Here is a 230,686-nt window from a genome sequence, read left to right on the forward strand (position 1 = left end):
ATCATCAACCTCGCCCAGGGCGGGTTCGTGGTGCTCGCGGCGCTGCTGGCCGTGTCCATCCAGCAGTGGCTGGGTGTGCCGCCGCTGGTCACCGTGGTGATCGTGGTGCCGCTCTTCGCGTTGCTCATGGCCGTGGTGGAACGGCTGGTGATGGCGCCGGCCGCGGCCCGCGCGACGCCGGACCGGATGCTGCTGGTCACCGTCGGCCTGTTGCAGGCCATCGGCGGGCTGCTGCTGCTCGTGTGGGGCAACCTGCCGTACACGATGCAGCCCTTCAGCGGCGACACGGCGATCACGATCGGCGGGGTGCGCATCGTGTCGCAGTACCTGTGGATCATCGGCGCGCTCGTGGTGACGGTGGCGGCGCTGTGGTTCCTGGTGCAGCGCACGAGCCTCGGGCTGACGATGCGCGCGACGGCGAGCAACCCGGAAGCCGCCGCGCTGCAAGGGATCAACGTCGGGCGCATCCGGCTGATCGCGTTCAGCCTCGCCGGCGCGATGGCGGCGCTGGCCGGCACGACGGTCATCCCGGCGACGTTCCTCCAGTTCTCCACGGTGACGCCGTACGCGGTCGCCGGGTTCATCGCGGCGGTCGCGGGTGGCCTCGGCAGCACGGCCGGCGCGGTCGTCGGAGGGCTGGTTCTCGGTCTGCTGCAAGGACTTTTCAGCCGCTACACCAGCGGCGACCTCGCGCAGGTGATCGCGATGGCCGTGCTCATCGTGCTCCTGCTCGTGCGACCGACCGGGCTGCTGGGCAAGACGAGCGAGGTGCGCCGATGACGACGCAGGAAAAGACCACCCCCACGACCGCGGCCCGCCCGCAGGTCCGCCGTGGCCGGTCGCCGCAGCGGCTGGTCCTCGCGGCCGTCGCCGTGGTGGTCGCCCTCGTGCTGCCGCTGCTGGTCCCGGGCTGGCTGGGCCTGCTCGTGATCGCCGGGATCTTCTTCCTGATCGTGCTCGGGCTCAACCTGCTCATGGGGTACGCGGGCCAGGTCTCGCTGGGACAGACGCTGTTCATGGCGATCGGCGGCTACGGCGCGGGGCTGCTCACGCTGCGCTGGCACTGGCCGACGCTGGTGGCGATGATCGTGATGGCCGTGGTCTCGGCGGCGGTCGCGGCCGGGCTCGGCACGGTGTTCCTGCGGCTGCGGGGCTACTACCTCGCACTGGCGACGCTGGGGCTGGCCGTGATCACCGAGTCGCTCGCGTCGGGGCTCACCGGGTTCACCGGCGGGCCCTCGGGTCTGGTCGGCGTGCCGAGCCTGCGCCTGGGCACGTTCGACGTGTTCAGCGACCAGGCCAACTACTACCTGCTGCTCGTGGTGTGCGGGCTCGGCGCGTGGTTCGTCGGCAACCTGCAGCGCTCCCAGACCGGGCGCGCGCTGTCAGCCATCGCCGCCGACCCCGCGGCCGCGACGATGCTCGGCATCAACGCGGCGCGCTACAAGACCAGCGCGTTCGTGGTCTCCGCCGTCTACGCCTCGCTCGGTGGCAGCCTCTACGCGTTCTACCTGCGGTTCATCTCGCCCGAGGTGGTCGGGGTGACGGTGGCGCTGAGCATCGTGATCATGCTCGCGCTGGGCGGCGCGCGCACGATCGTCGGGCCGCTGCTGGGCGCGCTCGTGATCCAGGGGCTGCCGGAGGTGGGGCAGAGCTTCGCGTCCTGGTCGCCGTTCGTGGCCGGGGTCGTGCTCATCCTCGTGATCACCTACCTGCCGCGCGGGATCTGGGGCGCGGTCAAGAAAGCGGTGCAGCGATGACCACCGAGACCCCGCTGCTGGCCGTGCACGGCCTGACCCGCCGCTTCGGCGGCGTGACCGCGGTCGACGACGTGAGCTTCACCGTCGCCCCCGGCACCGTGCGCGCGATCATCGGCCCCAACGGCGCCGGCAAGACCACGCTGCTCGACCTCATGACCGGGTTCACCGCGCCCGACGCCGGCCGCGTCGAGTTCGCCGGCCGCGACATCACCGGCATCCGCCCGCACCGGCTGCCCGGGCTCGGCCTCGCGCGCACCTTCCAGTCCGCGCGGCTGGTGGGCACGCTGACCGTACGCGAGAACGTGATGCTCGGCGGCTACCGCTTCACCCGCGCGCGGTTCCTCTCCGACGGCCTGCGCCTGCCGCGCACCCGCCGCGAGGAACGCGCGCTCGGCCGCCGCGCCGACGAGCTGCTGGAGTTCCTGGAGCTCGGCGCGTTCGCCGACAGCCTCGCGGGTGAGCTGCCCGCCGGGGCCCAGCGGCTGGTCGAGGTCGCACGGGGTCTCGCGGGCGGGCCGACGTTGCTGCTGCTGGACGAACCGGCGGCGGGGCTCGACGACACGGAGACCGGTGAGCTCGCGGCCGCGCTGCGGGCCGTGTGCGCGGGCGGCATCTCGCTGGTGGTGATCGAGCACAACATCGAGCTGGTCATGACCGTGAGCGACCACGTCACCGTCCTCGACGCCGGCCGCGTGATCGCCGACGACGTGCCGCAGCGCGTGCAGGCCGACCCGGCCGTGATCGAGGCCTATCTGGGAGTGAAGCCATGAACCTCACCGTGCGCGGCCTCGACGCCCGCTACGGCTCCACCCGCGTGCTGCACGACGTGTCCTGCGAGGTCCCCGACGGCAAGATGGTCGCGATGATCGGCGCCAACGGCGCGGGCAAGACCACGCTGCTCAAGTGCCTCGCCGGCCTGCACCGGCCGGCCGCCGGGGAGGTGACGCTGGGCGGCGAACCGGTCGCCGGGCTCGCCGCGCACGAGGTGGCGCGCCGCGGCGTGTGCCTGGTCCCGGCCGGGCGGCAGCTGTTCGGCGACCTCACCGTGGCGGAGAACCTGCAGGTCGGGCTGCACGGCACCGGGGTGCGCGGCACGGCGGTGACCGAGCGGCTGGAGCGCGTCTACGGCCTGTTCCCGATCCTGCGTGAGTTCGCCACCCGCCAGTCCGGGCTGCTGTCCGGCGGCCAGCAGCAGATGCTGGCCATCGCGCGGGCGCTCGTGCGGGAACCGAAGGTGCTGCTGCTCGACGAACCGTCGCTCGGCATCGCGCCCTTGCTGGTCACCGAGATCCTCGGCGTGCTGCAGCAGCTCGCGCGCGACGGCGTGACGATCCTGCTCGCCGAGCAGAACGCCGCCGCCGCGCTCGGCATCGCCGACCACGGCGTGGTGATGGAGAACGGCTCCATCACCCGCACCGACACCGCGGCGGCCCTGCTCGCCGACGACGACGTGAGCCGCCACTACCTCGGCACCGCCCGCGACGCCGTCGAGGTGGGGCACGCCCGCGCGTTGCCCGCCGGGTTGCGGGAACCGCTGCAGGCGTAAGACTGTCCACAGTAGATACTCAACGAGGAGCTCCCATGAAGATCGTGCTCGTCCACGGCGGGTGGCAGGGCGGCTGGGCGTGGGACGGCGTGGCCGAGCAGCTGCGCGCCGCCGGTCACGACGTGTTCGCGCCGACCCTGCGCGGGCAGGAGGACGGCGACGTCGACCGCTCCGGCATCACGCTCACCACCATGGTCGACGACCTGATCGGCCGGATCGAGAGCCACGGTTTCGACCGGTTCGTCCTCGTCGGCCACAGCGGCGGCGGACCGGTGATCCAGCTCGTCGCGGAACGGCAGCCCGAACGCGTGGAGCGCACCGTGTTCGTCGACGCGTGGGTGCTGGCCGACGGCGAGTGCATCAACGACCTCCTGCCGGACGAGCTCGTCGGCGCGGTCACCGCGCTGGCCGGGCAGAGCAGCGACAACTCCGTGACGCTGCCGCCCGAGATGTTCCTGGGCGCGTTCCTGCAGGACGCCGACGAGGCGCTCGCCGCGAGCGTGGCCGCGCGGATCGTGCCGAGCCCGCTGGGCTGGCTCACCGAGCCCGTCCGGCTTTCGCGGTTCTTCACCTCGGGCGTGCCCAGCAGCTACGTTTTCCTGCAGCAGGACCAGGCCGTGCCGAAGACGGCCTACGAGCGGTCGGCGAACCGCCTGGCCGACCCGCGGATCGTCGAGTGCCCCGGCAGCCACGAGGCCATGCTCACGCACCCGGCGGAGCTCGCGAAGGCGCTGCTGCAGGCCACGGCGTGAGGCACCGCACCGGTTTCCTGGCACCGCTGTACTACGACGAGCTGCGGCCGGACCACGCGCCGGCGCGCAGTGTCGTCCTCGTGCACGGCGGCAGCGTGACCGGTGCGTGTTATCTGTCCACTCCGGACGGCCGCCCGGGCTGGGCCCACACGTTCGCCGGGCACGGCCACCGGGTGCTCGTGCCGGACTGGCCCGGCACCGGGCGCAGCACGTCGCTGCCGCCGGACGAGGTCACGGGCGAGGTCGTCTGTGCCGCGCTCGGGGCGCTGCTCGAAGCGCAGGACGAGCCGGTGGTGCTCGTCGTGCACTCGATGTCCGGGCCGTTCGGGTTCCGCCTGCTGGCCACGCACGGGGACCGGATCGCCGCGCTGGTCGCGCTCGCGCCCGGCCCGCCCGGTGACATCCAGCCGGAGCCGGCCGTGCTGGAGGAGACCGCGGACGACGTCGAGATCCAGGGCCTGGCCCTGCGCTGGCGGCTCCCGAAGCGCGGCCTGTGGTGGCCGAGCGACGCGTTCGCCCGGGCGAAGATGATCGGCGCCAGCACGCGGTTTCCGGCCGACGCGGTGGCGACCTACAGCCGGCAGCTCGGCCCCATCCCCGCCGGGCTCCTTGCGCAGCGCCAGAATCTGCGCGGCAGCCAGCTGCGCGGGGCCGGCCGCTTCGACGGCAAGCCCGTGCTGGTGCTCACCGGCGACCGCGACACGGACCACCCGCGTGCGGCCGACGCCGCCACCGCCGAGTGGCTGTCCGCGCACGGCGCCGACGTCACCTACCGCTTCCTCGACGATCCGGAGCACACGGGCAACGGGCACATGCTGATGAGCGAGGACAACAGCGAGGCGCTGGCGGAGCTCGTCATCGGGTGGCTGGCCGGGGTTTCCTGAGCCCGCCCGGTCTCAGGCGAAGCGCTGCGCGTCGGCTCCCGCGTACTGGGCCATGCGCGCGTCGAGCCTGGCGTGGTGCTCGATCCGGTCGATCAGCTCGGGCAGCAGGGAGCCGGGGAACACGCACGTGGCCTCGTCGGCCCGGATTCCGGTGCGGGCCCGGCTGAGCGCGCACCCGACGCTGGCGGCGACCCGGCCCTGCTGGGCCATCGCGACGATGTGGCACTGCGGTTTGCCCTCGACCGGCAGGTCCGGCACGGCGTCCTTGACCGTCATGAGGCCGCGGGCGTTGGTGCGGATCAGCACGACGTCGGGGGTTTCGGTGACCGAGCCGAGCGGGGCGTAGTGCACCGACTCCGTGCGTTCGGCGACCACGGGCAGCGTCACCACGTCGTCGTGACCGACCCAGCCGGCTTCGAGCAGCGCTTGCACGTCGTCGTTGGCCGCGACCTCGTCCAGCGTGCGGAAGCCGTGGGTGAGGCTGCCGACGCTGCAGTTGGCGTGGTCGGCCGCGTAGGTCGTGACCGGCGCCTGTGCGCCCTGGATCCAGAACACGCAGCCGGCGGGGACGGCGCCGGTGCGGCCGTGTTCGTTGGCCGGTGCCGGCGGGAGGCCGGACTCAGCAGCAGGCGCAGGGTGGCCGGGGGATCGATCCGCCACCGAACGGAAGGTCAAGGCGACCGGCGGCGCCGCCAGGTGCAGCACCTTGGTCAGCCGGGCGGCGAGTGCCGGCCAGTCCGGAGTGGACACCGGGGTCGACGAGCTGGAGCCGGGGGTGGACATCGTGGCCTCGTTCCGTGCCGATGGGGATGGTGGTGGCAGTCGGTGGAGCTGGGAAGACCTGGAGCTCGTGGTCGCCGATGACGAGGTCGACCTCGATGGTGTGGCGGTCGAGCGCGCGCCAGCGTTCGTAAGGCGCGCCGTCGCAGCGCAGTACGCAGGTGGCCGTGTCGGCGAGCTGCGAGACGCGGAACGTGGTCGCGCGGCCCCGGTGTGACGACGTGGCCGCGTACGTGCCGATGTGCAGGATGCCGGTTTCGCCCTCGTTGTACGCCATGTCGATGCCGAGGTACGGGAAGTCCACTTCGGACACTGTGGGCTGGTCGAACTTCGCCAGGTTCGGCTCGGTGAACACGCGCGACCACGCCCCGGGCCCGCCGATCTCGGCCATCATCAGCAGCCCGTTGAGCTGGCCGCGGGGGAACGGCTCGTCGAGCCCGAAGCCCCAGCCGAAGTCGTCGGCCGCGGAGCCGAAGAAGCCGGGCCGGAAGTGCTCTTCCGCGTAGGCGTCGAGGTTCGCGAACGTGACGTAGTCGCCGAACTCGCGCGCCAGCACGATGCCCAGCAGCAGGAACCGCGGGTCCGGCAGGGAACGCACCGGGCGCGTCGGGTCGCTCCAGCCGATCTTGTCCACGGCGGTGCGGTACAGCGCTTCGGCCAGCACGGGGTTCTGCGGCAGCATGTACACCGCGATCGAGAGCCCCGACGTCGGGCCGGCGCGGTGGACGTAGTCGGCGAGCGGGTCGTAGTAGAGCGCGGTCCACTCGACGGTGCCGCCCGCGGTCATGCCGAGGTACCGCTGCCGCAGGATCTCGACCCAGTTGTCGTAGACCCAATGGTCGCCGCCGCCGGTGAGGATGTCGTGCATCCGCAGGCCCAGGCCGGCAGCGCTGAGGCAGTACGGCCAGATCTTGGTGTTCTCGCAGTGCGGGCCCTCGGGGCGTTCGGTCCACTGGCGGGTGAGCAGGGCGTTGATGCCGTCGTGGGTCCAGGAGTACGTGGTGTCGTCGAGGCCGGCGACGCTGAACGGCTCGTTCCACTTCCGGTCGCGCGAGACGTAGCCGTGGAAGCCGAGCAGCAGGTTGAGCCAGCCCTTGAAAAACAGGTTCCCCTCGGCACCGACGGGATCGGGGGCGAGGCCCCACGGTTCGACACCGTTGGCCGTCCAGCCGGGCATGTCGTACTCGCCGGCCAGGTGGCGGGGGAGCCAGAGCTTGATGAACTCCTCCGGGTAGCGCGCCCGGTCGGGGTCGTGCCCGATCTGGGTGAGCCAGTCGATGGCCGCCCAGTGCGTGGTGTGGCGGCTGAGCAAGCCGTCCATGATGTCGACGTACACCTCGCGCCAGGCGGGTGTCACGTCGGCCATCATCGGTACGGCGTAACTGGACTCGGAGAGGTCGAAGCGGGCGAAGTTCAGCACGGGCGGAGTGCTCTTGTCGTCCCACCACGGCGCGGGCCGGCCGCTCGAGGACCAGTCGTCCGGGGTCGTGGCCTTGCGGTGCAGGAACCGGAGCCAGCCGCGGGCGCGCCGGCCGAGCCGGTGATCGTCACCCATGGTCCGCTCCCTTCACCACTCGCGTTTGTACCACGGTTTTTCCGGCTTCTCCGTGGCCTTCTTCCCGGCGCGCCACCGCGGTCAACCGCCCGCGTAACCTGGGTTACTCGTGCCTTTGCCCGCCGGTGGCCGGCGTGTTTCTCTTCATGGCGACGTGCTGCTCTTGTCGGCGTTCAAGGAGGAACGAGATGAGTGTGTACATGCTGGCCGGGACCAACGTCCACGACCCCGAGGGCCACCAGGCCTACATCCGGGCCGCCACCGACAGCCTCGCCGGGTTCGACGCTTCGATCAAGGCTCTCTGCGACGACAACAAGACCGTCGAGGGCCGGGAGTCGCCGGGCCGGCTGATCCTCATCGAGTTCTCGAGCCGGGCCGAGTTCGACCGCTGGTACGAGTCGGAGACCTACACCGGGGTGCGGCCGTTGCGCCACGCCACGGCGGAAACCGACCACCTGTGGGTCACCGCGGACGCGTGAGGACCACGGCTCGCGAACGGGGAGCACCGGTGAAGGCTTCACAACGAGAACGCAGCGCGCGCGCCTGGCAGGCGAGCCCGCTCGCCGAGCTGCCGGGCGAGGTCCGCGACGCCCTGCTGGCCTCGTCGGTGGTGGTCGGGGTGCCGGCCGGACAGAGCATCGGCGAAGCCTACGCCGGGCCGACGTTCGCTCTCGTCCACAGTGGACATGTGCGCGTGCAGCTGGTGACGGCGGACGGGCGCACGGCCACCATCCGCTACGCCGGCGAAGGCCAGATCCTCGGCCTGCCCTCGGCCATCGCCGGCACCACCCCGTGGACCGCCTACGCCGTGACCGACTGCGACCTCACGATGATGAGCGGCGCGCTGCTGCGCGAGCTCGCCTCCGCGGACGCGGCCATCGCGTGGCACCTGGCCGGGCAGCTGGCGCAGATCTCGTTCGAGGTCATCGACGTGCTGGGCGGCAACATCTTCGAGCCCGTGCTGCAGCGCGTGTGCCGGCACCTGCTCGAGCTCGCCGAGCGCACCGACGAGGGGCTCGTGGTGGCGACCGACCAGCACGAGCTGGCGCAGTCGATCGGCTCGGTGCGGGAGGTCATCGCGCGGGCGCTGCGGACGTTGCGTGAGCAGGGCCTGATCGAGCGGACGCCCGCCGGGCTGCGGCTCGTCGATCCCGCCCGGCTGCACGAGATGGCCGCGGGCCACGGAGAACCGACCAAAGGCTGACGGGCCTTTCGGTGTAGTGGAAAGGAAATCTTCATGACCGATGCGACGATGTCCCTCGGGGACGTCACCCTCGACCGGGTCGACGAGTGGACCGGCAAGCTGTTCACGCGGCCCGACCTGCTGCCCGACTCGGACCGGCAGGCGTGGGAGGCGGAGCGGCGCTGGCTCGAACCGGACTTCTGGTCGCCGGACTCGGAGGACGCGTGGTTGTGCGCGCAGAGCTTCCTCGTCCGCAGCGGCGGCCGGACGATCCTGGTCGACACCGGGATCGGCAACGCGAAACCGCGTCCGGGCGTGCCGCCGTTCGACCACCTCGACACCGGCTACCTCGACAATCTCGCCGCGCTGGGCACCCGGCCCGAGGACATCGACCTGGTCGTGTGCACGCACCTGCACCCCGACCACGTCGGCTGGAACACCACGCTGGAGGACGGCGAGTGGCGCCCGACGTTCCCGAACGCCACGTACCTGCTGCCCAAGGTCGACTTCGACTACCTGGCCGAGATGGCGAAGTCCGCCGACGCACCGGACCCGTTCGGCTACGTGACCACGTTCCACGACAGCGTGCTGCCGGTCGTGCAGAACGCGAAGTCCCAGCTGTGGGACGGCGAAGAGCACGTGATCGACGACGCGCTGCGGCTCGTGGCGTCTCCGGGGCATTCGCCCGGGGCGTGCGTGGTCACCATCTCGTCGGGCGGCGAGCACGCGCTGCTCGCCGGTGACCTCGTGCACCACCCGATGCAGATCCTGGACCCGGGGCAGCGCAACGCACTCGACGCCGACGGCGAAACGGCGGCGCGGTCGCGCACCCGGCTGCTCGGGTGGGCGGTGGAGAACTCCGCGCCGGTGTACGGCGGGCACTTCCCGGGCGGGCGGGGTGCGCGGATCAGCAACGCCGGCGGTGCGTTCCGCATCGATTCCTGGACGTCGCTCTGAGACTTGCCGCTTCGGTGGCAGGAATGTTTTTCGATTACTAATCCGGCCAAAAGTAGGCCGACCCCTACGCGGCACGTAACTGTTGCCACGAAGCCATTCGGCCGTGACTGTGGTCGGATTAGTATCAATCGAAACAGTGCCAGGGTGGTCGCAGCTGGATCGTTTTTCCCGAATCCCTGAGGGAGTATCGCTGTGCCTGGATCGACGAAGCTCCACGGTTGGCATCTGATCACGACTGTCGCCGCCTTGACCATTTTCGCCGAGGGGTACGACATCGTCGTCTTCGGCGTCGTTCTGCCCGGGCTCCTGGTGGAGCCCGGGTGGAACCTCTCCAAATCGGCCGCCGGGCTGATCGGGAGCGCCACCTACCTCGGCATGCTCATCGGCTCTGTCGCGAGTGGACGGTTCGTCGACCGCTTCGGCGCCCGGCGAATCCTCCTGACGATGACGGTGTTCCTCGCTCTGGCGGTGGCGGCCTGTGCGGTCGCGCGGTCGCCGATCGAGCTCGGCGTGTTCCGGTTCGTGCTGGGCCTGGCCGTGGGCGGCAACATCCCGGCCGCGATCATGGCGGCCCGCGTCTCCGCTCCGTCCGCGAGGATGAACCTGGCGCTGACGTGGATCAGCTCCGGCATCCTCATCGGCGGCGCCGGCGCGTCGCTGATCGCCATCCCCGTGCTGCCGACCCTCGGCTGGCGGGCCCTGTTCTGGATCGGGGCGGGGATTTCCCTGGTGGCCTTGGCCGCCACCGCGCTGGTCATCCCGAAACACCCGGCCGCGGGCGGCGTCCGACCCGCGAAGGTCCGGTTCGCCCAGGTCATGACGGCCCGGCACCGGCGCCTGCTGATCGCCTGCATCCTCGCGACGACCGCGAACATGCTGGTGTGGAACGGGATGTCGACCTGGCTCACGACGTCCATGAAGGAACTCGGCTACACCTTGACGTCGTCGCTGCAGTTCAGTCTCGTGCTGACGGTCTCGGCGCTGATCGGTTCGCTGGCGTTCGGGCTCTTCGCCGACCGGGCCGGTGCCCGGACCGCCGGGCTGCTGTCGACGGGGCTGGGGCTGATCGGGCTGCTGGGCTGCGTCGTCGGCGCGAGCACGCCGGGGATCGCGTGGATCGCGGTGGCCCTGCTGGGCGCCGGCGCGGGCTCGACCACGACGATGATCGGCAACGTGGTGGCCATCGGCGTGCCCGCTCCCGTGCGGGGCACCGCTTTCGGCCTCAACAACGGCCTCGGCCGCGTCGGGGCGATCTTCGGGCCGCTGACGGGCGGCTGGATCATCGGCGCGACGGTGGGCCCGGCGTGGTTCTTCGCCTTCTGCGCGCTGGTGCTGGTGTTGTGCGCGGCGGCCCTGGCGCTGGTTCCCCGGCCTGGTGCGCCCGCTGACGGTGCTTCCGTGACACCGCACGGAGACGCGGACCGGCAGGACATTCCCGCGGCGCAGTAGGAAAACGGGTGAGGGGCGGTGCCGGGTCCGGCACCGCCCCTCACGTGTCCGCACAGCTGCGCACCCGCCGAGCTTCCGGTCACCGCGCAGGTGAACGCAAGTCACAGACGAACCCCCGTTCGCGGAGCACCATCGCCTGGACGACGACGTTTGGAGGCGGTGATGACCGGACCACGAGTGGACGCGGCGCTCGCCGCGCTCCGGGCCGGCGCGCTCGTGCTGCTGGTGGACGACGACGATCGCGAGGCCGAAGGCGATCTCGTCGTGGCCGCCGAGCACGCGGACCCGGCCGTGGTGAACACGATGATCACCCACGGGCGCGGCCTGCTGTGTGTGGCCGTCGACGGAGCCACCACGGATCGGCTGCGGCTGCGGCCCATGGTGAGCCGCAATGACGCCCCGCACCACACCGCGTTCACGGTCTCGGTCGACATCGCCAACGGCGGCACCGGGATCTCCGTGAAGGACCGCAGCGCCACGCTCAAGGCCATCGCCGATCCCGGCAGCCGGCCCGAGGACTTCGTGCGGCCCGGCCACATCTTCCCGCTGCGCGCCGACCCCGGCGGCTCGTTCGCCCGGCGCGGCCACACCGAAGCGTCGCTCGACTTGGTCACGCTGGCCGGGCTGCGGCCCGCCGCGGCGATCTGCGAGGTCCTCGACGAGGCCGGCGAGCCCGCGCGCCGGCCGTACCTGACCGCGCTGGCGCAACGTCTCGGGATCCCGATCCTCGACGTCGCCGACGTGATCGCCCACCGCGCCCACCAAGGCGTGACGCGGGTGGTCGAGACCGTGCTGCCCTTGCCGGAAGGGCGGTTCCGCACCCTCGGCTACCGCGACGTGCTCGGCGGCGAACACCTGGCCCTCGTCCTCGGCGAGCCCGCCGGGCACGACGACGCACCGGTCGCCGTGCACGTCGAGTGCGTGCTCGGCGAAGCCCTCGGCTCCCGGCTCTGCGGGTGCGAGGACCAGCTCCACACGGCGCTGCGCCGGGTCGCCGACGCCGGCCGCGGCACCGTGCTCTACCTGCGCCCCGGCGCCGCCGTCGGCCCGGCCCGCCGGCTGCGCGGCCCCCTGGCCACCCACCAGGCCCTCGACCCCCACGACGAGTGGCTCAGCGCCGGGATCGCGCGCGATCTCGGCCTGCGCCTCCCCGTTCCCTCCGAAGCTGCGAAAGGACCGCACGCATGCTGACCCTCACCGACGAGACCACCGGGACCACCGTGTCCGACGGGGTGGTTCTCGACGTCACCACCACCGGCTCGGGCCCCACGGCGTTGCTGCTGCACGGCGTCGAAGGCGTGCGCGACGACCGGGGCTTCGCCGAGCACCTCGGCGCGACCAACACGGTGCTCGCCCCCAGCCACCCCGGCTTCGACCTCTCGCCCCGGCCCGAGTGGCTCGACAGCGTCGAAGACCTCGCCTACGTCTACCTCGACTGGCTGGACCGGATCGGCGCGCACGACGTGACGCTGGTCGGCTGCCAGTTCGGTGGCTGGCTCGCCGCGGAGATCGCCATCCGCTCCACCGCCCGGCTTTCGCGCGTGGTGCTGGTCGACCCCGTGGGCATCAAGACCGGCGGCCCGACCGACCGGGAGATCGCCGACGTCTTCCACCTCACGCGCGAAGAGCTCGACGCGCGCACCTTCCACGACCCGGCCGCCGGCCCGGGCGACCTCACCGCGGCCGAGCGCGACACCGTGCTGCGCATCGCCCGCAACGAGGAAGCCCTGGCCTGCTACGGCTGGGAGCCCTACCTGCACAACCCGCGCCTGCGCCGGTGGCTGCACCGCATCGACGTGCCCACCCTGGTGGTGTGGGGCGGTTCGGACCGCATCGTGACCCCGGACTACGGCCGCGCGTTCGCCGAGGCCATCCCCGGCGCGCGGTTCGAGGTGCTCCCGGGCGCGGGGCACCGGCCCCAGGTCGAACGCCCCGCCGAACTGGCCGAACTCATCCGCGACTTCTCGCGCTGACCCGATTTCGGAGACGATCCCATGGAATTCTGGCACTTCAGCGAAACCGCCTACCCGTACCTGCCCCCGGAGGACACCTACGAGTCCGTCCGCGTCCAGCTGCCCAACGGCGTGATCGACCCGGAGCGTGCGGCGCAGCTCTGGGACCGTTACCTCGCCGAGTGGCAGGTGGCGGACCAGGCCGGCCTGAACGTGATGATCAACGAGCACCACCAGACGGCGACCTGCCTCGACCCGGCCGCCCCGGTCATCGCCGGCGTGCTGGCGCGCACCACCGAGCACGCCCGCATCCTGATCCTGGGCAACCCCATCGCCAACCGCAAGGACCCCGTCCGCGTGGCCGAGGAGATGGCGCTGGTCGACGTGCTCAGCCGCGGCCGGCTGGAAGTCGGCTTCGTGCGCGGGGTGCCGTACGAGGTTTCGGCGGTGAACAGCAAGCCGGTGATGATGAGCGAGCGGATGTGGGAGGCGCACGACCTCATCCTCAAGGCGTGGACGACGCACGACGGCCCGTTCAACTGGGAGGGCCGGTTCTTCCAGCAGCGCCACGTGAACATCTGGCCGCGCGCCTACCAGCAGCCGCACCCGCCCGTGTGGGTCACGGCGATGACCGCGCCCAGTGCCGCCCGGATCGCGGAGAACGGCCACGTGATCGCGTCGTTCCTCACCGGCTTCGACGGCACCCGGAAGGTCTTCGACGCCTACCGCGCCAAGTGCGCGCAGCTGGGCCGGCCAGTCCCCGGTGACGACCGCTTCGCCTACGCCGCCCTGGTCTACACGGGACAGACGGACGAGGAAGGCCTGGCCGGGGCGGAAAAGCTGATGTGGTACGTCAAGGCCAACAAGGTGCCGTTCCACCACGTGCAGCCGCCGGGGTACACGCCGTACTTCGTGCGCGCGGCGGGGCTGGCCGGGGAACGCTCGGCCTACGACTTCAACACCATGACGCTGCAGGACATGATCGACGGCGGGATCGTGTTCGCCGGCAGCGCCGACACGGTGCGCGGGCAGATCGAGCGGTTCTACGAGCGCGTCGGCGGCTTCGGGCACCTGCTGCTCATGGGCCAGGCCGGGTTCCTGGAGCACGAGGAGACGGTGCGCGGCATCGAGACGTTCGCCAGTGACGTCAAGCCGAAGCTCGCCGGGCTGTCGACGGCGGCCGCGGGGGCGGGCCGTGGCTAGCGGCGGCGTCGGCGCGGACGAGCTGCGCCGGACCTGCGGGGCGTGGCCGACCGGCGTCGCCGTGGTGACGAGCGCCGGGCCGGACGGCGCGCCCGTCGGCCTCGCGGTGAACTCGTTCACCTCGTTGTCGCTCGACCCGCCGCTGGTGCTGTTCTGCGCCGCGCTGTCGTCCACGACGTGGCCGCACATCCGGTCCGCCGGCCGGTTCCTGGTGCAGATGCTGGCCGCCGACCAGCACGACGTCGCCCGCGTGTTCGCACGCTCCGGCGGCGACAAGTTCGGGGGCCTGGCCTGGCACCGGCGCGACGGGCTGCCCGAGCTCGACGGGATCGCGGCGGTGCTGAGCTGCTCGATGGACGGCGTGTACGCCGGCGGCGACCACGAGATCGCCGTCGGCCGCGTCGAAGCCGTCGAGACGTTCGGCCGCCGGCCGCTGGTGTTCCACGACGGCGACATGCACGCCCTGCCGCTCGCCCGGGCGAGCTGAGCCGAGGAGACGGTGTGAACTCGATCAGGTTCTGCGTCTTGCCAGTGTCCGATGTGGCCACTTCGCGGGCCTTCTACGCCGCGCTCGGCTGCGTCGAGCGCGGGGTCGACGGCGATCGGTGGGCCGGGGTGTCCTCCGACCACGTGGCGCTTTCCCTGTGTGGCCCGGCCGATCCGAAACGTCCGGCCCAGCCCGCGTTCGCCGTGCTGGTCGACGATCTGCCGGCCGCGCTGGCCCAGGCGCTCGCGGCCGGTGGGCGGACGTTGCCGGGCGACGACGGGCACGTCCGGCTGACCGATCCGGACGGCAACCACGTGATGCTGATCGAACGGGGAACGCCTCCGGGCTGACGCGGTTGCGCCGAAGCTCCTGCCCGGCCGATGTCCACTGTGGCCCGACCAAGCCCGAACCTTTTTATCCGACAAGGAGAACCACCATGTCGTCCGTCCTCATCACCGGCGCGTCCAAGGGCATCGGCCGCGCCATCGCGATCGAGCTGGCCGGGCGCGGGCACCGCGTGATCGCCACCGCCCGCCGTCCGGAGGCGCTCGCCGACCTGCCCGTCGACCAGCGCCTGCGCCTCGACGTGACCGACCAGGAAAGCGTCGACGCGGCCATCCGCGAAGCCGGCGAGATCGACGTCGTGGTCAGCAACGCCGGGGAAAGTGTCCGCGCGCCACTGGAAAGCGTGCCGCTCGACGAGGTCGCGCGGCTGTTCGAGCTCAACACGCTGGGCGCGCTCCGGGTGGTGCAGGGCGTGCTGCCGGCCATGCGCGAGCGGGGTTCGGGCCGGCTGGTGTTCGTCTCCAGCATCCAGGGCCGGATGGTGCTGCCGATGATCGGCCCGTACGGCGCGACCAAGTGGGCGCTGGAGGCGCTCGCCGAGACGCTCGCCATCGAGACCGGCCACTTCGGCATCCGGGTGAGCCTCGTCCAGCCGGGCGCGGTCTCCTCCGGCGGCGGCGAACGCGCCAAGGTGCACGTGAAGGACGACGACCCCTATTCGGGGCTGTACCGGCAACTCCCCGTGCTGCGCGGTGAGGTCGTGACGCCGGAGTCGGTGGCCGCGACGGTCGCCGACACCATCGAGCAGCCCGAGCCGCCGCTGCGCGTCCCCGCCGGTGCGCACGCGAAGCAGGTGCTGGAGGCGCGGAAGGTGGCGCCGGAGGACAAGCCGTTCGTGGCCGTGCCCCTCGACTGGTAACCGCCCGTCGGCGGGTGGTCAGCCGCGCGACGCCGGGATCGGCTCGAGGAGCCGCCGCGGGACGTTGAGCGCGGCGGACACCGGGTCGAGCTCGGCGCCGGTCGGCGTGAAGCCGGGGCCGGGTTCGATGCGGGTGTCGGCGGGCGCGACGAGCTCGCCGCACTTCTCGCACCGGCCCTCGTGGTCGAGCAGCGCGCCGTCCGCGTCGTGGCGCAGCGCGCGCTTCACCCCGGCCGGCGAGTAGAAGTCGTCACCCCAGTTGATGAGCGAGCGGACGATCGGCCACAGGGCGACGCCTTTGTCGGTGAGCACGTACTCGACGGTGCCCGCGCTCTCGCCGCGGGTGAGCACGCCTTCGCGGACGAGGAGCTTCAGCCGGGCAGTCAGCACGGCGCGGGGGATGCCGAGCTGGGTCGCGAAGTCCCCGAAGCGGCGGACGCCGTAGAACGCGTCGCGCACGATGAGCAGGGTCCACCGCTCACCGACGATCTCCAGGGCTCGCGCCAGGGAGCAGTTGCGGTCCGCGTAGGTACTGGGAAGGGACATACGGGCAGTCTACTCCGCCAGTTCGCTCACTGAACTGGAGTTGTGCTACAGTCGGCCGCAGTTCATTGACTGAACTGCGTTTGCCTCTGTTGCTCACCCTCTGTCTGATCCCAGGAGAACCGGCGATGTACCAGTTCCTCGTTTCCTTCACCGTCCAGCCCGGCCACCGCGACGACTTCGTGCGCGTGGCCCGCAAGACCGGCGTCGACTCCCTGGCCAACGAGCCCGGCTCGATCCGCTTCGAGGTCATCGCGGACGAGGAGAACCCGGACGTCTTCTACCTCAACGAGGTCTACGCCGACGTCGAGGCGTTCAACACCCACGCCCAGGGCCCGTACTTCGGCGCGTTCTTCGCCGAGGCGAGCACCTACGCCGAGGGTCCCGTGTGGCTCATGAAGGGCAACCTGGTCGACGACAAGGCCGCCGTCTGAGTCTGCGCGCAGGACCGGCGGAAGGGCGGGATCGGTGAACGACGGTCAGCGCACCGGGTTGCTGGACCTGGTGCTGGAAACGCACGGCGGCCGCGAGCAGTGGAGCAGAGCGCGGACGATCCGGGCGCACCTGCACATGGTCGGTCCCACGTGGACGGGCCTCGGCCAGGAGAAGACGTTCGCCGGTGTCGACCTGGCCGTCGACGTGCACCGGCAGCGCACGGTGTTCGCCGACTTCACCGGCCGCGGGCTGCGCGGGGTGTACACGCCGAAGCGCGTCACGATCGAAGACGCCGACGGTGCCGTGCTCCAGGAACGCCGCACGCCGCGCGAGTCCTTCCCGCCGCGCGCCCGCGGGATGAAGTGGGACGCATTGCACGCCCTGTACTTCGCGGGGTACGGCATGTGGAACTACCTCACCAACCCGCACCTGCTGACGCTGCCCGGCGTGCGGACCGAGGAGCTCGAGCCGTGGCAGGGCGGCGGCCACCACTGGCGGCGGCTGCACGTCACGTTCCCCTCGCACCTGGCCACGCACAGCACGCAGCAGACGTTCTACTACGACGAACGCGGCCTGCAGCGCCGCGTCGACTACGCGCCCTACGTGCTCGGCAACCTGCCCGCGACGCACCACACGGAGGCGCACCGACGGGTTTCCGGCCTGGTGTTCCCGACACACCGCTACGTGCTCCCCATCGTGGACGGAAAGCCCGCGTCCCGGCCGACCATCATCGTCGACTTCAGCGACCTCGCCGTCGAGTTCTCCGGCGAAGCACTGTCCTTCGAGGGAGGGCGAGAGTGAACACCAAACCGTACGCGGAGAAGAAGTTCGCCGAGATCGACGGGGTGCGCATGGCGTACCTCGACGAGGGCGAGGGCCCGGCCATCGTGTTCCAGCACGGCAACCCGACCTCGTCCTACCTGTGGCGCAACGTGATGCCGCACCTGGCGGGCCAGGGCCGGCTGATCGCGTGCGACCTCGTCGGCATGGGTGACTCCGGCCGGCTGGAACCGTCGGGCCCCGACCGCTACTCCTACTTCGAGCAGCGGGAGTACCTGTTCGCGCTGTGGGAGCACCTCGACCTCGGCGACGACGTCGTGTTCGTGGTGCACGACTGGGGTTCGGCGCTCGGCTTCGACTGGGCGTACCAGCACCAGGACCGGGTCGCCGGGATCGCGTACATGGAGTCGATCGTGGCCCCGATGACGTGGGCCGACCGGCGGGAGTCCTTCCGCGGCACGTTCCAGGGTTTCCGCTCTCCGCGAGGGGAAGCGATGATCCTCGACGGCAACGCGTTCGTCGAGCAGGTGCTGCCGGGCGCGGTCCTGCGCGAGCTGAGCGACGAGGAGATGGCGGTCTACCGTGCGCCGTACCGCACGCCGGGGGAGAGTCGCCGGCCCACGTTGAGCTGGCCGCGCCAGCTGCCCATCGAGGGTGAGCCGGCCGACGTGGTGGCGGTGGTCGAGCGGTACGGCCGGTGGCTGGCGACCTCGGCCGTGCCCAAGCTGTTCGTCAACGCCGAACCCGGTGCCATCCTCGGCTCCCGCCAGCGGGAGTTCTGCCGGGCCTGGCCCAACCAGACGGAAATCACGGTGCCCGGCATCCACTTCGTGCAGGAGGACAGCCCGGACCTGATCGGCTCCGCGGTCTCGGAGTTCGTCCGCGACCTGTCCCGATGACTTCCCGTAGTGCGAAAGGTGTTGCAGTGTCCCACGACGACAGGTTGTTCCTGATCACCGGCGCGACCGGCAAGACCGGGGGCGGCGCGCTCAAGCTGCTGCTCGAAGGCGGCCACCGCGTCCGGGCGATGGTGCATCGCGACGACGACCGCTCCCGCGCGCTGGCCGAGGCCGGTGCCGAGGTGGTCGTGGCCGACCTGCACGACCTCGACGGCATGACCACCGCGCTGCGGGGCGTCACCGGCGCGTACTTCTGCCACCCGATCCTGCCGGGCCTGGTGGAGTCGACCGTGATCTTCGCGCAGGCCGCGACCGAGGCCGGGGTGCGCTCGGTGGTGAACATGTCCCAGATCTCGGCCCGCCGGGAGGCCGGCAGCAACGCCGCGCGCCAGCACTGGCTGTGCGAACGGCTGCTGGACCGGACCGACCTGCTCACCACGCACATCCGCCCGACGTTCTTCGCCGAGTGGCTGAAGCTGTGGTGGGAGAAGCGCGACGGCGAGGGCTACTTGCGCCTGCCGTTCGGCGAGGGCCGCCACGCGCCGATCGCGTCGGCCGACCAGTCGCGCGTGATCGCCGCGCTGCTCCTGCAGCCCGAACCGCACAACCGCGCGGCGTACTCGTTGCACGGCCCGGTCGAGATGAACCACCACGACATCGCCAAGGCCATGGCGGCCGAGCTGGGCCACCCGGTGCACTACGAGCCGATCAGCGTCGAGGAGTTCGCCGCTTCGGGGCTGCAGCGGGGCACCGACGCGCACCTCGTGCAGCATCTGTCGAACGTCGCGATCGACTACCGCAACGGCGTGTTCTCCGGCACGAACGACGTCGTCGAGAGGGTCGGCGGACGGCCGCCGCTCTCGGTCGAGGAGTTCGTCCGGGCGAACCGCGCCGACTTCGTGACCAGCGGGCCGCGTTTCGTTCCCGCTCCGTGACGGGGGCGATCTCGTCCGAGCTGCCTGGCTTCTCCCTGGCTTGGCCGGCCGGTGAGCGGTTCGGCATCGCGGCCGCGCCGGGTGGCCTGGCGCTCGTGCAGGACCTGCTGAACACGCGGCCGAGCCCGGCGAAAGGGTTCGTCGATCTGCTGTCCACAGTGGCCTCGGCGCAGCGCTGGGCGGCCGCGGCGATGGCGGAGTGGGCGGAAGCCGGAGGCCATCGCCGGCGTCGGGTGCGGCTGCGGACCGCGGATGTCGGCGAACTCCGTCAGTTGCGCGAACAGCTCGCGGCCGTCGTGCGGACCGACGGCGAGCCGGTGCTGCCCGCGTTGTCCGGGCTGACGGTCGCCGCGGGCACCGCCCCCGACGGCCGGCTGGACCTCGAACCGGCCGGGAGCGGCTGGCAGCTCGTCGGCGGTGCGGTGCTGCTCGAGATCCACCGCGCCGACGGGCTGGACGACTGGCGGCGCCTGAAGACCTGCCGCAGCTCGGCGTGCCCGATCGCGTTCTACGACCGGTCCCGCAACAACAGCCGCGTCTGGCACGACGTCAAAGTCTGCGGCAACATCGCCAACCTGCGGGCTTCCCGCGCCCGGCGCCGGCGGTTTGCGCCGTGAGCCGGTCCATTCGCGACAGCCGGGGGAGGCTACGCCCGCCGCGTCCGCTTGGCCTCGCGGGAGATCCGCGCCTCGGTGTCCGCCATGGTCACGTCGTGGCCCGCCGCGCAGCGCACGGCGGCGAGGAGCGGTTCCCCGCAGCCGGCGTGCACCAGCTCGACACCGCCGGCCGGGCCCGCCAACGTGGCGCCCCAGCTCATCATCGCGACCACCACGGGGAACAGCGAGCGGCCCCGCTCGGTCAGCACGTACTCGTGGCGGGTGCGCGACCCGGGCTCGCGGTAGGGCTGCTGGCGCAGCAGGCCGTCGTCCACGAGCTGCTTGAGCCGCTTCGCCGCGACGGCGTCGCTCAGCCCGGTGCGCCGGGTGAGCTCGTCGAAGCGCCGGCCGCCGTAGAACGCCTCGCGCAGCAGGATCATCGCCGACCGCGTGCCGACGAGCTCCAGCGCGCGCTCGATCTTGCACCAGCCCTCGGCCGTCCACGCGTCGCGGTCGACGAACCCGCCGACCCGCGTCACGACGGGAAGGTCCGCCTCGGGCTCCTGTGTGTGTGCCATGACCGACACTGTACCTGTCTAGCGTTCACCATAGTCAGGCTGCTAGCGTGCTGGCTATGTCTTTGGAAAGTCAGCAGGTGGCCATGACCAGGTCAGGGGCCGCGAGACCCGGAACCGAAGCTCCCTCGCGCGGCCGGTGGTGGGCCCTGGCGGTGGTCTGTCTCGGCGTGATGATGGCGTTCGTCAACGTCTCGTCGATGATCTCCGCACTGCCGGCCATCCAGTCCGATCTGCACACGTCGTCGGCTCAGCTGGTGTGGGTCAGCAGTGCGTACACGCTCGTCGTGGTGAGCCTGGTGCTCACGGCGGGCACGCTGGGCGACCTGATCGGCCGCCGCGCCGTGTTCCTCGCCGGGGTGGTGGTGTTCGCCGCGAGCAGCGCCCTGGCGTTCTTCTCCGACAGCGCGGGCCTGCTGATCGCGGCCCAGGCGCTCATGGGCGTCGGCGGCGCCGCGATCCTGCCCGCCAGCCTGTCGATCGTCAGCCATTCCTTCACCGATCCGCGCGAACGCACGAGCGCGATCAGCGTGTGGGCGAGCTGTTCGGGGCTGGGCCTGGCGATCGGGCCGCCGGTGGCGGGGATCCTGCTCGACCACTCCAGCTGGCACGCGGTGTTCCTGACCAACGTCGTGCTCGGCGTCGTCGCGATCGCGCTGACGCCGGTGCTGGTGCCGGAGAGCAAGCACCCGACCCGGCGGCTCGACCCGGCCGGCGTGGTGCTGGGCACGATCGTCGTCGCGTCGGCGACCTACGCGATCATCGAAGGCGGGTCCGTCGGCTACGCGGCCGCACAGATCATCGCCGTAAATGTGGTTTTCGCGGTGTCGCTCGCGGTGTTCGTCCGCGTCGAGCTGCGGCACCACGACCCGATGCTGGACCTGCGGCTGTTCAAGAGTTCCTCGTTTGCGGCGGTCATGGGGGTCGCGACCGCCACGATGTTCGGCTTCGTCGGGATCTCGCTGGTGAGCGTGCTCTATCTGGAACGCGTGCAGCACCTCGGCGCGCTGGCCACCGGCGTGCGGATGCTGGTCATGTTCGGCACCTACATCGTGGTCAGCGCTGTGGCCGCCCGGCTCGTGCGGCGCATCGGCTTCGTCGCCATGCTCACCGGCGGGCTGGTGATCATGGGGGCCGGCGCGCTGCTGCTTCTGGTCACGGGGCCGACGCAGGGGTTTGGGCAGGTGTGGCCCGGCCTGCTGATCGTCGGGTTCGGTTCCGGGCTGCTCGTGGCGCCCTCGACCGCGGCCGCGGTGAACAGTGTCCCCACGCAGCAGGCGGGTATGGCCAGCGCCGCGGTGAACATGTTCCGGCAGCTGGGCAGTGTCCTCGGCCCGAGTGTGCTGGGCACGATCGTCACGACGAAGTTCCCGAAGAACCTGTCCGACCGGCTCCTCGGCGCCCGGGTGCCCGCCGGGGTGACGCGCCAGATCGTGGACGGCGCGAGCCACGGCGGCAGCACCGCCGGAATCCCGGCTTCCTTGAAGACCACGGTCACGAGTTCCGTGGCCTCCGCGTTCACCGACGCTGTCCACGTGGGACTTCTCGTGGGCGGCGTCGTCCTCGTGGTCATGGCGGTTCCGACCGTGGCCTTCGTGCGGCACACGGCCGCCCGCCGTCGCTCGGAAAGAGCGTCGGCCTGACCGGTTCGTTCGCCGCGCCGATCTTCTGCTGACGGTGGTCCGTTCACCGGATTTGCCGAAAACGCCCATCGAAAAGCGCGATTCATTCACGAAAACCGTCCTGGCAGAGTGGCCAGGACGGCCTTTGTGCTGCCCGTTTCCGGGAATTTCGCCGGCCGGAAAAAATACTTGATCTTTTTTCCCGACCAATAGGACACGGCGCCCTCAAGATCACATTGGGGGATGGCAAAAACTTTCCACCCCGTAGTAGGTTTTGTTTATCAACCCACTTCGCGGCCGGAATCCCGGCCGGCCACACGCTTTCGGGGAGGAAAGTCATGACCACCATTCATCCACAAGACGCGCGGGGGCAGTACGAGCGGCGGACGGCGCAGCTGTGCGAAAACGATTCACAGGTTCGCGACGCGATTCCCCGGGCCGACGTCCGCGAGGCGGCGTTCCGGCCGGGCCTGTCGCTGGCGGAGAGCGTGGCCGCAGTCATGGCGGGCTACGCCGATCGGCCCGCGCTGGGCGAGCGCGCGCGGGAGACCTTCACCGACCCGGCCACCGGCCGGACCGAGGTCCGGTTGCTGCCGCGCTTCGAGACGATCAGCTACGGCGACCTCTGGGCCCGCGCGACCGCCGTCGCGAGCGAATGGCACCACGACCCGCACGCGCCGCTCCGCCGGGGCGATTTCGTGGCCACGCTGGGTTTCGTCAGCTCCGACTACGTCGCGGTCGAGCTCGCCTGCGTCCGGCTGGGCGCGGTTTCCGTGCCCCTGCAGGCCGGAGCCGCCGCCGGCACGCTCAAGCCCATCCTCGAGGAGACCGGCGCCAAGGTGCTCGTGGCGAGCCCGGATTACCTCGGCCCGGCGGTCGACCTCGTCCTCGCGAGCCCGTCGGTGCTGCGGCTCGTGGTCTTCGACTACACCGCCGAGGTCGACGCACACCGCGACAGCGTCGACGCGGCGCGCGCCCGGCTTTCCGAGGCCGGCAGTGACGTCGTGCTCGACGTCCTGCCCGCCGTCGTCGAACGCGGCTGCGCGCTGCCGGCCGCGCCGCTCGCCACCGCCGACCTCGCCGACCCCGATCCGCTCGCGATGCTCATCTACACCTCGGGCAGCACGGGCACACCCAAGGGCGCCATGTACACCGAGCGCGTCTCCCGCGAGCTGTGGCGCGATTTCATGCCCGGCCGCGACAACCCCGCGATCGTGCTCGACTTCCTGCCGATGAGCCACGTCGTCGGCCAGAACGTGATGGCCAGCACGCTGGGGTGCGGCGGCACCGTCTACCTGGTGGGCAAGAGCGACCTTTCCACCATGCTGGAGGACTACTCGCTGGTGCGCCCGACCGAGCTGCTGGTCGTGCCGCGGATCTGCGAAATGCTGTTCCAGCACTACCGCAGCGAGCTCGACGGCCGCATCGCCGCCGGTGGGTTCCGCGAAGGCCTCGACGAAGAGGTGAAGACCGAGCTGCGCGAGAAGACGCTCGGCGGCCGGATCCTGTGGGCCGGCTTCGGGTCCGCGCCGCTTTCGGCGGAGCAGACCACGTTCATGGAGTCCCTGCTGCACGTCCCGATGCACGACGGCTACGGTGCCACCGAAACCGGCGGTGTGGTCATGCTCGACGGGAAGATGTGGCCGCACCGGGTGTCCGGCTACCGGCTGCTCGACGTGCCGGAGCTCGGCTACTTCTCCACCGACCTGCCGCACCCGCGAGGCGAGCTGGTGGTCCAGGGCGGCACGCTCGTCACCGGGTACTACCGCCGGCCGGACACCACGGCCGAGGTGTTCGACGCCGAGGGCTACTACCACACCGGCGACATCATGGCGGAGCACAGCTCGGGCGAGCTCGTGTACGTCGACCGGCGCAAGAACGTGCTGAAGCTGTCGCAGGGCGAGTTCGTCGCGGTGTCCAAACTGGAGGCCGTGTTCGCGGCGGCCCCGCTGGTCGAGCAGATCTACGTCTACGGCAGCAGCGAGCATTCCCACCTGCTCGCGGTGATCGTGCCGACGCGGGCCGCGCTCGCCGAGGGCGACCCCGCCGCGCTGAAGCGCCGGCTGAGCGATTCCCTGCAGCAGGCGGCCAAGGAGGCCGAGCTCAACTCGTACGAGATCCCGCGTGACTTCCTGGTCGAGACCGAGCCGTTCAGCACCGTCAACGGACTGCTCACCGGGATCAAGAAGCTGCAGCGCCCGGCGTTGAAGAAGCACTACGGAGAGCGCCTGGAAGCGCTGTACGCCGAGATCGCCGACCGCGAAGGCAGTGAGCTGCGGGAGCTGCGGCAGCTCGGACTTGACCGGCCGGTGGTGGAGACCGTGGCGCGCGCGGCGGAGGCGCTGCTCGGCGCGTCGGCGGCGGAACTGGGTCCGGACGCGCGCTTCAGCGACCTCGGCGGCGACTCGCTGTCGGCGCTGTCGTTCTCGAACCTGCTGCGCGACATCTTCGGCGTCGACGTTCCGGTCGACGTGGTGATCAGCCCGGCCAACGACCTGCGCGCGATCGCCCGGCACATCGAGGACGCGCGCAAGCCGGGTGTGAAGCGGCCGACGTTCGCCACCGTGCACGGCGCCGGGAGCACCGTCGTCCACGCCGCCGACCTCACACTCGGCAAGTTCGTCGACGCCGAGACCCTGGCGTTGGCGAAGAACCTGCCGCGTGCCACCGGAACCGTGCGCACGGTCCTGCTGACCGGAGCCAACGGGTACCTCGGCCGCTTCCTCTGCCTGGAATGGCTGGAACGCCTTGCCGAAACCGGCGGCAAACTCGTCTGCCTCGTGCGCGGGCGCACCGCGGAAGCGGCGTACGCGCGGCTCGAGGAGGCGTTCGACACGGGCGACATCGCGCTGCTGCAGCACTTCCGTGAGCTGGCCGCCGGCCACCTGGAGGTGCTGGCGGGCGACATCGGCTCGGCCGACCTGGGCCTGGAGGAGCCGGTGTGGCAGCTGCTGGCCGACACCGTCGACCTCATCGTGCACCCGGCCGCGCTGGTCAACCACGTGCTGCCCTACGACCAGCTCTTCGGCCCCAACGTCGTGGGCACCGCGGAGCTGATCCGGCTCGCGATCACCGCGCGGCTCAAGCCGATCACCTACCTGTCGACGTTCGCCGTGGCCGCGCAGGCCGCGTCGGGCGACGAGGTGTCGGACATCCGCGAGACGAGTCCTTCGAGGACACTCGACGACAGCTACGCCAACGGTTACGGCACCAGCAAGTGGGCGGGGGAGGTGCTGCTGCGCGAGGCCAACGATGCGGTGAACCTGCCGGTGACCACGTTCCGCTCGGACCTGATCCTGGCGCACAGCCGTTACACCGGGCAGCTGAACGTGCCCGACATGTTCACGCGCCTGGTGCTGAGCCTGATCGTCACGGGCATCGCGCCGCGCTCGTTCTACAGTGGACCGGGGCCGGCGCACTTCGACGGGCTGCCGGTGGACTTCACCGCCGAGGCGATCACGGCGCTCGGCCTGGAGACCGAAGGCTACCGGACCTACAACGTGCTGAACTCGCACGAGGACGGCGTCTCGCTCGACACCTATGTGGACTGGCTGGTCGCCGCCGGCCACCGGATCAGCCGCGTCGAGGACTACCACACGTGGTTCCGGCGGTTCGAGACGGCGATCCGCGCGTTGCCGGAGAAGCAGAAGCAGTACTCGCTCCTGCCGCTGCTGCACGCCTACGCCGAGCCGGAGGAACCCGTTGCGGGGGCGCTGATTCCGGCGGATCGCTTCCGCGCGGCCGTCCAGCGGGCCCGCGTGGGCACGGACGCGGACATTCCGCACGTGACGGCCGAGCTGATCGAGAAGTACGCCTCGGATCTCGCGAACCTCGGTCTGATCTGACCTTCCGGTGGTCAGATAACTTTGCTTTGGATTAGCCAGACTCTGATGGGAGAAATCCGTGAAAACCAAGTACACGGTGGAAAACTACGAGTACATCAGCGACCGGACCTACGAGGAAGTGGTGGCCGATCTCGACGCCGTCCTCGGTGACGTGGAGCGGGGCAAGTTCAACGACATCCTCGCCGCGTCGGAGACCGTCGAGGAGTGGCAGGCGGAAATCACCAAGCAGCTCGGGTCGAGCGGGATGCTGCGCTTCTTCGAGGTCGACCACGGCCGGTGGATGGGCTTCTACGGGCACCAGGTGAAGGCCAAGAAGTACGTCTACGGCAATCCGCTCATCGCCGAAACCATGATGCGCCACGACACGCGCTTCGGCCTGGAGGCCCCGAACCAGATCATGGTCTACGAAGACGCCGACGGCCGCGCCCGCGTGACCTACGACCTGCCGTCGTCGATCTTCAACTTCATCGGCAACGAGGAACTGACCCGCACGGCCTACGGCCTGGACGCCAAAGTGGCCGAATTCGTCGAGAAGCTCACCGGCACCACGGCCTGAAGCGGCGACACAGGATGCCGGCACGCACGACCGCGCGCCGGCATCCTGTGTCCGGGCCGGTGCTGGGGGTGTCACTCGTGCGGGTCCCAGCCGACGAGCAGGTCGAACTGAAGTCAGTCGCCTTCGAGGTTCAGCCGGCTGAAAGCGCGAGGCGCCAGGAACGCCGCTCGGTGGCGTGGAAATCGATGACGGCAGGGCTCGTGGGGCCAGGCGCTCGTCGACGTGCAGCAGGTGGACAGAAACTCGTCCGCACGGCCGAGCGCTACGTCGTCCGGCAGCGGCTGAGGAGCGCCCACGGTGAGCTGAGCGTCCTAGGTGCGCACCGAGATCTCGTGGAGCTGGTGGCGGGCGACCGCATCGCAGGTCCGCGGCGACTACGAAGTGCCCCACCACCTCCAGTACGCGTGATCCGGGCCGGCGTCGCGCAGCGCGGCCAGCCAGGCCACCAGGGCCGCCCGTTCGCGAGACTCGGCCCGGCGGCGACCACCGCGCGGAACGCCGCCGAGCGTTCGTCGATCGGCCGCAGCAGGTCGGGCAAACCCCAGGGTGTTGTGCCCGCGGGCGGTCTACCACCACGCCGTGGTGGCGGCACGGCGGTTCCGCGGGTCAGCGGTAGCTGTCGTAGTCCGGCTGACCGGCCCAGAAGTAGTCGGGGCCGAGCTCCTCGCCGAGGCGGGCCTTGATGCGCGAGTAGATCGCCACCGCCGAGGACCAGGGGCGGGAGCAGGCGAGGACGTCGACCAGCCCGTCGTCGTCGAAGCGCATCACGGACGCGATCGAGACGGGCTTGCCCTGGATGTCGCCGGTGAAGTAGCCGATGCGGCGGTCGCCGCGGTCCAGGCTGAGCTCGCTCCAGTCCCGGGCGCCGTAGACCGACGTCGTGTGGCCGAGGACGCGGCTCGCCAGCGGTTCGGGGGAGACGCTCTTGCGCAGGATCGGGCTGTGGAAGCTGAGTGCCGGGCTGTACTGGTGGTTGGGCTTGGCCGAGTACTCGCCGGTGTCCGGCGGGAGCCACGGCACCGCCCAGGCCTCGGGCGGCACGTCGTCGAACGCGGCCTTCGCGCGGTTTCGCAACGTGGTGAACGGCTGCGTGGCGTTGAGGAAGCTCTTGACTGCGGTCAAGCGCCCGGATTCGTCGGTGGTGGCCAGGAGGATCTGCCGGATGGGCTCGCCCTCGACCTCGCCGGTGAGCATCAGGCCCTCGGCGCGTCCGCCGGTGAACCGTTCGGTGATCGCGGAGTGCTCGACCCCGGTCGTTTCCGCGGCGAGCAGGGTCGCGGCCTGCTCGCGGGACAGGTCCGGCCAGTCGGTGACCGCGCTGTCGAACACCGCGCCGGGCGCCGCGGCCGCCAGCAGATCCGCCGCGGTGAGGCCCGATTCGACCAGGCTCGTGAATGACGGTGGCATCGTCAGCTCTCGTCCACCAGTGCGCGGAACTGCTCGACGACGCCGGCCCGCTCGTCGCGCGTCGCACCGGCCGGGGTGATGGTGAGCGTGGTGACGCCGGCTTCCCGGTACGCGGCGATGCGCTCGCGGACGTGGCTTTCGGGGCCGATCAACGAGATCGAGCGGAGCAGCTCTTCCGGGACCGCCGCTTCCGCTTCCTGCTTCTTGCCCGCGAGGTAGAGGTCCTGGATCTTCTCCGCCTCGGCCTCGAAGCCGTAGCGGCGGACGAGGTCGTTGTAGAAGTTGCGGCCCTTCGCGCCCATGCCGCCGATGTACAGCGCGAGCGTCGGGCGCATCGCGTCCAGCATCGGCTGCGGATCGTCGGTGACGCGGAAGACCGCCTGGGCCTCGATCTGCAGTGGAGGCAGGTCGTCGGCGCGCTTCGCGGCGCCGTCGGCCAGTGACTGGCCCCAGACGTCCTTCGCCTTCTCCGGCAGGAAGAAGAACGGCTGCCAGATGTTCGCGAGCTCCGCGGTCATGGCGACGTTCCGGGGCCCGATCGACGCGATCAGGATCGGGATCCGGCTGCGCACCGGCGTGTTGATCAGCTTGAGCGGCTTGCCCAGGCCGGTGCCCTCGTTCTCGGGCAGCGGGATGCGGTAGTGCTTGCCCTGGTGCACGACGCGTTCGCGCCGCCAGACCTGGCGGCAGATCTCGACGACCTCGCGCGTGCGCCCGAGCGGCGCGGTGTAGGGGACGCCGTGGAACCCTTCGATCACCTGCGGGCCCGACGCGCCGAGGCCGAGGATGAACCGGCCGTCGCTCACGTGGTCCAGGCCCGCGGCGGTCATCGCGATCAGCGACGGCGTGCGCGTGTAGATCGGCAGGATCGCCGAGCCGATGCGGATGGTGCTCGTGAGCGCCGCGAGCGCGCCGAGCTGGCTCACCGCGTCGAACGTGTACACCTCGGCGACGTAGGCGATGTCCGCGCCGGCGCGTTCGTAGGCGACGACGTCGTCGGCCAGGTCGCGGAAGCTGCCTTTCGCGCTGTACTCGTTGTAGATGCCGACAAGCACGACCCCGCCTGCTTTCCTTCTCCGGTGAAGTTGCTGCGTGCCCTCAGGGTTGCGCAATGCAACTCACTCGTCAACCGCCGGTGTGACCTGAGTTCGGTCGGTGCGGCTCCGGCGCCGTCGTCCCGTAGACTACACCTGACTGTGCAAAAGCCTAGCCAGAGCTCGGGCCTGTTTTCGAAGGAGCACGTGCATGAAGCCAGCCCTCAACCGGCGCGTCGCGGTGACCGGGATCGGTGTCGTGTCGCCGGCCGGCATCGGCGTGAAGGAGTTCTGGGACGGGCTGTCGCGTCCGGCCGCCGCGGCGAACGTGCGGCGGCTCAGCGGCTTCGACCCGCGGCGCTGGATGTCGCACAAGGCGGCGCGCACGGCGGACCTCGCGACGCAGATGGCGGTCGCGGCCGCCGACGAGGCGCTGGCGGACGCGGGGCTGCTGACCGGCGAGATCGAGCCGACGGTGGCGGTGCGCGATGCCGAACGCGCCGCCGTCTCGCTCGGCACGGGCATCGGCGGTGTGTCCACACTGGAGTCGCAGGCCGGGGTCCTGGCCGCGCACGGGGAGCGCAAGGTCTCCCCGCACACGGTGCCCATGACGATGCCGAACGCCGGCGCCGCCGCGCTCAGCATCCGCTACGGCTTCCAGGGCAGTGCGTCGGTGATCACGACGGCCTGCGCGGCCGGCACCGACGCGATCGCCGCGGGTGCCAAGCTCATCGCCTCGGGCGGCGCCGACCTCGTGCTCGCGGGTGGCAGCGACTCCAGCCTCACGCCCGTGTGCGTGGCCGGGTTCACCAACATGCGCGCGCTGAGCCGCAGCGGGATCTCGCGTCCGTTCGATGTGGACAGAGACGGCCTCGCCGCGTCGGAGGCGGCCGGCATCCTCGTGCTCGAACCGCTGGAGCTCGCCTTGGAGCGCGGCGCGAGCATCTACCTGACCATCGACGGCACCGCCTCGACCGCCGATGCCTACCACGTCACCGCGCCCGCCCCCGACGGTGCGGGCGCCGAGCGCTGCATGCGCATGGCGATCGAGGACGCCGGCTACACCCCGCAGGACATCACGCACATCAACGCCCACGGCACGTCGACCGCCCTCAACGACGCGGCCGAAGCGCGCGCCATCCGCCGCGTGTTCGGTGCCTCCCGGCCGCTGGTGACCAGCATCAAGGGCGCCACCGGACACTCGTTCGGCTCGGCCGGCGCGGTGGAGGCCGTCGCCGTGGCACTGACGATGGCGCACGAGCTGATCCCGCCGACGCTCGGACTGTCCACACAGGACCCCGCGCTGGACGTCGACGTGGCCCGGTCGCTGACCCCGTGGACGCCGGGCCCGGTGCTGTCCAACAGCTTCGGCTTCGGCGGGCACAACGGCAGCCTGGTGTTCTCGCCGCTCGCCTAACGCCCGGGCCGCCGGAAGGCCAGGACGCGCGCGGACGTGCTCTGCCGGACGTCGCCGTCCTGGTTCTCCGTCTTGTACGACATCAGCACGGTGGCGCGCGAGGGCCGCGACCGCGAGAAGGTGAGCTTGTCGATCTGCCCCTCGACGTGCAGCAGGTCGCCCGCGCGCGCCGCCGACGGCCAGGCCAGGTCGATGGCCGCCCCGACGATCCCCGTGGCGAGCGGCAGCGCGGAGGTGACCAGCAGGCGCATGGTGATCGCCGCCGTGTGCCAGCCGCTCGCGACGAGCCCGTCGAAGAACGTGCCGCGCGCGCCTTCGGCGTCGAGGTGGTAGAGCTGCGGGTCGAACGCCGTCGCGAAGGCGACGACCTGCTCTTCGGTCACGGCGTGGGTCGCGGACCGGAACGGCATCCCTTCGTGCAGGTCGTCGGCCCACAGCCCGCCGTCGTTCACGGGCTTCGGAATGAGGTCGCTGTCCATCGTGGCGGTGTCCCTTCGCGTGCTGCGGCCGACGTTAGGCCGCGCCTGCCGGCCCGCGTATGACGGCGGTCGTGCGAGCGCCGAACGAAAGTCACACCCACTCGGGAGGACCACTGTGGCCAGTGAATACCCGACGCGGCCAACCGCACCTCGGGCTGACCGCGACGTGCGTGGCGGGTCAGCGGAAGACGGCCGCGTGTTCGGTGAGGTAGTCGTGCAGGGTGGTCGGGGTGCGGCCGGTGATGCGCCGGAACGCGTCGGTGTCGGTGTACTTCGTGTTGCCGCGCTCCAGGCCCTCGGCGACGGCGTAGCCGCACGCGGTGATGTGGCGCGACATGTCGGCCTTGAGCAGGCCCGCCTGCGGGGAGGCGGCCAGGTCGAGCAGTTCCTTCTCCCAGGCTTCGCGGCTGACCGGTTCGAAGTGGACCGGCCGGCCGAGCACGTCGCTGAACACCTCGGCGACCTGGTGGAAGTCGAAGAACTCCGGGCCGGGCAGGTAGTGCACCGGCGCGCCGGCGAACAGCTCCGGGTGCAGCAGCGCCGCGACGCAGAACTCGGCGGCGTCGAGCGCGTTCAGCCAGCTCACCGGCTTTTCCGCGAAGCAGTTGCGGATCACGCTCTCGTGGCGCACCGACTGCGTCGAGAACAACGGCAGGTCCTCGTGGAACACCGCGGCCATGCGCAGGATCGTCACGTCCAGCCCGGCCCACTGCAGCACTTCCTCCGACAGCCACTGGCCCCGGCCGAGGTGGCTCGGATGCGTACGCGTCGACGGGCCCATCGACATCACGACGGTGCGCGGGTTTCCGCCCGTTTCGCGCATCGCCTCCGCGTAGTTCGCCGCCGCCTGGACGATCCCCGCGTCGACCGGGTAGGTGAGGTACGCCTGCGCCACGCCGTCCAGCGCCGGCACCAGCGTCCGGTAGTCGTTCAGATCGCCGACCACGACCTCGGCCCCGAGCGCGGCCACCCGCTCGGACCGCTCGTCGTGCCCGCGGACCAAGGCCCGCACCGGAATCCCGCTCTCCAGCAACCGCCGCACCACGTGCGCGCCGGTGCCCCCGTGCCGACCGGTCGCTCCGGTGACCAAGACCGTGTCCGAACTCATCCCTGTTCTCCGTTCCCGTCTCCCTTGCTTTGGGGGACTTTCACCACCGTCCCAGAGTGAGTTGGAAAAGACAACTCATTGTGGTGTCGGGGATATCGCGCCGTTGCGGAAAGGTCTGAGGTTGCCTTATCTCGCCGGCGACGGCGTGATCACGGTGTCCGGCACCGGATCCGCGTAGAGCTGAGAAACCAGCGCAGCTCGCGCCGCGAGCACCCGTCGCTGGTTCACGTAGCCCTTGTCCGTGATCTCGCCTGAGTCCAGGTCCGCCGGGCGGGCCAGCACCAGCAGCCGCCGGACGCGGGAGGCCGAGCCGGCGGCGCGGTTGAGCTGTGCCAAGGCCGGGCCCAGGTGGTCGGCCAGCGCGGGGGAGTGCACGATCTCGCCGGCCGGGGACGGGACGGCGCCGAGCACCCGGGCGGTCTCGGCCGCGTTGAGCCACGCCAGGGCGCACACCTCGTCGCGGTCCTCGCCGGTGATCACGGCGTCCGCGAGGATCGGCGTAGCCGAGAGGAGCGCGGTGCGCACGGCCTCCACCCGGACGAACGTGCCGGTGGAGAGCTTGAAGTCCTCCGCCAGCCGGCCGCGGTACACCAGGCCGGGGTCGGTCCCGCCGGCGAACGCGACGGCGTCGCCGGGGCAGTAGAACCCTTCGGCGTCGAACGCGGTCTCGCTGAGGTCCGGACGGTCCAGGTAACCCGGGGTCACGTGCGGGCCGCGGACGCGGATCTCGAAGGTGCCCGGGTCCGTCGGCACGAGCTTCACCGCCACCCCCGGCAGCGGAACGCCGATGCACCGCGGATCGGTGAACGGGTAGTGCGCGCTGGTGGAAGCGGGGGACGTTTCGGTGGTGCCCCACGAGCCGGTCACGGGCACGTCCCGGCCGGTGACCGCGCGGCCGAGGGCCTCCAGCCGGGTACGCAGAGCGGGCGGCAGGGCCGCGGCGGCGTTGAACACGAGCCGCAGCCGTGCGAAGAACCGTTCTGCGAGCCGGCGGTCGGTTTCCAGGGCCGGCACCAGTTGCGCGTAGCCGGCGGGGACGTTGAACGCGATGGTCGGGGAGACGTCGCGCAGGTTGGCCAGGGTGCGGCCGAACAGGTCGGGCGCGGGACGGCCGTCGTCGAGGAACAGGGTGCCGCCGTTGGCCAGCACCAGGTTCACGTTGTGGTTGCCGCCGAACGTGTGGCTCCACGGCAGCCAGTCGAGCAGCACCGGCCGCTCCTCGGCGAGGAACGGCCACACCTGGCGCATCATCTGCTGATTGGCGCACAGCATGCCGTGTGTGGTCACGACTCCCTTCGGCGCGCCGGTCGAGCCCGAGGTGAACAGGATCTTCGCGACCGTCGAGCCGGTGACCGCCGCGTACGCCGCCTCCACCGCGGCCGACGGAACGGTGCCGCGCAATGACGTGAGCGAGTGCTCGGCCGGACCACCGCGAACGGAAATGACCACCGGGGCACCCAGCGCGGCAAGGGCGGGGCCGAACCGCTGAGCGTCCTCGGCGTAGACGGCACCGGGCCGCACCAGTTCGGAGATCGCCCGGATCCGCGCGTGATCCTTGCTCAGCAACGAATACGCCACGCTGACCGGCGCCACGGGGATGCCTGCGCCGAGCGCCCCGAGGGTCATCAGCAGGTGCCCGGTGGAGTTGCCCGAAAGGATCAGCAGCGGCCGCCGCGCCGACAGGCCGCGATCGAGCAGAGCCTGCCCGATCGCGGCCGTCGCCACGGCGGCCTCGCCGTAGGTGCACTGCGCCCACTCGCCGTCCGGTCCTCGTTCGGCCACGAGCGTTCGTGCGGGGTCGACCGCGGCCCAGTGGCGCAGGTGGCCGGCCACGGACGCGGGGTACGCCTCCAGCTGCCGGGCCGACTCGAGCAGCACGGTGCCGTCCGGCCGGTCGCGCCGCACGATGCGGGCGGGCGCGAACAGCGCGGCGGGGTTCGGCATGACGGCTCCTCCCGGCCCGTCAGACGTGGTGGTGGACGGCGCGCCGGAGCTCGCCGCTGCGCACGAGCGCGGCGACGGCTTCGATCTCGGTGTCGAGTGGCCGGTCGGCGGCCAGGAAATCGGAGTGCCCGCGCACGTACGTGTGCGCCGCGCGCGTCGCCCCGCCGAGCTGATCGACGCCGCTCAGGTCCGCCGCCTGGCACAGCGCGAGCAGGTGGATGGCGGTGACCTGGCTCGTCAGGTGCACGACGGTGTGCGCGTGGCGGGCGGCGATCGTGCCCATGCTGACCTTGTCCTGATTGTGCGCCTCGGTCGAGCGGGAGAACGAGCTCATCGGCGTCGTCAGGTGCAGGGCCTCGGCCGTGAGCGCGGACGCGGCGATCTGCGCGCCCTTGAACCCGTGGTGCAGGCCCGCCTCCGGGTCGTCCGGCGCGGTCGGCACGACCAGGTTCGGGGTCAGCCGGTAGCTGAACTTCTCGTCGACGAGGATGGCCAGCTGCCGGTCGAGCAGGTCGGCGATGCCGGCCGCCGCGGTGGACACCGCCTGGGTCGCCTGGGCGACGTGGCCGCCGTAGAAGTTGCCGCTGTAGTGCACGGTGTCGGTGTCCGCGTCGAAGAGCGGATTGTCGTTGGACGAGTTGATCTCGGTGGTCAGCCAGTCCTCGGCCCAGGTGAGGGTGTCGCGCAGCACGCCGATCACGTGCGGGGCGCAGCGGATCGAGTACGGGTCCTGGATGCGGCGTTCGAGCTCGAGGTACCGGCGTTCGTCGCTGGAGCCCGGACCGACGAGGTCGACGTCGCTGACCACGGCGGGCGAGCCGGCCAGCATCCGGTACACGCTCGCGGCGCTCTCCAGCTGGCCCGGGTGCGGTTTGTGCTCGTGCGGGAACGCGGTGAACTGGTCCCGGCTGCCGCGGCGGACCTCTGTGGACAGTGCGGTGCACAGCTCCGCGGCCCACGCCAGCTCAGCCGCCTCGGCGATCGCCAGCGCGGCGTAGCCCGCCATGAACGAGGTTCCGTTCACGAGGGCGAGCCCTTCCTTGGCCCGCAAGGAAACGGAGGCGAGCCCGGCGGCCCGGAGGGCGTCCGCCGCGTCGAGCGCCCGGCCCTGGCGGCACAGCGTGCCCTCGCCGGTCAGCGCGGCCGCGAGGTAGCTCAGCGGCGCGAGGTCACCACTGGCGCCGACGGACCCGCGTTCGGGGATCACCGGCAGCAGATCGTGCTGCAGCAGGGAAAGGATCAGCTCCACCGGCTCCAGCCGGATGCCCGAGGTCCCGCGGGCGGCGCTGTTCGCGCGGATCAGCATGGTGGCGCGCACGACCTCGTCGGGCGCGGCGGCGCCGGTGCCGACGCGCAGGAACCGCAGCAGGTTCTCCTGCAGCGCCGCGGCTTTGTCCGCGCTGACCTGCCGGCCGCTGCTGTCGCCGAAGCCGGTCGTGACGCCGTAGATCGGGATGCCGGAGGCGACGATGCGGTCCTTCGACTCCTGCGACGCGGTCATCCGCTCGGCCGCCGCGGCCGACAGGGTGACCCGCTGCCGGCCGGGCCGGGTCGCGACGCGCCGCACGGCGGCCAGCGACAGGTTGCGCCCGTCGAGCTCGATCGTCGGGTCGGCGGCGGGCCGCGCCACGCCGGTCGCCCGCTCGTCGGTGGTCGTCATCCGGGGGTACCTCCGATTCCCCACTGGTCGCGAGGGACCCCGGTGAGGGTCACCCACGTCACGTCGCGTTTTTCGGGGCCGAACGCCCGGACCACGGCCTCGGTGAGCTCTTCGATCAAGGCCTTGCGGGTGTCGGCGGTGAGCTGGTCCTCGTAGAGGCTGACCTGGATCAGGGGCACGACGGTTCCTTCTCTCGATGGGCGGTGAAGTCCTGTCCGCTCAGCGCGGCGCCCAGGTTCGCGCAGACCAGTTCGACCTGCGCGTCGGTCAGTGCGGGGTGGCAGGGGAGGTTGAGGTGCTCGCCGAACCACAGCCGTTCCGCGACGGGGCACTCGCCTTCGCGGTGGCCGCGCAGCCGCCACTCGGGCAGCAGGTGCACCGGGTGGTACCGCAGCTGCGCGGGGGTGCCGGTGCGGTCCAGGGCGTCGAGCACCCGGTCGCGCCGGCCCTCGCCCGGGACGAGCGCGGTGTAGAGGTGGTACGGGTGCACCGACCCGGCCGCGGCGGTCAGCGGCACCGCGCCGAAGCGGCGGCAGACGTCGTCGAGCTCCGCCGCGATGGCGCGCCGGCGGGCGACGAACTCGGGCAAGCGGCCGAGCTGCACCAGCCCGACCGCGCAGGCGACCTCGGACAGCGCGGCGTTCGTTCCGCTGCCGCGCAGCGCCGTGCAGTCCTCCTCGTACGCGTAGTCGGAGTACGCCATCCACGGCAGCGCCGCCGGTGCCTCGCGCAGCACGGCCGGGGTGAAGGACCCGTCGACCGCGTTGGAACGGATGCGGTCGATCCGCCGCGCCAGCTCGGCCGACGGCGTGCACACCATGCCGCCTTCGCCGAGGGTGGTGATGTTCTTGGACGCCTGGAAGCTGAAGCACGACAGGTCGGCGAGCGAGCCGGGACGGCGGCCGCGGTACTCGGCGCCGAGCGCGTGCGCGCAGTCCTCCACCACGAGGGCGCCGTGCGCCGCCGCGATCGCGGCGATCCGGTCCATGTCGGCGGGGTTGCCGCCGTAGTGGACGAGGATCACGGCCTTGGTGCGCTCGTTCACCAGCGTTTCCAGCACGTCCGGGTCCATGTTGAGGCTGTCCGGTGCCACGTCGCAGAACCGCACCGTCGCGCCCGTGGCGAGCAGCGGCTGCGCGGTGGCGTGGTAGGTCTGCGGCGTCACCACGACCTCGTCGCCCGCCCGCAGGTCCAGCAGGCGGATCGCGAACTCCAGCGCCACGGTCCCGCTGGTCACCGTCAGGGCGTGCGCGGCGCCGACGTGCCGCGCGAAGGCGAGTTCGAACTCTTCGCGCACCGGCCCCATCGACAGCGGTGCGTCGGAGCGGAGCACTTCGATGACGGCGGCGGCTTCCTCCTCGCCGAGCAGGCTGCCCCGGCTCGGGTGGACGTTCAGCACGCGGTCGGCCGCTGTCTGGCTCACGACCGGGCGGCGTCCCGGGCACCGGCCAGTTCGGGTTCGGGCCCGGCGCCGTCCGGGGCGGGCGGGGCGTCGAGGCCGAGCTGCTTCACGAGCACCTTCTTGTCCACCTTGCCCAGCCCGCTCTTCGGGAACGCCTCGACGGTCACGACCCGGTCCGGGAACTTGTACGACGCCAGCCCGCGGTCGCGCAGGTAGCGCCGCAGCTCGCCGAGCGTGGGCGGGGTGCCGTCCGGGATGAGCACCGCGCAGGTGCGCTCGCCCAGGACCTCGTCGGCCATCGGCACCACGGCGGCCTGCTCGATCCGGTCGTGGCTGGTCAGGTGCCCTTCGAGCTCGGCGGCGGAGACCTTGTCGCCGCCGCGGACGATGACGTCCTTAGCGCGGCCCGCGACCACGACGTGGCCGGATTCGGTGACCCGCACGAGATCGCCGGTCCGGTAGAAGCCGTCCTCGGTGAACGCGTCCGCGTTGTGCTGCTCGGCGCGGTAGTAGCCGCGCAGCGTGTACGGACCGCGGGTGAGCAGTTCGCCCGCCTCGCCGGAGGGGACCTCGTTGCCTTCGAGGTCGACCACGCGCAGCTCGTCGTGCTTCGAGATCGGCAGTCCCTGCGTGGAGAGCACGGTTTCCGGCGAGTCCGTGCGGCGCGTGAGGCACAGCAGGCCCTCGGACATGCCGAACACCTGCTGCAGGCGCGCGGTGAGGACCGGTTCGATCTCCTCGGCGAGCGTGCGGTGCAGCACCGCGCTGCCGACCTGCACCAGCTCCAGCGACGCGAGACTGTCACGGTGCTCCGGCGCGGCGCCGACCCAGGAGTGCGCGATGGTCGGCACGATCGACGTCGTGGTGACGCCGTGGCGGGCGATCAGCGGGAAGCACACCTGCGGGTCGGGCACGGTGCTCAGCACGATCGCCGCGCCGTTCGCGAGCGCGCCCACGACGCCGGGGCAGCCCCAGGTGAAGTTGAAGGCGATCGGCAGCGTGGCGAGGTAGCGGGTTTCCGCGGTGTACTCGCAGATCTCCGCGGCCGTGCGCGCTTGGTAGACGTAGTCGTCGTGAGTGCGCGGGATCAGCTTCGGCAGCGCCGTGGTCCCGCCGGAAAGCAGGAAGAAGGCGACGTCCGAGGCGTCCGGCCCCGGCGTGTCCGGAGCCGAGGGTGCTTCGGGCAGCGGAGAGAAATCGCCCGGGTCGCCGACCACGAACACGTGCCGCAGCGATTCGTGCTTGGCCTGCAAGGCTTTCGCGAGACCGCGGTGGTCGTACCCGAGGAACCGCTCGATCGTGACGTAGGCGGCCGCGCCGGTGAGGCCGCAGATGTGGTCCAGCTCGGCCATGCGGTGGTTGGGCAGCGTGAAGACCGGGAGCACGCCGAGGCGGAAGAACGCGAACGAGACCGCCACGTGCTCGGCGATGTTGGGCAGCTGGAGCACGACGCGGTCGCCCGCGCTGAGGCCGGCGGCGGAGAAGCCGCCGGCGAGGCGGTCGACCCAGCCGTCGAGCTCGGCGTAGGTGAAAGACCGGTCGCCGTCGAGCAGGGCGACGTTGTCCGGGCTCCGCGCGGCTTCGGCGCGGAGCAGGGCGCCCAGCGTCTCACCGGCCCAGATCCCGTCGGAGTGGTAGCGCTCGGCGGTGTCGGGGGGCCAGGGGACGAATCCGTCGATCATGGCTGTAGGTCACCTTCGTCCTGAGTCGGCTGACGTGGAATCTGGTCTACCAACCGGGTTTTGGCACATTCCCTAGATCTGCGTGGTTAGCGTCGCCTTGCGGCACGGGGAAAGCCCGGGCGGAGAGGAGCATCTGCCATGACCGTCGACGAGGCCTCGGCGCGCGAGCTGCCGGTCTTCGAGATCTTCGACCAGGACTTCAAGACCGATCCGTTCCCCTGGTACCGCACGCTGCGCGAGGCGGCGCCGGCGCATCGCGTGCGGATGACGCTGGGTGCGGATGTGTGGCTCGTCACAGGGTACGAGCTGGCGAAGGCGGTGCTCGCCGACGAGCGGTTCTCCAAGGAGACCGTGCACGCCGAGGACCCGTGGCGGGAGCTGGCGCTGGTGCCGGAGGATCCGGACGCGCTGGTGAACCGGATGCTGCTGATGACCGACCCGCCCGACCACGAACGCCTGCGCCGCCTGGTTTCCCGCGCGTTCACCCCACGGTCGATGGTGGAGATGCGCCCGCGCATCGTGGAGGTCGCCGACGAGCTGGTCGCGAACTTCGCCGGCCGCGGCAGCGCCGACCTCATCCGCGAGTTCGCCTTCCCGTTGCCCGCGCGGATCATCTGCGACCTGCTCGGCGTGCCCGACGACCACCGCGCCCGCTTCGAGGAGTACCTGCGGCTGCTGTGCCTGGCCGAGCCCGAGGACATGGAACGGATGCCCGCGGTGTTCGCGGACCTCACGGCCGAGCTGGCCGAACTCGTCGAGCGCAAGCGCGCCGAGCCCGACGGGCACCTGTTGTCCGCGCTCGTCGGGATCCGCGACGGCAGCGATCGCCTCTCCGACCGCGAACTGGTCTCCATGGCCTTCCAGCTCATGTACGGCGCGCAGGACACCACGGTCAACCTGATCGGCAACGGGTTGCTGGCCCTGCTGGAACATCCCGCCGCGATGGCGCAGCTGCGGGCGGACCCGGAGCTGGTTCCCCAGGCGGTGGAGGAGATCCTGCGTTTCGATCCGCCGGTGGAGACCGCCACTCCGCGTTACGCGCTGGAACCGATGGAGATCGGCGGGATGCGCGTGCGCAAGGGCGAGGTCGTGCTCGTGTCGCTCGCGAGCGCGCTGCGTGACCCCGCGCAGTTCGAGAACCCCGAAGTGTTCGACGTCCACCGCGAGGTGCGGGGTCAGCTGGCCTTCGGCCACGGCATCCACTACTGCCTGGGCGCCGTGATGGCCCGCGTGAAGGGCGAGGTCGCGCTGCGGGCCCTGCTGGGTGGTGTCGACGATCTGCGGCTCGACGAGGAGACCCCGCTGGTCCGCAACTTCGGCTTCATCATGCGGGGCCTGCGTTCGCTGCCGGTGCGCTTCACGCCGCGCCAGGGTTGAGCCGACGGTGGCCCGGCCCGTGGAGTTCCGCAGGTCGGGCCACCGTCCTCAAAGGATGGTCACAGACCGAGGCTCACCCCGCCGGACGCTTCGAAGCGTTGCCCGGTGACCCAGCGGCCACCCGGGCTCGCCAGGTACGAGATCACGTCCGCCACCTCACCCGGCGTGCCGACGCGCTTGAGCGCGCTGGACGCGGCCATCGCCTTGCGGCCGGCCGGGTCCTTCATGGCGGGGTTGATGTCGGTGTCGGTGAAGCCCGGGGCGACCGAGTTGACGGTTATGCCACGCGGGCCCAGCTCGACGGCGAGGTCGACGGTGAACGTCTCCAGCGCCGCCTTCGTCATGGTGTACGCGGAGATCATCGGCATGGCCACCCGGGTCGCCGCGGTGGTGACGTTGACGATCCGGCCGCCGTCGCGCAGGCGGGACAGTCCACTTTGGACAATGAAGAACGGCGCCTTCGCGTTGACGGCGAACAGCCGGTCCCAGTCGGCCTCCGTGAGCTCCCGCACGCCGTGGGGCACGGTGATGCCGGCGTTGTTGACCAGGATGTCCACCGGTGCCGGCCCCGCAGTGCCGAGCAGCGCCGCGACAGCCTCGTCGTAGCCGCGCCACAGCTCGTCGAGCGCGCTCAGCCGGCCGAACTCGGCCCGCAGCGGAAAGGCGCGGCCACCGGCGTCCTGGATCTGTTTCACGGTCAGCCGGGCGGCCTCGTCGTCCTGTCCGTAGTGGACAGCGACGACGACGCCGTCCGCGGCGAGCCGCGCGGCGACGGCGCGGCCGATGCCACGGCCGGCTCCGGTGACGAGGGCGAGGCGATCGGTCGGGTCTGGCACGGGAGTCCTCCGGGTTGTCGGTCAGGCGGGCTGGGTGGCGCGGGCTCCGGCGGCGACGACCTGCTCCAGCGCCGCCAGCGTCCGCGCCCGTACGCGCTCCATCTGGGCGGGCGCGAAGCACACGGGGGTGTAGGGCAGGTCGATGGCGAAGACGCCGTCGATCGCGGTGACGCACGCGAACAGCGGACCCATGCCGAACTGGGGGAAGTAGTCCTCGCGCCCGGGGATGATCATGGCGTCGTGCAGGCGCAGCCCCGGCGGGGACGGGGGACCGTCGATGCGGCCCATGTTCGACACGAACAGCGTGGTGTCCATCAGCTCCGGGTGCTCGCCGAGGTGGCCCAGCAACGCGGTCTCGACGGCCCAGCCGCCGTCGGCCGTCGCGTCGCGCAGGTGGCCGATCACCTGCCGGGCCAGGCGGCTGATGCCGGCCAGGTCGAGGTCCCCGGCCACGTCGAGCACGTCGGGGAAGGGTGAGACGTAGGACAGCATCACGTCGGCCGGCACCGGGGGTTCGACGCGCGAGCGCAGGTCGACCGAAGACAGGCACCCGAGCGCGCGGGTTTCGCCGCCGCCGAGCGCGTCGTGCGTGGCGAGCAGCAGGGCCGCGGCCACGACACCGTGCACGGTCGTGTCCAGTGAGCGCGCGCCGGCTGCGAGGTCGGCGGTCTGCTCGGGCGACAGCGTCACGCGGGTGTTGTGCACGGGCTGCTGTCCCGGCGGGGGCGCGTCGGCGCCGGCCGCGTGGTAGGGCACCAGCGGGACCGGCCGGGTCCGCGCGCGCTCCAGGCGCTGTGTCAGCAACGCCTGCACGGTCTCCTCGGGGACTTCCGGCAGCTGTGACGAAACTGTGGCGGGCCACTCCTTCGCCGCGGGCGGCGCGGGCTCTCCGGCGAGGACGGCGGCGTAGTGCTGCCACAGGGTGGTGAACAGGCTCAGCGCGCTCTTGGCGTCGGTTGCCACGTGGTCGACGCTCAGGCCGACGGTCGCGGCCGCACCGTCCACCGACGCGAACAGCCGGGCGACCGGGGCGCCGACGGGCAGCGGCCACGAGGCCACGGTCGTGAGCACGTCGTCGTCGGATTGCAGCTCGACGACGACGGGCCGTTCGGCCAGGGATTCGAGCGCGTAGCCGTCGCCGTGCGGCACGATCCGGCTGGCCACCGTGGGGTGCTGGTCGAGGATCCGGGACCAGGCCGAATTCAGGACGGCCAGGTCGAGCACACCCTCGACGCCGACGGTGAGGACCGCGCGGCTGCGTTCCTCGACGTGCATCACCTCGAGCGGGCAGAGCGGGCGGACGGAGTCGAGCATCGGGGCTCCTCGGGTTCGGAGTGGACGGTCGGATTACCGGCCCGTGCGCCGGAGATGCGCTTCCAGCGCTTCAGCGATCCGGGCGATCGGCCCGGAGTCGGTCAACGCGTAGTGCGAGCAGGCCAGCGGCACCTCTTCGAAGACGCCGCCCGCGAACGGGCGCCAGGCCGCGGCCCGGTCGGCGGGACCGCCCGCGACCTCGGGCTCGTCGGCGCCGACCTCGGTGGCGCTGACGAACAGCACGTCGCCACGCAGCCGGTCCGGCACGAGCTCGGGGGCGATCCGCAGGTTGTTGCGCACGACCTTCGCCACGGCGATGGCCTCGTCCCGGGTGAGCGTGCCGGGCACCGCGTCGGGGTCCCGGTGCGACGAGTCGAGCAGGGCCAGCGACTCGTCGACTGTGGCCGGCGCAGGCACGTCGAGGCCGGCCAGGCGCAGCACGAGCGCGGCGGCCTGCGCTTCGACCGCTTGACCGTCCAGCGCGCCAACGTCGGGTTGCGGCGTGTCGAGCATGGCCAGCAGTGCGACCTCCTCGCCGGCGTCTTCCAGCGCCGTGGCCAGGCGGTGGGCGACCGCGCCGCCGAACGACCAGCCGAGCAGGTGGTAGGGCCCGTGCGGCTGCAGCTCGCGGATCCGCTCCAGCGCGTCGCGCAGTACCTCGCCGGCGTCCGCCGCGGCGGCCCGGGTGCCGTCGAGGCCGAGGGCCTGCAGCCCGTAGACGGGCCGGCGCGGGTCGAGGTTCGGCAGCAGCCCCGCGTAGCGCCAGGCGACGCCGCTCACGGGGTGCACGCAGAACAGCGGCGGCAGGTCTCCGCCTTCGCGCATCGGCAGAACGGGCGCGAAGGCCTCCTGTCCGACGGCGCCGCCGCGCCCGGTCCGGTCGAGCAGCCCGGCGATCGTGGGCGTCGCGAGCAGGGCGGCGGCCGGCACGTCGAGGACACCGGCGTTGCGCATCCGGCCGCCGAGCAGCACCGCCCGCATCGAGTCGCCGCCGAGGTCGAAGAAGTTGTCGTCGAGCCCGATCCCGTCGACGCCGAGCACGGCCTCCCACTCGGCCGTCACCGCTCGTTCCAGGTCGGTGCCGGGCGGCACGTGGGGCACGGGCAGCGCCGGCCGTGGGGTGCGCCGCGACGCGGTGTCGCGGACGTTTTCGCGCGGTTCCGGGTTTGTGGTGCCGAGCGCGCGGACGGCGGGTGAGTCGATCCAGTGCCGGTCCCGGGCGAAGGCGTAGCCGGGGAGGTCGGGCAGCGCGGCGCGCGACACGGGTTCGTCCGGCACGGCACCGATGTCGACCGCGGCACCGGCGGACCACAGGCGGGCCAGGGCTTCCGTCCGCACGCGCGCGTCGGGTCCGGTGGCTCGCGCGTGACGCATGGTCGGCACGGTGGCGCGAGCCGGGCGGCCGTCGCCGACGGCCGCGGCCAGCCGGGAGAGGACGTCACCCGGGCCGATCTCCACCAGCACCGGGTCGGTGCCGGCGCGCAGGGTCTCCACGCCGTCGGCGAAGCGGACTGTGCGGCGGGTGTGCGCGACCCAGTGCTCGACCGAGGTGGCTTGCTCGGCGGTGACCCAGGTGCCGGTTACGTTGGTGACGTAGGGAATCCGGGGCGGCCGCAGCGCGACGCCGCGGAAGGCCGCAGCCAGGTCGTCCAGCACCGGGTCCAGCACGGCGGAGTGCGCGGCGGCGGGCAGGCGCATGCGGCGGTGGGTGACGCCGTCGGCGACGAGCCGTTCGACGAGCGCGTCCACGGCGTCGGCGGGCCCGGCCACCGTGCACGAAGCCGGCGAGTTCACGGCGGTCAAGGAAAGCCGCTCGTCCAGCAGCGGTGCGGTGTCCTGTTCGGACAGTGCCACGCTTACCGTCGCCCCGCCCGCCGAGATCATCAGGCGGACGCGCGTGGCCAGCAGCGGCAGCATCTCTTCGAGGGTCATCACGCCGGACAGGCACGCGGCGACGTACTCGCCGAGGGAGTGCCCCAGCAGCGCACTCGGCCGGACCCCGCTCGCCATCAGGGAGGCCGCGAGGGCGTATTCGACGACGGCGAGCGCGAGGAACGACTCCACGCTGAACGGGTCGGCCTCGTCGTGCAGGGTCGTGCGGATGTCGTGGCCCAGCACCGGCTGCAGGATCGCGGCGCACCGGTCGACGGCTTCGCGGTACGCGCGATCCTCGCGGTACAGCTCGGCGCCCATGCCGACGTACTGCGTGCCGCCGCCGGGCAGCAGGAAGGCGACCTCCGGCGGTTCCTCGCCGACCGGCCGGGCGGTTTCCGGGACCACCGCGGCGGTGAGGGCCGTGGCGGCGTCCGCTGCGGTCCTCGCGGCGACAGCCCAGCGGTGGGCGCCCGAACGACGCGCACGCAGGGCGCGGGCCACCTCGGCCACGGACAGCTCGGGGTGCGTCTCGAAGTGCCGGCCGAGCCGCCGGAGCTGGCCTTCGAGCCCGTCACGGGTGCGCCCCGACACCGGCAGCACCGTCCACTCGTCCGACGGCGGCGCCGGGCGTTCCGCGCGTGGCGGCGCCTCCTCGAGAATGACGTGGGCGTTGGTCCCGCCGACGCCGAACGCGCTCACCGCGGCGCGCCGGGGGCCGTCGCTCTTCCACGGCTCCGGCTCGGTCGGGACGCGGAACGGTGTGCTCGCGAAGTCGATGAGCGGGTTGGGCGCGGCGTGGTGCAGCGTCGGCGGGATGGTCTCGTTTTCCAGCGCCAGCACGGTTTTCACGAGCCCGCCGATCCCGGCCGCGGCCCCGAGGTGGCCGATGTTGCTCTTCACCGAGCCGAGCGCGCAGTACTGGCTGCGGTCGGTGGTCTCGCGGAAGGCTTCGGTGAGGGCCGCGACCTCGATCGGGTCGCCGAGGCGCGTCGCGGTGCCGTGGGCCTCGACGTAGGTGACGGTGTCGGCTTCGATACCCGCCGCGACCTGCGCGGCCACGATGACCTCGGACTGCCCGGCCGGGCTCGGGGCGGAAAACCCGACCTTGCGGCGGCCGTCGTTGTTGATCGCCGAGCCGCGGAGGACGGCGCGGATCCGGTCGCCGTCGGCCAGCGCGTCGGCCAGCCGCCGCAGGACGAGCACGCCGGCGCCGTCGCCCGCTGCGGTCCCGGCCGCGTCCGCGGAGAACGGGCGGCAGAACCCGTCGGGGGAGTACGGGCCGTCGGGCACGTGGCGGTATCCGCGCAGCGCCTGCGGGTCGATCGAGACGGCGCCGACCACGGCGATGTCGCACGCGTAGGCGGCCAGGGCCTCGCCGGCGGTGTGCACCGCGACGAGTGCGGTCGAGCACGCGGTGTTCAGCGAGACGCTCGGGCCGGTCAGCGCCAGGTCGTAGGACAGGCGCGTGGCGAGCGTGCCGAGGGAGTTCGCCGTGGCCGTGTGCGCGAGGCCCACCGAGTTCGGCTCGCCGGCGAAGCGCGGGTGGACGTTGTCGGCGTAGTAGCGGCTGTCGCCGGCTCCCGCGTAGACGCCGACGACGTGGTCGCCGTGGCCGTCGGCGTACCCCGCGTCCTCCAGCGCGTGGTAGGCGGTCTCCAGCAGGACCCGTTGCTGGGGGTCGATCAGCTCGGCCTCGGCCGGGCCGTAGCCGAAGAACGCGGCGTCGAAACGGTCGTGATCGGGAAGGATCGCGGCCTTGCGCACGAGTTCCGGGTCGGCGAGATCGGCCGGGTCGCCGCCCGCGTCGAGGAACTCCTGTTCGCTGATGTCGCGGACGCCGTGGCGGCCCTCGCTCAGCAGCGCCCAGAACTCCTCCAGCGTGTCCGCGCCCGGGAAGCGCGCCGCCATCCCGATCACGGCCACCAGCTCGGCCGTCTCGTCCTCATTCGGCATGCGACGTCTTCCCCTTCCGGTTGCGATGGGAGCGCGCTTCGCGGCGGCGCAGGGCCTGTTCGCGGGCGCGGCCGAGCGGGCCGCCGGGCTTCGCGGTGCCGCGATCGCTGTCGGGCGCTGCGAAGTCGGAGCGGGTCACCAGGTGCGCGGCGAGGGCGCGGGCGCTGGGATGGGCGAACAGGTCGACCACCGTGAGCGCGCTGCCCAGCGCCTCGTTCAGCTCGGCCTGGGCCCGCACCAGCATCAGCGAGTGGCCGCCGAGGTCGAAGAAGTTGTCCGCGGCGCCGGCTTTGTCGCGGCCCAGCACCTTCCGCCAGACCGTGAGCACGGCTTCTTCCAACGCGTTTACGCGATCCCCGGTGTCAGCGTCCGAAGTGGACTCGCTGGTCGAGGTGCCCGCGGCCCGCAGGACCGCACCGTGCTCGGCGATGCCGCCGGATGCGTGGGTCGCCGCCGCGACGGCGGTCTCGTGCAGCACACCGAGGTCGGCACCGTCGTCCAGCTCGACGCGCGCGGCGAGCCGGTACCGCGCCCGGGCGGGACCGTCGACGAGGCGGCGGATCCCGTCGGCCCGGCGGTCGGCGCCGATGAGCACCGCCGGCTCGGCGAGGCCGCGGGCGAGGTCGAACGAGCGCAGTGCGGTCTCGACGTCCAGCGCCCGGTAGCCGCGCGTCTCGCCGAGGGCGGCCAGCTCGTCGCCCTCGCTCATGCCGGTGTCGCGCCAGGTGCTCCACGCGAGCGACTGGGCATCGAGGCCGCGGGCGCGCTGCTCGACGGCCAGTGCGTCGAGGAAGGCGCACGCCGCTGCGTAGGGCGCGCTGAACGCGGCGCCGAAGGTGCCGTTGACCGACGAGAACGACACGAACGACCGCACCGGGTGCCGCCGGGTGAGTCCGTCGAGGACGGTCGCGCCGTCGACCTTGGCCGCGATCGCCGCCCGCCAGGTCACGGGGTCGAGGTCGGTCGCGGGCCGCCGGTCGATCGTCCCGGCGAGGTGGAGGATGCCGGTGAGCGAAGCCGACCACGCTTCCGACGCGGCTTCCACCGCGCTTTCCACTGCCGTCGGATCAGTGACATCTGCAGCGGCGTAACGGACTTCGCCGAGCTTGCGCAGGGTCTCGATATCGGCGTCTGCCGTCCGCCCGATGAGGAGCAATCGGACGCCGGGTTCAGCCGTGAGCAGGTGTTCCGCCACGCGGGCACCGACTCCGCCGAGCCCACCGGTGACGAGGACGAAACCGTCCCGATAGGACGGAGCGGTCACCGACGAAGGCACCGGCACCGGGACCAACCGGCGGACCAGGCGTTCGCCGCCCTGCCGGCGGACCTCCGCGTCGGCCGGGGCGACGGCGAGCTCCTCGGCGATCAACTCAGCCGCGTCCACTCCGCCCGGGACGGCGATCGTGCCCGCGGTGAGACCGGGCCGCTCGTCGCGCAACGAGGGCAGGAGCCCGGTCAACAACGCATGTTCCGGGGAGCCGTCGGTCACCACCCGCAGGTCGACCTCGTAGTCCGACCGCGCCAGCACCCTGAACAGCGCCAGCACCGACGCCTCACCGCAGGCGTCCCACGGACCGAGGTGCACGATGCGCTCGGGACCGCGCCCGTCGGCGGCGAGCCGGTCGACCAGCGCCCCGAGGTCGCCGGAGTCCGCGACGCGAGCCGTGTACCGCGCGGCATCCGTGCGCGAGTAGGCCGGGCCGGCGGAAACCGTCGTGGCGAGGCCGCCGTCAGCGCGTACGCGGGCGGAGATCAGCTCGGCGAGCCTCGTACCTCGAGCACCCGCGGTGACGATCAGCACCGACGCGCCGACGGACGTGCGTGGGCGGCGCACCGGTGTCCACTGAGGACGGAGGAACCAGTGCGGCACGGTCGCCGCCGTGCCGGCCAGCACCTCGGCGTCACGCACCGCCTGCGCGAACTCGCCGGCCTCGAACCGCTTGCGCAGCTGGGTCCGCTGGATCTTGCCGATCTCGGTCTTCGGGATCGCCGCCGCCTCGACGGGCAGCACGAACGCGGGTGCCACCCCGGCCTCTCGCGCCACCTTGCCGCGGATCGCCCGCAGCGCGGCCGCCGCGGCCTCACCCGTGTCGTGGCCGGGGGCGAGGTGCACGAACAGGGCGAGCTGGTCGGTGCCCGCCGCGGCGTCGGCGCGCACGGCGACCGCGGCGGTGAAGGAGCGCACCACCACGGGCAGCTCTTCCACACACGCCTCGATCTCGTGGCTGAAGTGGTTGACGCCGTTGACGATGATGACGTCCTTGACCCGACCGGTGATGTACAGCTCGCCCTCGCGCAGGAACGCGAGGTCCCCGGTGTCGAACCAGCCGTCGGCAGTGAACGAGTCGGCGTTGGCGCCCGGGTTGTCGTGGTAGCCCGAGGTCACCGACGTGCCGCGGACCTGCAGCCGCCCGACCTCGCCTTCGGGCCGCAGCCGCAGCTCGTCGTCGACCACGCGCATCGCGAAACCCGGGTACGGCCGCCCGCAGCTGACGAACGTCTCGTCACCGCCAGGCGGTGCTTCGGCGGCGAGGACGGTGTCGGTGACCACCGAGCACGTCTCCGACATGCCCCAGCCCGGGTGCAGCACGTCGGGCCGGAGCCCGAACGGCGCCAGCGCCCGCAGGAAGCGGCGGTTCGTCGCGCCGACCACGACCTCGCCGGCGTTCATGATCAGGTGCACGGGGGACAGGTCCCAGCCGCGCCCGGCCAGCCGGTCCGCCTGCTCCACGACGAGGCCGAACGCGAAGTTCGGCGCCCAGGTGACGCTCGCGCGCCAGCGGTCCGCCAGCTCCCACCAGCGCAGCGGGTCTTCGAGGATCCAGCCGGTGGGCGCGTGCACCTGGCGGGCGCCGAGGTAGACGTCGCGCAGGTGGAACATCACCACGCCGGTGACGTGGTCGAGCGGGATCCAGTTCAGCGAGACGTCGTGCTCGGTCAGGGAGTTGGTGACGGTCGCGGCGACGGCCCGGCTCAGCACGTTGCCGTGCGTCAGCCGCACGGCCTTGGGCAGCCCCGTGCTGCCGGAGGTGAGCAGCATGAGCAGCAGCTCGTCCGGGTCCGCGCGGTGCCAGTCCTCGGCGGGGTCGCCCGTGCGCAGGTCGTCGACGGTCGCGATGCGGGGATCCGGCCAGTCGCGCCGTTCGCCGAACGCGCGCAGCCCCTCGGCTTTCGCCGCCGACGTGACGATGATCGGCCGGCCCAGCATGCGCCAGATGCCGTCGAGCTTGTTCGACGCCGCGGAGTCGGTGGCGTAGGTGCCGGGCACGGTGAGCGGCACGACCGTGACGCCGGCGGCGATCGCGCCCCACAGCGCGGCCACGAAGTCCTCGGTGTCCTCGCACTGCAGCACGATCTTGTCGCCCGGGCGCAGGCCGAGCGCCCGCAGGCCGCCGAGGACGTGGTTGGCCTCTTCGATCACCGACGCGTAGGTGCGGCGGGTCTCCGAGCCGTCGGCACGCACGTGCACGATCTCGGCGTGCTCGCCGCGGGTGGCCGCCCGGCGCAGCGCGTCGCCCCAGCCGTCGACCTCCGCGGCGGGCAGCTCCGGGCCTTCCGACAGCGACAGCTTGTCGCTGGTGACGCTCGGCGCGGCGGGCGATTCCTCCACTGCGGCGCGGACCCGGGTCGCCAAGGGGAGAGCTTCGAGGTCTTCGGGAATCTCGTCGCGGGTGACGGTGGCGGCACGCACGCCGGGCACCGCCGCGAGGGCGGTGCGCCAGGCGTCGGCGGCGACCTCGTCGACGATCGGCAACCGGTTCAGGGCGGCGACGTCCAGGTGCCCGTCCTCCGTGCGCGGCAACGCGGTCACGGCCGTCACCCTCGTTTGGTCGCCGAGCAGCCGGCGTACGTCGTCGTCCGCGCCGGGGCGGGCGGGGACGACCCAGACGCCGACGTCGGTCACGGCCACGTCCGCGACGGCGGACAACGCGCGCAAGCGGGCTTCGAGATCCGTGTCGGGCGCTTCGGGCTCCGGCGTCCGGGCTGCGAGCAGGCCTTCCGGCACGAGACTGTCGATGCCGGCGCCCGGCTCGGCGGCGGCCCGCGCCAGGACGGTGACCAGCCCTTCGGCCAGCAGCCGCGCCGTGCCGGGGTCGAAGAGGTCGCGGGCGAACTCGACGTGACAGGTCAGGCCGGCGGGTTCGTCGGCCTCGTCGGTGTGCTCGGTGACGTCGAAGAACAGGTCGAACTTCGCGGTGCCGGTCGCGCTGGGGCGCAGTGGCACCGGCGGCCCGCCGAGCGACACGGTGGCCGCCGCGTTGTTCTGCAGCGCGAGCATCACCGTGAACAGCGGGTGGCGGCCCGGCACGCGCGGCGGGTTGAGCAGCTCCACCACCTGTTCGAACGGCAGATCCTCGTGCGCCCACGCCGCCCGGTCACCCGCCTGGAGGCGGGCCAGCAACTCGGCGACGGCCGGGCACCCCGAGGTGTCGGTGCGCAGGACGACGGTGTTGGTCACCAGGCCCACCACCTCGTCGAGAGCCCGGTCGTGCCGCCCGGCGACCGGGGTGCCGATCGCGAGGTCCTCGCCGGCGCCGAGGCCGGTGAGCAACGCGGCGAGCCCCGCGTGCAGCACCGTGAACAGGCTGACGTCGTGGGCCCGCGCCAGCTGCCGCAACGCTTCGTGCGCCGCCGCGTCCACGGTGAGGTCCACGGCGCCGCCGCGGCCGGTCGGGCGAACCGGGCGGGGCCGGTCGACGGGCAGCGCGGGTTCGTCGGGCAGCCCGGCCAGCGTGGCGCGCCAGAACTCCTCGTCGCGCGCCGCCGCGCCGCCGCCCGCCGGGTCGAGGCGATCTTGCTGCCACAGCACGAAATCGGCGTACTGGACCGGCAACGGGGGCAGCTCCGGTGCGCGGCCCGCGGCGCGTGCGGCGTAGGCCGTGGTGAGGTCCTGCGCCAGCGGCCGCAGCGACCAGCCGTCGGCGACGAGGTGGTGCAGCAGCAGGACCAGGGTGCGCGCCCCGCCGGCCGGTCCGTACAGGCCGGCGCGGAACCCCGGCTCCCGCGTGAGGTCGAGGTGCTGGCGTGAGGCCGCGGCGACGTGCGCGCTGATCTCTTCGGCGGGGCAGTCGACGACAGGTAACGCGACGGGCCCGGGCTCGCGGATCTCCTGGTAGGGCACGCCGGAATCGGCCGGGAACACCGTGCGCAGGCTCTCGTGGCGGGCGGCGACGTCGCCGAGCGCGGCTCGGAGCGCGTCCACGTCCACCTGCTTCGTGAGCGGCAGGACGAGCGGGATGTGGTAGGTCGCGCCACCGTCGAGCTGGTTCAGGAACCACAGGCCGCGCTGGGCCGGCGACAGCGGCGGCCGCGCCGGGCGGGCGACCGGGCGCAGCGGCGCGCGCGTGGGCGGGGCGGTGTCCAGGCGGGTGGCGAGACCGGCGGCGGTCCGGGTGTCGAACACGTCCGCGACGCCGATCTCCACGCCGAACTGCGCACGGATCTCGGTTGCGGCGCGGGCGGCGGTGAGCGAGTGGCCGCCGGCGGCGAAGAAGTCGTCGTCCGGCCCGAGCCGTTCGGCCCCGAGCACCTTGGCGAGGATCTCGGTGAGCGCGCGTTCCCGTGGGTTCCCGGGTTCGCGTACAGCGGCCGCGGACGTCCGGCGGGCCGCCTCGGCCCGCAGCGCGGCCAGGTCGACCTTTCCGTTGACCGTCAACGGAATCTGCGGCACGACGTGGAACAGCGAGGGCACCAGGTACGCCGGGAGTTTCGCGGCGAGCAGCGCGCGCAGCTCGTCGGCGGACACCTGCTGCCGGCTCTGCACCACCGCGACGAGCTGCTGGTCCTCGGCGAACACCACCGACTCCGCGACGGCCGGGTGCTCGGCCAGGCACGCCTGCACCTCACCGGGCTCGACGCGGTAGCCGCGCAGCTGGATCTGGGCGTCGGCGCGGCCGAGGTAGCGCAGCGAGCCGTCCTCGGTGTACGCGGCGAGGTCGCCGCTGCGGAACAGCGTCCCGTCGCCGAACGGCGAGGGCACGAACCGCTCGGCCGTCAGCTCCGGGCGGCCCAGGTAACCGCCGGCCACGCCCGCGCCGCCGACGTGGATCTCGCCGACCGCGCCCACCGGCAGCAGCCGGCGGCCGGTGTGGCGGTCGAGCAGGAACAGTTTCGTCGTCGGGATCGGGCCACCGATCACGCTCGCGCCGGACGAGAGATCCTCGGCGGTGACCGGGTGGATGCTGGCGTGCACGGTGGTTTCGGTGATGCCGTACATGTTCACCAGCCGCACGCGCGGGTGCGCTTCGGCGAACCCGGCCAGCAGCCGCGGCTGCAGCGCTTCGCCGCCGAAGATCACATAGCGCAGGTCCGGCAGCTCGGCACCGATCCGCACGAGGCGCGTGAAGGCGCTCGGCGTCTGGTTCAGCACGGTCACCCGCTCGCGGCGCAGCAGGTCGAGGAACAGCTGGGGGTCGCGGGTCTGCTCGGGCGACACCATCACCACGCGGCCGCCGTGCACCAGGCCGCAGAACAGCTCCCACACCGAGAAGTCGAACGCGTAGGAGTGGAACATCGTCCACACGTCCGCGGGCCCGAAGTCGAACGGGAACGCGTCGTTGTCCACGAGCCGCGCCAGGTTGCGGTGGGTGAGGACGACGCCCTTGGGCGTGCCGGTGGTGCCGGAGGTGTAGATGCAGTACGCGGGGGAGTCGAGCGGAACCTCGGGCAGCACCACGTCGGTGGTCGGCTGCGCCAGGAGGTCACGCAGGGCGAGCAGCTGCCCGTCGAAACGCTCGGCGCCGTCGGACACCGCGATCCGCACCTGCGAGTCGGCGAGGATGAATTCCTTGCGCGCCACCGGGATCGCCGGGTCGATCGGCAGGTACGCGGCGCCGGCCAGCAGGGTGCCGAGCATCGCGCGGACCTGGTCGGCGCCCCGGTCGACGAGCAGCGCGACGAGCTCACCGCGCCGCACGCCGTGGGCGAGCAGGCCGCGTGCGATGGTCTCGGCGTCGGCCAGCAGCTCGGCGTAGGTGAGGGCGGTCTCGCCGTCGGTGACGGCGATGGCGTCCGGTCGCGCGCGGCGGATCAGTTCGTGGACCGGGGTTTCCGCATAGGAGGCGTCGCCGGGGTTCCAGGTGACGAGCTGCGTGTGCCGCTCGGCCTCGGTCAGCGGGTCGGGGGCGCTGACGGGCTGCTCGGGCCGCTCGGCGAGCTGGGTGAGGATCGTTTCGAAGTGCGTGGCCATGGTGGCCATGCGCTCTTCGGTGAAGCGCAGTCCGTTGTAGACCAGCCGATCCTGCTCCAGGCGCAGGTCCCGCTCGAACAACGCGGTGTCCTCGCCGACGCGCCGGGCCAGCTCGTCGAGCGGAGCACGGCTGTGCTCGCGGGCGTGGGCGGTGTCGGCCGCCGTCGCCGCGACGAGGTCCGTGAAGCTCAGCCGCGCCTCGGGTCGAAGCCGGATGGGCAGAATCTTGCCGTCCACAGAGGACACACCGAGCGTCAGGTCCTCCTGGCCGGTGTACCACAGCAGCAGCGCGGCGAACGCGGCCAGTGCCACGTCGTCGCGCTCGGCGCCCAGCCGTTCGGCCGCCTGGTCCAGTGCTGCGGGGAACCGCACCGGAACAGACTGCTCCTGGTACTCGTCGGTGGTGTTTCCGCCCAGCCGCAACGGTTCGGCCGGCGGCCGGAGCACCGCCGCCCGGGCGGCGAGGTCGCGTTCGCGGAGCCCGGTGGCGAGGTCGTCGTAGACCGGCCCGACGGGATCCAGCTCGCCGACCGTCGTGGTGGGTTCGGCCGACGCGAGCGTGGCCAGCAGGCGGGCGAAGCCGCGCCCGTGGGCCCGGGCCGTCGGCTCGTCGTAGCGCAGGGCGTTGGCCTCGACCTCCAGCCCGGTGAGCGCCCCGTCCTCGGCCAGACCGGCGACGAACGCGATGTCGTCGACGGGGCCCGGCGAGAGGTCCACGACCGGACTGGTCCCGCCGGGCAGCCGGAGCACGGTGCGGTAGCTCTTGATGTTGACCTGCGTGGTCGTGAGCTCCGACTCCGCGGTCACGAGCCCGAGGTCGCGGCGGATGTCCTCGATGCGGTAGCGGCCGTGCCGGCGCAGGTCCCGCATCGCCTCGCGCAACCGGGCCACGAGCTCGCCGACGGAGTCGCCGGCTGCCACCCGGAGCCGCAACGGCAGCACGTTGACGGTGGTCGAGGGCAGCCGTGCGGCCGTGCCGGTCCGCAGGGCCAGCGGGAGTGCGAGGACCACGTCGGTGACCCCGGTCAGCCGGTGCTGGTACGCCGCCGCGCCCGCGATCACGAGGTCCGCGGTCGTGGCCTGCAGTTGTTCGGCGAGCGAGGTGAGCGACGGCAGCTCGTCGACCGTCGCTTTGAGCGGCGCACCGCGCGCGGGCTCGGGCCGCGTGCCGGACAGGCTTACCGGCGCCGGGATCCCGGCCAGGGCTTCGAGCCAGTAGGCGCGGTCGGCCGCGGGCCGCTCGGAGTCGAGGTAGCGGTCCTGTTCGTCGAGGTACGCGCCCAGCTCGCCGAACCTGTGCTCGCCGGGTGTGGTGTCCGTGCGCAGGGCCTCGTAGATCTCCTCGATCCGGCGCAGTACCAAGGAAAACCCGTAGCCGTCGAGCAGCACGTGGTGGCAGCGGTGGAACCACACGGCACCGCCCGGCCAGGTGAACAGCACCTCCCGCACCAGCTCAGCGTTCGTGGGCCGGGCGAGATCGGCGCGCATCCGGTTCAACGCAACCGTTTCCGGATCCGGCTGCGTGGCGAGGTCGACGACCTCCACCCGCGGCGCCACCCCGGTCCGGCGCTGGACGGGGACCTCACCCTCGGCGGTCACGGTGACCGCGAGCCCCCACACCTCGCCCAGGGCCTGCTCGACCGCGCGGGCGAACCGCTCCGGCGCGGTGCCCGCGGGCAGCCGCACGTACTGCCCGGTGGTGAAGACGGGGTTGGTGGTGTCGCGCTGCTGCGCGAACCAGATCCCGGCTTGCGGTGCGGTGAGCGGACACGACTCGGCAGCACGGTCGGGCATGGGCTTACCTTCCACGTTTCGTCGGGATGCGGGGACCCAGCGGGTGGCGGCCGTGCGTCAGCTCGCGGTCGTGACCCCGGACTCCCGCACGATCTCCCACCACTGCTCGGGGGTGGGCCGTTCCAGGAAGTCGACCAGCGAGGCGCGGACGCCCGCGGCGCGCCACGACCCGACGAGCCGGTTGAGCGTCACGGAGTCGAGGCCGAGCTCGAAGAGGTTGTCGTCGGGGAGGAGTTCCTCGTCCTCCAGGCCGGCCGCCCAGGTGAGGGCGGCCAGGAGTTCGTCGAACGTCTCGGGGACGCGAGCGGGATCGGGACTCATGGCTCCACGCTAGTTTCGAAGACCTTGGGGATTTCCTCAGAATTGCGCGGCCGTTGCTTCGGCTGCGACGAGGCGACCGGGCGCGGCGAACGGCAGTGGCGTGCGATCGGCGGCGCCGAGCACGACGTCCGCCAGCAGGTCGCCGATTCCGGCCGCGTGCTTGAACCCGTAGCCGTTGCAGCCGCCCGCGAGCACGATCCGCGGGTCCTCCGGCGCGGCGCCGAGCACGAACTGGCCGTCGGCGGTCGTCGTGATCCCGCAGTTGAGGACCTTCGACGGGAAGCGCTCCACACCGGGGACGGCGGTCGGCAGCACCTCGCCGAGCCGGTCCCACACCGCGCTCGTGAGGGCGAGGTCGCCGTTCACCGGGTCGTACGGCGCCGGCTCGGGCCCCGGTTCGAGGCCCAGTTTGACGTGGCGGGGATCGCCGTCACCCTGGCCCCACAGCACGGTGTCCGCGTCGATCTCGCGCATGAACACGGGGAAGCGCTCGCGGCTGAACAGCGCCGGGTCGCCGCGCGGCGCGAACCACGTCATCGGCAGGTGGACCGAGCGCAACCCCAGGCCCGGCGCGAACCCGGGCAGCCAGCACCCGGGCGTGAGCACGACCTGGTCGGCCACGAGATCACGCAACGCGGTGCGCACCCGCACGCCGCCCGGTTCGGGTTCGACGCCGAGCACCCGCGTTCCGCTCACCACCGTCGCGCCGTGGTGCTCCGCTTGCGCGATCGCGGCCCGCACGGACTCCTCGGCCCGCAGCACTCCCGCAGACGGCTCCCACACGCCCACGTGCCCGTCGGGAATCCCGGCGTGGCCTGGAAAACGGCGCATGAGCTCGCCGGGCACGAGCACCTCGACCTCGACGCCGTGGGCCTGCGCCGACGCGAGGGTCGCCCCCGCCTGGCGTCCGTCGCGCGGGCCGATCAGCAGCCCGCCGGTGTCCTCGACCAGCCGGGTGCCCGTCGCGCGTTCGAGCTCCCGCCACAGCTCGAGCGAGCGGCGGGCCGTCGGCACCAGCGCCTCGTTCTCCAGGCAGGTCTCGCGGAACATCCGCGTCCCGCCGTGGGACGAGCCGCGCGCGTGGGCGATGTCGAACTGCTCGACCCCCACAGCCCGCACGCCGCGGGCGGCGAGCCGCCACAGCGTCATGGCGCCCCAGATCCCGAGGCCGACCACCACCACCTCGGGGCGGCCGAGGTCGGGCGAGCGATTGTCGGGCATGTCCGGTACCTCCTGCTCGGGGAAGCGCGGGTCAGGCGGACGGGGCGAGCTCGCCGGCGAACTGCGGCGCGATCTTCCCGGCGAACTCGGCGACGGCCCACCGGGCCTGCGCGAGCGGCGTGACTCCGGTGTTGAGGTGCAAGCTCACGGTCACGTCGTCACCGATCAGGGCACGCACGCGTTCGAGCTGCTCGGTGACCTCGCCGGCGGTGCCGATCAGGACCTTGTCCTGCTCCCACGACTTGCGCAGGTCGGCGGAGGCGACCTTGTCGACGAGCTTCTCGTAACCGGGGTACTGCGCGGTCGCGGCGCCGCGCCAGCTTTCGACGGCCCCGCTCATCTTGGCCAGGTAGTTCGCTTCGCCCTCTTCGGCCGCTTCCCACGCGCGGGCGCGATCTTCGTCGAGGTAGCACGTGTACTTGACCTGGATCCGCGGCGTGCGGTCCGGGTGGTTCGCGGCGAACGCCTCCCGGTACGCGGCGAGCATGTCGGCGAACTGCGCGCCGCTGGTGATCGTCGGCACGACCTGCAGGTTGTGGCCTTCGCGGCCGGCGGCGGCGCACGAGTCGGCGCTGGACGCCGAGGCCACGAACAGCGGTGGGTGCGGCCGCTGGAGCGGACGCGGGGTGAGCGTCACCGGCCCGAAGCGGTGGAACTCGCCGTCGAAGACCACGTCGGTCTCGGTCCAGAGCGCCACGAACGCGCGCAGCGCCTCGCTGAAGCGGGCGCGGCTCTCTTCGATCGACACCCCGAACGCCGAGAACTCGTGCGGCAGGAACGCCCGCCCCGCCCCGACGTCGAGCCGGCCGCCGGTCAGCTGGTCCAGCATGGCGAGCCGGCCGGCCAGCTTGATCGGGTGGTCGAACGCCGGGATGACCGCGCCGGTGGTGATGCGCAGCCGTTCGGTGCGCGCGGCGATGGCCGAGAGCAGGACCACGGGGTCGGGGCTGAATCCGCCGTAGGGGCCGAGGTGGTGTTCCACGACCTGGACGTGCTCGTAGCCCAGGCGGTCGGCGTCGGCGGCCAGTGTCAGGCAGTCTTCGTAGTAGGCGCGTGGTGCCTTGTCCTGCTCGTCGAGGACGGGGAAGAAGGTCAGGCCGAAATCCATGGGCTCCCCAAAGGATCGAAGGTGCGAACGGTGTCGTCGGTCGGCGCGGCCAGCGTAGGCGCGCGAGGACTGGGGAGTTCCCTAGAGAACCGCTGGTAGACAGGAGTCGCCGGCCGAGACCCCGGTTCTCGTTTTCCTTCCACAGCTTCGAAAGGACGCCAGCGTGTCGAATCGGATGAGCACCGAAGTGCCCGAGATCTGGGTCAGCGACGAGCGCGTCAACAGCACGCTCACCACGATCAACGCCCGCGCCGCAGAACACGACCGGGCCCTGTTCGACCAGGTGCGCGACTCGCTGGCGGTCGCGGTTCCTCCCGAGGCGGGCACGCTGATGTACCAGCTCGTGCGCGCGACCGGTGCCACCAACGTGGTCGAGCTGGGGATGTCGCTCGGTCTGTCCACTGTGTACCTCGCCGCCGCGGTGCGCGACAACGGCGACGGCGGCCGCGTCTACACGACCGAGATCGACGAGGAGAAGATCAAGCAGGGCCGGGCTTCGCTGGAGCAGGCCGGCGTCGCCGAGCACGTCGAGGTGCTGGAGGGCGACGCGCTGAAGACGCTGGAATCGGTGCCCGACGGCATCCAGTTCGTGCTGCTCGACGGGTGGAACGAGAGCTACCTGCAGGTGCTGAACATCCTGCAGCCCAAGCTCGCGCCGAGCTCCCTCGTACTCGCCGACGACGTCAACCTCTTCGGCGAGGGGTGCCAGGACTACCTGGAGCACGTGCGCAACCCCGCCAACGGCTACCTCTCGGTCAACTTCCCGATGGGCGAGGGGCTCGAGCTGAGCATGCGCCTGGGCTGAGTCCTCGTTCCCGGCCACCGGCAGGAGTCCCCGGCCGCCCGGTTTCCGCGTGGCCGGGGACTTTCCCGCCGCGGGCGATCCCCCGAAAGGAACCAAGACGATGACGGACCTGCGTGCCGCCGTGCTGAGTGGTGCGTCCCCCGAAGACCTGCTGAGCGCGCCGCTCCCGGCGACCTACCGCGCCGCGCACCTGCGCGCCGAGGACGTCGACATGTTCTCCGGCGCCGAAGACCGCGACGTGCGCAAGTCGGTGGCCGTGGGCCCGGTGCCGCTGCCCGAGATCGCGCCGGACGAGGTCCTGATCGCGGTGATGGCCGCCGCGGTCAACTACAACTCCGTGTGGTCGGCCACCTTCCTGCCGATGCCGACCTTCCGTTTCCTGGAGAAGTACGCTCGCCAGGGCGGCTGGGCCACCCGGCACGACCAGCCCTTCCACGTGATCGGCTCCGACTGCTCGGGTGTCATCGTGCGCGTCGGCTCGGGCGTGCGCCGGTGGCAGGTCGGCGACCACGTCGTGATCCACCCGGTGCACGTCGACGACCAGGGCGCCGCCGCCCACGACGACGCGATGATGGACGACCAGCAGCGCGCGTGGGGCTACGAAACGAACTTCGGCGCCTTCGGCGAGTACGCCGTGGCGCGCGCCAGCATGCTGGTACCCAAGCCCACCCACCTCACGTGGGAGGAGTCCGCGGCGAACACCTTGTGCGCCACCACTTCCTACCGCATGCTCGTCGGCTCGCACGGCGCCCGCATGAAGCAGGGTGACGTCGTGCTCGTGTGGGGCGCGGCCGGTGGCCTCGGAACCTACGCCGTGCAGCTGGTGAAAAACGGCGGCGGCATCCCGGTCGCCGTCGTCAGCTCAGCCGCGAAGGCCGAAGCGGTCCGCAGACTGGGCTGCGACCACGTCATCGACCGCACCGAACTGGGCCTCACCGGCGATCCGTCGGGCGACCCCGACGCCGTCCGCGCCATCGGCAAACGCCTCGGGGCCCGCATCCGCGAGCTCGCCGGCCGCGATCCCGACATCGTCTTCGAGCACACCGGCCGCGCCACCTTCGCGCTGTCCGTCTTCGTCGTCCGCCGCGGCGGCGTCGTCGTCACCTGTGGCTCCAGCTCGGGCTACGAGCACCTCTACGACAACCGCTACCTGTGGATGAAGCTGAACCGCGTCATCGGCAGCCACGGCGGCAACCTGCAGGAAGCCACCGAAACCACCCGCCTGATCTCCTCCGGCGCGATCGTCCCGGCCATGTCGGCGGTCTACCCGTTCGACGAGGTGGCCGAGGCCATGCGCCTGGTGCAGTTGAACGAACACGTCGGCAAGGTCGTCGTCCTGTGCCAAGCCCCCTCGCGCGGCCTCGGCATCACCGACCCCGCCCTGCGCGCGCGGCTCGGCGAGGACCGGATGGCGCCGCTGGCCTGACCGCGCCGGCCTCGAACGGGACGCGATCCGGCCACGCCCCGGCCATCGGTGACAGGATGGCCCGATGGACGTGCGCAGCAGGAACAACGTGACCGTGACCGGCCGGGAGGACCGGCCCACGGTGCTGCTCGCGCACGGGTTCGGGTGCGACCAGAACCTGTGGCGGCTCGTCGTGCCGGCGCTGGCCGAGCGGTTTCGCGTGGTGCTGTTCGACTATGTCGGCTCGGGCAAGTCGGATCTGGCGGCGTGGTCGGAGCCGCGGTATTCGCGGCTGGAGGGGTACGCGCAGGACGTGCTCGACATCTGCACGGAGCTCGAGCTGCGCGACGTCGTGCTGGTCGGGCACTCGGTGAGCGCGATGGTCGCGGTGCTGGCCGCCAACCGCGAGCCGGAGCGGTTCGCGAAGCTGGTGCTGCTGACGCCGTCTCCGCGGTACCTCGACGACGGGGACTACCGCGGCGGGTTCAGCCGCGCCGACATCGACGAGCTGCTCGACTCGCTCGACGCGAACTACCTCGGCTGGTCGGGCGCGATGGCGCCGGTGATCATGGGCAACCCGGAGCGGCCCGAGCTCGGTGAGGAGCTCAGGGACAGCTTCTGCCGCACCGACCCGGCGATCGCGCGGGTCTTCGCGAAGGCGACGTTCCTGTCCGACAACCGCGTCGACCTGCCGAAGGTCACCGTGCCGACCGCGGTGCTGCAGTGCGCCCAGGACGCCATCGCGCCACCCGAGGTCGGGCGCTACGTCCACGACCGGATCGACGGCAGCGTGCTGGTGACGCTCGACGCGACCGGCCACTGCCCGCAGCTGAGCGCGCCGGAGGCGACCGCGGCCGCGATCACGGCGTTCGCGGCCGGCTGATGATGGGCGAGACCGGCGGCGGGTCGGCCGGTGAACACCCCGAGGCGCTGGCCGCGTCCTTCTCCGCGCTGCTGGAGGACAGTGTCGAGGACCTCTACGAGCACGCGCCGTGCGGCTACCTGTCCACGTTGATGGACGGCACGATCGCCAAGATCAACACCACGCTGCTCGGCTGGCTCGCCTACCGGCGCGAGGAGCTCGTCGGGCGGCGCCGGTTCGCCGACCTGCTCACCGTGGGTGGCCGGCTGTACCACGAAACGCACTTCGCGCCGTCGCTGCGCATGCACGGCGAGCTCGGCGGGATCGCCCTGGAGCTCAAGGGCGCCGACGGGTCGCGGCTGCCGGTGCTGGTCACGTCCACCGTGAAGACCGGGCTGGGCGGCGAGGGCCAGCTGATCCGCACCACCGTCTTCGACGCGCGCGACCGCCGTGCCTACGAGCAGGAGCTGCTGCGGGCCCGCCAGGAGGCCGAGCACGAGCGCGACCGCGTGCAACGCCTGGCCACCACGCTGCAACGCACCCTGCTGCCCCCGGCCCTGCCGGCCGTGCCCGGAATGGACGTCGCCGCGTACTACCACCCCGCCTCGCCCGACGAGGTCGGCGGCGACTTCTACGACCTGTTCCCGCTGACGGGCGACACGTGGGCGTTTTTCCTCGGCGACGTGTCGGGCAAAGGCGCCGAGGCCGCCGCGGTCACCTCGCTGGCCCGCTACACCCTGCGCGCGGCCGCGGTCTACGAGCCGGATCCGGTCATGGTGCTCGGCAACCTCAACACGGTGCTCAACCACGAGTACCACGGCACCGACCCGCGGTACTGCACCGTCGTCCACGGGCTGCTCGTGCCCGACACCGCCGGCGCCACCGTCACCCTGGCCGGGGGCGGGCACCCGCCCGCGCTGCTGATCCGCCGCGACGGCGCGGCCGAGCTGGTCGACACGCCCGGTGGGCAGCTGGTCGGCGCGCTGCCCGACGCGCGGTTCGTCTCCGTCGAGCGCCACCTCGGACCCGGGGACACCCTGGTGCTCTACTCCGACGGCCTGACCGAGGCCCGCACCCAGGGCCGCGTCCGCTACAGCGAGGAGCAGCTGCGCGACTTCGCCTCGACCCTCGCGCCGGCCACCGCGACGACGGTGGTGGCCGCGATCTCCGGCCTGCTCGCCGGGTTCGCCGCCGGCGTCGACGACGACGCCGCGCTGCTCGCCCTGAGCATTCCGCACCCGGGAGACGAGGAGCCGTGACCATCGAGTTCGCCGCCACCACCCACGACACCGCCTCGGGCCCCTTGCTCGAGCTCAGCGGAGAGCTCGACGCCGCCACCGCGCCCGACGCCCTCGAAGCGATCCGGCTCCTGGCCCCGGCCGCCGGCCAGCAGCTGCTCGTCGACCTGAGCGGCCTGGTGTTCTGCGATTCCAGCGGCGTCTCGGCCCTGATCGCGGCCCGCAACGTCGCCCTCGCGGCCGGCGCGGCGATCGCGCTGGCCGCGGTGCCCGGCCACCTGGCCCGCACGCTCGGCCTCATCGGGCTGGCCGAGCTTTTCAAGACCTACCCCACCACCGAGGACGCCCGGAACGCTTGGGCGGCAAGCGCTTCCGACCAGTGACCGGGCGGCACGCCGCCCCGGCGCCCTCGGCCGCCTCGCCCGTGGCTGTGCGGCCCGGCGGCGGGCGGACGAGTATCGGGGAATGCCGGCATCAGATCCGAACCCAGGACAAGACCCCCGCTCGTTCGCGGGGGAGACGACCATCAGCCTGCGCCGCGCCGGTTCCGCCGTGGTGCTGACCGCACAGGGCGAGTTCGACGCGGTGACGACCCCGCGGCTGCGGACCTCGATCCGCGAAGCGGTCGAAGCCGGCCCCGAGGTGCTGGTCATCGACCTCACCGCCGTGGAGTTCTTCGGCTCGGGTGCGATCGCGGCCCTGGTCGACGCGCACCTGAAGGCCGCGGAGCAGACCAGCCTGCGCCTGGCGGTCGAGCACTACCTCGGCCGCACTCTGAAGCTGGTGGGCCTCGACCAGCAGCTCGCGACGTACGCCTCGGTGGAGGAGGCTCTGGCGGCCGGGTGAGCATCCGGTGCTTGGGAGTGCCGCGGGCGGGTACCCCGAGCCCATGACGTCCAGGCCAACCCGATCAGGAAAGCGCGAGGTGGCGCACATGGCTCCGGCCGGCGATCTCGGCGCGACCGTCACTCCCGAGCTGCGGGTGACGTCACCGGCACGGACCGGCGACGTGACCAAGGTGCGCCACAAGCTCACCCGCTGGATCGCGGCGCAGGAGCCGCCGGTCGACCTCGTGGGCGACATCGCGCTGGCCGCCTACGAGGCCCTGATCAACACCGCCGAGCACGCCTACCCGGCCGGCGCCGCCGGCGACGTCGAGCTGTGCGCCCAGCACCAGCCCGGCCTGATCCGCGTCACCGTCACCGATTTCGGCCGCTGGGAACGTCCGCCGGCCGCCCCCGACCCGACGCGCGGCCGCGGGCTGGCCCTCATCCGGATCCTGTCCGACGACGCCACGATCGTCCGCACCGGCGCCGGCACCACCGTGACCATGACCTGGCGCCTGCACCCCGACGGGGCCTAGCCCGCCGCGGCACTCACGGCCGGGTTTCGCCGCACCGGCGACAGGAAACCCCGCCCCCGAGACGATGGTGAGAGGCAGGCCGGTGGAGCCCGAGTATCGAGATGTTGCGGCACTACGTGAACGCCGTGGCCGAGCAGGTCGGCGTCGAGGCCGGCGCGGCGTTGTGCGAGAGCGGGCCCCGGCCCAGCGCGTACATCGCGCTCGCCGACTCCAGCGCGGCCTGGCCCGAGCGGTTGCTGATGCTGCTGTGGAACGGTGAAGAAGGCTGGCGGCTCGCACTGGAGCCCGAGGGTGGTGAGGAGCCGGTGGTCGTCGCCGCGTGGCCGCACCCGGTGCGCCCGGCACCCGCGCGGGTGGCTCGCCGGCTGCGCGACGCGCTGCGGAACTCGGCGGAGGTCGTGGATTCGCTGTAGCTGCTGCCCTCCGGACTGCAACGAGCCCGGCGTGGCCTCTGGGGCAAGCACGCCGGGCTTGTTGGTCCGCGTCGGGGGTCAGTTCTTGTTGGTGCCCGGGGTGAGGACCTTGTCGATGACGAAGACGGTCGCGTTCTTCGTCGGGATGTTGCCGCAGAGGATCTTGGCGCCGTTGACGGTCATGGTGTCGCCAGTGCCTTCGATCTTGAGCGGGCCGCCCGCGGTGTTGAGCGAGGTGACGGTGCCGGCAGCGGCGAGGCCCTTGGCGTCGTAGCGCTTGCCGACGACGTGGTACTGCAGGATCGGGGCGAGCTGGTCGGGGTTCTGGGCCAGCTCGTTGAACTTCGCGTCGCCGAGGGCGTTGAACGCCGGGTCGGCGGGGGCGAAGACGGTGATGGCCTGCTGGCTGTTGAGCGTGTCGACCAGGTTGGTGGCCTTGACCGCGGCGACCAGCTTGGTCAGCAGCGGGTTCGTCGACGCGGCGCTGGCCACGGGCTGCGGGCCCATGGAGTCGAGCGAGCCGGGGGAGTTGCCCTGCGGCAGCTGCGAACAGGCCGGGCCGAAGACGTCGGCGTTGGTCGTCATGCCGTTCGAGACACCGGAGTCGGCGCTGGACATCGGGGCCGACGAGGCCGGGGCCGGGGCGCTGCTGCTCGACGAGCCGCTGTCGGTGCCGCAGGCGGCGAGTGCGAAGGCGGCGACAGCGGTGACGCCGATTCCGGCGATACGAAGGGATTTCACGGTAAAGCTCCATTCACAGTGGACAGATGAACCAGGACCGGCCCAGTGGTTCGCCGGGGTGTTTCTCGTGAGGGATTCGACGCCGGTCCAGAAAAGGATTGGTGGTGCGGGAAACTCTTTCGAGTGAGCCGCTCACGTCGCGATGAACGTGGTGGAGTGCCAGCCGGTGGCGCCGTCGGGCACGGTGCCGGCGCGCGCGTCGGTCTGGGTGTAACCGGTCTTGTCGGTCGCGCGGACGAACACCTGGTGCGTCCCCGGTTTCACGGCGATCTGGGTCCACCACATGCGCCAGGTGTTCACGTTGACCTCGGCCGAGAGCGTGGTCCGCTGCCACGGGCCGGTGTCCACTTTGATCTCGACGTCGGCGATGCCGTTGTGCTGCGACCACGCGATGCCGGCCAGCCGCACCGCACCCGCCGGCACGGTGTCGAAGCCCTTCGGGGTGTCGATGCGTGACTCGGTCTTGATCGGTGCCTGCTCGCCCCAGCCGCGTTTGAGCCAGTACGCCTGCCGGGCCCGCCAGGTGGTCACCTCGATGTCCACGACCCACTTGGTCGCCGACACGTAGCCGTAGAGCCCCGGTGTGACCAGCCGGGCGGGGAACCCGTGTTCCAGCGGAAGAGGTTCCCGGTTCATCCCGATCGCCAGCATCGCGCCGCGGCCGCGATCCAGCGCCGCCGCCACGGGCGTGCCGGAGGTCCAGCCGTCGACACTCGTGCAGAACAGCTGCTCCGCTCCCGGCCGCACGCCGGCCTCGGCCAGCAGATCGGCCAGGTCGACGCCGATGAATTCGGACGTCGACACGTAGTCGCCACCGACCTCATTGGACACACAGGTCATGGTGATCGTGCGTTCGACCAGCGGGCGGTTGCGGATGTCGGCGTAGCGGTAGCGCATTTCCCGCTCGACCATCCCGTGGATCCGCAGGCTCCAGTCCTCCGCGCGCAGCTGCGGCACCGACAACGCCGTGTCCACTCGGTAGAACTTGGGGTTGGGCGTCAGGAACGTCGGTGTTCCCAGCTTGGCGAAGTCGGCGTCGGCCGGGATCGCGGGCGCGGATTTCGCGGGCACGAGGGCACCGATCGCCGCCCGGGACGCCGTCGCGTCCCGGGTGCCGCTGACCAGCCGGCCGGCCCCGCCGAGTACCCCGGCCCCGACGAGAGCACCCGCCCCGCCGAGGAGAAACGACCGCCGCGACGCACCCCCGGGCCGCTCGGCCCGCGGGTTCTTGCGGGGAGCGATCCGGTGCAGCAGCAGGAAAACGGCCACGCCCACCACCAGGCTCGCCGCCGGCGCCAGCAGCGCCACGGCGGTCAGGTCTGGGCGCTGGTACACCGCGAACCCGCCGAGCAGCCCGAACAGGGCGACGATGACCACTCCCGGCCGGGGCGAGCGCAGCGACAGCACCCCGGCGACCGCGGCCGCGGCGACCATCACCGCGGCCATGCCGCCGAGCAGCACGACCTTGTCGTAGGTGCCGAACGTCCGCACCGCGAAGTCCTTCAGCCCGATCGGCGTCAGGTCGATCGCGCCGTTGCCGACGGCGAGGTAGGGCGAGGCGTTGATGCTGATGAACCCGGCCACGAGGTGCCCGGCCCCCAGCGCGGCGAGCAGTGCCAGCACCCCGCAGAGCGCCGCGGACGGGATGCGCAGCCGGGCCGGCGCGGTGCTCGGCGCGGCAGGGGCTTCGGTAGTGGCCATACCGGTCATTCGGCCCCGCCCGGCGTCCGGATGGGCACCTGCTCGGGTGAGTTTCCGATCGGCACCAATACGGCACGGAACCGGTGGCGAATGCCTGGTGACCTGCCGGCTGAGTGCCGGTGGCGGACTCGGCGGTTCGGCCGGGAGGGACTTCACATGGCCGGTCACGCCGGAGTTTTGCGGATGGCGCCGCCGCAACTGTCTACAGTGGACGTCCAGGCGACACCCGAGGAGCTGCTCGCCCGGGCAGCGCTCGGGGACGAGGTGGCCTTCGCCGCGCTGTACGACGAGCTCGCCGGCCCCGTGCTGGGCATGGTCGTCCGGGTGCTGCGCGACCGCGCCCAGTCGGAGGAGGTCGCGCAGGAGACGATGCTCGAGATCTGGCGCAAGGCCGCGACGTTCAGCCCGGATCGCGGGAACGTGCGGTCGTGGGCGCTGACGATCGCGCACCGGCGGGCGATCGACCGCGTGCGGTCCGAGCAGTCCGGCTCCGACCGGGAGGCCCGCGCCGGCCGCCTGGACCCGCACCGGGACTTCGACGAGGTCGCCGAGCAGACGATGCTGCGCCTGGAACGCGAGGACGTGCGCGCGGCGCTCGCCTCGCTCACCGACCTGCAGCGCCGCTCGATCGAGCTCGCGTACTACGACGGATACACCTACCGCGAGGTCGGCGCCCTCCTCGACATTCCCGTGAGCACCGTCAAGTCGCGCATGCGGGACGGCCTCATCCGCCTGCGCCACGTCCTGGGAGCACGAGCATGACCACGGCCGACACCCATGCCCTCACCGGCGCCTACGTGCTCGACGCCATCGGCGATTTCGAGCGGGCACAGTTCGAACGGCACCTGCGCGACTGCGAAGTGTGCGCCCACGAGGTGCGCGAGCTGCGCGCTGTGGCCGCGCTGCTCGGCGTCGCCGCGGCCGCCGACCCGCCGGCTTGGCTGCGCTCGTCCGTGCTCGCCCGGATCACGACGACGCGCCAGGCCCCGCCGATCGTCCGCGAACCGCACCCCGCGGCCGGCGTCCCTCGCCGGTGGCGCACCCGGGCGGCGATCGCGGTGGCCGCCGTCGCAGCCGTGGCCGCCGGCGTCGTCGGGGGCATCACGCTGGGCGGCGACCCCCACGGCTCGACGTTCGCCACCGCGGACGGCCAGATCCTCGCCGCGCCCGACGCGGTCACCGTCACCGCCCGCGCGGCCACCGGCGGCACCGGTACCGCCGAGGCCTCCCGCAGCGCCGCCCGCGTCGCGGTCTCGCTCGCCGGCGTCGCGCCGCTCGATCCCGCCCACGCGTACCAGGCCTGGCTGATCGGCCCCCGTGGCCCTCAGTCGGCCGGACTGCTCCGCCCCGACGCCGGCCCGCTGGTCACCGCCCTGCCCGCCGACGTCGACCACATCGCCGTCACCACCGAACCCGCGACGGGATCACCCCGGCCCACGACTCCGGGCGTGCTCCGGCTCGACCTCGGGTGAGCCACTGTCCACTTCGGATGCTGAATTCCCGTGGGGAGGAGAGCACGTGACCGCGCACGAGCCGGTCCACCACGTCGCCGGCGGCGACGAACTGGCTCGCGCGCTGGACTCCTACCTCGCCGAGGGCTACGACATCGAGCGCGCGGCCGACGGATGGCTGGTACTGCGCCGCGGGTCCGTGCGGATCACGGTCGTCGTCGCACTCCCCGGCTGACCGAACGTGACGAAGGGGAGTGGCGGGCCACGCGGCCCGCCACCCCCCTTCGTTTCCGTGTGTGCCGGGTCAGCCGGCGGCGCTGGTGGTGACGTCGCCGTTGACGCCCTGGGGGAAGAACCCGCCGGAGGTCGCGGCCTTGTCGGTCAGGTACACGATGTTGAGGACCTGGCCGGGACTGCGGCTGTAGGCGATCCCGTTGGCGTCGGTGGGCACGATGTTGGCGTTGCCGTGGCTGTCGATCACGCCCTGGTCGTCGTCGGCGGGGCCGTCGAGGCTGTCGCGGGCGGCGGACAGTTTGACCGACGCCGTTTTCAGGTCCGTGCTGAACAGGCCGGTGCCGAGCAGGCCACCGCCGCGCTGGTAGAGCGCGCTGCGGATCGTGCCGGCGTGGTAGGCCTCGACCGCGAGGATGCCCGCGGCCGCTTCGAGGTAGGTCTTGTTGCCGATCAGCGGGGCCGCGCCTTTGTAGGCGGTGACGCCGACATCTTCGAACAGGTACGCGGCGAGCAGGAAGTTCTCCTCGCACGCGAACGCGTCGAACGTGTGCCCGGGCTTCACGATCCCGGCCGCCTGCGCGGCGGCGGTGAAGCTGGACTGCAGGTCGATCGCGGGCCGGCTCACCGCCGCGGCACCGAGCGCGGAGCGCAGGAACGCGACGTGGGCCTTCTCGTCACCCGCGATCTCCTGCGCGTACTGCTTGGTGGCTTTCGTCTCGAATCGCACCGCGCGGCCGCCGCTGACCCCGCCGCGGGTGCCCGTGCCGGTGGTCATCGAGTCGGCCAGGCCTTTGCCGGTCACGGCGTGCAGGTAGAACTCGGCCTCGAGGTATTCGAGGTTCAGCGCGAAGTTGAGCACCGCGCCGTCACTCACCTCGGCGCCGGCCTCGGCCACCGGCGCGGACCGCCGCGTCGCCGCTGCCGCCGGCCCGGCGAGCCCGATTCCGCCGAGCGCGCCGACGCCGACGACGCCGAGCCCAGTCATGCCCGCGGCCTGGAGGAACTTCCGCCGATCCTGGGGATTCTCCGCGCTCCGGCTGATCATGGAGGCGGCATAACGCTTGCCGAACACAGGCGATCTCCTTCCGACCCGGCACCGCGATCGGTCGTGCCGGGCGAACCCGCGCCGGACCTTCGCGCGGGCAACGGATCTTGCGTGGACCACCGGAGTTCGGCGCCGCTCGGGACGCGGATTGGTCCGGACCCCGGATCGGGTGGTGGCGGCGCCGAATCTTTTCGGCGGAACGGAAAAAGATCGTCCCCGTACCGCTCCGCTCGGGTGGTCCACCGTCTCCGGCACCCGGGCGGCTCCGGCGGCACCGGTTCCAGCGGCGTGACCGACAACGCCGGCGCCACCACGGGTGACACCTCCGGCCCGGTTCGAGGAACCGGAAATGTCCAGGCACCCCAACCCCGGAATCCACTGTGGACCACCGGCGGAACCGGTCCGGCCGTGACGCACGTGTGACCCACCCGACGGTTTTGCCTCACCCCACGCGGGATATCCCGGTGCTAATCGCCCCAGAACTCGGCGACCACCGTCCGTCTCCGAGAAAGAGCGATCGCATGACACAAACCCTCACGCGCCCTGGTAGCGGTGCGCGAAAACCCGCGCAGCCGATGCTGTCGGGTGAAAAGACCCGAACCGAGAACTCCTTGGTCAAACTGTTCGCCGTGGTGCCGCTGCTGGCGCTGGTGGCGGCGGTGCCGTTCGCCTGGGGCTGGGGTCTCGGCTGGGTCGACCTCGCGCTGGCCGCCGGGTTCTACGTCCTGACCTGCCTCGGCGTGACGATCGGGTTCCACCGGCACTTCACGCACGGTGCGTTCAAGGCCCACCGCGGGCTGCGGATCGCGCTGGCCGTGGCCGGGAGCATGGCCATGCAGGGCCCGGTGATCACCTGGGTCGCCGACCACCGCCGCCACCACGCCTTCGCCGACCGTGACGGCGATCCGCATTCCCCGTGGCGCTACGGCACCTCGCCCGCCGCGCTCGCCAAGGGGTTCTGGTTCGCCCACATGGGGTGGCTGTTCGACCGCCAGAAGACCAACGCCCAGCGGTTCGCCCCCGATCTGCTCGCCGACCGCGACATCGCGCGCATCGACCGCTGGTTCCCCGCGCTGACCGCCGTCACGCTCCTCGCGCCCGCTCTCATCGGCGGCCTCGCCACGATGTCCTGGTGGGGCGCGGTGACCGCGTTCTTCTGGGCGAGCCTCGTGCGCGTCGCGGTGCTGCACCACGTGACCTGGTCGGTGAACTCGCTCTGCCACATGATCGGCGACCGGCCCTACGCCGCGCGCGACAAGTCGGCGAACTTCTGGCCGCTGGCGATCGCGTCCATGGGCGAGTCGTGGCACAACTCCCACCACGCCGACCCGACCGGCGCCCGCCACGGCGTCCGCCGCGGCCAGATCGACATCTCGGCCCGGATCATCTGGCTGTTCGAGAAGGCCGGCTGGGCCACCGACGTCCGCTGGCCGAAGCCCGACCGCCTGGCCCGCAAGCTCAACCCGGGCTACACACCGGGCCTTGAACGCGGAGTGCTCGATCCCCGGTGACACTGCGCCCGGGGCCACGGCCTGGTTCGATCAACGCGGGTTGAACCCACAGCCTCCACGATCCGAACACCCGCACCTCCGGAGGCCCAGCCGTGCCCGAATCGCAGGAACCCGAGCAGGGTTCGTTCGCCGCCGCCGAAGCCGCCGCGGCCGAGCTCAGCACGGCCGCACAGCCGTTGGGCGCCAAGGGAAAACCGCTCAACCGGCGGTCGCCCTTCCTGCTCGGTCTGGCGGGCGCGGCCGGCGTGGCGGTGGTCTACGGGCTGGTGCTGATCGTCGTCGGGCTCCAGGACATCCTGGTGCTGATCGGGCTCGCGCTGTTCCTCGCCATCGGCCTCGAACCCGCGGTCTCGTGGCTGACGCGGCGCCGGTTCCCGCGCTGGCTCGCGGTGACGACCGTGTTCGTCGTCGGGCTGCTGGCCCTCGGCGGCTTCCTCACCGCGGCGATCCCGGTGGTCGTCGAGCAGGGCACGCAGCTCGTCGCCAAGGCGCCCGGCTGGTTGCACGACGCCCAGAACCACAACACCGTCCTCGGGCAGCTCAACGACCGCTTCCACCTGCAGTCGCAGCTCGAAGGCCTGCTCAGCGGGCCCGGCCTCGGCACCGGTCTGCTCGGCGCCGGCCAGGCCGTGTTCAGCGCGTTGACCAACGTGCTGATCCTGATCGTGCTCACGGTGTACTTCCTCGCCGACCTGCCCCGCATCCGCGCGGGCGGCTACCGGCTCGTCCCGCACTCGCGCCGGCCCCGCGCCATCCTCCTCGGCGACGAGATCTCCACCAAGGTCGGCGGTTACGTGCTGGGCAACCTGGCCATCTCCGTCATCGCCGGCTTGCTGACCTTGGCGTGGCTGCTGATCTTCGGCGTCCCCTACGCGGCGCTGCTCGCGATCACCGTCGCCATCCTCGACCTGATCCCGGTGGTCGGCTCGGTCGTCGGCGGCGTGCTCGTGAGCCTCGTCGCCCTGACGGTGTCCCTGCCGGTCTGCCTCGCCACGATCGGGTTCTTCGTCGGCTACCGCCTCGTCGAGGACTACCTCCTGGTGCCCCGCATCATCGGCGGCGCGGTGAAGGTGCCCGCCCTCGTCACCGTCGTCGCCGTCATCGTCGGCGGCGCGCTCCTGGGCATCGTCGGCGCGCTCGTCGCCATCCCCATCGCCGCCGCGGCCCTGCTCATCGTCCGCGAAGTCCTGTACCCGCGCCTCGACCGGGCCTGATGAATTCACGGCCGGCGCGCCGGGTGTGTTAGGACTGGGTCCTAGCAAAGGGGCTCCAGGTGCACCAGCTCAGTCTCGGCGTCATCGCTCTTTCCCGGAAAGAGAACGAACGCCGGTTGCCGATCCACCCGCACCACCTCGACCGGATCGACGCCGATCTCCGGAAGACCATCTACCTCGAACACGGCTACGGCGAGTCCTTCGGCGTGTCCGACGAGCAGCTGGCAGGCCTCGTCGCCGGGTTGCGCTCGCGTGAGCAGCTCATCGCCGAGTGCGACGTCGTCCTGCTGGCCAAGCCGCTGGCCGGCGACGTCGCCGAGCTGCGCGACGGCCAGGTCCTGTGGGGCTGGCCCCACTGCGTGCAGGACGCCGAGCTGACCCAGCTGGCCATCGACCGGCGGCTCACGGTGATCGCTTTCGAGGCGATGAACCACTGGCGTCGCGACGGCTCGTTCGGCCTGCACGTGTTCCACAAGAACAACGAGCTGGCCGGGTACTGCTCGGTGGTGCACGGCCTGCAGCTCATCGGGTCGACCGGCGACTTCGGCCGGCGGCTGCGGGCCGTGGTGATCGGCTTCGGCGCGACGGCCCGCGGCTCGGTGACGGCGCTCAACGCCCACGGGATCCACGACGTCGACGTCCTCACCGCTCGCGGCCTCAGCGCGGTCGGCTCGCCGATCCACTCCGCGACGATGGTGCACATCGACCACGACGTGACCAACCCGGGCGATCTCCGCCGCAGCCACGCGCTCACCCCGACCGGCCGGGTCCCGCTGGCCGGGTTCCTCGCCGAGCACGACATCGTCGTCAACTGCGTGCTGCAGGACACCGCCGCGCCGCTGACCTTCCTCATCGACGACGACCTGGCCGCGTTCACCGCGGGCAGCCTCATCGTCGACGTCTCGTGCGACGAAGGCATGGGGTTCAGCTGGGCCCGGCCCACGACGTTCGCCGCGCCGACCTTCCCGGTCGGGGACGGCATCACCTATTACGCCGTCGACCACAGCCCGTCCTACCTGTGGAACTCCGCGACCTGGGAGATCAGCGAAGCCCTGCTGCCGCACCTGCGGTCGGTCCTCGCGGGCTCCGCCGGCTGGGACGAGCACCCGACCGTCCGCCGTGCCATCGAGATCCGCGACGGCACGGTCGAGAACCCCGCGATCCTGTCCTTCCAGCACCGCTCGCCGGAGTACCCGCACGACAAGCTCTGAGCCCCGGCGAAGCTCGGCCGCGTTTGCCCACCGCGCACGAGGTGGAAAGATCGTTCCGACGACGGACCGGCCGAGGGAGGGTGACGCAGCGGTGCGTGACGGGTTCGCGATTTCCCCGGACGGAACGAAGGTTCATTTCTCCACGGAGGGCCGGGGGCGGCCGCTGGTGATCGTGCCGGGGGTGCTCGCGCCGCTGGAGCTGTACCGGCCGCTGGCGCGGGTGCTGGCGGACCGGTACGCGGTCGTGCTCGTCGAGCGCCGGGGTTACGGGCGGACGTCGCCGGGGCCGGCTCCGGCGACGTTCGCCCGGCAGGCGGAGGATCTCGTTGCCGTGCTGGGGGAAGTCGCAGAGCCGGCGATGGTGTTCGGACATTCCTTCGGTGGCCTGGTGAGCTTGGCGGCCACGCGCGCCGCCGAGGAGCGCGTCGCGGGGATGGTGCTGTACGAGCCGCCGGTGGCTCTGCTCGGCGGCCCGCTCGAACCGATGCTCAAGGGCTGTCGTGAAGCCGTCGAGGGAGGTGATCCGCAAGACGCGGTGCGCCTCGCTCTCACGTTGAGCGGGTCACCCGCCCCGCGCGACGAGGGCGCCGCCGACGGGACGGTCGCCAAGCTGGCGCGGCTCGTCCCCGGCCTCATCGCCGACCTCGAGTCCGCGACCGGGCTGAAAGTGCCGGCCGAGTACTGGGCCGGCGTGACGGCACCGGTGACCTTCGTCGAGGGCGGTAGTACGACGCCGGAATACGCGCGCAGTGTGGCGATTTTGCGCGCCGTTTATCCGCGTTCGCGGCACGAAGTGCTCCCCGGCGAGGTTCACATCCCCAGGGCCATGGACCGCATCGCACGATTTTTCGCGTGAGATCTTCCATGTCCACATCGGACTGGAATTTCAGTACTGATGCTCTGCCTTACGCGGGAACGCCTTCGCCCGCAAGGATTTCCGTCGTAGTGGTCGCAGACCCCTCGCCAGCGGCCGACCGCAGCGCGGTGTCGGCCGCTTCCCGCGAAGTTTCCGGGGGTACGACCAGCAGGATCAGCTGACGTGAATTCGACCCGATCGCCGTGATCGTGTGCGGGTCCGTGAACCGGAAGCCCTCGAGCGGCACGATCCGGTCGCCGAGGTACACCTTCCGGGTCGCCGGGTCCCAGGTGTCCAGGTGGTAGGACACCCGCGTGACCGGTCCCACCGACTGCTCGAGCGCGGCCGCCAGCGAGGGCAGCTCCGCTTCCAGATCCGTGGAACGCGGCCACCAACCGCCGTCGACAGAGCCGCGTTCGGTGCCGGAGTTTTTCAGCCGCAGGCGGGGCTCGTGGATTTGGTCGGTTTCCGGCTGAATCGCGGTCGCCATTCCGGCGCTCCCACCTCCGGCCCTCGACGGGGCCGGGGATTGTTCGTGCGCCAGCGGTGGCACCGGCGAGCAGCCGGACACTCTTCCCCTGGTACCACCACGCTACCCCGAATGCGGGCGAAATCGGCGTACGCTGAGGTTATTGGCCCAGGAAATCACGGAATTCGACTCTGCCGGCCGAGGACGGCGCACCTCGGGGAAATCGCGGGAGCGCTCGTCGCACGAGGCAAGCCGGACAGGAGCGCGACCATGGAGTTCGGAACGGACCGCGGTGCCGCGGGAACGGTGATCGGCTCGCTCGCGACCGGAAAACGGCTGCGGCTGAAGGAACCGGGAGCGACAAAAGGCTGTTTCGACGGCGCCTGGTGGCCGCGTTCCCGTGATCCGGTCGCGGAGTTCAGCGCCCTCGTCTCGTCGATCGCCGCCGGGCTCGGCCGGGTGGAACGCATCGGCTTCAACCCGGCCGCGTGGGACCTCGCGCCGGCCCGGCTCGCCCACGGTCCCGATCTGGTCCGGCTGGCGGGATTTTTCGGCCTGCAGCAGCACACCGTCGTGGTGATCGGGCCGCGCATCCACCACCTGACCCTGCTGGTGATCCCGCCGGAAGCCGACCCGGCCGCCGCGGAACGCGCCCTGGCCGCCACGTCCGCCCAGGACAGCACCGACTCCGCCCAGCTCATCCTGAGCGACAGCGGGGTCACCGGCCCGGCCTGACCGGGATCGGAATTCTCATGGACGTCCCGCTCGGCGGCTCCAGGGTGCGGCTCAAGCCGCAGCCTTCCGTCACCGGCTTCGTCGACGGCGCCTGGTGGCCGCGTTCGACGGAGCTGACCGCCGAGGTGCCGGAACTCGCGGCCGCCCTCGCCGAACGGATCGGACCGGTGTGGCGCGTGGCGTACCCGTCGCCGGCGTGGACGGTGCCCGGAACCCGAATGGTGAACCGCGGCATGGTCATCCGGCTGGAGGGGTTCCCCGCCCAGGACCCGCACATCGTGCACGTGACCGGCAGCCTGATGCGCCGCCTCACCCTGCTCGTCGTCCCCGCGGAAACCACACCGGTCATCGTCGAGCGCGCGATGTCGGCCGCCTCGGACCAGAACGACGCGACCCGCCCGGCGGCGCTCCTCAACGGCGCGGGCCTGGCCCGCCAACCGTCCGAAAACGACGTCTGCCGCTGGGAATCCGAAGGCGGCTCAACGGAAATCCGCCGTCCCGGTCAGATGGTGCCGTGATGCTGGAGATAACGGAACGTCGCGATTCCCGGTAGGACCGGCAGCCAGTACGTCAGCAGCCGCGAAGTGAGCACCGCTGCCACCGACGTCGCCGGCGGCACGCCCACCGCGGTCAGCCCCGCGACCATCAAGCCCTCCACCGCCCCCAGGCCGCCGGGAATCGGCGCGAGGTGCCCGAGGGACTGGGCGACCACGAACACCACGAGCACCGCGGCCACGGGGACTGCGACGCCGAACGCGGCCAGGCTGGTGGCGAGCCCGAGGCCGGAGAACAGCAGATAGGCGCCCGCGCCGCCGAACAGTTCGAGCGCGCGGATCGGGTCGCGCAGCACCGGCAGCAGGTCGCGGGCCATCGCCACCGTGGGCCGGACCAGGCGCCGGCGCACCAGCGGGGAGCCGATCACGATGCCCGCGATGACCAGCGCGCCGCCCGCCCCCGCCAGGACGGGCCACCCGTGCGGGACGGACACCCCGTGAACCACTCCCGAACCACCGAGCGCGAACACGCCGATCACGCACCAGAGCGCCGAGACGGCGCCCGTGGCGGCGAGGTTCAGCAGGGTGACGCCCACGGCGTGGGCGCGGCGGATGCCCAGGCGTTCCATGAACGCGATGTTGATGCCGAAGAACCCGACCCCGCCGGGCGTGGTGCGCCCGGTGAACGCCGCCGCCAGCTGCACCGCGGTGGTGCGCCAGAAGGGCAGCGGCGTCACGCTGGAACCGAGGAACGACACGGACGACATCACGATCGCGAGCAGACCGGTGACCACGGACGCGAGCAGCCAGCCCCAGTGGGCGTCCCGCAGCGAGCCGACCACCTCGTCGATTCCCGACAGCTGCGGCAGCAGCACATACACGGCCGCGCCGAACAGCAGCAGCCCGACGATCGTCCTCGGGCGAACCGGGGAACGGAACGTGGGGATGGGCCGGTCGATGGTTTCGGCGAGCGTCTCACGGAGATCGGTCAGCACGTAGCGGCCGTCGATCTGGCTCCGGATCCTCCGCGGCAACGCGAGGGGCTGGAGGTAGGGCAGGGCCGTCTCGAGCCGGTCGGGCGACAGCGTCCTGCGCGCGCTGCGGACGGTCCGTTCGACACCGACCAGCGCCGTCAGGGACACCAGCGCCTCGGCGAGGTCCTGCGCGCAGCGGGCCGGGGCCGCGCTCACCCGGCCGAAGGTGAAGTCGAGCAGCCACACGTCGCCGGCGGTGTCGACGAGGAAGTTCTCGGGCCGCAGGTCGTGGTGGGCGATCCGGGCCTCGGACAGGATCGCGACCTGCCGCCAGATGCCGTCCAGCACCGGTTCGCCGATCTCGGCGGAACCCAACCGGCGTCCCTCGACTTCCCGGCGCACGAGCAGCGGCGAGCCGTGTTCGGTCTCGCAGACCGACACGACCGGCGGCGTCCGCACCCCGGCGCGATCGGCGAACAGCGTGACGAACGCTTCGTGCTCGGCCTCGTGGTAGGTGGTCGAGAGCGGCGGATCGTCTTCGGCGTCGAGGGAGGCCAGCAGTCGCCTGAGCCGGTACCACGCGCCGGCGCGGCGATGCAGCCGGCGCACGATCTCCACCCGCAGCCGGTCACCCGTCGAGGTGTCCACCGTGAACTGCAGCGGTCCCCGCGTGCCCTGCTCGACCGGGAGCACGCGGACCGGGTTCAACCCGGCCACGTCCAGCGCGTGGTGCACCGCTTCCGCCGACGTCCGGCGCCCGGGCGCGCCCAGCACCAGGTGGATGATCGTCCCGGCGCCCCAGCCGAGGAACACCCCGGCGAAGGCCCCCAGCGGGAGGTGCCCGCCGAGGTACACATCGGCCGCGGCGGCCAGGACCGCCACCGCCCAGGCCAGGTTGCGGACCTTGACGGTGAGGTAGGGGGCGGCGACCGTGGCCATCGCCGCCGCGATCGCCGCGGGCACCGACGGGAAGTCGAATCCCGCGGCGCCGGGAAGGCGGATCGCAGGATCCGACAGCAGTTCGGCGGGAACGGGCCGGAATCCGGTGAACCAGTGCAGGATCCGCGCCGACCCCCAGGCCAGGGTGCCGGCCGCCGCGAGAGACACCCCGAGCCGGATCCGCTTGAAGTACAACGCCAGCGCGGAAGCGGCGGCGATGCCGATCCAGCTCCCGACCCCCGCCAGCACCCGCCACACCCAGACGGACTCGGCCGGGATCTTCCCGAGCTGCTGGTAAATCGCCACCTCGACCGGGTTGATGGCGGGGTTTCTCGCCACGAGTGAGCACAACGTGACCACGGCCGCCGCGATCGCCAGCGAGATCAGGTCACCGGGTCTGCGCCCGATCGACAGCGAAATCCGGCGCCGGCCGCTCGCGGCGGCCGAAATCTCGTTGTTGCCCTTCACTGCTGCCTCGGACTCATCGCGGGTCGCACGGTCGACCACCCCAGCGTCCGCCCAACCCGCGACCAGGACAACCGGGAGGACGACGTCGGCGAGTTTGCGTTCACGCGGCCGGGGTACCCGAACGGCTCGCCCCCGGACTTCGGGCTCCGCTCAACCCGCGCCGTGCGAGTCATCGACGCGCCCTGCGTTGTGAGTGTCTACAGCGGACGCGCCGCCCTGGTGAAGAATTCGCCGATGTTCGCGCGGTCTCCTGGACCGGCGCGCGCACGCCTGCCGCGACCAGGGCCTAGGCTCAATCGGTCGGCGGGAATGCCGAGACGGGAGTGGCCGTGATGGACGATCGGCGGCAGCAGCTGTACCGGCTGCTCGCCGAGGACGGCCGGGAGCAGTTCGGCCCGCGCATCGAGCGGGTCTGCGCCGTGTGCGTGGGAACGCTCGAAGTGTCCGGTGCCGGTGCCACGGTGCTCGGCAACGGCAACGGCAATGGAGCCGGTGTCGGGCGCCACCGTGGCCTGGTGCACGCCAGCAACCCCGTGAGCGCCGGGCTCGACGACCTGCAGTTCACCGTCGGCGAGGGCCCGTGCCTGGACGCCTACGCTTCCGGCGGTCCGATCCTGGTGCCCGACCTGCTCGCCGAGAGCGCGCGGTGGCCCGCGTTCGGCCCGGCCGCGGCCCGGCTCGGTGTCGCGGCGGTGTTCTCGTTCCCGCTGCAGGTGGGGGTGGTGCGGCTCGGTTCGCTCGACCTCTACCGCGACCAGGCGGGTCCGCTGTCGCGCAGCCAGCTGTCCGACGCCCTGCTGCTGGCCGACGTGGCCACCCAGGTGGTGATCGGCCACCTCGACGGGCACGCCGTCAGCGACCTGTCCTGGCTGGCCGACTCCCACATCGAGATCCACCAGGCGGTGGGAATGGTGAAGGTTCAGCTCGGGGTCACCGCCGACGCGGCCCTGCTGCGGTTGCGCGGGCACGCGTTCGCCGAAGGGGCGACGCTGAGCCACGTCGCCCGGCAGGTCGTGGCCCGCACGCTGCGGTTCACCGACGAAGAGAAGCCCGCATGATGACCAGCGAAGAAAGGCGTGTTGCATGAGCGCGACCCCAGACCAGCGGCTGGCCCGCACCTTCGTTGCCCTGGCCGACACCCTTGTCGTCGGCTTCGACGTGCTCGATTTCCTGTCCGCGCTGACCGAGCGCAGTGTCGAGCTGCTGGAGGTCGACGCGGCGGGCGTGATCCTGTCCGATCAACGCGGTGGCTGGCGGCCCGCCGCCGGTTCGTCCGAGCGGGCGGACCTGGTCGAGCTGTTCGCCGTCCAGGCGCGGCAAGGACCGTGCTTCGACTGCGTCGCCGAGGGGCGGCCGGTCCGCAGCGGCGACCTCGCCACCGAGGCCGCGCTGCGGCGCTGGCCGCAGTTCGCCCCGGCCGCTCTCGACGCCGGCTTCCGCGCGGCTTCCGCCGTGCCGATGCGGCTGCGGGAGCAGACCGTCGGCGCGTTGACGCTGCTGAAACAGGCACCGGTCGACCCCGACGACAACACGATCGCCATCGGCCAGGCGCTGGCCGACGTGGCCACGATCGGGATCCTGCACAACCGGGCCGCCTCGCGCGCGGAACTGCTGGCCGAGGAGCTCGAAGCCACGCTGCGGCGGCGCGCCGTGATCGAGCAGGCCAAAGGTGTGCTCGCCGAGCACGGCGGCATCGACATGCACGAGGCCTTCACGGCGTTGCGCCGCTACGCCCACGCCCAGGAACGCGGGCTGTCCGAAGTCGCGCGCGACCTCGCCGACGGCACCGTCAGCCCGGCCGACATCTTCGCCCGCGGGTGACCGAGACCGTCAGGCCGGGTGCTGGCGCAGGATGACGTCGAGGTCGACGCCGCCGCCGACGACCTCGGCCGCGAGCTCGGTGAGCCGGCGGTGATGGGCCCGCGCGTAGCCGCGCAGGTGGCCGAACGCCTCGTCCATCGACATCCCGCCGTGCTCGGCCAGCACGCCCTTGGCCTGCTCGATCAGCACCCGGCTGTTCAACGCGGTCTGCAGCTGGGCCGACAGCTGGTCACCGTGTTCGATGGTGCGCTGCTGAAGGATCCCGATCGTCGCCACATCGGCCAGGGCCTGCGCCAGGGCGAGGTCATCGGCCCCCACGCCACGCGGCTCGGTGCCCAGCAGCGTCAGGCCCCCGAGGACGTCGTCCCGCAGCCGCATCGGCAGCGCGTGGGCGGACCGGAACCCGCATTCGCGCGCCGCGGCGGCGAACCGCGGCCAGCGGAGGGCCGAGGCCTGCAGGTCGGGACTCGAAACCGGCTCGCCCGTCCGGACGCAGTCCACGCACGGCCCGTCGTCGGTCTGCACCGCGAACAGCTCCAGCAGCTCCGCCCGGTGCGACGACGTCGCCGCCACCTGCAGCCGATCTTGGCCACCGCGGAGGATCACCCCCGCCGCCGCGACGTCGACCAGGTCGACGACCTGCCCGGTCAGCATCCCGAGGAAGTCGACGACATCGAAATCGGCGACCAGCGTGTCGGCGAGGGCGACGAACGCGCGGGCCAGCTGCCGCTCCCGCCCGGCCAAGCTTCCAGTTGCCGTGGTGGAGTGCTCATCCATGGGTCTGCTCCGTCTCCGGCGAAGGTCCAGGAACAGGGGAGTCCTCCAGGATACGCGGGGGACAGCCGAGCGCTCGGCGAAACGATCCCACGCCGAAACCGGCGCGGGTGCCGACAGACTCAGCTCAACCTGTGCTCGTCCTCCATTCGGTGGCGAGGAGTTCGTAGGAGCGCAGGCGGTCGGCGGGGTCGTGGGTGATCGTGGTGACGGCCAGTTCGTCCGCGCCGATCGCCTGCTGGAGGCGGCGCAGCTGCGCGACGACCGTGGCGGGTGAGCCGACGATCTGGGTGTCGACCCGGTCGGCGACGAGCGCCCGGTCCTCGGCGGTCCACGTGTGCGCGGCGGCCTGTTCGGGGGTGGGGAAGGGGATGGCGCCTTCGCCGCGGCGGATGCCGAGGACCCAGAGGCCGTAGCCGGCTGCGAGGTGGCGGGCGTGGTCGTCGGTGTCGGCCACGACGACGTCGGCCGAGACGGCGACGTAGGGCCGCGAAAGGTGCGCCGACGGGCGGAAGGCCGCGCGGTAGCCCTCGACCGCGTCGAGCACCGTCGCGGGGCTCACGTGGTAGTTGGCCGCGAAGCGCAGCCCGCGGCTGCCGGCCACCCGGGCGCTCTGCCCGCCGCTGCTGCCCAGGACCCAGACTTCGACGTCGGCGCCTTCGCCGGGAACCGCGTGCGCCGCCACTCCCTCGGCCGAGCGATAAGTCCCGTCCAGCAGTGCGAGCAGGTCGTCGACCTGGTCGCCGTAGTCCGGGGCTTCGGCGCCCGGCTGCTGGAGCAGGGCGAACGTCACGGCGAGCCGGGCCGAGCGCCGGAGGTTGCCGAGATCCGGGGGCCGGGGGATGAGCACGCCGCCGTTGTGGTGCGCGGCGGGCCGGTGCTCGGGCGCGGAGGCGCGCTCACGGATCAGCTGCTTGCCGCTGCGCCCGAGCCCGAGGTCGAGGCGGCCGGGGTGCAGGGCGTCGACGAGGCCGAACTCCTCCACGGCCGACAGCGGCGTCCGGTGGCCGAGCTGCACTCCGGCCGATCCGACGCGGATGCGTTCTGTAGCGGACGCGAGCAGCGCGGCCAGGACCGGCGGCGACGATCCCGCGACGCCTTCGTTGAGGTGGTGCTCGGCGAGCCAGTACCGGCGGTAGCCGAGCCGTTCGGCGTGGCGGGCGAGGTCGATCGCGTTGCGCACGGCCTGCGTCGCGGTCGAGCCCTCGCTCACGGGAACGAGGTCCAGGACCGACAGCGGGAGGTCGGGCGCCCCGGTTCGGGCGGCGTCAGGCGACATGCCCGACGACCGTGAGGGTGTGCTTGACCGGAAGGTTTCGAGACACCCGGCCACGCTAGGCCGAAACTCCGCGGACGGAGCCGATTCCCGGATCCTGGACCCTTCCCGGTCTTTGTGCCGCCCTTCACTTTGTCCGGCAAGGGTTTCGCTCCGTGGACCGGCTGGCCTCGCCTGCACGCCGGTGCCGACAATCGTGGTGCGAAGGGGGTGGCAGCAGGGACCTGCCGGTTCATCCGGCCGACCTCACCGGGACTGTCCACAGGGGAGCCGATTCCGCGTGGCTGCTACGCCTCGCCCGCCTCGTCGGGTGCGGTTTCGCGGGCCGACCGAATGCGTCGGACGGGATCGGCAGTTTGTTCGCCAGGCCCGTCCTACCCCGTGAAACCCGGAATACCCCGAGCGCCGCAGCGGCTGCAGACGCCGTCCGGCAGATGGTGCGCGCGGCGCACGTGACAGAGGAGACGGGCCATGACATCCCTCGCGGTGGCACTGGAGATCGACGGCGCGGGAGCGCATCCCGCGGCGTGGCGCAGAGCGGCGCATCCACCGTCCGGGCACTTCGATCCCGGGCGGCTGCGCGCACTCGGCGAGACCGTCGAGCGCTCCGGCTTCACCGCGGTGACGCTGGAGGACGACCTGCTGCCGGGACCCGCGCCGGAGCCCGCGGGCCGCATCGGGTCGCTGGAGCGCGCCGCGTTCCTCGCCGAGGTGACGAGTGTGCTGGGGCTCGTGCCGGTCGTGTCGACGACCTACCCGGAACCGTTCCACGTCTCGTCCGCCCTCGCGGCGTTGGACCACCTCGGCCACGGCCGGGCGGGCTGGGTCGTGGGCAGCACCGAGAACCCGGCGGCCGCGCTCGCCTGGGACCGTCCCGCCGTGACGGGGGAGGCCGCGCTGCGGCGCGAGGCCGCCGACGCCCTGCGCGTGGTGCGCGCGCTGTGGGACTCGTGGGAGGACGACGCGGTGGTCCGCGACGTGACCACGAGCCGTTACCTGGACCGCGATCGCGTGCACTACATCGACTTCGTGGGTGAGACGTACTCGGTCAAGGGACCGGCGATCGTGCCGCGACCGCCGCAGGGCAACCCGGTCGTGTTCGCCGCGCCGGAGCTGGTCGATCCGGCGGACGCCGACGTCGCCCTGATCTCCGGCCGGGACCTCACCGCGGTGGCCGCGGCGTCGAGCCTGGCCAGTGCCGCACCGCTCCGGTTCGCCGAGGTCGAGGTCGCTCTGGACACCGAGGCGCACAGCGGGGCCGAGCGGGTCGCGGACCTGGCGCGGCACGCCCCCTGGGCCGATCGCGGGCGCCTGCGTTTCGTCGGCGACGCACCGGGGTTCGTGCGGCTGCTGGCCGACCTGGCCCGCACTGTCGACGGCGTGCGCCTGCACCCGCTTGTCCTCGACGAGGACCTGCCCACGCTGGCGAGGTCGGTCCTGCCGCGGCTGCGCGCCGAACGTCTCGCCGCGGCACCCGTTCCCGGACAGTGGCTGCGGTCGACGCTCGGCCTCGCCGCGGCCACCAACCCGTTCGCCACCACCGGAGGTTGAGCCGATGACCCGCACCGATCCGCACGACGTTCCCCGCCCGCACGCGAAGCTGCACTTCGGGGTGTTCTTCCAGGGCGTCAACCACTGGACGATCTGGACCGACCCGCGCAGCGGCTCGCAGATCGCGCCCGAGTCCTACCGCCAGGTCGCGCTGACCGCCGAGCGCGGCCTGTTCGACGCCTTCTTCCTCGGCGAAGGACTGCGTCTGCGCGAAATCAACGGCCTGGTGCACGACCTCGACGTGGCCGGCCGGCCCGAGGCCATCACCCAGCTGTCCGCGCTGGCCGCGGCCACCCGGCACATCGGTTTGGTCTCGACGTCGAACGTCACCTACAACGACCCGGCCGACCTGGCCCGCCGCTTCGCCGGGCTCGACCTGCTCTCGGGCGGGCGCGCCGGCTGGAACGTCGTCACGACCGACAACGCGTGGACGGGCGAGAACTTCCGCCGCGGCGGCTACCTCGACCACGCCGACCGGTACCGGCGTGCCGAAGAAGTGCTCGGCGCCGCACGGGCGCTCTGGGACGCCTGGGCCGACGACGCCCTTGCCACCTCGACCGGCGCCGAGTCGTGGGCGCGGGACGGCTCGATCGCGCCCGTCGTCCGCCACGGCGACCTCGTCGACGTCGAGCTCACCGGCGGCTTGCCGCGCAGCAGCCAGGGCCACCCGGTGATCTTCCAGGCCGGCGACTCGTCGGAGGGGCGCGACTTCGCCGCCCGCAACGCCGATGTGATCTTCTCCGCCCACGGCTACGATTTCGACGACGCGCTCGCGTTCGCCGGCGACATCCGCCGCCGCCTCACCGCCGCCGGCCGGACTCCCGAGGACCTGCGCATCCTGCCCGGCGCGTCCATCATCCTCGGCGACACCGAGGCGGAAGCCGAGGAGAAGGCGCGCTGGGTGCGGCAGCAGCAGATCACGCCCGGTACCGCACTGGCGCAGGCGACGTTGCTGTGGAACGTCGACCTGTCGGCCTACGACCCCGACGGGCCGTTGCCCGACCTCGAACCCCGCGAGCAGGACAGCAGCGGCGCCTTCGGTGCCGCCCGCGTGGCCGACTCGCGCGCGACCGTCGCGCGGTGGCGCGAGGAGGCCGCCGCCCACGGCTGGTCGTTGCGGCAGACCGTCATCGAGCTCGGGCAGCGCGCTCGCAGCCACGTCGGCACTCCGGCCGGGCTGGCGGAGAAGTTCGCCCGCTTCGTCCGGGAGGGTGCGCTGGACGGCTTCAACGTCTCGCCCTACCTGGTGCCCGACGGCCTCGACGACATCGTCGGCTCCCTCATCCCCGCGCTGCAGGAACGCGGTCTGTACCGCACCGAGTACACCGGCACGACGCTGCGTGAGCACCTGGACCTGCCTCCGGCCCGGCGAGGGGAAGGAGCTCTGCCGGTCGCGGAGGCCAGCTGACCGCGCCGGCAAGATCTACTGTGGACAGTGCGCTCCGCCCTCTGCCCGGTTGCCTGCCGGGCAGAGGGCGGTGTTCGGCATGACCATCCGGCCCCGCCCGGTCTCGGCAAGTGTCCACTCGGGACATTTGCACCGAAACCTTTGTCACGGGCCAAGTTCATCATGTGAGAGTGTCGAGCCGGTGCTCGACAGGGGTGCGGCGACCGGGTCAGAGTGATCGGCGGCAGCACGCTTTCCCCTTCCCCTCTGGAGTCACTCGTGAGCTCTCCTCCGGTCACTCGCCTCGAAACCTCGTCATCCGGACCACCGGTCGACGAAGCCCGCCTTCGTGAGTTCGCCGCGCGGCGCGTGCTGCCGTTGCGCAGGCCGGGCCGCTGGATCGCCGCCGCGGTGGTGCTGGTGTTGCTGGCGCAGCTCGTCCACGCGCTGGTGACGAACCCGGTGTTCCAGTGGAACGTGTTCGGCTACTGGTTCTTCCGGCCGGTGATCCTCGACGGGCTGGTGCTCACGCTGGAGCTGACCGGGCTGGCCGCGGTGTTCGGCCTGGTGGGCGGCATCATGCTGGCGTTGATGCGGCTGTCGCGAAACCCGTTGCTGCAGGCCGTTTCCTGGGCCTACGTCTGGATCTTCCGGTCGATCCCGCTGATCGTGCTGCTGCTGTTCCTGGCCAACGTCACGGCGCTCTACAGCACCCTGAGCCTCGGCATCCCGTTCGGACCGTCGTTCCTGCAGTTCAGCGCGACGGACCTGTTGAGCTTCTTCGTCGTGGCCGTGCTCGGGCTGAGCCTCAACGAAGCCGCGTACGCCGCGGAGATCGTTCGCTCCGGCGTGCTGTCGGTGGACCAGGGGCAGCTGGAGGCGGCTGCCGCGCTGGGCTTGCCGCGGTGGCGCCAGTACCGGCGGATCATCCTGCCGCAGGCCACGCGCGCCATCGTGCCCGCGTACGCGAACCAGCTGATCGGCCTGCTGAAAGGCACGTCGGTCGTGTACATCACGTCGTTGCTGGAGCTGTTCGGCGTGGTCGAGACGCAGGCGAGCACCAACAGCGGCCAGATCATCCCGCTGCTGCTGGTCGGCACGGTCTGGTACGTGATCCTCACGAGCGTGCTGTCGGTGGTGCAGTACTACGTCGAGCGCTACTTCTCCCGCGGCGCGCTGCGGACGGTGCCGCCGACGCCGGTGCAGCGGTTCCGGCGCCGGCTCCGCTCGCTGGGGGTGGCCCGGTGAGCGAAGTGCGCGTGCGCAACGCGGTGAAGTCCTACGACGGCATCCGGGTCCTCGACGACGTCGACCTCACCGCGCCCGCGGGCGAGGTGACGGTGCTGCTCGGTCCGTCCGGGTCCGGGAAATCGACGCTGTTGCGGGCGATCAACCACCTGGAGCGCCTCGACAGCGGCTACGTGAGCATCGGCGGCGAGCTGGTCGGTGTGCGGGTGCACGGCGACCGGTTCAAGGAGCTGAGCGAACGCGCGATCCTGCGCCGGCGTTCGCGGATCGGGTTCGTGTTCCAGCACTTCAACCTGTTCCCGCACCTGACGATTCTCGACAACGTCATCGAAGCCCCGGTCGTCACCCAGCGCGTCGCGCGGGCGACGGCGCAGGCCCGGGCGCGCGAGCTGCTGGCCCGCGTCGGCTTGGCGGACAAGGAAACCGCCTACCCGCGTCAGCTTTCCGGCGGGCAGCAGCAGCGGGTCGCGATCGCCCGCGCGCTCGCGCTGGAGCCGAAGCTGATCCTGCTCGACGAGCCCACCTCGGCGCTCGATCCCGAACTCGTCGGCGAGGTGCTCTCGGTGATCCGGGACCTCGCCCGCTCCGGGACGACGTTGATCGTCGTCACCCACGAGATCCGCTTCGCCCGCGAAATCGCCGGCCACGTCGTGTTCCTCGACGCCGGCCGCGTCGTCGAAGAGGGCCCGCCCGAGCAGGTCCTCGACCGTCCCCGTCACGACCGCACCCGGGAGTTCCTCGGGAGGGTCACCCGCACCGAAAGCGCAGGAATCCCATGAGACGCCGCTCTTTGCTGCCCCTCGCCGCCGTCACCGTCGTCGCCCTGTTCGCCGGCGCGTGCGGCGGCAGCACCCAGGCCGCGACGAACCCGGACGGCACGCACACCGTGAACGTCGCCGCCAACACCAGCGACGAGCACCCGGTGACGCTGACCGTGCCGACCGTCGCCGAGATCCGCGCGAAGGTGCCGAAAGCGATCCTCGACCGCGGCAAGCTCGTGATCGGCGTCGGCGCGCTGCCCTCGGGTTTCCCGCCGCTGGCCTACGTCGGCACCGACCAGCGGACCCTCACCGGCGCCGAGCCCGACCTCGGCCGCCTGGTGGCCGGCGTGCTGGGGCTCGAGCCCGACGTGCAGAACGCGTCTTGGCAGAACCTGTTCGTACGCCTGCAAAGCGGCCAGTTCGACGCGGGGTTCTCCAACGTCACCGTGACCGAGCAGCGCAAGCAGCAGGGCTTCGACTTCGCCGCCTACCGCGAGGACAACCTGGGCTTCGAGGTCAAGCGCACCAGCACGTGGAACTTCGACGGCACCTACGAGAGCCTCGCCGGCAAGACCGTCGCCGTCGACTCCGGCACCAACCAGGAGAAGATCCTGCTGGAGTGGAAGAACCGGCTACAGGCCGAGGGCAGGAAGCTGGACGTGCGGAACTTCGCCGACAAGAACAGCACCTACCTCGCGCTGGACTCCGGCCGCATCGACGCCTACTTCGCCCCCAACCCCGGCATCGCCTACCACGCCGCGCAAACCGCGAGCACGCCCAACCCCACGCGCAGCGCAGGCAAGTACTCCGGGGCCGGCGCGACGCTGCAGGGCCTGATCGCGGCCACCACCAAGAAGGGCAACGGGCTCGTCGAGGCGTTGTCGGAGGCCATCGACTACCTCATCCAGCACGGCCAGTACAAGCAGTGGCTCGCCGCGTACGGGCTCGAGAACGAAGCCGTCGAAAAGGCCGCGGTCAACCCGCCCGGACTCCCGCTGGACAACTCGTGACCGAAACGAGCACCACCGAACCCACTGCTGTTCTGGACGACCCCGCGTGGGCCTCGCTCACCGGCCCGCACGCGCACTTCGCCGAACGCCGCGGCCGCCTCGTGCGCTATCCGGTCGACGTGGCCCCGTTCCTCGCCGTCGATCCCGCGGCGCGCGGCCCGGTGTGGGACGACCTCGCCGCGCTCGCCGGCCCCGGCGCGGTGGTGCCGCTGCTCGCGCGGGCCGGCACGCCGCCACCCGGCTGGGAGGTCCTGCGCGAGGCCGCGGGCGTGCAGCTCGTGGACCACGGCGTGGCGGCCGCGCCGGATCCCGAGGCCGTGCGGCTGACGGAAGCCGACGTGCCGGAAATGCTCGACCTGGTCGCCCGCACCCGGCCGGGCCCGTTCCTGCCCCGCACCGTCCTGCTCGGTACCTATCTCGGCCTGCGCCACCGCGGCGCTCTCATCGCGATGGCCGGGGAACGCCTGCACCCGCCCGGCTGGACCGAGATCAGCGCCGTCTGCACCGACCCCGACCACCGGGGTCGTGGCCTGGCCACCCGCCTCGTCCTGGCCGTCGCCGCCGGCATCCGCGACCGCGGCGAAACCCCCTTCCTGCACGCGGCGGCCCACAACCACAACGCGATCCGGCTGTACGAGTCCCTCGGCTTCCGCCTACGCCACCGCACGGTCTTCGGCCAGGTCCGGGTACCGGAGGTGGTCGAGGAGCGCTGACGTGCGGATGGTCTCGGTTTCCGGTCCGGTGTTTGGCGGGTGGTTCCGCGGGGGTACTTGGGCGGTCACCGAGAGGACGGGGGTGTCGGCCGATGACGGACGGACGCGGGAGCGACGCCAGTGGCGTCACCGATCCTCGGTTCACCCTGGGCGCCCAGGTGCTGCCGTGGGAGGTGCCCGAGGATCCGCCGCACTCGATCGCCGGACGCTACGACGTGGAGCGGCTGATCGGCAGCGGAGGCACGGCGCGCGTCTACCGGGCGGTGGACCGCAGGCTCGGCCGCGAGGTCGCGGTCAAGGTGTACGACCGGCAATCGGTCGCGGTGGAGCAGGTGCGCCGCGTGCGGGAGCGGACGATCCAGGCCGGCATCGACCACCCGCGGGTGGTGGCCGTGCTCGACAGCGGGACGGACGGTGGCCGCCCGTTTCTCGTGATGCAGCTCGTGGACGGCGAAAACCTGGCGGAGCGCCTGTTTTCCGGGCCCCTGCCGGCCGATCAGGTGACCGATCTGGCGGTGCGGCTCGTCGAGACGGTCGCGCACATCCACGCCCGGCGCGTCGTGCATCGGGACCTCAAGCCCGCCAACATCCTGCTCGGCCCGGACGGCCCGTTGATCAGCGATTTCGGCATCGCGCACGAGCTCGGCTCGACCAGCATCACCGGCACGGGGTTCGTCACGGGCACGGCCGCGTACCTCGCGCCCGAGCAGGTCGTCGGCGAGCCGGCCGGACCCGCCGCCGATGTCTACGCGCTGGGTCTCATCCTGCTGGAATGCCTTACGGGACAACGCGAATACCCTGGCACGATGGCCGAATCGGCGATGGCGCGGCTGCACCGGCCGCCGCGCATTCCCGCCGGGTTGCCCGCACCGTTGGCGCACGCGCTCGAGCGGATGACGGCCCGGGAGCCCGCGCACCGCCCCACGGCGGTTGAGGCCCTGCAGCTGCTTCGTCAGCCCGTTACCGCGGTTGCGCCGGTTCGGCCACCGGCCGTGGCCCGCAGGCTTCGCCCGAGGCTGCTGGCCGCGTTCGGAGGCATCGCGGCCGTCACGACGGCAGCCGTCCTCGCTGTGGCGCTCACGGGACCGGACGCGCCCGGCCCCGCACCTGCCGCCCAACTTCCCGCTGCGCCGGCGCCGTCAACCGCCGCCTCCGCGAAGCCACCTACCTCCGCCGTCCCGGCGGCGGTACCGCACAACCCCGCCCCGTCGCGGCCGATCCCCGTCGCTGCGCGAGGCCCGGGCGCTCTTCCCAAGACGCCAGCCGCGGGCGGCAAAGCCAGAGGCAAACCCGAAGAGAAGGCCAAGGGCAAAGGCAAGGGCCCCGGCGGCCCGTAGCGCCTCCGCTCGCAGACACCCCACTCGCCGCAATCCCGACCGGCTCACGCTGTACGCCGGGGCCACCGCAAATCGCCGGCGGAGGCCATCTCACGTTTTACCCTCGGCCGCCGTCTACCAGGTAGAGGAGTGTCCGGCATTCGTGAACCTGGAGATTGCATGAACGCTGCACGGCAAGCGACCGTGGATCGCTGGCGCGACCGCGTCGAGTCGGGGGACTGGCCGGCGATCACCGCCGAGGTCGACGAGTACGGCGGGGCCCTGCTGCCCCGGCTGCTGGCCCCGGAGGAGACCGAGGAGATCAGGGGGCTGTACGCGCGGGACGACCTGTTCCGCAGCACCGTCGACATGGGCCGGCACCGCTTCGGCCGGGGCGAGTACCGGTACTTCCACGCGCCGTACCCGGAGCCGATCGAGCGGCTCAAGCAGGCGTTGTACCCGCGCCTGCTGCCGATCGCCCGCGACTGGTGGACCAAGCTCGGCCGGCCCGCGCCCTGGCCGGACACCCTCGACGAGTGGCTCCGGATGTGCCACGACGCCGGCCAGGCGAAGTCCACCGCGATCCTGCTCCGCTACGCCGAGAAGGACTGGAACGCCCTCCACCGCGACCTGTACGGCGACCTCGTGTTCCCGTTGCAGGTCGTGATCAACCTCAACGAGCCGGGCGTGGACCACACCGGCGGGGAGTTCCTGCTGCTGGAACAGCGCCCGCGCGCCCAGTCCCGGGGCACGGCCACCCTGCTGCCGCACGGTCACGGCTACCTGTTCACCACCCGCGACCGGCCGGTCGAATCCGCCCGCGGCTGGTCGGCGGCGCCGGTCCGCCACGGCGTGTCCGCCATCAGGTCGGGCGAACGGCACACCCTCGCCCTCGTCTTCCACGACGCGGCATGAGCGGCGAAAGCCCTTTGCTGACGAAGCCCGCCACCTACGACGCGGACCTGACGGCCACCGACGCCGAGGTCGACGCTCTCGTCCGGCTCGCCCTTGCCCGCGGCGCCCGCGACATCACGATCGGCTCCGGCCGCACCGCCCGCGCCCTCGCGACCGCCCGCGCGGTCGAATCCGCCTGGGCCCACGCCGGCGGCCGGACGCTCGGCACCGTCACCTGGCCCGAAACCGCAGCGTCCTGGCTGCGCCCGGCCTCCCGATTCGCCGCGGCCGACCCCGACCTGTGGCTCATGACCGGACCGGCCACCGGCTGGGCCCAGATGACCCGGCGCCTCTTGTGGTCGACCCCCTGGACCCCGGCCCGCACACTGGCGACCGCCGGAATCGGCGATCCGCGCACCCTCGCGCTCGTCGGCCTCGCCCACCTGCACGGCCTCACCGGCGCCACCGCGGACGGCGCCTCCTGGCACGTGGCCGGGAACGCATGACGCCGGACACATCGCACTGCGCGAGGAACGGGCCTCGCAGACCCGGCTTGGTCGTACGAACCGGACCTCACGTTCCCGCGCAGCAGTTCGTCTACCCGGCATGGACAAGAAATCGCAGCCTCGATCCGGGAAGCACCTCCCGATGACCGACCCCGACGGCGACCAACACGAGCGCACAGCGATCGAACTCGTGTCCTGCCCCGAGTGCGGGAACGTCGCCACGATCGAATGGGCGTCCCGGCTCTCCGGCGTTCCGCACGTGAAAGTCCGGTGCCTCGAACGGCACTGGTTCCTCATGCCCGCGGAGCGCATCACCTGCTACGGCTCCGAACGGCCGTACCGTGATGCCGACGCGCCCGCGGGTTGTTCGTCCGCGCGGAGTCTGCCGGTGCCCGACAGGACAGACCACCGGACAGGCTCAGGCCCGCGTCTTCAGCCTTGATCCTTCCCGAAGTACCGTCGCCGGGGATCTCTAGGAGGCAACGGTGACCAGGCGGTCGACATCGGTCCGGCGACGATTTCTGGTGCGGCTGCTGGCCGTCGTGTGTCTGGCGGGCACGCTGGTGTCCACGGGAGCGTCCGCCGGCGCCACACCGGTTTCCGCGCTCGCCGCGCAAACCGTGACCGCCGGGCAGGCACGGTTCGAGGTCCTCTCGCCGACGCTCATCCGGACGGAGTATGCGGGCGACTCCGCCTTCGTCGACGCCGGCACGTTCAACGCGGTCGGCCGCGGCAGTTTCGCCCGGACCCCTTACACCGCAACGAAACGTGACGGCTGGCTGACCATCCGGACCAGTTCCGTCCAGCTGCGCTACAAGCTCGGCTCGGGCGCGTTCTCCGACGACAACCTCACCGTCGAGCTGCGCACGGGCGGCCAGGACGTCACAGCCCGCCCCTGGGCAGGCAAACTGACCCCGGCCTGCGCGTTCGGCGCCCTGTGCGAGGCCGAGGATCTGCAGCTGTCCGGGCCGGGCGCGGCCGACGACCACCGTGGTTACACCGGCGCCGGGTTCGCCGCGGGCTTCGCCAACGCCGGCGACGCCCTGGCGTTCCGCACGACCGCCGCGAAGGCCGGCGACTACCAGCTGGATCTTCGGTACGCCAACGGATCCGGCGGCGACGGCCAGCACACCACGCGCACGCTCACCGTCCTCGTGGACGGCGGCGATCCGCACCAGGTGTCGTTGCCGCCCACCGCCGACTGGGACACCTGGACCCTCGCCACCGTGCCGGTGACGCTGCCCGCGGGCGAGCACCAGGTCAGCATCGAGCGTGGCGCCACCGACTCGGGCAACGTCAACATCGACAGCCTCGCCGTGGTCACGGCAGGCGCCGCGTACCCGCAGCCCGTCCCGCCCGCACCCACGCCCTGTGCTTTCGGCGCGCTCTGCGAAGCCGACCAGGGCGCCCTGGCCGGCGGCGCGCACGCGGCGAGCGACCACGACGGCTACTCCGGCAAGGGCTTCCTCGCGGGCATGGAGCGGGCGGACGCGTCCAGCGCGCTCACGGTGACCGGCGTGCCCGCGAACGGCTCGTACGACCTGCAACTGCGCTACGCCGACGCGACCGCCGTCTCCGGCCAGAACCAGCCCACCACGTTGTCGGTCCGGGTGGGCGACGCCGCACCGACCAGCCTCACGCTGCCGGCGACGAGCAGCTGGAACTCGTGGCGGACCACGGCCGTCCCGGTCAAGCTGGCGGCGGGCACCGACACCGTGACGCTGGCCTGCCCCGACTCGACGAACTGCCACCTCAACATCGACACCGTCGCGATCACGAAGCCCCATGCGCCGCTGCTCGCCCCGCACGCGGCTCTCGGCGGCTACCGGCGCGGGCTCGACGGCGTGGACGGCACCGCGGTCACCGCCCCGGGAATCCTTTACCAGGACGGCTGGTCGCTGCTCGACGACACCGCTTCGGCGCTGTATGACCCGCGTACCAAGGTCGTCACCCAGCGCCAGGCGCACGGCGGCCAGGCCTACCAGGACGGATACGTGTTCGCCTACGGCCAGGACTACACCCGCGCGTTGCGGGAGCTGTCCCAGCTGACCGGGCCGTCGCTGCTGCTGCCCCGCTGGTCGTACGGCGTCTGGTACTCCGAGTACTACGACCGCACCGCCGCGGACTTCGAGCAGACCATCCTGCCGAAGTTCCGGTCGGAGAACGTGCCGCTGGACATGCTCGTGGTCGACACCGACTTCAAGACGCCGAACAAGTGGAACGGCTGGGAGATCGACCCGGCCCGTTTCCCCGACCCGGCGGCGTTCTTCCAGTGGGCGCACGATCAGGGCCTGCACACCGCGCTGAACGTCCACCCGAGCATCCTCGCCTCCGACCCGCAGTTCGCCGCGGCGCAAGCGACCGCGAAGGGCAAGCTGAAGCCCGGCAGCTGCGGCGGTGGCGGCACCGACTGCTACGTGTTCGACTTCGGCGACCCGGACCAGCTGCGCGCCTACTTCGACCTGCACCGGCCGATGGAGCAGCAGGGCAACGACCTCTGGTGGCTCGACTGGTGCTGCGACGGGTCGAGCTCCGGCCTCGCCGGCGTCACCCCGGACTCGTGGATCAACCAGCAGTACGCCGACGACGCGGCGAAGACCGTCGGCCGCGGGTTCGCGTTCTCCCGCGCGTACGGCTCACTGCAGGCCGGTGGCTACAGCTCGCCCACCGCGGTGCCCACGGGGCCCTGGGCCGACAAGCGCACCACGCTGCACTTCACCGGTGACACCATTTCCGACTGGGCCACGCTGGGATTCGAGGTCGGCTACACGCCCGGCGAGTCCGCGGCGACGGGGCTGGCTTCGGTGAGCCACGACATCGGCGGCCACACCGGGGGCCTGCAGGAACCGGGCAGCGAGCCGGGCAGCACGAAGCTGCCGGACGACCTGTACGCGCGCTGGGTGCAGCTCGGCACGTTCCAGCCGATCGACCGCCTGCACTCCAACCACAGCGACCGGTTGCCGTGGCAGTACGGGGCCGCCGCGGACACGTCGGCGACGAAGTTCCTGAACCTGCGCGAGGACCTCGTGCCCTACACGTACACGCTCGCGCAGCAGGCCACCGCCACGGGGCTGCCGATCGTGCGTCCGCTGTACCTGCAGTACCCCGGGCAGCAGGAGGCCTACGCCCAGGCAGGCGGCGAGTACCTGTACGGGCCGGACGTGCTGGTCGCTCCCGTGACGAGCCCCGGCACCACCGCCACCACGAGCGTGTGGTTCCCGCCCGGCAGCGACTGGACCGACTACTTCACGGGCAAGACCTACCACGGCGGGACCACCGCGCAGATCACCACGGGCTGGGACACCATGCCGGTGTTCCTGCGCTCGGGCGGCATCATGGTCACCCGCAGCGCCGACGTCACCGGCGACCAGGGCCACCCCCTGACCGCCACCACGGCCACCGTGGCCGGCGGCCACCAGGGCACCTTCACCCTCTACGAGGACGACGGGCAGTCACCCTCGGCCAAGGGCGCCACCACCCGCCTGACCTACACCGAGGACCCCCGCTCGGCGACACTCGCGATCGACGCCATGCACGGCTCTTACCCGGGCCGGCCGGCGCAGCGCGCCTGGACCGTCCGGTTCACCGCCGCCAAGGCTCCGTCGGCCGTGCTCGTCGACGGCCACCGCAGCGCCGCGAACACGTGGACCTGGGACCCCGCGACGAAAACCGTGACCGTGCGAACGCCTGCGCAACCGACCGCTCGCCCGCTCACGGTGCGGTTGCTGAACTCGTAACCCGTCGTCCCGGCGGACGAGCCGTTGCCCCTGCTGCTGTGGCGTGACAGGGCCCGTCGTGTGGGTGTCCGATCTGTTCAAGATCCGGCCGGACCTCCCCGCTTACGTTGGCGGAGAGACGAACGCCGACAGAGGAGATACGGGTGCGGATCGGGATCGGACTGCCCGCTGCGGTGCCGGGGACGGACGCCGCGGGGATCGGACGGTGGGCCGCCGAGAGCGAGGAGCGGGGCTTCCGTTCGCTGGGCGTGCTCGACCGGTTGGTGTACGACAACCTGGACCCGCTGGTGGCACTGGCCGCCGCTGCGGCGTGCACGGAGCGCGTGGAGCTGCTGACCACGGTGCTGAACACCGGTTATCGCCGCAATCCGGTCGTCCTGGCGAAGCAGATCGATTCGGTCGAACGCCTTTCCGGAGGGCGGCTCACCGTCGGGCTCGGGATGGGCGGCTGGCCGGAGGACTACCACGCGAGCGGCGTCGAAATGACGAAGCGGGGCGCCCTGTTCGAGTCCACTTTGGACACGATGCGGCAGGTGTGGCGCGGCGAGCTGTCCGGGGCCTGCGGGCCGATCCCCGGCCTGCCACCAGGCCGTCCGCAGGTTTTGCTCGCCGGGGTCGTGCCCGCCGGTTTCGTCCGGGCCGCGCGGTTGGCCGACGGCTGGGTGGCGCCGTCCTTCGGGCTGGAGGTCTTGAACGAAGGGGTCGCGACCGTCCGGCGGGAATGGAGCCGAGCCGGCCGCGAGGGGCGACCGCGGATCGTCGTCGAGCGCTACTTCTGCCTGGGGTCGCGCGCGGCGGAAACGGCCGAATCGTATGTGGCGCACTACTACGGGGCCGAGTTCATGCCCCGCGTCCGTCTCGACGTCATCACCGACGAACCCCGCCTGCGCGAGGAGATCGGCCGGCTTTCGGAGGCCGGAGCCGACGATCTGGTGCTGTTCCCGTGCTCGGGATCACCCGAGCAGATCGGCCTGCTGGCCGGCGTCCTCGACAAAACGGCCTGGGAATCGGAAAAGGAGGCACCCCGATGACCTCGCACAAGGAATCCGACCTCACCACACTGGCCAACGTCGGCCCCGCCGTGGCGGGCTACTTCGAGAGCATCGGCATCACCCGGATCACGCAGCTGGCGAACCAGGACCCGGTCGAGCTGTACGAGCGGATGTCCGCGGCGGCGGGTGAACGGCTCGACCCGTGCCTGCTCGACACGGTTTTGTCCGTTGTGGACCAAGCCGCCGGGCGGCCGGCCCGACCGTGGTGGCACTACACCGCGGAGCGCAAGCAGCTACAGGCCCGGCACCTCCCAAAGTCGGATTGACAAAGGGATCCCGGCCCGTCGATCATAGAAGTCGCACTGAGCGTGACAACGTTGTCAGACACGGATCGGGAGCGACGTGACCCAGCTGAATCGCAGGCGGTTTCTGTCCGGTGGGATCGCGATCGCCGGTGGTGGCGCGCTCGGCGCGCTCGGCCTGTCGGGGATTGCCGACGCGGCCCCGGACGGCACGGCCGGTGGCCGGCCCCTTCACCTCGACGGCCACGAGATCACCGGCGGCTGGACCTTCACCGCGGCCGACGCGACAGCGGCAACCGGGGACCGGTTCGCCAGTGCCCAGCAGCTCGCGGGCCTGAAGCCGGCCGTCGTGCCGGGAACACCGCTCACGAGCATGATCGCCAACGGCGAGTACCCCGATCCGCTGTACGGCCACATCGTGACCGACACGGTCCCGGACACCCTCAAGGACACCGGCTACTGGTACCGCGTCGCGTTCGCCGTGCCGCGGCTGATTCCGGGCCAGCGGTTCTGGCTGCAGTTCGACGGCATCAACTACCTGGGGACCGTCTGGCTCAACGGCACCGAAGTCGGCACCGTCGCGGGTGCGTTCAAGCGGAGCGTCTTCGACGTCACGGACATCATCACGAACGCGAACGGCACCGCGTACCTGGCGGTGCTGGTCGGCAAGCTCGACTACGCCGACCCGCCGTCGCTGCCGAGCTACGCCAGCGGGGTGACGCGCGGCGGGCGCAACGGGGGCAAGACCGGGATCACCTTGAAGAACGGGCCGACGTTCTTCTGCACGGCGGGCTGGGACTGGCTGCCGACTATCCCCGATCGGGACCTGGGCATCTGGCAGCCGGTCACCTGGTCCACCACCGGCCCGGTCCGGTTGACTGACGTGCACGTCGATCCGACGCTGTCGGCCGATCTGCGCACCGCCGACGTCACGGTCGAGCTCGCTCTCGACAGCGCGTTCGACACCGCAAAACCCGTGGTGCTGAAGGGATCCCTCGACGGTCACGACTTCGAGCGGACCGTGACCGTGCCGGCCGGGGCGTCCACGATCACGCTGACGTCGGAAGACCTCGCCTGCCTGCGCCTGGACCGCCCGAAGCTGTGGTGGCCCAACGGGTACGGCGACCCCCACCGTTATCGGCTCACGATCGCGGTGGAGTCCGGCCGTCAGGTCTGCGACGAGCGGACGGTGGACTTCGGGGTACGGCGGATCGAGTACACCAAGCCGGTCGAGTCGCCGTCCGGCGCGACCGTCGACGGTCTGGCCATCACCGTCAACAACCAGCCGATCCTGGTGATGGGCGGCAACTGGGGCCTGGACGAGGCGCTCAAACGCATTCCGCGGCAACGGCTGCGCGACCAGGTGCGGCTGCACCGCGACGCCAACCTCAACCTGATCCGCAACTGGAACGGCCAAAGCAGCACCGAAGACTTCTTCGAGGCGTGCGACGAGTACGGCATTCTGGTGTGGCAGGACTTCTTCTGCTCGACCGAAGGCCCGCCGCCCGCAGACGTCGCGCGCGACCTGGACAACATCCGCGATTGCATCGTGCGGTTCCGCAACCACCCGTCGATCCTGCTCTGGTGCGGTGGCAACGAAGGCCCGCCGCCGCAGCCGCTCGTCGACGGCCTCGACGCGCTGGTGGCCGAGCTCGACCCGAAACGCGCGGCGCTGACCAGCTCGGCCGGCGACACCGGCAAGGACCCCATCGGCGGGTACAGCTCCGGAGGTCCGTACCACTGGGTCACCCCCGGCACCCACTTTTCGCTCAACGACGGCACGAAGTGGCCCCCGTTCCACAACGAGGTCGGCTCGTACTCGATCCCGACGCTGGAGTTCATCCGCAAGATGCTCCCCGAGTCGTCGTGGGAACACCCGGACGACTTCTGGGCCGACCGCGACGTCAACGGCAACGGCGGCAACGGCGGCGGCGCCGGGTACCTGGCGCTCACCGCGCAGCGGTACGGCGAGGTGCTGAACCTCCCGGACTTCGCGCGCAAGTCGCAGCTGATGAACTACGAGTGCATCAGGGCGATCTACGAGGCGCACGCCGCGAACATGATCAGCGCGTCGCCGGGCAAGCCGTACCCGCGCACCGGCGTCATCATGTGGATGACCAACCCCGCGCAGCCCAGCTTCGTCTGGCAGATGTACACCCACGACCTCGAGGCGCACTCGGCGTTCTACGCGGTCCAGCACGCCTGCCGGCGGGTCAACGTGATCCTCGACCGCCAGACCCTCGACGTGGTGGTGGCCAACCACACCCGGTCGGCCGTGCGCGGCACCGTCGACGCCACGCTCTACGCCTTGAACGGCACGACGTTCGCCCAGACTTCCCTGCGCGTGCCCGCCGCGGCCGCCTCCGACCACACCGTCATCGGCACCCTCGCGCCCCAGCTCGCCGCCACCCCCGACGACGTCGCCTTCGTCCGCCTGTCCCTCAAGGACCAGCACGGTACGGAACTGGTCCGCACCTTCTCCTGGCTCGAGAACCCGGCGCGCCCCACGGGATTCGCAAGCCTGGACACCGCTCCCGCCCCCGCCGTCTCCATCACCGCCGACGCCCGGCGCGACCGCGACGAGCTCACCCTGACCGCGGAGGTCACCAACACCGGCCACTCCGTGGCCCTCATGCTGCACCTGCAGGCCTACGACACCCACACCGGCGACCGCATCCTGCCCGCCACCTTCAGCGACAACTACCTCAACCTGGCCCCCGGCGAGTCGACCACCGTCCACACGCAACTGACCGCCGACCAAACCCGCCGCCACCCGTCCCTCGGCATCCGCGTCGACGGGTGGAAGATCGACCAGCCCGCCTCCCACCTGCGCGGCCACGGCGTGGCCGTCACCTTCAACCAGGCCGCCCTGTCCACCCACCCCCCGACGAAAACCTTCGGCGCGTAGCCGGAAGCGAGGGGTCCGGCCGAAACGCCTGATCCCTCGCTTGCGGCCGGCCAGCGACGGAACGCTGTCCTGATCGACGGGTGACGCCGCGTCAGCGCCGTGGGTGCTCGGCCGAGGGTTGTTGGGTGGCGTGGCCGGCGTTCGTGTTCGGCATCTGCTTGTCGCTGGTGGCCAACATCTGCTCGGCGCCGACGCTGAGCCCGCTTCAGGTGACAGTGGCTGCTTGTCCTCCGTCGGTGTTGCTGATGGCAGTCGAGCTGCTCGACGGCGCACGGAAGCCCCGGACAGCGGTCGAGACTGGCTCCGAGACGGCTTCCGCACGCCGAGAGTGGAGCGAACGCGGTCTCGGGCTCGCCACAAAGGACGGGTCACGAAGCCGCCGAGATCGTCGGCTCGAACTCCGCGTCGCGCCCGTCCACAGCGGGCGGGATGACGGCCGGGCAGCGGACGTGGGAGCACCACCTGCGTGAAGCAGCCGGCGGTAGGACTCCGAATGGAGCCGAGTTGGATCGGGTGGCCGGTACGCACAACGACGGTCGGCGGATCTTGCGCCAGTGGCGAACTGCCAAGAAGACCCCCGGATGAACGGGTGTGCCTGCGCGGGGTACACCGAAGGTGAGTAGCGCGGACTACCGGTTGATCATGGCCAACGAGCGCACCTTCCCTGCGTAGCTGCGCACCGTACTTGCGTTGAGCGCTGCTGGGTTGGTCAGGGCGTGATCGAGCCGGCGGAGTTTGAGGCTCATTTTTTGGTGGTGCACCTGACTGACCGGAGGTCGATCTCCACACCGATCAGCAGGGCGAAGTGGCCCACCCACAGCCACGCGAGAAAGATCACCACAGTGCCGAGCGCGCCGTAGCCGCCAGCGGCGAAGTTCGCGTTGTACCAGGAGAACGCGCCGGATCCGGCGAGCCAGAGGAGCACGCCGACAACGCCGCCTCGGCTCACCCATTTGGCTCGCCCGCGCGGGGCTCCCGGGGTGGCGGGCAGTCCTCGCTGCAGCAGCCCGAAGAAGATCAGGAGCACTGCGAACAACAGCGGCCAGCGCAGTACGTGCCAAAGGCCCGCGACCAGGTCGGGCAGCCCGACCGCCCGCTCGAGGGCGGCGCCGAGCGGACCGCCGGCCAGCAGCGCGAGAGTGATCCCGGCCAGCAGGGCGAGCATCAGGAGAGTCAGCGGAAGCCGCGAGAGCTTGGCGACCCAGGGCAGTCGGGTGTCCGGCACGCCGCGAATCCCGCCGATCGCGCGTTGGCAGGCGGCGACGTAGCCCGAGACCGCCCACACGCTCGCGACCAGTCCGACCCCCACGACAGTTCCGGCCGCGGTGTGGTCGCGCAGGGCGTCGCGCAGAACCGGGCCCACCCCGGCGGCGCCGGCCGGCAGCAGCTCGACAAAACCATCGACGACGACGTCGGTGTCGGGGGTGGAGCGCAGGGTCAGCTCGAGAATTGCGACCAGCACGATGAGCGCCGGGAAGATCGCCAGTAGGCCGAAGTAGGTCAGTGCGGCAGCTCGGTCGGGTAGCTGGTCCTCGGCTACGACTCGCAGCGCGGCCTCGACTCGCCTGCGCAGCGCGCGAACCAGCGGAGCCGAGTTTGTCACGTGCTCATGCACCTCCTTTCGCCAAGTCTGCGCCGGCTTCGTCGGCGTGACCTCGTCCGGGAGGGTGGAGACCTCGAGCTGTGTCCCTCCACCCCCATCCTCTTGTGCGACATCCGTTTCCGCAGCCACGCGCCAAGACCCCGGACCCGGGCGCGTGGCGGGGCGTTTCTCACCTGGGAAGGGTGATGTGTCAGCGGTGGTCTCGGTGGTGGTTCTGCGAGGTTGCGAACACGAACGACACGAGGGTGACGATCTCGGAATGAGGAGCACCTGGGGTTTGGTGTCAAGCGGCGGTTGGTTTGACGCAACGTGTTCGGCCGTGTGGGGCGTGTCGTTGATGAGCTGCTGGTACACGGCATCGGCGAGGTATCGAGTTTGGAACCCAGCGGCTCGCGACGCGCCCGTTCACCGGCTGTACTCGCTGCTCCGGGTGGTCAACCGCGCAGGTGGCGAGGGGTCCGCGATCACGCCGTCGGCGCGTATCTCAAGGTCGCGGCGACGTCGCCGCCGCGCGGGACGTCCTCGTGGCGGACGGCGAGCAGGTAGGCGCCCGACAGCCAGGCCCGGCGCGCGATCTCGTCGACGAGATCGACGGGGCCGGGAGCTCCGAAGGTCACCTCGCCCGAGTCGTCGACCTCGCCGGGGACGGTGGCGTCTATGTCCACGAACAGCGTGTGCACGGCGCCGCGCGTGGCGACGCGGGCCAGGTCGGCGAGGTCGGTCGAGGTGCGACCCTGCCCGAAGCGTTCGTCGAAGGTGCTTTTCTCTTCGTCGAGCCGCGCGGCGTACCAACGGTCGAGGACCGCACGGGCTTCGGTGACCAGCTCGCCGTCGCCGCGGTCCTCCGGGTTGCCGGGCACGCTGTGTGGCACCAGGTCGGGGTAGCCGCAGTGCACGCGGAAGATGCTGTCGAGCGGCTCCGTAGCGGCGAGGACGAGCGGCACGCCGTGGCCGGGCAGCACCTCGCGCAGCGCGCCGTCGACCAGCCGGGAGAACTGCGCCATGCGCAGTTTCTGTCCCTCCGCGCCCTGCACCCGGCGGCTCGGTGCGCGGTCCTTGACGGATGCCTTGCCGACGGCGGACGCCACGTCCGCGGGCATGCCCGGCACGCGTATCTCACGCGGGGGAGCGTCGGGCACGGTTTCCAGCACCCGCGCCGAACCCTGGGCGAGCGCCAGCACGAACGCGGTCTGCGGGAAGGTCACTGCGCGCATCAGCGGTTTGACGAAGAACCGTGTGGCTCCGACTGCGGCCGGCGTGAGGCGGTTGGGCAGCCGAAAGCTGTGCAGCGAGGTCGGCGTCGCGAACACGGCGAGGCTGCGCGCCTGGTGCCGCCAGAAGTCCCCGGAGTCCTCGTCCTCCAGCACGGCGAGTTGTTCTTCCAGTGCCGCGAGGTCCTGCTGGTCCACGTCGCCGAGCTGTGCCAGCGCTTCCCGGACTCCGTTCTTGTAGGCGATCCGCTCCGCCTCGCCCGGTGACGTGGGCTCGGTCTGCAGGTAGATCGACACGGCGGCCGGAGCTTCGGCCTGCCAGAGCGCGTCGATCTCGGAGCGGGTCGGGATGTCGGTGTACAACGTCATGCGGTTCCTCCTCATCGAGGTGTCCGTCCGCCCGTCCTGCCTGCGGCAGGGCAGGAAGCTCCATTCTCGACAGTAGGTCCAGGCACGGCGGGAAACCATGGAAGTCCGGTGACCCCGCGTTCGACGTAACTCTCTGCGGTCCTTGGAATGTAGGGGCCGGCACCGCCGCGATGAACCCGACGCCATCGAACAAGTACTCAGGCGGCTGACCGACCCTCGCCAATACCCTCACGACCGAGAGTCAGCAGACAAGGTGCGAGACGGGCTCAATCACCTGCTGGAAGTCGAGAACTTGCACGTTGAGCTGGACGGCGAGCTGCGCCCGGTCATCACGAGGTCTGCACGTTGTGCGTCGCGACAGCGCCTTGCCGCGGACTCACGCTGGCCCCGCCTTTCGCATCGAGTCGATGGCCAGGCCGCTGCCGAGTGTGGCGGGGGCGGGGCGGGTGGGCGAGACTGCTTCGATGGTTTCCGAGTACGCCGAGAGCGACCAATTCCGTGGTGCTCGTATCCACCTGTGCAATCTCGCCGGCCTCGAGATCCGCGATTGCGAGGTGAATGGCCTGAAGATCGTCGACTGCTACGGCAGGGACGTCTATCTCGGTGGTGACTTCGAGCGCCTGGTCGTCAACGATGTCGACGTGACCGCCTACGTCGAGGCGGAACTCGACCGCCGGCACCCCGTGCGGGTGCTGGCTCGGGATGCGGCATCCCCCGAGGACTACGGGGCTGCGTGGGACGCGATCGAGGCCCTGTGGGGCGCGACGCTTGACCAGGCGAGGCTGTTGCCCGAGGCCAGCCTGCACGAGCGGGTGGCGGGCGAGTGGTCGTTTGTCGAGACGCAACGGCATCTGCTGTTCGCGTGCGATGCCTGGCTCGGCAACGCCGTGCTCGAGGAGGAAGCGCCCTACCACCCGTGGGGCCTGCCCGCCGGGGGGATGCCGCCCGACGCGGCGGCGAAGCTGGGCCTGGACCTTGACGCCACCCCGTCGCTCGACGAGGTGCTCGCGCCACGGCTGGCCCGCATGGCCGTGATGCGGCGTGTCGTCGAAGGGCTCACTCCGGCCGAGCTCGACCGGGTGTGCGGTCGCAAGCCGGCGCACCCGTATCCCGACACGGAGTACGTCGTGCGCCGCTGTCTCAAGGTAGTGCTGAAAGAAGAAGGCGAGCACCACCGTTACGCGGCGCGCGACCTTGCGGTGCTCGAGGCAGGTGTGCCTGAACCGCAGTAGTCTTCGAGCTATTCCCCGGCCAGGTGGCGAGCCCTGGTGTCCGTGATGGGTGACGGAGGTCGGCGGCTCCACGGTCGTTCAGATCGCCTTGCCGAACGACCTCGCGGGCGTGGAAACCTTCCCGGGAAGCTACTTCCTCAACACGGAGGCTGAGGTCGTTGTTGACCTCACGCCGCTTGAATTCGCCGAGCACGCGAGCGTTGAGATCACTTCGGCGAAAGATCGGGACATCCTGGACGAGCTTGGCTCGCATTCTGCCCCGAAACGATTACCGTGATATGACTGATTTTCTGAACGACTTGACCAAGTTATCCCTGGGAAAATTTCTGCTTTTGTACCGGGTGCTGCCAAGTTACGATAGTCGAATTTGGTCGTCGAAAAACCGTGGAGGAACAAGGTGCACCAGAATCGCTCGGACTCCGGTCCGGTCATGGACGAGACTCCGGACATCAAGCCGCGCAGTCGCGATGTCACGGACGGCCTGGAGCGCACCGCTGCGCGCGGGATGCTGCGGGCTGTGGGCATGGGTGACGACGACTGGGTGAAGCCCCAGATCGGTGTCGCTTCGTCGTGGAACGAGATCACGCCGTGCAACCTGTCGCTGGACCGGCTGGCGAAGGCGAGCAAGGACGGCGTGCACGCCGCGGGTGGCTATCCGCTGGAGTTCGGCACGATTTCGGTGTCCGACGGTATCTCGATGGGCCACGAGGGCATGCATTTCTCTCTGGTGTCGCGTGAGGTGATCGCGGACAGTGTGGAGACGGTGATGCAGGCCGAGCGGCTGGACGGCTCGGTGCTGCTGGCCGGCTGTGACAAGTCGTTGCCGGGAATGCTGATGGCGGCCGCCCGGCTTGACCTGGCCAGCGTGTTCCTCTACGCCGGTTCGATCCTGCCCGGCCGGGTCACGCTGTCGGACGGCGGCGAGCGCGAAGTCACGATCATCGACGCGTTCGAGGCCGTCGGTGCGTGCGCCAGGGGCTTGATGAGCCGCGAGGACGTCGGGCTGATCGAGCGCGCTATCTGTCCCGGCGAGGGCGCGTGCGGCGGGATGTACACGGCGAACACGATGGCCAGTGCGGCCGAGGCGCTGGGGATGTCGTTGCCCGGCAGTGCGGCTCCGCCGGCGACGGACCGGCGGCGTGACGGGTTCGCGCGGCGGTCCGGTCAGGCGGTGGTCGAGATGCTGCGCAAGGGGATCACCGCTCGGCGGATCATGACCCGGGAGGCGTTCGAGAACGCGATCGCCGTGGTGATGGCGTTCGGCGGCTCCACCAACGCGGTGCTGCACCTGCTCGCGATCGCGCACGAGGCGGAGGTGCCGCTGAGTCTGGACGATTTCACGCGGATCGGTGCGCGGGTGCCGCACCTGGCCGACGTGAAACCGTTCGGGCGGCATGTGATGACCGACGTCGATCGCATCGGCGGCGTGCCGGTGGTGATGAAAGCGTTGCTGGACGCGGGTCTTCTGCACGGCGATTGCCTGACCGTGACCGGGCGTACGGTCGCCGAGAACCTGGCCGAGATCGCGCCGCCGGACCCGGACGGCACGGTGCTGCGCGCGATGGCCTCGCCGATCCACCCGACCGGCGGCATCACGATCCTGCGTGGTTCCCTGGCGCCGGAGGGCGCGGTCGTGAAGTCCGCCGGTTTCGACTCGGACGTGTTCACCGGCACGGCCAGGGTGTTCGATCGCGAACGCGCCGCGATGGACGCGCTGGAGGACGGCACGATCGTCGCGGGCGACGTCGTGGTGATCCGCTACGAGGGCCCCAAGGGCGGGCCGGGGATGCGGGAGATGCTCGCCATCACCGCGGCGATCAAGGGTGCAGGGCTCGGCAAGGACGTCCTGCTGCTGACCGACGGCCGTTTCTCCGGCGGCACGACCGGCCTGTGTGTCGGCCATGTCGCCCCCGAGGCAGCCGACGGCGGGCCGATCGCCTTCGTCCGCGATGGCGATCCCGTCAGCCTCAACGTCGCGACCGGCATGCTGGACCTCGGCGTGGATGCCGCCGAGTTGGCCGCTCGCCGGGCGGGCTGGACCCCACTGCCCGACCGCTACACACGCGGCGTGCTGGCCAAGTACTCCAGGCTCGTCGGCTCGGCCTCCCAGGGCGCTGTCTGCGGGTAACGCAGCCAGGACTGCGCCCGGCGATCCGGCCGGGCGTGGCCGTCGCTCATGACCGAATGGTCAAGCGGAACGAGGCGAAGGGCGCTGGCAATTTCTGTTGGTGCCGGGCTCAGTGGATGAGCCGCTCAGGAAAGTGGGGACGGCGCCGGTCGCTGCCGCGTGTGTGGCATGAGTGCTCAAGCCCATGAGGAAAGGTTCACGACGTTCCCCGGCCCCGGCCACCCTGACGAAGCGGGCGTCGGCGCCGGGTTCGCTGGTGCTCTGTCCGAGGACGCCCTCGACGACGCCGAGAAAAGTCTGCTCCCGAGCGCAGCAGACAAGGCCTCTCGGCACCAGGCGGCGCTCGAGCAGTCGGCGCAGAAGCCTTGAACCTCGGGCTGCCTGGCCGGCCGCCAATGCACAGGCAAGACTGGTCTCGAAGACTCCGGCAAGGCTTCGGGGCGCGGCGCCGCAGCTGCCGTCGGATTCGCCTCGTGTGCAGTGAGCCAGAAGCTGTGTGCCTTGCTGGGGTCTGCGCTGAGGGCGCCGTTCGGGCCGACGCGGGCGCAGGCGGGGTTGGGGGCTGCGAGCGTGCGGACGCCGTCGGCGAGCATGGCGGCGCGGGCGTCTCCCGTCCCGGTTGATGACCGGTGCGGGACACCGGAAATCCCGCGCGCGAGGGCGTCGAACCAGTGGGGGCGGACATCGGGCGTGCAGGCGCCGGACCTGTCGCTTTCAGCGCGGTTGGCAGGCGTGGCCTGGCCGGCTGCGGCTGAACAGCGGACCCGAAGGTGGGGCCGTCCGCAACCAGTCGGCGGGATTCGTGCCACACCGCGAAAGCCTGGCGCTCATGGTGGGTTGGACATGAAGTTCGGGCTCGACTCGCTGAGGAATTCTTCGATCACGGTGACCACTGTGGACGGTAGACAACCGGAAGAAACTCTTCCACATAACACAAATCCCCAGGCCGGAAGTGATCCGAACCTGGGGAGTGAGGGTGCGCCATCAGGGACTCGAACCCCGAACCCGCTGGTTAAGAGATCGTTTTTTGCCCTGCCGGACGGTGCCTAGTGATGTCGAACAAGACCTTTTCGGCTGGTCACCGGCCATCACCTATATCTGGCTATACCGCGTTCTGTCGTCGTGTGCGCGACCTCTCGGGCTCTTCTCGGGCTCGCGCGTGCCGGATTCTTCCGGGCTATTCGTCCAGGTCAATCGTGCCGACGGCGCCTGCACTGGATCTGTCGGTGGTCGGGCGGCTGGTCGCGATCCGGTCCCTGTCGATGCGGGCGCCCGTGGTGAGGTGATCCGGCCGGCTCGACGGCTGCTATTGGCGTCAAGCGTGGTGACGTCGGCGCTGAACGTGGCTGAGCTTTTGACGTCGCTGACCTGGGAAGACGTTGTTCGATACGATGGTCCGTTGTTGCTGATCGGCTGGTCGGAGGTGAGGCCGGTTCTGCCGCATGCGCTGGTCGATGCATCAGCCACCAGGCCCCGGGGTCTCGTTGCCCAGACCGTCGGCGCGGACACCTCTAGTCTCCGGAGGAGCGATTACCCGCCGCGAGCCGGGGCACGAGCCTGCCGTCGCTGAACAATCGTTTCGGCAGCAGGCAATGATCGTGTAAGCAGGATCGGGGCCCGGGGTCGATCACGATCACGGCTCCATAAAGACCTTCTTCGCTTCGGGGGAGTCGGGAGTGGAAACATAGGCTTGGCCGACACTGAGCTTCTCCAGCGCTTGCGCCATGTCCTTGCCCGCGCGGCCGCGCAGAAAACCGGCGACGGTCTTGCTTTGCGGGAAATTGCAGCGGAACGCGACCTTGGTGCCGGCGTTGCCGAGGACGTCGCGGTGGAAGTCGTCGACGCCTTGGCTCGCGACGACGACAGCGATGCCGTACTTGCGTCCTTCCTTCATGATCTTCGGCAGCGTGACGTCCTTGGCGAGCCGGTGCGCCTCGTCCAGCACAACCGCGAGGCGTAGCCGGTCGGTCTGTCCCCAGTGGAACATCTCCCGGTAGACCTTCCGGAGGACGAACGCGGCCGCGGCCAGCTGCACCTGTTCCATCAGCGAATGCACGTCGAGCACCATGCCGCCGGCCAGCAGATCGCTGAAAAGGCCGTCGCCGGGGTTGTCCCGGAACAGGTCGAAGTCGCTGAGCGGGCGGACGCGCGCAGTCACGTTCTTGCCGGGCCCCGTGGCTTCCTTGAGTTCCAGCAAGGAGGCGAACTCCTCCATGGTGGGAAGCCCGGACGGACCTGCCGCCGAACCGAACCCGTGGTGCTGGTAGAGCTCGCGCAGCGTCTTGTAGACGACGTCCCGCTGGATTTCGCCGAGCCCGCTCACGAAGCCTACGACTTCCGCCAGCTCCAAGGCTGCCTGCGCGTACTTCCGGTGGTCGGCGCCGGCTCGCAGCTCGAACGGGGAGAAGTCCAGCCCGTCCGAGGCGTCGACCACGGCCGCGTTCGCCGCCGGGTTCGCCGCCATGTCGCCGTGGAAGTCGATCACCAGCGCCGGCAGTCCCTGGTCGGCGAACGAGGTGAGAATCCGACGGGTGGTGACCGACTTCCCCTGGCCGGGGATGCCGAGAACGAACATGTGCGGGCTGCCCGACGTGCTGATCCGCCAGCTCACCTCGGCCGAATGCGCATCCTTCCCCAACACCACCCGCACCTCGCCGGGCCGGTCCCCGGTCCGCTGCTCCTCGGTCTCCGGAGCTTCGGGCTTCGGCTCTTGCTCGGAGATATCGGGGTCGGCCGACAGCGCCGTGACGACGGCCGGTTCTTCGGCGGATCCCGGCCGCGAGTCCGGGGCCGGTTCCGTGCCGGACGGTGTCTCGGCATTGTCCGAGACCGCGTTGTCCTTTGCAGGTTGAGCGAGCTGGTTCGGTAGCAGCGTCGCGACGCCTGCCTTGCGAAGCTTCGCCGCGGTTAGCACTTCGATCGGCACGCCGCGGTACTCACCGGCGACGTCGAGTTCACAGTCCAGGTTCACCAGATAGCCGCGGCGGGAGATCTCCACATTGACGCTCTCCTCGAGCCTGGCGAACTGGCGTTCCGCGACCGCCAGCCGTTCCTCGCTCAGCATGCCCATGGCGAACGCGCGGTGCGCGTGGTGACGCAGGATCCCGGCCAGCCTCGTCCGTTGCAGATCTGCGTCGGTGCGAGGCGAATCGGTGCCGAGAAAGCCGGCATCCAGCATCGACACGGTCGCGTCGATGCGCTCGGCGATGTCGTCGATCAGCTGTTCCGGCGGTGCGTCGCCCTGCCGCGACGTGACCTCGACGCAGGTCATCCGCAGGCTTTGCCTCGTGGCGGTGACCAGGATCAGGTCGCACAGCCTCGGCCCGTCGGCGGCGGCGCCGAAGATCTCCCGATGCACATCGACCGGCACGACGATCGTGTCTTTCAACTCGCCCCGGCTGTCCAGCCAGGCCAGTGTCGCGGCGAGCCCGACCGCCTCCGCGGCCAAGTCCGTCTTGCCGATCAGGCGCAACGCCAGCCGTCCCGACGCCCGATGCAGACAGTGGAGGGTGTCCCGGACCGATCGACGGTCGTCGGCGAACCCCATGTCCCGCATCGCCGCGGACAGCAGCCGCTCGATCTCGCCCCGGTGCTTCGTGGTCACGGTCAGCCGAGGTCCGATACCTTCGAGGAAGTCGGGCGCATGATCCACGATGTAGAGCCGGCTCCGGTCGGCGTGCTCGGTGAAGAGCTCGAACCCGAGATTGCGGTCGATCGACAGGACCCAGTCCGCGCGGTCGTGTGCCGCCGTCAGCGCCGTCGTCTCGTCGTCGCCGAGCGAGACCCGCAACGCGATGCCGTGGTCGGCGGGGAACCCCCGGTGCACGGCGAGCACGGCCTGGTGCGCCCGGTGCGCGTCGACGGCGTCCGCAGCGGCATTCTTGTTCTTTCCGTCGCGGAGCTTCACCGCCGGTACGGTTTCCCAGCGCCGGCCGTGCTCGGTGGTCACCGGCCTGCTGGTGGTCGGGGTGAGCAGGTTGCGGAACGCCGTCGTCGCGTCCGCCGTCGGCGCACCGTCCGCCGCTACCACCGCGAGGTCGTTGACCACGCTCAGGTGTGCGGGCTCGACATCGGCTGCGAGCCGCTCGAACGGCCGCACGCTCAGGCCGAGCGGAGGCCGCAGGTAGGACCGCGTGTTCCCGACCCGGTACCCGCCGACCCGCTTCTGCAGGTCGGTCAGTGCAGGCAGCGGATCGGTGCCGGCCTGCCGGTTGGTGTAGGCCACGACCTCGGCCCGACCGGTCAGCCTGGTGACGTCGGAATCGGTGTCCTTGCCGGTCAGCACCGATTCGCCGAGCGCCTTGGCCAGCAGCTCGCCGGAACCGGGGTTGATCGCGAGCAGCCGGACCGCGTCCGGATGGGAGTGCGTGTGCCGGTAGGTGGAGATGCGCTCGGCGAGCATGTTCGGCGGCACGTCGGTGGCCACGTCCCGGCGGTCGATGCCGATCACGTCGAACACCGCCTGCACGGCGATGCCCGGCTCGCGCTCGCCGGGGGCGAGATAGATCCCGGTGCCGACCGTCGCCTCCCGGGCGTGCACGAAGACATCGCCGCCGGCGGGCACGGCGAACGGAAGGTTGGCCGGAGTCACCCGGCGGATCAGGTCGGCATCGACCCGCTTCTTGCGCTGGGCCTTCTCCAGCTTGGCCAGCTCGCGTGCCCAGCCGGTCACCGCGGTGTCGTACTCGGCCAGCCAGGCCAGTCGCATCGGATGGAAGGGCAGTACCACGACCGCCCGGATCGGCTGCCCGCCCGCCGTCGTGACGCTCAGCGTCAGCGTGTCCAGGGACAGCAATGCATCCCGGTGAGCCGGGTCGGTGATCGCTTGGTCGAGTGCGCGCTTGTAGGACTGGCAATAGGAACGCACCTGGGCCCGCAGCTCGTCGTTCCAGGCCACCGACTCGACCAGGCTGCGCGGTTGTGCGCCGAACAGGGCGTGGACTTCTTTCCGAGACCTCGCCAAGGCCTGCGGCAGGACGTGGTCGATCGGCTCGACCCTGTCCAGTTCGAGCACCTCGCCCATGCGTCCGGCCGCCTCGAAGGCAGTGGCCCTGCTTCCTTGCTCGAACAGCCGGCGTTGCAGATCGGCGATGACGGGGCTGACGCCGAGCAGCACGGTCCGTCGCCCGCCGAGCCTCAGCGACACCGCGGTGTGCGTGTCGTCCACGCTGTAGGCGTCCTCGCTGAGGTCGTCCTGGCCGCCGAGCACCGCATCCAGTCTCCCGAGCGCGAGCGCCCACGCCGAGGCGCGCCGGGTGTCGCCGGAGATCAGAGCGTCTTCCCAGCGCACGGTGAACTGCTGGCTTTCGTCGCGGGCGATGTCGCCGCCGCCTCGCAGCAGCACCGGCTGGCCCGCGGTGTCCAGCCCGGTCACGCGCGCGATGAACAGCGAACCCTGCTCGAGGTCGGCCTCGTCGATATCGATGGTGACAGTCGCGGTCCGCCGGGAGCTCGCGACGATCATCTTCGCGATCGGCTCGGTGGCGTCGCCGTCGTCACGCAGGTCCGCCGGGGGCAGCACCTCGACGAGCCAGCGATGGATCGCATCGGTCTTCGCCGGATCGGTCGTCCAGGTCACGCGCACCGAGCCGGCGACACCCTCGCCGACTTCGGTGAATGGGAGGTCGTTCGGGCTCTTCTGCTTGAGCCGCGAGGTCGCCACTACTTTGCCGTCCTGACGGACGAACGGGGCGACCCGGACCTGGTCGACGTCGACCGTCTTCGGCTCCGCCAGCGGCCACCGCTCGAAGCCGAGATCGTCCGCATCCGCCAGCGCCGCGGTCCACGACGCCGGGTTGGACAGATCACGATGCGCGTCGGACAGGAAGCCGGCGAGCCAGTCGCGCACGGGGCCGGCTTGCAGACCGGCCTTGCTGAGCCGGTCCGCCACCGTGGAAACCGCCCGCGCTGGCCGGGAAATCGCTTTGACGCACTTGCTGTTGTCGGCCAGCCTCTCGACGAGATCCTTGCCGTGGTCAGGGATGAGACCGACCAGCGGAAGCGAGGCACCGATGGTCTGCCACGAAGGTTCGGCGCTGACCGCGGCAACGTACCGGGCCCATGCCTCGACCGGCCGCTTGCTGCCGAGTTCGCGAGCCACCTTCCTGACGCCGGTCTGCACGCCGTCGTCGGGCGGCAGCTCGTCCATCAAAGCCTCGCTCGCGACGCTGAGCAGGCCGACCGCGTCGCGGCGCTCGAAGCTGTTGTCCAGCGAACTCGCCGCGGCACCGATGCCGACGGGGATCAGCAGAACCAGCTGACGCTGTTTGCGGTTGCGCAGCTCGACCGCGCGCTCAGCCGGGATCGACAGATCACCGTCCGCGTGGTCCGGCCGGTCAGTCAGCACGTGCACATCGGCTTTGGCCGACGCCGGACCTGCCTGCAAGACCCGTGCCAGGCACTCCGCATCGGTCTGGCGCAGGTTGTCCACCCGGACGCAGTGGCCTGCCTCGTGCTTCGCGACGTGCTCGGTTAGCGCGGCCGCGATCCGGTCGACGACCAGCTTCGGCAACGCCTTCACAGGCTCAGGCATCACGATCTCCCAGCGGGTGGCGAACGATCTGTTCGGAGAAGTCGTCGGAAAGGCCGTCGAAACAGCCCAGCAGCTGAAGCCGGCGTTTGAACGCGGCCAAGTTGTTCGCCGCGGCGGCACGCGCCTCCGCGCCGTCCAGGAACTCGGGCGGCTGGTCGATCAGAATGCCGAACCGGTCCCTCAGCTCGGCCAGCACGGTCCGCAGCGGCATCGTCGGCCGGAAGCCCTGCCGGTTCTTGACGAATACCGCCAGCAGCAGAATGTTCAGCAGTTCGTCACTGGGCGCGTACCGCCACGACCGGCGGTGCTGGAACGAGCCCGAGAGGATCCCGTACGGCTTGCGCAGACCGCCCACCGAGGAAAACCACCCGACCGTGTTGGCAGTCGCCTTGGCCTGGTTGACGAACTCGAGCAGGTCCAGCAGCTTGTCCACCTCGCTCTTCTCGGCGCGCTTGATTTCGTCGAGGAACTTGGCCTCGTCCTCGGTCAGCTGGGCACTGTCTCTTGGGTTGTTCGCGTCGATGTCGTCGAGCTGGCTCATCGCGAACAGCTCTACCTTCTGGTGCTCGCGAAGCTCGGCCAGCCGGACCAGCCGCTCGGCTTGAGAGAGCCGGGCGAGCTCCTCCCATTCGGCTCGCGCGCGCTCGAGCCCCTTTTCGACAATCATGAACGTCATGCGGTCGCGGAACGCGAGCCGAAGCTGGTTGAGATCGCGCTCGACGCACAGCCTGGAGAGCTTGTCGGACTCGTCGTCCATGCCGCCGGTGAAGTCGCAGTACAGCTCGAGCCCTGACGCGGGGTCGGCATCGACCATGTCGGCAGGCGTAGTGCCGGTGCGCAACAATTCTCGGCCCGCGGCGTTGATGCGCAGGCTGAGGGTGAACGTGCTCAGCGCGAGCAGGCCGGCGAAGGTGGACATCAGCGCCGCGGTCGGCAGCCGCTCCGAGTACACGACCAGGTGCGCGAGCAGCATCGTGCCCATATTCCCGGTGACTCCGGGCAGCGGGCTGTCCAGCTCGCGGGCGTCCTCTTTGAAGGCGCGGACGTCGCCCATCTCGAACCCTTCGAGGAACCGCACCTCGAGCAAAGCGCTGATGTCGAGCCGGCTCGGGTCGACCAGCTCGGGCTTCCACTGGGGGCCCGGCCCGATCCGAAGGCCCTGGCCGATGTTGTCCGAGATGACCCGGCGCAGTTCGCCGTCTGCCTCTGCGGATGCAGTGCGCGCGACTTCGGCGCGCAACAGCTGATAGGTGAACTCGTCGATACGACGATGCCGGGTTCGTGTTTTCGGCAGCCCGGCGCGGTACGCCGCCAGCGTCAGCGGGGCGACTGACAGCATCTGTTCGCCGCTGTGCGACTTTCCGATCTTGCCCATGTCGACGATGCATGACCGCAGCCAGCCGTCCAGCAACGCGCGCGCGTCCGGCGAATCGAAGCCAGCCAGCTGATCGTTCGCGAGCAAACGATCGAGATAGCCGTCGTAGTCCCGTTCGTCGGTCAGGAACTTGCCGGGCCGGCCGCCTTTGACGCAAGCCTCGAACACGTGCGGCAATACCCGGTCCACGTCGGTGTCCAGCACGCTGAAAATGGTCAGCGGCTGGTACTGGTACGTCTTCACGGTCTTGGGCAGTTCGATGGTCATGACGCGTCCTCTCGCACGATCCGGCCGTCGACGACCTTCGCCTTCAACGACCGGCCGGAGCCGTCGATCACCCGCACCGCGTGCGCGGGCTCCCGGCGCAGACGATTGCCGAAGCCGGCGACCTCCTGCCGGATCGCCGCAGAGGCGAGGTCGCCGAGGATCTCGCCGTCGGCCGTGCGCAACAGCAGCTCGGCGGTGTCCAGAGTGATCCGCAGTTCCGCTCCGGACGAATGCCGCAACACCAGCAGGTCAGGAAACGATTCGAGGTACGGCGAACGGGCGCCGTCCGCGGTCAGCGCGAACTGGGACGCGGCCAGTTCCTTGATCACCACGATGGCGCGGACCGCGGGCGCGTCGTATGCCTGATCCCGCAGCGCCAGGTCCTTGTCCGCGTACCCGACGAACCCCAGCACCCTCGACAGCCCGCTGACGAACCGCGGCAACGCAGACTCGGGGGCGGCCAACGCGGCGAGGTACTCGGTGAGGTAACGGTAGCCGCGCACCTCGGCACGCGCGGTTTCCCCACCCCAGTGGCCGAGGAACAGCTCGCGTTTGAGCCGCCTGATGTCTGCGTCGGCGACTTCGTGCAGATCGGGGATCAGCGTTCGGTCCGCGCGTGCGGTCCGAACTGCGCCGGGAGCCGGCAGCTCCGCCGGGTCCAGGTCGGCCCATTCCCCCGGCAAATTGTCGCCGCTGCCCCCACCGAAAGCCAGTCCGGGCAGCCGACGGGCGTCCGTCCCCGGGTCGGCGTCGTTGGCGCGCTCTGCGTGGACCTGTTCACAGGAGAGGTTCCCGGTGATCAGCCAGCCGAACGCGGACCGGACATCCCGCACGGTCGCGCGCCGGCGGCGGCGCAGATGGCTGGTCAGCACCAGTTCTTTGACCGCAGCCTTGGCCGGAGCCGCCCGCAGGTCCTCGACATTGCGCCGGATCGGGCAGCCAGTTCGCGCAATACAGCCGTCGCACGCCGACCAGCGGAAGTCCGCGGTGAACAGATCGAGGATGGCCTCGGCCAAACTGGGCGACGTGCCATCCGGAACGACCAGTGCTCGGCGTTTCAGATCGACCAACACGATGCGTGCGTTCGCATCGGCAATGCCACGGCGTTGACGGCGCAGTTCTTCGGCGACCTCCGGATACAAGTCCTCATTGTCGTCGAAGAACTGAGTGACCCGGCCGTCGTTTGCGGCGATCAGCACCGTGCGCCGGGCCGGGTCCTCCCCGTCGGCAGGGGCGAGCGCCTGGTGCAGCAGGTCGTCGGAGGAAAGCGGACCGTGGGACTCGGACGCGTCGTAGACCGCGACGAACGTGTGCCCGTCGAGCTGTTTGCGCCAGCCGGCCTCGTCGGCGTGCCGGGTCTCCGCGGCACGGTCGTCGAGCGTATTGCCGACCTTGACCAGGAATGAGGTCTTGCCGTCGCCCGGGTTGCCGCTCAATACGACGATGTCGAGCTTGCGGTCGAGAATCGCGGGCAGCAGGCGGTCGTCCAGCCAGGTCTTCGCGTACGTGTTGTGGGCGAATTCGTCGTCGAGGCCGCGGTTTCCCGCGTTGCCGATCCCGCTTTCCCGATACAGGCCGCGCAAGGCCGCGACCGTCGGGTTGATGACCTGACTCGTCGGTTCGGTCAGCGACCGGAGGAACTCCTCGGCGGACTGTGGCCGTTCCGCCTGTTCGTAAGCGACGCAGCGGTACAGCGCGTCGAGCACCACCGCGCCGTAGCGCCGTCGGTGGTCGTCGGTCGGCGGGATCAGTGTCTTCCGGCCTCCGAGATCAGTGCCCGCGTAGGGGTAGCGGCCGAGGATGGCGTGCAAAATCGACGCGGCGGCGCTGTAGAGGTCGGCGGCCCGGGACCAGGTGCCGCTCGCCCAGACTTCCGGCGCGGTGTAGGGCGGGGAACCGACCGCGGAATGAGCCTCGTCGACCGGTGCGGCCAGCCCGAAATCGATCAGCCGCGCGTTGCCGTCGGCGGACACGATGATGTTGGCCGGGCTGACGTCCCGGTGATACAGCCCCTGCTGGTGCGCATCGGCGAGTCCGGAGAACACGTCGACGGCGATGCGCCGGACTGCCTCGCCGTCGAGCGCGGACTCCGTCGCCAGCTTCTTCAGCATGCTGCCCGGCACGTATTCCTGCACCAGCACACCAGGCTCCGGGTGTGGCAACAGGTCGTAGACCCGGGCGCAGTACTTGCTGTACAGCTGGTCGGCGTTGGTGAACTCGGCCAGGGCCTGCTCCCCGGACACCCGGTCCGGACGGAGGTACTTGAGCGTGCGTTCGCCGGGCACCTGCTCGTCGGCGGCCAGCCACGTCACCGCCCACGCACCTTCGCCGAGCCGGTACCGAAGCCGATACCGGCCGTTGACGAGCTGGTCCGGCATCGGGTCCGGGGCGTCCGCGATGATCACCGACCGGGCCGCGACGTCCGGCGCCGTGGCGGCGGCGACCTCGGCGGCCTCCGGCCGCTGGTCATACTCCGGCGAAAGACAGCGGGCCAGCAGGGCGCCGATCTCCGGATAGGCCGCCGCGCGCCGCCGTACGAGGTCGTGGTCGGGCTCCGCTTCCTGGACGCCGTGGATCCACTGCACCAGGCAGAGCGCCAGGCTGTACACGTCGTCCTTCGAGCCGAAGAACTCCATGCTGGTGCCCGGAGCGCGGAACGGCGTCGACGGGTGGTCGTCGACCAGATCCGGCGCGATGGTCTCCGTACTCGGGATGCGAGACCGGCTGAAATCCCGGAACCGCACCCGGTTTTCGGTGGTGAGCTCGATATACCTCGGCCGGAGCGCACGATGCATGATTTCTTTCCCGTGCACGGAGGCCAGCGCTGCGAACGCGTCGTGCACGACCGACGTCGCGACGTCTGGCGGAATCACGCCCTGCGCGTCCGCGGCCGGTCCGCGATCGCCGCTGAGCTTCCACAGGCTGGTTCCGTCCAGGTCGGGCTCGATCGGGGTGACCCGGTAACCCTCCCAGTCGAACCAATCCCGCACCTGCCAGGTGCGATCTTCCTTGGCCAGCAAAGCGAGCGCATCGTGCTCGCGGACGGCAAGCCGTTCGGCCGCGGCCCGGTCCGCGGCCATGGCGACGGGAACGCAGTAGAGGAAAAGCATCCGGTGCGCGGGGGTTTCGGCGGCAAACACCCGAGCGTTGCCTTCTTCTCCGAGCTGGCCGATGACGGTGTACTGCATGATCTGCCTGGGTGCTTCCGCCGGATCGCGCTGAGGGAGGTCGAGGAGATAGCTCATCACCTTCGACCGGAGCGGAGCCATCTCGTCCGGCAGCGCCGCGTCGCGCGCGGTCAAGGCCGTGGCCGCCTCGGCCAGCGGGAGCACGACATCCGTGCCGAGGTCGGCGGTGCCGGACAACTCGAGCGACGGGTGCGACATGATCACGTGACCGGTGACCGGGTGCACGCCTCGCGGCAGTCGTTTCTGCGTTTGCGCCCAGCTGGTGACCTTCGCTCGCAGCTTTCCCGCCAGCACTCGAGACGCGTGGGCGACCTGATTGACCGGGTTGGACCGCTGTTCGCCGTTGACGTACCAGAACACCTCGCCGGCGACGACGTGCCGGCCCCAGGCCTTCTCCTCGCCGACGTAGATACCGTTGCGCCCGACCACGATCAGGTCGAGATCCACCGTGCCTGTGCCGGTGGGGATCTGCCGGCCGGCGATGACGTCCCAATCGCCGGGGAGCTCGTCCCTGAGCCGATTCGCCGTGTTCTCCTCACCGGGCCCGTGCCAGTCGCCCAGAACATGCAGTCGTGCCATGTCAGCCCACCTCCGCGCGAGCGTCGCGCTGGTAGTCGTCCGGCCAGGTCCAGCAGCGCACGTCGGCGTCGAGTGCGACGAGCTGATCGACCAGCGCCGTGGACTTCGTATAAGTGATCAGCAGCTGGTCCTTGGCGCGGGTGGCGCCGACGAACCCGACGCGCCGCCGTCTCCCGGCTTCTTCGTCCGTACCTGCCGGCAACGTCTCCAAACCGAGCAGAAACACCACCGGGAATTCGTAACCCTTACCGGAATGCACGGTGACGACCTTGACTGACGGCGTCGCCGGGGCGAACTCAAGCGGGTTCTTCTTGTCGAATACCTCGAAGGGGATGTCCTGAGCGGCCAACGCCGCACGAAGTTTGCCGAGGCCGTGCCATTGGCTGAGCAGGACCGCGATCTCGTGCGGCTGCCGGGCGCCGTCCTGCAGCAGCCTCCCGATTTCCCAGGCGACGCAGTCGAACTGGGCATCTTTCGAGTCAGCCCAGATCAACTCGACCGGTTCTCCTGCCGGCGCTTCTTCGGCGCCGGTCACCGGTTGTCCGTTCAGCACGGCCGCTGCCCGCAGCACCTGCTTCGTACTGCGATACGGCCGGGTGAGCGAGCGGCGGACGATGTCCCGGCCGTCCAGCGCGGCCGCTGTATCGCTGTCGCGATACAGCCCTTGCTCCGGGTCGCCGACCAGTAACACACCGCCCTGACTTGGCCGGACGGTCGCCACCGCGAAACGCAGCCAAGCCGGGTCGAAATCCTGCACCTCGTCGACCAGCAACGCGTCGATCGCCTGCGGAATTCCGCGCTCGTACGCCTTCCGGAAATCCCGTTCGGCCTCGTTGCCACCACGTAAATCGATGCTGAAGCCGATACTGTGTGCGAACTTGCCTATCGTGGTCACCGTGACCTTGGGGGCATCGATCAGCCGCGTCACGTAAGGCACCAGTGCTCGGTTGTATACCAGGACGGTCACGTCCCAGTCCGGATGCAACCGGCACAGTTCTCGCGCGCGGGCGGCCAGCAGCAGTGTCTTCCCGCTGCCCGGCGGGCCGGTCACCAGCGCGATGTCGGCGATCGGCGCCAGAGCGGTCACGGCCTGCGCCGCGTCCAACAGCAGCCTGGTCGCGGTCCGCTCCGTCGCGCCGGGGTCGGCCGCGCCGGTTCTGGCGGTCCCGGTGAACACCGCGGACGGCGCGAGCCGATCCACGATGGCGGTGAAATCGGCGTCGTCGACAGCACGACGTGGCAGGTGATCGGGCCAGCCCGAAACGGTGATGTCCTGCCGAGACAACACAACCCGGCCCGCCGACGGCGGGACGGTCTCCAGCAACCGGCCGGACGCCCTGCCGAGCACGACCGCCGCGCCGACGGCCGGATCGCCGAAGCCGGCAAGAGTTTCCCGCAGCTCCGCCCGCTTCCGATTCAGTGCGATCCACGGTCGCCGCTCCTCCGGCGTCGTCCCGTCGGGATCGAGATCGATCGCGTACACGCCCGCCTGCCGATCGACGAGCACCAAGTCGGGCCGGTCCGGCCCGTCGGAGAGCACCAGCACCGTGCCCTCGCGTCCGGCCAACGCGGCCGCCGCCTCGGTGACCATCGAGTCGATCGTGGCCATCAATCAACCCTCCCCGTGTCCGCGGTGGAGCGGCCGAAAAGCCGCTCTTCCTCGCTCAGCGCAGACAGCTCTGTTGCGGCAGCGTCGCGTTCCGCCCGGTCCTTGGCAGCAAGATGGTCCAGCTCGTCATGGATCGCCTCGCGGGCGGTCTCCGCGTCGACGACCTCGTCGACGCCCGGCACACCTGCGCCGAGCCGGATCAGCAGGTCGGTCAGCCTGACGCGCCGGAGCTCCCGCACCGCCTGCAGTCGATCGCCGCCCGCGGCGGGCAATCCGGTCAGCGCGTCCAGCACGACGAGCAGCGCCCGCAGGGTGTCGACCCGCGGCGACTGAATCCCGTGAATCCGCAGCCAGACGGGCCACGACGACAACGTGAGATAGCCGCGGGCGGGCTGGAGCTGCGTCGTCAACGTCGGCACTACCCACGTCGACCTGGTGCTGCTCGTCGCCCGGTAGGCGCGCAGCTCGTCCCGCCGGATGCTGGCCAACGCACGCGGCGCCAGCTCCGAACCGAATCTCGCCCGGTGAAACTCCGCGATCAGCGCGGGAGTCCCGGGCACGCCGAGTTCACTCAACGCATCCACCGCTTGCTGACGGGCGGGCGCGGCGGCGCCGATTCTGGCCGCGTGCAGTGCTCGGTCTGCCGCGCTGAGGGCCGGTGTCACCCGCTCCACCGTCAGCTGATCAAGGCCGCGCGCTTCCGTCAACGCCTGTAGCTGGCGGAGTAGCTCATCGACATCCAAAGCGCCAGACTTCTCCTGCATTTTCCAGACTTTACCAGATATCGTGACGTAGAGTCGCGGCGGAGCCGACGCATGGATCACAAACCCGGAGTCGGCCCGCTGCACAAAGTCGTTACAGCTTGGCGGCCTGCGACACCCAGCAGCCGGATGCGCTAAAAGTCGCCCTCCTCCATGGTGATCTGTGCGCCGAGCGTCAGCGAGGAAGCCTGCCGCTGCACGCCGACAGGCTCCGAATTGGATCGAGAGGCCGGTATACACGACCATGGTCGGCGGATTCTTCGAAGGTGAAGAACGGAGGAGAACCAGCCGGGCAGTCCCAGGCGCTCTGCGTCGATCGGGTCAGTGAGGTCCGCGAGAGCAGATCAATGTGCGGTTCCTAAGAGCATGTCTTACGTGGTGATCGGTCGCTCGTGAGCGATGCTCTTGTCTGTGGTTGATCGTTTGTCGTTGCGGTTGGTTCCGGATGAGCTGTGGGTCCTGGTGGAGCCGTTGATCCCGGCGTTCGAGTCGCGTCGGCAGGGTGGTGGCACGGCCCCGTTGGACGCTCGTGCGGTGTTCACGGCGATCGTGTACGTGCTGACCAGCGGGTGTGCGTGGAGGGATCTGCCGCCGTCGTTCGGGGTGGCGTTCCAGACCGCGCACCGCCGTTTCGGCCAGTGGACCAAAGCCGGGCTGTGGCGGCGTTTGCACCACGTGATGTTGGACGAACTCGGCAGCGAGGGCCTCATCGACTGGAGCCGCGCGATCGTGGACGGTGCCTGCGTACGGGCGAAAAAGGGGGATCCATGACCGGTCCCAGCCCGGTAGATCGCGGCAAACCCGGCTCGAAGATCCACGCCATGTCCGACCGTGCCGGGCTGCCGCTCGCAGTCGCCATCTCCGCGGCCAACACGAACGACTCCTACGCGCTCAAACCGCTGGTGACGGCGATTCCGGCGATCACGTCTCGCCGCGGTCCTCGGCGCCGCAAGCCGGCCAAGCTCCACGCCGACAAGGCCTATGACCAGCCCGACCTGACTGCCGAGATCGTCAGCTTGCACTCGATCTCGACGCTAGGGACCGGGCTAGGCGAGATGACGGCCGAGCAGCGGATGTGGGAGCACTACGTCCGCGAAACCGCCGACGGCCGGACTCCCAACGGTGCCGAGCTCGACCGGGTGGCCGGTACGCATAACTACGGGCGCAGGATTCTGCGTCAGTGGCGAGCCGCTCACAAGATCCCGAGCAGCCGACGGAGTGGAGCCATGGTTGCTCAATCAGGCTGATCCGCGATCCATTGCGATGTCTGTGCGCCCGATCGGCGCGCAGGCACCGCGCTCGTGACCGGAGGGGTTTCGAGGGCTGCGGACGGTTCGCCGTCGATACGTGGCGTTCAACGGACACTCGGCGTTCGCGGGCGCAGCCGGGTGGCGATGCGCAGGAGGTCGGCGAAGTGTAGGCGGCCGGAGCCGAGGCCGATGTCGACGAGGGTGTGGGTTGGTGGTCGTGGCTGGTGGTGATGGCTGCGTGGATGATGCCTAAATCCGGCGCCGTTGATCTAGTTCTCCGGCGGTGGTGCTTGCCCGGTCGCCGGTCCGTCGATATCGGTGTCCTCGGCTACGGTCGAGCAGCTCTACGACCCCTTTAAAACGATCACCCGATGTTCGCAAGCGGGCCGCAAGAAACGTGCCCGGAAGTTCCCCGTTCTGCTGCTGAGTAGCAGTGCCTGCCAGCAACTAGTCGAAGCCCTGGAGTAAGCGACGATGGTGGTGTTTCGCAAGCGACGGATCAACAAGCTGATCGAAAAGCACGCGGCCGCGGGACGTACCGAGCGGACCAGGATGCACCCGAAATGCGCGACCTCATGGCCGACGGTCGGTCGGAGGCCCTCCGGTACGGCGACGAGCGCGCGTACTGCGAATACTCGCTGTGGCTCGGGCAACTCTTCGCGGAGAGCAGCGACCCGTCGGATGCCTTGCGCCCCCTCGCCTGCGCCTACCTGACAGCGTGCCTCGGCGGCCCGTCCTTCAGGAAATTGCTCAGGCCGGTAGATTCGTTTCCTGCATTGAGTACCGGATCCTGCTGGTCCATTTAAATGGTCGAGTAAGCCGCCGAAGTCAACACTGTCGATACGTCGAGGCTGCATGGCCAAAAGGCTGACGTTGATCACGATCGTGTCGATTATCTCGCCACTGGGACTCGAAATCAGGGGTCGCCCGGATGTCGTTTTGTAAACGGCCCGGTGGCACGGCGTCGTCCAACTCGGCTGGACTAGCGGTTCGGCGCCGCAAACCGGACCGCCGGTCGGGCAACGGCGCGAACGAGCACTGGACGGCGGAATTATTCCGTCGCTGGCATCGCGAGAGGTCCAGCGGTAGGGAGATCCCCGCGAGTTGCGGCGTCTGGCGCGGAAGGTACTCCGGTGTCCACCACAGACCTGACCCGTGGTGGTCTCGTGGTCGACCAGGCCACCGCCAGTTTGTGCGGGCGATGGCCGGTCCGATTAGGGTTACAAGAGCCCGACCTGCCGCAAAGATGCCTGCGCGTCGGTGACCGTGATCTTGTGCGTGTGGTCCAGGGCAAGGAAGTCGGCTTCCTGCGTGGTTGCGTTCCACTGGTCAATGACGAAGACGGTCAGTTGACCACACTGCGGGCAGGCTTGGGCGAGGAGGAACGGGCGAAGAAGGCGGTAGTGGCCGTAGGAGTCTGTGATGTACGCGCTCCCGGTTTCCAACGTGTTCGGGACGTGTTCCTCCGCCGGTGAGACGATGTTGTGGTCACCCATGAGCTCGCGGTAGGCGATCTGAGAGGTGTTGGTGAAGCTGTCCCAACGGCAGGCGTCGATATGGCGAAGAGGGTAGTCGACGAGCCATTCGACTCGGCTGAGGAAATCCTCTAATTGCGCTCGTGTCTCTATGACCCGTCCTCCATCTCGTGGGCTGCCGGGCCTCGCCGGTGTGATCGCTGGTTGCGACGCTCGTGCAACGATCGAATCGTGTTCACCACGTCAGCGTCGGCGAAGCAGCGGAACTGCGCCAGCGGCGAGTCACTCGCGACATCGTGTGCGGTCGCGGCATCGGAGATTTCACGGAGGAGGTTGAACCAGGTGGTAAAGGTCATCCCTCTGCGGACCTGACGCGGTAGCTCGCGGACACGTTGCAAGGAAATGTGGACCTCGTGGGCAAACACGACGCCGAGGACCGCGCAGTATGCTATCGCGGCCTCGGCGCAGTCGAGGACCAGCGTGTAGCCCACCTCATCCGGAGGGGCTGCCTGCACTTCACGCCAGCGTCGCGCAATTGGGTACGGCAGCGTGGTTCGCAGTCGCGTGCCGACCTCGTTGGCTAGGCTAGCCGCTTCACGCCGTTGCCGGGTTAGCCGGCCCGCCTCGATCATGTAGGTTCGAGCCTTCTTGGGATCGGTCCATTGGAAGAATCCGTGGATCGCGTCGTCGGCGTCTTGCTGCCAGGATCGGAAGCTTTCGGTGGCTCTGGTCAGTTCTGTGAGGTTTGCTAGGCGCGCAGGCCGGGCGGCCGCTCCGTGCCGACAGGGCGATCGGCGACGGTGTGGTCAACCGTTGGGGCTAGACAGCCGGCCGGCGGCGGACCTCGGCGGTCCGTCCGACGCGGTTGAGGCCGCGGCGGGAGTTGCGGAGGATCGTGGAGCCGCAGGTGTCGTCGTGCCAGGGCCAGCCGGTGCGGTCGAGGGAGACGTCGAAGAGGTTCTCTTCGGTGCCGTCGATTCCGGCGCGGATGCCTCTGATCCGGATGTGGGTGAGCGACGGTGCGACGGCCCAGGTTTCGCGGGCGGTGGCGAGCAGGTGGGCGCCGAGGAGCTCGGCGTACACCTCGTTGAATTCAGTCTTGGTCCAGGCCTTGGTCGAGAGCCGGCCTGTGGGAGTGACGTGTGCTTTCTTCGCCGGCAGGACGGCAGGCTGGGGGAGCAGCAGGACGAGGTCGGCTTTGGCCTCGAGTGCCTGGACGACCTTCACCGGCGCGGGATTGTCGGCGAACGCCGCCACGAGGGCCGCAGTCAGCACCCGGGACTCGCCTCGTTGCAGCGCGGCCCACCAGGCTTCGGCCTCGTGGTGGTGGGCGAGGTAGGAGGTGTGGTTGTGTGCGTCTTGGGCTGCTGCGCGCTCGGCTGCCCTCCGGGTGGCTTCTTGGCGGAGCTCCTGGCGGCGAGCGCGCTGCCAGGGCCGCGCGTTCTTCTTGAGCTGAGCCCACTCCTGCTGTGCGAGGGCATCGCGATCGACCGGAGAGGGCGGGGCGACAGCCGGTCGCTGCGCCGGCGCGAATCGTTCCCTCTGGACGGTCATCAGCTCGGCGAGCTGGTCGTGAGCAGCGGCTCCTTCGGCTGCCCGCGCGTCTGCGGTAGTGACGGCTGGCGTCGAACGGGATGCAGCGGGTCGCGCGGCCGGGCGTGCCGCGGTGCGCCTGCGATTCTTCCCGCGGCCGTCGAAGAGGCTGTTGACGAGTGCGTTCTCCGCCGCCCCGAGCGGATTGGTCACCGTGTAAACGGCGCGGCTCACTTGGCGTATCGGACGTGGGGTCACTGCGTACTTGATGGTGCGGACTGGGTGGGCCGCGCGGCGGACGCTGCGGGGGACGGTTTTCCGGACAGCCTTGCGGGCGATGCGTCGGCCCAAGCCCATGGTGTTGCCTCCTCGAGACGCTCGACGCGAGTCGTCCGGTGGCGGCGCGTCGGTCGTGCGGATGTCGCCAGAAGCTGCCGCGTCGGTCGTGCGGATGTCGCCAGAAGCTGCCGCGTCGTTACGACGAATTCGGAGGCGTGTTTGGGCGCGTCGCGCGGAGGAGCCCACATCACTGCTGGACGCCGAGAGTTTCGGGGGGCGGCGACCTGGAGGCTGGGCCCTGCCTCGGTGAGGTAAAGCACGCGGGCCCACATCGCCAACCGGACGGTCAGTGGGCCATTTGTTGTAGTCGATCTCTCCGCTTGATCAATTTGGTTAATCACCAACAGTATGAAATTGAATTGTCGTGAATGAACTGCGCGACACGACGAAAGTCGTGATGCATCCGAGTGATCGCCGCCAGTCGTCGCCGACTTATGTCCATTTTATCCCGGTTTGCTAGCGTTCTAGGGCAACGTTTTTGCCCTCGTGAACGCGCTGGGCGAAGTGGGTGATCTTGTGCGCGCTAATCGCGTTGATATAACTTTCTTCCGGTTTGCGTTCGTGGCTTCGAGCTCAGTTTCCCGATGTCGTTTCCGATAATTCAGAATCGGTTCATTTCGCGTTTTCTTGGGGGGATCGTGTCGGCTGTGCGTCGTGCGCTCGTCATGGGTCTGGCAGCCGCGCTGGTGGTGACCGGAGCACAGGGCCCGGCCGGCCAAGCTGTTGAAGCCGCGCCACGGGCAGTGGCAGCGTTGCCGTCGAACCCGGTCGACTATTCCTACGATGCCGCGGGACGGCTGAAGGGCGTGGCCCAGACCGGGACCGGCGGCCAGGCCGGGCGCTACAACTACGACGCCTCCGGCAACCTGACCTCGATCGACCACTACGCGTCGTCGACGGTCTCGATCACCAGCCTCGTTCCGGCGCATGCTCCGGCTGGCGCGGCGGTCACGGTGTCCGGCACGGGCTTCACCACGACGGGCACCTCCGTTTCGTTCAACGGCAAAGCCGCCACGGTGACGGCGGCGAGCCCGACGTCCCTGACGGTCACTGTCCCGGCCGCTGCGGCGAGCGGGATGGTCACGGTCACGACCTCCGCGGGTTCGGCGACAAGCCAACAACCATTCACCGTTGACCCGCCGACGCCCGCGCCGACTGTCACGGGCTTCTCCCCGTCAATAGTCGCCGGTGGCTCGACGCTCACGATCAACGGATCCGGCTTCGACACCACCACCGCTAACGACATCGTCTCCGTCGGCGCGGTCCGTGCCACGGTGAAGAGCGCCAGTTCGACGTCGCTTTCGGTGGAACTTCCGGATTATGCGGCACCTGGCCTCGTCACGGTCGAGACGCCGGGCGGGGTCGGAAGCAGCGCCGACGACGTCGTGGTCGCCCCCAGCGGGCTCCCCGCCGCGAACGTGGCGACGGCACCGAAACTGGCCGTCGACGGTGCTCCTTCGGTCGTCACCATTTCCACCGCGGGCAAAGTCGCGTTGCTGCGCTTCGCCGGCATGAAGGACCAGCGGCTCACCCTCGGACTCACAGGGTCGACCTTCGCCACCGACTTCGGTGTCGGCGCGTTCTCGCCCTATGGCGGCAAGTTCGCCCGCGCGCAATACAACAATTTCTGGGCGTTCTCCTCCCTCAAAGGCGGCTACGAGCTCCCGCCGCTGCCGAGCACTGGCGTCTATCAGATCGCGCTGACTCCGCCTGCGAATGGCTCCGGCTCCGTCACTGCGACGCTCTCCAGTCGAGTCACCGGCAAACTGAACCCGACGGGTGCCGGGACTCAGGTGGCGTTGGCGAAGCCCGGTCAGCAGGCCGAGCTCACGTTCTCCGCCGTGGCCAGCCAGCATCTCGACCTCGGCTTCAGCGGTTCGACGTTCGCCGCGGGGACGTTGGCGACCGCTTCTTTGTTGGAGCCTCATGGCGTCGCGCTGAAGTTGTCGCAGACCGAGACCGAGGCCCAGACCCACGGCCAGGTTCGCCTCGACGGCAACGGAAACATCGACTTCACCCCCTCTGAGACCGGCGACTATTCGCTGGTGTTCGGGTCGAGCGACCAGAGCACCGGTTCGATCACCGTCACCGAGTCCACCGCTCTCGAGTCGGGCGCGATCACCGCTGGCGTGGACAAAACGGTGCAGGTCGACCGCCCCGGCCAGGACGCGAGACTTTCCTACGCTGGCACCGCGGGCAGCACCCTGAGCCTCGACTTCACCGGCTACACCTTCGCTTACGCCCCCTTCGTCACTGTCACCGCGCCTGACGGCTCGGTGGTCACTTCCGGCATCGCCGGGACCTATCACTGGGAAGTCCCGGCGCTCCCGGTCACCGGCACGTACACGATCACCGTCGACACCTTCTCCAGTGCGGGAGTGTTCCGGCTGCGGGTCACGACGCTGCAGACCGCCGGCTCCTTGAGCGCCACCGGGACCGCCACGACCGTGTCGCTTGCGCAGCCAGGCCACACCACCGTGTCCTCTTTCCCGGTCACCGCCCGGCAGACCGTCTCGCTCGCCTTCTCGGGCTGGACGCTGCCGGCGTCCTCGACGCTGTGGGCACAGGTCGTCGGCCCTGATGGTGTGGTGCTGTTCCGGACCACCGTCGGTTCGCTGAGTTCGTTCTTCTTCACCCCGACAACCACCGCGACCTACCGGCTGGAGCTGTCGGTCAATGACGCGACGAGCACCGGGTCGGTCGCCGTCACGCTGTCGAACGAGCAGGCCGGTGGCGCCTTCGCGGTGGGGGACACGAAACAGGTCAGCTCGCCGCGAGCGGGACAGAGCACTCGGTTCACGGTGTCCGGCACGGCCGGGCAGCGGCTGAGCTTTCTGTTCGGCAACGCGACCTTCGCCCACGTCTTTCGGTTGCAGGTTGTCAAGCCGGACAACACGGTGCTGCACGACGACAACGTCACTGAGAGCCAGCTCGACCTGGATCCGTTGCCGGCGACCGGGACATATCAGGTCGTGCTGTACCCGTTCGGTGAAACGGGCTCGACCCAGATGACGCTGGCTCAGCGCGTTGACGCCGGCGCGATCGCGGTCGGTGGTGCGACGAAGACGTTGACCGTCGCTCAGCGAGCGCAGTTCGCCGAAACCTCGTTCACCGCGACGGCCGGCCAGCGACTCGACCTCGGGCTGACTGCTCCGACGTTCCCCAGCGGGACGTCTCTGCGGGTGCGTGTACTCGGTCCGACCGGTCTGACCGTGTCCGACAGCAACGTCGCGCAGAACGGGTCCACGTCGTTTGTCGCGCCGACGGCCGGCAACTACCGGATCGTCGTCGCCCCGGCGGAGTTCGCGACGGGCTCCGTGGTCGCCACGCTGTCGGAGCAGCTGGACGCGGGCACGCTGCAGCTCAACGTTCCGAGAACACTTTCCTTCTCCCGTGCGGGCCAGGAGACCCGGGTCCACTACGCGGCCACCGCGGGCCAGCGTCTGTCCCTGAACATCACGGGCGGAACTCTGCCGTTCTACCCGTACTACATCGTGTCCAAACCGGACGGTACGGTCCTGGCGAGCGGACAGGGTGCGGCGACGATCAGCTTGCCTGCGTTGCCGGTGACCGGCTCGTACGAGATCGTGCTGGGTCCGTACTCCACCACGGGAACCGCGACCGTGGTTCTCACGACCGCTGCGGCCGCGGCGCGTTCCGCGGCGCAGCCGCGTGCTCCCACCGCGCCGCTCAGCGAGCCGTCTCCTATGTTCGGTGTGCAGTTGCTGCGGTCCAACGCGGACGAGATGCCGCACCTGCCCGCGGGTGTTCCCTCGGGCTTCGAGCAGCCGACACCCGTGTCGGAGGCCGGTGGCCCGACGTGGACACCGGACCGCGCGAACCTGTCCGGCAAGGACTGGGCGACCCATCGCGCCGTGACGACGTCGGGTCAGCTACCAGCTCTTACCGCCAAGACCGGAACCACCGCGCTGGCAGGACGAGTGCAAACCCTCGACGGCAAGGGTTTGCCCGGTGTCACCGTGACCGTCGACAGCGCGCACGCCACAAGCGATGCCACCGGTCGGTTCTTGCTGGCCGGCGTCGGGGCGGGCCATCGCGTCCTGCGAGTCGACGGGGCAACCGCCAGTACGGCCAAGGCGTCCTTCGGGCTGTATGACATCGGGGTCGATCTCGTCGCGGGAAAGACCACCGCGCTGCCGTATCCGATCTGGCTGACCGCGCTGGACACCGCGCACACCGTCAAGTTCGCATCGCCGACCGCGGGCGAGGTGGTGGTGACGAACCCGGCCATTCCCGGTCTGGAGGTGCACCTGCCTGCCGGTGCGGTTGTCCGCGACGTGGCGGGGAAACCGGTGACGCAGTTGGGGATCACCGCGATTCCGGTGGACCGGCCGCCGTTCCCGCTGCCCAATTCGCACGTGCCCGTGTACTTCACGGTGCAGCCAGGCAGCGCCTACGTGTTCCCGACCGGGGCGCGCGTGGTGTACCCGAACTACACCAACGCCGTGCCGGGCACGGTCATGGATTTCTGGCACTACGACCCGGCAGGTCGCGGCTGGTTCGTCTACGGCCACGGCAAGGTCACCTCGGACCGCAAGCAGGTCGTCCCCGACGCCGGCACCGAGGTCTACCAGTTCACCGGTGCGATGCTGATCGAGCCCGGCACCGCACCGCCGCCGCAGGTCGCGTCCAAGCCGGGCGGTGTCGTGAGCGCGGCGGACCCCGTCGACCTCGCGACCGGCCTGCTCACCGGCACGCACACCGACCTCGCGCTCGACGACACCCTGCCGATCTCGATCACCCGCACCTACCAGCAAGCGGACAGCGCGCCGCGCACATTCGGCGTGGGCAGCAGCTTCGACTACAACACCTACCTGTACTCCGCCCAGCAGTGGATCGACGGGCAGCTGATCCTGCCCGACGGCGGACGAGTGCGGTACCACCGGATCACCCCGGGCGGCACCGGGCCGACTGACTACGTCGACGCAGTGTTCGCCGCCGACCCGACGCCGACGAAGTTCAACGGCTCGATCATGGCCTGGAACGGCAACGGCTTCGACGTCCGCCTCCGCGACGGCACCACCTACGTCTTCGGCGAAGAAGCGCCGCTCCAAGCGATCCGCGACCGCTACGGCAACACCATCACGATCAACCGCGCCCCTGCACCCGCCGACCCCGACGGCGTCATCCGCGCGAAGGGCCCGATCACGCAGATCACGTCACCCAGCGGCAAGTGGTTCAACCTCGCGTACGCGGGCGACCACCAGGTCTCGCGGATCAACGACAACACCGGCCGCTCCGTGTCCTACGGCTACGACGCCTCCGGTCACCTGTCGACCTACATCGACGCGGCCGGCGGGACCACCACCTACAGCTACGACAGCTCGGGTCGGCTCGCGACGACCCAGGACGCGCGCGGCTCCGTCTACTCCACCAACACCTACGACACCGTCGGCAGGGTCGCCAAGCAGACCAACGCAGACGGCACGTTCTTCAAGATCGACTACACCACCGACACCTCGGGCAACGTCACCGAGACGCGGCTGACCGACCCTCGCGGCAACGTCCGCCGCCTCACGTTCAACACCGCAGGGTTCGCCACCAGCGACACGTCCGCGTTCGGCACCGCGCAGGCCCAGACGACGACCATCGTCCGCGACCCGGCGAGCAACGTCGTCACCAGCGTCACCGACGCCCTCGGACGTAAGACCGACCTCGGGCACGACGCGTTCGGCAACGTCACCAGCGTCACCCAACTCGCCGGCACTACCGGCGCTCGCACCGCGACGTTCACCCGCGACGGACCGTTCGACCAGATCAGCACATCGACGGACTGGGCCGGTAAGGCAACCGGGTACAGCTACTGGCCTGACGGAGCACTGCACAGCGTCACCGACCCGACATCTCGCACCACGACGTTCGACGTCGCCGAAAGCGGCCAAGTCGGCAAGGTCACCGACAACCTGGGTCACACCACAACCTACGACTACACCCTCGGCGAGCTCACCACCGTGACCGATGCCCTGGGCCGCACGTCGAAGCAGACTCTCGACAGCCTGGGCCGGGTCACCGGTAGCCGCGACCCGACCGGCTCGGCCACCGCGGTGGCCTACGACGAGCAGGACCACGTCGCGTCGGTCACTGACCCGCTGGGCCGCACGACATCCTTCGGCTACGACCCGAACGGCAACCTCAAAACGGTCACCGACCCGCGCTCGCACACCACGACGTACGAGTACGACCCGATGGACCGGGTCACCTCACTGACCGACCCCCTCGGCCGCAAGACGACCTACGGCTACGACGCCAACGGCAACCTGTCCACGACGACCGACGCCCGCGGCAAGACCACCACGATCGACCACGACGTCCTCGACCGCGCGACGACCGTCCGCTACGGCGTCACCCAGGCCGGCGCCGAAAGCCAGGCCACCTACGGCTACGACGCCGCCAACCGGCTGACGTCCGTCGCCGATTCCCTCACCGGCACCACGACGTTCGCGCCGAACGACCTCGACCAGCTCGACCACACCACCACCCCGCAGGGGCAAGTCGGCTACACCTACGACACCGCCGGCAGGCGCAAGACAATGACCGTCGCCGCGCAGCCACAGACCATCTACGGCTACGACGACGCGGGACGGCTCACCAGCCTCGGCCAGGGCAGCACCTCGACCGTCATCGGCTACGACGGCGCGGGTCGCCGCGGAACCGTCACGCTGCCTGACGGCATCGTCCAGACCTACAGCTACGACATCGGCGATCAACTCACCTCGATCGCCTACAGCCGAGGTACCACTGCACTCGGCAACCTCACCTACACCTACGACCTCGCCGGCCAACCACTGCACGTCGGCGGCAGCTACGCCCGCGCCGGCATCCCCGCCGACTACGGCCCCGCGACCTACGACGACACCAACCAGCTCACCACACTGGCCGGCACGACCTACACCTACGACCAAGCCGGCAACCTCACCTCAGACGGCACCACCACCTACACCTGGGACGCGCGCGGTCAGCTGACGTCATCGGCCAAATCCGGCCAGACCACCGGCTACGGCTACGACGGCCTCGGACGCCGCACCACCAAAACCGCGAGCGGCGCCACCAAGAGCTATCTCTACGACGGCCTCGACACCGCCGCCGAACTCTCCGGCACCACCGTCACCGCGACGACCCTCACCGGCGGCCTGGACCAGGTTCTCGCCCGCACCACCGGCAGCGCCACCCAATCCCTGCTCACCGACCGCCTCGGCAGCGCTATCGCCGTCGCCGACGGGAACGGCGCCATCACCGGCGAGTACACCTACCAACCCTTCGGCGCCACCACCCTCACCGGCACCGACGCTGGCAACCCGACGCGCTTCGCCGGCCGCGACGACGACGGCACCGGCCTGTACTACAACCGCGCCCGCTACTACTCCCCGAACGACCAGCGCTTCCTCAGCCAAGACCCCCTCGGCTTCGCCTCCGGCGACACCGACTTCTACAGCTACGTCGGCAACAAGCCGACGAACCTCGTCGACCCGCTGGGCACCAAGCCTCAGGACTCGGGAGCGAGACGTCACTTCTATACGGTGCAGGGCCCTGAGGACGCGGCGAGACTTGCCGCGGGCGGGGAGCCGTGGCCCACGGCTCCGAATCGTGCACATTTCGGTCCCGGTGTGTACTCCTGGGGAAGTGAGGCTGAGGCTCTGGCGTATGCTGTCAACAAGGTAGGATCTCAAATTCTCGGCTTCAGTGTGGGCGAGGACGTGCTGGATTTCTTGAACCAGGCTCACGTTTCTTCAATGACGGATGAGGAGGCAGGTGACTTCATGAGTAGAAACAGCTTGCTGTGGGGCGGAAATAGCGATCACGGGCTGGAGTATATTTCTCGCCCCACGGCGCGTGGAACGGAGCACTACTTCTCGTCGGGCATCTTCGGGGAGTTGTGGTTTGACATTCAGTGAAGAGCATGATTACGAGTTTGGGGTAATCAAATCGTCGTGGGGTGTAAAGGTCTGGCTGTCCGCGCGACGTGGGGAGCGGGGTACAAGCGAGGGGTTCCCCATTGCCCGAGTGGGTGATCTGAGTCTGAGCTCGCTGCTGCAGCGCACGCTGGCAGATTTCGAGGTGGCGGAAATGCGCAAAGCGCTCGAGTATGTCAAGCGTTCAGTGGTGAATAGTCAGGATGCGGACTGCTCGATTGTTCTGACGCGTTTGGAATATGTGGAAACAGATTTTCAGTCGGACGGTATTCGTGCTGCGTTCATCGGCTGGGCGGCAGACGAGTTCGGATTCCCTGTGCCGGAAATCCGAGTCCGATTTGTCAAGAGTGATAATAGGTACGTCTTCGACTGGGCAGCGCTTGGGTAGGGTTGAATTTTGCTCGGTCGAGCGACGGGCTGCGTTGGTGGTCATGTTTTAGTTCGGGGGTATCAGAAATGAATGTCAGGTTCACAAACTACGCCATGTTTGTTCGGGTGAGGGGATCTAGTAGAGCCTGCCCGGCGCGGGCGAGAGTGAGGTTCTGATTCCCCACGTGGTCGAGGTGGAGCCGTGGACGGACTGACCGTCATGTTTCGTCGGTGGGAGGTTCGTTACTTCCCGGCGGGTCAGCTGATCCAGGCTGACGAGCCGATCGTCAACTTCGACGAGCCGGAGGACTGTTTGCTCGCGGACCATCCACGCATGCGTCGCATTCTGGTGAGGCTCCGGCCGAACTGGCCGCTCTTTTGCTTCTACCTGAATTGGAGCGACGGGAGCGATCTCGTCGCGCTTGATGAGCGCGTGTCCGCGGGCACCGCAACTGAGGCTGACTTCGCTGGTGCTGTCGTGGGCGAAGCTCACGGGATGGGGCATCGGGCGTGCGGGGAATCGCTGCGGGTGGTGACCCTGGACTCGACTCCGGTACTGTTTTCTGACGGTGTGACACGCTCGCGCGCGCACGCATACCAAGAAGTATGCCCAGCCTGTGGTGAACTATTTTCCGCCAATATCCTGGAGTTCATCGAGCCGGGCGCGCTATGAGCTAAACCTGGGTCGGGAAGAAGAGAGAAGTTGTACGCGTGCGCGAGGGAAGAATGCTGAAGTTTATGGGCGAGACTCCAGGTTTTTTCGACGATTACGGCGGTGCAGTGATGGATCCGCTGATGATGTAGACGTCGAAGAAATTCCCATAGTTTTGACTGACGCAGAGTCGCTTGTGATTAATCTCGATGCCATGCGGTTCTCTTGAAAGGTGTGACTTGTGCAGGAGCGGCGTCACGGTGAACTTCGTCGAAGGAGCGTCTTCCAGGCAGTGCTTCTGGCGACGTCGACCGCTGCGTGCGCTGCCGAGCCGGTCACCGAGGAGCGGGGTCCGTCGCAACCAGTGGCGGTCGGTCAGGCGGGCGTGACTACCGCACCACCGAAATCGGTCGTCGTGTCGGCGTTTGACGTGCGTGGTGTGGATCGTGGCGGCGTCCGTACGCTGCTCCGGCAGCTCGGTGTGGTGGCGGTCGGACCGGCCGAGGCGACTGTCGCGGTCGGAGCCTCGTTGTTCGACGACAGGTTCGGCCTCCAAAATCTCAAACCCCGCCGTCTGCGCAACATGCCGAGCTTCCCCAACGACGTCCTCGACCCCGCCTACTGCGGCGGAGACCTGCTGTTGCAGGTCTGCGCCGCCGATGCTCGGCAAGCCCGGGCCACGATGCAGGAAATGGTCAAGACCGCAGGCGGCAGCCTGACCCAGCGCTGGACCATCGACGGCTTCCGCGACGAGAACTCGGCCACGGCGGACGGCCGGCCGTCCACGCGGGACCTTTTCGGCTTCCGGGAAGGTGTGGGCAACCCCGACCCTCGTGACGAGAGCCTGATGGACCAGCTTGTGTGGGTCCAGCCGGGCAGCGACGAGCCGGCCTGGGCGACAGGCGGGAGCTATCAGGTGGTACGACTCATCCGATTCGCACCCACCCTCTGGGACGCTGAACCCCTCGCACGCCAGGAAGCCGTCATCGGCCGACGCAAGCCTGATGGTTCTCCCCTCGGCCGGGCAGGGGAGACGACCGCCTTCGACTACAGCGGCGACACCACCGGTCAGATGATCGCCCTCGACGCCCACATCCGCCGGGCCAACCCCCGGACCCCCGGCACCGAACCCAACCGTATCCTCCGCCGCGGCTACTCTTACCGCCGCGCCGGCACCGACCGCGACGAGGGTCTGATCTTCGTCTGCTTCCAGCAAGACCTCGAGCGCGGCTTCGCCACCGTTCAGCGGCGTCTCAGTGGCCAAGCCCTGGACAAATACACCCTCCCCTTCGGAGGCGGCTACTACTTCGTGCTTCCCGGCGCCGACCGGTCCCGTGGCCAGTACCTGGGAAAGTCACTCTTGGACGCTGCGGTCTGACACGGAACAGCCGGTACCGGTGCCGCCCCGAACTTCACGATCAAGAAACGCTGACGATCGCAACGGTCGAGCTGCGGAAGAGCCAATGAGCGCGGCCGGAGAGCCGCTGGATGGCGTGGCCGGCGTTCATGTTCGGGATCTGTTTGTCGCTGGTGGCCAACATCGGCTCGGCGCCGATGGGAGCGCGCTTCAGGTGATGGTCGCCGCTTGCCGTCGTCAGTGTTGGTGTTGGCCGCCGAGCGGCTCAACGGCGGACTGGAGGCCCGGAGAGCGGTCGAGACGGCTTCCGCAGGCCCGTGTATGAGCGCTGCACAAGTTGCCGCACAAGCGTCCGCCGGCGAGGTTGGCGGCTCGCGGATCCCCCGGTCGAGACGTCCCCGGGTGAAACAGCTTCGCTGGCGCTATGGGCGTCTACAAGGCTGATGGCTCAAACAAGCTGATCGGCCGTCGAGGTCGAGATGACAGCTCTCCGGGGCCTTCGAAGGCTGGAGCGTTCATGCGAGCCCGCGCATCCTTCGTGGGGCGGACTTTCCCGTAGATGGAGGCGTTATGGCGAAGCGGCCCGGTGGGCGGGTGTTCAAGCGGTGTGGGTGCGTCAATCCGGCGGATGGTCGTCGGTGGGGTTTGCATTGTCCGAGGCTGGGTGAGCGTGGCCACGGGCGGTGGTATTTCACGGTCGAGCTGGCTGCTGGCCGGGATGGTGGTCGTCGTCGTTTGCAGCGCGGTGGGTTTGTGTCACGGGCCGCTGCGGAGCGTGCGCGGGGGTTCTGGCTTGGCGACGATGTGGATCCTGGTCGGGCGTTGGTGACGGTGGGGCAGTGGTTGGACGTGTGGTTAGCGACGAGGAACACGCTGCGGGCGTCGACACGAGGGCTGTATCGGCAGCTGATCCGGGACTATTTGCAGCCGCGGGTGGGTGGGCTCGCATTGTCGGAACTGTCTGTCGGCAAGGTGCAGGCGGCGTTCACGGCGTTGGTGCGGGCGAACGCGACGCGGTCTCGCCCGTTGTCGGCGACGACGCTGCAGCGGATTCGTGAAGTGTTGCGGGTTGCGCTCAATGGTGCGATCCGGCGTGGATTGATCACACACAACCCGGCTCGTTGGGTGGAGTTGCCATCGGCGCGTCGGCCTCGCGCCGTGGTATGGACCGATGCCCGGGTCGAGCTGTGGCGCAGGACCGGGGGAACGTCCTCTGGTCGCGGTGTGGACGGCGGAGCAGACCGCGATGTTTCTCGAGCGGGTCCGTGATCACCAGCTGTACGCGCTCTTTCACGTGGCAGCTCTGCTGGGGCTGCGGCGTGGAGAAGTGGTCGGCTTGCGGTGGTGCGATGTCGACCTGGCCCGCCGGACGCTGTCGGTGGTGCGGCAGGTGGTCGCGCGGGACGGCCGCGGCGTCTGTCTGCCGAAGACCGATGCCAGCTGCCGCGTGGTCGCGTTGGACCGGGGAACGGCTGCCTTGCTGCGCCGGCTCGCCCGGCGGGATCCAACCGGTGATTGGGTCTTCTCTCATGACCGAGGTCGACCGTGGAGCCCGAGTTACGTGTCACGTACCTTCCGCACGTTGGTCTCGGAGGCAGGTCTACCGCCGATCAGGTTCCACGACCTTCGGCACGGCGCGGCGACCCTGTCGCTCGCGGCGGGTGACGAGCTGCGGGTGGTGCAGGCCCTGGCACTCCAGCATCGTGCTTACTGCGGACACCTGCACCAGCGTGCTGCCGTGCCTGGCGCAGCAGGCTGCCGATGCGACAGCGGCGCTCGTCCGGAGGGCGGGCTATCCCCGTGGGGCCCGGATCCACGAGGCAGTGGTGCCCCGCCAACGCAGTGGGTCGCCGCGGGCGCGGCTCGTCGCGGTCGGTGACTGACCAGGCGACACGTCGGCTGCACGCGGGCTGCACACAAGATCAAAGCCCACCAGCGACAACCCCGAAAATCGGGGAAACTGCTAGTGGGTTTCGTCTTCTGAAAGTGCGCCATCAGGGACTCGAACCCCGAACCCGCTGGTTACGAGATCGCTTTTTAACGTGTCGGATGGTGCCGAGTGATGCCGGACAAGACCTTTTCGGCTGGTCACCGGCCATCACCTGTATCGGACTATACCGCCTTCTGTCGTCGTGTGCGCGACCTCTCGGGCTCTTCTCGGGCTCGCGCCTGCCGGATTCTGTCGAGGTATCCGTGCAGGTCAATGGCGGCAGACGCGGGTCCGGGTGGGGGCTGCCGCGGGGAGGTTGGTTGCTGTGTTGAGCCCGAGCGAGGGACGCGATCCGGTGCTCTCGGCGGTCACGCTGATCGTGGGGATCATCGTGGCTCTGACCTTCCTCTTCGGTTTCGGGAACGTGCGCACTTTGGTGCTTCGGCTGGGAGTGCCGGTCTGGGTCGCGCCGCTGGTGGCGCCAGCAGTCGATCTGTCGGTGGTCGGGCTGCTGGTCGCGATTCGGTCTCTGTCGCTGCGGGGCGCCCCTGTTGAGGTGATTCGGCCGGCTCGGCGGCTGTTGTTGGCGTCGAGTGTGGTGACGTTGGCGTTAAACGTCGCGGAGCCGGGCCGCACCGGAACTAGTGTTGGACTGCGTGCGCCGGGACTACCGGCGGGACCCGCAGGTCGACGAGCGGACGGTCTACCTCGCCCGGCTGGTCCTGGACGTCGAGTTGTCCATCGACCCCATCATCGAACAGCGCTGGCGAGCTGGTCGAAACACCGGGTACGACGCCACCGCAGCAGCGGCCTGAAAACACCCAATCCGCGGTGTCAACGAAACTCGGGGCAGCCCTTTCCTCACGTGGGTGATCGCGACGAGACTCGGCCGGCGTTGCAGGCCGCGTAGTCTGGGCCTGGTCGCCGGGCTGGTTGCCTACTCGGTTGTTCTGGTGGTCGACTGAGTGCTTGTGGCGGCGTGAGACAGGTCAGCCTGCGCGGCGGCGTCGAGCGCGGACATGCCGGGCGGGGTGTTGAGGTTTCTCAGGCGGTCTGCTTGTTCGGGTGCTCCGTAGCCCCGCATCGCGGTACACACGTGATCGACGACTCCGTAGGCTTGCTCGGGGGTCAGGCGGGCGAAGAAGGCGCTGATCTCTTGTGCGATCAGGACTGGCCGCGCGGGTTTATGCCATTGCGCGACCTCGGAGATGAGGTCATCGCGGAGCGTCTGGGACAGGTCTCCGAGCCGCGATGATTTTTCGAGCAGCGTGTAGATGCGGGCGGTCGCCGGATCAGCGAGGCATTCGTCCCGGATGAAATGGGCGCGAGCGCGCGCTTGCCGTCGAGCGAGCTCGTCGAGCGCGAGTTCGTGGCGCATACGCGCGAGTTCGCGGGCGCGCGCGGCGGCGTCCTGTTCCAGCTTGACCTGTGCGAAGACGTCGTGAATGTGGATGCGGCTAGTGGACAGCGAGGTCAGGCCGGCGAGCTGGCCGCATATCGTGTGGTGCACGGTGTTGCAGTGGAGCACGCTGCTGTCGCGGGTCTTGGCGCGGATGATCGGATCGGCTTCCGGCACGACCAGAGCGAGTGGATCTGGCGGGGACTGTCCGCGACGTGGGGCTACGCGTGCGCGTACGGTCAGCACGACGGTGAACCCGATGCCCTCGTCTGCGCTCGGGTAGTGGCCGCGGCACACATGGTCCTGCATGCTGCCCCAGCGCCTGGTTCCCCATCTCATGCGACCTGATCCGTTCCCGCTGGTGACTCGGCGCCGCCGGTGAGCCGGCGAGCGAAGTCGCGGTCGAGGAGTTTGGTCAGGCGCAAGTGGATTTCGTTACGTTCGGTGCTGTCGTTCCCGTCGCCGGTCTCGGACCAGGTGAACAGGTAGTGCCGGAGTCGTTCGCGCGGTGAGACGGTGCCGGGTTCTTCGGGTCGGTCCACGGCGTGCCGGAACAACTCGAGAACGTCGTCTCGTACGTCGCGTCGCAGCAAGGTGACGTCAAGCCATTGGTGCACCGTCGTGATGACGATCTGCTCGGCGTCTTTGCTGGCGGGCGGGGACAGCAGGACCGACCATCCCGCGGCCAGGTCCGAGGCTGACGGGGTGAAGCCAGCTTTGTCGCGGCGTGTCAGGATCATCGGGACGTTCTCGTCCGGGTCGATCTCGGCGGCGAGCGCGCCGAATGAACGGTAGGCGACCGGGATGGTGGCAGGGTTCGCGCACCAGCCGATGACCGTCGTGAATAGTGTTTCCCGGACCGATTTGTCCCGCCAGAGGGTGAGCACGCTGCGTTGGACGGCTTGTTCGATCTCCGGGTCAGCGACGGTGGCGACGTGTTTGAGCCGCCGGAGCGCTTTGCCGGTGTGCCGGCGACCGAATTCGAGGCCGCAGACTTCCGCGACCGCTCGCCACAACGGAAGGTCGTCTTTCCTGGTGGCCCATTTCAGGAGCATGGTGTGGATGTAGCGATGTGTACTTGACTGGGTGGCGGCCTCGTCGAGCGCGGCTATGAACACCGGCCATAGGGCCGTGCCGTGCCAGGTGCCTGCGAGTTCGGCGAGCGGTTCTGGGCGTTGCTGGCGGGTGGCCCAGTGCACGGCGAATCGTGCGATACGTGTGGACAGCTCCTGCTGCTGGGAGCTGGTGAGCGAGTCGAACGTCCTGCGATGTGTTTCTATTGGCGCGGCGGCGAGCCAGTTGAGGAAGGTCTCGCGAGAGAAGGGCCGGTCGGTCCAGAAGTAGTGCAGTGCGGCGTCATCCCAGCCGTCGTGTCGGAACACAACGGTGTCGTCGTCGGAGAGGTCCGCCTCGACAGCGTCGACGAGTTCGATGATGCCGGGCGCGCTGAGGGCAGCGAGCTCTGGTTGGGATTCGCCACTGAGTTTGCTCTCCAGTTTGCTGGCTAGAGCGTAGACGTAGGCTCCAGGCGCGGTCGGCAGCGCTGCCGCGGCGAGCAGAAAGCTGCGCTGCAGGCTTGTCCGTTCGCGGTTGCGGTGCCAGGACAGCAGCTGCTTGCGCCAGTTCCTTCTGGCTTCCACGACGGTGCGGACCCGCCTCGCGAACCAGCGGTCATGGCCGTCTACGAGGTCCGCGTGCTCGGCGTCTTGCTCGTTGTCCGGAAGATCGACCAGATGGTCTGGGTGCGCGTGGGCTGCTGAGCGGATCAACTCGACGATGTCGAGCACTTCAGCGGGCGGCTGGCCGGCGAGTAGGTCCTTGATCTCTTGGGGCCTGAGCCAGTTGTCCACATTCAGCCCGGACTCGTGGACGGCGAGTGCTTTGCGCACGATCTCCGTCGGCACCGCGTCGCCAATCTCGCCTTTCAAACTCGAAACGGTCTCGTCGACGCAGTCAGTCCACTGCTCAGGGCTCATCAGAAAGATCAGCCAAGATTCGCGGCGCTCGAGCTCGGCCTGAAGCTGGGTGAGCGTCATGCGGAACAATCGTGAGCGAAGCGTGAAGCCTTCTTCGTCCGGCGGGACTTCGACGACGTAGGCCCAGTGGCGGTGACCGGCAGGCAGGCGGTCGATCGGGAAGGTTTCGCCGCCGCCGAAGTGCAGCGCGCCGACATTGACTTGCTGCTGGCTTTCTTCGCGGATCGTGGCGAGCAGCGCGTGAGCGATCATGGTGCGGCCGGTGCCAGGCTGGCGCGCAAGCACGAGTAGCCGACGCCCGTCACGCCAGCGCGAGTAGGTGTTGTTGAACCCGTCGGGTGGGGCGAACAACTGCAGGGTCAGGCCGAGGTAGGCGTCGTCAGCGTCAAGATGTTCCAGTGCTGCCTGCACCTCGTTGACGACTTTGACGCCGTTCAGCTCGCCGCCGACGACGATGTTCCCGGCGAAGGTGTTGTGAACCCCGGCTGCGCCGTCGGCGCTCGGCGACACCGGCGTCTCCTGCGGGACGGGCGTGGCCGTCTCGGTCGCTTGCTGCCACGCCGAAAAATCCTCGGCCGCGGGGCGCGGCGGCACCGGCGTCTCCTGGTGCGTTTCGAACCCTTGGCTGGCATGCGGCTCAAACGGGCTCGATTCACCGCTGACTGCCCTGTCGCCGTGCTCGTGCGGGTAGCTCATCCGATCGGCCCGTCGATCTCGACTGCGGTAAACCCTCCACCTGGGCGGATGATATTGCCGCGGAACTTGACGCTAACGTTGGCTTTGTCGGTGATTGCGGTCGCTTTGACGGCGGTCGCGAGCCCGCCAATGTCGTCGTCTTCGATCTCGACGTGGACCCCGCGCTGCTTGAGACCTGTAGCAAGATCGACAGGCTTGCCGGTCAACGACTCGATGTGCTGGCAGGCAGAGCCGAGGGCGTCGAGCAGTTCCCGGTCCGTGGTGTGCGTTTGCGCGCCGTCGACGGCGTACTTGCGCAGAACCTGAGCGGATCGCTCCAACTCGGCGAGTGCGACTGTCCCCGGACCGCCGGTCGTCGCAGACGCCTCGGCTGACGTCGCTGACCGACGCTTTTCCATTACTTTCCCCGCTTGCTCGAACACAAACTTCACCAGCTGGGGAAGCACAGTGGCGCTGACGGTGGCCAGCGTGAAGGGGTCAGACACGAGACTCTCCCAGGACACAGACGCTGATATGCGGGACGCGACAATGCCGCTCGCAGGTTGGCCGGCGATTACCGTCGGCTCCGACAAGGTTGCACAGCAACAGGCGCTTAGGCGAGTAGCTGTCTGTGTTTCCACTCGGACGGAGCGTTCTTCCCTAAATTTAGATCAATTGTGTATCTGACTTGTGGCTGAACGCACTGTTCGAGGCTGCTTGCCACCCGTCGGTTTTCGGGCGCGGGCTCGTTGCGGCGCGCCGTGTTCTTGCCAGAGCGGCCGTTGACTGATTGTCAGTAAGTTGGCGGTGATGTGGCAAGGGATTGTCATGCCAAGCGGTACTGGGCGGACGCTAGGCTGGCTAGCCCTACACGCTGATCATGGAGTTCTCACAGTGGCAGAAGTCGCCGAAGTCGAGAGCACGGTGGTCATTTTCACGGTGACGGCCATCATGGGCACAACGTCGGCCTGAACCTGCCTCTTCGGGTTCGGGAACGTACTCACCTCGCCCTTCGGCTCGGCGCTCTGGCAGGGCTCGCACCCCTGGTCGTTCCCGCCGTCGATCTCTCGATCTTCGGTCTCCTACTCGGAACGAGACACTTGGCGCTCCCCAGTGCTCCGAGTGCCGTGTTTGGGCCGGTACGGCCGTTGAGGTCGACGTGGAACTCGGACGAGAAGGCCGTGAGACATCACCGGCTGTACGGCGCTAGTCCCTCGTTCCCTGCGACGACCAGGGAATCGACGAGTACCTGCCACTCGACTAGACGATCAAGTTCCTCCGCTGCGCTGCGAATCTCCTTGAGCCAGTCGTTCGATAGCCACGACTGTTTAACAGTAACGCTGCCGTTTTGGATGCACAGGTCGGATACCCAGCGCAGGCCGCGAGTGACCTGCACCTCCACGGGGAGCTTCCGCAGTATGCGGATGAGTCCGTCGACGGCTTTGGCCTCGCCGCGGGCGACGGGTAGCCAGTCGTCGATCAGTTCGAGGAGGTCCTCGGCGCGGACCCAGTCGATGGGTGCACCAACGAGCTCGTTGTACAGGCCTTGCGTCCATGGCAGCGGGTCCGGTAAGAGGGCAGCGGTGGTCCAATCTCCCCAGTGGTGGTCCGCGTAGGGGCTCGGCTCGTCGTCTAAGCGGCCGAGGGTGCTGCGCAGCAACGATGGCCAAACACTTCGGGCAGCCTCAGCCAGGCGTTCATTTTCTGCCCCGGCTGCCGCGAGGCCGTGAAGGAAATTCAACATTAGATCGGCATTCACACGAACGGCATCAAGGTGTTCGAGCACCGGTCCGACGTCGCAGTTCCTCGCAAAGCTCTCGAGCAGGGCTCGTGCGGCGATGAGGGAGTGCGTCCCTCGGTCGTCCGCTGTCCCAACTGCTTCTGCGTGGGCAACCATGGCACGTTGCTGTACCTCAAGAACGGTGGCGAGCTGTGTGGCCGCGTCGTCGGTCCGGCAGTGATCCGAGGCCGCGGCTTTGCCGAGTCCGCGAATGACTGCGTCGAGCACGGCGAAGTCGACGGAGTCTCCAGCCAACTCCTGGAGGCGGTCGGCGACGTTGTCGGCAATCTTGACTCTCGGCCGCATCTGGCCGCGCTGGTCCCACAGCCCGATTTCCGCGGCGCGAGCCGTCTCGACCAACCAATTCAATGCGATGCGGTGGATGCAAGGGTCGCCGTGGCACGGCGCCGTCCAGACGACGTCGCATCCGCGCGCCAGGTACAGCCGAGTCTCCAGTGACGCCTTCCCCGCGACCGCAAGGCCGGCTTCAGCAACGCCCTCGACGGAGCTTCCCGCAGCCTCCAGCGGTGCCGCCATCGCAGATGTGAGAAGAGCCGGCAGGGTATGGGCCACGGCTCGGTCAGCACCCTGGTCGAAGTACTGACCCTCGTCGCGTTGGTCCTCCGCATCCTGGAACGACAATGCAACCCCGAGAATGAACTCGATCGCGAAGCTGCTCTCCTCGCCCAACGCATCGATCTCGCCGGCCGCGGCTCGTTCGACCGCTGCGCGGACGACATGGGACACTGCGTTCACCGACCAGGTCGTCGTGTCTTCATCGGACTCGAGCAATGCACGGCTGACAACCAGGTCTGCGGCGATCTCTCTTGGGGAAGGGGGCACGTAATCGGAGCCGTGCTTGGCTGAGCCCCAGTACCGATTCTGCAGTCGCAGTGTGGTTTGCACGATCTCCTGATGCACCGCGCGCGTCTCTAATGCGGCTTGAATCTCAGGTGGCGGAACGACCTCGATGTAATGCTCATCACCATCCTGCGTGATTCGGTACTGATCAGAGTCCAAGCTGGCGGCCCAGTTCTTCGTAAGTTCTTGGCTAATGCCGAGCCGGGCGCCGTTCTTGACGAGCTGTGCGGCGATCTTCTTCAACGCCGCGACGCGCGCCTCGTCGCCGTGAGTCATCAGCCACACGGCCGCCTCTCGTGGTGTCCACTGGCGGCGTTCCAGGTTCGCGAGGCCTTCGGTTGTTGAATGTAGGCCGGAGTACTCGCTCGTCCGGCGACCAAACTCAAGTTCCCAGACGATCGGCTCGGCGAGGAACGCGTCGAGTTCGGTATCGACGTTCTCCACATGACGCACCAGAAGACCGAAGAGCATTCCCGGGATCGCCATATTCTGGCATCCGTCCAGGAGTACCTCGACGACCTTCTTGGGGGACGCACCCTGGCTCAACCAATTGTCAGCGAGACGTTCCATTGCCTGGAGCGCGCTCATCGCCGAGTAAGGGCCAACCGATGTGCCCCGATACCAACTCCACACGTGGCTGTCGCCCAAATACAAGCGAGCATTGCCATCGAGGCTCAGGAAGGCACCGCGGTCTTGGCCCTGTTCAGCTGTGCCTTCAGTCGCGGCATCAGGTACTTCGCCCGGTTCGGCGATCGGCCCAGCGAATACGTCGCGCGAAGTCTGCCCTGCGAGCCTATCGACTCGCGCTCTTGCGCCACTATTCAAAATGTTGTTCAGCACTCGCACCGATGTCGGCAATGGTGCGGTATTGAACAGCTGCCAGAATCCGCCGAACCAGTACTGAAAGAACGGTGGGCCGAAACTCGTCCAGCGGCCTTGATGCCTGCGAACGCCCTCGTCGCGGTGCCGGCTGTGTTCATCGTCGACGTAGTAGGCCTCCATCAATGTTGCCAGCAGTTCCGGGTCCTTCCGTGCCAAGGCCCGGGCGCTCCAAGGCGAGTCCGCAGCTGGAGCCAGAAATGCCGGCGCGTCGTCGGCGATCGCCCGCAGACAGGCTTCGGAAGCTTCGTCGATGTCTGGTCCGAGCAGCGCCAAGGTTTCGACGAACTCTTTGTCGGTGAGGTGGTAGTCGAGTTTACGCCGCAGTCGAGGCCGCTGGGACATCCAGTGGGGTAGGAGATCGCCGCTGGTGTCTCTCGGAGGGAACGACTTCCAATAGGTGAGGAGGCGGCTCCGCAGCCTGATGCGCATCTCGTTTCCCGCTGGTACGTCCGCCAGGGTCAACGCCTGCAACCAGCCCGCGAGCAGCTCGAACGACTCCTCCGACATGTCCCACGGCTCTTCTTCGTCAAGGAGAATCTGCACGACGGGGGCTGAGATGGCGTAGTCGACCAGCGCGTTGACCTTGTGTCTCTGCTGAACCACCCGAACCACGTCGCCGAGCGTGAGGCGAATGGACTGATCCGCGAGCGCCGCCTTCAGGCACTCGTACGCGAACGACGTTTCCAGAACCGCCTCAACGGGGACATCAGCCCACCGGGCCCCGTGCGTTGCCGCAAGTGGCTCGAACTGCGAGAGCAGCCGGGCGCACAGGCGAACGGGCTGAGCACCCGGTGCTTTCAGCAGCCCCTTACACGCGAGCGTAGCGGCCGACAGTGTCCACCGAGGCACGCCGGCTGCTTCCAGCAACTCGGTCGGGCGCTGACCTCGGACCAGAAGAATGGCGATCGCATACCTCCGGACTTCGTCGTGCGCGAAATCAGGCTGGTCCCGATATGGGCTCGCGGGCGCGAGTAGATGGTCCCGGCGTAACGCATCGACTGCTGCAGCGTCGACGCCGGCGCCAGGTCGTTGGTCTCCGGGCAGTTGTATTGTCGACGCGGCCACCGCAAGCAGTGTCTGTTCGCGAGCTTCCGGCGAGCCGACTTCCTGACGCCCGTCGCCCCGAACGACCCTGCGCCACACCAGCTCCAAGCACTCCCACTCGCCCAGTGAGCTGTCGGGCTCCAACCCTGTTCGCGCCAATAGGTCCAACACAACAGGCCGTCGCAGCAACGACTCCGCGGGTAGATCCCTGAGAACCGCTCGCAGAAGCGGGAAGTGATTGGAGACGGTCGAAATGTCCTCGTCTCCCATCGGCTTCATCCTGAAGGACGAGATGCGGTTCCCGAAGCCCAGCTCCAGTTGGTCTTGCACGAAGCTGGATGCCGCGTCAGACGTGACCGTGGCGAACCCGACACCTGCTGCAGCCGCAGCCAGCACCAGGTCGCTCAACAGAGCGGAGGACCGCTCCAGTGCAGTATCGGCGGCGTCGACAACCAGGACCCGACTTGGTGTCGATAGTTCGCCGAGCACGTCCTCCAACGACATCCCGAGCGCAGTTCGAAGCTCCAGGTTCGACTGTGGAAGGCCGCGAAAGTTCATCAGCACTGCCTCGAACTCCGCAGGGTAGACGGCTTCAAGATCAGCGACGGCCGATAGCGTCAGGGCGCTCTTACCGATACCGGACTCACCCGATATCAGCAGAGCCGAACCTTGAGCACCGGCGTCGAGCAGGGCTCTAGCGAGCTGCTCGCGACGGTCGGCGAACGCGATCTCGAGTGGCCCACCGGAAGCGTCATCACCAATGGTTGTCCGCACGCCGGCAATGGCCAACTTCCGGTGTTCAGTGATCACCGACCGCGCCTGCAGGCTTGGTTCGGGCCCGTTGAACGTGATCGGGGCGTAGTTGCTCCCGGCGATGTTGACCTGTCTGGCGTTGCCGCCGGCGTGCGGCTGGAAGTCACCCATTGAGTTCAGAGGGTGATCCCACCGTGGTTGTCCCCGGCGATGTTGATCTGCTTCGCGTGGTCGGCGGCCTGCGCGATTACGGTCTGTTCACCCGATTCACGTCGGACTTGTCCCACGAGTTCGACGAGCGACGAGCGGAACCCCACGTCGGCAGCGGCCGCGGCGGTGATCCGCTGGGCGAGTGCGGCACGGAGTTCCGCATCCTCCGGATCCGCCAACGCGTGCTGAAGCGCGGTTTCGTCGTCCGGCTTGCCCTTGAACTTCGCAGCGATCGCGTCGCCAAGCCGCTTGACACCGTTCCAAGCCGAGCTACCCGCTTCTTTAGCGAAGCCTTCGCCGAACTTCGTTACGAGCAGCGTCGCGGCGGCGGCACCCAGGGTGACAGGATCCATGGCTAATAATCGTGGGCGGCCTGGTTGTCGTTACTCGTGGCCGCAGGCTCCTGTGACGCGAGCCTTGGAGCGGTCTCGCCGAGTCGTTCTTGCTCACCTTGCCGGCCCTCCTGGGCCAGACGGTAGCGGAGAACGAGACCTTGAAGCCGTTTACAGTCTCGCTGCCGCGCACGGAGGGCTCTGTGCACGGGCGGCTGAGCAACGAGTGGTGGAAGTACTACGGTGGCGCGCGCCTGCGGCGGCACGCCGATGTGCGCCGGGCTTGGACAGTCACTTACGCGGGTCCGTCGCCGCGATGTTAATGCGTCACTGGGCAGCGCCCGGTGTGGGCGACGGTGGCCCGGTGAAGATTTCTTCGGTGATGTCGTTGGCAGTGGTGGCGTTGATGAAGGGGTCCCGTCTGATCCAGTTCTTACCCTCGGCGGCGATGCCTTCGAGGATGTGCAGTGTGTTGGTGAATCCGGCGGCTTCCAACGACATCTTCGCCAGTGCGAGCGGGCTTTCGCTGGAGGTGGCTTCGCTGGATTCGTGGTCGGTGATGTCGATGTTCTGCGGTTCGCCGTTCATCAGCACGAGTTCCATGCTGTAGCTGAGCTCCGAGGTGGTGGCGACGTGGACTGATGAGACGGCGTCGAAGCGGAAGTTGTTGCGTTTTTGTCCGCGGAAGCTAGCGTTTTCGAAGTCGAGCTCGGTGCTGATTTCGCGCACGCCGTCTCGGGTGATGAGGAAGAGTCGGATGTCGTACTTGGAGTAGCGCCACGGCGCACCGTTGACCCGAGCTCTCTTGCAGGACGTGGCGGGTGTCTGCAGGAATGCGTGGGTGAGGATGTCCCGCCATGCGACCCTGTAGTGCTTCAGGGCCTTGTCGAGGAACTTAATCTTGTCGGCGTTCAGCCATTGCTCCATTTCGTTCTCGGCGGGCCGCGTCGAATCGAGCCGGTGCTTCCAACGGGTGTAGGCCGCCTCCCGTGCGGACAGCGCGTCTTCGTAATCCTCGCGGTCCTCGACGAGCCGGCGGCGTTCGGCGAGGATTCGCGACCACCCAGCACCGGCAGCGAAAGACCCTGCGGCTGCGACCGCGGTTGCCGCCGAGCTGAGAATGGGGCTGGCGGCGGTCGTGGCCGCGATGACGTAGCCGGTGGCTGTGAAGAAGAGGATGGTTGCGATGATGCAGCGCAATTTGGTCGTGGGCGCGACACGGTATCGCGTCCGATACTCGAACAGTTCGCCGGCCTTCCATTGACGTAACACCCTGCCGGTTTCATAGCGGATCAGCCACCTGATGCGGCCGATGGGGATGCGGCTTTCGCGGTAGATGTCGACGATCTCGTTGCGCAGGGCTGCCCGGAAGCCTGATGTGGCACTCAGGCACTCATGGCGGGTGCCATCTCGTGGCGCGTACCGGGCGGCGTAGTGGGTGAACGCGTGATCCACGCTGCGGGCGAATCCCTCGTCGAGGCCGCCTCCGCTACCAGACCGGGGGCGGTAGAGGCGATCCTTGCCGGCGGCTCGAGCGGAGCGGTAACGCCATTCGTGTCCGTCACGGACGGCGATCACGGCCGTGACCGCGGCGGCGAGGTAGGCAAGTATCGGCAGAACGTGCGCGTCCAGCACGACTGTCCGTCCCAAGTAGACGAGTGCCGCGAAGAATGCCAGGGTGCCGAGCGTGGCTTTGGCGCGGTCGCGTGGAGTCGTGGTGGACGGCTCGGGCATCCGGGCACGGGGCCGGGCCGGCCGCGGGTGGAAGTAGGCCCAGACGCGTTTTGTGCGATCTTTGCTCAACTGGGTGGCCTCTGCGTTGCCGCGGATGTCGGCCCAGTAGCTGTCGCGGAGCCCGCCGATCAGGACGAGATCGAGGTGACGCAGGATCTGCCCGCGTTGCGGTGGGTCCAGCTGGGCGAGGGCGTCCATCGCCGGTTGCGGGTCGCTGTCGTGTGCTGCGAGGCAGTCCAGCAGGGTGCACAGGGCGCGGAGCGCACGGGTCCACGCGTCGTTCGGGAGTGCCGCGCAGATCGTGGGCAGCCCGGCCAGCTGGTGGCGCTCCTCGGTGGAGAGGTCGCGGTAGGACCGCTTGGAGAGCATCGCGAGAGCCCAGTGGAAGTGGACTTCGCCGCCGGTGAAGCCCTCTCCGCGGGCTTCCTCGATCAGTTCGCGGGCGCGGTTCGGGATGCCGTCGTTCAGATACCGCAGGCCGACGTCGTATTTTTCGGCTGGTGAGGCTCCGGGGAGTAGCTGGTAGACGGACGAGTTGTGGACCTCCGTGGCCACGATGCCGACATGGGAACCCGCACCGACGGTGGCGTGGGTCGTCGAATGCGGGCTGCTCATGCGACGCCCTTGGCCACGCTGACCAGGGCGGTGATCTTGGCGGCCAGTCCGGCGAGGTCGGCGATGAGGCCGCCGAGCCGTTTGAGCGCGAGCACGAAGGTTTTTCGGCCTTCCGGGGTCGGCGACTCGAGCGCGCCGCCCGCGATATCGAGCTCGGCCCGGGCGGCGTCGTAGGTCTCGCCGTCGAGCCGGCCTCGAGCGTGTTCGCGCGAGAGCTGTTCCCGGATCGAGGTGAGCGCGGCGGCGAGGTCGGCCGTGGTCGGCGAGGGAGGCGTGGTGTTCTGGTAGACCGTGCTGCCGGTGACGTTGACGGCCTGGATGCCGACCTGCCCGTGGGAGGTGGAGTAGACCGTGCCGGGGGTCGTGTGGTCCTTCATGGTGGCCTGCTTTCCTTCTCGGACGAGTTCGGTGGCGAGGCGGATCGCGAAAGCTGCTGCGTTGGCGGCGGCTTGTGGTTGCCAGTTGCGGTCCGCTGCGGTGGTTTTGGTGCCGTCTGCCTTGTCGCTGATGCCGCGGACGACGGCGACGGGAGAACTGTTGAGGTGTCCGGCCTGGGCGACGCCGGCGGCTTCCATCTCGATCGCCATGGCGTCGTTGTAGTGCTGGCGGATCCAGTGTGCTTCTGCTGACAAGCGGGAGTTGTGGACGACTTCGCCGGCCGCGATGGCGCCGAAGTGCACCGCGGTCCCCGGCGGGACGTCTGGCTCCCACGTGCCGGCGCGGGCGATGTGTTGGGCGATCTGGCTGACGCCGTGGTCGGTTTCCCACACTCGCGGGCGGGCTTTGAGACCGTCGTCCTCGCTGGTGCCGCCGTGGTAGGCGTAAACGTGGGTTGCCACCACGACGTCGCCGGGCGGGGTGTCCCAAAGGGCACCGGCAACGCCGACGAACATGAGTGCGGCTGGGGAAAACTCCTGTATCGCGCGTTCGGCGAGCACCGCGGCTGATTGGGGGCCTTTACCGGTGAGGCCGAGTGCGACGCGGCAGGAGGTGCCGCGGATGGTACCGATCTCGAAGCGGGTGCCGCGATCGTGCCGGTGCAGCGTGACGTCGGTCAGCCACTTGTGCACGGCTTTGTACTCGGTGTTGAACGCCGTGAGCATTACTACCAGGTCGTCGGTCATCGTTTCGCCTCGGTGGTCGTGGTCGGAGTGGGACGTACCAGGGGTGGGAAGAGTGTGGATCGGTTGCCGGGAGCGAACAGGCGGGCAGGGCGGCCGCGGCCGACGCGACGTTCGACGCCGAGGGGAACGATGAAATCGTCGACTGCTTGGACTTTGCGGTAGAAGTTCCGCGGGTCGAGCTCGACGCCCCAGACCGCCTCGTAGACCTGCTGCAGCTCGTTGATCGTGAAGGATGGGGTGCAGAAGGCGGTAGCGAGCGCGGTGTGTTCGAGCTTTGCCCGAGCTCTCTCCAGGCCGTCCTGGAGGATCCGTTCGTGGTCGAAAGCCAGGCGCACACGGTGGCTGAGAACATCGGAAACCGGGGTCCACGTGGCATCGGCCGCGTCGGTGCCGGCGCGGGGCTGGGGAAGCTCTGGCGCGATGGCGAGATAAGCCACGGAAACGACTCGGCCCCTCGGGTCACGATCGGGAGCGCCGTAAGCGCCGATCTGCTCCAGGTGCAGCCGGTCGGCGCCGAGGCCGGCTTCCTCGAGCAGCTCCCGGTGAGCGGCCGCGACGATGTCCTCGGAGCTGGTGGCAAGGAACCCGCCCGGTAGCGCCGACGCACCCTCGAAAGGGGCGACGCCGCGTTCGACGAGGAGAACCTGCAAGACCGACTCACGCAGGGTGAAGATCACCAGGTCGACGGCGAGCAGCACGGGCGGGGGTGTCCAGCGGTCGGTAGGCATGGACCCAGGCTAATTAATGTCAGATAGACAGTAAAGATGAAGTTTCCGCCTTCGGCTGTCACGGTGGGTGTGCGGGATTGCGGCATCTGGGTGGCCGTGAGGCCGCATGTCGATCGGGCAACTGGGTGGCCCATTGAATACGAAAAGTAATATTTGTTGGCGGGTTCTGTCTCCGGGTGATGTGACGGGTAAACGGGTATGTGACAAGATTGAGTCAATTTCCTGACGCATTTTCCGCGACCTCCATGTCTGGAATAGGCTAGGAGCTCGATTTCGACCTATCGGCGCGACAGGATCAAGTTGATCTACCCGTCGCGTCGCGCTTGTTCAGTGAGTCACAAGGACTACTGCTGTGGTGGTGACGGAACATGACGAGCCAACCCGACGTCACGCTCGAGGAAGTGCCGTGGGGAGACCTCAAGCCGTTCATGTCGGTCATCGTGCTGCGGTGCGTCGGCGACCCGGCGCTCGCTTTCGGTGCCCTGGTTCGGCTCCTCAAGAGACCGGGACCGGCCCGCCAGGGGGCGAGTGTGCGGACCATCGCCGAAACCGAACTGAGCGTCGCGGCGGGGGCGGTCGTCCCCGGCGTGGGTTCGTTGGAATCGCTACAGGTCGATCAGCTGTTCGGCTGTGTCCGGCGGCAGCAGAGCCGCCCGGGGTGGGTGCTGGCGTCCTCCGACTACGTGAATGTGTCCCACGAGCTGATCATTGTGCTGCGCCGGGAAGAGCTGATCGCGGTACGCGCCGAGCGCAATGTGCTCGACCGGCTGCAGAAGCAACTGAACGCCGCGCCGCTTCCCCCGCTCCGGCGGCTCGGCGCAGGTGTCCTCGAGGAAGCCTTCATGCAGGGCGCGGCGAAAAACATCTGGATGAGGTCGGTCCAGCGTCGAAGCACCCTCCGGCCGACCAGCAAAGCTATCGGTGGCGACGACCTGGGCGTCGCGCTCGATCCGGTGGAGGACGGCTTCTTCGCCTGGGACGCGGCGCGGTGTGAGATGCCGGACGCCGATGACGTCGTGTACCTCAAGGGCAAAGTCGGTGTCACGGTTGGCAACTCGCAGATCTGGTTCAAGGATTCACCCGATTTCCGCACCTACGTGCTCACGATGGGCGAGATCCTCGGCATCACCGCCGAAGTGATCGAGGCACCGACGGGCTTCTCGGCCTTTCCGGTCACCGCTCGGGAGGTGTTCGACCTGGCCGAGGTATCGGAGGCCTACGAGGTGCTCCCGATCGACGTGGATTCCTTGCCGGCGTCGTCACGCGGCGGCGACGAGGTCGAAGAGGCCGCGCTGGTGCTCCAAGACGCGGTCCTCAACGTCCAAGAGGGTGCGAAAGGGACCAAGTTCAAGCTCGATGTCGGAACCGGCGGCGTGATCAGCGGCCAGCTGGCAGCGAACCTCAAGAACCTCGGCGATCGGTTCGAACTTGATGTCGGGTTTGACCGAAGCGCTCGCGAGCCGCTGCCGCCGGCCCGCGAAGTCTTCCAGGCTGTGAACGCCGGGCAGCTTCTCGAGGTTTACTTCGCATCCGGGCACAAGTACTCGGCGGGCCGGCTCTGGAAGCAGGACTTCACGCCGACGCCGTTCACCGGCTGGGCCTGGGAGGACTTCACCGATTTCGACATCACGAAGGAGAAGCCGGGAAAGCTGCAGTCGACGTCGCTGATCCACGAGGCGATCGCCAAAGCCGGTGACGACTCGCTGTTCGCATGGATGGTCGACTACTGCAGCGTAGGCTGGCTCATCTGCGACGACAGTTCCGGCGAGGCGGCCGACTTCTTCCACATCGACGACGAGAACCTGTTGCGCGTGTTCCACGTGAAGGCGTCGAGCAACAAGTCGGACAACCGCGGCGTGAAGGTCGGCGACTACGACGTCGTGCTCGCCCAGGCGCAGAAGAACATGCTGTACCTGGACAAGGACTTGCTCGCTGACCGACTGGCGAGCACTTCCCTCAAGGAGCCGGCCTGCTGGGTCGACGGCGAGCGCGTCAAGGACAGTCGGCAAGGCTTCCTCGCGAAGCTGAAGGCGAGTCGCTCCAGGGGGACGACCGAGGTGGTGGTTGTACAGCCAAATCTCAGCCGGAAGCTCTATGAAAAGGTGACGGAGGACATTGCAAACGGTGTCGTCAACCAGAACACGCTTCGCCTTCAGCTGCTGGAGATGCAATTGAAGATGGCGCGTATCGCAGCGGTGAAGTACGTGACCGACCTGACGGTGATCGGCAGCGGTTAAGTCGTGAGAAGCCGGGCCGCTTGGACGGCTCCCGGACAATCGAGGACGGCTGACTCGAACTGATCGCAGAGCAGGTCGTCGCTCAGCCAGCTGTCGAACTTCTCGACAGCTTTGTTCTCGACCTTGCGGGCGAGTTCGTGCGGGTCTGGCGCAGGCCCCTCGGCTACCTTCGTCAGCGCGGTCAGAGCCGCTTCGCGGGGTGTGCCGACCAGCCGAAGGGCGGCTCCGTCGACTGCGGCTTCCATCCTGGAGGCGTTGAGGATCGCGGCGAGGGTGTGCAGCGGCTGGTCACCGGTCCACGGGAACAGCAGCGTGTCGGAGCCGTCGGTGATGACCGGGCGGCTGTCGAGTTCGAGGGTCGCGTACACCCGCCGGACTTGCTCGAGCAGCGTTCGCGACGCCTGGTCGAGGTAGGCGGGGGCGTGATCGCCTTCGAGGAGCGTCCGCATCTTCGCTCGGACTTCGCTGTGCACCAGACCGCTGGAGTCGCCGAGGTGCGGGGGCTTGCCGCTGAGCGCCGGGGTGAGCTGGACGATTCTGTCTTCTTCGTGAACGGCGGCGACGCGCCATCGTTGACCGGCGAAGACCAGCAGCAGGCCTTCGTATAGGGGGAAGTCGATCGGCATGGTGCCGAGCTGCCGTCCACTGTGGACGAGGCGGTACTCCTCGGGCGTCTGGAAGGCGGCGTAGAACGTGTAGTGGTTGACGGTCGGCTCTCCGCGTCCACCGAGGAGCAGGGTGCCGTCGCCGGCTTGGCTGAGCACGTCTTTGGCGCCGAGGGTGCGGAGCAGGTCCGCGAACTGCGCTGTGGTGACGGTCGAGAACGGGCTTCCGTGGCCGCACAGCACCCGGTACGCCTCTGCTGGCTTTGCTCCGCCGTGTTGGGCGATCAAGGACAGGAGTTGCTGGATCAGCGTGGACAGGTGCAGCCGGGACGGCTCCGGTGGTTCGCACCAGCGTTCGAGCAGCAGGTCGATGGACGCAATCGTCTGCACCAGCGGAAGCTGGAGGCGGTCGAGGAGAGACGTTTCGGCGTCGATCGCCAGTGCCGCGCAGTAGGCACGGAGGATCGCCGGCGCGTCGCGACGGCCGGATCGGCCGAGCCGTTGCCGCAGCGAGGCGACCGACGGCGGTGGGCCGATCTGCGCGACCTGGGCGATGGCGCCGATGTCGATGCCCATCTCCAGGGTTGTCGTGCAGACGGCGGTGGTCGGCCTGGTTGGGTCCCTGAGTAACGCTTCGACGTCTTCGCGTAGTTCTTTGGCGAGGTTGCCGTGGTGGGCGTGGAACTCGTTGGGGACCCCTGCGGCCGAACTGCGGTCGGCGAGTTCGGCCGCGTACAGCTCGACGCGAGAACGCGCGTTGGCGAACACCAGGTTGGTCCCGCCGCGTAGGTTCGCGAACAGGTGGTCGGCGATGCTGCGAATGGCCATGCCTGCGTCCTCGTCGGTGTCCGGTCGTTCGTCGACGTAGCTGCGCAGTTGGAGCCGTAGCTCTTGAGCGGTCGCTGCGGATTCGAGGATCGTGACGCGGTCACCGTGGTCGGGGCGGAGCTGATTGGCGGCGAGGGACATGTCGCCCAATGTCGCGGACAGACCGATCCTTGGCACTCGTCGCTTGATGGCGATTTCGAGGCGGTGCAGTTGCGATAGCAGTTGAGCGCCGCGCTCGGTGCCCAGGAACGAGTGCAGCTCGTCGACGACCACGTACTGCAGTGCCGCGAACAGCCTCGTGATCTGCGTCCCTCGGAGTACGAACATCGCTTCCAGCGACTCTGGGGTGATCAGAAGGATGCCGGAAGGGTCGCGCAGCAAGGCCTGCTTGCGGGTGCCGGCGACGTCACCGTGCCAGCGGTGGGTCTGGATTTCGAGGGCTTCGCACAGCTCTTCGGTTCTCCGGAACTGGTCGTTGATCAACGCTTTGAGCGGCCCGATGTACAACGCCTGGATTCCTGGGCCACTGTGTTCGGCGAGCTTCGAGCAGATCGGCAGGAACGCGGCTTCGGTCTTGCCCGCGGCTGTGGCGGCGCCGATCAAGAGGTCGGTGTCGCCGCCCAGGATGGCGGGGATGGCTGCGTCCTGGACGTCGCGCAGCTCACTCCACCCTTGCTGCCACACCCACCGCTGCACTTTCGGGTGCAGCAGGCCGAAGTTGACGGCCTCAGATGCGGAGGCTGGTGAGCTCATCGGTGCCGTTCGGGTCCGAGACGTCGAGCTCGTCGGGTAGCGGCTCGAGGTCGGGGTTGGTTTCGGTGTCGATCGAGACGTTCCCGAGCAGCTGCCGCCAGTCGGCGCCGGGGTTCTGGTCGAGCACGGCCAGGAGGTTGACGAATTCCTTGATGGTGTTGCGCGGGGTGCGGAAGTACGCGTCACCGATCCGACCGGCGCAGTGCTGCATGAACGCGGCCAGCGCCTCGTCCGGGACGAGGTAGGCAGCGGGTTCGCCGCCGGCGTAGACGTGGCGCAGGCGCTCGAGCAGCACGTGCATGTCCTCCGGGGTCAGGTTCGCCAGCCGCAGGACCGGACCGGAGTAGTCGACCAGGCCGCCGACTGCGAAGTTGTTCTCGGCCAGACGGCTGCGGAGCGCTTCGTAGCTGTAGAGCCCGCGGCGGGTGTCCATCAGCATCTCCGGCGTGCCGCCGAAGCAGAAGCCCAGGCCTTCGACGTTGCCTTGGAGGCAGTCGTTGACGATGCGGAGCACCTGCTCGTAGTTGGACTTGCGGGCGCCGGTGTGGGCGAGTTTGTAGAGGTTGACCATCTCGTCGAGGCAGACGAGCAGTCCGGAGAACCCGGCGAGCCGGACGAACCGGGCGATGAGTTTGAGGTGGTCGTAGAAGCTGGTGTCGTCGACGATGGTGCGCACGCCCAGCGCCGCACGGGCGTCGGTGCGGGTGGCAAATTCGCCGCGAAGCCAACGGATCGCATCGGATTTCAGCTGCTCGTTTCCGGTGTCGTGTCCTTTCCAGTAGGCGGCAATGACCTGCGCGAAGTCGTAACCGCCGACACTTTCCGACAGCTGTTCGAGCCGGCCGGCGATCACCGTGGCTGGCGACGTCCCGGTGCTGGTGGCTTCCTGGATCGCCGAGGTCACGAACCGCTCGACGATGCTGGGCAGGGCGTTGCCGTCCGGGGTGGAGCGGGTGGCGATGTTGCGCATCAACTCGGCGTAGAGCGAGCGCGCCTGACCACCGCTGGCGTGCAGTCGGCGGTCGGGGCTGAGGTCGGCGGACGTCGTGACGAGCTTGCGCTCGGCGGCGATGGAGCGGACCAGGTTGAGGAAGAACGTCTTGCCGGCGCCGTACTCGCCGATCACGAAGCGGACTGCGGAGCCACCGTCGGCGATCCGGGTGATCTCCTGGCTCATCGCCGAGACCTCGGCGGCGCGCCCCACCTGGATGTGCTGGAATCCGCTGCGGGGCACCACCCCGGACCGTAGGGAAGAGATGATCGCGTCTCGATCACGGGGGCGTAGGCGAACGGGCTTCGGGGCGGGTGTGGTCATCCGATCATGTCCTTCACGATGTCCTGGTTGATCTCGATGGGGTCGGCGCCTTCGCACAGCGGCTCGTCGGCGCGGTCGTAGGCTGCGTCATTGAGGACTTCGAGCGCGCCGTCGGGCATCAGACCGATATCGGCGGCCAGCGCGTCGAATTCGGCGCGGCTCCACGTGTCCTGCTCGATGAGCCGGTGGAACAGCTGGGCATGCGCGGGATCCAGCCCACCGACCGCTCTCGCTTCGGTCGGCGGAGATGGCGGTGGAACCGGGTTTTGGTCCTCGGCGAAGATTTCGGCGAGTTCTGCGGCGACCAGTACGGACTCGGCTCTCGTTCGCGCTAGCCGTTCCGGATCGAGGGTGAGCGTCGTAGCTGCCGCCGGGCTCGCGTATTGCGCCGGGATAGCGCGGCCGGATTGGTGTGCACCGGGTATCCGGGCGCTGGTCAGCCCGTCCGTCGACGTCGCGGCGGCGTGAAGTGTTCCGTACACCTCGGCCGGATCGAGGCCGAGGGTGGTGAACAGCCGCTCGAGGGTGCGGACCTCGTCCGGGGTGACCTGGCCGTCGGCCGCGGCGATCGTGGTGAGCAACCGTCCCACGGTGGCTTTGCGCGAGGTCGGGAGGGACTCCAGTCGCCGGCGGAGGACGGCGGGGGTGGGTGGCTTGGTCAAGACGAGGGCGGCGTGGGCGTCGAGTCGGAGCCGCTCGTCGTCGCTGATATCGAGGTCGTCGATTGCCAGTTCGCGCAGCGCGCGCCGCTCCGGCTCGCTGACCGTGCCGTCCGCCGCGGCGACGAGCATGCCGAGGTTGATGATCGCGAGTGCGGCCGCGTAGTCGGCGCCGGGGGCGCTGACCAGGCGGTCCGCTCGCCGGAACAGAACGACCGATGATGTCGGTGTCGGGGTGCTCCCACCGAAGCGCACATCGGGTTCGATGCCGATGCCGCGGTGTTCGAGCAGTTGAGCGACGGCGACCGCGTCGGTCTTGGCCAGTTTGCCGGTCTTCGTCGGCCACCGCGAGATCAGCTCCTGAGCCGAGGTGACTCCGCGTCCGTCGTCGTCGATGTTTTGCGCGGCCCAGGACCAGAGCGCCTCCGTCTCTGGGCTGGGCTTGTGAGTGACGCCCTCCGGTAGCAATGCGATGGCCGCCGGAGAGCCGGTGCCGTCCGGGTTGCGGCCGAGGTAGCGGCTGTAGGCCTCGAGATCGCTGGTCACGTCCTCGACGATGCCCCGCAGCTTGGTGATCGGGCCGCTCAGCTTTCCGACATCGGGCAGCTTCGTGTTCTCGAGTGTGACGTGTCCGTAGAAGCCCTTACTGGCCGCGTAGTAGCCGACGGAGAGCCGTGGCTTGTTCGGCTTCACGACCATGCCGTCGCCGCACTTGGCGCGGTACCGCTTCGTGAACAGCTCCAGGAATTCGTTCGGGCAGCGCGTCGCCGGCGTGCGCAGGTAGGTGTCGGGGTGGTGCCCGTACCAGGACAGCGCCCAGTCCGCAGGGATAGGACGTCCGTCGACCGCCAATTGTGCCAATCCCATCTTGAGGCCCATGGGGAGCTCGTGACTCCACTCGGTGACCGGTGGAGCTGCTCGGTCGTACCGCACCGTGGGGTCGAGGAGCTCGAACGCGTCGAGCAGGCTTTCGGCGTAGCCGCGGAAGGATCGGTTGGCGCGGTAGATGTGCAGCAGCCGGCGGACTTCGCTCACCAGGGTCGCCACCTCGGCGTCTGCGTCGTCAAGGTTCGGCATCTCGGTAAGCAGGCGGCGCTCGAGACCGTAGAAGTACAGGAACACGTAGCCGATGTAGGCGTTCGGGTTCGCGCGTCCACCGGTCAGCCAGGCGAGATAGGCACCGCGGGCGCGCGGCGAAATGTCGGTGTAACTGGGCCAGTAGTCCATCGATTCGCCCGGCCAGTCAGGGTCGCGAAGGTCCACTGGGAGGCTGGGGTCGATCAAGGCAGGTTCGACACCGATGCCGGCGGCATCGGGCATGCCGGTTCCCACGTAGAGCAGCCCGCCCGGCAGTGTCACACCCGCTACGGCAACGTCCTGGCCGTGGGGAACCCACCGGTGTCCGGATCGGACGCGAGCCGGGCGGCTCGAAGGCGTGACGTCTTGTCTGGCGGGTTGTGCCGGACGCCGGTCTGCTTGGGGGCGAGGTGGAGCAAGCTGAGGACGATTAGGTGCCGGGGGCCGAACGATTTGCGGCGTACTCGGGCGCTGAGGTTGCTGGTAGGGCGCCATGACCGGCGGTTGCGTGGGCGGAAGCACCGCCGGAGGGGGCGCCGGCCACGGCCGTGGTCGCGGTGTTGGAGCCTGCTTCGGCTTGCGAGCGGACGCTCGCCAGGCCTTCCGGGCCACAAGGATCACGATCGCCAGGATGATGAGGAGTACGACCAGCGCTGCCAAGAGTCCCCTTTTCGCGCGCCATCGAGGCGAAATATCGGCTTGTTCCGCCTGAGGATCGGTCCAAGCCGAACGAGAGTTACCAACTTGATCGAATCGTCACTGTTCGTTCGGCCGCAGGACCGGGCAGTCGGCTTCTGGCGCGGAAGCAATGCGCACACATGAGCAGTACCTACGTTGAAAACGAATCCCCTTTTCAGGGTCCGGCTGGACTGATCGGGGAGACCTACCGCACCGCGTCCCGCACGCGGCGAGCGCGGCCGTGAGGTCCCTGAAGGCCGACCCCTCCTACTCGCCGGGGTTGAACCGACGCAGCGGATCAGGGTCATCTGGTTGGCACGCGAGGCTCGTCGCGTTGGGACGAGCCGCCGCGGCTCGTCTGGCTTCGCTTGGGACCTGTTCGCGCTGGAGACACCCCACTACTCCGGCGTTCTGGCGCGCGTTGAGGTCCATTCTCCGGCTCCGCTCGAGCCGGAGGAGGGGAGGTGACAGCCTTTCGACCGATCACGCGACCAACTCACAGCGGAGTACCGCGCACGACCATCGGAAGGGCAGTCACGATGACCACACCCACACCACGACCCCAAGACGACGTCCGTACCGGCGACGTGTGCCCATCAGGCGGTGATCGTGCCGACGGCACCGTTGTGAGGGGAACCGGCTGGAGAGTGACCGGCGCCCGTGCACCCGGCAGAGTTCCGCGTTATGGCGCTCTGACGGGGCTTTTGGACGGTTCCGCGTCGTCGACGCTCGACTGTTCGATCGACACGCCATCCGGATGGGGCAACGGGCAGACTGCGCCGGTTGCCAACCAGGTTCAGGCGACACTCGTTGCGGGGCCGGATGGCGCGCTGTGGGTCACCGTTGATGGCGTTGATGTCGAGCAGTTGGCCGCCAGCATCAGCGCAGTGTGTGATGTGCTGACGCGGCTGCCGTCGTCCCGCGAGTGACGAGTGAGTATCGACAAGATCGCTGCGGTGACAAGCGGCACTCTTGTCCGCTGGCTTCATGACATCGGCTCGCCGCGGTGGCCGCCCGCACCGTGTCGTCACCGCGGGCTTCCGGTCTGGTGTGATGCCTGCTTGATGCAGGTAGGTATCACGCGGGACCGCGGGTGTGCGCTGGCGTTGTCGATTTGATGGCTGCTGCGGCGGTGTGGTGGGGCTTCGTTGTGCTCGGGTCGGTGTGAATTGCCGGTCGGGCGGAGGCAGATTGGCTCGACCAGTTGGCAGGGCTTACTTTCACGGCCGCGGCCGCGTAGACGATCGGCATCGCGACGACGTTCCCCTGTTGCTGGAACGCATTCCGATCGCTCGTCACGAGGGGTCCGGGATCGTCCGTGGGTCGCTCACGGGTCAGGGCGTGTGGTCCCGACGCTCGTGGAGTCTTCGGAGTATGGCTGCGACGTCGGCGATGTCTTCTTCGGTCATTGGTGCCATTGCCGCGACGATGGGGTGCCAGTAGGCGCGGGATTCTTCGCTGTTCCGTGACTGGTGTGTTTGGGGCGACATGCTGTCTTCCAGGGAATCCTGCATCTCGGAAGGTCGGCGGTGTCTAGCACTCGCTGTGGCGGTTTCGCTGTTCTTTGCTGTTTAGAAGCCGCTCATCTCAGTGAAAGGCTAAGGCTTTGCCGGACGCCCGCGGCGTTGATCAGGTGTGTCAACCAGCCGAGGGGGCTCAGTCAACCCGGCACGTGGAGGACTCGTGCGGACCTGATAGCCGAGAGTTCCATGGTCTGGACGATCGCTTTGATCGTTCGGATCAACGTGCGGTGGGCCACGTCGTCACGGCCGCTCGTTGTGCTACCGATGGATGAGTTGTGGAGTTCGTGTGGCAAGTCGCGCACGCTGTAGTCCTTGGTGATGGAGGTTGTGATGGCGTGTCGAGCGGCGGTGTACAAGCGTTGTGGTTGCAGGGTTCGAGAGCCTGATGGTGTTAGTGGCGGTCGTTGTCCTCGGCTGGTGGAGCGTGGGCACGGGAGTTGGTATTTCTCGTTGGAGTTGCCGTGTGGGCCGGATGGGCGGCGGCATCGGGTGCGGCGTGGCGGGTTTCGTACCCGGGCGGCCGCGGAGCAGGCGCGGGCGTATCTCCTGGGCGCTGATGTGATTCCCGGGTGTAGCGCGGTGACGGTGGGGCAGTGGTTGGACATTTGGTTGGAGATGCGGCAGTCGTTGAGTTTCAACACGCGCCGTCTCTACGCCCAGCATGTGAGCTCCTATTTGAAGCCGTACTTGGGTAATGTGCCGTTGCGGTCGTTGACGGTGGCGCGGGTACAAGCGATGTTCGTGGCCCTCGCGCGGGCCAACTCGATGCGGGCGCGGCCGTTGGCGCCGGCGACGTTTGTGCGGATCCGGGGCGCATTGCATGCGGCGTTGAACGGTGCCATTCGGATGGGGTTGATCGAGCGGAACCCGGCGCACCTGGTGGAGTTGCCGCCTGGGCGGCGGCCGCGGGCGGTGGTGTGGACCGACGCCCGGGTGGCGCATTGGCAGGCCACCGGCGAACGTCCGCCGGTGGCGGTGTGGACGGCGCACCAGACGGCCATGTTCCTGAGCTATGCGCGGTCGCATCCGTTGTACGAGATGTACCTCGCGGTCGCGTTGCTAGGACTGCGTCGGGGTGAGGCGGCGGGGTTGCGGTGGTGTGATCTTGATTTGGACATCGGGACGGTGCAGGTGTCGCATCAGGTGCAGGACCGTGGTGGCCGGACGGTTGTATGCCCGCCGAAGACCGAGGCGAGCGTGCGCACCTTGGCTTTGGACCATGTCCTCGCGAGTGCGCTGCGGAGACTTCGCGGTCGCACCGGCAGCGGTCAGCCGACAGGGTTCGTCTTCTCTCGCCCCGACGGAAGTCCGTTCAGCCCTGGCTACCTGACACACACGTTCAATCGGCTTGTCGTGGACGCCGGGCTGCCGCCGATCCGGTTGCACGATCTCCGGCACGGTGCCGCCAGCCTGTCGTTGGCTGCGGGGAACGATCTCAAGGTGGTGCAGGCGCTGCTCGGGCACTCGAGCATCGTGCTCACCGCCGACACCTACACCAGCGTTCTCCCGTGTCTGGCGCATCGGGCCGCCGAGGCGACCGCCGCCCTCGTGCTGGCCGCAGCCCGCCATGATGCCGAAGCGCTTCGGCACAACCGCAAGCAGCGTCGTCATCGAGGGAAGCGCAGGTCCAGGAAAGATCGTGCGTTGAACGGCGGCCGCATTCGGTCTCACGCCGGTCCCATCACACGATCAAAGCCCACCGGCAAGATCCTCGTGTGAGGAGAATCTGCAGGTGGGCTTCGTTACGAGATGTGCGCCATCAGGGACTCGAACCCCGAACCCGCTGGTTAAGAGCCAGCTGCTCTGCCAATTGAGCTAATGGCGCTTGGTGGTGCTCGCCGCTTTGGTTTCCCTCGGCGACGTGGAAAAGATTAGCAGGCTGTTCAAGCCGCGTTTCAGGGGGGTCCCCTTAAGCGCGCGCGGGGGGTCGCCGCGGCGGCGGGAGGGCTCCTAGCTGCGCGTTCCCGTTCAGTCTGGCAGATCGGGGGCCGTTGTGGGGGTTGTCGAGGTCATGAAGCGGCCGTTGACAACTGTACGTCGTACAGGTAACTCTGGTCTCATGTACGACGTACAGGAGAACATCCTCGCCACCCCACTCACGCTGCCCAATGGCACCGTCCTCGCCAATCGGCTGGCGAAGGCCGCCACGAGTGAGCACCTGGCCGACCGGCGGGGCGCGCCGACGCGGCAACTCGCGGAGGCCTACCGACGGCTCGCGCACTCGGGTGCCGGGCTGCTGATCAGCGGAAACGTCATGGTCGACGGCTCGGCGCTGGAGGCTCAGCGCAACGTCGTGATCGAAGACTTCCGGCACCTGCCCGAGCTGCGGCGCTGGGCGGCCGCGACCGTGGGCACCGACACCAAACTGCTCCTGCAGCTCTCGCACCCCGGCCGCCAGTCGATGCGTGGCCTGAAGCTCGCCGGGCGGCAGCAGGATGTCGTCGCGCCGTCGGCGGTGCCCCTGGACCTGGGGAAGTGGCTCTTCCGTCGGCCGCGGGCGCTGTCGGACGTGGAAGTCAGCACACTGGTCGCGCGCTTCGCCACGGCCGCGTACGTCGCCGCCGAAGCGGGCTTCGCCGGCGTCCAGCTCCACGCGGCCCACGGCTACCTGCTCAACCAGTTCCTGTCTCCGCTCGTCAACCGCCGTGACGACCGCTGGGGCGGCTCACCGGAGAACCGGATGCGCTTCCTGCTGGAGGTCGTCCGCGCGATCCGCGCCGGCACGCCTCCGGACTTCATCCTCTCGGTCAAGCTCAACTCCGCCGACTTCCAGCGCGGCGGCTTCGCCCCCGAAGACGCCCTCGCGGTCACCAAGGCCCTCGAACAGGAAGAGGTCGACTTCCTGGAAGTATCCGGCGGCACCTACGAAAGCATCGCCGTCGTCGACGGCACCCCTCAACGCGCCTCAACCCTCGCCCGCGAGGCCTACTTCCACGACTTCGCCGAAGACTTCGCCCGCGAGCTCACGATTCCCCTCATGCTCACCGGCGGCTTCCGCTCCCACGCCGCCATGGTCGACGCCGTCTCCTCCGGCTCCGTCGACCTCGTCGGCCTGGCCCGCCCCATCACCCACGACCCGACCTTCCCCCACCGACTTCTCACGACCCCCGCCGCCCACAGCACCGCCCCCACCCCCAAGATCGGCCAGAAGCTCCTGGACGACCTCCTCAACTCTTCCTGGCACCAACAACAGCTCTCCCGCCTGGGCCGCGGCGCCCGCCCGCGCCCCTCCCGCCGCCCCACCACCGCCCTCGTCATCGCCGCCCTCACCACCCTCCACGACGCCCTCTTCTTCTCCTAACCCTCCACAAAGGACGACGAATACCCCACGACCTAGGGTGACGACACGGGATGGGGGTCCAGGGGGCTCGCCCCCTGGCGGGGGTCTGGGGGTCCGACCCCCAGAAAAAGGCGAAACCCCAGCCCGGGGAAAGGTGCCCGAAGGTCACCGACCAGACTGGGGTGATGGGGTGAGCGACGGGTTTCGAACCCGCGACCTCCTGGACCACAACCAGGTGCTCTACCAGCTGAGCTACGCCCACCATCTGCGAGGGATCGTTGCGATCACCTTGCTGCGGAATATCGTAGCGTGCCCTCGCGAGGGGTTTTCACCGGGTCAGCTTCGGTGGCGTTCCTGCACTTCGGCGGCCGCGGCTTTGGCTTGTTCGCTGGTCGGCCCGGGTTGGGGGACGAAGGCGACGTTGCGGTAGTAGTCGAGTTCGCCGATGGATTCCTTGATGTCGGCGAGCGCGCGGTGGGCGAGGCCCTTCTCCGGCTTCGCGTAGTAGATCCGCGGGTACCAGCGCCGGACGAGTTCCTTGACCGACGACACGTCGACCATGCGGTAGTGCAGGTGGCTGTCGAGGGCCGGCATGTCGCGGGAGATGAAGCCGCGGTCGGTGGCGATGGAGTTGCCCGCCAGGGGGGCCGTGCCGGGGTCGGGGACGTGCTCGCGGATGTAGTCGAGCACGCGCTGCTCGGCTTCGGCGAGCGTCACCGCGGAGGCGCGGACCTCTTCGGTGAGCCCGGACTTGGCGTGCATGTCGTGGACCACCTGCGGCATGCCGTCGAGCGTGGTGTCGTCGGTGTGGATGACGATGTCGACTCCCTCGCCGAGGACGTTGAGGTCGGCGTCGGTCACGAGGGCGGCTATTTCGATCAACGCGTCTTTGCCGAGGTCGAGCCCCGTCATCTCGCAGTCGATCCAGACTAGGTGGTCGGTCACCCGGACAACCCTAACCCGACACGGGGATGTCAGCCGGGTTACCTGCGCATTCGGCGCGTTACGCTCGGGCAGCCAGGTGAAAGAGTGTGATTTCGGACTCGGAACGGGGTGCGGCCAGTGGCCGAGCAGGGGTCGGGGCCTGCGGAGGAGATCGCGCAGGGTTACGTGAGTGAGGGCGCCGCGGTGGAGCTGGGCGCCGTGGTGATCGACGGGCGGACCGAGGCGGCCGCGGCCGTGCGGCTGCCGCTGGCCACGCTGAACCGCCACGGTCTGGTGGCGGGTGCGACCGGCACCGGCAAGACGAAGACGTTGCAGCTGATCTCGGAGCAGCTCTCCGCCGCGGGTGTGCCGGTGGTGCTGGCCGACGTGAAGGGCGACCTTTCGGGCCTGTCGGCGGCGGGCGAGGCGAACGACAAGCTCACGAAACGCGCGCAGGAGCTGGGTGACGACTGGGCGCCGGCCGCGAGCCCGGTGCAGTTCCTGTCGCTGGGTACCGGCGGCAAGGGGTCGCCGATCCGGGCCACGATCACGAGTTTCGGCCCGGTGCTGCTGTCCAAGGTGCTGGACCTGAACGAGACGCAGGAGTCGACGCTCGGCCTGATCTTCCACTGGGCCGACCAGCGCGGGCTGGCACTGCTCGACACGAAGGACCTGCGGTCGGTGATCACGCACCTGACCAGCGACGAGGGCAAAGCCGACCTCAAGGGCATCGGCGGCGTCTCCGCGGCCACGGCCGGGGTGATCCTGCGCGCACTGTCCAATCTGGAAGCCCAGGGCGGCGAGGACTTCTTCGGCGAGCCCGAGCTGGACGTGCACGACCTGATGCGCCAGGCCGACGGCAAAGGCGTGGTGACGCTGCTGGAGCTGGACAACCTGCAGTCGAAGCCGGCGTTGTTCTCGACGTTCCTCATGTGGTTGCTGGCCGAGCTGTTCGAGGAGCTGCCCGAGGAGGGCGATCTCGACAAGCCGAAGCTCGTGTTCTTCTTCGACGAGGCGCACCTGCTGTTCAACGACGCGTCGAAGGCGTTCCTGGAGCGCATCGAGCAGACGGTGAAGCTGATCCGGTCGAAGGGCGTCGGCGTGTTCTTCTGCACGCAGCTGCCCACCGACATCCCGAACGCCGTGCTGTCGCAGCTGGGCGCGCGGGTGCAGCACGCGCTGCGCGCGTTCACGCCCGACGACCAGAAAGCCCTGGCCAGGACGGTGAAGACGTACCCGAAGACGCCCCACTACGACCTCGAGTCGGCGCTGACGTCGCTCGGGATCGGCGAGGCGGTGGTCACGGTGCTGTCCGAACGGGGTGCGCCGACGCCGGTCGCGTGGACGCGGCTGCGGGCGCCGCGGTCGAAGATGGGCTCGGTCGGGGACGAGGCGGTGGCCGCGGCGGTCGCGGCGTCCGACCTGAACGCGAAGTACTCGGAGACGATCGACCGGGAGTCGGCGTACGAGAAGCTGGCGGCTCGGGTCGCGGCGCCTGCCCAGCCGCCTGCTGCCGAGGCCCCAGCCCCTGCTCCCGCTCCGGTTCCGGCGGGGAAGGCCGAGGATCCCGGACTGATCTCCCAGGCCATGAGCAACCCGGCGGTGAAGTCGTTCATGCGCTCGGCCGCGTCCGCGTTGGGGCGGGAGATCACGCGGGGGCTGTTCGGCAACCGGCGGCGGTGAGAAATACCTGACACGACCTGGCAGGTATGGCGGGCAGGCTGAGCGCATCCGATCGGAAGGAACGAGCCATGACCAGCACCGCGACCGCCACGTTCGAGCTGGACAAGTGGGAGCCGCAGGCCGAGGACGAGACGGGCGGCACCGAGTTCGCGCGGGTGGCCATCGCCAAGACGTTCACGGGTGCGGTGGAGGGCACCAGCACCGTCGAGATGCTGACGGCCTCGAACGCCACTTCGCGCGCGTACGTCGCCTTCGAGCGACTGTCGGTGTCCGTCGACGGGCGCAAGGGTTCATTCGTGCTGCGGCACACGGCGGGTGACGAAGGCCTGTCGCTGCTCATCCTCGCGGGCTCAGGCTCGGGAGAGCTGACGGGTATCTCCGGCTCCGCCGCCATCACCCAGGACGAAGCCGGCAACCACGCGTTCACGCTGACCTACGAGCTCCCGGCAGCGTGAAAGCCGCTCTCTCAGGGCCCCGAAACCCTGGGAGAGCGGCTTTCACCGTGGTTTCCCCGCCACCCCGATTCGAGCGAGGAAAGTCGGACGGGCCGCCCCGACCGCGGTCCGTCCGCGACCGCGTCAGCCGTTGACGATCTGGTTCACGATCGTCTTGGCGTCGTTGACCGGGATCGCGAAGCCGATCCCGACGCTGCCCGCGGAGCCTCCTGCCGCCGACGGGCTGTAGAGGGCCGAGTTGATGCCGATGACCTGGCCCTGGGCGTCGACGAGCGCGCCGCCGGAGTTGCCCTGGTTGATCGAGGCGTCGGTCTGGATCGCGGTGTAGCTGGGGCCGTTGTCGGCCTGGTTCGATGTGCGGCTGAACGGCGACTGCTGTTGCTGCTCGCCCCCGCCGACGTCGGACAGCGGCCGGTTCAGCGCGCTGACGATGCCGGTGGTCACGGTGTTCTGCAGCCCGCCCGGCGAGCCGATGGCGATCACTTCCTGGCCGACCGCGAGCTTGCTCGAGTCGCCGAGGGTGGCGGCGGTGAGGCCGCTGGCGTCCTTGGCCTGGAGCACCGCGATGTCGCCCTTGGTGTCGGCGCCGACCACGCTGGCCTGGTACTTCTTGCCGTCGGACGTCGTGATCGTGACGTCGCCGACCGCGCCGTCGACCACGTGGGCGTTGGTGAGGATCCGGCCGTCGGAGGTCAGGATGACGCCCGAGCCGATGGCTTCGCCCTGGCCGGTGTCGACGTTGACCTGCACGACGCTCGGCAGCACCTTCGCCGCGACCGTGCTGACGTCGCCGGTGGAGGTCGTGTTGCTGACCGTCTGCCCGGCGACCGCGGAGGACGACGCGGGCGAGGCCACCGACGTGGTGGTCAGCCCGACGATCGCCGCGCCGGCGCCACCGCCGACGAGCGCCGCGGCGAGCGCGGTCGCGCCGACGACGGCGGCCAGCTTGCCGCCCCGTCGCTTCGGCTGCGTCGCGTGCTGAGCCTGCGGCTGCTGCGTGAAGAGCGGATTCGGCGCGGCCTGCTGGTGGCCGTACTGCCCGTACTGGGCGTACGGGCCGTACTGCGGCTGGGTGTGCTGCTGGGCGTTCTGCTGAGCAGCGTTCGGGTGGGTCTGGTGCGGCTGGTGCCCACCGGGTGAGGCGGGGCCGGGCCGACTCGCGTTCTCGGTCATGACACCAGGTTCGCGGCCGTGGTTGTGAGAACCCTGTGGAAATCCCTTCGGCTTTGCTGAGAAGAATCAGCTGAGAATCCTCAGGCGTTCCTCAGCCTGGGCGGGTGGGTTTCAGTCGAAGAATTTCGGGACGTCGAGGGCACCTCCCGAGGCTTCGAACTCGTCGTGCACGGCTTGGCGCAGCGTCGCGTCGGCGAGGTAGTCGGCGGCGGTGAGGGCGAGGCCGAGCGCGCCGTCGACCACGGCCTTGTCGCCCGAGGGCGACCCGGCGGCTTCGGCGAACTCCTTGGTGTGCAAGGCAACCGTCGGTCCGGAGACGGCGATCATCGGGTGCAGCGCGGGCATCCGGTACGACAAGTTGCCCAGGTCCGTGGACCCGGTGAGGAACTCCGGCACGATGCCCGGCGGCAGTGGTTTGCGGCCGGTGTCGGCCTGGTTCACCGACCACCGCCCGGCGAGTGTGGTGTTGAAACGGATCGGCAGGTACGCCGGCTGCGAATCCCACGTCAGCTCCACGCCACAGCCCGTCATTTCGGCAGCGCCGTGGGCGATCGCGGTCATCCGCTTCGCGAGGTCGCGCAACGTCTCGGGGTCGGCCGAGCGGAGGTAGAACAGGAGCGCGGCGCGTTCGGGGATCACATTGGGCCGGGCGCCGCCGTCGGTGAAGACACCGTGCACGCGGTCGGTGGAGGGCAGTTGCTGACGCAGCATCGACACGCCCTGGTAGGCCGCCACCGCCGCGTCGAGTGCGTTGCGCCCCATGAACGGCTGCGCCGACGCGTGGGCCCCGACGCCGTGGAACACCATCTCCAGCTGCCGCCGGCCGAGGAACGGGTGCAGCGCGATGTCGTGGCTGAACGGGTGGAGCATGATCACGGCGTCGACGTCGTCGAACACCCCGGCGCGCGCGAGCGTCTCCTTGCCGCCACCGCCTTCCTCCGCGGGCGTGCCGATCAGGGACACGCGCCCGCCGGCCTGCTCGGCGACGGCCGCGGCACCCAGGAACCCGCCGGCGCCGGCGGTGCAGATGACGTTGTGCCCGCACGCGTGGCCGAGCCCGGGCAGGGCGTCGTACTCCGAGAGCACGGCGATGTGCGGCCCGCCGTTGTCCGGCGTGCTCGCGCGCAGCGCCGTGTCGAGGCCGCCGAGGCCCACCGTGACCTCGTGGCCGTGGGCGCGCAGGAGCTCCGCCAGCGCGCCGGCGGAGCGGTGCTCGGTGAAGCCCTCTTCCGGGTGGGCGTGCAGGTCTTGGCTCAGCGCAACGAGTTCGTCGGCGCGGGCCCGCACTTCTCGTTCCACGGCCGCGCGCACGCCGGACTCGGCTCCGGTGTGGTCGGAGCCGAGGGGCTCGGCGGCCGCGACGGCTTCGGCCGTGGCCTCGATCAGGGCGCGCAGGTGGGAGTCGTCGGGTGGGACGGGAGCGGCGTCGGTCATGCGGGGATGCTATCCCCGGGCACCGACAAAGTGGATCAGTTCGCCCCGGGCAGCTCGCCGGCGACGATCTGGGTGACGCCCGCGAACCGCTCGGCGACGATGCGGAAACCCCGCGCGCGCAAGGCGGCCGCGATCTCGCCGCGGTCGAACATCCGCTGTCCGCTGAGGATCCCGCCCGCCGTGTCGACGACTCGCGCGGGTTGCCAGTCTCGCCGCGCGCTCGTCAGCAGCACGACGCGACCGCCGGGACGCAGGATCCGCGCGAACGAGTCGAGGGCGCGTTCGGGCTCGGCGAACATGTGCAGGGCGGCGAAGCAGCAGATGGCGTCCACTGTGGAGGGTGGAAAGGGTGGTTCGACGGCGTCGGCACGGAGGTAGGCGACCCCGTCTTCGTGGCTTTCGTCTGTCTCGGCTAGGGCGCGGGCGAGCATCGAGGGCGCGCCGTCGAGACCGATGGCGAGGCCGTGGTTTCCCGTTGCCGCACCGAAAGCGCGGGTGAACCGGCCGGTGCCGCAGGCGACGTCGAGCACGATCTCGCCCGGTTCGAGCGCGAGGAGTTCCGTGGCGAGGCGGACTTCGCCGGCCATGCTGGGGCCGAACGGACCTTTGAACAGCCGGCCGAACGCGGGGCGCCAGAAGCGTTCGTAGACCTGGGGGAGCAGCGTCGTGCGCATCACGCGCTGGGTGATTCCGGTGGTGGGACCGGCTTGGGGTGCGTCGCCGAGGACGTCGAGGTAGCCGGCGTCTGTGGGCTTGGCCGGCGTGGTGAGCAGCTCGGCGAGACGGTCCTGGGCTTTCGGGTGCTCGACCACCGGTTTTTCTCCCCTCTCGGTGGGATACCGGCAGTATGCCAAAGCCTGGTTGTCCACGATCGAGTGAAGATCTCGCCGATCAGGCGTTCGAGTGCCCGGATTGTCGGCCCCCCTTCCTAACGTCGCTTCCACGGTTCTCCGACCCCCGGAGTCCGCAGAGGAGGGACATCCCGATGACCGCACCGATCCTGCTGCCCATCGACGTGCCGACCGGCGAGATCGCCGTGCGCGGACCGTTCGACCTGTCCGCCGCGAGCCGCTACCTGGCCGGGTTCGGCCCGGCCGGCCGGCCCGACGCCGCCTCGGAGCCGGGCGTGCTGCGGCTGGCCTTCCCCGTGGACGGCGTGTGGACCCACGCCGGCGCCGCCATCCGCCAGAGATCGCCCGGCACGGTGGAAGTCGAGGTCTCCGCGCCGGTCGACCTGGCCGCGCGCGTGATGGGGCAGGTGAGCCGCATGCTGTCGCTCGACGTCGACGCCTCGGGTCTGCCCGACATCGACTTGCGTGACTCCGTAGCCGCCGGTTTGCGTGCCGAGCATCCGGGTTTGCGCCCTGTGCTGTTTTCTTCGCCCTACGAAGCCGCCTGCTGGTCGGTGCTCTCCCAGGGCATGCGCTTCACCACGGCCATGCGGCGCCGCCGCCTCCTCGCCGAACGCCACGGCGCCATCATCGACGTCGGTGAGTACCAAGTGGTCTCGTTTCCCGCCCCCGCGGTTCTGGCCGAACTGGCCTCGGAAGGCGGCTTGGCGGACTTCCGCGTCGCCCGCCTCCGCTCCATCGCCCAGGCCACCGCCGACGGCCGCCTCGACGCCACCGAACTCCGCGCCCTCCCCGTTCCCGACGCCCTGGCGCACCTCCGCACCATCCCCGGCATCGGCGCCTTCTCCGCCGAACAGATCCTCCTGCGCGGCGTCGGCCACCCCGACCTCTTCCCCCGCGCTGACGCCCGCCTGCACGAATCCATGCGCGAGGCGTACTCGCTCCCCGCGACCACCCCCGCCTCCCAGCTGATTCCCCTGGCCGATGACTGGCGCCCTTACCGCAGCTGGATCGCCCTGCTGTTCCGCGCCACGCTCGATGCCGTACCGCCAGACCCCGACGCGGCTTCCTTGGCTGAGGAGGTGGTGACCGGCTCGGCCGCACAGTGATGCCGACCGCTGCGCCGCTAGCCCGGCTGTTGCGGCTCACGAGTCGCCCGCGTGGACGCGCCGGCGCGCCCGCGGCTGTCGCACCCGGGAAGGAGGTGACTTCCGGCTTGGGTAACGATCGACGTCAAGCCGCGCTGGTGCGGTGGAGCCGTGCACCTGAACGTCGAGGCTGGTCTGTCTGAGCGGCGACGCCTGGCCGCGCGCCTGGAGGCCGGGCTCGCCGAGCGTGCCACCCTGGCGGCCGTGCTGCCTTTAGCCGAGGTGACTGCCGCGCGACGGCTGGCCGCGATGGTGCTGCGACGACGTGCGACTGAATGTCGAGACTGCCTCGGCTGGTGTGCGACGCCCGGACGCGCGTGTCCGAAGGCTGCGGCTCGTGCGGAAGTGCCGCTCTGGCGGCTGTGCCGACGTGCCCGTGGGGCAGCCGGGATCGGCCGAGGAACGGCGCCCGGCCGTGGTGGTGCTGTGCTGCTCGGCGGAGGGCGATCGGTGGGATGGCTCGTGCGGGCGATCCTCGGCGGCTGTGCGGCCTGGTGCGAGGGGGCTTCCTGGCCCCTGCGCCGGCGCGTTCGGTCTTGTCGCAGTCGCTTTCGGTCAGGGGGCGGGAGTGGACCGCTGCTCACGGTTGCCTGCTGGGGCGCTGCGGACTGCATTCGAGATGGAGGTGGTGACTGGGTTCGGGAGGGAGGTCGCGGGTGCGTTCAGCTGGTTGCGGTCCAGCGGCGCGGCCCTGTGCTGGGCGACGAGGAAGCGTGCGGGCGCAGCAGTGCCCAGGGGCGTGCTCTGCGGGCAAAGCGTGGGTCGGGACCGGTGCCGGGCCGGCTGCGGTCGGTGGTGGACGGCGCAACCGGTGCCACAAGCCCGGTCAGTCCTCGCCCGAGCAGTGGGCGGGCGACTCAAGGAGGTGGTCAACAGCGGCCGGCAGCGCCGCACCCGATGCAACAGAAACCGAAGACGACGAAAGGAGACCCCATGAACTGACCCCACCCATACCGACCCCAGCCACCCCGTCCCGCAGTGGGCACTAACAGTGGCCAGATGTCGCCTGTGGTGAGGTGTGCGCGTGATTTCGCGTGTGTTCGACGTCTCGTCCGTGGTCGCCAGTCAAGGTGTGGCTGGTGGGTGGGGGCGTGCGGCCGACGCGCCCGGGGCGGTCGAGGCGGCGCTGACGCAGGCGAACACGCCGGCGGCGATCACGTTGGTCACCGGGGGCGTCGCGTTGCTGGTGGTGCTGGTGGGTGGTACGCCGTGGCGGTTTGCGCGCAACGTGGTGACCATCGTGCACGAGGCGGGGCACGCGCTGGCGGCGGTGCTGGTCGGGCGGCGGTTGCGGTCGATCAAGCTGCACTCGGACACCTCGGGCGTCACGGTGTCGCGCGGGAAGCCGGAGGGGCCGGGCATGGCGTTCACGGCGCTGGCGGGCTACGTCGCGCCGTCGGTGCTCGGGCTGGTGTTCGCGAGCCTGGTGGGGCAGGACCTGATCACGGCCGTGCTGGTGCTGGTGGCGTTGCTGCTGCTGGGCGTGCTGATCATGGTGCGCAACGCGTACGGCGTGTTCACCGTGGTCGCGAGCGCGGTCGTGCTGGGGCTGGTGGCGCTGGTCGCACCGCCGGTGGTGCAGGCGCCGTTCGCGTACTTGCTGACGTGGTTCCTGCTGTTCGGGGGCGTCCGGCCGGTGGTGGAGCTGCAGGTCAAGCGGCATCGTGGGCAGGCGCGCGACTCGGACGCCGACCAGCTGAGCCGCCTGACCGCGGTGCCGGCGGTGCTGTGGGTGCTGGTGTTCGTGGTGCTCACGGTGAGCTGCCTGCTGGCCGGTGCGCTGTGGCTGCTGGAGCCGGTCGTCGCCTGAACGACCCGGGGATGGGCCGCGGGCGTGTGACGGGCGTCCCGAGGGGTGAGCCCGCCGTCCCCCGATGTGGGCGGTGCGGCAAACTGGTCCTCTGCCGAACGCGCGGAGGGAGACGACGATGGACGAGGTCGCGAAGGCCGTCGAGGAGTGCGCGCGAGCGGCGAAGCTGGCCGCGCCGTCGCTGGCCAGGGCCACCGAGGAGGCCGTGGACGCGGCGCTGCGGGGCATGGCCGAGCGCTTGCAGACGCACCGCGAGGAGGTGCTCGACGCCAACCAGGCCGACGTCGCCAAGGCGCGCGAGGACGGGATGAGCGCGGGTCTGCTCGACCGGCTCACCATCACGCCCGAGCGCCTCGACGGCATGGCCGAGCAGCTTCGGCTGCTGGCCGGCGCGCCGCACCAGGAGCGGTCCGTCGAGGTGTCCACATTGGACGGTGGACTGCGGCTGATCGAGCGGCGCCGGCCCGTGGGTGTCATCGGCGCGAACTACGAGGCGCGGCCGAACGTGACCGTCGACGTCGCCTCGCAGCTGGTGAAGTCGCGCAACGCCGGGGTGCTGCGCACCGGGTCTGCCGCTCTCGGGTCGGCCCAGCGGCTGCGCGACACGGTGATCGCGCCGGCGCTGGCCGAGGCCGGGATCGACCCGGACGTGGTGCAGCTGGTGCCGCGCGTCGAGCGGGAGGCCGCGTCGGCGCTGGTGCGCCTGCCCGGGCTGGTGCCGCTGGTGATCCTGCGCGGCAGCGGCGACAGCACGCGTGCGCTGGCCACCGAGGCGGCCGTGCACGGCGTGCGCACGCTGGCGCACGCGGACGGCGGCGGCGTGCTGTACGTCGACGCAGCGGCCGACGCCGCGAAGGTGCGCGACCTCGTGTCCGCGAGCCTCGACCGGCTCGGCGTGTGCAACCGGCTCAACCTGCTGCTCATCCACGACGACGTGCACGACGCCGTGTGGCCGTCGATCACCGCCGCGCTGGCCGAGCGCGGGGTGACGCCGTCGCTGGCGCCGCACGAGCACGCCATCGGCTACGAGTGGGCGCTGGACTCCGACCGCGAGGCGACCGTCACGGTCGAGCGCGTGAGCGGGCTCGACGAGGCCGTGGAGATCGCGAACGAACGGACGTCGGGCCTCGCGGCGGGCATCGCCACCGAGGACGAGGCGGCGGCCGGCGCGTTCTTCGACGGCTACACTGGCACGGGCGTCTTCTGGAACGCACCGACGCGGCTGCTCGACGGCTTCAAGCTGCTCGCCGTGCCCGAGACCGGGATCAACCTCGACCGCGTGCCGGGGCCGCGCGGGCCGGTGACCTACACCGACCTGTACGTGCGCCAGTACGCGGTCCAACCCGCATGACCAGCCGTCCCCACGTCGTGTTGTCGGCCGCCCAGTCGCTGGACGGCTATCTCGACGACGCGAGCACCACCCGGCTGATCCTGTCCAATGAGGACGATTTCGCCGAGGTCGACCGCCTGCGCGCCGAGGCCGACGCGATCCTCGTCGGTGCCAACACGGTGCGCGCGGACAACCCGCGGCTGCTCGTGCGTTCGGCGGACCTGCGCCGCGAGCGCGTCGCGGCGGGGCGGCCCGAGCAGCCGATCAAGGTGACCGTGACGAGCAGCGGCAAGCTGGATCCAGCATCGCGCTTCTTCACGGTCGGCGAAGCACCGAAGCTCGTGTACGCGCCGCCGGTCGCGGTCGACGGCCTGCGCGACGTGGCGACGATCATCGACGCCGGCACCCCGCCCCGGCTCGAGCGCATCCTCGACGACCTCGGCGAACGCGGCGTCCGCCGGCTCCTCGTCGAGGGCGGTGGCGCCGTCCACACGCAGTTCCTCGAAGCCGGCCTCGCCGATGAGCTGCGCCTCGCCATCGCGCCCCTGGTGGTCGGCGACCCGCGCGCGCCGCGCTTCCTCGGCCCCGGCGCGTTCCCGCGCCCGCTGGAGCTGGCCGGACTGCGCCAGCTCGGCAACGTCGCCGTCCTCAACTACCGCGCGGCCGCCGAACCCACGCCGATCGACGTCCTGCGGCTGCGCCAGGCGATCGCGCTGGCGGACGAATGCCCGCCCAGCTCGACGTTCCGCGTCGGCGCCGTCATCGCCGCGCCCGACGGCACCGTGCTCGCCACCGGCCACTCCGGCGAGGGCGAGCCGCACAACCACGCCGAGGAAGCCGCCCTGGCCAAGCTCCGCGCGGACGACCCGCGCCTGGCCACCGCGACCATGTACAGCTCGCTCGAACCGTGCAGCTCCCGCGCTTCGCACCCGAAGAGCTGCACGCAGCTGATCCTCGAAACGTCCATCCCGCGCGTCGTCATCGCCTGGCGCGAGCCCTCGCTCTTCGTCGAGGCCGAGGGTGTCGAACTCCTCACCGCGGCGGGCCGCAAGGTCGTCGAGGTGCCCGCGCTGGCCTCCGAGGTCCGCCGCGCCAACACGCACCTGCCCGGCATCCGTCCCTGAGCCTGCCGCCGGACGTGGAACACCGGGTGGTCCACAGTGGATTCACCGTGGGCCACCCGGCAGCAGGGGAACGCGCTCAGCAGGGGCCGTTGTCGGACCAGACCCCGTCCGGGCCGGTCGTGCCGGGTTCTTCGCCCTGGGTCCACCACTTGGCGGTCCACTTGTGGGCGTTGTGGGACACGGAGTTGCCGCCGACGTAGACCGAGGCCTTCTGCCACTCGGGCGCGGTGCAGGTGCCCGGCGGGTTGGTGGGCGGGCTCGTCGGTGGGTCGGTCTGGGGCGGCGTCGCACCGGCGAAGCGGGTGGTGAACTTGGTGAAGTCCCAGTCGTTCTGGGTCACGTTGGAGCACACCGCGTTGTCGGTCGTGGTGGTGCAGGGGCGGTCGCGGTTGACCGACCAGTACGTGAAGCGGCCGAGGTGGTGGCTGGTCGCGTAGTCGTAGACGGTCTGGAAGTCGGCCAGGGTGAAGATCTCCGCGTTGTCGGAGCGGCCGTTCATGCCGGAGAAGCCCTCGTGCGAATACGCGGTGGCGCTGTCCCAGCCGAGGTGGCTTTCCAGCAGGCCGTGGAAGTTCTCGAGCGCCGAGACCTGCGCCGAGGAGTCGTTGAAACCGCCGTCGAAGGGCATGATCGAGAAGTTGTTGGGCGTGAAGCCGATGGACTTGGCCTGGTCGAGCAGCTGCGTGCCGAACCAGCCGGTGCCGGCGGAGGTGCCGGGCATCGTGACGGACACGAACAGGCCCGGGTTGTCGGCCTGCAGCTTCTTCGCGGCGCCGAGCTCGTTGGCGATCGCCGCGGTGTTCTCGTACTCGGGTTCTTCGAGGTCGAAGTCGAGGGCCTTGAGGCCGTACTTGGTCACCACCTGCTGGTAGGCGGCGGCGGTCGCGTCGACGGTGCCGCACGTCTGGCCCAGTTTCGTACCGCCGTAGCCGCCGACGGATACCGACACGTCACCACCGTTGCCCCGGATGCGGTTCACGACGCCGGCGACCGCGGTGTCGGACGAGACCGCCGACTTGCCGTCCCACGTGGGGCTGCAACCGCCGCCGTCGGGGGCGAGGATGAAGGCCAGCTGGAACGCCTTCTGCCCGGTCGCGTTCATCACGGTCACCGGGTCGGGCGGATTGTTGCTCACGGGCATGAGGTACGGCGCCGAGGCGTACCAGTTGTTGCTCAGGGCCGCGGCGGCCGCGGGCTGGGCATCGGCCGTGGCGGCCAGGGTCGCGGCTGTCCCGAGCACGGCGGCGGCAGCGAGCCCGACGGCGGCCAGTCTGCTTCGTTGCATCTGTCCTCCAGCTGACGAGCGGGGTGCGCATCAGCATTGGACTAGACCAATGCGAAGTCAACCCGCCACCCGACGATCGGCGGGCTGCTACGGGCGAAATGCCGGGATCGGCCCCCGGTGTTCACCCTGGCGGCCCAACGCCCCCTCCCCCGACCGGACGCGGACCAACCGCCGTGCTGGTCCACTGCGGACAGCCGGCGACGCTCGAAATCCGGTCGCACTCGCTCTCTGGCACCCGAGGACAGGACAAGCGGGCGGCAGGGAATGGCAGGACCGCTCCGACGGGTCGGGTGAAGGAGGTCAGTCGCTTTCGAGATCGCCTTCCAGGGTGAGGTAGACGTCGCGCAGCTGGGCCATCAGGTCGGGGTCCGGCTCGGACCAGAGGCCACGGTCGGCGGCTTCGGTGAGGCGCTCGATGATGCCGCGCAGGGCCCACGGGTTGGCCTGGCGCAGGAAGTCCTGGTTTTCGGCGTCGAGCACGTACGACTCGGACAGCTTCTCGTACATCCAGTCGCCCACGACGCCGGCGGTGGCGTCGAAGCCGAAGAGGTAGTCGACGGTGGCGGCGAGTTCGAAGGCGCCCTTGTAGCCGTGGCGGCGCATGGCCGCGAGCCAGCGCGGGTTGACCACGCGGGCGCGGAACACGCGGGCGGTCTCTTCGCCCAGGGTGCGGGTGCGCACGGCGTCCGGCGTGGTGCTGTCGCCGATGTAGGACGCGGGCGCGGAGCCCGTCAGCGCGCGAACGGTGGCGATCATGCCGCCGTGGTACTGGAAGTAGTCGTCGGAGTCGGCGATGTCGTGTTCGCGCGTGTCGGTGTTCTTGGCGGCCACGACGATGCGCCGGTACGACTGCTCCATGTCTTCGCGCGCGGGGCGGCCGTCGAGGTCGCGACCGTAGGCGAAGCCGCCCCACACCGCGTACACCTCGGCCAGGTCCTTGTCGTCGCGCCAGTTGCCGGAGTCCATCAGCGGCAGCAGGCCGGCGCCGTAGGCCCCCGGTTTCGAGCCGAAGATGCGGGTGGTGGCGCGGCGCTCGTCACCGTGCGTCGCCAGGTCCGCCGCGACATGGGCCCGCACGAAGTTCTGGTCCGAAGGCTCGTCCAGCGCCGCCACGAGGCGGACGGCGTCGTCCAGCAACGTGATCACGTGGGGGAAAGCGTCGCGGAAGAAACCGCTGATGCGCACGGTGACGTCGATGCGCGGGCGGCCCAGTTCGGCCAGGGGAATGGCCTCCAGACCGGTGACGCGCCGCGAAGCCTCGTCCCACACCGGCTGCACGCCCAGCAGCGCCAGCACTTCCGCCGCGTCGTCACCGGAGGTGCGCATCGCCGAGGTGCCCCACACCGAAAGCCCCACCGACGTCGGCCACGAGCCGGTGTCCTCGCGGTAGCGGCGCAGCAGCGAGTCGGCCAGCGCCTGGCCGGTCTCCCACGCGAGGCGGCTCGGGATGGCCTTCGGGTCGACGGTGTAGAAGTTCCGCCCGGTCGGCAGCACGTTCACCAGCCCGCGCAACGGCGAACCGCTCGGGCCGGCGGGGATGTAACCGCCGTCCAGCGCGTGCAGCACCGCGGAGATCTCGCCGGAAGTCCCCGCCAGCCGGGGGACGATCTCGGTGGCCGCGAACGAAAGCACCCGCGAGACCTCCGCGTCCGGTGCGCCCAGGACGTCGGAAACCACAGCGGGCACGGCCGAAACAGCCCAGGAACGCGTCTCCATCGCGGAGACCAGCGAACGCGCCGAGGTCTCGATCGCGTCCACTTCGGACATCGGAGCGGACGAGTTCTCCTTCAACCCCAACGCCGAACGCAGCCCCGGCACCGCGCCCTGCTTGCCGCCCCACATCTGCTGGGCCCGCAGCATCGCCAGCACGAGGTTCACGCGCGCCTCGCCGACCGGGGCCTCGCCGAGGATGTGCAGGCCGTCGCGGATCTGCGCGTCCTTGACCTCGCAGAGCCAGCCGTCGATATGCAGCAGGAAGTCGTCGAACTCCGCGTCGTGCGGACGTTCGGCCACACCCAGGTCGTGGTCGAGCTTCGCAGCCTGGATGAGCGTCCAGATCTGGGCGCGGATGGCCGGCAGCTTGGCCGGGTCCATCGCGGCGATGTTCGCGTGCTCGTCCATCAGCTGCTCGAGCCGCGCGAGGTCGCCGTAGGACTCGGCGCGCGCCATCGGCGGGATGAGGTGGTCGACGATCGTGGCGTGCGCCCGCCGTTTGGCCTGCGCGCCCTCACCGGGGTCGTTGATGAGGAACGGGTAGATCAGCGGCAGGTTGCCCAGCACGGCGTCGGGCGCGCACGACGCGGACAGGCCCGCCGTCTTGCCCGGCAGCCACTCCAGCGAACCGTGTTTGCCCAGGTGCACCACCGCGTGCGCGCCGAACTCCTCCTCCAGCCAGCGGTACGCGGCGAGGTAGTGGTGGCTCGGCGGCAGGTCGGGGTTGTGGTAGATCGCCACGGGGTTCTCACCGAACCCTCGCGGCGGCTGGATCATGATCACGACGTTGCCCGACTGCAGCGACGCCAGCACGATGTCGCCCTCGGGATTTGCCGATGTGTCGACATACAGCGAGCCCGGCGCCGGGCCCCAGTGCTCCTCGACCGCCGAGCGCAGTTCCGCGGGCAGCGCGGCGAACCATGCGCGGTACCGCGCCGCGGGGACGCGGATCGGGTTGCCCGAGAGCTGTTCCTCCGTCAGCCACTCCGGATCCTGCCCGCCGGCGGCGATCAGCGCGTGGATCAGCGCGTCGCCGTCCGGCTGGTCGGTGCCCGTCGGCTCGACGCCCGGGAACGCGTCGGGGCCGAGGTCGTAGCCCTGCGATCGCATGAGCCGCAACAGCTTGATCGTCGACGCCGGCGTGTCCAGCCCCACGGCGTTGCCCACTCGCGAGTGCTTCGTCGGGTACGCCGAGAGCATCAACGCGATGCGCCGCGACCCGGGAGGGGTGTGGCGCAGCCGCGCGTGCGCCAGCGCGATCCCGGCCACGCGGGCAGCGCGCTCGGCGTCGGCGACATACCGGGGCAGGCCGTCTTCGTCGAACTCCTTGAAGGAGAACGGCACCGTGATCAGCCGGCCGTCGAACTCCGGCACGGCCATCTGGTTGCCGGCGTCCAGCGGCGACAGGCCGTCGTCGCTGGCCGACCACGTCGCGCGATCGCTGGTGAGGCACAGGGCCTGCAGGATCGGGATGTCGAGCCCGGCCATCTCGGCGACGTCCCACGCCTCGTCGTCGCCGCCCGCGCCGGCTTCCGAGGGCCGCGTGCCGCCCGCCGCCAGCACCGTGACCAGCAGCGCGTCGGCGCGGCCCAGCTCGGCCATCATCTCCGGCTCGCGGTTGCGCAGCGACGCGCAGTGGATCGGCAGCGCCCGCCCGCCCGCGGCCTCGATCGCGTCGGCCAGCGCGTGGACGAACGCGGTGTTCCCCGACAGGTGGTGCGCGCGGTAGTACAGGATCCCGACGACCGGGCCGTCCGCCGGGCCCGAGGAGGCGCGCTCCAGCACGCCCCACGACGGCAGCTGCGCGGGCGGCTCGAAGCCGTCGCCGGTCAGCAGCAGCGTGTCGGACAGGAACCGGTGCAGCTGCGTGAGGTTCTCCGGCCCGCCCTGCGCGAGGTACGCGTGGGCCTCGGCCGCGATGCCCGCCGGCACGGTGGAGAGCTTCATCAGCTCGGCGTCCGGCGTCTGCTCGCCGCCCAGCACCACCACGTGCGAGCCCGACGCACGCAGCGTGTCCAGGCCCTCCTGCCACGACCGCGGCGTGCCCAGGATCCGGACCACGACGATCGGCGCGCCGTCGAGCAGCCCCGGCAGGTCCGCGACGTCGAGCCGGGCCGGGTTCGCGAGCCGGAACTCACCCTCCGAGGCCCGGGCGCTGAGCAGGTCGGTGTCCGAAGTGGACAGAAGCAGGATCACGGCGTTCCTCACTCGGGGTGTCCGCGCCCCGGGTCGTCGGTCGCGCCGGCGGGAGTTCCTGGCTTCCCGGATCACTCCGGGTCACAGTGGCGGGACCGTCCCGGACTCTCACCGGGTTCCTCCACCTGCCGACGCGTGGTTCGTCACTCACTCTCACGGGCGCGCGAGCCCGCGTCAAGGTGACGTCTCAGACCACGCGCACGGCCACGATCGGCCGCTCGGCCACGGGGTGGGACCGCTGGGCCGTGACGCTCCACGCGTAACCCGCGAACCCGCCCGTTTCCGGCGACGCGTGGAACACGAGGTGCCCGTAGCCGGCGCCCTGCCCTGCGGGGGAGCGGCTGTCGGGGAAGTCGGGCGACGTGCCGTGCGGGTCGGCCGTGCAGTCGGTCACGGGCACGACGTAGGACTTGTCCTCGTCCACCACGGGCGTGCCCCGCACCAGCGCGATGTGCCCGGTGTTCGTCGGCCGGCGGTGCCCGTAGTCGACGACGACGAGGTCACCCGGGCGCAGGTCCGCGACGGTGTCCACGCGGGCGAAGTGCGGCACTTCCCGCTGCTCGAAGACCCACCGGTACGTGCGCGAGGGCGGGCTCACCGAGCGGAAGTGGGTGGTGAAGAACTCGTCGTCGGCCCAGTCGTAGACGTGCTTGAGCAGCTGGGTCTGGAACGAGGCGCACTGCGTGTGGTTGCGCCACGGCCGGGTCCAGCTCACGACGTCGGGCTCGCCGGAGGCCTTGTAGCGGTTGGCCTCCGGCGAGAGGTGGTCGATGAGGTCCTCGGCGGCGCGCAGGTGGGCGATCACCCCATCCGTTCTACGCCGACCGGTCGCCGATCCGCGGGAACGGCTCGGTGGAGAACAGCACCTCCACGGCCACCTCGAAGAACTCCGCGATCCGCAGCGCCAGGTGGAGGCTCGGGCTGTACTCGCCCCGTTCCAGGTACCCGATCGTCTGGTAGTGCACGCCGAGCGCGTCGGCCAGCTGCCGGCGCGAGATCCCGCGCTCGGCGCGCAGCACCGCGATGCGGTTGTAGACGTTCTCGCTCACCGCGGATCACACACGCTGCAGCGCCCTCTCCCGTCGTTCGGCCACCGACGACCCGGACTCCCGCCGCGCCATGCGCCGCAGCAGCACCGGGGCCAGCACCAATCCGATCACGGACCACACCAGCAGCACGCCGAGGGTCGCCCACGGCCGCCACGACTGCCCGATCTCCACCACCACGGCCGAATCCGGCAGCAGCGCCGAGCGCATGCCGAGGCCGAGCCAGTACATCGGGAACACCTGGGCGATGTCCTGCACCCACACCGGCAGTGCCGTGATCGGGTAGAAGATGCCGGAGATCGCCGCGAGGCCCGTGACCGGCAGCATGACCAGCGCCATCGAGCGCGGGTCGCGGATCAGCGAGCCGATCGCGGCACCCAGCGGCAGCGTCGCCACCAGCCCGACGGCCAGCACCCAGAGCAGGTTCAGCCACGACCACACGCCACGGTCGGCCAGGCCCGGGAACAGGATCAGGCACGGCACCAGCGTCACCAGCATCGCGGACACCTGCATCAGCGAAAGCGACATGATCTTGCCGATCAGGTAGCCGAGCATGCCGTTGGGCGTGGCCTTGGCCCGCAGCAGCGTGCCGTCCTCACGGTCGACGACGAGCTGGCCCGCCGCACCCGAGAGGCCGTTGAACACCAGCCCGGCGCCGAGCACGCTCGGCACGGTCGCCGCGCCGGCGAGAACGACGTGCCGGGCAGGTGGATGCCCCGCAGGAAGAACAGCGTGACCAAGATCAGGACCAGCCAGATCACCTGGCCGAGCACGTCGTCGCGGTTGGTCCACTGCTGGCGGAACTCGATCAGCCCGCGACGCAGCCCGTTCCGCGCGGCGGCTCGCTTGCCGGCCGCCGTGAGCGCCAGCGGTGTTGTCGCTGTCATCGCACACCCGCTTCCACGAGTCCGGTCTCGGCCCGGTGCACCAGGGTCATGTAGGTGTCCTCGAGGGACGCGCGCCGCACCTCGAGGTCGGCCACGGCGTCGCCGTGCTGCTTGAAGAGCTCGAACACGTACTTCGTGGCCTCGGTGGTGGAGTGCACGAAGTGCTGCCCCTCGACCGACCAGCGCACCTCGGCCTCGCCGGAGATCTGGCGGCTGAGCTCGTCGGCCGACCCGTCGGCGACGATCCGGCCGCCGTTGAGGATCAGGATCCGGTCGGCCAGCTTCTCGGCCTCGTCGAGGTCGTGGGTGGTGAGCAGGATCGTGGTGTCGTTGTCGTCGGCGAGCCGGTGCACGAGGTCGTGGAATTCGCGCCGCGCCTCCGGGTCGAAGCCCGCGGTGGGCTCGTCGAGGAAAAGCAGTTCCGGCCGGCCGACGATGCCCATCGCGACGTCGAGCCGGCGCCGCTGCCCACCGGAGAGCTGCTTGAGCTTCTTGCCCGCGTGCGGCGCGAGGCCCACGACCTCGATCAGCTCGTCGGTGTTCCACGGGCGGCGGATCGTGTCCGTGGAGTAGGGCGCGTAGTAGGCGCCGACGTGGGCGAGCAGCTCATGCACGCGCCATTTCCCGTGGTCACGCCAGGATTGGAGCACGACCCCCAGTCGTGCCCGCCAGTCCTCGCCGCCACGCGCGGGGTCGGTGCCGAGCACCTCGACTTCGCCGGCCGAACGCATCCGGAAGCCCTCGAGAATCTCGATCGTGGTCGTCTTGCCCGCGCCGTTGGGTCCCAGCAGGCAGAGCACTTCGCCGCGGTACGCCGTGAAGCCGACGCCGTGGAGCACATCGTTGGTGCCGTATCTCATGCGCAGGCCCTCGACCTGCAACACGACTTGCTCCGGATTCCTCACCGGACCCACCCCCATCGCTCGTGTGCGACGAAATGTAGCACATCTACTACATTCGATCGCAAGTCTGCTGAATCCCCTGCCAGCTACAGTGAGCGGCATGTCCAGCCCTGCCCGCGTACGCGCCGACGCCTGTCCCGGGGTCTTCGCCACGCACGACGCGGCGGACGGACCGCTCGCCCGAGTGCGCCTGCCCGGCGGGGTCGTCTCCGCGGAGCGGTTGCGAGTGCTGGCTTCCTGCGCCGAAGACCTCGGTGACGGCGACGTGCACCTCACCTCGCGCGGCAACGTCCAGCTGCGTGGGGTGACGCGGCCCGGTCTCGCGTCGAGGCTCATGGCCGCGGGGTTGTTGCCCTCGCCGACGCACGAACGCGTGCGCAACGTGCTGGCCTCGCCGTTGAGCGGGGTGCACGGCGGGACCGCCGACGTCCGCGGGCTGGCGGGGGAGCTGGACGTGGCGTTGTGCGCCGAGCCCGAGCTGGCCGAGCTGCCGGGGCGGTTCCTGTTCGCGTTCGACGACGGCCGGGGTGACGTCGCGGGCGAAGGCGCCGACGTGTGCTGGCGTGCGGTGACGTCCGACGCGGGCACGGTGCTGCTCGCGGGCGTGGACACCGGCTGGTCGGTGCCGCGGGGCGAAGCCGTGGGTGCGTTGCTGGCCGTCGCGCGTGAGTTCGCCGCGCGGCGGGGGACGGCTTGGCGGATCGCGGAGCTGCCGGATCCCACCGCGGTGCTGCCTCGCGGACCGCGGTCGCAACCGGTGGAGCGCCCGGTGCGGGTGGACCCGACGGTCGGGCCACTCGGCGAGCACGGTGTCGGTGTCGCGCCCCGGTTCGGGCAGCTCACGGCCGCGCAGCTGCGGGTTCTCGCGGATCTGGCCGATCACGCCGTCGTCACGCCGTGGCGGTCGATCGTGCTGCCGAACCCGGCGCCGGACGCCGTCGCGCGACTGCACGCGGCCGGCCTCAGCACCGACCCCGCCGTGCTGGAGATCACGGCCTGCATCGGCCGGCCCGGCTGCGCGAAGTCGCTGGCCGACGTGCGCGCCGACGCCGCGCGGCTGGTCCCGGCCGGGGTCCGCGCCCACGTGGCGGGCTGTGCCCGGCGCTGCGGGCGGCCCTCGGGCCCCCACCTCGACGTGGTCGCCGAGGCCGGCGGCTACCGTGTCGGCGAACGCCTGCTGCCGGCGTCCCGCCTGGCGGACTCCTGGGTGAGGAAGGAAAACCCGTGATCGACTACCTGGCCGACGGTGCCGAGATCTACCGGCACTCGTTCGCCACGATCCGCGAGGAGGCGGACCTGGCGATCCTGCCGGACGACGTCGCCGGCGTCGCGGTGCGGATGATCCACTCCTGCGGCATGGTCGACCTGGTCGACGACCTGCGCTACTCCCTCGACGTCGTCGAGGCGGGCCGCGCGGCGCTCGAGGCGGGCGCGCCGGTGCTGTGCGACGCGAAGATGATCGCCAGCGGCATCACGCGCAAGCGGCTGCCCGCGGCCAACGACATCGTCTGCACGCTCGACGACCCGAGCGTGCCCGGGCTCGCCGAGCGAATGGGGACCACGCGGTCGGCCGCGGCTCTCGAGCTGTGGCGTGACCGGCTGCCGGGTTCGGTGGTGGCGATCGGAAACGCGCCCACCGCGTTGTTCCGCCTGCTGGAGCTGCTCGAAGAGGGCGTCGGGGCGCCGGCGGCGATCATCGGCGTGCCGGTGGGTTTCGTCGGTGCGGCGGAGTCCAAAGTGGAGCTGGTGAAGCGCGCGCCCGCCCCGTACCTGGTGGTGCAGGGGCGCCGGGGTGGCAGCGCGATGGCCGTGGCGGCCGTCAACGCGCTCGCGAGCGTGGTCGAATGACCGGCCGGCTCTACGGCGTCGGACTCGGTCCCGGCGACCCGGAACTGATGACGGTGAAGGCCGCGCGGCTGATCGGCGAGGCCGACGTGATCGCCTACCACAGCGCGCGCCACGGCCGCAGCATCGCGCGTTCGGTGGCCGCGCCGTACCTGCGCGAGGGCCAGCTGGAGGAGCCGCTGGTCTACCCGGTCACCACGGAGACCACCGACCACCCCGGCGGCTACGAGGGCGCGATCGCCGATTTCTACGAGCTGAGCGCGAAAAAGCTCGCCGAGCACCTCGACGCGGGACGCGACGTCGTCGTGCTGTGCGAGGGTGACCCGTTCTTCTACGGCTCCTACATGTACATGCACGAGCGCCTCGCCGGCCGTTTCGAGGCCGAGGTCGTGCCCGGTGTGACGTCGGTGAGCGCGGCGTCGTCGGTGCTCAGCCGTCCGCTGGTGCAGCGCGACGAGGTGTTCACGGTCCTGCCGGGCACGTTGCCGGCGCCCGAGCTGGCGCGCCGGCTGGCCGACACGCAGGCCGCGGCCGTGCTGAAGCTGGGGCGCACGTTCGGCGCCGTCCGTGAGGCCTTCGCGGAGGCGGGCAAGCTGGACGACGCGTGGTACGTCGAACGCGCCACCTGGGGGGAGCAGCGGATCGAGCCGCTCGCCGACGTCGATCCGGCGACGGTGCCGTACTTCTCGCTGGCGCTGCTGCCGAGCCCGGCGTATGCGTCCCGGGTGGACGGTGAGCCGGCGGTGGTTCCTGCGTCGCCGAAACCGGTTTCCGACGGCGGCGAGGTCGTGGTCGTCGGCCTCGGTCCGGCGGGCCCGGAATGGCTGACGCCCGAAGCGTCGGCCGAACTGGCCGCAGCGGAGCACATCGTGGGCTACGGCCCGTACGTCGCCCGCGTGCCCCAGCGCGCCGGCCAGGAGCGGCACGCGTCGGGCAACCGCGTCGAAGCCGATCGCGCGGTGGAAGCCCTGGAGCTGGCGGCTTCCGGGGCGCGGGTCGCCGTGGTGTCCTCGGGTGACCCGGGTGTGTTCGCGATGGCTTCCGCGGTGCTGGAACAGGTTGCCGCCGGTCGTGGTGCCGGCGTGCGCGTGCGGATCGTTCCCGGTGTGACAGCCGCGCAGGCCGCCGCTTCCCGCGTCGGCGCCCCGCTGGGGCACGACTACTGCGTGCTGTCGCTTTCGGACCGCCTCAAGCCGTGGGACGTCATCGAACGCCGCCTCGACGCCGCGGGCGCGGCCGATCTGGTGCTGGCGCTCTACAACCCGGCTTCACGCACGCGCACGACCCAGCTGGCCACCACGCGGGAAGTCCTGCTGCGCCACCGCGAACCGGGCACCCCGGTCGTCGTGGCGCGGGACGTGGGCGGGCCGGAGGAGCGGATCACGGTGACCACGCTGGGTGAGCTGGACCCGTCCACTGTGGACATGCGGTGCCTGCTCATCGTGGGCTCGTCGAAAACGGTGGCGCAGCAGGGCCCGGACGGCACGACGGTCGTCTGGACCCCGCGCAGCTACGCCTGAGCCCGCAGGCGTTCGACGGCGGTGCGGACGGCTTCCTCGTCTTCCGCGCTCTGCGCACCCGACGCACCGATGGCGCCGACGACCACGTCGCCGTCGGTGATGGGGATGCCGCCGGCACGGGCGACGAAGTCGCCGCCGTAGACGTGCTGGAGCGGGCCGACGACCTCGCCGGGCAGGGTGACTTCGCCGGAGGGCTTGAGCATGCGCAGCGCGGTGCGGGCCTTGGCCACGGCGACGCGGCTGGTCACGGGCGTGCCGCCGTCGGCGCGCTTCAGCGCGATCACCTCGCCGGTGACGTCGAGGACGGCCACCGCCAGCGGCGCGAACCCGCGCTCCGCGGCGACGGCGTGCGCCGTGTTCACCAGCTGGTCCGCTTCGGCCAACGTCAACCCGGGCAGTCGGGGGGTATCAGACACCCTTCCGAACCTAGCCGCGCGCCGCTGCGGCCGTCCACCGGCCCGCCCTCGGCCGTGCGGAGAAGTACCCGGGGGTGTGCCCGGCTGACTCAGCGCGTCGGATCCTTCCCGTTCGGCTGCGCCGGACCCGGACCCGGGGACCACCAGCCCCACACGGTCCTGCGGCCGTGCTGCACCGTGGGTGCGATGCCTTCGCTGAACGGTTCCACCTGCAGCAGCTGGCCCCACGACTGGCTCGGCTGCCCGATCAGGTAGCTGGGCACCTCGGGTTCCTTCGCCACCTCCTCGAGCCAGCCGATCGGCCCGCCGTTGGTGCTGGAGGCCCACTGGGCCTCGTCGGCCAGGGCGCCGGCCGTGATGCGGTAGTCGGGCACCTGCGAGATGCCGTCGTGGGAGGTCACGGGGTTCGCGCACGGGTAGACGAACGACGCGGGCCAATCGATGTACACCGACTTGCCCACGAGCTTGTCCGTCAGCGTCGTGAAGGTCGGCACGCGCGGGGCGGACGCGGCGATCCAGCCGTCCTCGGTCAGATCGTTGTCCACGATGTCCACGCGCACCGACGTGGTCTGCGGCGGCAGGTCGCGCAGGTTGATGCGGGTGTCGTTCCAGCCGCCGGTGCCCGCGCCGGGCGGGAGGGCGAACTGGCTGCGCAGCACCTTCACGCCCTGCGGCGTCACCACGCCGTAGTCGAGGCTCACCGAGGCCGGCCGCCGGGGCTGCCCGGCCGTCGCGATCACGATCTGGCCGTCGGCGGGCTTGTCGGCCAGCGCGTACCACTGGCTGCGCAGCCGGCCCGCGCGATTCTGCTCGAAGTAGCTGCTCCACATCGGCACGGTGTCCGGCGTGAAGCCGTGCGGGGGCTCGGAAAGCGGGTCGTCCTCTTCGACGGGACGCGTGTGGAAACCGGTCTGCACCTGGCCGTTGTCCGGGTCCGGGTTCGGCAGGGGTGACTCCTCCTGTTTCGCCGGCACCGTGCGTTGCTCGGGCTGCGGGTGCAGGACGCTCTTGGCGGCGTCGGTCTCCACCATCACGTGGTCGGCCAGGTTGCAGCTCTTGCCGAACAGGTGCCCGACGTTCGCGGCGCCCAGGCTGTAGCTGCCCCGCTGGATGTAGATCGCCGCCGCCATCGTGTAGAACTCGCCGGCCGCGACGAGCCCGCACACGACCACGAGCGACAGCGACCCCAGCCGCAGCGACCGGCCGCGTTTCTCCTGCGGCGCGGGTGCTCCCGGCCGGTGGGCGCGGATGTTCTCCACGAATGCGTAGATCCCCGCGATCGCCGCGGCCACGAGCAGGATCGTCGACAGCGGGATCCCGCCGATCGACGGCGCCAGCCCGGTCCACGGCACGCCGAGGCGCGAGACGAACCAGTACGTGTTGGGTCCCGTCGCGGCCAGCGCACCGACCACCAGCAGACCCGCGAGGAACGTGGCCCGGTTGCGGTTCGAGCGCAGCACGGTGGAGCTCGTCGCCAACGCCGTCAACGCGGCCATCGACGCCCCGACAGCTGCGAACGCACCGAAGTGGTGCGTCCACTTCGTCGGCGTGAGGGCCAGCAGCAGGAAGAACAACGCCGTGGTGCCGATCAGCCGCCGGCTCGGCCCGAGCGCGGCGCCCGGGATCCGGCCGCGCCGCAGCAGCACGACCAGGCACGTCACCGTGCACAGCACCACGAGCAGTACCGGGAACCGCCGCGGCGCGGACCCGTCGGGCAGGTTCTCGAACAGCAGCTGGTAGCGCGCGAGCTCCTGGAACCACGACAGGTTCGGCCCCACCTGCGTGCGGATGCGCGTGGCCTCCTGCACGGTCGCGAACGTCTGGTCCGCGAACACGACCACCAGCACCAGCAGCCCGGACGCGAGGATCGGCGCCAGGATCGGCAGCCAGCCGCCGGCCGCGCGCTGGCGCACGAGCTTGAACAACGGCCGCGCGGCCACCAGGAACGGCGCCACCGCGATCAGCCCCGTCGGCGTCGCGGCGAGCGTGAACGCGGCTGCGGTGAGACCCAGGCACAGCGGCAGCAGGCGGCGCGTCACCAACGCGCGTTCCACGGCGCAGATCGCGAGCAGCGAACCCAGTGCGGCCACGGGTTCCGGCCGCACGCCGTTGTTGTAGGGCATCCACCAGACGAGGAACACGGCCGCCGCGGCCCAGCCCGCCGCCCGGCTGCCGCGCACCTGCGTGCCCAGCCGGGGCATCACCTCGCGGCTGATGAGCAGCCAGCTGATCACGCCCACCAGGTACGAGGGCAGCCGGATCCACGGCGGCACCGTGCTGACGTGCGTCATCAGCTCGTAGAGGTGGTAGAACCAGCCGAACGGCGCCTCCGCGACGCCGAACCAGCGGTGGTAGTTGGTCAGGAATCCCGTGGACTCGGTGACCCGGGCCATCGTGAGGATGTAGCCGTCGTCCGAGGTCACCGGTCCGATGAACACCCACGCGCCGAGCGCGAGGATCACCGTGGCGTCGCGCCCGGTCAGGCGCCACCAGCCCACCGGGGCCCAGCGTGGCGCGCGGCGGGCGAACCCGGCGTCCATGCGCCACACCGCGATCAGGCAGGCGATGAACGCGAGCGCGCCGAGGATGCCGACGCCGAGCTTCAACGCCGTGGGCGAAGTCTGGTAGCGCGTGTCCGGCACCATCGTCACGTGCAGGCCCGAGATCGGGTCCTTCGCGGAGCTGATCGACGAGTAGAGGCCGACCACGCGCGGGCGGACGTCACCGGTGGTGTGGAACACCGTCGTGCCTGCGACGGCGAGCGTCATCTGCGTCGCGTCCGACTTCAGCGTCACCGCGCAACCGGCCGGCGGCAGCGGCTGCTGCGCGATCTGCTGGCCCTGGCTCGACGCGAGCAGCACGCCGTTGTCCACGCGCAGCTGCAGCCCGACGCCGTTGCCGGCGCGCGGGTCGGTGCGCCCGTCCGGCACCGTCGCGAACAGCAGCGCGGGACCGTTCGTGCGCGCGTCGAGCGATTTGATCGTGGCGCACGGGATCTCGGCCTCGAGGTCCTGGGCCCAGTACCCGGTCAAGGGCGCGTTGACGGACCGGGTGTCGGAGCCGGTCGGCCAGCCGACCTGCGCGGTGTCCTGCACGACGGGCAGGAACGGATAGGCCAGGGCGCATAGCGCCGAAAGCAACCCCAGCGCTACGGCAATCGGACGCATCCGGGAAAGTTATCCGGTCGGCCGAAGGGGCTACGCAGGCCCCTCGGTGCGTGGGGTGAACCGTTCGTGGTGCACGGCGTTCGTCAAGGGCGCGCGGGTGCGCCAGCCATGCCGTTCCAGATCAGGGACCTCGGCCAGCGCGGTCACCGGGCCGACGCACAGCCACGCGACCGGCCGGACGCCATCGGGGATGCCGAGCAGGTCGGCGAGGAACGGCTCGCGGTAGAAGCTCACCCAGCCGACGCCGAGGCCCTCGGCCGTCGCGGCCAGCCACAGGTTCTGGATGGCGAGGCACACGGAGTACAGCCCGGCGTCGGCGATCGCGTGGCGGCCCAGCACGGCGGGCGCGCCGCGTTCGGCGTCGTAGGTCACCACGATGCCGAGGGTCGACTCGCGAATGCCCTCGATCTTGATGCGGGAGAACGTGTCGGCGCGTTCGCCGGCCAGTTCGGCGGCGAACACGTCACGTTCGTCGTGCACGTGCCGGGCGAAGGACTCGCGCGTGGCGGGATCGCGTACGAGCACGAAGTCCCACGGCTGACTCAGGCCCACGCTGGGCGCGGCGTGTGCGGCTTCGAGCACGCGGGTGAGCACCGCGTCGTCGATCGGCTCGCCGGTGAACTCGCCGCGGACATCGCGGCGGCGGCGCAGGATTTCGTAGAACTCGTCGATCATCGGCGCAGCACCCATTCCACGGCTTCGGCGACCCCCGCGACCTCGGCGGTGGCCGGGCGCGGCGGGCGGCGCACGACGACCACCGGCAGGCCCAGCTCGCGGGCGGCGGTGAGCTTCGCGGCGGTCATCGAGCCGCCGCTGTCCTTGGTGACGAGGACGTCGATGCGGTGCCCGGCCAGCAGTGCGCGTTCTCCGTCCACTTCGTACGGTCCGCGGTTCAGCACGACCTCGTGCTGCCTCGGCAACGGCGGCTCGGGCGGGTCGACGCAGCGGATGAGGAACCACAACGCGTCGAGCCCGGCGAACGCGGCGAGGCCCTGGCGTCCGCTGGTCAGGAAGACGCGGGAGCCCAGGCCGGGCAGCAGTTCGGCGGCGGCGTCGAGGTCGTCGGCCCAGTGCCAGCGGTCGCCTTCGGCGGGCTGCCAACCGGGCCGGGCGAGCCGCAGCAGCGGCACACCGACCGCCGAGGTGGCGGCGAAAGCGTTGGTGCCGATGCGTTCCGCGAACGGATGGGTCGCGTCGACCACCGCGGCCACCTCGTGCTCCCGCAGCCACGCCGAGAGCCCTTCGACCCCGCCGAACCCGCCGACGCGCACCTCCCCGGCCGGCAGCCGCGGCCGCGCGACCCGCCCGGCGAGCGACGACACCACGGCGACCGCGCGCGAGTGCAGTTCGGCCGCGAGCGCCCGCGCCTCGGCCGTGCCGCCGAGGACCAGCACGGTCATCCGCCGTAGCCCACGGCCGCGCGCCAGCGGTCGAGCGTGCGCATGTTCGCGAGCGTCTCGGCCCAGGTCAGCTCGGGTGCCTGCCGGTTGTCCACGTGCGCGGCGACGTGGTCGGCCTCGCGCGCGAACACGCTCTGCGTCGCCTCGATCTCGATCACCTCGGGCTCGCCGCCCGCCGGCGTCAGCACGATCTGCGCCGACGTCGCGCGGCGCATCTGCGGCAGCCACGCGGGTTGCGGCACGTGCAGCTGGCCGGTGGTGCCGTAGACGCGGATGTGGTCGTCCTGCGTGAGCCGGTAGCCGCACGACAGCTGCGCGATGATGTCGCCCGGCAGGCGCAGCAGGCCCATCGCGAACTCGTCGACGCCGCGGTCGGTCAGCCGCGCCATGCCCGTGACGGTGGTGGGTTCCACGACGTCGATCCCGGTCGCCGCCTGCGAAACGAGCCGCGCGAGCGACGTGCAGTAGCAGCCGACGTCGAGGATTCCGCCGCCGCCGAGCGCCGGGTCGGCCAGGCGCGGGGCGTCGTTGGCGCCGGTGTCGAAGCTGAACGAGACGTCCACGGCCCGGATTTCCCCGATCGCGCCGCACTCGATGAGCTCGACCAGCCGGCGCGTCTGCGGGTGCAGCCGGTACATGAACGCCTCCATGAGGAAGACGTCGTGCCGGCGTGCCGCGTCGATCACCTTCTCGGCCTCGGCAGCGGTGACCGTCAGCGGTTTCTCGCACAGCACGTGCTTCCCGGCTTCGGCGGCGCGGATCGCCCACTCCGCGTGCATCGGGTGCGGCGTGGCGATGTAGACGGCGTCGACGGCCGGGTCGGCGAGCAGGTCTTCGTAGGCGCCGTAGGCCTTCGGGATGTCGAAGCGGGTGGCGAACTCGCGAGCGCGGTCGGCCGAGCGCGCGGCGACGGCCTCCAGCGAGCCGTGCTTGCTGCGTTCGACGCCGGCCGCGAAATCGGCGGCGATCGATCCGGCGGCCACCAGGCCCCAGCGTAGTTCGGTCACAGTGACTCCGGTTGGCTCGCGCGGTCTCGGGTGCTCGAATACAGGAAGCTGTCGGGAAATCCTCCGGCGGCGAGCACCCGGCCGACGAAGATGGTGGCCGCGCGCGTCATCCCGGCCTCGCGGGCTTGCGCGGCGATGTCGGTGAGCGTGCCGCGCACCACGGTCTCGCCCGGCTGGCTCGCCAGCGCCACGACGGCCGCGGGGCAGTCGGCGCCGTAGAACGGCACGAGCTCCTCGGTGACCCGCTCGACGTGGTTGATGGCCAGGTGCACCGCGAGGGTGGTGCCGCTGCGGGCGAAGTTCGCCAGCGTCTCGCCTTCGGGCAACGCCGTCGACCTCGCCTGGGCGCGGGTGATCACGAGGCTCTGCCCGATGCCGGGCACGGTCAGCTCCCGGCCCAGCACCGCGGCCGACGCGGCGAACGCGGGCACGCCGGGGACGATGTCGTAGGGCACGCCGGCCGCGTCGAGGCGGCGCACGGTTTCCGCGACCGCGCTGTAGAGCGAAGGGTCGCCGGACACCAGCCGCGCGACGTCGTGGCCCGCGTGGTGGGCGGTGATCAGGCGGTCGACGATCTCGTCGAGGCTCAGGTTCGCGGTGTCGACGCGCTCGGCTTCGGGTGCGCAGTACGCGAGCAGGTCGGTCGGCGTCATGCTGCCCGGGTACAGGCACACGCCGCAGCGCGCGAGCAGGTCGCGGCCACGGACGGTGATGAGGTCGGCCGCGCCGGGGCCGGCGCCGATGAAGTGAACGGTCATCTCGAACTCCAGGACGTCACGGTGCGCGACGGGGTCCACCCCGTGAACCCGCCGAGCGGCTGCGCGTGGTCGACGGCGATCCTCGTCAGCTCACCACCGCGGCTCGCGTACGCGTCGGCCAGGATCCGTTCGGCTTCCAGTGTGACCCCGTGGGCGACCACGCGGGCGCCGGTGCCGAGGCACGCGTCGAGCAGGCCGGGGACGGTGAGGCCGCCGCCGATGAAGACGGCGTCGGGATGGGGCAGCTGAGCTAGCGCGTCGGGGGCCGGGCCGGTGACCACGCGCAGTTCGGGGACGCCGAGCGTGGCGGCGTTGCGGGTGATGCGCTCGGCGCGCGCGGGGTCGCGTTCGATCGCGATCGCGCGGTTGAGCGGGTGGGCCCGGGACCATTCGATGCCGATGCTGCCCGCGCCCGCGCCGACGTCCCAGAGCAGCTCGCCGGGCACCGGCGCGAGGTGGGCGAGAGCGGACGCGCGGACGTCGCGTTTGGTGAGCTGGCCGTCGTGCTCGAAGGCGCTGTCGGGCAGGCCGGTGAGCGGGAGCGCGGGGCCGGCGCAGACCAGGGCGAACACGGTGAGCGGGCCGGGTTCGTGGGTCCAGCCGTCCGCGCGGCGCTCGTCTTCGGCGCCGAGGTTTTCGAGGCTGGTCAGGGTGGATTCGCCGTAGCCGCGGGTGCGGAGCAGCTCGCGCAGGTCTTCGACGTTCGCACCCAGGACGAGGACTTTCCGGCGCGGCGCCAGGACCCGGGCCACCCGGTCCACGGCCCGCCCGACGACGGTGACGACCTCGGTCTCCTCGAACGACCAGCCCAGCCGCGCACGGGCCAGCGTCACCGACGACAGCGCGGGCAGCACCTCGACGTCGTGGCCGCGGTCGCGCAGCGTCGTGCCGATGCCTGAGAGCAGGGGATCACCGCTGGCCAGCACGCAGACGCGGCGCCCGGCGTGCTCGGCGAGGACGCCGTCGAGCGCCGGCAGCAGCGGACTCGGCCAGGCTTGCGTGCGGACGCCGTCGGGCACCATCGCGAGCTGCCGCGGCGCCCCCAGCACGATGTCGGCTGCGAGCACGGCGTCGCGTGCTTTCTCGCCTAGTCCCGACCAGCCGTCGGCACCGATCCCGACGACCGACACAGGTGCGGTGTCTCCCCGGGGGCGTGCCCCCGGACCCCGCGCCGGGGGCACGCCCCCGGACCCCCCGCCCGCCGCGTGGTCGGTCGCCTCGGGCAAGGCGCGACGCGTGCCTGAGTCGGGTGATTTTTCGCGCACGTTCACCCACGCTAGACGACGCGTTTCCTGTGCGATGATCGGCCGGACGCCGACCACGAGGAGAGCTCTTGAAGCCGTACCCGTTCACCGCCGTCGTCGGGATGCCGGACCTGCGCCTGGCGCTGATCCTGTCCTCGATCTCACCCGCCGTGGGCGGCGTGCTGGTGCGGGGCGAGAAGGGCACGGCGAAGTCGACGATGGTGCGCGCGCTCGCCGGTCTGCTGCCCCAGCTCGACGTGGTGGACGGCTGCCGGTTCTCGTGTGATCCCGCCGCGCCCGACCCCGTGTGCCCGGACGGTCCGCACCCCGCGGGCGCGCCCGCGCACCGGCGGCCGGCGCGGCTGGTGGAGCTGCCCGTCGGCGCGGCGGAGGACCGGGTCGTCGGGTCGCTGAACCTGGAGAAGGCGCTGTCGGCGGGCGTCACGGACTACCAGCCCGGTCTGCTGGCCGCCGCCAACCGCGGCCTGCTCTACGTGGACGAGGTCAACCTCCTGCACGACCACCTCGTCGACACGCTGCTCGACGCCGCCGCGATGGGCCGCGCGACCGTGGAGCGCGAGGGCGTGTCCGTGTCGCACGCGGCGCGGTTCGTGCTGATCGGCACGATGAACCCCGAGGAAGGCGAGCTGCGGCCGCAGCTGCTGGACCGGTTCGGCCTGACCGTCGAGGTCGCGTCCAGCCGGGAGCCCGAGCAACGCGTGGAGGTGGTCCGCCGGCGGCTCGCGTACGAGGCGGATCCCGACGGGTTCGCGAGCGCGTATGCCGCCGAAGACGCAGCGCTGGCGGCGGACATCGAGGCGGCGCAACGGCTTCTGCCGGCGGTGAAGCTGCCCGACGACGCCTTGCGGCAGATCGCCGAGGTGTGCGCGTCGTTCGAGGTGGACGGGATGCGGGCCGACATCGTCACGGCACGCACGGCCGTCGCGCACGCCGCGTGGGCCGGGCGCAGCGAGGTGACCACCGAGGATGTCCGCGTGGCCGCGCGGCTCGCGTTGCCGCACCGGCGCCGCCGCAACCCGTTCGACGCGCCGGGGATTTCCGAGGAGCAGCTGGAACAGGCGTTGCAGGACGCGCAGCCGCCCGAGGATCCCGGCCCTGGTCCGGAGGACGACGGGCCCGGCTCGGGTTCACAACCGCCCGCCGCGGAAGGTGAGCAGCCGCCGGGGGACCAGCCCGCACCGCAGCAGCAACAACAACCGGGCGACGGGACGGGTTCCGGACCGCAGAACACGGTCGGCTCCGGCGAGACGTTCCGCGCGCGAGTCTTCCGCGTCAAGGGCACCGGCGAAGGCGAACGCGGCCGCCGGTCCCGGGCCATCACCGACACCGGGCGCACGATCGGGGTCCAGCCGCCGAGTGTCCGCGACGGCCGTCCGCACCTCGTCGCCACGATGCGGGCCGCGGCGCCGCACCAGCGGTCCCGTGGCCGCAGCGGTCCCGGACTTCTCGTGCGTACGCAGGATCTGCGGTTCGCGTTGCGCGAAGGGCGCGAAGGCAACCTCGTGCTGTTCTGCGTGGACGCGTCCGGCTCCATGGGCGCGCGCACGCGCATGCGCGAGGTGAAGACGGCGGTGCTCTCTCTGCTGCTGGACGCCTACCAACGGCGCGACAAGGTCGGGCTCGTCACCTTCCGTGGTGACTCGGCCGAGCTCGCGCTGCCGCCGACGATCAGCGTCGAGGCCGCGGCCGCGCGGCTGGAAGGACTGCCGACGGGCGGCCGCACGCCGCTCGCGGAAGGACTGCTGGAAGCCGCGCGCGTGCTGCGCGTGGAGGCGATTCGGGATCCGCGCCGGCGTCCGCTGCTGGTGCTCGTCACGGACGGACGCGCCACGAGCGGGGCCGACGCCGTCGCCCGGTCGCAGGCCGCGGCAGGCTTGCTGGCCGGCGTCACCACCATCGTGATGGACTGCGAAAGCGGCCGGATGCGCCTCGGGCTCGCGGCGGAGCTGGCCGGGCACCTCGGCGCCGAGCACGTGCCGCTCGCCGAGGTCGCGGCCGAGACGCTCGCCGCCGCGGTTCGTGATCGCACCGGAAGGGCTGCCTGATGCCGCAAGGGAAACCGGCTGTCGTCCCGCAGGACGGGCTCACCACACGCCAGCGCCGCAACCGCCCGCTGCTCGCCGTGCACACCGGCGAGATGAAGGGCAAGTCGACCGCCGCGTTCGGCATGGCGCTGCGCGCCTGGAACCAGGGCTGGTCGATCGGGGTGTTCCAGTTCGTGAAGTCGGCGAAATGGCGCGTCGGCGAGGAAGCCGCGTTCCGCGCGCTCGGGAAGCTGCACGACGAGACGGGCGAGGGCGGGCCCGTCGAGTGGCACAAGATGGGCGAAGGCTGGAGCTGGACGCGCAAGCAGGGCTCCGACGAGGACCACGCCGCCAACGCGCGCGAGGGCTGGGCCGAGATCAAGCGCCGCCTGGCCGCCGAGACGCACGACTTCTACGTCCTCGACGAGTTCTCCTACCTGCTCAAGTGGGGCTGGCTCGAAGTGGACGAAGTGGTGTCCACTTTGGTCTCCCGGCCCGGGCACCAGCACGTGGTGATCACCGGCCGTTACGCGCCGCCGGAGCTCGTCGAGGCCGCCGACCTGGTGGCCGAGATGACGAAGGTCAAGCACCCCATGGACGCGGGCCAGAAGGGGCAGCGGGGGATCGAGTGGTAGCGCGGGTGGTCATCGCCGCGCCCGGCTCGGGGCACGGCAAGACCACCATCGCCGCGGGGTTGATGGCGGCGTTGCGCGCGGCCGGGCACCGCGTGTCCGGGCACAAGGTCGGGCCCGACTTCATCGACCCGAGCTACCACGCGCTGGCCACCGGCCGTCCCGCGCGCAACCTCGACCCGTTCCTGCAGGGTGAGGACCGGCTGGTGCCCTTGCTGCGCCACGGTTCCGCGGGCGCGGACCTCGCCGTGATCGAAGGCGTGATGGGACTGTTCGACGGCGCGCTCGGCACGGAGGGTTACGCGTCGACCGCACACGTCGCCCGGGTGCTCGACGCGCCGGTGGTGCTGGTGGTCGACGCTTCGGCCGCTTCGCGCAGCGTCGCGGCGACCGTGCTGGGGTTCGCGAACTACGACACGCGCGTGCGCCTCGCCGGCGTGATCCTCAACAAACTGGGCTCGCAGCGCCACGAGGACGAGATCGCGTCCGCGCTGGAGGCTACGGGCGTTCCGCTGCTGGGTGCGCTGCGGCGCAACGAGAACGTGCACGCGCCGAGCCGCCACCTCGGCCTGGTGCCCGCGGCCGAACGCGCCGCCGACTCGCAGCGGGTGCTGCCGGAGCTGGCGTCGTGGGTGGCCGGCGGCGTGGATCTCGAAGCGGTGGTGCGGGTCGCGCGCGCGGCGCCGCCGTTGACCGGTCCGGTGTGGACACCGCCCGGTGAGTTCGAGGGACCGCGGACGGTGGTGGCTGCGGCGGCCGGGCCGGCGTTCACGTTCCGGTACACGGAGAACGTGGAGCTGCTCGCCTCGTTCGGCGTGGACGTCGTCGACGTGGATCCGTTGCGGGACGAGGAGCTGCCCGAGGGCTGCGCCGGACTGTACTTCGGCGGCGGCTTCCCGGAGGTGCACGCCGCGGAGCTGTCGGCGAACAAGCCGTTGCTCACGGCGGTGGCGGACGCGGTGGCGCAGGGCATGCCGGTGAGCGCGGAGTGCGCGGGGCTGCTGTACCTGTGCCGCGAGCTGGACGGCCTGCCGATGGCCGGTGTCGTGGACGCGACGGCGGTGATGACCAAACGCGGGAAGCTCGGGTACCGGACGGCGGTTTCGCTGGCGGACAACGTGCTCGCGGTCGCCGGCCAGCGCGTGACCGGGCACGAGTTCCACCGGACCGAGCTGACGCCCGGCGCCGGTCCGTCGCCGGCGTGGGGCTGGGAGCGGACGGTGGACGGGTTCGCTTCGGCTTCGCTGCACGCGTCCTACCTGCACGTGCACTGGGCCGGGTACCCGGAGCTGGCGGAACGGTTCGCCACCCACGTCCGAGCGCAGGCTTCGCGTGGCTGACTCCCCGGACTACGACCTGAACCACCACGGCGACCGCGAGGTCGGGCCGGGGCTGGTGGACCTCGCGGTGAACGTCCGGCTCGCGCGCCCGCCCGAGTGGTTGCGGCGGGAGCTGGTGTCCGCTGTGGACAGTCTCGCCGCGTACCCCGACTCGTCGGCGGCGCAGGCCGCCGTCGCCGCGCGGCACGGCCGTCCGCCGGACGAAGTGCTGGTCACGGCGGGTGCGGCCGAGGCGTTCACCTTGCTCGCTTCGGCTTTGAAGCCGCGGCACGCGGTGGTCGTGCACCCGCAGTTCACCGAGCCCGAGGCCGCGTTGCGCGCCGCGGGGCACGAGGTTTCGCGCGTGGTTCTGTCCGCTTCGGACGGTTACGTGCTGGATCCCGCGGCGGTTCCGGCCGACGCGGACCTGGTGTTCGTGGGCAACCCGACGAACCCGACGTCCGTGCTGCACCCCGCCGCCGTACTCCGGGCTTTGGCCCGGCCGGGCCGTCTGCTCGTGGTCGACGAGGCCTTCCTCGACGCGATTCCCGGCGAGGCCGAGAGCCTGGCGGGTTCGTCGCTCGACGGCGTGGTCGTTCTCCGCAGCCTCACCAAAACCTGGGGCCTCGCCGGCCTGCGCGCCGGGTACGTCCTCGGCCCGGCCGACGTCCTGGCCCGCTTGCGCTCGGTCCAGCCACCCTGGTCGGTTTCGACGCTCGCCGCCGTCGCCACGGTCGCCTGCTGCCGCCCGGCCGCGCTCGAGGAAGCGGAAAAGCTCGCCACCGCCGCCGAATCCGACCGCGACTACCTCGTCTCCCGGCTGGCCGACCTGGGCCTGCCCGTGCTCGGCGACCCGAGGGGACCGTTCGTGCTCGTCGAAGGCCCCGACGACGGCCTGCGAACCAGGCTGCGCGACGCGGGCTACGCCGTCCGCCGCGGCGACACGTTCCCCGGCCTCGGCCCCCGGCACCTGCGCCTGGCCGTCCGCTCGCGCGAGGTGACCGACGGGTTCCTCGCCGCGCTGTCCCGGTCGCGGTAGCCGGCGAGCACGGGCAAGCCGTGCGTATCACTCGTTTCGGGTGAGGAACCGCCGGTGATTCGGTGGCACAGTACCGGGCTTCGCGTCTTGTCCGGCAAACGCGACATCGACCACCGCACCCATCCGCCAAGGAGACGCATGTCTGTCACGACTGAAGGGGCAGTGCACGATCAAGCGATCCGGCCGTTCACGGTCGAGACGTCCGATGCGGATCTCGAAGATCTGCGTGCGCGCGTCACGGCCACTCGCTGGCCCGAAAAGGAACCCGTCTCGGACGCCTCGCAGGGCGTGCCGCTCGAGACGATGCAGGCACTCGCCCGTTATTGGGCGACGGAGTACGACTGGCGCAGGTGCGAGGAGAGACTGAAGGCTCTCCCGCACTTCATCACCGAGATCGACGGCCTCGACATCCACTTCATCCACGTTCGCTCGAAACACGAAGACGCGTTGCCGCTCCTCGTCGCGCACGGCTGGCCCGGCTCGGTCATCGAGCAGCTGAAGATCATCGGTCCGCTGACCGATCCCACGGCCCACGGCGCGAGTGAAGCGGACGCTTTCCACCTGGTGATCCCGTCGATGCCCGGCTACGGGTTCTCGGGCAAGCCCGCCGTCACCGGCTGGGGCCCCGAGCACATCGCGCGCGCCTGGGCCGAGCTGATGAAGCGCCTGGCATACGACAACTACGTCGCCTCGGGCGGCGATTGGGGCGGGCAGATCGTCGATCTGATGGGTGCGCAGGCGCCGGCCGGCCTGATCGGAATCCACACCAATTTCCCCGGCGCCGTCCGCCCCGACGTCGCCCAGGCCGTGCAGTCCGGCGGCCCGGCGCCACCCGATCTGTCCGAGGAGGGAACACGTCTCTACGAAAAGCTGAGGGACTTCTTCGCGACAGACGTGGCCTACGCCCTCGAGATGGGGACCCACCCGCAGACGCTCTACGGAATCGCCGATTCGCCCATCGGCCTCGCCGCCTGGATGCTCGACCACGACGCGGCCAGTCTGGCGCTGATCGCCCGGGTCTTCGACGGACAGTCCGAGGGACTGACCCGCGACGACGTGCTCGACAACATCACCCACTACTGGTTGACGAACACGGGGGTCTCTTCGGGACGTCTCTACCGGGAGAACAAGCTCGGCTTCTTCGACCCGAAGGGCGTCTCCGTCCCGGTGGCGGTGAGCGTCTTCCCCGACGAGCTCTACCAGGTGCCGCGGAGCTGGGCCGAGGAGGCGTATCCCCGGCTCATCCACTACAACCGGCTCGACAAGGGCGGGCACTTCGCCGCCTGGGAGCAGCCGAAGCTATTCGCCTCCGAGGTCCGTGCCGGATTGCGCTCGGTGCGCTAGATGTCGGTATCCGCGCGCACGAGCATGCCCGCCCTCGGCGGGGCCGAGTGGCTCAACTCCGGGCCACTGGGTCCCGCCGAGCTGGCCGGCCACGTCGTCGTCGTCAACTTCTGGACGCTGACCTGCATCAACTGGCTGCGCCAGGAGCCCTACGTCCGCGCCTGGTCGCGGGCCTACTCCGACGACGGGTTGATCGTCGTCGGAGTGCACACGCCGGAGTTCTCGTTCGAGCACGCGCTCGACCGCGTGCGCCAGGCGACGAACGAGCGGGGGATCGACTACCCGGTCACCGTCGACAACGACTACGCCATCTGGCGCGCGTTCGACAACCACTACTGGCCGGCGCTCTACTTCGTGGACGCCCAAGGCGTCATCCGCGACCACCACTTCGGTGAAGGACGCTACGAGCAGTCGGAGCGCATGATCCAGCGGCTGCTCGGCGTCGAGCGCGAGCTGGTCTCCGTCGCCGGGCACGGCGTGGAGGCCGAGGCCGACTGGGATCACCTGCGCACGCCCGAGACGTATCTCGGCTACGCGCGTGGTGAGCACTTCGCTTCGCCGGGCCGTATCGGGTTCGACGAACGACGCGCCTACGAGCTCCCGCCGCAGGGCGTGCGCCTCGGTACCTGGGCCCTCGCCGGTGTGTGGACGATCGGGCCCGAGAGCGTCGTGCTCGCCGAGGCCGGTGGGAGCATCACCTACCGATTCCACGCGCGCGACGCGCACCTCGTGCTGGCTCGTGGTCCGGGACCGCCGATTCCTTTCCGCGTAACCCTCGACGGCGCGGCTCCGGGCCCGGGCCACGGTGTCGACGTCGACGCGGACGGGCACGGCTTGCTCCGGGACGCCCGCCTCTACCAGCTCGTGCGCCAGCGCGACGAGGTCCGCGAGCGGACGCTGGAGATCACCTTCCTCGAACCCGGCGCCGGGGCGTACGTGTTCACGTTCGGGTAGCTCGTCTTCGGGACCGCGGCGGCTCAGACGGCGAGCGTGAGCAGCGCCGCCGCCACCGCCACTTCGACCCCGGCGCCGAGGACGTCACCGGTGATTCCGCCCAGGCGCCGGACGCACCGGGCGAGCAAGGCCGCCGCGACGAGGTACCCGGCGCCGACCGCGGCCACCCCTTGCCACCACGGCAAACCGGGCGCCAAAGCGGCGAGCGCGGCGGCCACCAGGCCGACGGCCACCGCGACCACCCGCGGCACGGATCCCGCCACCGTCGCCCCGAGCCCCTCCGGCCGGGCCGAGGGCACGCCCTGCGCGCACGACATCGACAGCGTGCACCGGCCCGCCAGCACCGAGACCACGGCGGCCACGACGCCGTGGCCCGCCGACACGGCGCCGGTCAACGCGCCGGCCTGCACCAGGAGCACGAACACGAGCGTCGCGACCCCGGTCGGGCCCGAGTCGCCGCGGCGCATGACGTCGAGGGCTTTGGCGCGGTCGTAGGACGCGCCGAGCCCGTCCGCGGTGTCGGCCAGCCCGTCGAGGTGCAGGCCGCGGCTGCCCAGAGCCACCACGCCCAGCGCGAGGGCGGCGACGGCGAGCGCGGGCAGGCCCACGGCCACGCCGCCGGCCACGATCAGGCCCGCGGCCGCGGCGAGGGGGACCGCCGCGACCGGTCCCAGTACCATCGCCGCCCCGGCCACCCCGCGATCGATGACGCGCGGGGCCGGCACGGGCACGGTGGTCAGGGTGCCGACGGCCAGCCGCAGCGCGTCGCCGAGCTTCACCGGCTCCCCGCTCGCAACCGCGCGTAACCGCGGCACCCGAGAGCGGCCGAGGTCACGGCGCCGCGCGCCGCGGACGGTGACCCGAATCCTTCGAGCCGCGCGCCGGCGGCCCTCAGGTCCTGGCGGGCAGCCCTCACGCGAGGTCCGCCAGCAGCCCCATGTCCGCGATGATCGCCCGCGCCGCCCGCAGCGTCGGGACGGCCTGGACGGCGCCGCTGCCTTCGCCGAGCCGCAGGCCCAGGTCGAGGATCGGCGTCAGGCCCAGCGCCTTCAACGCGAACGCCTGCGAAGGCTCCGTCGAGCGGTGTCCCGCGAGCCACCACTGCTCGGCACCCGGCGCGATGTCCCGGGCGACCAGGGCGGCCGCGCCGGAGAAGATGCCGTCGAGCAGCAAGGGGATGCCCCGCACGGCGGCTTCCACGAGGAATCCCGCCGTGGCCGCGACGCAGGCGCTGCCCAGCGCCGTCAGCCGCTCGAACGGGTCGGCCACCCGCCCCGCGGCGCGCTGCACCGCGGCCTCGACCACGGCCGTCTTCGCGTCCAGCGCCGCCCCGGACACACCCGTGCCCGTGCCGACGACCTCGGCGGCGGGCAGGCCCAGCGTGGCCGCGACCAGAGCCGCGCACATCGTGGTGTTTCCGATGCCCATGTCGCCCGGAATGAGCAGATCCGCGTCGGCTTCCTCCGCCGCGATGGCGCGCCCCGCCTCGAACGCGGCGAGCGCTTCGCCCGGGGCGAGGGCGTCCTCGACGTCGATCGCGCCCGAGCCCCGGCGGATCTTGTGCGCGGTCACGGAAGCCGGCACGTCCGAAGCGTCCCAGTCGACCGCGATGTCGGCCACGCGCACGCGAGCGCCGACCTGCGCGGCGAGCACCGTGACGCCACTGCGCCCGGCCAGGAACACCCGCACCATCGCCGCCGTGACCTCACGCGGGTAGGCCGACTGCGCCGACACCCCGTGGTCGCCCGCGAAGACGACCACGCGCACGTCGTCCAGCGGACGCGGCGGCACCACGCCGTGGGCGGCGCTGAGCCACGCGGCCAGCTCCTCGAGCCGGCCCAGCGCGCCGAGTGGCTTCACCAGGCCGTCGAGGCGCTCCTGCGCGGCGGCGCGGGCGGCGGCGTCGGGCACGGGGATGTCGAAACGCGGCACGGCGGACTCCTTACGGCAGTTCGAGCACCCGCCCGGCGACGACCAGCAGACTCCGGTCGGACTCGGCGGACACCCGGTTGTTGAGTGCGCCCAGCACATCACGGAACAGCCGTCCGGACGACGTAGCGGGCACCACACCGCTGCCGACCTCGTTGCTCACGGCCACCACGGGCACGCGCGCCTGGGTCCACGCGGCCAGGAAGTCCTCGAGCCGGTCGTCGAGACGGCGCTCCCAGCCCGGCTTGCCCGTCCACGCGCCGACCTCGTCGAGCACGCGCGAGAGCCACGTGCCGAGGCAGTCGATGAGCAACGGGCTCGTCGCCGTGCGCAGCACGGTTGCCAGGTCGGTGGTCTCCACCGTGGTCCAGTGGCGCGGGCGCCGGGCCTTGTGCGCGGCGACGCGGGCGGCCCACTCGGGGTCGTCGTCGCTCGGGGGAAGGCCCGGGGCCACGTACACGAGGTGCGTGTGGTGCGCGACGAGCCGCTCCGCGTGCCTCGACTTCCCCGAGCGGACGCCGCCGAGGACCAGCACCTTGCCGTCGTCGCGTCCGTACCGGCGGAGGGTCCGCGCCAGGGTCTCGAGATACCCGGCGAGCCGGTGCGTCAGCTTGGTCATACCCGGCATTCTCGTGCACGCGCTACCGTTCGCCACGTGCCACTCCGACAAGCCGTCACAGCGGCCGGCCTGATCACCGGATATGCCGCCGACTCACTCTTCGGTGACCCCCGGCGCGGGCACCCGGTCGCGGTGTTCGGCAGCTGGGCAGGTGCGCTGGAACGCCACTGGTGGGCCGACTCGAAGCCGCGCGGAGCGGCGTACGCGGCCGTCTGCGCGGGAGCGGTGACGGGCCTGGGCGTCGCCGCTGAGCTGAGTACGCGCCGACGTCCCTTCGCTCGCTTCGCGCTCACGGCCGTCGCGACGTGGGTCGTGCTCGGCGGGCGTGGCCTGGCGGCGGAGGGCGGCGAGATGGCGCGGCTGCTCGACGCCGGCGACGTGCCCGCCGCGCGCACCCGGCTGTCGCACCTGTGCGCGCGCGACGCTTCCGAACTGGACACCGCGGAGCTCACGCGCGCGGCTACCGAGTCGATCGCGGAGAACACGTCCGACGCCGTGGTGGCGCCGTTGCTGTGGGGTGCCGTCGCCGGCCTGCCCGGCCTGCTGGGCTACCGCGCACTCAACACGCTCGACGCGATGGTCGGCTACCGCTCGCCGCGCCACCGCAACTTCGGCTGGGCGGCGGCGCGCCTCGACGACGTCGTGAACCTCGTGCCGTCGCGGGCCGGCGCCGTGCTCACCGCGGTGTCCGCGCCGCTCGCCGGCGGGCGGGTGCGGGCGTCGCTGCGGGCGTGGCGGCGGTACGGCTCGCACCACCCGAGCCCCAACGCCGGCCAGGTCGAGGCCGCGTTCGCCGGCGCGCTCGGCCTGCGCCTGGGCGGCACCAACAGCTACGGCGGCGAAGTCGAGGCCCGCGGCACGCTCGGTGACGGCCGCGCGCCCCGGCCCGTCGACCTGCGTCGTGCGGTGCGGCTGTCGCGTGTGGTCGGTGCGGCGGCGGCCCTGGTGGCGGCCGCGGTGGCGGTGGCGCGATGAGCGGGCTGCTGGTCGCCGGCACGACGTCCGACGCCGGGAAGAGCCTGGTCACGGCCGGGATCTGCCGCTGGCTCGCGCGCCGCGGCGTGCGGGTGGCGCCGTTCAAGTCGCAGAACATGTCGAACAACTCGATGGTCTGCGCGGACGGGGCCGAGATCGGCCGCGCGCAGTGGCTGCAGGCCCGCGCCGCGCGCGTCGAGCCCGAAGCGGCGATGAACCCCGTGCTGCTCAAACCCGGCAGCGACCGCCGCAGCCACGTCATCGCGCTCGGGAAACCGTTCGGCACACTGGAAGCCGGCGAGTACGCGACCGGCCGCGCGGGGCTGGCGGAGATCGCCTTCGGTGCGTTCGAGGACCTTCGTTCGCGGTTCGACGTGGTCGTGTGCGAGGGCGCGGGCAGTCCCGCGGAGATCAACCTGCGCGGCGGCGACTACGTGAACATGGGCCTGGCGCGGCGGTTTTCGCTGCCGGTGGTCGTGGTCGGCGACATCGACCGCGGCGGGGTGCTGGCGGCGATGTTCGGCACGCTCGCGCTGCTGTCACCGGAAGACCAGGCGCTGGTCGCGGGCTGGGTGGTCAACAAGTTCCGCGGCGACGTCGGGCTGCTGCGCCCGGGGTTGAAGAGCCTCGAGGACGTGACCGGCCGGCCGGTGCTCGGGGTGCTGCCGTGGCTGGACCGCGTGTGGATCGACTCCGAAGACGCGCTGGCCGCCGCGGGCTGGCGCCACGAAGCCGGACGCGGTGGCGGGGGTCTGCGCGTGGCCGTGGTGCGCTTTCCCCGTGCCTCGAACGCCACCGACGTCGACGCCCTCGCCGCCGAACCCGGCGTGACGGTGAGCCTCACCTCCGACCCGGACTCGGTCGCCGCGGCGGATCTGGTGGTGCTGCCCGGTTCTCGCGCCACCGTGGACGATCTGCGCTGGCTGCGCGAGCGTGGCCTCGCCGGCGCGGTGACGGCGCGCGCCGCCGCCGGCCGTCCCGTGTTGGGCATCTGCGGCGGCTACCAGATGCTGGCGGCCACGATCCACGACGATGTCGAGTCCCGCGCCGGCACCGTCGACGGTCTGGGTCTGCTGCCCACCGACGTCACGTTCGCGGGGGAGAAGGTGCTCGGCCGCCCGGTCGGCGAGTGGCACGGCCACCGCGTCCAGGCCTACGAAATCCACCACGGCACCGCGTCGCCCGCCGACGCGGAGTCCTTTCTGGACGGTCACCGGGTCGGCTCCGTGTGGGGTACGACCTGGCACGGTGCTTTCGAGAACGACGGCTTCCGCCGCGCCTGGCTCACGGAGGTGGCCGCTCAGTCCGGCGTCGAGTGGACGCCGGTCGAGGGGGCGCCCGGGTTCGCGGCCTTGCGCGAGGACATGCTGGAACGGCTCGCCGACGCCGTGGAGTCCGAAGTGGACATCGCGAAACTGCTGGAATTGCTGGAAAGTGGCGCGCCGGCCGGGTTGCCGTTCGTTCCGCCCGGCGCGCCGTGAACCGCTAGTGCACCACCGGCGCCGTCAGCATGCCCGACTTGGATTCCAGGGTGCAGACCACCGAGCGGTTCCGGTTCTGCCACGATCCGGCCGGCGGGTAGTACACGCCCATCACCAGGTCCGCCGGCATCGTGGTGTCGACGAAGAACCCTGACTGCGCCGTGGTGCAGTACTGGCGGCTCAGCGTGGACAGGGCTTCCTCGCCGGGATAGCTTTCGGACTCCGGCAAGGGCACCACGGCATAGATCTCGTCGGCGTGCGCCACGTCGCACGAGACCTTGGCGATGTCGCTGGTCAGCTTGTCGTAGCCGGTGAAGCACTCGCCTTGCTCGGCCGAGAACACGCTCTCGCCGCCGCCTGACAGCTCGTCGATGGCGGCGTCTTCGCTGCTCGAACCGGAGGAGGTGCCGGCGGTGATGATCACTGTCAGCAGCCACGCACCGCACAGGGCGAGGCCCGCGATGGCCAGGCCGCGGCCGCTGTCGCCGGTGCGCCGGATCTGACGCAGCGCGACGACACCGCAGATCACGCTCAGCAGCAGGCTGATCCCCGGGATCGCCAGCGCGAAGCCGAAGAGCACCTTCAGCAACGGGACGATCGCGAGCACCAGCGAGGCGATGGCGTAACCGTTGGTCTTGCCCGTCGCGGGCGGCGGCTGTGGCGGTGGCGCGTCCTGGTAGCTCGGCCCGGTCGGCTTGGGCGGCAGGACTGAATCGGACATGAGGGTCCCCTGAACTCATTCGTGGAATCCCCCGACCCGGGCATGATCGTAACCAACCGGGCACCGCTCGCGCGACAACGATTCAGGCGAGACCAGCGTCGTGCACCAGGATCGCGACCTGCGTCCGGTTGGCGGCTTCCACTTTGGACATGATGCGCCCCAGGTGGACTTTCACCGTGGCCTGGCTGACGCCGAGCTTCGTGGCGATCACCGCGTTGCTCCAGCCCTCGGCGACGGCCACCGCGACCTCGCGTTCGCGGGAGGTCAGTGCCGCGAGCCGCGCCTGCGCGCTTTCCATGGCCCCGCCTGAGGCGAACTCGCCGAGCAGCCGCCGCGTGACGGCCGGCGACAGCATCGCCTCGCCGCGGTGCACCACGTGCACGGCGCTGACCAGGTCGCGGGGCGGCGTGTCCTTGAGCAGGAACCCGGTGGCGCCGTGGCGCAACGCGGTGTGCACGTACTCGTCGAGGTCGAACGTGGTCAGCACGACGACCGCCGGCGCCTCGGGCAGTGCCGTGACCACGCGGGTCACCTCGAGGCCGTCGACGCCGGGCATCTGGATGTCGGTGAGCACGACGTCGGGCCGGTACTGCGCGACGAGCTCGGCGACGCCGGTGCCGTCGCCCGCCTCGGCGACCACGCGGATCTCCGGGTCCGACTCGAGGATCATCCGGATGCCGCTGCGCACGAGCACCTCGTCGTCCAGCAGCACGACCTTGATCACCGCAGCGTCCTCCTCATCTCACGCCCCGCCGGCGAGCGGGAACACCGCGCGCACCACGTAGTCACCCGAACCGTCGGGACCGACGCGCAGTGCGCCGCCGGCCAGCGTCACGCGCTCGCGCATGCCGATCACGCCGTAGCCCGCGCCGGGCAGGCCCGCCGAGGCGCCGAGCGCGTTGGCGACCTCGACCAGGAGCTTGCCGCTGTCGAGGGACAGCCGGACGCGGATCGGCGCGCCCGGCGCGTGTTTCGCCGCGTTGGTCAGCGCCTCCTGCACGATCCGGTACGCCGCCCGGCCCACCTTCTCCGGCACCTGCGGCAGGGGATCGGGCACCTCGGTGTCGACGTCCGCGCCGGCCGCCGCGAGGTCGCCCGCCAGCTGCGCGACGCCGTCGAGTGTCGGGCTGGGCAGCGCCTTCGGTTCGTTCTCCTCCTCGCGCAGCACCCGCAGGATGTCGCGCAGCTCGGTGAGCGCGGCGGCGCTCGACTCGCGGATCACCTCGGCGAGCCGGGCGGTTTCCTCGTCCCGAGCCCGCACCGTCAGCGCACCGGCTTGCAGCGCGACGATGCTCACGCGGTGGGCCACCACGTCGTGCATCTCGCGCGCGATCCGCCGTCGCTCGGCCGTCACGGCGCGTTCGGCGAGCAGGTCGCGGGTGCGTTCGGCCTGGTCCGCGCGGTCGTGCAGGGCGTCGAGGAGCACCGCGCGCTGGTGCATCCACAGCCCCGCGAGCAGCGGCAGGAGCAGCATCAGGGCCGCGACGAAGCCGACGACCTCCCAGGCCTGCAGGTCGTCGGGCCGGTAGGTGACGAACGTGATCACCAGGTCCGCGGCCACCGCGACCGCCGTCGGCCACTTCGGTCCGCGCTGGGCCGCGACGGTGTAGAGCGAGAAGATCGTGGCGAGCTGTGCCATCGGCGCGAACCAGGCCAGCACCCCCATCGCCAGCATCGTGACGAGCGGGAACCGGCGGCGCAGCAGCAACAGCACCAGCACGGCCACGATCGTGAGCTGCCACAGCGGGTGCCGGGTCACGCCGTTGAGCTCCTCCAGCGTGAGCGCGCCCGCGACGGCGATCGCCAGGCAGGCGTCGAGCAGGAGCAGTCGCACGGCGATCACCGTACGACTTTCCGGTTAGTCCGATCGAGCTGCCCGGCCGATGTGCGCACGGAGTCACTCTCGGCAAGGTTGGCGGCATGGCTAAAACGATCATCAAAACCGCAGCGGTGGCAGGGCTCGCCGCGGTGCTGGCCGCCGGCACCGCGACCGCCGCCACCGCTGATCCGGCGACGCCCGGCGCGCTGAGCGCCGGCGAGCGCCTGTTCCCCGGGCTCGGCAACGGCGGCTACGACGCGCGCGACTACGACGTCTCCCTCGACTACCGGCCGGGCGTGACCACGATGGACGCGACGGTGACGATGCGCGCCGTCGCCACCCAGTCGCTGTCGTCCTTCGGGCTCGACTCGGCCGTCGGTGAGATCCGGACCGTGGAGGTCAACGGCACGGCCGCGAAGTTCGTGGTACAGGGCGAAAAGCTGGTGGTCACGCCCACGCGGCCGGTGCGCAAGGGCATGCCGTTCACGGTGCGGATCGGCTACGTTGCGGACCGGGCGAAGAGCCCGGCCTCGCCCACGGTGAAGGTCCCGCTGCCGCCCGACCTCGCCGAGGCCGTGGGTGTCTGGCAGAACACCCCGGACGGCTTCGCGGTGATGGGGCAGACCGACCGTGAGCACGCGGTTTTCCCGTCCGACGACGTCCCCGGCGACCCGGCCACCTACACCCTGCGGATCACCACCCCGGCCGACGTGCAGGGCGTCGGCAGCGGCACGTTCGTCGGGAAGCACCGCGCGGGCGACCGGGTGACCTCGGTGTTCCGCGTCGACCGGCCCACGGCCACCGACGTCGTGCAACTCGCGGCCGGGCACTTCACCGAGCTCGACCAGGTGGGCCCGCACGGCCTGCCGGTGCGCAGCTACGTGACCACGGCGGCGAAACCGGCCGCGCTCGACACCGCCCGCAAAACCCCGGAGATCATCGCCTGGCTGGAGCAGCGCCTCGGCCGCCCGTACCCGTACGCGAGCGCCGGCACCCTCGGCGTGAACCGCCTCTACGGCGGCGGCCTGGCCCTGGAAACCGCCGCGATGCCGACCTACAGCGCCCTGGCCCTCGAATACCCCAGCGAGGTGTCGACCATGGCGCACGAGCTCACCCACGAGTACTTCGGCGACGCCGTGCCCGTGCGCCACTGGGACGACATGTGGCTCAGCGAGGGTCACGCCACCTTCTACCAGGATCTCTACGACTCCGAGCACGGTGGCCAGCCGTTCGACGAGAAGGCGAAGTCCGGCTACGAGCAGAACAACGAGATCCTGAAGCAGAACGGCCCGGTCGCCCGGCAGTCCTCCGCCACGGGCGTCATGTTCGGCACCGACCTCGGCGGCAAGCTCACGCTGTACGCGCTGCGCAGCCTCGTCGGCCCGGCGACCTTCGACCGCATCGAACGCACCTTCTTCGACGAGTTCCAAGGCCGCCCGGCCGCGACGCAGGACTACGTCGCCGTGGCCGAACGCGTCTCGGGCCGCGACCTGGGCGCGTTCTTCCACGACTGGCTGTACGGCTCCACCACCCCGGCCATGCCGGGCCACCCGGATTGGAAGGCGTGAGATGGCCGGCGACCTGGACTGGTGAAGCTCAGACGGCTGCCGCGGTGGCCTTCTGGGAGGGCTTCAGCACCTTCTCCGCGAAGAAGCCGAAGAACAGGCCCAGCGTGAGCCACAGCGTCACCTGTGTACCGACGGACGCGGTGCGGAAGCTCCACAGCGTGGACGCCGGGAAGGTCGGCGGCACCTCGTCGATGACCGGCATCAGCCACGTGACCACGGCCATCACCACGACGTAGCCGGCGCAGGCCAGCAGGCCGCCGCGCCAGGCACCGAGGTGGTCGGCGAGCTTGCGGCCGAACACGGTGGCGAGGATGCCCGCGAGCAGGGAGACGGCGACGAAGCCGAAGTACAGCTCGGTGCGTTGCCCGATGGTGCCCGGCTGGCCCACCGCGGGCGGGTTGGCCGGGTACTTGAGGAACGGCACGAAGAACACCACGCCGAACGCGCCCGCGGTGAGCAGCGCCGTGGTCACGCGGGGGCGCAGCGACCCGATGCGGCCGTAGACGAACGCGAAGGCCAGCGAGAACAGCCCGCCGATGGCGACGCCGTACACGAGCACGCCGGTCAGCAGGCCGACGGTGCTCTGGATGTCGCGCGGCACGAGCTCTTCCTCGGGCTGCTCGGCGTCACCGGTGCCCTGGCCGGCGGCCGGGTCGTGGACGTGGGAGTGCTCCGCGGAGCCGGCCTCCTCGATGCCGATGGCGCTGTTGACCGACGGCTCGCCGAACAGGTACGCGAAGACGAACGCGAGCACGCCGGCGATCAGGCCCGCGAGCATGCCGCGGACCAGCAGGGACCTCATCACGGTGGTTCGCCCGCCTCAGTGGCAGGGGAACGCGAGCAGGTGCCGGCCGTCGTGCACGAACTCGTGCACGTACATGTTGGCGAACACCGCGGTGGCGCCCTGTTCGGCGCTCACGAAGTAGAGGGCGATGAGAGCGAGCAGGCCCACCAGCACGGCCCACGGAACGATCTGGCGAACGGGGATCCGGACGGGGATCGGTGTGGCGACGGCGGGTGCGGCGGGCGTGGTCACTGTGCCTCCTCGGGCTTTTCGCGGCCTATCGGGAGCGGTACGACGGGTCCGGGTCTGGCTTCCCCCCGAAAGTGCTTCGAGGGGTCACAGTGGCGCGACCGCGCGGATTCTCACCGCGTTCCGAACTCGTCGTCTGGCTGACCGAGCGTAGGTTGCTGTGCTACCGCCAGTCAATGTCACATCGATGTGAGGTGCTCGATGTGACAATCGCGGCATGGCTGAATTGGTGGCGGCATTGGACGTGGGCGGCACGACCGTGAAGGCGGCCCTGCTCGACGCGGACCTCAACGCGCTCGCGACGACCCGGGTACCCACGGCGAAGAGCGCGGACGGAACGGCGCTGGCCGAGCAGGTGGCCGAGATCGTTTCCTCGCTCGCGGAACAGGCCGGCACGGGTTCGCCGGGCGCCGTCGGGGTCGTGGTGCCGGGCATCGTCGACGAAGAGGCGCGCGTCGCCCGGTTCTCGGCCAACCTCGACTGGCGCGATGTCCCGTTCGGCGACCTGCTGGAGAACCGCCTGGGACTGCCGGTGGCGTTCGGCCACGACGTGAGCGCCGGTGGGCTGGCGGAGTTCCGTGTGGGCGCGGGGAAGGGCTGCACCGACGCGGCGTTCGTCGCCATCGGCACGGGCATCGCGGCCGCCCTGCTGCTCGACGGGCGCCTCTACCGGGCCCACGGGCTGGCCGGTGAGGTCGGTCACATCGACGTGGGCCACCGCATCGTCTGCGGCTGCGGCGCCACGGGCTGTCTGGAGGCGATCTCCTCGGCGTCGGCCATCGCGCGCCGCTACACCGAACGGACCGGTCGCCCGGCCGACGGCGCGCAGCCCGTGGTCGACGCCGCGCGCCACGGTGACGAAGCCGCGGTCGCCGTGGTGTCCGACGCGCTCGACGGCCTCGGCCACGGCCTGCGGACGTTGCTGACGCTGCTCGCGCCGGAGGTGATCGTGCTCGGCGGCGGCCTGTTCACCGCGGCCGACTACGTGCTCGACCCGGTGCGCGACTACCTGGCTTCGGCGCTGACTTTCCAGCGGATGCCGGAACTGCGGGTGGCTTCGCTGGGTGACGAGGCCGGACGGCTGGGCGCCGGACTCCTGGCGCTGGACCGGCTGCACGACCGCTGACGGCTCGCCGCGTGCGGCCGCGCGGGCCCGCGCCCGAAAACGGGCGGGTGCGGCGCCGTTGCCGCACCCGCCCGCAGCCCGGGAGGGGTCGTGGCGGGCGCAGCAACGCTGGTGCGCCCACCACGGGGTCAGGAGATCGGCCGGTCGGTCGGCGCGATCGGGGCCGGGAGGAAGGCCCGGCCGGTGAGGAAGGCGTCGACGCCGGCGGCGCAGGAGCGGCCCTCGGCGATGGCCCAGACGATCAGCGACTGGCCGCGGCCCATGTCGCCGGCGACGAAGACGTTGTCGACGCTCGTGCGGAAGTCCTTGTCGCGCGCGACGTTGCCGCGTTGGTCGAGGTCGACGCCGAGGTCTTCCAGCAGGCCCGACTGCTGCGGGCCGACGAAACCCATGGCCAGCAGCACGAGCTGCGCGGGCAGCTCGGTCTCGGTGCCTTCGACGGGCACGAACTTGCCGCCCTCGTTGCGCACCTCCACCAGGCGGAGCGCGCGGACGCGGCCGTCGGCGTCGGCCACGAACTCCTGCGTGTTCACCGAATACAGGCGCTCGCCGCCCTCCTCGTGGGCCGAGCTGACGCGGTAGATCATCGGGTACGTCGGCCACGGGTGCGCGTCCGAACGGGATTCCGGCGGCCGCGGCATGATCTCCAGCTGGGTCACGGAGCGAGCGCCCTGGCGGTGGGCCGTGCCGACGCAGTCCGCGCCCGTGTCGCCGCCGCCGATGACCACGACGTCCAGGCCCTCGGCGGAGTACTCGACCTCCTCCAGATCACCCGAGGCGACGCGGTTGGCCGGCGGCAGGAACTCCATCGCCTGCAGGATGCCGTCGTGCTCGCGGCCGTCGATCGGCAGGTCGCGCCACGCGGTCGCGCCGCCGGCGAGCACCACCGCGTCGTGGTTCGCGCGCAGCTCCTCGACGGTGACGTCCACGCCGACGTTCACCGACGTCCGGAACTCCGTGCCCTCGGCCCGCATCTGGTCGAGCCGGCGGTCGAGGCGGAACTTCTCCATCTTGAACTCCGGGATGCCGAAGCGCAGCAGCCCGCCGATCTTGTCGGCCCGCTCGTAGACCACCACGCTGTGGCCTGCTCGCGTGAGCTGCTGCGCCGCGGCGAGCCCGGACGGCCCCGACCCGACGACGGCGACCTTCTTGCCCGTCTTCGCCACCGGGATCTGCGGCGTGACCCAGCCTTCGGCGAAGGCCCGGTCGATGATGGAGATCTCGACGCGCTTGATCGTCACCGGGTCGTCGTTGATGCCGAGCACGCACGCGGTCTCGCACGGCGCCGGGCACAGCGTGCCGGTGAACTCCGGGAAGTTGTTGGTCGCGTGCAGCCGCTCGGCCGCCTCGCGCCAGTCTTCCCGCCACACCAAGGTGTTCCACTCGGGAATCAGGTTCCCGAGCGGACAACCCTGGTGGCAGAAGGGGATACCGCAGTCCATGCACCGCCCGGCCTGCTTCTCCAGCTTGGTCGACGCGAAGTCCTCGTAGACCTCACGCCAGTCCATCAGCCGCAGATCCACCGGACGGCGCTTCGGTTCTTCCCGGGTGGTGGTCAGAAAGCCCTTGGGGTCAGCCATGTGCGGCCTCCATGATCGCCTCGTTCACGTCGCGCCCATCACGCTCGGCCTGAACCTGAGCGGCGAGCACGCGCTTGTAGTCCTTCGGCATGACCTTGCCGAACCGGTCGACGGCGGCGTCCCAGTCGGCGAGCAGCTCGCGCGCCACAGCGGACTCCGTCTCGTTGTAGTGCTTCTCCACGGTCTCGCGCAGGAAGTCGGTGTCGTCGGCGTCGAGCGGGTCGATGTCGACCATCTCCGGGTTCACGCGGTGCGCCGGCAGGTCGAGCACGTAGGCGATGCCGCCGGACATACCGGCCGCGAAGTTGCGCCCGACGCCGCCGAGCACCACCATGCGCCCGCCCGTCATGTACTCGCCGCCGTGGTCGCCCACGCCCTCGACGACGGCCAGCGCGCCCGAGTTGCGCACGCAGAACCGTTCGCCGACCTTGCCGCGGATGAAGATCTCGCCGCTCGTGGCGCCGTAGGCGATCACGTTGCCCGCGATGATGTGCTCCTCCGCCGCGAACGAGACCTCCTTCGGCGGCCGCACGATCAGCCGTCCGCCCGAGAGACCCTTGCCGACGTAGTCGTTGCCGTCGCCGATGAGCCGCAGCGTGATGCCCTTCGGCACGAACGCGCCGAAGGACTGGCCCGCGGTGCCGGTGAACGTCACGTCGATCGTGTCGTCCGGCAGGCCCTCGCCGCCCCACTTCTTCGTGAGCTCCGAGCCCAGCATCGTGCCGACGGTGCGGTTGACGTTGCGCACCGGCAGTTCCAGCCGCACCTTGTCACCCGAGGAAAGCGCGCCCTCCGCGAGCTGGATCAGCGTGTTGTCCAATGCCTTGTCGAGCCCGTGGTCCTGCTTCACGGTCTGGTGGCGCGCCGCGCGCGGGGCCAGCTCCGGCACGTGGAAGATCGGCGACAGGTCGAGCCCGGCCGCCTTCCAGTGCTCCACGGCCTTGCGCTTGTCGAGCATCTCGGCATGACCCACGGCCTCGGCGATGGACCGGAAACCCAGCTCCGCCAGGTACTCCCGCACCTCCTGCGCGATGAACTCGAAGAAGTTCACCACGTACTCGGCCTTGCCGCTGAACTTCTCGCGCAGCTTGGGGTTCTGCGTCGCGACGCCCACCGGGCAGGTGTCGAGGTGGCACACGCGCATCATGATGCAGCCCGAAACCACCAGCGGCGCGGTCGCGAAGCCGAACTCCTCGGCGCCGAGCAGGGCGGCGATCACGACGTCGCGGCCGGTCTTGAGCTGGCCGTCGGTCTGCACCACGATGCGGTCGCGCAGCCGGTTGGCCAGCAGCGTCTGCTGTGTCTCGGCCAGGCCCAGCTCCCACGGACCGCCCGCGTGCTTGATCGACGACAGCGGCGAGGCACCCGTGCCGCCGTCGTGGCCCGAGATGAGCACCACGTCGGCGTGCGCCTTGGACACGCCCGCCGCGACCGTGCCGACGCCGACCTCGGACACGAGCTTCACGTGGATGCGCGCGGCCGGGTTGGCGTTCTTGAGGTCGTGGATCAGCTGGGCGAGGTCCTCGATCGAGTAGATGTCGTGGTGCGGCGGCGGCGAAATGAGGCCGACGCCCGGCGTCGAGTACCGCGTCTTCGCGATCCACGGGTACACCTTCGCGCCGGGCAGCTGCCCGCCCTCGCCGGGCTTCGCGCCCTGCGCCATCTTGATCTGGATGTCGTCGGCGTTCACGAGGTACTCGCTCGTGACACCGAAGCGGCCGGAAGCGACCTGCTTGACCGCGGAGCGGCGTTCGGGGTCGTAGAGCCGTTCGGCGTCCTCGCCGCCCTCGCCGGTGTTGGACTTGCCGCCGAGGCGGTTCATCGCGATCGCCAGCGTCTGGTGCATCTCCATCGAGATCGAGCCGTAGGAGATGGCGCCGGTCGCGAAGCGCTTCACGATCTCCGAGACGGGTTCGACCTCCTCGATCGGCACGGGCGGGCGTTCGCCGGTCTTGAAGTCGAACAGCCCGCGCAGCGTCTGCAGCTTCTCGGACTGGTCGTTGACGGCCTTCGTGTACTCCTTGAAGACCTCGTACTTCCCGCTGCGCGTGGAGTGCTGGAGCTTGAACACCGTCTGCGGGTTGAACAGGTGCGGCTCGCCTTCGCGGCGCCACTGGTAGTCCGAGCCGGTCTCCAGCTCCCGGTGGCTCGCGCGTACGCCGTCGGCCGGGAACGCGCGGCGGTGGCGTTGCTCGACCTCGTCGGCGATGGTGTCGAACCCGACGCCGCCCAGCCGCGAGGTGGTGGCGGTGAAACAGGTGTCGACGATGTCGGCACCCAGGCCGACGGCTTCGAAGATCTGCGCACCGGTGTAGGACGCGACCGTCGAGACGCCCATTTTGGACATCGTCTTGCGCACGCCCTTGCCGAGTGCCTTGATCAGGTTCGCGGTCGCCTGCTTCGCCGTGACGCCCGGGATCAGGCCCTGGTGGGCCATCTCCTCGACCGTCGCCATCGCGAGGTACGGGTTGACCGCGGCCGCGCCGTAGCCGACCAGCAGCGCGATGTGGTGCACCTCGCGCGCGTCGCCGGCCTCGACGATGAGGCCCACCTGCGTACGCGTCTTCTCCCGCACGAGGTGGTGGTGCACGGCACCGGTCAGCAGCAGCGACGGGATGGCCGCGTGGTTTTCGTCGACACCGCGGTCGGACAGCACGATCAGCCGCGCGCCGTCCTCGATGGCCTCCGACACCTCGGCCCGGATCTCGTCGAGCCGCTGCACGAGCGCTTCGCCGCCTCCGTGGACGTTGTAGCGGCCGAGCACCGTGACGGCCTGGAACTCGGGCAGGTTTCCGTCGTCGTTGACGTGCACCAGCTTGGCGAGCTGGTCGTTGTCCAGCACCGGGAACGGCAGCACGATGCGCCGGCACGAAGCCGCGTCGGCCACGAGCAGGTTCGGTTCGGCGCCGACCTGCGTGCCGAGCGCCGTGATCAGCTCTTCCCGGATCGAGTCCAGCGGCGGGTTCGTGACCTGCGCGAAGAGCTGGATGAAGTAGTCGAACAACGGCCGCGAACCCGACGACAGCGGCGCGAGCGGGGAGTCGTTGCCCATCGAGCCGATCGGCTCCGCGCCGGTGCGGGCCATCGGTTCGAGGATCGTCTCGAGCTCTTCCTCGGTGTAGCCGAAGGACTGCTGACGCCGCACGAGCGCGGCGTGCAGCGGCACCTCGCGGTCGCGCTCGGGGAGTTCTTCCAGGCGCAGCAGGCCGTTCTCCACCCACTCGTCGTACGGGTGCGCGGTGGCGAGCTCGCCCTTGATCTCCTCGTCCTCGATGATCCGGCCCTCGACGGTGTCGACGAGGAACATGCGGCCCGGCTCCAGCCGGCCCTTGCGCACGATCGTCGACTGGTCCAGTTCGAGCACACCGACTTCGGAGGCGAGCACGACGAGGCCGTCGTCGGTGACCCAGTAGCGGCCGGGGCGCAGGCCGTTGCGGTCGAGGACCGCGCCGATCTGCGCGCCGTCGGTGAACGCCACCAGCGCCGGTCCGTCCCACGGCTCCATGAGCGTGGAGTGGAACTCGTAGAAGGCGCGGCGCGCGGGGTCCATTTCCTGGTGGTTCTCCCAGGCCTCGGGAATCATCATGAGGACCGAGTGCGGGAGCGAACGGCCGCCGAGGTGCAGCAGTTCGAGCACCTCGTCGAACGAGGCGGAGTCGCTCGCGCCGCGCGTGATGACGGGGTAGATGCGCTTGAGGTCGCCGGGGATGAGGTCCGTCTCCAGCAGCGCCTCGCGGGCGTCCATCCAGTTGCGGTTGCCCTTGAGGGTGTTGATCTCGCCGTTGTGCGCCACGTAGCGGTACGGGTGCGCGAGCGGCCACGACGGGAAGGTGTTGGTGGAGAAGCGGGAGTGCACGAGGCCGATGGCGCTCGTCACACGCTCGTCGGTCAGGTCGAGGAAGAACCGCTCGACCTGGTCCTCGGTGAGCATTCCTTTGTAGACGATCGTGCGCGAGGACAGCGACGGGAAGTACACGTCGTCCTCGGCCAGCTCGTGCTCGGCGCGCTTGCGCACGCAGAAGGCCGACCGCTCCAGCCCGAGGCCGTCGCGGTTGTGCCGGCGCCCGGCCAGGAACAGCTGCGTGAAGTGCGGCCGCGTCTCGGCGGCGGTGGGCCCGCAGTGCGCGGTGTCCACGGGCACCTCGCGCCAGCCGACCACGCGCATGTCCTCCTCGGCGGCGATCCGCTCGATGGTGGTCATGGCCCGCCCGCGGCGCTTCTCGTCGCGGGGCAGGAAGGCGGTGCCGACGGCGTACGCGCCCTCTTCGGGCAGCGGGAAGTCCACGACCTCGCGGAAGAACGCGTCGGGCACCTGGATCAGCAGTCCGGCGCCGTCGCCGGTGTCGGGTTCGGCGCCGCGCGCCCCGCGATGCTCCAGGTTCCGCAGTGCGACCAGGGCTTTCGCCACGATCTGATGATCTCGGCGACCGGCGAGATCGGCGACGAAGGCGACTCCGCAGGCGTCGTGCTCATACGCGGGGTCGTACAAACCGGTCGAACCGGCAGTGGAACGGTGGGTCACGGCTGGCCGCCTCCCAAGGCGTTGGCGCGACCGGTACTCACTCCATCGGGTGGTTCGACACTGAACCGGTTAACGAAGTGGTCCGGAACCGCGATGGTCAGTCGAGAAGGGGGAACCGCCCTGGAAGCCGGCTCGGTCGACATCGACCGGGCTGCGGCAGGGGCGGTTCCGGGTATACAGCCGCACGGCACTGGGCGGCCACAAGTTACGTCAGCGCTGCGTTCTCCGCCAGTGTGATCTCTGACGGGCAGCGCTGTTGTTCTCGTCGGTGCAGCAGTCTTTTCGGTGGTGCAGCGGTTCGCTGCGACTGCGCACGCGCCGTTCGGTCAGCCTGTGTGGTGGGGGGCCGGCCGGGCGCGTGGTGTTACTCCCGGGTTCTCCGGGTCTTATGACGATAGTGTGAATTCGCTGTGTTCGACATATGTCGTTGCGCCCGGGTGGGAAATGCCACGCTTACGTTGACGGCCCCCGGGGTATGCCCATATGTCGGGCCACGTCTCCCGGCCACTGGTCAGTAGCCTCGCTGACCTGCATAAACGCCTGCGCGGGTCGCGGCTTGTGCCGCGGGTGGAGCTGGTTGACTGGACCGATGAGGCGAACCGTCGATGGCTGATCGTTATCTCTCCGTGGCGAGCCCGGTACTGCACGAGATCGAGATCAAGCGCTCCCGGTTCCTCTGCGCGCTCGCTCCGGTGGGCGACGAGGCCGCGGCGCGGGCCGTGATCGCGGCCCGGCGCAAGGCCGAACCGGCGGCGCGCCACCACTGCCACGCCTTCGTGCTCGGCGCGGACGGCCGCACCCAGCGCTCCAGCGACGACGGCGAACCCGCCGGCACCGCGGGCGTCCCCATGCTGGAGGTGCTGCGCCGCCGCGAGGTGACCGACACGGTCGCCGTGGTGTCGCGGTACTTCGGTGGCGTGCTGCTCGGTGCGGGAGGTTTGATCCGTGCCTACGGCCAGGCGGTGTCCGACGCGCTGGACGCCGCGGCCGTGGTCGAGTACCGGCGCCTGCTGCTGTTCGACGTCGAGGTGGACTACACCCGCTCGGGCCGGCTGGAGAACGACCTGCGTGCTTCGCCGTATGTGTTGCACGACACCCGGTTCGAGGCGTCGGCGCACTTCGAGGTCGGCCTGGCTCCCGGCGAGGAACCGGCGTTCGCCGCCTGGCTCGCCGATCTGACCGGCGGGACGGCGGAGGCTGTCGAACTCGGGGAGGAATGGGTGCGTTCCTGACGGGCGCCTCCGGTGCGGAACCGCCGTGGGGCGCCAGGAATCGCGCTCGGTGCGCGACCCGGCTCAGGCGGCCGTGACCGCTCCGGAGCGCGTGGCTTCGTTGAGCGCCACCATCCCGGCCGCGGTCAGCACGGCCAGCACCAGTTCGCCGCACGGCCCTTCGGCCGCGGCCTCGATGAACCCGCGCCGCACGAGGCGACGGGTGGTGGCCTGGTCGCAGCAGCTCAACCCGTCGACGAACAGGTCTGGCTCGCAGCTGCAGCTGATCTCGGCCCGCCCCGATGCGACGGCTCTCAGGGTGGCCCGCTCGCGGTGGTTCAGCTCGCCCGACTGTTCATCCGGCATCGCGGTGCCTCCTTCCTTCGCTGCTCCAGTAGAACCCGGACCACCGACAGTTTCCGTCGGAGAAGACCCGATGTCGTGCATTTCACGTGTTCTCTGGGGTGATGTCGCGACTTTCAAGGGGTCACCGGCAGTGGCTCCACAGTGGTCTTGCGCAGGTGCCGGAAGATGATCGACGAGCGGAACCCGACCACTTCCTTGCGCAGCGCCAGCCGGTCGGTGAGGAACGCGTGCAGCTCGTCGATGTCGCGCACCGCCACGTGGATGAGGAAATCGTCGCTGCCGGCCGCGACGAACACCGAGAGCACCTCGGGCAGCCGCGTCATCGAGTGCTGGAACGAGTCGATCACCGTGCGGCTGAGCGGACGGACCTGTGCCGAGACCATCGCCTGCACGCCGCGGCCGAGGCTCGGCAGGTCGACGTCGGCGTGGTAGCCGCGGATCACCCCGCGTTCGCGCAGCAGCCGCGTGCGCTCCAGGCAGGTCGACGGAGCGATCCCGACTTTGCGGGCGATGTCCCGGTTGGTCTGGCGAGCGTCCTCCTGCAGGTGCCGCACGATCGCCGAATCAAGTTCGTCCACCACGCTCACGTCCCTTCGGCTGCCGAATTTCGTTCGCCGGACCGGTCGGATCGGCGCTCATCAGCTTACGTTCGGCGCTGATCAGTGACCTTCCTCCGAAAGGATCCGTGATGACCGAACGGCTGCCCTGGGACCACGAACGCCTCGCCGTCCGGCGTGGCCGCCGCTCCGGAGTGACCACGATGGTCGCGATCCACTCGACGGTGCTCGGCCCGGCCGCCGGCGGCTGCCGGATGCGGCAGTACCCGAGCCTCGACGAGGCCGAGCGGGACGTCCTGCGGCTCTCGGCCGCGATGTCGGCCAAGTGCGCGGTGGCGGGCCTGGCGATCGGCGGCGCCAAGAGCGTGATCGCGCTGGAGCAGGGACAGCGCCTGACCCCCGCCGAGCGTCGCGCGGTGCTGCTCGACCACGCCGAGCTGATCGAGTCGCTCGACGGTGCCTACCTGGCCGGCCCCGACGTCGGTACCGGGCCCGAGGACATGCTGGTCCTGCGCGAGGGGACCCGGCATGTGTTCTGCCTCCCCGAGTCCGCCGGCGGCATCGGCTCGTCGAGCGGCCCGACCGCCGACGGGGTGCTCGCCGCGCTGCGAGCCGCGGTGACGGCGGTTTTCGGCGCCGCGGACCTGGCCCGCCGCCGCGTTGTCGTGGCGGGTTTCGGTGCCGTCGGCCGGCCCCTCGCCCTGGGGCTGGCGGAAGCCGGCGCGGACGTGGTCGTGTCGGACGTCGACCCGCGCGCCCGCGAGGACGCCCGGTGGCTCGGGTACGGCTGGGCCGAGCCGGGCGAGGCGCTGGCCCGCCCCGCCGACGTCGTGGTGCCCGCCGCCGTGGGTGGGGTTCTCGCCGCGGACACGGCGCTCGCGGCGCCGCTGGTCGTCGGCCCGGCCAACAACCAGCTCGTGTCCGACGATGTCGCCGACGCGCTCGCGGCCCGGGGGGTGACCTGGGTGCCCGACTACGTCGCGAGTGCCGGCGGGGTCGTCTACACGGTGGCGCGCGAGATCGAGGGGCTCGACCACGCCGCGGCGGCCGCGCGGGTGGCGGGGATCGGCGACGTGGTCTCGCGCTTGTTGTCCGATTCCGCCGAGCACGGCACCACTCCGCTCGCCGAGGCCGCCGCGCTGACCCGGCGCCGGATTTCAGGGGTGCGTCCGACCGCCGGCTGAGGCGTTGTCTTGAATGGAGGGCGTGCGAATCCTCAGCGACACCGCCACGCTGGCGCTCTACACCACCGACGCGTCGAACTACCGCCACGTGCCGCTCGGCGTGGTGCTGCCGGAGACGGTGGACGAAGTGGTCGCTGCCGTGACGGCCGCGCGGGAGCGCGGGGCGCCGCTGGTGCCGCGCGGCGGGGGCACGAGTGTCGCCGGCAACTCGTGCGGGCCGGGGATCGTGGTCGACACGTCACGGCACGTGCGCGGGGTCGAGTGGATCGATCCCGAAACGCGGCTCGCGCGCGTGGCGCCCGGCACGGTGCTCGACGACCTGCAGGCCGTCGCCGCGCCGCACGGGCTGCGGTTCGGGCCGGACCCGTCCACGCACAGCCGGTGCACGATCGGCGGCATGATCGGCAACAACGCCTGCGGTTCGCACTCCGTGGCGTGGGGCCGGACCGTCGACGTCGTGCGGGAGCTCGACGTGCTGCTGTACGACGGCACGCGGCTCACGGTCGGGCCGACGTCACCGTCCGAAGTGGACGCCCGAGCGGCGCGGCCGGGCACCGAGGGACGGGTGTTCACCGAGTTGCGTTCGCTGGTGCGCGACAACCTCGCCGTGCTGCGCACCGAGCTGTCCAGCTTCTCCCGGCGGGTGTCCGGTTACGGGCTGGAGCACCTGCTGCCGGAGAACGGGTTCGACGTCGCCAAGGCACTGGTCGGCAGCGAGGGCACGTGCGTGACGGTGCTGGGGGCGACCGTGGCGCTCGCCGAGCTGCCGAAGCACCGGGTGCTGGCGGTGCTGGGTTTTCCGTCCGACATCGACGCGGCCGACGCGGTGCCGGGGATCCTGCCGTGGTCGCCGCTGACCGTCGAGGGCGTGGACGCGGAGCTCGTCGCGATGCTGGAACCCGGGCGGGCGCAAGGACTTCCTCCCGGCGGAGCATGGCTTTTCGTGGAGCTGGCGGGTTCGTCGCCGGCCGAAGCGGCTGCGCGGGCGCGGGAGCTGGCGGCTTCGCTGGGCGGCGCGCTCACGGGTTCGGTGGTGCTGGACGATCCCGCGGCGCAGCGCCGGCTGTGGCGGATCCGTGAGGAAGGCGCGGGGCTGGCCACGCGGCTGGCCGACGGCGCGGAAGCCTGGCCCGGCTGGGAGGACGCCGCGGTGCCGCCCGAGCAGCTCGGCTCGTACCTGCGGGGGTTCAAGGAGCTGATGCGTGAGCACGGTCGCCGCAGTGTGGTCTACGGCCACTACGGCGAGGGCTGTCTGCACCTGCGGCTCGACTTCGACCTGCTTTCCACGCCGGGCAAGGCGCAGTTCCGGAAGTTCCTGGAGCAGGCCGCGGATCTCGTCGCCGCGCACGGCGGATCGCTGTCGGGGGAACACGGCGACGGGCAGGCGCGGTCGGAATTGCTGGGCCGCATGTACAGCCCGGAGATGATGGCGTTGTTCGCTCGGTTCAAGGGGATCTTCGACCCGGACGGCCGGATGAACCCCGGCATCATCGTGGACCCGCGGCCGGTGGACGCGGACCTGCGCGTGCGCCGCGCGCCGCTGGCGCTCGAAGACGTGACGGTGCTCGGTTACCCCGAGGACCGCGGCAGCTTCGGCCAGGCGATGCGCCGCTGCGTCGGCGTCGGGAAATGCCGCAACACCAGCGGTGGTGGCGTGATGTGCCCGAGCTACCGCGCGACGCGCGAAGAACGGCACTCCACGCGCGGACGTGCACATCTGCTGGCCGAGATGGTGAACGGCGAGGTGATCAAGGACGGCTGGGCGTCGGAGGAGGTCGCCGAGGCGCTCGACCTGTGCCTGTCGTGCAAGGGCTGCCTGTCCGACTGCCCGGTGGACGTCGACATGGCCACCTACAAGGCCGAATTCCTGCACCAGCACTACCGCGGGCGACGGCGGCCGGCGTCGCACTACTCGATGGGCTGGCTGCCGATGTGGCTGCGCGCGGTGTCGCTGGCGCCGCGGGTGGCGAACTTCTTCTCCCGCCGCCGCTGGGCCGCGACGCCGTTGAAGAAGCTCGGCGGTATCGCGCCGGAACGCGACCTGCCTTCGTTCGCGACCGTGCCGTTCACGCGGGCCCGCCGCGACCTGCGCCGCTGGGCGACGGGCGAGCGGCGGGTGGTGCTGTGGCCGGACTCGTTCAACAACTACCTCACGCCGGACGTGCTCGAAGCCGCGACCGAGGTGCTCACGGCGGCCGGTTACGACGTGGTCCTGCCCGACCGCGGTGTCTGCTGTGGACTGACGTGGGTGTCGACGGGACAGCTGGACGTGGCCAAACGCGTGCTGCAGCGGACGTTGACCGTGCTGCGGCCGTACCTCGAAGCCGGCTACGAGGTGGCGGGCCTGGAACCGAGCTGCACGGCGCTGTTCCGCGGCGACCTGGCGGCGCTGCTGCCCGGCGACCCCGTCGGCGAGCTGCTGGCCTCGCGGACGCGGACGTTCGCCGAGCTGCTGGCCGACGCGCCGAAGCCGCTGGAGGTGTCGCTCGACGTCGAGACGATCACGCAGGTCCACTGCCACCAGCACGCCGTGCTCGGCTTCGCCGCCGACGAAGCGGCCATGGCGGCGGCGGGCGTGCGCAACACGACGCTGGACTCGGGCTGCTGCGGGCTGGCCGGCAACTTCGGGTTCGAGAAGGGGCACTACGACGTGTCCAAGGCCGTGGCGGAGGACCGCCTGCTGCCGGCCGTGCGGGAGGCCGCGGAGTCCACTGTGGTCCTGTCCGACGGGTTCAGCTGCCGCACGCAGATCGAGCAGGAATCCGGCCGCCAAGCCGTGCACCTGGCGGAACTGCTGCGGCGAGCACTGCGTTAGCCGATCGTGGGCGGCACGCGGATTTATTCCTCGGCGTGTCGAGCCGGTGACAGCCGGGCAGCGTCTCGGCCGTTGTGTCCTCTGCCGCAGGTCGCGCGACGGGTTCCCCGCTTAAGCTCGGGTGGCTGGAATCCCTTGTCGCGCAACAGAAGAAGGTTCTCATGAACGCCGCCCGTCGCGTGGGCCTCGTTCTCGCGGCGGTGCTCGCCGCGACGGCCGTGGTGGTGTCGCCCGCAGCCGCCGAGCCGGCCAAGAGCTGCACGGAGGTCGACCTCCCGGTGACCGCCGACCTCGTCGTGTCGGCCCACGTGCACGGCACCTATTGCGTGCCGGCCGGGCGGCAGCCCCGGACGGTGCAGCTGCTCGTCCACGGCGCGACTTACGACCGGCACTACTGGGACGAGGCGTTCGACGTCCCCGCCGCCGCGGCCGCGGCCGGCTACGCCACCCTCGCGATCGACAAGCTCGGCTACGGCGAGTCGGCTCACCTGCCGTCCGTGCTGATCACCGCGGAGACCGAGTCGGCCGTGCTGCACCAGGTGATCACGGCCCTGCGCCACGGCGCCGTCGGCGGGCACGCGTACGACCGCGTCGCGCTCGTCGGCCACTCACTCGGCTCCATCGAGACGATGGCGGAGGCCGGCACGTACCACGACGTCGACTACCTCGTCCTCACCGGCATGACCCATCACCTGTCGCCGGACATCCTCGCGCAGACCTTCACCCGGCATCTCCACCCGGCCATCCTCGATGCCCAGGTCGGCCCCACCGCCGGCCTCGACGCGGGCCTGCTCACGACCCTGCCGGGCCACCGCCGCACCCTCTTCGACGGCGACAACGCCAGCGCCTCCGCCGTCGCCCACGACGAGGCCACGAAGTCGGTCCTCTCCGCCACCGAGGCCGACGGCGCGGTGCAAGCCCTCAGCGTCCTGCCCGTCACCAACTCCTTCGCCGTCACCGCCCCAGTCCTCATCGCAAACGGCGCCGCCGACACCCTTTTCTGCGCCGGCGCCCTCGGCCACGCCTGTACCACGGCCACCGCCATCACCCAGGCCGAGCGCGGCTTCTTCCCCTCTGCCGCGTCCTTCACCGCCGCCGCGATCCCGGGCGCTGCGCACTCCCTCACCCTCAGCCCCGCCGCCGCGCTGGCGACCGGCACCATCGACAGCTGGCTCACCACGCAGGGCGCCTGATCCGCCGCACCGACTCGGTCAGCCGACGCCGACGTCCCGGCGGCGGGCCTCCGAGGGCGGCGAAGCCGGGTGCGCCGACCGCGTCCGCGTGATCGTGCCGGACCCGCTCGCTGCGGTCCTGACGCCGGGCTTACTCGCTCCGCTCCAGCAACGTCCGCACCGCCGGCCCCGTCAGCCGGGCCACGTCTTCCGCTGAGGCGCTCGCCAGGGGGTCCTTGCGGGTGACCGCGCGGACGAGGCCGATGCCGAGCAGCCAGGCCAGCGCCAGGTCGGCGCGCAGGGCGGCGTCGGGCTCGTCGGTGAGGGAGGCGAGCGCCCGGGCGTACTCCTCGCCGAGCTGGTCGCGCAGGGCGGCGCCGGCCCCGTCGGTGCCGGTGGAGCGCAGGTAGGTCTCCAGCGAGCGATCGCGGCGTTCCGAGTCGTCCTTGAGCAGGCTGCGCAGCGCTTCGGTGAACAGGTGCTCGGGCGGGGTCGCTTCGAGCTGGGCGAAGCCGCCGCGGGCCATGACGGACTCGAAGAGGGCTTCTTTGCTGCCGAAGTAGCGGAACAGCAACGCCTGGTTCGCGCCCGCGCGGCCGGCGATGTCGCGCACGGTGGTGCGGTCGAAGCCGCGCTCGGCGAAGAGCTGTTCAGCGGCGTCGAGCAGCGCCGCTTTCGTCGCGGCGGCGTCCCGCTTCCGGGCGTGCGATTCTGCGGTCATGGCGCCTCCCGTTCGCGCACGAGGTTAACCGCAGTGCACGCGATGAGGGCGCATCGGCGCCGCGGCACGCGAGCGAGCCGGGTCGATCGTGCACTCCTCGGGGTGGGTTTGTGCGCGGTGACACATCAGGGTGGGTGAACCGACGGCGCCCGCGTGGCCGTGATGGGATGAGATCGAGTTCAGGGCACGAGGAGACACCGCATGAGCAATCCGCTGATTGCGCCGACCGTGGATTCGACCAAGGCGTATTCGGGGATTTCCCTGCTGGAGACCGCGAACGACCTCTCGACGGCCATCGAGTCGGGCGACTGGGCGTCGGTCGCGATGGGGGCGGTGGGGACCGCGCTCGACGCGTTGTCGGTGGCGATGGACCCGTTCGGCGCGATCCTGGCCGCGGGTGTGTCGTGGCTCATGGAGCACGTCGGCCCGCTCAAGGACGCGCTCAACGGCCTCACCGGCAACGCCGACCAGATCAAGGCCCAGTCCGAGACGTGGGCGAACGTCGCCAAGGAGCTCGGCAGCGTCGCCTCGGACCTGACCGACGCCGTGAACGCCGACCTGCAGTCGTGGTCGGGCTCCGCGTCGGACGCCTACCGGCAGCGCGCGCAGGACATCGGCACGCTGCTGCAGTCGGCGCAGAAGGGGACCGAGGGCGCGTCGTCCGGGGTCAAGACCGCGGGTGAGGTGGTCGCCGCCGTCCGGACGCTCGTGCGCGACATCATCTCCGAGCTCATCGGGCACTTGATCAGCTGGGCGCTGCAGGTGGTGTTCACGCTCGGCATCGGCCTGGCGTGGGTCGTCCCGCAGGTCGCGAGCGCCGTCGCGAAGACGGCGTCGCAGATCACGGGCCTCGTCACGAAGCTGGTCAAGGCCCTCAAAGCACTGGTCCCGCTGCTGAAGAAGGCCGGGACGCTGTTCGAAGACGCGGGCAAGGCGCTGAAGGGCCTCAAGGGCGGCAAGGTCGCCCCGCCGCCGAAGACGAAGGATCTCAGCGGCACCCCGACGGCCCCGCCGGTCAAAACCGCCGGTGGCGACGGAGGCGGCACGCCCAACGGCGGTGGTTACGAGGGCGCGCCGAAGGACTACACCCCGCCCCCGGGCAAGTCGGGCGCGGACGACTCGACCAAGACGTCCGGCTACGAAGGCGCGCCGAAGGACTACCCCCCGCCGCCCGCGGCGAAGGCGGGCGATGACACGTCGGGTGGCTCGGGCTACAGCGGTTCGGGATCCGACTTCACGCCCCCGCCGGCGAAGTCGGGCGGAGGCGGCGGCACGGCGAAGTCGAGCGCGGGCGGCGGCACTCCGAAGTCGGGCGACACCACGCACACGTCCGGCACCGGCGGCGGCACCCCGAAATCCGCGCCGCCCCGCAGCCCGGACCCGCTCGACTCCCCGGTGCACGGCCTCGGCGACACCACCAGCTCGTTCTTCAACAAGGTCGGCGGCGTTTTCGTCCCCGGCAACAAGGTGAAGGCCGCGGCCGGCCCGGGTGGCACGACCAGGCCGTCGATCAACGCCGATACCCTCGGCGCGGGCAATTTCGCGAGCAAGTACTACCCGAACCTCAACAAGCTGAACCCGACCAAGGACGGCAAGAACTGCACGCTGGCCATCACGTCCGTCGACGAGATGCTCGGCGGCAAGGTCAAACCCGCGCCGAAGCTGCCCGAGGACCAGCAGATCGGCACCGCGGTCGGGCCGAACCACCCGTTGCGGCAGAAGAACCCGAACGCCGGGCGCCCGGAGGACCTGGACAGCTGGGACCAGGTCATCGACAAGGCCAGTGAGCACCCCGGCAGCAAGGGTTACGTGATCGTCCACCGCGACGACCGCAGCTCCCACGTGATGAACGTGATCAACACGGACAAGGGCGTGGTGTTCCTCGACGGGCAGTCGGGCAAGCTCGGCAAGCTGGACACCGACCCGCGCAACCTGCAGTACTTCCGCTACGACCCGCCGGTGCACGGCGCGCAGGGCCCGCCGCCCGGGTGGACGCCCCCGCCGGCCGCGCCGCCGGCGGCCCCGCCGCCGCCGGCTGTGCCCGGGCCGAACCCGGGCGCGGGCACCGGCGTCGACGACGTCTACCAGGACTGGCTCAGGGCAGACCAGCACTTCAACGGCTGATTCGGACAGGCGGAGCAGATGCAGAAACAGGACGCCGTGGCGATCGCGACGCGGTTCATCGCCGACCAGGTCGGCCCGGAGCTGATCCACCCCGTGGTGGGGCGGCTCGTCGTGGAAGAGGAGTTCGTGTCGGAGCACGAGCTGGCGTGGATCGTGCCGTTCAACAGCGTGGCGTTCCTCGAGGACGGAGACTTCGACAAGGCGTGCATCCCGAGCGTGATCGCCGTGCCGCGCAACGGGTTGCCGGCGTTCCTCCCGCCGTCTTCGCTGCCGGTGCGGGAGTTCCTGGACGAGGTCGTCGCCGGCGGCGGTGACCTGGGGGAGTGGACCGGGACCGCGCCCGAGCCGCCGGCCATCCCGCCGGGCGTGCACGAACAGGTGCTGCACGGGCACCTCGACCCGGAGACAGGGAACTTCACCGGCGGGCACACCCGTGGGGACGGCCCGCGGTAGCTCGCGCCGGCGTCCCGGGCGCAGCGGCCGGATCAGCGCAGGAGGTGTGCGAAGCGGCTGAGGCCGGCGATGGTCGCGGCGTACACGTCGGGCATGGTGGCGCGGAACAACGTCTCGCCGGTGTGGCACAGACCCAGGTTCAACCAGGCCCGCGACTGCACGCCGGCCGCCAGGAGGGCGCGGTGGTAGGCGATTCCCTCGTCTCGCAGCGGGTCGAGCTCGTTCACCGAGATGACGTGCGGCGGCAGGTCCGCCAGATCTTCGGCGGTCGCCCGGGCGGGCCAGCACGTGGCGTCGTCGGCGTTCGCGAAGCCGGGGTCGTATACCTCGGCGAGGGCGGCGAGGGCGGCTCGGTTC

General features: G+C 70.4%; 174 protein-coding genes, 2 tRNA genes, 2 pseudogenes and 1 riboswitch (2 of these 179 cut by a window edge). Of the genes and pseudogenes, 97 read left to right on the plus strand and 81 right to left on the minus strand.

The genetic code is table 11. From position 1 onward, the window contains the following. The 6 genes in view from ACFY1H_RS17690 to ACFY1H_RS17715 are tightly spaced (at most 35 nt apart) and all read left to right on the plus strand, a layout consistent with a single transcriptional unit that may run on beyond the window. A protein-coding gene (locus ACFY1H_RS17690) for a branched-chain amino acid ABC transporter permease (protein WP_220243261.1) crosses the window boundary here: on the plus strand, window positions 1-780 show its 3' portion. Its footprint begins 99 nt before the window's first position; only the last 780 of its 879 coding nucleotides appear in the window; the start codon falls outside the window, past its left edge; its stop codon occupies window positions 778-780. After that, a complete protein-coding gene (locus ACFY1H_RS17695; protein ID WP_366582967.1) occupies window positions 777-1,760 on the plus strand; it encodes a branched-chain amino acid ABC transporter permease in 984 nt (327 codons plus the stop codon). Before ACFY1H_RS17690 ends, ACFY1H_RS17695 begins: the two co-directional genes overlap by 4 nt. Further along, a complete protein-coding gene (locus ACFY1H_RS17700; RefSeq protein WP_366582966.1) occupies window positions 1,757-2,530 on the plus strand; it encodes an ABC transporter ATP-binding protein in 774 nt (257 codons plus the stop codon). Before ACFY1H_RS17695 ends, ACFY1H_RS17700 begins: the two co-directional genes overlap by 4 nt. Further along, entirely contained in the window at window positions 2,527-3,306 is a 780-nt protein-coding gene (locus ACFY1H_RS17705) for an ABC transporter ATP-binding protein (RefSeq protein ID WP_366582965.1), read from the plus strand. The genes ACFY1H_RS17700 and ACFY1H_RS17705 overlap by 4 nt, the downstream gene beginning before the upstream one ends. A gap of 35 nt (window positions 3,307-3,341) precedes the next feature. Beyond that, window positions 3,342-4,058, plus strand: a complete 717-nt coding sequence (locus tag ACFY1H_RS17710) for an alpha/beta fold hydrolase (RefSeq protein WP_386947501.1) — start codon at window positions 3,342-3,344, stop codon at window positions 4,056-4,058. After that, window positions 4,055-4,942, plus strand: a complete 888-nt coding sequence (locus ACFY1H_RS17715; RefSeq protein WP_366582963.1) for an alpha/beta fold hydrolase — start codon at window positions 4,055-4,057, stop codon at window positions 4,940-4,942. Before ACFY1H_RS17710 ends, ACFY1H_RS17715 begins: the two co-directional genes overlap by 4 nt. Before the next feature lie 12 nt (window positions 4,943-4,954). Here the strand turns inward: ACFY1H_RS17715 and ACFY1H_RS17720 are convergent, their stop codons facing one another. Together ACFY1H_RS17720 and ACFY1H_RS17725 are read right to left on the minus strand one after the other, a co-directional pair. Next, entirely contained in the window at window positions 4,955-5,602 is a 648-nt protein-coding gene (locus tag ACFY1H_RS17720; RefSeq protein ID WP_366582962.1) for a DUF169 domain-containing protein, read from the minus strand. Beyond that, the gene (locus tag ACFY1H_RS17725; protein ID WP_386947503.1) at window positions 5,562-7,277 is read right to left on the minus strand and encodes a hypothetical protein; all 1,716 of its coding nucleotides are present in this window, start codon (window positions 7,275-7,277) and stop codon (window positions 5,562-5,564) included. The genes ACFY1H_RS17720 and ACFY1H_RS17725 overlap by 41 nt, the downstream gene beginning before the upstream one ends. Window positions 7,278-7,465: 188 nt before the next feature. Here ACFY1H_RS17725 and ACFY1H_RS17730 point away from each other — a divergent pair, with 188 nt between their 5' ends. The 10 genes from ACFY1H_RS17730 (at window position 7,466) to ACFY1H_RS17775 (ending at window position 15,712) form a co-directional block, all read left to right on the plus strand. Continuing rightward, the gene (locus ACFY1H_RS17730) at window positions 7,466-7,756 is read left to right on the plus strand and encodes a DUF1330 domain-containing protein (RefSeq protein WP_366582960.1); all 291 of its coding nucleotides are present in this window, start codon (window positions 7,466-7,468) and stop codon (window positions 7,754-7,756) included. 29 nt (window positions 7,757-7,785) lie between these two features. Next, window positions 7,786-8,481 (plus strand): Crp/Fnr family transcriptional regulator, encoded by a 696-nt coding sequence (locus ACFY1H_RS17735; RefSeq protein ID WP_366582959.1) that lies wholly within the window; start codon window positions 7,786-7,788, stop codon window positions 8,479-8,481. A 33-nt stretch (window positions 8,482-8,514) separates the two neighbouring features. Next, window positions 8,515-9,417 carry an MBL fold metallo-hydrolase gene (locus ACFY1H_RS17740; RefSeq protein ID WP_366582958.1) on the plus strand — a complete coding sequence of 301 codons (903 nt, stop codon included), beginning with the start codon at window positions 8,515-8,517 and terminating at the stop codon, window positions 9,415-9,417. A gap of 192 nt (window positions 9,418-9,609) precedes the next feature. After that, the gene (locus tag ACFY1H_RS17745; protein WP_386947505.1) at window positions 9,610-10,866 is read left to right on the plus strand and encodes an MFS transporter; all 1,257 of its coding nucleotides are present in this window, start codon (window positions 9,610-9,612) and stop codon (window positions 10,864-10,866) included. 162 nt (window positions 10,867-11,028) lie between these two features. Further along, window positions 11,029-12,057: a 3,4-dihydroxy-2-butanone-4-phosphate synthase gene (ribB, locus tag ACFY1H_RS17750; RefSeq protein WP_386947507.1), complete on the plus strand. Its 1,029-nt coding sequence runs from the start codon at window positions 11,029-11,031 to the stop codon at window positions 12,055-12,057. Next, a complete protein-coding gene (locus ACFY1H_RS17755; protein WP_386947509.1) occupies window positions 12,051-12,839 on the plus strand; it encodes an alpha/beta fold hydrolase in 789 nt (262 codons plus the stop codon). Before ribB ends, ACFY1H_RS17755 begins: the two co-directional genes overlap by 7 nt. Window positions 12,840-12,860: 21 nt before the next feature. Next, window positions 12,861-14,021: an LLM class flavin-dependent oxidoreductase gene (locus ACFY1H_RS17760; RefSeq protein ID WP_366582954.1), complete on the plus strand. Its 1,161-nt coding sequence runs from the start codon at window positions 12,861-12,863 to the stop codon at window positions 14,019-14,021. Next, window positions 14,014-14,508, plus strand: a complete 495-nt coding sequence (locus ACFY1H_RS17765; protein ID WP_386947511.1) for a flavin reductase family protein — start codon at window positions 14,014-14,016, stop codon at window positions 14,506-14,508. Before ACFY1H_RS17760 ends, ACFY1H_RS17765 begins: the two co-directional genes overlap by 8 nt. A gap of 14 nt (window positions 14,509-14,522) precedes the next feature. After that, entirely contained in the window at window positions 14,523-14,858 is a 336-nt protein-coding gene (locus tag ACFY1H_RS17770) for a VOC family protein (RefSeq protein ID WP_386947513.1), read from the plus strand. 86 nt (window positions 14,859-14,944) lie between these two features. Then, on the plus strand, window positions 14,945-15,712 hold the full coding sequence (locus tag ACFY1H_RS17775) for an SDR family oxidoreductase (protein WP_386947515.1): 768 nt from the start codon (window positions 14,945-14,947) through the stop codon (window positions 15,710-15,712). Window positions 15,713-15,730: 18 nt separating this feature from the next. On the opposite strand, the gene ACFY1H_RS17780 is transcribed toward ACFY1H_RS17775, so the two are convergent. Continuing rightward, the gene (locus ACFY1H_RS17780) at window positions 15,731-16,258 is read right to left on the minus strand and encodes a winged helix-turn-helix transcriptional regulator (RefSeq protein ID WP_386947516.1); all 528 of its coding nucleotides are present in this window, start codon (window positions 16,256-16,258) and stop codon (window positions 15,731-15,733) included. A gap of 125 nt (window positions 16,259-16,383) precedes the next feature. On the opposite strand from ACFY1H_RS17780, the gene ACFY1H_RS17785 reads away from it, so the two are divergent. Genes ACFY1H_RS17785 through ACFY1H_RS17805 form a run of 5 tightly spaced genes read left to right on the plus strand, consistent with a single transcriptional unit; the run spans window position 16,384 to window position 19,921 of the window. After that, complete coding sequence (locus ACFY1H_RS17785) at window positions 16,384-16,689, plus strand: putative quinol monooxygenase (RefSeq protein WP_366582949.1); 306 nt, start codon at window positions 16,384-16,386, stop codon at window positions 16,687-16,689. Window positions 16,690-16,723: 34 nt separating this feature from the next. Next, entirely contained in the window at window positions 16,724-17,491 is a 768-nt protein-coding gene (locus ACFY1H_RS17790; protein WP_386947519.1) for a hypothetical protein, read from the plus strand. Beyond that, window positions 17,488-18,369, plus strand: a complete 882-nt coding sequence (locus ACFY1H_RS17795) for a haloalkane dehalogenase (protein WP_366582947.1) — start codon at window positions 17,488-17,490, stop codon at window positions 18,367-18,369. Before ACFY1H_RS17790 ends, ACFY1H_RS17795 begins: the two co-directional genes overlap by 4 nt. Before the next feature lie 26 nt (window positions 18,370-18,395). Beyond that, window positions 18,396-19,304 carry an NmrA family NAD(P)-binding protein gene (locus ACFY1H_RS17800; RefSeq protein ID WP_366582946.1) on the plus strand — a complete coding sequence of 303 codons (909 nt, stop codon included), beginning with the start codon at window positions 18,396-18,398 and terminating at the stop codon, window positions 19,302-19,304. Then, entirely contained in the window at window positions 19,301-19,921 is a 621-nt protein-coding gene (locus ACFY1H_RS17805) for a CGNR zinc finger domain-containing protein (RefSeq protein WP_386947521.1), read from the plus strand. The genes ACFY1H_RS17800 and ACFY1H_RS17805 overlap by 4 nt, the downstream gene beginning before the upstream one ends. Before the next feature lie 29 nt (window positions 19,922-19,950). Here ACFY1H_RS17805 and ACFY1H_RS17810 read toward each other — a convergent pair whose 3' ends face one another. Further along, complete coding sequence (locus ACFY1H_RS17810; RefSeq protein WP_386947523.1) at window positions 19,951-20,478, minus strand: winged helix-turn-helix transcriptional regulator; 528 nt, start codon at window positions 20,476-20,478, stop codon at window positions 19,951-19,953. Window positions 20,479-20,534: 56 nt separating this feature from the next. Here ACFY1H_RS17810 and ACFY1H_RS17815 point away from each other — a divergent pair, with 56 nt between their 5' ends. From ACFY1H_RS17815 to ACFY1H_RS17825, 3 genes are all read left to right on the plus strand, one after another. Beyond that, entirely contained in the window at window positions 20,535-22,118 is a 1,584-nt protein-coding gene (locus ACFY1H_RS17815; protein ID WP_386947524.1) for an MFS transporter, read from the plus strand. Between the two features lie 317 nt (window positions 22,119-22,435). Then, window positions 22,436-25,942: a carboxylic acid reductase gene (gene car, locus ACFY1H_RS17820; protein WP_386947526.1), complete on the plus strand. Its 3,507-nt coding sequence runs from the start codon at window positions 22,436-22,438 to the stop codon at window positions 25,940-25,942. A 58-nt stretch (window positions 25,943-26,000) separates the two neighbouring features. Then, window positions 26,001-26,498, plus strand: a complete 498-nt coding sequence (locus ACFY1H_RS17825; RefSeq protein WP_386947528.1) for a DUF302 domain-containing protein — start codon at window positions 26,001-26,003, stop codon at window positions 26,496-26,498. Between the two features lie 606 nt (window positions 26,499-27,104). Here ACFY1H_RS17825 and ACFY1H_RS17830 read toward each other — a convergent pair. Next, window positions 27,105-27,905 carry a hypothetical protein gene (locus ACFY1H_RS17830; RefSeq protein ID WP_386947530.1) on the minus strand — a complete coding sequence of 267 codons (801 nt, stop codon included), beginning with the start codon at window positions 27,903-27,905 and terminating at the stop codon, window positions 27,105-27,107. A gap of 2 nt (window positions 27,906-27,907) precedes the next feature. Continuing rightward, window positions 27,908-28,960 (minus strand): LLM class F420-dependent oxidoreductase, encoded by a 1,053-nt coding sequence (locus tag ACFY1H_RS17835; RefSeq protein WP_386947531.1) that lies wholly within the window; start codon window positions 28,958-28,960, stop codon window positions 27,908-27,910. Window positions 28,961-29,150: 190 nt separating this feature from the next. Here ACFY1H_RS17835 and ACFY1H_RS17840 point away from each other — a divergent pair, with 190 nt between their 5' ends. Continuing rightward, entirely contained in the window at window positions 29,151-30,356 is a 1,206-nt protein-coding gene (locus ACFY1H_RS17840) for a beta-ketoacyl-[acyl-carrier-protein] synthase family protein (RefSeq protein WP_386947533.1), read from the plus strand. On the opposite strand, the gene ACFY1H_RS17845 is transcribed toward ACFY1H_RS17840, so the two are convergent. The 7 genes from ACFY1H_RS17845 to ACFY1H_RS17875 all read right to left on the minus strand — a co-directional run bounded on the left by ACFY1H_RS17845 (window position 30,353) and on the right by ACFY1H_RS17875 (window position 38,631). Further along, complete coding sequence (locus tag ACFY1H_RS17845) at window positions 30,353-30,835, minus strand: MaoC/PaaZ C-terminal domain-containing protein (protein ID WP_386947535.1); 483 nt, start codon at window positions 30,833-30,835, stop codon at window positions 30,353-30,355. The genes ACFY1H_RS17840 and ACFY1H_RS17845 overlap by 4 nt on opposite strands. 178 nt (window positions 30,836-31,013) lie before the next feature. Then, window positions 31,014-31,943: an NmrA family NAD(P)-binding protein gene (locus ACFY1H_RS17850; RefSeq protein WP_386947537.1), complete on the minus strand. Its 930-nt coding sequence runs from the start codon at window positions 31,941-31,943 to the stop codon at window positions 31,014-31,016. 126 nt (window positions 31,944-32,069) lie between these two features. After that, window positions 32,070-33,887, minus strand: coding sequence for a feruloyl-CoA synthase (locus tag ACFY1H_RS17855; protein WP_386947539.1), 1,818 nt, complete (start codon window positions 33,885-33,887; stop codon window positions 32,070-32,072). 19 nt (window positions 33,888-33,906) lie between these two features. Continuing rightward, the gene (gene hutH / locus ACFY1H_RS17860; RefSeq protein WP_386947541.1) at window positions 33,907-35,547 is read right to left on the minus strand and encodes a histidine ammonia-lyase; all 1,641 of its coding nucleotides are present in this window, start codon (window positions 35,545-35,547) and stop codon (window positions 33,907-33,909) included. After that, window positions 35,544-35,726, minus strand: coding sequence for a tautomerase family protein (locus tag ACFY1H_RS17865; RefSeq protein ID WP_366582934.1), 183 nt, complete (start codon window positions 35,724-35,726; stop codon window positions 35,544-35,546). The genes hutH and ACFY1H_RS17865 overlap by 4 nt, the downstream gene beginning before the upstream one ends. Then, window positions 35,717-36,970 carry a DegT/DnrJ/EryC1/StrS family aminotransferase gene (locus tag ACFY1H_RS17870; RefSeq protein ID WP_386947543.1) on the minus strand — a complete coding sequence of 418 codons (1,254 nt, stop codon included), beginning with the start codon at window positions 36,968-36,970 and terminating at the stop codon, window positions 35,717-35,719. The genes ACFY1H_RS17865 and ACFY1H_RS17870 overlap by 10 nt, the downstream gene beginning before the upstream one ends. Next, on the minus strand, window positions 36,967-38,631 hold the full coding sequence (locus tag ACFY1H_RS17875; protein ID WP_386947545.1) for a (2,3-dihydroxybenzoyl)adenylate synthase: 1,665 nt from the start codon (window positions 38,629-38,631) through the stop codon (window positions 36,967-36,969). The genes ACFY1H_RS17870 and ACFY1H_RS17875 overlap by 4 nt, the downstream gene beginning before the upstream one ends. Window positions 38,632-38,769: 138 nt before the next feature. Here ACFY1H_RS17875 and ACFY1H_RS17880 point away from each other — a divergent pair, with 138 nt between their 5' ends. Next, entirely contained in the window at window positions 38,770-40,008 is a 1,239-nt protein-coding gene (locus ACFY1H_RS17880) for a cytochrome P450 (protein ID WP_386947547.1), read from the plus strand. Between the two features lie 59 nt (window positions 40,009-40,067). On the opposite strand, the gene ACFY1H_RS17885 is transcribed toward ACFY1H_RS17880, so the two are convergent. From ACFY1H_RS17885 to ACFY1H_RS17915, 7 genes are read right to left on the minus strand one after another with little or no spacing between them, the layout of a single operon-like run. Continuing rightward, complete coding sequence (locus tag ACFY1H_RS17885; RefSeq protein ID WP_386947549.1) at window positions 40,068-40,844, minus strand: SDR family oxidoreductase; 777 nt, start codon at window positions 40,842-40,844, stop codon at window positions 40,068-40,070. 21 nt (window positions 40,845-40,865) lie between these two features. Next, window positions 40,866-42,158 (minus strand): hypothetical protein, encoded by a 1,293-nt coding sequence (locus tag ACFY1H_RS17890; protein WP_386947551.1) that lies wholly within the window; start codon window positions 42,156-42,158, stop codon window positions 40,866-40,868. Window positions 42,159-42,191: 33 nt separating this feature from the next. Further along, window positions 42,192-45,986, minus strand: coding sequence for a type I polyketide synthase (locus ACFY1H_RS17895; protein ID WP_386947552.1), 3,795 nt, complete (start codon window positions 45,984-45,986; stop codon window positions 42,192-42,194). After that, window positions 45,976-54,969 (minus strand): amino acid adenylation domain-containing protein, encoded by an 8,994-nt coding sequence (locus ACFY1H_RS17900; RefSeq protein WP_386947554.1) that lies wholly within the window; start codon window positions 54,967-54,969, stop codon window positions 45,976-45,978. Before ACFY1H_RS17900 ends, ACFY1H_RS17895 begins: the two co-directional genes overlap by 11 nt. 57 nt (window positions 54,970-55,026) lie before the next feature. Then, window positions 55,027-55,290, minus strand: coding sequence for a phosphopantetheine-binding protein (locus tag ACFY1H_RS17905; RefSeq protein ID WP_366582926.1), 264 nt, complete (start codon window positions 55,288-55,290; stop codon window positions 55,027-55,029). A 36-nt stretch (window positions 55,291-55,326) separates the two neighbouring features. Beyond that, complete coding sequence (gene solA, locus ACFY1H_RS17910; RefSeq protein WP_386947557.1) at window positions 55,327-56,511, minus strand: N-methyl-L-tryptophan oxidase; 1,185 nt, start codon at window positions 56,509-56,511, stop codon at window positions 55,327-55,329. Between the two features lie 31 nt (window positions 56,512-56,542). After that, window positions 56,543-57,619 (minus strand): LLM class flavin-dependent oxidoreductase, encoded by a 1,077-nt coding sequence (locus ACFY1H_RS17915; RefSeq protein ID WP_386947559.1) that lies wholly within the window; start codon window positions 57,617-57,619, stop codon window positions 56,543-56,545. 175 nt (window positions 57,620-57,794) lie between these two features. On the opposite strand from ACFY1H_RS17915, the gene ACFY1H_RS17920 reads away from it, so the two are divergent. The 8 genes from ACFY1H_RS17920 to ACFY1H_RS17955 all read left to right on the plus strand — a co-directional run bounded on the left by ACFY1H_RS17920 (window position 57,795) and on the right by ACFY1H_RS17955 (window position 63,705). Then, the gene (locus ACFY1H_RS17920) at window positions 57,795-58,424 is read left to right on the plus strand and encodes a class I SAM-dependent methyltransferase (protein ID WP_366582923.1); all 630 of its coding nucleotides are present in this window, start codon (window positions 57,795-57,797) and stop codon (window positions 58,422-58,424) included. Between the two features lie 100 nt (window positions 58,425-58,524). After that, complete coding sequence (gene ccrA / locus ACFY1H_RS17925; RefSeq protein WP_366582922.1) at window positions 58,525-59,850, plus strand: crotonyl-CoA carboxylase/reductase; 1,326 nt, start codon at window positions 58,525-58,527, stop codon at window positions 59,848-59,850. 64 nt (window positions 59,851-59,914) lie between these two features. Next, window positions 59,915-60,712 carry an alpha/beta fold hydrolase gene (locus tag ACFY1H_RS17930; protein WP_386947562.1) on the plus strand — a complete coding sequence of 266 codons (798 nt, stop codon included), beginning with the start codon at window positions 59,915-59,917 and terminating at the stop codon, window positions 60,710-60,712. After that, window positions 60,712-61,950, plus strand: a complete 1,239-nt coding sequence (locus tag ACFY1H_RS17935; protein ID WP_386947564.1) for a PP2C family protein-serine/threonine phosphatase — start codon at window positions 60,712-60,714, stop codon at window positions 61,948-61,950. Before ACFY1H_RS17930 ends, ACFY1H_RS17935 begins: the two co-directional genes overlap by 1 nt. Then, window positions 61,947-62,312 (plus strand): STAS domain-containing protein, encoded by a 366-nt coding sequence (locus tag ACFY1H_RS17940; protein ID WP_366582919.1) that lies wholly within the window; start codon window positions 61,947-61,949, stop codon window positions 62,310-62,312. The genes ACFY1H_RS17935 and ACFY1H_RS17940 overlap by 4 nt, the downstream gene beginning before the upstream one ends. A gap of 82 nt (window positions 62,313-62,394) precedes the next feature. Next, window positions 62,395-62,775, plus strand: a complete 381-nt coding sequence (locus ACFY1H_RS17945) for an STAS domain-containing protein (RefSeq protein ID WP_366582918.1) — start codon at window positions 62,395-62,397, stop codon at window positions 62,773-62,775. Between the two features lie 88 nt (window positions 62,776-62,863). Beyond that, window positions 62,864-63,292 carry an ATP-binding protein gene (locus tag ACFY1H_RS17950; protein WP_366582917.1) on the plus strand — a complete coding sequence of 143 codons (429 nt, stop codon included), beginning with the start codon at window positions 62,864-62,866 and terminating at the stop codon, window positions 63,290-63,292. 101 nt (window positions 63,293-63,393) lie between these two features. Further along, window positions 63,394-63,705, plus strand: a complete 312-nt coding sequence (locus tag ACFY1H_RS17955) for a DUF6292 family protein (protein ID WP_366582916.1) — start codon at window positions 63,394-63,396, stop codon at window positions 63,703-63,705. A 78-nt stretch (window positions 63,706-63,783) separates the two neighbouring features. Here the strand turns inward: ACFY1H_RS17955 and ACFY1H_RS17960 are convergent, their stop codons facing one another. Beyond that, a complete protein-coding gene (locus tag ACFY1H_RS17960; protein WP_366582915.1) occupies window positions 63,784-64,446 on the minus strand; it encodes a fasciclin domain-containing protein in 663 nt (220 codons plus the stop codon). A gap of 132 nt (window positions 64,447-64,578) precedes the next feature. Then, window positions 64,579-66,147: a molybdopterin-dependent oxidoreductase gene (locus tag ACFY1H_RS17965; RefSeq protein WP_366582914.1), complete on the minus strand. Its 1,569-nt coding sequence runs from the start codon at window positions 66,145-66,147 to the stop codon at window positions 64,579-64,581. Window positions 66,148-66,303: 156 nt separating this feature from the next. Here ACFY1H_RS17965 and sigK point away from each other — a divergent pair, with 156 nt between their 5' ends. From sigK to ACFY1H_RS17980, 3 genes are read left to right on the plus strand one after another with little or no spacing between them, the layout of a single operon-like run. Beyond that, complete coding sequence (gene sigK, locus ACFY1H_RS17970; RefSeq protein ID WP_386947570.1) at window positions 66,304-66,909, plus strand: ECF RNA polymerase sigma factor SigK; 606 nt, start codon at window positions 66,304-66,306, stop codon at window positions 66,907-66,909. Beyond that, window positions 66,906-67,619 carry an anti-sigma factor domain-containing protein gene (locus ACFY1H_RS17975; RefSeq protein ID WP_386947572.1) on the plus strand — a complete coding sequence of 238 codons (714 nt, stop codon included), beginning with the start codon at window positions 66,906-66,908 and terminating at the stop codon, window positions 67,617-67,619. The genes sigK and ACFY1H_RS17975 overlap by 4 nt, the downstream gene beginning before the upstream one ends. Before the next feature lie 46 nt (window positions 67,620-67,665). Next, complete coding sequence (locus ACFY1H_RS17980; protein ID WP_386947574.1) at window positions 67,666-67,833, plus strand: hypothetical protein; 168 nt, start codon at window positions 67,666-67,668, stop codon at window positions 67,831-67,833. A 69-nt stretch (window positions 67,834-67,902) separates the two neighbouring features. Here ACFY1H_RS17980 and ACFY1H_RS17985 read toward each other — a convergent pair whose 3' ends face one another. Then, window positions 67,903-68,904, minus strand: a complete 1,002-nt coding sequence (locus tag ACFY1H_RS17985; protein WP_386947576.1) for a ferritin-like domain-containing protein — start codon at window positions 68,902-68,904, stop codon at window positions 67,903-67,905. 494 nt (window positions 68,905-69,398) lie between these two features. On the opposite strand from ACFY1H_RS17985, the gene ACFY1H_RS17990 reads away from it, so the two are divergent. From ACFY1H_RS17990 to ACFY1H_RS18005, 4 genes are all read left to right on the plus strand, one after another. After that, window positions 69,399-70,388: an acyl-CoA desaturase gene (locus ACFY1H_RS17990; RefSeq protein WP_386947578.1), complete on the plus strand. Its 990-nt coding sequence runs from the start codon at window positions 69,399-69,401 to the stop codon at window positions 70,386-70,388. A 92-nt stretch (window positions 70,389-70,480) separates the two neighbouring features. Then, a complete protein-coding gene (locus ACFY1H_RS17995) occupies window positions 70,481-71,602 on the plus strand; it encodes an AI-2E family transporter (protein WP_386947580.1) in 1,122 nt (373 codons plus the stop codon). A gap of 59 nt (window positions 71,603-71,661) precedes the next feature. Continuing rightward, the gene (locus tag ACFY1H_RS18000; RefSeq protein WP_366582908.1) at window positions 71,662-72,813 is read left to right on the plus strand and encodes a N(5)-(carboxyethyl)ornithine synthase; all 1,152 of its coding nucleotides are present in this window, start codon (window positions 71,662-71,664) and stop codon (window positions 72,811-72,813) included. Window positions 72,814-72,904: 91 nt separating this feature from the next. After that, window positions 72,905-73,669: an alpha/beta fold hydrolase gene (locus tag ACFY1H_RS18005; protein ID WP_386947582.1), complete on the plus strand. Its 765-nt coding sequence runs from the start codon at window positions 72,905-72,907 to the stop codon at window positions 73,667-73,669. Window positions 73,670-73,718: 49 nt separating this feature from the next. Here the strand turns inward: ACFY1H_RS18005 and ACFY1H_RS18010 are convergent, their stop codons facing one another. Continuing rightward, entirely contained in the window at window positions 73,719-74,159 is a 441-nt protein-coding gene (locus ACFY1H_RS18010) for a DUF5994 family protein (protein WP_386947584.1), read from the minus strand. A gap of 249 nt (window positions 74,160-74,408) precedes the next feature. Here ACFY1H_RS18010 and ACFY1H_RS18015 point away from each other — a divergent pair, with 249 nt between their 5' ends. Beyond that, window positions 74,409-74,873, plus strand: coding sequence for a DUF5994 family protein (locus ACFY1H_RS18015; RefSeq protein WP_366582905.1), 465 nt, complete (start codon window positions 74,409-74,411; stop codon window positions 74,871-74,873). A gap of 17 nt (window positions 74,874-74,890) precedes the next feature. Continuing rightward, window positions 74,891-75,391, plus strand: coding sequence for a DUF5994 family protein (locus ACFY1H_RS18020; protein ID WP_386947587.1), 501 nt, complete (start codon window positions 74,891-74,893; stop codon window positions 75,389-75,391). On the opposite strand, the gene ACFY1H_RS18025 is transcribed toward ACFY1H_RS18020, so the two are convergent. Beyond that, window positions 75,376-77,787, minus strand: a complete 2,412-nt coding sequence (locus ACFY1H_RS18025) for a flippase-like domain-containing protein (RefSeq protein WP_386947589.1) — start codon at window positions 77,785-77,787, stop codon at window positions 75,376-75,378. The two genes, ACFY1H_RS18020 and ACFY1H_RS18025, sit on opposite strands and share 16 nt — an antisense overlap. A 293-nt stretch (window positions 77,788-78,080) precedes the next feature. On the opposite strand from ACFY1H_RS18025, the gene ACFY1H_RS18030 reads away from it, so the two are divergent. Together ACFY1H_RS18030 and ACFY1H_RS18035 are read left to right on the plus strand one after the other, a co-directional pair. Then, window positions 78,081-78,806 carry a GAF and ANTAR domain-containing protein gene (locus tag ACFY1H_RS18030; RefSeq protein ID WP_366582902.1) on the plus strand — a complete coding sequence of 242 codons (726 nt, stop codon included), beginning with the start codon at window positions 78,081-78,083 and terminating at the stop codon, window positions 78,804-78,806. Between the two features lie 25 nt (window positions 78,807-78,831). Then, window positions 78,832-79,569 carry a GAF and ANTAR domain-containing protein gene (locus ACFY1H_RS18035; RefSeq protein ID WP_366582901.1) on the plus strand — a complete coding sequence of 246 codons (738 nt, stop codon included), beginning with the start codon at window positions 78,832-78,834 and terminating at the stop codon, window positions 79,567-79,569. 9 nt (window positions 79,570-79,578) lie between these two features. On the opposite strand, the gene ACFY1H_RS18040 is transcribed toward ACFY1H_RS18035, so the two are convergent. Continuing rightward, window positions 79,579-80,346, minus strand: a complete 768-nt coding sequence (locus ACFY1H_RS18040; RefSeq protein ID WP_386947591.1) for an ANTAR domain-containing protein — start codon at window positions 80,344-80,346, stop codon at window positions 79,579-79,581. Window positions 80,347-80,470: 124 nt separating this feature from the next. Further along, entirely contained in the window at window positions 80,471-81,622 is a 1,152-nt protein-coding gene (locus ACFY1H_RS18045; protein ID WP_386947593.1) for an MsnO8 family LLM class oxidoreductase, read from the minus strand. A gap of 468 nt (window positions 81,623-82,090) precedes the next feature. Between ACFY1H_RS18045 and ACFY1H_RS18050 the strand changes: the two genes are divergently transcribed. The 13 genes from ACFY1H_RS18050 to ACFY1H_RS18110 all read left to right on the plus strand — a co-directional run bounded on the left by ACFY1H_RS18050 (window position 82,091) and on the right by ACFY1H_RS18110 (window position 98,944). After that, the gene (locus ACFY1H_RS18050; protein ID WP_386947595.1) at window positions 82,091-83,170 is read left to right on the plus strand and encodes an LLM class flavin-dependent oxidoreductase; all 1,080 of its coding nucleotides are present in this window, start codon (window positions 82,091-82,093) and stop codon (window positions 83,168-83,170) included. Between the two features lie 4 nt (window positions 83,171-83,174). Beyond that, complete coding sequence (locus ACFY1H_RS18055; RefSeq protein WP_386947597.1) at window positions 83,175-84,578, plus strand: NtaA/DmoA family FMN-dependent monooxygenase; 1,404 nt, start codon at window positions 83,175-83,177, stop codon at window positions 84,576-84,578. A gap of 258 nt (window positions 84,579-84,836) precedes the next feature. After that, window positions 84,837-85,805: an amino acid ABC transporter permease gene (locus ACFY1H_RS18060; protein WP_386947599.1), complete on the plus strand. Its 969-nt coding sequence runs from the start codon at window positions 84,837-84,839 to the stop codon at window positions 85,803-85,805. Then, complete coding sequence (locus tag ACFY1H_RS18065) at window positions 85,802-86,584, plus strand: amino acid ABC transporter ATP-binding protein (RefSeq protein ID WP_386947601.1); 783 nt, start codon at window positions 85,802-85,804, stop codon at window positions 86,582-86,584. The genes ACFY1H_RS18060 and ACFY1H_RS18065 overlap by 4 nt, the downstream gene beginning before the upstream one ends. Next, window positions 86,581-87,576 (plus strand): transporter substrate-binding domain-containing protein, encoded by a 996-nt coding sequence (locus ACFY1H_RS18070; protein WP_366582895.1) that lies wholly within the window; start codon window positions 86,581-86,583, stop codon window positions 87,574-87,576. Before ACFY1H_RS18065 ends, ACFY1H_RS18070 begins: the two co-directional genes overlap by 4 nt. Further along, complete coding sequence (locus tag ACFY1H_RS18075) at window positions 87,573-88,289, plus strand: GNAT family N-acetyltransferase (protein WP_366582894.1); 717 nt, start codon at window positions 87,573-87,575, stop codon at window positions 88,287-88,289. The genes ACFY1H_RS18070 and ACFY1H_RS18075 overlap by 4 nt, the downstream gene beginning before the upstream one ends. 92 nt (window positions 88,290-88,381) lie before the next feature. Continuing rightward, complete coding sequence (locus ACFY1H_RS18080; RefSeq protein WP_386947604.1) at window positions 88,382-89,626, plus strand: serine/threonine-protein kinase; 1,245 nt, start codon at window positions 88,382-88,384, stop codon at window positions 89,624-89,626. A 159-nt stretch (window positions 89,627-89,785) separates the two neighbouring features. Continuing rightward, a complete protein-coding gene (locus ACFY1H_RS18085) occupies window positions 89,786-90,520 on the plus strand; it encodes a 2OG-Fe(II) oxygenase (RefSeq protein WP_366582892.1) in 735 nt (244 codons plus the stop codon). Continuing rightward, window positions 90,517-91,005 carry a hypothetical protein gene (locus ACFY1H_RS18090; RefSeq protein WP_366582891.1) on the plus strand — a complete coding sequence of 163 codons (489 nt, stop codon included), beginning with the start codon at window positions 90,517-90,519 and terminating at the stop codon, window positions 91,003-91,005. Before ACFY1H_RS18085 ends, ACFY1H_RS18090 begins: the two co-directional genes overlap by 4 nt. A 485-nt stretch (window positions 91,006-91,490) precedes the next feature. Further along, entirely contained in the window at window positions 91,491-94,742 is a 3,252-nt protein-coding gene (locus ACFY1H_RS18095; protein WP_386947606.1) for a TIM-barrel domain-containing protein, read from the plus strand. A gap of 143 nt (window positions 94,743-94,885) precedes the next feature. Continuing rightward, window positions 94,886-95,773, plus strand: coding sequence for an LLM class flavin-dependent oxidoreductase (locus ACFY1H_RS18100; RefSeq protein WP_386947608.1), 888 nt, complete (start codon window positions 94,886-94,888; stop codon window positions 95,771-95,773). After that, window positions 95,770-96,060 carry a helix-hairpin-helix domain-containing protein gene (locus ACFY1H_RS18105; protein ID WP_386947610.1) on the plus strand — a complete coding sequence of 97 codons (291 nt, stop codon included), beginning with the start codon at window positions 95,770-95,772 and terminating at the stop codon, window positions 96,058-96,060. Before ACFY1H_RS18100 ends, ACFY1H_RS18105 begins: the two co-directional genes overlap by 4 nt. A 76-nt stretch (window positions 96,061-96,136) precedes the next feature. Next, on the plus strand, window positions 96,137-98,944 hold the full coding sequence (locus tag ACFY1H_RS18110; RefSeq protein ID WP_386947612.1) for a sugar-binding domain-containing protein: 2,808 nt from the start codon (window positions 96,137-96,139) through the stop codon (window positions 98,942-98,944). 742 nt (window positions 98,945-99,686) lie between these two features. Here the strand turns inward: ACFY1H_RS18110 and ACFY1H_RS18115 are convergent. Continuing rightward, on the minus strand, window positions 99,687-100,676 hold the full coding sequence (locus ACFY1H_RS18115; protein WP_386947614.1) for a YihY/virulence factor BrkB family protein: 990 nt from the start codon (window positions 100,674-100,676) through the stop codon (window positions 99,687-99,689). Window positions 100,677-101,011: 335 nt separating this feature from the next. Further along, the gene (locus ACFY1H_RS18120) at window positions 101,012-102,127 is read right to left on the minus strand and encodes a hypothetical protein (RefSeq protein WP_386947615.1); all 1,116 of its coding nucleotides are present in this window, start codon (window positions 102,125-102,127) and stop codon (window positions 101,012-101,014) included. Window positions 102,128-102,591: 464 nt separating this feature from the next. On the opposite strand from ACFY1H_RS18120, the gene ACFY1H_RS18125 reads away from it, so the two are divergent. The 3 genes from ACFY1H_RS18125 to ilvD all read left to right on the plus strand — a co-directional run bounded on the left by ACFY1H_RS18125 (window position 102,592) and on the right by ilvD (window position 105,487). Continuing rightward, the gene (locus tag ACFY1H_RS18125) at window positions 102,592-103,359 is read left to right on the plus strand and encodes a DinB family protein (RefSeq protein WP_386947617.1); all 768 of its coding nucleotides are present in this window, start codon (window positions 102,592-102,594) and stop codon (window positions 103,357-103,359) included. A gap of 49 nt (window positions 103,360-103,408) precedes the next feature. Further along, window positions 103,409-103,636: a hypothetical protein gene (locus ACFY1H_RS18130; protein WP_386947619.1), complete on the plus strand. Its 228-nt coding sequence runs from the start codon at window positions 103,409-103,411 to the stop codon at window positions 103,634-103,636. A gap of 153 nt (window positions 103,637-103,789) precedes the next feature. Then, a complete protein-coding gene (gene ilvD, locus ACFY1H_RS18135; protein ID WP_386947621.1) occupies window positions 103,790-105,487 on the plus strand; it encodes a dihydroxy-acid dehydratase in 1,698 nt (565 codons plus the stop codon). Window positions 105,488-107,120: 1,633 nt separating this feature from the next. On the opposite strand, the gene ACFY1H_RS18140 is transcribed toward ilvD, so the two are convergent. The 5 genes from ACFY1H_RS18140 to ACFY1H_RS18160 are packed head-to-tail and all read right to left on the minus strand — an operon-like array spanning window position 107,121 to window position 119,801. Then, window positions 107,121-112,019 carry a helicase HerA domain-containing protein gene (locus ACFY1H_RS18140; RefSeq protein ID WP_386947623.1) on the minus strand — a complete coding sequence of 1,633 codons (4,899 nt, stop codon included), beginning with the start codon at window positions 112,017-112,019 and terminating at the stop codon, window positions 107,121-107,123. Continuing rightward, window positions 112,012-113,661, minus strand: a complete 1,650-nt coding sequence (locus ACFY1H_RS18145; protein WP_386947625.1) for a hypothetical protein — start codon at window positions 113,659-113,661, stop codon at window positions 112,012-112,014. The genes ACFY1H_RS18140 and ACFY1H_RS18145 overlap by 8 nt, the downstream gene beginning before the upstream one ends. Next, a complete protein-coding gene (locus ACFY1H_RS18150) occupies window positions 113,658-117,428 on the minus strand; it encodes a protein kinase (RefSeq protein WP_386947627.1) in 3,771 nt (1,256 codons plus the stop codon). The genes ACFY1H_RS18145 and ACFY1H_RS18150 overlap by 4 nt, the downstream gene beginning before the upstream one ends. 1 nt (window position 117,429) lies before the next feature. After that, on the minus strand, window positions 117,430-119,037 hold the full coding sequence (locus tag ACFY1H_RS18155) for a 3'-5' exonuclease (protein ID WP_386947629.1): 1,608 nt from the start codon (window positions 119,035-119,037) through the stop codon (window positions 117,430-117,432). Then, window positions 119,037-119,801: a hypothetical protein gene (locus tag ACFY1H_RS18160; RefSeq protein WP_386947631.1), complete on the minus strand. Its 765-nt coding sequence runs from the start codon at window positions 119,799-119,801 to the stop codon at window positions 119,037-119,039. Before ACFY1H_RS18160 ends, ACFY1H_RS18155 begins: the two co-directional genes overlap by 1 nt. A gap of 408 nt (window positions 119,802-120,209) precedes the next feature. Here ACFY1H_RS18160 and ACFY1H_RS18165 point away from each other — a divergent pair. Then, a pseudogene (locus ACFY1H_RS18165) lies at window positions 120,210-120,796 on the plus strand (IS5 family transposase); the annotation flags it as partial. 1,472 nt (window positions 120,797-122,268) lie between these two features. Here ACFY1H_RS18165 and ACFY1H_RS18170 read toward each other — a convergent pair. From ACFY1H_RS18170 to ACFY1H_RS18180, 3 genes are all read right to left on the minus strand, one after another. Continuing rightward, entirely contained in the window at window positions 122,269-122,544 is a 276-nt protein-coding gene (locus ACFY1H_RS18170; protein ID WP_386947633.1) for a hypothetical protein, read from the minus strand. Between the two features lie 128 nt (window positions 122,545-122,672). Then, the gene (locus tag ACFY1H_RS18175; protein ID WP_386947635.1) at window positions 122,673-123,155 is read right to left on the minus strand and encodes a hypothetical protein; all 483 of its coding nucleotides are present in this window, start codon (window positions 123,153-123,155) and stop codon (window positions 122,673-122,675) included. Window positions 123,156-123,342: 187 nt separating this feature from the next. Further along, entirely contained in the window at window positions 123,343-124,290 is a 948-nt protein-coding gene (locus ACFY1H_RS18180; protein ID WP_386947637.1) for a hypothetical protein, read from the minus strand. A gap of 752 nt (window positions 124,291-125,042) precedes the next feature. On the opposite strand from ACFY1H_RS18180, the gene ACFY1H_RS18185 reads away from it, so the two are divergent. From ACFY1H_RS18185 to ACFY1H_RS18210, 6 genes are all read left to right on the plus strand, one after another. Further along, window positions 125,043-132,308, plus strand: a complete 7,266-nt coding sequence (locus ACFY1H_RS18185; RefSeq protein ID WP_386947638.1) for an RHS repeat-associated core domain-containing protein — start codon at window positions 125,043-125,045, stop codon at window positions 132,306-132,308. 109 nt (window positions 132,309-132,417) lie between these two features. Then, complete coding sequence (locus ACFY1H_RS18190) at window positions 132,418-132,714, plus strand: hypothetical protein (RefSeq protein ID WP_386947640.1); 297 nt, start codon at window positions 132,418-132,420, stop codon at window positions 132,712-132,714. 183 nt (window positions 132,715-132,897) lie between these two features. Continuing rightward, window positions 132,898-133,368 carry a hypothetical protein gene (locus tag ACFY1H_RS18195; protein ID WP_386947642.1) on the plus strand — a complete coding sequence of 157 codons (471 nt, stop codon included), beginning with the start codon at window positions 132,898-132,900 and terminating at the stop codon, window positions 133,366-133,368. A 220-nt stretch (window positions 133,369-133,588) separates the two neighbouring features. Further along, a complete protein-coding gene (locus tag ACFY1H_RS18200; RefSeq protein ID WP_386947644.1) occupies window positions 133,589-134,725 on the plus strand; it encodes a Dyp-type peroxidase in 1,137 nt (378 codons plus the stop codon). A 1,225-nt stretch (window positions 134,726-135,950) separates the two neighbouring features. Continuing rightward, on the plus strand, window positions 135,951-136,583 hold the full coding sequence (locus ACFY1H_RS18205) for a site-specific integrase (RefSeq protein WP_386947931.1): 633 nt from the start codon (window positions 135,951-135,953) through the stop codon (window positions 136,581-136,583). Between the two features lie 707 nt (window positions 136,584-137,290). Beyond that, window positions 137,291-137,449 (plus strand): hypothetical protein, encoded by a 159-nt coding sequence (locus ACFY1H_RS18210; protein WP_386947646.1) that lies wholly within the window; start codon window positions 137,291-137,293, stop codon window positions 137,447-137,449. Window positions 137,450-137,571: 122 nt separating this feature from the next. On the opposite strand, the gene ACFY1H_RS18215 is transcribed toward ACFY1H_RS18210, so the two are convergent. From ACFY1H_RS18215 to ACFY1H_RS18250, 8 genes are all read right to left on the minus strand, one after another. Beyond that, on the minus strand, window positions 137,572-138,210 hold the full coding sequence (locus ACFY1H_RS18215) for a hypothetical protein (RefSeq protein ID WP_386947648.1): 639 nt from the start codon (window positions 138,208-138,210) through the stop codon (window positions 137,572-137,574). A gap of 158 nt (window positions 138,211-138,368) precedes the next feature. Continuing rightward, window positions 138,369-140,705 carry a hypothetical protein gene (locus tag ACFY1H_RS18220; RefSeq protein ID WP_386947650.1) on the minus strand — a complete coding sequence of 779 codons (2,337 nt, stop codon included), beginning with the start codon at window positions 140,703-140,705 and terminating at the stop codon, window positions 138,369-138,371. Continuing rightward, window positions 140,702-141,190, minus strand: coding sequence for a hypothetical protein (locus ACFY1H_RS18225; protein ID WP_386947652.1), 489 nt, complete (start codon window positions 141,188-141,190; stop codon window positions 140,702-140,704). The genes ACFY1H_RS18220 and ACFY1H_RS18225 overlap by 4 nt, the downstream gene beginning before the upstream one ends. Window positions 141,191-141,873: 683 nt before the next feature. Next, a complete protein-coding gene (locus tag ACFY1H_RS18230; RefSeq protein WP_386947653.1) occupies window positions 141,874-146,175 on the minus strand; it encodes a hypothetical protein in 4,302 nt (1,433 codons plus the stop codon). Window positions 146,176-146,180: 5 nt separating this feature from the next. Further along, window positions 146,181-146,567 (minus strand): hypothetical protein, encoded by a 387-nt coding sequence (locus ACFY1H_RS18235; RefSeq protein WP_386947655.1) that lies wholly within the window; start codon window positions 146,565-146,567, stop codon window positions 146,181-146,183. A gap of 306 nt (window positions 146,568-146,873) precedes the next feature. After that, the gene (locus ACFY1H_RS18240; protein WP_386947657.1) at window positions 146,874-148,895 is read right to left on the minus strand and encodes a hypothetical protein; all 2,022 of its coding nucleotides are present in this window, start codon (window positions 148,893-148,895) and stop codon (window positions 146,874-146,876) included. Beyond that, window positions 148,892-150,019 (minus strand): purine phosphorylase, encoded by a 1,128-nt coding sequence (locus ACFY1H_RS18245; RefSeq protein WP_386947659.1) that lies wholly within the window; start codon window positions 150,017-150,019, stop codon window positions 148,892-148,894. Before ACFY1H_RS18245 ends, ACFY1H_RS18240 begins: the two co-directional genes overlap by 4 nt. Further along, window positions 150,016-150,747, minus strand: coding sequence for an NUDIX domain-containing protein (locus tag ACFY1H_RS18250; protein WP_386947661.1), 732 nt, complete (start codon window positions 150,745-150,747; stop codon window positions 150,016-150,018). Before ACFY1H_RS18250 ends, ACFY1H_RS18245 begins: the two co-directional genes overlap by 4 nt. A 368-nt stretch (window positions 150,748-151,115) precedes the next feature. Here ACFY1H_RS18250 and ACFY1H_RS18255 point away from each other — a divergent pair, with 368 nt between their 5' ends. Further along, window positions 151,116-152,984, plus strand: a complete 1,869-nt coding sequence (locus ACFY1H_RS18255) for a hypothetical protein (RefSeq protein ID WP_386947663.1) — start codon at window positions 151,116-151,118, stop codon at window positions 152,982-152,984. Here the strand turns inward: ACFY1H_RS18255 and ACFY1H_RS18260 are convergent. From ACFY1H_RS18260 to ACFY1H_RS18270, 3 genes are read right to left on the minus strand one after another with little or no spacing between them, the layout of a single operon-like run. After that, complete coding sequence (locus ACFY1H_RS18260) at window positions 152,981-155,170, minus strand: DEAD/DEAH box helicase (RefSeq protein ID WP_386947665.1); 2,190 nt, start codon at window positions 155,168-155,170, stop codon at window positions 152,981-152,983. The genes ACFY1H_RS18255 and ACFY1H_RS18260 overlap by 4 nt on opposite strands. Next, a complete protein-coding gene (locus ACFY1H_RS18265; protein WP_386947667.1) occupies window positions 155,145-156,485 on the minus strand; it encodes an ATP-binding protein in 1,341 nt (446 codons plus the stop codon). The genes ACFY1H_RS18260 and ACFY1H_RS18265 overlap by 26 nt, the downstream gene beginning before the upstream one ends. Further along, window positions 156,482-158,716: a TerB N-terminal domain-containing protein gene (locus ACFY1H_RS18270; RefSeq protein WP_386947669.1), complete on the minus strand. Its 2,235-nt coding sequence runs from the start codon at window positions 158,714-158,716 to the stop codon at window positions 156,482-156,484. The genes ACFY1H_RS18265 and ACFY1H_RS18270 overlap by 4 nt, the downstream gene beginning before the upstream one ends. Before the next feature lie 830 nt (window positions 158,717-159,546). Between ACFY1H_RS18270 and ACFY1H_RS18275 the strand changes: the two genes are divergently transcribed. After that, window positions 159,547-159,828 carry a hypothetical protein gene (locus tag ACFY1H_RS18275; protein ID WP_386947671.1) on the plus strand — a complete coding sequence of 94 codons (282 nt, stop codon included), beginning with the start codon at window positions 159,547-159,549 and terminating at the stop codon, window positions 159,826-159,828. 924 nt (window positions 159,829-160,752) lie between these two features. Then, the gene (locus ACFY1H_RS18280) at window positions 160,753-162,141 is read left to right on the plus strand and encodes a tyrosine-type recombinase/integrase (RefSeq protein WP_386947933.1); all 1,389 of its coding nucleotides are present in this window, start codon (window positions 160,753-160,755) and stop codon (window positions 162,139-162,141) included. A gap of 33 nt (window positions 162,142-162,174) precedes the next feature. On the opposite strand, the gene ACFY1H_RS18285 is transcribed toward ACFY1H_RS18280, so the two are convergent. Beyond that, window positions 162,175-162,247 (minus strand) — tRNA-Lys (locus tag ACFY1H_RS18285). A 234-nt stretch (window positions 162,248-162,481) separates the two neighbouring features. Between ACFY1H_RS18285 and ACFY1H_RS18290 the strand changes: the two genes are divergently transcribed. Continuing rightward, window positions 162,482-163,723: an NADH:flavin oxidoreductase/NADH oxidase family protein gene (locus ACFY1H_RS18290; RefSeq protein WP_386947673.1), complete on the plus strand. Its 1,242-nt coding sequence runs from the start codon at window positions 162,482-162,484 to the stop codon at window positions 163,721-163,723. A gap of 165 nt (window positions 163,724-163,888) precedes the next feature. Here ACFY1H_RS18290 and ACFY1H_RS18295 read toward each other — a convergent pair. Both ACFY1H_RS18295 and orn read right to left on the minus strand, forming a co-directional pair. Further along, window positions 163,889-163,964 (minus strand) — tRNA-His (locus tag ACFY1H_RS18295). A gap of 74 nt (window positions 163,965-164,038) precedes the next feature. Continuing rightward, complete coding sequence (gene orn, locus ACFY1H_RS18300) at window positions 164,039-164,647, minus strand: oligoribonuclease (RefSeq protein ID WP_285973492.1); 609 nt, start codon at window positions 164,645-164,647, stop codon at window positions 164,039-164,041. A gap of 117 nt (window positions 164,648-164,764) precedes the next feature. Between orn and ACFY1H_RS18305 the strand changes: the two genes are divergently transcribed. Together ACFY1H_RS18305 and ACFY1H_RS18310 are read left to right on the plus strand one after the other, a co-directional pair. Then, the gene (locus tag ACFY1H_RS18305) at window positions 164,765-166,309 is read left to right on the plus strand and encodes a helicase HerA-like domain-containing protein (RefSeq protein WP_386947675.1); all 1,545 of its coding nucleotides are present in this window, start codon (window positions 164,765-164,767) and stop codon (window positions 166,307-166,309) included. Between the two features lie 68 nt (window positions 166,310-166,377). Further along, on the plus strand, window positions 166,378-166,764 hold the full coding sequence (locus ACFY1H_RS18310; protein ID WP_366582878.1) for a DUF3224 domain-containing protein: 387 nt from the start codon (window positions 166,378-166,380) through the stop codon (window positions 166,762-166,764). 123 nt (window positions 166,765-166,887) lie between these two features. On the opposite strand, the gene ACFY1H_RS18315 is transcribed toward ACFY1H_RS18310, so the two are convergent. From ACFY1H_RS18315 to ACFY1H_RS18325, 3 genes are all read right to left on the minus strand, one after another. Then, window positions 166,888-167,937, minus strand: coding sequence for a trypsin-like peptidase domain-containing protein (locus ACFY1H_RS18315; protein WP_386947677.1), 1,050 nt, complete (start codon window positions 167,935-167,937; stop codon window positions 166,888-166,890). Between the two features lie 111 nt (window positions 167,938-168,048). After that, a complete protein-coding gene (locus ACFY1H_RS18320; RefSeq protein ID WP_366582876.1) occupies window positions 168,049-169,371 on the minus strand; it encodes a M20 family metallopeptidase in 1,323 nt (440 codons plus the stop codon). A 35-nt stretch (window positions 169,372-169,406) separates the two neighbouring features. Beyond that, window positions 169,407-170,183, minus strand: a complete 777-nt coding sequence (locus tag ACFY1H_RS18325; RefSeq protein ID WP_366582875.1) for a methyltransferase domain-containing protein — start codon at window positions 170,181-170,183, stop codon at window positions 169,407-169,409. 173 nt (window positions 170,184-170,356) lie between these two features. Here ACFY1H_RS18325 and ACFY1H_RS18330 point away from each other — a divergent pair, with 173 nt between their 5' ends. The 4 genes from ACFY1H_RS18330 (at window position 170,357) to ACFY1H_RS18345 (ending at window position 175,634) form a co-directional block, all read left to right on the plus strand. Beyond that, entirely contained in the window at window positions 170,357-171,331 is a 975-nt protein-coding gene (locus tag ACFY1H_RS18330; RefSeq protein WP_366582874.1) for a hypothetical protein, read from the plus strand. Between the two features lie 1,165 nt (window positions 171,332-172,496). After that, window positions 172,497-173,180, plus strand: coding sequence for a M50 family metallopeptidase (locus ACFY1H_RS18335; protein WP_366582991.1), 684 nt, complete (start codon window positions 172,497-172,499; stop codon window positions 173,178-173,180). Window positions 173,181-173,298: 118 nt separating this feature from the next. Next, on the plus strand, window positions 173,299-174,531 hold the full coding sequence (locus ACFY1H_RS18340) for an aldehyde dehydrogenase family protein (protein WP_366582873.1): 1,233 nt from the start codon (window positions 173,299-173,301) through the stop codon (window positions 174,529-174,531). Beyond that, window positions 174,528-175,634, plus strand: a complete 1,107-nt coding sequence (locus ACFY1H_RS18345; RefSeq protein WP_366582872.1) for a dihydrofolate reductase family protein — start codon at window positions 174,528-174,530, stop codon at window positions 175,632-175,634. Before ACFY1H_RS18340 ends, ACFY1H_RS18345 begins: the two co-directional genes overlap by 4 nt. Before the next feature lie 76 nt (window positions 175,635-175,710). On the opposite strand, the gene ACFY1H_RS18350 is transcribed toward ACFY1H_RS18345, so the two are convergent. The 6 genes and pseudogenes from ACFY1H_RS18350 to ACFY1H_RS18375 all read right to left on the minus strand — a co-directional run bounded on the left by ACFY1H_RS18350 (window position 175,711) and on the right by ACFY1H_RS18375 (window position 183,681). Continuing rightward, window positions 175,711-176,919: a chitinase gene (locus tag ACFY1H_RS18350; RefSeq protein WP_386947679.1), complete on the minus strand. Its 1,209-nt coding sequence runs from the start codon at window positions 176,917-176,919 to the stop codon at window positions 175,711-175,713. 300 nt (window positions 176,920-177,219) lie between these two features. After that, window positions 177,220-180,828: a cobaltochelatase subunit CobN gene (gene cobN / locus ACFY1H_RS18355; protein WP_386947681.1), complete on the minus strand. Its 3,609-nt coding sequence runs from the start codon at window positions 180,826-180,828 to the stop codon at window positions 177,220-177,222. A 52-nt stretch (window positions 180,829-180,880) separates the two neighbouring features. Next, a riboswitch (cobalamin riboswitch) is annotated at window positions 180,881-180,950 on the minus strand. 65 nt (window positions 180,951-181,015) lie between these two features. Then, window positions 181,016-181,633, minus strand: a complete 618-nt coding sequence (locus ACFY1H_RS18360; protein ID WP_386947683.1) for a hypothetical protein — start codon at window positions 181,631-181,633, stop codon at window positions 181,016-181,018. A 10-nt stretch (window positions 181,634-181,643) separates the two neighbouring features. Further along, window positions 181,644-181,877, minus strand: coding sequence for a helix-turn-helix transcriptional regulator (locus ACFY1H_RS18365; RefSeq protein WP_364178509.1), 234 nt, complete (start codon window positions 181,875-181,877; stop codon window positions 181,644-181,646). A 6-nt stretch (window positions 181,878-181,883) separates the two neighbouring features. Then, window positions 181,884-182,761, minus strand: a pseudogene (locus tag ACFY1H_RS18370) (ABC transporter permease). After that, window positions 182,758-183,681 carry an ABC transporter ATP-binding protein gene (locus tag ACFY1H_RS18375; protein WP_366582866.1) on the minus strand — a complete coding sequence of 308 codons (924 nt, stop codon included), beginning with the start codon at window positions 183,679-183,681 and terminating at the stop codon, window positions 182,758-182,760. Before ACFY1H_RS18375 ends, ACFY1H_RS18370 begins: the two are co-directional and overlap by 4 nt. Window positions 183,682-183,763: 82 nt before the next feature. On the opposite strand from ACFY1H_RS18375, the gene ACFY1H_RS18380 reads away from it, so the two are divergent. The 3 genes from ACFY1H_RS18380 to ACFY1H_RS18390 are packed head-to-tail and all read left to right on the plus strand — an operon-like array spanning window position 183,764 to window position 187,028. Continuing rightward, entirely contained in the window at window positions 183,764-184,891 is a 1,128-nt protein-coding gene (locus ACFY1H_RS18380) for a precorrin-3B synthase (protein ID WP_366582865.1), read from the plus strand. After that, window positions 184,888-185,511 (plus strand): precorrin-8X methylmutase, encoded by a 624-nt coding sequence (locus tag ACFY1H_RS18385; RefSeq protein WP_366582864.1) that lies wholly within the window; start codon window positions 184,888-184,890, stop codon window positions 185,509-185,511. The genes ACFY1H_RS18380 and ACFY1H_RS18385 overlap by 4 nt, the downstream gene beginning before the upstream one ends. Further along, window positions 185,508-187,028: a precorrin-2 C(20)-methyltransferase gene (locus ACFY1H_RS18390; RefSeq protein WP_366582863.1), complete on the plus strand. Its 1,521-nt coding sequence runs from the start codon at window positions 185,508-185,510 to the stop codon at window positions 187,026-187,028. Before ACFY1H_RS18385 ends, ACFY1H_RS18390 begins: the two co-directional genes overlap by 4 nt. Here the strand turns inward: ACFY1H_RS18390 and ACFY1H_RS18395 are convergent. From ACFY1H_RS18395 to cbiE, 7 genes are all read right to left on the minus strand, one after another. Then, window positions 187,019-187,444 carry a heme-binding protein gene (locus tag ACFY1H_RS18395; protein ID WP_366582862.1) on the minus strand — a complete coding sequence of 142 codons (426 nt, stop codon included), beginning with the start codon at window positions 187,442-187,444 and terminating at the stop codon, window positions 187,019-187,021. The two genes, ACFY1H_RS18390 and ACFY1H_RS18395, sit on opposite strands and share 10 nt — an antisense overlap. 89 nt (window positions 187,445-187,533) lie before the next feature. Next, window positions 187,534-190,611, minus strand: a complete 3,078-nt coding sequence (locus ACFY1H_RS18400) for an arabinosyltransferase domain-containing protein (protein ID WP_386947687.1) — start codon at window positions 190,609-190,611, stop codon at window positions 187,534-187,536. A 30-nt stretch (window positions 190,612-190,641) separates the two neighbouring features. Continuing rightward, window positions 190,642-191,286 (minus strand): 5,6-dimethylbenzimidazole synthase, encoded by a 645-nt coding sequence (gene bluB / locus ACFY1H_RS18405; protein ID WP_366582860.1) that lies wholly within the window; start codon window positions 191,284-191,286, stop codon window positions 190,642-190,644. Beyond that, window positions 191,283-192,011 carry a cobalt-precorrin-6A reductase gene (locus ACFY1H_RS18410; protein WP_386947689.1) on the minus strand — a complete coding sequence of 243 codons (729 nt, stop codon included), beginning with the start codon at window positions 192,009-192,011 and terminating at the stop codon, window positions 191,283-191,285. Before ACFY1H_RS18410 ends, bluB begins: the two co-directional genes overlap by 4 nt. Then, complete coding sequence (locus ACFY1H_RS18415; RefSeq protein ID WP_366582858.1) at window positions 192,008-193,018, minus strand: Gfo/Idh/MocA family oxidoreductase; 1,011 nt, start codon at window positions 193,016-193,018, stop codon at window positions 192,008-192,010. Before ACFY1H_RS18415 ends, ACFY1H_RS18410 begins: the two co-directional genes overlap by 4 nt. Further along, window positions 193,015-193,776 (minus strand): precorrin-4 C(11)-methyltransferase, encoded by a 762-nt coding sequence (gene cobM, locus ACFY1H_RS18420; RefSeq protein ID WP_386947691.1) that lies wholly within the window; start codon window positions 193,774-193,776, stop codon window positions 193,015-193,017. Before cobM ends, ACFY1H_RS18415 begins: the two co-directional genes overlap by 4 nt. Next, complete coding sequence (cbiE, locus tag ACFY1H_RS18425) at window positions 193,773-194,906, minus strand: precorrin-6y C5,15-methyltransferase (decarboxylating) subunit CbiE (protein WP_386947693.1); 1,134 nt, start codon at window positions 194,904-194,906, stop codon at window positions 193,773-193,775. Before cbiE ends, cobM begins: the two co-directional genes overlap by 4 nt. Before the next feature lie 203 nt (window positions 194,907-195,109). On the opposite strand from cbiE, the gene ACFY1H_RS18430 reads away from it, so the two are divergent. The 6 genes from ACFY1H_RS18430 to ACFY1H_RS18455 all read left to right on the plus strand — a co-directional run bounded on the left by ACFY1H_RS18430 (window position 195,110) and on the right by ACFY1H_RS18455 (window position 202,353). Beyond that, window positions 195,110-197,086: a putative cobaltochelatase gene (locus ACFY1H_RS18430; RefSeq protein WP_386947695.1), complete on the plus strand. Its 1,977-nt coding sequence runs from the start codon at window positions 195,110-195,112 to the stop codon at window positions 197,084-197,086. Next, entirely contained in the window at window positions 197,086-197,700 is a 615-nt protein-coding gene (cobO, locus tag ACFY1H_RS18435) for a cob(I)yrinic acid a,c-diamide adenosyltransferase (protein WP_386947697.1), read from the plus strand. The genes ACFY1H_RS18430 and cobO overlap by 1 nt, the downstream gene beginning before the upstream one ends. Before the next feature lie 5 nt (window positions 197,701-197,705). Then, entirely contained in the window at window positions 197,706-199,037 is a 1,332-nt protein-coding gene (locus tag ACFY1H_RS18440) for a cobyrinate a,c-diamide synthase (protein ID WP_386947699.1), read from the plus strand. Then, window positions 199,030-200,055 carry an Rv2231c family pyridoxal phosphate-dependent protein CobC gene (gene cobC / locus ACFY1H_RS18445; RefSeq protein WP_386947700.1) on the plus strand — a complete coding sequence of 342 codons (1,026 nt, stop codon included), beginning with the start codon at window positions 199,030-199,032 and terminating at the stop codon, window positions 200,053-200,055. Before ACFY1H_RS18440 ends, cobC begins: the two co-directional genes overlap by 8 nt. Window positions 200,056-200,142: 87 nt before the next feature. Next, window positions 200,143-201,399, plus strand: a complete 1,257-nt coding sequence (locus ACFY1H_RS18450) for an epoxide hydrolase family protein (protein WP_386947702.1) — start codon at window positions 200,143-200,145, stop codon at window positions 201,397-201,399. Continuing rightward, window positions 201,400-202,353 (plus strand): redoxin domain-containing protein, encoded by a 954-nt coding sequence (locus tag ACFY1H_RS18455; protein WP_366582851.1) that lies wholly within the window; start codon window positions 201,400-201,402, stop codon window positions 202,351-202,353. Window positions 202,354-202,376: 23 nt separating this feature from the next. Here the strand turns inward: ACFY1H_RS18455 and ACFY1H_RS18460 are convergent, their stop codons facing one another. The 3 genes from ACFY1H_RS18460 to ACFY1H_RS18470 all read right to left on the minus strand — a co-directional run bounded on the left by ACFY1H_RS18460 (window position 202,377) and on the right by ACFY1H_RS18470 (window position 204,901). After that, window positions 202,377-203,132, minus strand: a complete 756-nt coding sequence (locus ACFY1H_RS18460; protein ID WP_366582850.1) for an adenosylcobinamide-GDP ribazoletransferase — start codon at window positions 203,130-203,132, stop codon at window positions 202,377-202,379. 133 nt (window positions 203,133-203,265) lie between these two features. Next, window positions 203,266-204,285, minus strand: coding sequence for a nicotinate-nucleotide--dimethylbenzimidazole phosphoribosyltransferase (cobT, locus tag ACFY1H_RS18465; RefSeq protein WP_386947704.1), 1,020 nt, complete (start codon window positions 204,283-204,285; stop codon window positions 203,266-203,268). A 10-nt stretch (window positions 204,286-204,295) separates the two neighbouring features. After that, window positions 204,296-204,901 carry a bifunctional adenosylcobinamide kinase/adenosylcobinamide-phosphate guanylyltransferase gene (locus tag ACFY1H_RS18470; protein WP_366582848.1) on the minus strand — a complete coding sequence of 202 codons (606 nt, stop codon included), beginning with the start codon at window positions 204,899-204,901 and terminating at the stop codon, window positions 204,296-204,298. A gap of 36 nt (window positions 204,902-204,937) precedes the next feature. Here ACFY1H_RS18470 and ACFY1H_RS18475 point away from each other — a divergent pair, with 36 nt between their 5' ends. Together ACFY1H_RS18475 and ACFY1H_RS18480 are read left to right on the plus strand one after the other, a co-directional pair. After that, the gene (locus tag ACFY1H_RS18475; RefSeq protein WP_386947707.1) at window positions 204,938-205,876 is read left to right on the plus strand and encodes a cobalamin biosynthesis protein; all 939 of its coding nucleotides are present in this window, start codon (window positions 204,938-204,940) and stop codon (window positions 205,874-205,876) included. Next, entirely contained in the window at window positions 205,873-207,357 is a 1,485-nt protein-coding gene (locus tag ACFY1H_RS18480) for a cobyric acid synthase (RefSeq protein ID WP_386947709.1), read from the plus strand. Before ACFY1H_RS18475 ends, ACFY1H_RS18480 begins: the two co-directional genes overlap by 4 nt. 4 nt (window positions 207,358-207,361) lie before the next feature. Here the strand turns inward: ACFY1H_RS18480 and ACFY1H_RS18485 are convergent, their stop codons facing one another. The 3 genes from ACFY1H_RS18485 to ACFY1H_RS18495 form a co-directional block, all read right to left on the minus strand. Continuing rightward, window positions 207,362-208,078, minus strand: a complete 717-nt coding sequence (locus ACFY1H_RS18485) for a DUF4190 domain-containing protein (RefSeq protein ID WP_386947711.1) — start codon at window positions 208,076-208,078, stop codon at window positions 207,362-207,364. An 82-nt stretch (window positions 208,079-208,160) separates the two neighbouring features. Then, window positions 208,161-208,802 carry a response regulator gene (locus ACFY1H_RS18490; RefSeq protein ID WP_386947713.1) on the minus strand — a complete coding sequence of 214 codons (642 nt, stop codon included), beginning with the start codon at window positions 208,800-208,802 and terminating at the stop codon, window positions 208,161-208,163. Window positions 208,803-208,820: 18 nt separating this feature from the next. Further along, window positions 208,821-209,912 (minus strand): sensor histidine kinase, encoded by a 1,092-nt coding sequence (locus ACFY1H_RS18495; RefSeq protein WP_386947714.1) that lies wholly within the window; start codon window positions 209,910-209,912, stop codon window positions 208,821-208,823. An 86-nt stretch (window positions 209,913-209,998) separates the two neighbouring features. Here ACFY1H_RS18495 and ACFY1H_RS18500 point away from each other — a divergent pair, with 86 nt between their 5' ends. Beyond that, window positions 209,999-211,465 (plus strand): M1 family metallopeptidase, encoded by a 1,467-nt coding sequence (locus tag ACFY1H_RS18500; protein WP_386947716.1) that lies wholly within the window; start codon window positions 209,999-210,001, stop codon window positions 211,463-211,465. 28 nt (window positions 211,466-211,493) lie between these two features. Here ACFY1H_RS18500 and ACFY1H_RS18505 read toward each other — a convergent pair whose 3' ends face one another. Together ACFY1H_RS18505 and ACFY1H_RS18510 are read right to left on the minus strand one after the other, a co-directional pair. Next, a complete protein-coding gene (locus tag ACFY1H_RS18505) occupies window positions 211,494-212,270 on the minus strand; it encodes a CbtA family protein (RefSeq protein WP_366582841.1) in 777 nt (258 codons plus the stop codon). Between the two features lie 15 nt (window positions 212,271-212,285). Continuing rightward, on the minus strand, window positions 212,286-212,501 hold the full coding sequence (locus tag ACFY1H_RS18510) for a CbtB-domain containing protein (protein ID WP_255638318.1): 216 nt from the start codon (window positions 212,499-212,501) through the stop codon (window positions 212,286-212,288). A gap of 214 nt (window positions 212,502-212,715) precedes the next feature. Between ACFY1H_RS18510 and ACFY1H_RS18515 the strand changes: the two genes are divergently transcribed. Then, on the plus strand, window positions 212,716-213,624 hold the full coding sequence (locus ACFY1H_RS18515; RefSeq protein ID WP_386947719.1) for an ROK family protein: 909 nt from the start codon (window positions 212,716-212,718) through the stop codon (window positions 213,622-213,624). Window positions 213,625-213,752: 128 nt separating this feature from the next. Here ACFY1H_RS18515 and ACFY1H_RS18520 read toward each other — a convergent pair whose 3' ends face one another. Together ACFY1H_RS18520 and gltB are read right to left on the minus strand one after the other, a co-directional pair. Continuing rightward, window positions 213,753-215,204, minus strand: a complete 1,452-nt coding sequence (locus tag ACFY1H_RS18520; protein WP_366582839.1) for a glutamate synthase subunit beta — start codon at window positions 215,202-215,204, stop codon at window positions 213,753-213,755. Continuing rightward, complete coding sequence (gltB, locus tag ACFY1H_RS18525) at window positions 215,197-219,726, minus strand: glutamate synthase large subunit (RefSeq protein ID WP_386947721.1); 4,530 nt, start codon at window positions 219,724-219,726, stop codon at window positions 215,197-215,199. The genes ACFY1H_RS18520 and gltB overlap by 8 nt, the downstream gene beginning before the upstream one ends. Before the next feature lie 605 nt (window positions 219,727-220,331). Between gltB and ACFY1H_RS18530 the strand changes: the two genes are divergently transcribed. Beyond that, window positions 220,332-220,958, plus strand: a complete 627-nt coding sequence (locus ACFY1H_RS18530; RefSeq protein ID WP_386947723.1) for a YigZ family protein — start codon at window positions 220,332-220,334, stop codon at window positions 220,956-220,958. A 63-nt stretch (window positions 220,959-221,021) separates the two neighbouring features. Here ACFY1H_RS18530 and ACFY1H_RS18535 read toward each other — a convergent pair whose 3' ends face one another. Both ACFY1H_RS18535 and ACFY1H_RS18540 read right to left on the minus strand, forming a co-directional pair. Then, complete coding sequence (locus tag ACFY1H_RS18535; RefSeq protein ID WP_386947725.1) at window positions 221,022-221,303, minus strand: hypothetical protein; 282 nt, start codon at window positions 221,301-221,303, stop codon at window positions 221,022-221,024. 113 nt (window positions 221,304-221,416) lie between these two features. Next, on the minus strand, window positions 221,417-221,881 hold the full coding sequence (locus ACFY1H_RS18540) for an Lrp/AsnC family transcriptional regulator (protein WP_366582990.1): 465 nt from the start codon (window positions 221,879-221,881) through the stop codon (window positions 221,417-221,419). Between the two features lie 110 nt (window positions 221,882-221,991). On the opposite strand from ACFY1H_RS18540, the gene ACFY1H_RS18545 reads away from it, so the two are divergent. The 3 genes from ACFY1H_RS18545 (at window position 221,992) to ACFY1H_RS18555 (ending at window position 227,052) form a co-directional block, all read left to right on the plus strand. After that, window positions 221,992-223,044, plus strand: a complete 1,053-nt coding sequence (locus ACFY1H_RS18545) for a Glu/Leu/Phe/Val dehydrogenase dimerization domain-containing protein (RefSeq protein WP_386947726.1) — start codon at window positions 221,992-221,994, stop codon at window positions 223,042-223,044. Between the two features lie 22 nt (window positions 223,045-223,066). Then, window positions 223,067-225,859, plus strand: a complete 2,793-nt coding sequence (locus ACFY1H_RS18550) for an FAD-binding and (Fe-S)-binding domain-containing protein (RefSeq protein WP_386947727.1) — start codon at window positions 223,067-223,069, stop codon at window positions 225,857-225,859. Window positions 225,860-226,020: 161 nt separating this feature from the next. Further along, window positions 226,021-227,052 carry an alpha/beta fold hydrolase gene (locus ACFY1H_RS18555; RefSeq protein ID WP_386947729.1) on the plus strand — a complete coding sequence of 344 codons (1,032 nt, stop codon included), beginning with the start codon at window positions 226,021-226,023 and terminating at the stop codon, window positions 227,050-227,052. 130 nt (window positions 227,053-227,182) lie between these two features. Here ACFY1H_RS18555 and ACFY1H_RS18560 read toward each other — a convergent pair whose 3' ends face one another. Beyond that, complete coding sequence (locus ACFY1H_RS18560) at window positions 227,183-227,752, minus strand: TetR family transcriptional regulator (RefSeq protein ID WP_386947731.1); 570 nt, start codon at window positions 227,750-227,752, stop codon at window positions 227,183-227,185. A gap of 201 nt (window positions 227,753-227,953) precedes the next feature. Between ACFY1H_RS18560 and ACFY1H_RS18565 the strand changes: the two genes are divergently transcribed. Together ACFY1H_RS18565 and ACFY1H_RS18570 are read left to right on the plus strand one after the other, a co-directional pair. Further along, the gene (locus tag ACFY1H_RS18565) at window positions 227,954-229,876 is read left to right on the plus strand and encodes a toxin glutamine deamidase domain-containing protein (RefSeq protein WP_386947733.1); all 1,923 of its coding nucleotides are present in this window, start codon (window positions 227,954-227,956) and stop codon (window positions 229,874-229,876) included. Between the two features lie 18 nt (window positions 229,877-229,894). Beyond that, window positions 229,895-230,329 (plus strand): YrhB domain-containing protein, encoded by a 435-nt coding sequence (locus tag ACFY1H_RS18570; protein WP_364056956.1) that lies wholly within the window; start codon window positions 229,895-229,897, stop codon window positions 230,327-230,329. 32 nt (window positions 230,330-230,361) lie between these two features. On the opposite strand, the gene ACFY1H_RS18575 is transcribed toward ACFY1H_RS18570, so the two are convergent. Beyond that, window positions 230,362-230,686 carry the end of an alpha/beta hydrolase fold domain-containing protein gene (locus ACFY1H_RS18575; protein WP_386947734.1) on the minus strand. Its footprint extends 767 nt past the window's final position, so only the last 325 of its 1,092 coding nucleotides appear in the window; its start codon lies beyond the right edge, outside the window — the gene reads right to left on this strand; the stop codon is at window positions 230,362-230,364.

The organism is Amycolatopsis sp. NPDC001319, from assembly GCF_042896185.1.
GTDB lineage: Bacteria > Actinomycetota > Actinomycetes > Mycobacteriales > Pseudonocardiaceae > Amycolatopsis.

Excerpts from the sequence above, each read along its gene's own strand:
- ACFY1H_RS17695 (WP_366582967.1), top strand. The coding sequence starts at position 777 with ATGACGACGCAGGAAAAGACCACCCCCACGACCGCGGCCCGCCCGCAG.
- ACFY1H_RS17700 (WP_366582966.1), top strand. The coding sequence starts at position 1,757 with ATGACCACCGAGACCCCGCTGCTGGCCGTGCACGGCCTGACCCGCCGC.
- ACFY1H_RS17705 (WP_366582965.1), top strand. The coding sequence starts at position 2,527 with ATGAACCTCACCGTGCGCGGCCTCGACGCCCGCTACGGCTCCACCCGC.
- ACFY1H_RS17710 (WP_386947501.1), top strand. The coding sequence starts at position 3,342 with ATGAAGATCGTGCTCGTCCACGGCGGGTGGCAGGGCGGCTGGGCGTGG.
- ACFY1H_RS17725 (WP_386947503.1), bottom strand. The coding sequence starts at position 7,277 with ATGGGTGACGATCACCGGCTCGGCCGGCGCGCCCGCGGCTGGCTCCGG.
- ACFY1H_RS17730 (WP_366582960.1), top strand. The coding sequence starts at position 7,466 with ATGAGTGTGTACATGCTGGCCGGGACCAACGTCCACGACCCCGAGGGC.
- ACFY1H_RS17740 (WP_366582958.1), top strand. The coding sequence starts at position 8,515 with ATGACCGATGCGACGATGTCCCTCGGGGACGTCACCCTCGACCGGGTC.
- ribB (WP_386947507.1), top strand. The coding sequence starts at position 11,029 with ATGACCGGACCACGAGTGGACGCGGCGCTCGCCGCGCTCCGGGCCGGC.
- ACFY1H_RS17755 (WP_386947509.1), top strand. The coding sequence starts at position 12,051 with ATGCTGACCCTCACCGACGAGACCACCGGGACCACCGTGTCCGACGGG.
- ACFY1H_RS17760 (WP_366582954.1), top strand. The coding sequence starts at position 12,861 with ATGGAATTCTGGCACTTCAGCGAAACCGCCTACCCGTACCTGCCCCCG.
- ACFY1H_RS17775 (WP_386947515.1), top strand. The coding sequence starts at position 14,945 with ATGTCGTCCGTCCTCATCACCGGCGCGTCCAAGGGCATCGGCCGCGCC.
- ACFY1H_RS17780 (WP_386947516.1), bottom strand. The coding sequence starts at position 16,258 with ATGTCCCTTCCCAGTACCTACGCGGACCGCAACTGCTCCCTGGCGCGA.
- ACFY1H_RS17785 (WP_366582949.1), top strand. The coding sequence starts at position 16,384 with ATGTACCAGTTCCTCGTTTCCTTCACCGTCCAGCCCGGCCACCGCGAC.
- ACFY1H_RS17810 (WP_386947523.1), bottom strand. The coding sequence starts at position 20,478 with ATGGCACACACACAGGAGCCCGAGGCGGACCTTCCCGTCGTGACGCGG.
- ACFY1H_RS17815 (WP_386947524.1), top strand. The coding sequence starts at position 20,535 with ATGTCTTTGGAAAGTCAGCAGGTGGCCATGACCAGGTCAGGGGCCGCG.
- car (WP_386947526.1), top strand. The coding sequence starts at position 22,436 with ATGACCACCATTCATCCACAAGACGCGCGGGGGCAGTACGAGCGGCGG.
- ACFY1H_RS17830 (WP_386947530.1), bottom strand. The coding sequence starts at position 27,905 with ATGCCACCGTCATTCACGAGCCTGGTCGAATCGGGCCTCACCGCGGCG.
- ACFY1H_RS17840 (WP_386947533.1), top strand. The coding sequence starts at position 29,151 with ATGAAGCCAGCCCTCAACCGGCGCGTCGCGGTGACCGGGATCGGTGTC.
- ACFY1H_RS17845 (WP_386947535.1), bottom strand. The coding sequence starts at position 30,835 with ATGGACAGCGACCTCATTCCGAAGCCCGTGAACGACGGCGGGCTGTGG.
- ACFY1H_RS17850 (WP_386947537.1), bottom strand. The coding sequence starts at position 31,943 with ATGAGTTCGGACACGGTCTTGGTCACCGGAGCGACCGGTCGGCACGGG.
- ACFY1H_RS17855 (WP_386947539.1), bottom strand. The coding sequence starts at position 33,887 with ATGCCGAACCCCGCCGCGCTGTTCGCGCCCGCCCGCATCGTGCGGCGC.
- hutH (WP_386947541.1), bottom strand. The coding sequence starts at position 35,547 with ATGACGACCACCGACGAGCGGGCGACCGGCGTGGCGCGGCCCGCCGCC.
- ACFY1H_RS17875 (WP_386947545.1), bottom strand. The coding sequence starts at position 38,631 with ATGATCGACGGATTCGTCCCCTGGCCCCCCGACACCGCCGAGCGCTAC.
- ACFY1H_RS17880 (WP_386947547.1), top strand. The coding sequence starts at position 38,770 with ATGACCGTCGACGAGGCCTCGGCGCGCGAGCTGCCGGTCTTCGAGATC.
- ACFY1H_RS17890 (WP_386947551.1), bottom strand. The coding sequence starts at position 42,158 with ATGCTCGACTCCGTCCGCCCGCTCTGCCCGCTCGAGGTGATGCACGTC.
- ACFY1H_RS17895 (WP_386947552.1), bottom strand. The coding sequence starts at position 45,986 with ATGCCGAATGAGGACGAGACGGCCGAGCTGGTGGCCGTGATCGGGATG.
- ACFY1H_RS17900 (WP_386947554.1), bottom strand. The coding sequence starts at position 54,969 with ATGCCCGACCGTGCTGCCGAGTCGTGTCCGCTCACCGCACCGCAAGCC.
- ACFY1H_RS17905 (WP_366582926.1), bottom strand. The coding sequence starts at position 55,290 with ATGAGTCCCGATCCCGCTCGCGTCCCCGAGACGTTCGACGAACTCCTG.
- solA (WP_386947557.1), bottom strand. The coding sequence starts at position 56,511 with ATGCCCGACAATCGCTCGCCCGACCTCGGCCGCCCCGAGGTGGTGGTG.
- ACFY1H_RS17915 (WP_386947559.1), bottom strand. The coding sequence starts at position 57,619 with ATGGATTTCGGCCTGACCTTCTTCCCCGTCCTCGACGAGCAGGACAAG.
- ACFY1H_RS17920 (WP_366582923.1), top strand. The coding sequence starts at position 57,795 with ATGAGCACCGAAGTGCCCGAGATCTGGGTCAGCGACGAGCGCGTCAAC.
- ccrA (WP_366582922.1), top strand. The coding sequence starts at position 58,525 with ATGACGGACCTGCGTGCCGCCGTGCTGAGTGGTGCGTCCCCCGAAGAC.
- ACFY1H_RS17930 (WP_386947562.1), top strand. The coding sequence starts at position 59,915 with ATGGACGTGCGCAGCAGGAACAACGTGACCGTGACCGGCCGGGAGGAC.
- ACFY1H_RS17935 (WP_386947564.1), top strand. The coding sequence starts at position 60,712 with ATGATGGGCGAGACCGGCGGCGGGTCGGCCGGTGAACACCCCGAGGCG.
- ACFY1H_RS17945 (WP_366582918.1), top strand. The coding sequence starts at position 62,395 with ATGCCGGCATCAGATCCGAACCCAGGACAAGACCCCCGCTCGTTCGCG.
- ACFY1H_RS17950 (WP_366582917.1), top strand. The coding sequence starts at position 62,864 with ATGGCTCCGGCCGGCGATCTCGGCGCGACCGTCACTCCCGAGCTGCGG.
- ACFY1H_RS17955 (WP_366582916.1), top strand. The coding sequence starts at position 63,394 with ATGTTGCGGCACTACGTGAACGCCGTGGCCGAGCAGGTCGGCGTCGAG.
- ACFY1H_RS17965 (WP_366582914.1), bottom strand. The coding sequence starts at position 66,147 with ATGGCCACTACCGAAGCCCCTGCCGCGCCGAGCACCGCGCCGGCCCGG.
- sigK (WP_386947570.1), top strand. The coding sequence starts at position 66,304 with ATGGCCGGTCACGCCGGAGTTTTGCGGATGGCGCCGCCGCAACTGTCT.
- ACFY1H_RS17975 (WP_386947572.1), top strand. The coding sequence starts at position 66,906 with ATGACCACGGCCGACACCCATGCCCTCACCGGCGCCTACGTGCTCGAC.
- ACFY1H_RS17990 (WP_386947578.1), top strand. The coding sequence starts at position 69,399 with ATGACACAAACCCTCACGCGCCCTGGTAGCGGTGCGCGAAAACCCGCG.
- ACFY1H_RS18010 (WP_386947584.1), bottom strand. The coding sequence starts at position 74,159 with ATGGCGACCGCGATTCAGCCGGAAACCGACCAAATCCACGAGCCCCGC.
- ACFY1H_RS18015 (WP_366582905.1), top strand. The coding sequence starts at position 74,409 with ATGGAGTTCGGAACGGACCGCGGTGCCGCGGGAACGGTGATCGGCTCG.
- ACFY1H_RS18020 (WP_386947587.1), top strand. The coding sequence starts at position 74,891 with ATGGACGTCCCGCTCGGCGGCTCCAGGGTGCGGCTCAAGCCGCAGCCT.
- ACFY1H_RS18030 (WP_366582902.1), top strand. The coding sequence starts at position 78,081 with ATGGACGATCGGCGGCAGCAGCTGTACCGGCTGCTCGCCGAGGACGGC.
- ACFY1H_RS18035 (WP_366582901.1), top strand. The coding sequence starts at position 78,832 with ATGAGCGCGACCCCAGACCAGCGGCTGGCCCGCACCTTCGTTGCCCTG.
- ACFY1H_RS18040 (WP_386947591.1), bottom strand. The coding sequence starts at position 80,346 with ATGGATGAGCACTCCACCACGGCAACTGGAAGCTTGGCCGGGCGGGAG.
- ACFY1H_RS18045 (WP_386947593.1), bottom strand. The coding sequence starts at position 81,622 with ATGTCGCCTGACGCCGCCCGAACCGGGGCGCCCGACCTCCCGCTGTCG.
- ACFY1H_RS18050 (WP_386947595.1), top strand. The coding sequence starts at position 82,091 with ATGACATCCCTCGCGGTGGCACTGGAGATCGACGGCGCGGGAGCGCAT.
- ACFY1H_RS18055 (WP_386947597.1), top strand. The coding sequence starts at position 83,175 with ATGACCCGCACCGATCCGCACGACGTTCCCCGCCCGCACGCGAAGCTG.
- ACFY1H_RS18070 (WP_366582895.1), top strand. The coding sequence starts at position 86,581 with ATGAGACGCCGCTCTTTGCTGCCCCTCGCCGCCGTCACCGTCGTCGCC.
- ACFY1H_RS18080 (WP_386947604.1), top strand. The coding sequence starts at position 88,382 with ATGACGGACGGACGCGGGAGCGACGCCAGTGGCGTCACCGATCCTCGG.
- ACFY1H_RS18085 (WP_366582892.1), top strand. The coding sequence starts at position 89,786 with ATGAACGCTGCACGGCAAGCGACCGTGGATCGCTGGCGCGACCGCGTC.
- ACFY1H_RS18090 (WP_366582891.1), top strand. The coding sequence starts at position 90,517 with ATGAGCGGCGAAAGCCCTTTGCTGACGAAGCCCGCCACCTACGACGCG.
- ACFY1H_RS18105 (WP_386947610.1), top strand. The coding sequence starts at position 95,770 with ATGACCTCGCACAAGGAATCCGACCTCACCACACTGGCCAACGTCGGC.
- ACFY1H_RS18120 (WP_386947615.1), bottom strand. The coding sequence starts at position 102,127 with ATGACGTTGTACACCGACATCCCGACCCGCTCCGAGATCGACGCGCTC.
- ACFY1H_RS18125 (WP_386947617.1), top strand. The coding sequence starts at position 102,592 with ATGGTTTCCGAGTACGCCGAGAGCGACCAATTCCGTGGTGCTCGTATC.
- ilvD (WP_386947621.1), top strand. The coding sequence starts at position 103,790 with ATGGACGAGACTCCGGACATCAAGCCGCGCAGTCGCGATGTCACGGAC.
- ACFY1H_RS18140 (WP_386947623.1), bottom strand. The coding sequence starts at position 112,019 with ATGCCTGAGCCTGTGAAGGCGTTGCCGAAGCTGGTCGTCGACCGGATC.
- ACFY1H_RS18145 (WP_386947625.1), bottom strand. The coding sequence starts at position 113,661 with ATGACCATCGAACTGCCCAAGACCGTGAAGACGTACCAGTACCAGCCG.
- ACFY1H_RS18150 (WP_386947627.1), bottom strand. The coding sequence starts at position 117,428 with ATGGCACGACTGCATGTTCTGGGCGACTGGCACGGGCCCGGTGAGGAG.
- ACFY1H_RS18155 (WP_386947629.1), bottom strand. The coding sequence starts at position 119,037 with ATGGCCACGATCGACTCGATGGTCACCGAGGCGGCGGCCGCGTTGGCC.
- ACFY1H_RS18160 (WP_386947631.1), bottom strand. The coding sequence starts at position 119,801 with ATGCAGGAGAAGTCTGGCGCTTTGGATGTCGATGAGCTACTCCGCCAG.
- ACFY1H_RS18170 (WP_386947633.1), bottom strand. The coding sequence starts at position 122,544 with ATGGGTGACCACAACATCGTCTCACCGGCGGAGGAACACGTCCCGAAC.
- ACFY1H_RS18175 (WP_386947635.1), bottom strand. The coding sequence starts at position 123,155 with ATGATCGAGGCGGGCCGGCTAACCCGGCAACGGCGTGAAGCGGCTAGC.
- ACFY1H_RS18205 (WP_386947931.1), top strand. The coding sequence starts at position 135,951 with ATGTTTCTCGAGCGGGTCCGTGATCACCAGCTGTACGCGCTCTTTCAC.
- ACFY1H_RS18220 (WP_386947650.1), bottom strand. The coding sequence starts at position 140,705 with ATGAGCTACCCGCACGAGCACGGCGACAGGGCAGTCAGCGGTGAATCG.
- ACFY1H_RS18230 (WP_386947653.1), bottom strand. The coding sequence starts at position 146,175 with ATGGGTGACTTCCAGCCGCACGCCGGCGGCAACGCCAGACAGGTCAAC.
- ACFY1H_RS18235 (WP_386947655.1), bottom strand. The coding sequence starts at position 146,567 with ATGGATCCTGTCACCCTGGGTGCCGCCGCCGCGACGCTGCTCGTAACG.
- ACFY1H_RS18240 (WP_386947657.1), bottom strand. The coding sequence starts at position 148,895 with ATGAGCAGCCCGCATTCGACGACCCACGCCACCGTCGGTGCGGGTTCC.
- ACFY1H_RS18245 (WP_386947659.1), bottom strand. The coding sequence starts at position 150,019 with ATGACCGACGACCTGGTAGTAATGCTCACGGCGTTCAACACCGAGTAC.
- ACFY1H_RS18250 (WP_386947661.1), bottom strand. The coding sequence starts at position 150,747 with ATGCCTACCGACCGCTGGACACCCCCGCCCGTGCTGCTCGCCGTCGAC.
- ACFY1H_RS18255 (WP_386947663.1), top strand. The coding sequence starts at position 151,116 with ATGACGAGCCAACCCGACGTCACGCTCGAGGAAGTGCCGTGGGGAGAC.
- ACFY1H_RS18260 (WP_386947665.1), bottom strand. The coding sequence starts at position 155,170 with ATGAGCTCACCAGCCTCCGCATCTGAGGCCGTCAACTTCGGCCTGCTG.
- ACFY1H_RS18265 (WP_386947667.1), bottom strand. The coding sequence starts at position 156,485 with ATGACCACACCCGCCCCGAAGCCCGTTCGCCTACGCCCCCGTGATCGA.
- ACFY1H_RS18270 (WP_386947669.1), bottom strand. The coding sequence starts at position 158,716 with ATGGCGCCCTACCAGCAACCTCAGCGCCCGAGTACGCCGCAAATCGTT.
- ACFY1H_RS18280 (WP_386947933.1), top strand. The coding sequence starts at position 160,753 with ATGGCGTGTCGAGCGGCGGTGTACAAGCGTTGTGGTTGCAGGGTTCGA.
- ACFY1H_RS18290 (WP_386947673.1), top strand. The coding sequence starts at position 162,482 with ATGTACGACGTACAGGAGAACATCCTCGCCACCCCACTCACGCTGCCC.
- ACFY1H_RS18310 (WP_366582878.1), top strand. The coding sequence starts at position 166,378 with ATGACCAGCACCGCGACCGCCACGTTCGAGCTGGACAAGTGGGAGCCG.
- ACFY1H_RS18315 (WP_386947677.1), bottom strand. The coding sequence starts at position 167,937 with ATGACCGAGAACGCGAGTCGGCCCGGCCCCGCCTCACCCGGTGGGCAC.
- ACFY1H_RS18320 (WP_366582876.1), bottom strand. The coding sequence starts at position 169,371 with ATGACCGACGCCGCTCCCGTCCCACCCGACGACTCCCACCTGCGCGCC.
- ACFY1H_RS18330 (WP_366582874.1), top strand. The coding sequence starts at position 170,357 with ATGACCGCACCGATCCTGCTGCCCATCGACGTGCCGACCGGCGAGATC.
- ACFY1H_RS18340 (WP_366582873.1), top strand. The coding sequence starts at position 173,299 with ATGGACGAGGTCGCGAAGGCCGTCGAGGAGTGCGCGCGAGCGGCGAAG.
- ACFY1H_RS18345 (WP_366582872.1), top strand. The coding sequence starts at position 174,528 with ATGACCAGCCGTCCCCACGTCGTGTTGTCGGCCGCCCAGTCGCTGGAC.
- ACFY1H_RS18350 (WP_386947679.1), bottom strand. The coding sequence starts at position 176,919 with ATGCAACGAAGCAGACTGGCCGCCGTCGGGCTCGCTGCCGCCGCCGTG.
- ACFY1H_RS18375 (WP_366582866.1), bottom strand. The coding sequence starts at position 183,681 with ATGGGGGTGGGTCCGGTGAGGAATCCGGAGCAAGTCGTGTTGCAGGTC.
- ACFY1H_RS18380 (WP_366582865.1), top strand. The coding sequence starts at position 183,764 with ATGTCCAGCCCTGCCCGCGTACGCGCCGACGCCTGTCCCGGGGTCTTC.
- ACFY1H_RS18390 (WP_366582863.1), top strand. The coding sequence starts at position 185,508 with ATGACCGGCCGGCTCTACGGCGTCGGACTCGGTCCCGGCGACCCGGAA.
- ACFY1H_RS18400 (WP_386947687.1), bottom strand. The coding sequence starts at position 190,611 with ATGCGTCCGATTGCCGTAGCGCTGGGGTTGCTTTCGGCGCTATGCGCC.
- bluB (WP_366582860.1), bottom strand. The coding sequence starts at position 191,286 with ATGATCGACGAGTTCTACGAAATCCTGCGCCGCCGCCGCGATGTCCGC.
- ACFY1H_RS18410 (WP_386947689.1), bottom strand. The coding sequence starts at position 192,011 with ATGACCGTGCTGGTCCTCGGCGGCACGGCCGAGGCGCGGGCGCTCGCG.
- cobM (WP_386947691.1), bottom strand. The coding sequence starts at position 193,776 with ATGACCGTTCACTTCATCGGCGCCGGCCCCGGCGCGGCCGACCTCATC.
- cobO (WP_386947697.1), top strand. The coding sequence starts at position 197,086 with ATGCCGCAAGGGAAACCGGCTGTCGTCCCGCAGGACGGGCTCACCACA.
- ACFY1H_RS18455 (WP_366582851.1), top strand. The coding sequence starts at position 201,400 with ATGTCGGTATCCGCGCGCACGAGCATGCCCGCCCTCGGCGGGGCCGAG.
- ACFY1H_RS18470 (WP_366582848.1), bottom strand. The coding sequence starts at position 204,901 with ATGACCAAGCTGACGCACCGGCTCGCCGGGTATCTCGAGACCCTGGCG.
- ACFY1H_RS18480 (WP_386947709.1), top strand. The coding sequence starts at position 205,873 with ATGAGCGGGCTGCTGGTCGCCGGCACGACGTCCGACGCCGGGAAGAGC.
- ACFY1H_RS18485 (WP_386947711.1), bottom strand. The coding sequence starts at position 208,078 with ATGTCCGATTCAGTCCTGCCGCCCAAGCCGACCGGGCCGAGCTACCAG.
- ACFY1H_RS18500 (WP_386947716.1), top strand. The coding sequence starts at position 209,999 with ATGGCTAAAACGATCATCAAAACCGCAGCGGTGGCAGGGCTCGCCGCG.
- ACFY1H_RS18515 (WP_386947719.1), top strand. The coding sequence starts at position 212,716 with ATGGCTGAATTGGTGGCGGCATTGGACGTGGGCGGCACGACCGTGAAG.
- ACFY1H_RS18520 (WP_366582839.1), bottom strand. The coding sequence starts at position 215,204 with ATGGCTGACCCCAAGGGCTTTCTGACCACCACCCGGGAAGAACCGAAG.
- ACFY1H_RS18530 (WP_386947723.1), top strand. The coding sequence starts at position 220,332 with ATGGCTGATCGTTATCTCTCCGTGGCGAGCCCGGTACTGCACGAGATC.
- ACFY1H_RS18535 (WP_386947725.1), bottom strand. The coding sequence starts at position 221,303 with ATGCCGGATGAACAGTCGGGCGAGCTGAACCACCGCGAGCGGGCCACC.
- ACFY1H_RS18545 (WP_386947726.1), top strand. The coding sequence starts at position 221,992 with ATGACCGAACGGCTGCCCTGGGACCACGAACGCCTCGCCGTCCGGCGT.
- ACFY1H_RS18555 (WP_386947729.1), top strand. The coding sequence starts at position 226,021 with ATGAACGCCGCCCGTCGCGTGGGCCTCGTTCTCGCGGCGGTGCTCGCC.
- ACFY1H_RS18560 (WP_386947731.1), bottom strand. The coding sequence starts at position 227,752 with ATGACCGCAGAATCGCACGCCCGGAAGCGGGACGCCGCCGCGACGAAA.
- ACFY1H_RS18565 (WP_386947733.1), top strand. The coding sequence starts at position 227,954 with ATGAGCAATCCGCTGATTGCGCCGACCGTGGATTCGACCAAGGCGTAT.
- ACFY1H_RS18570 (WP_364056956.1), top strand. The coding sequence starts at position 229,895 with ATGCAGAAACAGGACGCCGTGGCGATCGCGACGCGGTTCATCGCCGAC.